The organism is Sphingobacteriales bacterium, from assembly GCA_016711285.1.
Classification (GTDB): Bacteria; Bacteroidota; Bacteroidia; order Chitinophagales; family UBA2359; genus JADJTG01.
The window spans coordinates 115,343-291,746 of record JADJTG010000010.1 but is presented as its reverse complement, the minus strand read 5'-3'; the positions used below and the strand labels follow the sequence as shown (position 1 = coordinate 291,746).

133 protein-coding genes, 1 tRNA gene and 6 pseudogenes (1 of these 140 only partly in view) are annotated in these 176,404 nt (G+C 40.6%); 54 read left to right on the top strand and 86 right to left on the bottom strand.

Going from position 1 to position 176,404, the window contains the following annotated elements:
• Positions 1–445 precede the first annotated feature (445 nt).
• The 3 genes from IPL35_06970 to IPL35_06960 are packed head-to-tail and all read right to left on the bottom strand — an operon-like array spanning position 446 to position 1,804.
• Positions 446–658 carry a hypothetical protein gene (locus IPL35_06970; protein ID MBK8443161.1) on the bottom strand — a complete coding sequence of 71 codons (213 nt, stop codon included), beginning with the start codon at positions 656–658 and terminating at the stop codon, positions 446–448.
• Positions 628–1,242, bottom strand: a complete 615-nt coding sequence (locus IPL35_06965) for a GIY-YIG nuclease family protein (protein ID MBK8443160.1) — start codon at positions 1,240–1,242, stop codon at positions 628–630. Before IPL35_06965 ends, IPL35_06970 begins: the two co-directional genes overlap by 31 nt.
• Entirely contained in the window at positions 1,178–1,804 is a 627-nt protein-coding gene (locus IPL35_06960) for a 3'-5' exonuclease (GenBank protein MBK8443159.1), read from the bottom strand. Before IPL35_06960 ends, IPL35_06965 begins: the two co-directional genes overlap by 65 nt.
• A gap of 240 nt (positions 1,805–2,044) precedes the next feature.
• On the opposite strand from IPL35_06960, the gene IPL35_06955 reads away from it, so the two are divergent.
• The 6 genes and pseudogenes from IPL35_06955 to IPL35_06930 all read left to right on the top strand — a co-directional run bounded on the left by IPL35_06955 (position 2,045) and on the right by IPL35_06930 (position 8,837).
• Complete coding sequence (locus tag IPL35_06955) at positions 2,045–3,634, top strand: SAM-dependent DNA methyltransferase (protein ID MBK8443158.1); 1,590 nt, start codon at positions 2,045–2,047, stop codon at positions 3,632–3,634.
• Complete coding sequence (locus IPL35_06950) at positions 3,624–4,094, top strand: restriction endonuclease subunit S (protein ID MBK8443157.1); 471 nt, start codon at positions 3,624–3,626, stop codon at positions 4,092–4,094. Before IPL35_06955 ends, IPL35_06950 begins: the two co-directional genes overlap by 11 nt.
• Before the next feature lie 103 nt (positions 4,095–4,197).
• Positions 4,198–4,770, top strand: a complete 573-nt coding sequence (locus IPL35_06945) for a restriction endonuclease subunit S (GenBank protein MBK8443156.1) — start codon at positions 4,198–4,200, stop codon at positions 4,768–4,770.
• 26 nt (positions 4,771–4,796) lie between these two features.
• Entirely contained in the window at positions 4,797–5,414 is a 618-nt protein-coding gene (locus IPL35_06940; GenBank protein MBK8443155.1) for a transposase, read from the top strand.
• 1 nt (position 5,415) lies between these two features.
• Positions 5,416–5,619: a hypothetical protein gene (locus IPL35_06935; protein ID MBK8443154.1), complete on the top strand. Its 204-nt coding sequence runs from the start codon at positions 5,416–5,418 to the stop codon at positions 5,617–5,619.
• A pseudogene (locus IPL35_06930) lies at positions 5,616–8,837 on the top strand (type I restriction endonuclease subunit R). Before IPL35_06935 ends, IPL35_06930 begins: the two are co-directional and overlap by 4 nt.
• Before the next feature lie 242 nt (positions 8,838–9,079).
• Here IPL35_06930 and IPL35_06925 read toward each other — a convergent pair.
• The 5 genes from IPL35_06925 to ispG all read right to left on the bottom strand — a co-directional run bounded on the left by IPL35_06925 (position 9,080) and on the right by ispG (position 13,908).
• Entirely contained in the window at positions 9,080–9,661 is a 582-nt protein-coding gene (locus IPL35_06925) for a radical SAM protein (GenBank protein MBK8443153.1), read from the bottom strand.
• 184 nt (positions 9,662–9,845) lie between these two features.
• A complete protein-coding gene (locus tag IPL35_06920) occupies positions 9,846–10,055 on the bottom strand; it encodes a DUF2892 domain-containing protein (protein ID MBK8443152.1) in 210 nt (69 codons plus the stop codon).
• Between the two features lie 261 nt (positions 10,056–10,316).
• Positions 10,317–10,514 (bottom strand): 30S ribosomal protein S21, encoded by a 198-nt coding sequence (locus IPL35_06915; protein MBK8443151.1) that lies wholly within the window; start codon positions 10,512–10,514, stop codon positions 10,317–10,319.
• Between the two features lie 90 nt (positions 10,515–10,604).
• Complete coding sequence (locus tag IPL35_06910; GenBank protein ID MBK8443150.1) at positions 10,605–11,714, bottom strand: acyl-CoA dehydrogenase family protein; 1,110 nt, start codon at positions 11,712–11,714, stop codon at positions 10,605–10,607.
• 214 nt (positions 11,715–11,928) lie between these two features.
• Positions 11,929–13,908 carry a (E)-4-hydroxy-3-methylbut-2-enyl-diphosphate synthase gene (ispG, locus tag IPL35_06905; protein MBK8443149.1) on the bottom strand — a complete coding sequence of 660 codons (1,980 nt, stop codon included), beginning with the start codon at positions 13,906–13,908 and terminating at the stop codon, positions 11,929–11,931.
• Between the two features lie 329 nt (positions 13,909–14,237).
• Here ispG and IPL35_06900 point away from each other — a divergent pair, with 329 nt between their 5' ends.
• Complete coding sequence (locus IPL35_06900; GenBank protein ID MBK8443148.1) at positions 14,238–15,353, top strand: hypothetical protein; 1,116 nt, start codon at positions 14,238–14,240, stop codon at positions 15,351–15,353.
• 126 nt (positions 15,354–15,479) lie between these two features.
• Here the strand turns inward: IPL35_06900 and IPL35_06895 are convergent.
• The 5 genes and pseudogenes from IPL35_06895 to IPL35_06875 all read right to left on the bottom strand — a co-directional run bounded on the left by IPL35_06895 (position 15,480) and on the right by IPL35_06875 (position 21,373).
• A pseudogene (locus IPL35_06895) lies at positions 15,480–16,800 on the bottom strand (peptidoglycan synthetase).
• A gap of 343 nt (positions 16,801–17,143) precedes the next feature.
• The gene (locus IPL35_06890; protein MBK8443147.1) at positions 17,144–17,551 is read right to left on the bottom strand and encodes an OsmC family protein; all 408 of its coding nucleotides are present in this window, start codon (positions 17,549–17,551) and stop codon (positions 17,144–17,146) included.
• Positions 17,552–17,815: 264 nt separating this feature from the next.
• The gene (locus tag IPL35_06885; protein ID MBK8443146.1) at positions 17,816–18,985 is read right to left on the bottom strand and encodes a glycosyltransferase family 4 protein; all 1,170 of its coding nucleotides are present in this window, start codon (positions 18,983–18,985) and stop codon (positions 17,816–17,818) included.
• 98 nt (positions 18,986–19,083) lie between these two features.
• The gene (locus tag IPL35_06880; protein MBK8443145.1) at positions 19,084–20,367 is read right to left on the bottom strand and encodes a hypothetical protein; all 1,284 of its coding nucleotides are present in this window, start codon (positions 20,365–20,367) and stop codon (positions 19,084–19,086) included.
• Between the two features lie 58 nt (positions 20,368–20,425).
• A complete protein-coding gene (locus IPL35_06875) occupies positions 20,426–21,373 on the bottom strand; it encodes an OmpA family protein (GenBank protein ID MBK8443144.1) in 948 nt (315 codons plus the stop codon).
• A gap of 190 nt (positions 21,374–21,563) precedes the next feature.
• Here IPL35_06875 and IPL35_06870 point away from each other — a divergent pair, with 190 nt between their 5' ends.
• Positions 21,564–22,313, top strand: coding sequence for a DUF4625 domain-containing protein (locus IPL35_06870; GenBank protein ID MBK8443143.1), 750 nt, complete (start codon positions 21,564–21,566; stop codon positions 22,311–22,313).
• Positions 22,314–22,443: 130 nt separating this feature from the next.
• Positions 22,444–23,442: an aspartate-semialdehyde dehydrogenase gene (locus IPL35_06865; protein ID MBK8443142.1), complete on the top strand. Its 999-nt coding sequence runs from the start codon at positions 22,444–22,446 to the stop codon at positions 23,440–23,442.
• Positions 23,443–23,993: 551 nt separating this feature from the next.
• Here the strand turns inward: IPL35_06865 and mfd are convergent.
• Positions 23,994–27,370 (bottom strand): annotated as a pseudogene (gene mfd / locus IPL35_06860) (transcription-repair coupling factor).
• A gap of 229 nt (positions 27,371–27,599) precedes the next feature.
• Between mfd and IPL35_06855 the strand changes: the two are divergent.
• Positions 27,600–28,709, top strand: coding sequence for a serine hydrolase (locus tag IPL35_06855; protein MBK8443141.1), 1,110 nt, complete (start codon positions 27,600–27,602; stop codon positions 28,707–28,709).
• A 42-nt stretch (positions 28,710–28,751) separates the two neighbouring features.
• On the opposite strand, the gene trmD is transcribed toward IPL35_06855, so the two are convergent.
• Entirely contained in the window at positions 28,752–29,432 is a 681-nt protein-coding gene (gene trmD / locus IPL35_06850; protein MBK8443140.1) for a tRNA (guanosine(37)-N1)-methyltransferase TrmD, read from the bottom strand.
• A 37-nt stretch (positions 29,433–29,469) separates the two neighbouring features.
• Complete coding sequence (locus tag IPL35_06845; protein MBK8443139.1) at positions 29,470–30,219, bottom strand: methyltransferase domain-containing protein; 750 nt, start codon at positions 30,217–30,219, stop codon at positions 29,470–29,472.
• A gap of 54 nt (positions 30,220–30,273) precedes the next feature.
• Between IPL35_06845 and IPL35_06840 the strand changes: the two genes are divergently transcribed.
• The 4 genes from IPL35_06840 (at position 30,274) to aroQ (ending at position 33,873) form a co-directional block, all read left to right on the top strand.
• The gene (locus IPL35_06840; protein ID MBK8443138.1) at positions 30,274–30,555 is read left to right on the top strand and encodes a hypothetical protein; all 282 of its coding nucleotides are present in this window, start codon (positions 30,274–30,276) and stop codon (positions 30,553–30,555) included.
• A 32-nt stretch (positions 30,556–30,587) separates the two neighbouring features.
• Positions 30,588–30,809 carry a hypothetical protein gene (locus IPL35_06835; protein MBK8443137.1) on the top strand — a complete coding sequence of 74 codons (222 nt, stop codon included), beginning with the start codon at positions 30,588–30,590 and terminating at the stop codon, positions 30,807–30,809.
• A 132-nt stretch (positions 30,810–30,941) separates the two neighbouring features.
• Positions 30,942–33,329 carry a hypothetical protein gene (locus tag IPL35_06830; protein ID MBK8443136.1) on the top strand — a complete coding sequence of 796 codons (2,388 nt, stop codon included), beginning with the start codon at positions 30,942–30,944 and terminating at the stop codon, positions 33,327–33,329.
• Positions 33,330–33,456: 127 nt separating this feature from the next.
• The gene (aroQ, locus tag IPL35_06825; protein MBK8443135.1) at positions 33,457–33,873 is read left to right on the top strand and encodes a type II 3-dehydroquinate dehydratase; all 417 of its coding nucleotides are present in this window, start codon (positions 33,457–33,459) and stop codon (positions 33,871–33,873) included.
• A gap of 82 nt (positions 33,874–33,955) precedes the next feature.
• Here the strand turns inward: aroQ and IPL35_06820 are convergent, their stop codons facing one another.
• Positions 33,956–35,173, bottom strand: coding sequence for an MFS transporter (locus tag IPL35_06820; protein ID MBK8443134.1), 1,218 nt, complete (start codon positions 35,171–35,173; stop codon positions 33,956–33,958).
• A 263-nt stretch (positions 35,174–35,436) separates the two neighbouring features.
• Here IPL35_06820 and IPL35_06815 point away from each other — a divergent pair.
• Positions 35,437–36,905: pseudogene (locus IPL35_06815) on the top strand (inorganic phosphate transporter).
• Positions 36,906–37,000: 95 nt separating this feature from the next.
• Here the strand turns inward: IPL35_06815 and IPL35_06810 are convergent.
• Positions 37,001–37,750 carry a lamin tail domain-containing protein gene (locus IPL35_06810; GenBank protein MBK8443133.1) on the bottom strand — a complete coding sequence of 250 codons (750 nt, stop codon included), beginning with the start codon at positions 37,748–37,750 and terminating at the stop codon, positions 37,001–37,003.
• Positions 37,751–37,968: 218 nt separating this feature from the next.
• Here IPL35_06810 and IPL35_06805 point away from each other — a divergent pair, with 218 nt between their 5' ends.
• The 3 genes from IPL35_06805 to IPL35_06795 all read left to right on the top strand — a co-directional run bounded on the left by IPL35_06805 (position 37,969) and on the right by IPL35_06795 (position 43,143).
• On the top strand, positions 37,969–38,925 hold the full coding sequence (locus IPL35_06805; GenBank protein ID MBK8443132.1) for a DUF3365 domain-containing protein: 957 nt from the start codon (positions 37,969–37,971) through the stop codon (positions 38,923–38,925).
• Between the two features lie 414 nt (positions 38,926–39,339).
• Positions 39,340–41,943 carry a T9SS type A sorting domain-containing protein gene (locus tag IPL35_06800; GenBank protein ID MBK8443131.1) on the top strand — a complete coding sequence of 868 codons (2,604 nt, stop codon included), beginning with the start codon at positions 39,340–39,342 and terminating at the stop codon, positions 41,941–41,943.
• A 315-nt stretch (positions 41,944–42,258) separates the two neighbouring features.
• The gene (locus IPL35_06795) at positions 42,259–43,143 is read left to right on the top strand and encodes a DUF2167 domain-containing protein (GenBank protein MBK8443130.1); all 885 of its coding nucleotides are present in this window, start codon (positions 42,259–42,261) and stop codon (positions 43,141–43,143) included.
• A gap of 527 nt (positions 43,144–43,670) precedes the next feature.
• Here the strand turns inward: IPL35_06795 and IPL35_06790 are convergent.
• The gene (locus tag IPL35_06790; GenBank protein ID MBK8443129.1) at positions 43,671–44,192 is read right to left on the bottom strand and encodes a dihydrofolate reductase; all 522 of its coding nucleotides are present in this window, start codon (positions 44,190–44,192) and stop codon (positions 43,671–43,673) included.
• A gap of 81 nt (positions 44,193–44,273) precedes the next feature.
• Positions 44,274–46,352 carry a DNA topoisomerase 3 gene (locus tag IPL35_06785; GenBank protein MBK8443128.1) on the bottom strand — a complete coding sequence of 693 codons (2,079 nt, stop codon included), beginning with the start codon at positions 46,350–46,352 and terminating at the stop codon, positions 44,274–44,276.
• 217 nt (positions 46,353–46,569) lie between these two features.
• Between IPL35_06785 and IPL35_06780 the strand changes: the two genes are divergently transcribed.
• The 3 genes from IPL35_06780 to IPL35_06770 are packed head-to-tail and all read left to right on the top strand — an operon-like array spanning position 46,570 to position 48,466.
• Positions 46,570–46,977, top strand: a complete 408-nt coding sequence (locus IPL35_06780) for a cytochrome c maturation protein CcmE (GenBank protein MBK8443127.1) — start codon at positions 46,570–46,572, stop codon at positions 46,975–46,977.
• Positions 46,883–47,803 (top strand): SDR family oxidoreductase, encoded by a 921-nt coding sequence (locus tag IPL35_06775; protein ID MBK8443126.1) that lies wholly within the window; start codon positions 46,883–46,885, stop codon positions 47,801–47,803. The genes IPL35_06780 and IPL35_06775 overlap by 95 nt, the downstream gene beginning before the upstream one ends.
• A gap of 57 nt (positions 47,804–47,860) precedes the next feature.
• Positions 47,861–48,466 carry a cytochrome c oxidase subunit 3 gene (locus IPL35_06770; GenBank protein ID MBK8443125.1) on the top strand — a complete coding sequence of 202 codons (606 nt, stop codon included), beginning with the start codon at positions 47,861–47,863 and terminating at the stop codon, positions 48,464–48,466.
• 87 nt (positions 48,467–48,553) lie between these two features.
• On the opposite strand, the gene IPL35_06765 is transcribed toward IPL35_06770, so the two are convergent.
• From IPL35_06765 to IPL35_06745, 5 genes are all read right to left on the bottom strand, one after another.
• On the bottom strand, positions 48,554–49,279 hold the full coding sequence (locus tag IPL35_06765) for a WbqC family protein (protein MBK8443124.1): 726 nt from the start codon (positions 49,277–49,279) through the stop codon (positions 48,554–48,556).
• Positions 49,280–49,395: 116 nt separating this feature from the next.
• Complete coding sequence (locus tag IPL35_06760) at positions 49,396–51,321, bottom strand: hypothetical protein (GenBank protein ID MBK8443123.1); 1,926 nt, start codon at positions 51,319–51,321, stop codon at positions 49,396–49,398.
• Positions 51,322–51,403: 82 nt separating this feature from the next.
• A complete protein-coding gene (locus tag IPL35_06755; protein MBK8443122.1) occupies positions 51,404–53,359 on the bottom strand; it encodes a hypothetical protein in 1,956 nt (651 codons plus the stop codon).
• Positions 53,360–53,391: 32 nt separating this feature from the next.
• Positions 53,392–54,342 carry a glycosyltransferase family 2 protein gene (locus IPL35_06750; GenBank protein MBK8443121.1) on the bottom strand — a complete coding sequence of 317 codons (951 nt, stop codon included), beginning with the start codon at positions 54,340–54,342 and terminating at the stop codon, positions 53,392–53,394.
• Positions 54,343–54,556: 214 nt separating this feature from the next.
• On the bottom strand, positions 54,557–54,991 hold the full coding sequence (locus tag IPL35_06745; GenBank protein MBK8443120.1) for a thioredoxin family protein: 435 nt from the start codon (positions 54,989–54,991) through the stop codon (positions 54,557–54,559).
• Positions 54,992–55,380: 389 nt separating this feature from the next.
• On the opposite strand from IPL35_06745, the gene IPL35_06740 reads away from it, so the two are divergent.
• Both IPL35_06740 and IPL35_06735 read left to right on the top strand, forming a co-directional pair.
• Positions 55,381–55,662, top strand: a complete 282-nt coding sequence (locus IPL35_06740) for a hypothetical protein (GenBank protein ID MBK8443119.1) — start codon at positions 55,381–55,383, stop codon at positions 55,660–55,662.
• A 245-nt stretch (positions 55,663–55,907) separates the two neighbouring features.
• Positions 55,908–56,624, top strand: coding sequence for an isoprenylcysteine carboxylmethyltransferase family protein (locus IPL35_06735; protein ID MBK8443118.1), 717 nt, complete (start codon positions 55,908–55,910; stop codon positions 56,622–56,624).
• Positions 56,625–56,709: 85 nt separating this feature from the next.
• Here IPL35_06735 and IPL35_06730 read toward each other — a convergent pair whose 3' ends face one another.
• From IPL35_06730 to IPL35_06715, 4 genes are all read right to left on the bottom strand, one after another.
• Positions 56,710–57,417 carry a (d)CMP kinase gene (locus tag IPL35_06730; GenBank protein MBK8443117.1) on the bottom strand — a complete coding sequence of 236 codons (708 nt, stop codon included), beginning with the start codon at positions 57,415–57,417 and terminating at the stop codon, positions 56,710–56,712.
• 127 nt (positions 57,418–57,544) lie between these two features.
• Positions 57,545–58,561: a VWA domain-containing protein gene (locus tag IPL35_06725; GenBank protein ID MBK8443116.1), complete on the bottom strand. Its 1,017-nt coding sequence runs from the start codon at positions 58,559–58,561 to the stop codon at positions 57,545–57,547.
• A 94-nt stretch (positions 58,562–58,655) separates the two neighbouring features.
• The gene (locus IPL35_06720; GenBank protein MBK8443115.1) at positions 58,656–59,267 is read right to left on the bottom strand and encodes a fumarylacetoacetate hydrolase family protein; all 612 of its coding nucleotides are present in this window, start codon (positions 59,265–59,267) and stop codon (positions 58,656–58,658) included.
• A gap of 35 nt (positions 59,268–59,302) precedes the next feature.
• Positions 59,303–60,184, bottom strand: a complete 882-nt coding sequence (locus IPL35_06715) for an ABC transporter permease (protein ID MBK8443114.1) — start codon at positions 60,182–60,184, stop codon at positions 59,303–59,305.
• Positions 60,185–60,383: 199 nt separating this feature from the next.
• Here IPL35_06715 and rocD point away from each other — a divergent pair, with 199 nt between their 5' ends.
• On the top strand, positions 60,384–61,622 hold the full coding sequence (rocD, locus tag IPL35_06710; protein MBK8443113.1) for an ornithine--oxo-acid transaminase: 1,239 nt from the start codon (positions 60,384–60,386) through the stop codon (positions 61,620–61,622).
• A gap of 364 nt (positions 61,623–61,986) precedes the next feature.
• Positions 61,987–63,480 (top strand): T9SS type A sorting domain-containing protein, encoded by a 1,494-nt coding sequence (locus IPL35_06705; GenBank protein MBK8443112.1) that lies wholly within the window; start codon positions 61,987–61,989, stop codon positions 63,478–63,480.
• Positions 63,481–63,567: 87 nt separating this feature from the next.
• On the opposite strand, the gene IPL35_06700 is transcribed toward IPL35_06705, so the two are convergent.
• The 5 genes and pseudogenes from IPL35_06700 to IPL35_06680 all read right to left on the bottom strand — a co-directional run bounded on the left by IPL35_06700 (position 63,568) and on the right by IPL35_06680 (position 71,914).
• On the bottom strand, positions 63,568–64,692 hold the full coding sequence (locus IPL35_06700; GenBank protein MBK8443111.1) for a glycosyltransferase: 1,125 nt from the start codon (positions 64,690–64,692) through the stop codon (positions 63,568–63,570).
• The gene (locus IPL35_06695) at positions 64,679–66,667 is read right to left on the bottom strand and encodes a KUP/HAK/KT family potassium transporter (protein ID MBK8443110.1); all 1,989 of its coding nucleotides are present in this window, start codon (positions 66,665–66,667) and stop codon (positions 64,679–64,681) included. Before IPL35_06695 ends, IPL35_06700 begins: the two co-directional genes overlap by 14 nt.
• A gap of 102 nt (positions 66,668–66,769) precedes the next feature.
• Entirely contained in the window at positions 66,770–67,726 is a 957-nt protein-coding gene (locus IPL35_06690) for a YihY/virulence factor BrkB family protein (protein ID MBK8443109.1), read from the bottom strand.
• A 123-nt stretch (positions 67,727–67,849) separates the two neighbouring features.
• Positions 67,850–70,116, bottom strand: a pseudogene (locus IPL35_06685) (bifunctional (p)ppGpp synthetase/guanosine-3',5'-bis(diphosphate) 3'-pyrophosphohydrolase).
• A gap of 373 nt (positions 70,117–70,489) precedes the next feature.
• Entirely contained in the window at positions 70,490–71,914 is a 1,425-nt protein-coding gene (locus tag IPL35_06680) for a tetratricopeptide repeat protein (GenBank protein ID MBK8443108.1), read from the bottom strand.
• 294 nt (positions 71,915–72,208) lie between these two features.
• Here IPL35_06680 and uvrB point away from each other — a divergent pair, with 294 nt between their 5' ends.
• Positions 72,209–74,251 (top strand): excinuclease ABC subunit UvrB, encoded by a 2,043-nt coding sequence (gene uvrB, locus IPL35_06675; GenBank protein MBK8443107.1) that lies wholly within the window; start codon positions 72,209–72,211, stop codon positions 74,249–74,251.
• 116 nt (positions 74,252–74,367) lie between these two features.
• Here uvrB and IPL35_06670 read toward each other — a convergent pair whose 3' ends face one another.
• The 4 genes from IPL35_06670 to IPL35_06655 all read right to left on the bottom strand — a co-directional run bounded on the left by IPL35_06670 (position 74,368) and on the right by IPL35_06655 (position 76,306).
• Positions 74,368–74,952: a phytanoyl-CoA dioxygenase family protein gene (locus tag IPL35_06670; GenBank protein MBK8443106.1), complete on the bottom strand. Its 585-nt coding sequence runs from the start codon at positions 74,950–74,952 to the stop codon at positions 74,368–74,370.
• A 107-nt stretch (positions 74,953–75,059) separates the two neighbouring features.
• A complete protein-coding gene (locus tag IPL35_06665) occupies positions 75,060–75,377 on the bottom strand; it encodes a hypothetical protein (GenBank protein ID MBK8443105.1) in 318 nt (105 codons plus the stop codon).
• Positions 75,378–75,536: 159 nt separating this feature from the next.
• A complete protein-coding gene (locus IPL35_06660) occupies positions 75,537–75,842 on the bottom strand; it encodes a DUF4286 family protein (GenBank protein MBK8443104.1) in 306 nt (101 codons plus the stop codon).
• A gap of 17 nt (positions 75,843–75,859) precedes the next feature.
• Entirely contained in the window at positions 75,860–76,306 is a 447-nt protein-coding gene (locus IPL35_06655; protein MBK8443103.1) for a PaaI family thioesterase, read from the bottom strand.
• Between the two features lie 227 nt (positions 76,307–76,533).
• Between IPL35_06655 and IPL35_06650 the strand changes: the two genes are divergently transcribed.
• The 5 genes from IPL35_06650 to IPL35_06630 all read left to right on the top strand — a co-directional run bounded on the left by IPL35_06650 (position 76,534) and on the right by IPL35_06630 (position 87,066).
• Positions 76,534–77,100: a TlpA family protein disulfide reductase gene (locus tag IPL35_06650; GenBank protein MBK8443102.1), complete on the top strand. Its 567-nt coding sequence runs from the start codon at positions 76,534–76,536 to the stop codon at positions 77,098–77,100.
• Positions 77,101–77,168: 68 nt separating this feature from the next.
• Positions 77,169–77,696, top strand: a complete 528-nt coding sequence (locus IPL35_06645) for a DUF4199 domain-containing protein (GenBank protein ID MBK8443101.1) — start codon at positions 77,169–77,171, stop codon at positions 77,694–77,696.
• A 110-nt stretch (positions 77,697–77,806) separates the two neighbouring features.
• A complete protein-coding gene (locus IPL35_06640) occupies positions 77,807–78,772 on the top strand; it encodes a glycosyltransferase family 2 protein (protein ID MBK8443100.1) in 966 nt (321 codons plus the stop codon).
• 175 nt (positions 78,773–78,947) lie between these two features.
• Positions 78,948–81,836 (top strand): PKD domain-containing protein, encoded by a 2,889-nt coding sequence (locus IPL35_06635; GenBank protein MBK8443099.1) that lies wholly within the window; start codon positions 78,948–78,950, stop codon positions 81,834–81,836.
• A gap of 2,542 nt (positions 81,837–84,378) precedes the next feature.
• Complete coding sequence (locus tag IPL35_06630; protein ID MBK8443098.1) at positions 84,379–87,066, top strand: translocation/assembly module TamB domain-containing protein; 2,688 nt, start codon at positions 84,379–84,381, stop codon at positions 87,064–87,066.
• Positions 87,067–87,089: 23 nt separating this feature from the next.
• Here the strand turns inward: IPL35_06630 and IPL35_06625 are convergent, their stop codons facing one another.
• The gene (locus IPL35_06625) at positions 87,090–88,166 is read right to left on the bottom strand and encodes a hypothetical protein (GenBank protein MBK8443097.1); all 1,077 of its coding nucleotides are present in this window, start codon (positions 88,164–88,166) and stop codon (positions 87,090–87,092) included.
• A gap of 221 nt (positions 88,167–88,387) precedes the next feature.
• Between IPL35_06625 and IPL35_06620 the strand changes: the two genes are divergently transcribed.
• Complete coding sequence (locus tag IPL35_06620) at positions 88,388–90,268, top strand: type IIA DNA topoisomerase subunit B (protein ID MBK8443096.1); 1,881 nt, start codon at positions 88,388–88,390, stop codon at positions 90,266–90,268.
• Between the two features lie 5 nt (positions 90,269–90,273).
• On the opposite strand, the gene IPL35_06615 is transcribed toward IPL35_06620, so the two are convergent.
• Both IPL35_06615 and katG read right to left on the bottom strand, forming a co-directional pair.
• On the bottom strand, positions 90,274–91,029 hold the full coding sequence (locus tag IPL35_06615) for a polyphosphate polymerase domain-containing protein (protein ID MBK8443095.1): 756 nt from the start codon (positions 91,027–91,029) through the stop codon (positions 90,274–90,276).
• A 237-nt stretch (positions 91,030–91,266) separates the two neighbouring features.
• Positions 91,267–93,459 (bottom strand): catalase/peroxidase HPI, encoded by a 2,193-nt coding sequence (gene katG / locus IPL35_06610; protein MBK8443094.1) that lies wholly within the window; start codon positions 93,457–93,459, stop codon positions 91,267–91,269.
• Positions 93,460–93,588: 129 nt separating this feature from the next.
• On the opposite strand from katG, the gene IPL35_06605 reads away from it, so the two are divergent.
• Positions 93,589–94,524 carry a LysR family transcriptional regulator gene (locus IPL35_06605; protein ID MBK8443093.1) on the top strand — a complete coding sequence of 312 codons (936 nt, stop codon included), beginning with the start codon at positions 93,589–93,591 and terminating at the stop codon, positions 94,522–94,524.
• A gap of 58 nt (positions 94,525–94,582) precedes the next feature.
• Positions 94,583–95,254 carry a two pore domain potassium channel family protein gene (locus tag IPL35_06600; protein MBK8443092.1) on the top strand — a complete coding sequence of 224 codons (672 nt, stop codon included), beginning with the start codon at positions 94,583–94,585 and terminating at the stop codon, positions 95,252–95,254.
• A 136-nt stretch (positions 95,255–95,390) separates the two neighbouring features.
• On the opposite strand, the gene IPL35_06595 is transcribed toward IPL35_06600, so the two are convergent.
• From IPL35_06595 to IPL35_06565, 7 genes are all read right to left on the bottom strand, one after another.
• Positions 95,391–95,801, bottom strand: a complete 411-nt coding sequence (locus tag IPL35_06595) for a hypothetical protein (GenBank protein MBK8443091.1) — start codon at positions 95,799–95,801, stop codon at positions 95,391–95,393.
• Between the two features lie 52 nt (positions 95,802–95,853).
• Complete coding sequence (locus IPL35_06590) at positions 95,854–96,222, bottom strand: hypothetical protein (GenBank protein MBK8443090.1); 369 nt, start codon at positions 96,220–96,222, stop codon at positions 95,854–95,856.
• 116 nt (positions 96,223–96,338) lie between these two features.
• The gene (locus tag IPL35_06585; GenBank protein ID MBK8443089.1) at positions 96,339–97,010 is read right to left on the bottom strand and encodes a CatB-related O-acetyltransferase; all 672 of its coding nucleotides are present in this window, start codon (positions 97,008–97,010) and stop codon (positions 96,339–96,341) included.
• A gap of 5 nt (positions 97,011–97,015) precedes the next feature.
• Entirely contained in the window at positions 97,016–98,053 is a 1,038-nt protein-coding gene (locus tag IPL35_06580; protein ID MBK8443088.1) for a hypothetical protein, read from the bottom strand.
• 15 nt (positions 98,054–98,068) lie between these two features.
• A complete protein-coding gene (locus tag IPL35_06575) occupies positions 98,069–99,505 on the bottom strand; it encodes an MBOAT family protein (GenBank protein ID MBK8443087.1) in 1,437 nt (478 codons plus the stop codon).
• A 35-nt stretch (positions 99,506–99,540) separates the two neighbouring features.
• Positions 99,541–100,020, bottom strand: a complete 480-nt coding sequence (locus tag IPL35_06570; protein MBK8443086.1) for a transcriptional repressor — start codon at positions 100,018–100,020, stop codon at positions 99,541–99,543.
• A gap of 134 nt (positions 100,021–100,154) precedes the next feature.
• Positions 100,155–102,521 (bottom strand): sodium-translocating pyrophosphatase, encoded by a 2,367-nt coding sequence (locus IPL35_06565; protein ID MBK8443085.1) that lies wholly within the window; start codon positions 102,519–102,521, stop codon positions 100,155–100,157.
• A 203-nt stretch (positions 102,522–102,724) separates the two neighbouring features.
• Here IPL35_06565 and IPL35_06560 point away from each other — a divergent pair, with 203 nt between their 5' ends.
• Positions 102,725–103,087 carry a hypothetical protein gene (locus IPL35_06560; protein MBK8443084.1) on the top strand — a complete coding sequence of 121 codons (363 nt, stop codon included), beginning with the start codon at positions 102,725–102,727 and terminating at the stop codon, positions 103,085–103,087.
• Positions 103,088–103,194: 107 nt separating this feature from the next.
• Here IPL35_06560 and IPL35_06555 read toward each other — a convergent pair whose 3' ends face one another.
• Complete coding sequence (locus tag IPL35_06555) at positions 103,195–104,061, bottom strand: hypothetical protein (protein MBK8443083.1); 867 nt, start codon at positions 104,059–104,061, stop codon at positions 103,195–103,197.
• Positions 104,062–104,279: 218 nt separating this feature from the next.
• Between IPL35_06555 and IPL35_06550 the strand changes: the two genes are divergently transcribed.
• Entirely contained in the window at positions 104,280–105,521 is a 1,242-nt protein-coding gene (locus IPL35_06550) for a signal peptidase I (GenBank protein MBK8443082.1), read from the top strand.
• Positions 105,522–105,551: 30 nt separating this feature from the next.
• On the opposite strand, the gene holA is transcribed toward IPL35_06550, so the two are convergent.
• The 4 genes from holA to IPL35_06530 form a co-directional block, all read right to left on the bottom strand.
• Entirely contained in the window at positions 105,552–106,565 is a 1,014-nt protein-coding gene (gene holA, locus IPL35_06545; GenBank protein ID MBK8443081.1) for a DNA polymerase III subunit delta, read from the bottom strand.
• Between the two features lie 77 nt (positions 106,566–106,642).
• Positions 106,643–107,044 (bottom strand): large-conductance mechanosensitive channel protein MscL, encoded by a 402-nt coding sequence (mscL, locus tag IPL35_06540; protein ID MBK8443080.1) that lies wholly within the window; start codon positions 107,042–107,044, stop codon positions 106,643–106,645.
• A 202-nt stretch (positions 107,045–107,246) separates the two neighbouring features.
• Positions 107,247–108,620, bottom strand: coding sequence for a sigma-54-dependent Fis family transcriptional regulator (locus tag IPL35_06535; protein ID MBK8443079.1), 1,374 nt, complete (start codon positions 108,618–108,620; stop codon positions 107,247–107,249).
• 362 nt (positions 108,621–108,982) lie between these two features.
• Positions 108,983–110,965 carry an alkaline phosphatase D family protein gene (locus IPL35_06530; protein ID MBK8443078.1) on the bottom strand — a complete coding sequence of 661 codons (1,983 nt, stop codon included), beginning with the start codon at positions 110,963–110,965 and terminating at the stop codon, positions 108,983–108,985.
• Between the two features lie 216 nt (positions 110,966–111,181).
• Here IPL35_06530 and IPL35_06525 point away from each other — a divergent pair, with 216 nt between their 5' ends.
• Positions 111,182–113,578, top strand: a complete 2,397-nt coding sequence (locus IPL35_06525; protein MBK8443077.1) for a glycoside hydrolase family 31 protein — start codon at positions 111,182–111,184, stop codon at positions 113,576–113,578.
• A gap of 88 nt (positions 113,579–113,666) precedes the next feature.
• Here IPL35_06525 and galE read toward each other — a convergent pair whose 3' ends face one another.
• From galE to IPL35_06420, 21 genes are all read right to left on the bottom strand, one after another.
• Entirely contained in the window at positions 113,667–114,704 is a 1,038-nt protein-coding gene (galE, locus tag IPL35_06520) for a UDP-glucose 4-epimerase GalE (GenBank protein MBK8443076.1), read from the bottom strand.
• A 32-nt stretch (positions 114,705–114,736) separates the two neighbouring features.
• Complete coding sequence (locus IPL35_06515) at positions 114,737–115,702, bottom strand: glycosyltransferase family 2 protein (protein MBK8443075.1); 966 nt, start codon at positions 115,700–115,702, stop codon at positions 114,737–114,739.
• Between the two features lie 11 nt (positions 115,703–115,713).
• Positions 115,714–116,640, bottom strand: coding sequence for an NAD-dependent epimerase/dehydratase family protein (locus tag IPL35_06510; protein MBK8443074.1), 927 nt, complete (start codon positions 116,638–116,640; stop codon positions 115,714–115,716).
• 8 nt (positions 116,641–116,648) lie between these two features.
• Positions 116,649–117,728, bottom strand: a complete 1,080-nt coding sequence (locus IPL35_06505; protein MBK8443073.1) for a glycoside hydrolase family 99-like domain-containing protein — start codon at positions 117,726–117,728, stop codon at positions 116,649–116,651.
• A gap of 13 nt (positions 117,729–117,741) precedes the next feature.
• Positions 117,742–118,569, bottom strand: coding sequence for a sulfotransferase family 2 domain-containing protein (locus IPL35_06500; GenBank protein MBK8443072.1), 828 nt, complete (start codon positions 118,567–118,569; stop codon positions 117,742–117,744).
• Between the two features lie 2 nt (positions 118,570–118,571).
• The gene (locus tag IPL35_06495; GenBank protein MBK8443071.1) at positions 118,572–119,450 is read right to left on the bottom strand and encodes a sulfotransferase domain-containing protein; all 879 of its coding nucleotides are present in this window, start codon (positions 119,448–119,450) and stop codon (positions 118,572–118,574) included.
• Positions 119,451–119,468: 18 nt separating this feature from the next.
• Positions 119,469–120,413, bottom strand: coding sequence for a class I SAM-dependent methyltransferase (locus tag IPL35_06490; protein MBK8443070.1), 945 nt, complete (start codon positions 120,411–120,413; stop codon positions 119,469–119,471).
• Positions 120,414–120,439: 26 nt separating this feature from the next.
• Entirely contained in the window at positions 120,440–120,925 is a 486-nt protein-coding gene (locus IPL35_06485) for a glycosyltransferase family 4 protein (protein MBK8443069.1), read from the bottom strand.
• Positions 120,926–120,939: 14 nt separating this feature from the next.
• Positions 120,940–121,608, bottom strand: a complete 669-nt coding sequence (locus IPL35_06480) for a hypothetical protein (protein MBK8443068.1) — start codon at positions 121,606–121,608, stop codon at positions 120,940–120,942.
• Positions 121,609–122,257: 649 nt separating this feature from the next.
• Positions 122,258–122,494 carry a sulfotransferase domain-containing protein gene (locus IPL35_06475; GenBank protein MBK8443067.1) on the bottom strand — a complete coding sequence of 79 codons (237 nt, stop codon included), beginning with the start codon at positions 122,492–122,494 and terminating at the stop codon, positions 122,258–122,260.
• Entirely contained in the window at positions 122,494–123,411 is a 918-nt protein-coding gene (locus IPL35_06470; GenBank protein ID MBK8443066.1) for a glycosyltransferase, read from the bottom strand. Before IPL35_06470 ends, IPL35_06475 begins: the two co-directional genes overlap by 1 nt.
• Before the next feature lie 115 nt (positions 123,412–123,526).
• Complete coding sequence (locus IPL35_06465; protein ID MBK8443065.1) at positions 123,527–124,189, bottom strand: hypothetical protein; 663 nt, start codon at positions 124,187–124,189, stop codon at positions 123,527–123,529.
• Positions 124,190–124,318: 129 nt separating this feature from the next.
• Positions 124,319–125,293, bottom strand: coding sequence for a sulfotransferase (locus tag IPL35_06460; GenBank protein ID MBK8443064.1), 975 nt, complete (start codon positions 125,291–125,293; stop codon positions 124,319–124,321).
• A gap of 45 nt (positions 125,294–125,338) precedes the next feature.
• Positions 125,339–126,328: an ATP-grasp domain-containing protein gene (locus IPL35_06455; protein MBK8443063.1), complete on the bottom strand. Its 990-nt coding sequence runs from the start codon at positions 126,326–126,328 to the stop codon at positions 125,339–125,341.
• A gap of 20 nt (positions 126,329–126,348) precedes the next feature.
• The gene (locus IPL35_06450; protein ID MBK8443062.1) at positions 126,349–127,593 is read right to left on the bottom strand and encodes a decarboxylase; all 1,245 of its coding nucleotides are present in this window, start codon (positions 127,591–127,593) and stop codon (positions 126,349–126,351) included.
• 62 nt (positions 127,594–127,655) lie between these two features.
• Positions 127,656–128,720 carry a DegT/DnrJ/EryC1/StrS family aminotransferase gene (locus IPL35_06445; GenBank protein ID MBK8443061.1) on the bottom strand — a complete coding sequence of 355 codons (1,065 nt, stop codon included), beginning with the start codon at positions 128,718–128,720 and terminating at the stop codon, positions 127,656–127,658.
• A 6-nt stretch (positions 128,721–128,726) separates the two neighbouring features.
• The gene (locus IPL35_06440; protein MBK8443060.1) at positions 128,727–129,161 is read right to left on the bottom strand and encodes a hypothetical protein; all 435 of its coding nucleotides are present in this window, start codon (positions 129,159–129,161) and stop codon (positions 128,727–128,729) included.
• Positions 129,162–129,172: 11 nt separating this feature from the next.
• Entirely contained in the window at positions 129,173–129,694 is a 522-nt protein-coding gene (locus tag IPL35_06435; GenBank protein MBK8443059.1) for a sulfotransferase, read from the bottom strand.
• Positions 129,695–129,865: 171 nt separating this feature from the next.
• On the bottom strand, positions 129,866–130,645 hold the full coding sequence (locus IPL35_06430) for a methyltransferase domain-containing protein (GenBank protein MBK8443058.1): 780 nt from the start codon (positions 130,643–130,645) through the stop codon (positions 129,866–129,868).
• A gap of 10 nt (positions 130,646–130,655) precedes the next feature.
• Positions 130,656–131,939, bottom strand: coding sequence for an ATP-binding cassette domain-containing protein (locus IPL35_06425; protein MBK8443057.1), 1,284 nt, complete (start codon positions 131,937–131,939; stop codon positions 130,656–130,658).
• Positions 131,940–131,949: 10 nt separating this feature from the next.
• A complete protein-coding gene (locus tag IPL35_06420; protein MBK8443056.1) occupies positions 131,950–132,819 on the bottom strand; it encodes an ABC transporter permease in 870 nt (289 codons plus the stop codon).
• Positions 132,820–133,059: 240 nt separating this feature from the next.
• Here IPL35_06420 and gmd point away from each other — a divergent pair, with 240 nt between their 5' ends.
• Genes gmd through IPL35_06405 form a run of 3 tightly spaced genes read left to right on the top strand, consistent with a single transcriptional unit; the run spans position 133,060 to position 135,838 of the window.
• Positions 133,060–134,172: a GDP-mannose 4,6-dehydratase gene (gmd, locus tag IPL35_06415; protein MBK8443055.1), complete on the top strand. Its 1,113-nt coding sequence runs from the start codon at positions 133,060–133,062 to the stop codon at positions 134,170–134,172.
• Positions 134,173–134,190: 18 nt separating this feature from the next.
• The gene (locus tag IPL35_06410) at positions 134,191–135,120 is read left to right on the top strand and encodes a GDP-L-fucose synthase (protein ID MBK8443054.1); all 930 of its coding nucleotides are present in this window, start codon (positions 134,191–134,193) and stop codon (positions 135,118–135,120) included.
• A 10-nt stretch (positions 135,121–135,130) separates the two neighbouring features.
• On the top strand, positions 135,131–135,838 hold the full coding sequence (locus IPL35_06405) for a DNA alkylation repair protein (GenBank protein MBK8443053.1): 708 nt from the start codon (positions 135,131–135,133) through the stop codon (positions 135,836–135,838).
• An 85-nt stretch (positions 135,839–135,923) separates the two neighbouring features.
• On the opposite strand, the gene IPL35_06400 is transcribed toward IPL35_06405, so the two are convergent.
• From IPL35_06400 to IPL35_06385, 4 genes are all read right to left on the bottom strand, one after another.
• Complete coding sequence (locus IPL35_06400) at positions 135,924–137,618, bottom strand: T9SS type A sorting domain-containing protein (GenBank protein MBK8443052.1); 1,695 nt, start codon at positions 137,616–137,618, stop codon at positions 135,924–135,926.
• Positions 137,619–138,075: 457 nt separating this feature from the next.
• Entirely contained in the window at positions 138,076–139,896 is a 1,821-nt protein-coding gene (locus tag IPL35_06395; GenBank protein MBK8443051.1) for a T9SS type A sorting domain-containing protein, read from the bottom strand.
• A gap of 263 nt (positions 139,897–140,159) precedes the next feature.
• Positions 140,160–141,665: a T9SS type A sorting domain-containing protein gene (locus tag IPL35_06390; GenBank protein ID MBK8443050.1), complete on the bottom strand. Its 1,506-nt coding sequence runs from the start codon at positions 141,663–141,665 to the stop codon at positions 140,160–140,162.
• A gap of 30 nt (positions 141,666–141,695) precedes the next feature.
• Positions 141,696–142,052 (bottom strand): hypothetical protein, encoded by a 357-nt coding sequence (locus tag IPL35_06385; GenBank protein MBK8443049.1) that lies wholly within the window; start codon positions 142,050–142,052, stop codon positions 141,696–141,698.
• Between the two features lie 349 nt (positions 142,053–142,401).
• On the opposite strand from IPL35_06385, the gene IPL35_06380 reads away from it, so the two are divergent.
• From IPL35_06380 to IPL35_06370, 3 genes are all read left to right on the top strand, one after another.
• On the top strand, positions 142,402–143,601 hold the full coding sequence (locus IPL35_06380; GenBank protein MBK8443048.1) for an amidohydrolase family protein: 1,200 nt from the start codon (positions 142,402–142,404) through the stop codon (positions 143,599–143,601).
• A 39-nt stretch (positions 143,602–143,640) separates the two neighbouring features.
• Positions 143,641–144,159: a GNAT family N-acetyltransferase gene (locus IPL35_06375; GenBank protein ID MBK8443047.1), complete on the top strand. Its 519-nt coding sequence runs from the start codon at positions 143,641–143,643 to the stop codon at positions 144,157–144,159.
• Positions 144,160–144,414: 255 nt separating this feature from the next.
• Entirely contained in the window at positions 144,415–145,107 is a 693-nt protein-coding gene (locus IPL35_06370) for a methyltransferase domain-containing protein (protein ID MBK8443046.1), read from the top strand.
• Here IPL35_06370 and IPL35_06365 read toward each other — a convergent pair.
• Positions 145,104–146,063, bottom strand: a complete 960-nt coding sequence (locus tag IPL35_06365; protein ID MBK8443045.1) for a ribonuclease Z — start codon at positions 146,061–146,063, stop codon at positions 145,104–145,106. The two genes, IPL35_06370 and IPL35_06365, sit on opposite strands and share 4 nt — an antisense overlap.
• Positions 146,064–146,098: 35 nt before the next feature.
• Positions 146,099–146,494, bottom strand: coding sequence for an STAS domain-containing protein (locus tag IPL35_06360; protein MBK8443044.1), 396 nt, complete (start codon positions 146,492–146,494; stop codon positions 146,099–146,101).
• A gap of 247 nt (positions 146,495–146,741) precedes the next feature.
• On the opposite strand from IPL35_06360, the gene IPL35_06355 reads away from it, so the two are divergent.
• The 9 genes from IPL35_06355 to IPL35_06315 all read left to right on the top strand — a co-directional run bounded on the left by IPL35_06355 (position 146,742) and on the right by IPL35_06315 (position 162,255).
• Positions 146,742–149,267, top strand: a complete 2,526-nt coding sequence (locus tag IPL35_06355) for an ATP-dependent Clp protease ATP-binding subunit (protein MBK8443043.1) — start codon at positions 146,742–146,744, stop codon at positions 149,265–149,267.
• Between the two features lie 232 nt (positions 149,268–149,499).
• Complete coding sequence (gene pruA / locus IPL35_06350; GenBank protein ID MBK8443042.1) at positions 149,500–151,125, top strand: L-glutamate gamma-semialdehyde dehydrogenase; 1,626 nt, start codon at positions 149,500–149,502, stop codon at positions 151,123–151,125.
• A 413-nt stretch (positions 151,126–151,538) separates the two neighbouring features.
• Positions 151,539–152,159 (top strand): hypothetical protein, encoded by a 621-nt coding sequence (locus IPL35_06345; GenBank protein MBK8443041.1) that lies wholly within the window; start codon positions 151,539–151,541, stop codon positions 152,157–152,159.
• Between the two features lie 45 nt (positions 152,160–152,204).
• Positions 152,205–153,065 carry a hypothetical protein gene (locus tag IPL35_06340; protein ID MBK8443040.1) on the top strand — a complete coding sequence of 287 codons (861 nt, stop codon included), beginning with the start codon at positions 152,205–152,207 and terminating at the stop codon, positions 153,063–153,065.
• A 273-nt stretch (positions 153,066–153,338) separates the two neighbouring features.
• Positions 153,339–154,502, top strand: coding sequence for a hypothetical protein (locus IPL35_06335; GenBank protein ID MBK8443039.1), 1,164 nt, complete (start codon positions 153,339–153,341; stop codon positions 154,500–154,502).
• Positions 154,503–154,827: 325 nt separating this feature from the next.
• Complete coding sequence (locus tag IPL35_06330; GenBank protein MBK8443038.1) at positions 154,828–156,453, top strand: T9SS type A sorting domain-containing protein; 1,626 nt, start codon at positions 154,828–154,830, stop codon at positions 156,451–156,453.
• Between the two features lie 171 nt (positions 156,454–156,624).
• On the top strand, positions 156,625–158,883 hold the full coding sequence (locus IPL35_06325) for an OmpA family protein (GenBank protein MBK8443037.1): 2,259 nt from the start codon (positions 156,625–156,627) through the stop codon (positions 158,881–158,883).
• Between the two features lie 12 nt (positions 158,884–158,895).
• A complete protein-coding gene (locus IPL35_06320; protein MBK8443036.1) occupies positions 158,896–160,281 on the top strand; it encodes a dicarboxylate/amino acid:cation symporter in 1,386 nt (461 codons plus the stop codon).
• Positions 160,282–160,551: 270 nt separating this feature from the next.
• A complete protein-coding gene (locus IPL35_06315; GenBank protein MBK8443035.1) occupies positions 160,552–162,255 on the top strand; it encodes a PKD domain-containing protein in 1,704 nt (567 codons plus the stop codon).
• Positions 162,256–162,555: 300 nt separating this feature from the next.
• Here the strand turns inward: IPL35_06315 and IPL35_06310 are convergent, their stop codons facing one another.
• Complete coding sequence (locus tag IPL35_06310; GenBank protein ID MBK8443034.1) at positions 162,556–163,056, bottom strand: hypothetical protein; 501 nt, start codon at positions 163,054–163,056, stop codon at positions 162,556–162,558.
• A 202-nt stretch (positions 163,057–163,258) separates the two neighbouring features.
• Between IPL35_06310 and IPL35_06305 the strand changes: the two are divergent.
• Both IPL35_06305 and IPL35_06300 read left to right on the top strand, forming a co-directional pair.
• Positions 163,259–163,660 (top strand): annotated as a pseudogene (locus IPL35_06305) (IS1 family transposase).
• On the top strand, positions 163,660–163,935 hold the full coding sequence (locus IPL35_06300; protein ID MBK8443033.1) for a hypothetical protein: 276 nt from the start codon (positions 163,660–163,662) through the stop codon (positions 163,933–163,935). Before IPL35_06305 ends, IPL35_06300 begins: the two are co-directional and overlap by 1 nt.
• Before the next feature lie 394 nt (positions 163,936–164,329).
• Here IPL35_06300 and IPL35_06295 read toward each other — a convergent pair.
• The 5 genes from IPL35_06295 to IPL35_06275 form a co-directional block, all read right to left on the bottom strand.
• Positions 164,330–164,417, bottom strand: a tRNA-Ser gene (locus IPL35_06295).
• Positions 164,418–164,588: 171 nt separating this feature from the next.
• Positions 164,589–166,202, bottom strand: a complete 1,614-nt coding sequence (locus IPL35_06290; GenBank protein ID MBK8443032.1) for a hypothetical protein — start codon at positions 166,200–166,202, stop codon at positions 164,589–164,591.
• A 132-nt stretch (positions 166,203–166,334) separates the two neighbouring features.
• Positions 166,335–166,859 (bottom strand): TlpA family protein disulfide reductase, encoded by a 525-nt coding sequence (locus IPL35_06285; protein MBK8443031.1) that lies wholly within the window; start codon positions 166,857–166,859, stop codon positions 166,335–166,337.
• Positions 166,860–167,151: 292 nt separating this feature from the next.
• Positions 167,152–176,064 (bottom strand): DUF11 domain-containing protein, encoded by an 8,913-nt coding sequence (locus IPL35_06280; GenBank protein MBK8443030.1) that lies wholly within the window; start codon positions 176,062–176,064, stop codon positions 167,152–167,154.
• On the bottom strand, positions 176,006–176,404 hold the 3' portion of the coding sequence (locus tag IPL35_06275; GenBank protein ID MBK8443029.1) for a hypothetical protein. The gene runs 120 nt beyond the window's last position; 399 of the gene's 519 nt are visible here — the last part of the coding sequence; its start codon lies off the right edge, out of view; the stop codon is at positions 176,006–176,008. Before IPL35_06275 ends, IPL35_06280 begins: the two co-directional genes overlap by 59 nt.

Genomic DNA, 176,404 nt, shown 5'->3' with positions numbered 1-176,404 from the left:
AAACCCTTGCCGCCGCCGATAAAATGCAAACTGCGGGCTGGGCTGCTTTTGAAAAAAGAAAAGAAGAAAAATCAAAAAATTTACGCCTACGAAAAAAAAAGAAATTCCTGTCATCGACCCACATTTGGAAACCGAATTTCCGGAAGCATACCGCCGCTTGGGAGTTTTTTTGAAAAACAAGCTGCAAGCTATAAAAAACAATTTTGTATTGGGTGATGAGTGCCAAACAGGAAAGCACCACGCCGCTCGCGCCTTGATAAACTTATTGAGCAGAGTGCGCAACAACAGCGTTTGCGTTGAAAATTTTGTTTTTTTTAATTTGTATTAAAAAAAAGTGCAAGTATGTTTTTTCTGTTAAGTATTTCGTTAGAAATTATTTTATATTTTAAAGTAATAAAATAATTGATAATCAGGTGCTGTATACTAAACGGTAATGCACAACTGCCTACATATCCAACACCAGCATTTTTAAATACTTTTTGCGCTCCACAAAAGAACGAATAATACCTTGCGTGTCGCGGTTGGTGGGATAATGCACAATATGCTCCAAAATCCGCTTGATATAGCGGCGTTGTGGCGGCAGGCTACAATAACCGATACCCTGATACGCACCGTTTTTCACCCATATCACCGCATATTCGCCCACCTGCCTACCCACATCAAAGCAAAAAATGTGGCTCGCGAAACTGCCAACTTTTCCAATAGCTGCTCCACCCGCACATTATAATCCGCCGTCGGCTCTTCGCCCACACAAGCACCGGCGCACTCCTTAATCTGATAATAAAAACACGCCCCTTTGGTATCAAACAAACCGTTTAGTTTTTTGGCACAATTGATAGGTGCGCGTCCACTGCTCCAAAGTCGCTTTGCCGCCGCCACCGACTGAAAAGTAGCCACTACCATTTGTGCAGCGCGACTGCTGTGGACAACGCGCAGGCAATGGTAGCTTTCGCCGTTTATAAAATGCTCCACGCAATACGGAAAACGGGTGCGCCTTTGAGCGCGGTTGTAGAGCGGTTTGAGGCATTTTATTTCGTGCGATTCCAGCAGCAAAGCCGCCAACTCGCTGCCCGTTATTTCGTAGCGCACTGCTGCAATTTCGGCTTTCATACGCAAAGCCTTAGCCGTATCGCAATTATTCAGATGCGTTTGTACCCGCGTTTTGATATTTAAACTTTTACCCACATAAATAATTTTTTTGCGGCTGTTGAGCAAATAATACACCCCCGCCGCTTCGGGCAAACGCGGTAAGTTGTGTAGTCTGAAAAGTTTCGGGCTGTACGGCTAATTCGGGAGCAGCAGGGGGCGGCGGTATTTTTATGTATTCGTGCAAAGCGGCTATCTGGTGCGTATAGCGCAGCAAGCGGCTTTTATGCTCAACACGAATTTTGAAATGCGTACACAGTTCTTCCAACTGATAAGAGGGCAAATGCGGATAGCTGCTGCGGGCAGCCTTGAGTGTGCATATAAAATCGTGCTTAAAGACAAATCCCAACTGCTTAAAGGCACGCCGCAACACTTTATATACAAATTGTGCATCGTGAGCGATGAGCGTTTTGCCTTCGATGAAGTTCAGAAAATCTTTGGCGATGGCATAAAAAGGCGGAGCTTGCTGCAACTGCTCCATACTGAGAGCCAAATAACTTTGCTGTCGGTACGAAAGTTTTTGTTCGGGGTGCACCAAACTCGCCCACTCCCAGTGCGTTGCCGCCTGATACAGTGCCAGCGACACGATGTTGTCGTCTGCGCCATTGCCGCCGGTTTCAAATAAATATAGATGGCTTCCATAAAAAAAGCAGCACACAGAAAACGATATTTTGATACACTAGGAAATGAGTTGCCCCTGAAAAATGAATATATGATATGAATGGGGGGTGATGTTTTTTTTCAAAAAAATTTTGTACCCAGCGGTGTTAAGAAAAATAATTATAAAATATCCGTGAGTGCGGGCAATTATATTATTTTTGCGGATATGCGGGGTTGGACAATGGCAGACAACAAGATTAAAATGACATCAATACAAAACTGACAGACCAATAAATATATGGCGAAACAGAAGAAAGAACAAAAAGAAAAAGCAATTGAAGTGACCCTTTGGGAAGCAGCCAATAAATTGAGAGGCAGCGTAGAGCCAGCCGAATACAAACACGTGGTATTAGGACTGATTTTCTTAAAGTTTGCCAGCGATAAGTTTGAAGACCACCGAGCCAAACTCATTGCCGAAGGCAAAGAGAAATACATTGAAATACCGGAATTCTACAATATGAACAATGTGTTTTTTTCAGAAAAAACCAGCCGATGGAGCTACATTATAAAAAAATCAAAACAAACTGATATTCCCCTGCTTATTGACACCGCTTTGCACACCATTGAAAAAAATAACAAAGCCCTGAAAGGTGCTTTGCCCGACAATTACTTTTCTCGTTTGGGATTAGATGTTACTAAATTGGCTTCTTTGCTGGATACCATCAACGATATTGATACCACCAAAGACCCCAAACAAGATGTGGTAGGCAAAGTGTATGAATACTTTCTTTCTAAATTTGCATTGGCTGAAGGGAAAGGGAAAGGAGAATTTTATACGCCCAAAAGCATTGTAAATCTCATTGCCGAAATGATAGAACCATACAAAGGCATTATCTACGACCCTGCTTGTGGTTCGGGCGGTATGTTTGTGCAATCTATTAAGTTTATTGAAGCACACCACGGCAACAAAAAAGAAATTTCTATTTACGGACAGGAATACACCAACACCACTTATAAACTGGCAAAAATGAACCTTGCCATACGAGGCATTAGCGGAAACCTTGGCGAAAAAGCAGCCGATACTTTTGCAGACGACCAACACAAAGACCTGAAAGCTGATTACATAATGGCAAACCCGCCTTTTAACCAAAAAGATTGGAGAGGCGAAAACGAGTTGATAGATGACCCACGTTGGCTTGGTTATGATGTGCCACCAAAAAGCAACGCCAACTATGGTTGGATTTTGAATATGGTGAGCAAACTAAGCGATAATGGTGTAGCAGGTTTTATATTGGCAAATGGTGCTTTGAGTGGCGGTGGCGAAGAATATAAAATACGCAGAAAACTCATTGAAAATAATTTGGTGGAAGCGATTTTAGTTTTGCCACGCAATTTGTTTTACACCACCGACATTAGTGTTACGCTTTGGATTTTGAATAAAAATAAAAAAGCACATGTAAGTGCGGTAAGGGCGAATCATTATTCGCCCCGACATTACCGTAACCGTGAAAAAGAAATTCTGTTTATGGATTTACGACAACTGGGCGAACCCTTTGAAAAGAAATACACTCAGTTTTCGGATGATGATATATTAAAAATTACAAGCACTTATCACCAATGGCAATCAGAAAGTACGAACAATCCCTTGTGGTTTCCATATCAAAATATTCCTGAGTTCTGCTATTCCGCTTCGTTTGATGAAGTAGCCAAAAAGGATTTTTCGTTGGTGCCGAGCAAATACATTGAGTTTGTAAACCGAGATGAAAATATAGACTTTGATGAAAAAATGAAGAAACTTCAAGGTGAATTTGCCGACTTATTGAAAGCCGAAGCACAAAGCAAAAATGATTTACTAACCGTGTTTAAAGAATTGGGTTATGAATTATAAAATCGGCGAAGCCAAATCAAATTATAAGCGAATTGGCGATTATATTCAAAAGGTTGAACACCGAAACCGTGATTTGAAAGTTACACGCCTTTTGGGTTTGAGTATGACAAAGGAGTTTAGAGAAACAACTTCTAATATTGTTGGGCCTGATATGTCGGTGTATAGAGTTATTAGAAAATATCAATTTGCTTGTGATTTTATGTCGCCCATTCGAGTAAATAAATTACCTGTTGTTTTAAAATTAGATGATGAACCAAATTTAGTTTCACCTGCATATCCAGTATTTGAAGTAAAAGACAAAAAAGAACTAGACCCTGAATATTTAATGATGTGGTTTCGCAGACCAGAGTTTGATAGGTATGCAACTTTCAAATGTGATGCAGCTATTAGAGGTGGATACGAATGGACAGAATTATGCGAAACTTTAATTCCAGTTCCCCCCCATAGCCAAACAACGTGAAATCGTAAAAGAATACAACACCATACAAGACCGAATACAAATCAACCAACAACTCATACAAAAACTCGAAGAAACAGCACAGGCTATTTATAAGCAGTGGTTTGTGGAGGGAATTGATTTAGAGAATTTGCCGGAAGGGTGGAGGGTTGGAACACTATCTGATATTGCTAATATAATAATGGGTCAATCTCCTGAAGGAGAGAGTTATAATGAAGCAGCTGAAGGTGTTGCTCTAATTAATGGTCCAGTTGAATTTGGAGAATATTTTACAGTAAAAACAAAATGGACAACTGAACCGAAAAAATATTGTGAAAAAGGCGACTTGATTTTTTGCGTAAGAGGTAGCACAGTTGGCAAAAATGTAATCGCAGACGACAGATATGCTATTGGAAGAGGGGTTTGTGCAATTCGTTCTAAATATCAAAACTATTTAATCCAATTAATGAAATGCAACTTGAATGAATTACTCAAAGATGTTACTGGTTCAACATTCCCAAATATAGACAGAGTAACAATAAGTGATTACCCTATTACTATCTCTACCAATACTTTATTAGAAGAATTTGAAAAGAAAGTATCTGCTATAAGTAATTTAGTTTGGATAAAATCATTAGAAAACCAAAAGCTATCCGAACTTAAAAACTTACTACTTTCCAAATTAGCAACAGTACAGTAAGGGCGTACCCTTGCGGTCGCCCATTCGTGTATGAGGGCAACCGCAAGGGTTGCCCCAACGGTTGCCCCAACGATAAAAACGAAAACAGTATGAGTCAATATAACCCAAACATTCACCACCGCCGTTCTATCCGATTAAAAGGATATGAATACAGCCAAGCAGGTTTGTATTTTATAACAATATGTTGTCAGGATAGGGCGTGTTTGTTTGGGGGCGTGGTGAAAGGCGAAATGATATTGAATGATGCGGGTATGATGGTTGAAAACGAATGGAACCAATTACACGAACGTTTTACAAATATCCAATTACACGAATATATTGTGATGCCCAACCATTTCCACGCCATATTAGAAATCGTAGGGGCGACCCTCGTGGTCGCCGCCCCCAACGGCGAAACGGTGTCCCCCAACGGCGAAACGGTCGCCCCCAACGGCGAAACGGTCGCCCCCAACGGCGAAACGGTCGCCCCCAACGGCGAAACGGTCGCCCCCCAACGGCGAAACGGTCGCCCCCAACGGCGAAACGGTCGCCCCCAACGGCGAAACGGTCGCCCCCAACGGCGAAACGGTCGCCCCCAACGGCGAAACAGAAAAGGGGCAACCACAAGGGGTTGCCCCTACGCAAAAAAACAAAACCGTTGGTGATATGGTTGGGGCGTTTAAATCCATTGTTACGGTGGAATATATTCGGGGGGTAAAAAATTGGGGTTGGATACCATTTAACGGAAAATTGTGGCAACGCAATTATCACGAACACATCATCCGCAATGAACAATCGTACCAACGAATTTCTGACTACATCATTAACAATCCTACCAAATGGACAGAAGATAAATTTTATAAACTATGAAATTTACCGAAGTAAAATTAGAACAAACTTTTGTAGAGCTTTTGCAGCAGCAAGGCTTTATCCACCAATTAGGCAATACCCTTGTGCGTAAGTCCGATGAAGTGTTGATAGAATCAGATTTGCAAGCCTATTTAATGAATCAATATGCCAGTAATGGCATTACTACATCGGAAGTAAAATCTATTATTCTTCAACTCAAATCGCTTTCCGCTTCCGATTTGTATGAAAGCAATAAAACCTTCTTAAAAATGCTTTCAGACGGTTTCATTCTCAAACGAGAAGACCGCAACCAAAAAGACATTTACATTCAACTTATCAATTATGTAGGCTTAAACAAACACCGCCAACCTAGTGAAGATGAAGTAATTTCAATAGCGGCAGAACCCGAATAGCAATATTTAACTGACAACAACATTTATAAATTTGTAACACAGCTTGAAATTGTAAGCAGCGAAAAGCGCATTCCCGATGGTATCATTTACATAAATGGTTTGCCCTTGGTAGTATTTGAATTTAAAAGTGCCATAAGAGAAGATGCAACCGTATTTAATGCTTATGAGCAAATAACAGTAAGATACAACCGAGATATTCCAGAATTATTTAAATACAATGCTTTTTGTGTAATAAGCGATGGCGTAAACAACAAAGCAGGTTCGTTTTTTGCACCTTACGACTTTTTTTATGCTTGGCGTAGAGTGGCAGGACTTGCCAGAGACGTTGATGGTATTGATAGTATGTTTACCCTCATACAAGGTATGTTTGATAAAAACAGATTGAGAGATATTATTCGCAATTTTATTTACATACCTGATAGCTCAAAGAAAAATGAAAAAATAGTTTGTCGCTATCCTCAATACTATGCTGCCAGAACTTTGTACGAAGCAATAAAGATGGCACAAAAACCTCAAGGCGATGGAAAAGGTGGTACTTACTTTGGTGCAACGGGTTGTGGCAAAAGTTTTACCATGCTATACCTCACCAGATTGTTGATGAAGAGCGAATATTTTGAAAGTCCAACCATTGTATTAATTACCGACAGAACCGATTTGGACGACCAACTTTCGGGGCAATTTACCAATGCCAAAAATTTTATTGGCGACAATACCATTGTAAGTGTAGAAAGTAGAAATAATTTAAGAGAACTGATACAAGGCAGACAAAGTGGTGGCGTTTTTCTCACTACCATTCACAAATTTACAGAAGACACAAAACTACTTTCTGATCGCACCAATATTATTTGCATTAGCGATGAAGCCCACCGAAGCCAAGTAAATCTTGACCAAAAAATAAAAGTAACCGATAAAGGCGTTAGCAAAACTTTTGGCTTTGCAAAATACCTACACGATAGTTTGCCCAATGCCACCTTTGTAGGTTTTACAGGAACGCCAATAGATGCAACACTTGATGTATTTGGCAAAGTAGTAGATGCCTACACAATGACAGAATCTGTAAAAGACGAAATCACCGTAAGAATAGTGTATGAAGGCAGAGCAGCAAAAGTGGCTTTAAAAAATGACGAGTTAGAAAAAATAGAGCAATACTATGAAGAAGCAGCCGAAGCAGGAGCCAACGAATATCAAATAGAAAAAAGCAAAGAAGAAGTAGCCAGTATGAATGCTATTTTAGGCGACCCAAAAAGACTAAAAACAGTAGCAGAAGATTTTGTAACGCACTACGAAAAAAGAATTGCCGAAGGAGCGACCGTAAAAGGCAAAGCAATGTTTGTATGCAGTAGCCGAGAAATAGCCTATGAATTGTATAAAAATATAATTGAAATAAAACCTGAATGGGTAAGGGCTGCCCTAGTGGCTGACCCTAAAGATGAAGAAAAATTATCCGAAAAAGATAAACGAGAATTAAAGCCAATTGAACGCCTAAAAATGATAATGACCAGAGGGCAAGATGATGGAGAAACGCTTTATAATTTATTAGGCACAAAAGACCAGCGCAAAGAATTGGATAGACAGTTTAAAAACGAAAAATCAAATTTTAAAATAGCCATTGTAGTAGATATGTGGCTGACAGGTTTTGATGTACCATTTTTAGACAGCATTTATATCGACAAACCTATTCAACAGCACAATTTAATACAAACCATATCGAGAGTAAACCGAAAATTTGAAGGAAAAAATAAAGGATTGGTAGTTGATTATATTGGCATAAAAAAACAAATGAATCTTGCCTTGGCGAGATATAACAAAGGCGATGAAGACAATTTTGAAGACATTGCAGAATCGTTAATAATTGTAAGAAATCATTTAGATTTATTAGCCAAATTGTTTCACACTTTTGATAATACAAAATATTTTAACGGTTCAGCATTGGAGCAATTAAACACTTTGAATTTAGCTGCCGAATTTGCACAACAAACCAAAGATATTGAAACCCGATTTATGGGTTTTGTAAAACACCTCAAAGCAGCCTACGACATTTGTGCAGGAAGTGAGCAACTAACACAATCGGAGAAAGATTATACGCATTTTTATTTAGCAGTTCGTTCCATAGTTTTCAAACTTACCAAAGGTAATGCACCTGACACGGCACAGATGAATGCCAAAGTAAGGGAAATGATTAAAAATGCTTTAGAAAGCGATGGCGTTGAAGAAATTTTTAAATTGGGGAATGAAGAAGGATCGGAACAGGATATTTTTGACAAAGATTATTTGGCAAAAATTGACAAAATAAAATTACCCAATACTAAAATAAAATTATTGCAGCAACTATTAACCAAAGTAATAAAAGAATTAAAGAAAGTAAATAAAGTAAAAGGTGTTGATTTTTCTAAAAAAATGCAATCTTTGGTCGAACGTTATAATGAAAGAGATGAAAAGGATATTTTAAGAAGTGAGGTGTATGAAGAAATGGCAAATGCTTTAACCGATTTAATTTGGGATGTACACAAAGAATTTTCGGCAGGTGATGCATTAGGAATCAACTTTGAAGAAAAAGCATTTTACGATATTTTGAAAGAACTTTGTATAAAATACGACTTCAAATATCCAGACGACAAAATGATTAAACTTGCAAAAGCAGTGAAAGACTTAGTGGACGGACAAGCTAAATTTCCCGATTGGAACAAACGAGAGGATATAAAATCAGCATTAAAAGTTGGGCTTATTCTATTACTTGACGAATTTGGCTATCCACCAGTAGAAAGAGACGAAGTGTATGTGGAGATATTTGAACAAGCAGAAAATTTTAAAAAAAATCAGAACTAATGTGTCACCGCAGCAGTCACACACATTGCCAAGTAATTAATATGACAAAAGAAATGGTTTGCTGATACAATAAACAGGAAAACTAAGGTAACAACTTGTTGTTATTAGCGGCGACACACAAAATTGAAGTTGAATACTTTTATATGATCTTGTTTAATTTAAATATGTAGTACTCACTAAATTCATCGCTACTATCCCACAAAAAACAAAAATTCAATACTACCCCGCTTAAAAAAACACAATTAAGGAATATCTAAATATTTGTGTGTTTGCAGTGAAATACGCCATTGCGGGTGTTGTTTCACCAAGTCCACCAAAAAAGGAGTGATACGCTCGCGGCGACTCCATTCGGGTTGCAACAGCAGCGCAGTGGAGGTGTTCAGGGCAGGAACAAAACTTTGCGCCCATTTCCAGTCGCTTTCGTGATATACCACTACCTTCAACTCCTGCGCCAGTGCCAATACTTCAAGCAGGGGGGCTTTAAATTTTTTCGGCGATACACAAATCCAGTCCCAAGTACCCGAAACCGGATAGGCGGCGGAGGTTTCCAAGTGCGTTTTGAAGCCCGCTTGCCGGAGGGCGGTAGTCAGTGGGGCGAGGTCGTACATCAGCGGCTCGCCGCCGGTAACAACGGCGATGCGGGCGGGCTGTTGGGCGGCAGCGGCTACTACATCTTCCACCGAAAGGCGCGGGTGGTCGGCGGCATTCCAAGAGGCTTTTACATCGCACCACACACAGCCTACATCGCAGCCGCCCAAACGAATGAAATAAGCGGCTTTTCCCTGATGAAATCCTTCGCCCTGCAAAGTATAAAAATGCTCCATTACCGGCAGCGTATCCGTAGCGGCGCGGCGCGGCAATTTTACGACTGCAACAGGCTGTTGGGCAGCCGCAGGCGGGGTAGGAGGCGACAGAATTATCATAGAAAAAACCCGAAAGACCATGATAATATGCTTTCGGGTTTATGTTTTTTTATTAAAATAAAATATCTAAATCCGCAAAGTGTGATTAATGGTCGTCTTCTTCGGAAGCAGCTTCGGGGTTGTTATTGATACCCATAGCTGCATATACAGGACACATTCCCAACAACGCCGTAATAAAAAACGGCAAACTAAAAAACATCAGCCACACTTGTTGTGTCAATGCACCCGCCATTAAAATCACTACCATTATCACATAACGCACTAAAATATCTTTGAAACTGAGATTGTATTTCATAAAAAATTAAGATGGTTACAATGTATAAAAATATCAATAATATTTTGTCCTACAAAGTTAGGAGATTAGTTTCAAAAGCACAAATATTTACGATGTTTTTAGCGGCGCGATACAGCATATTCTGTGCGGTTTGAAAAAATACCTAATACTTTATACAAAAACAAAGCCGCTTGTAAGAATTATCCTACAAGCGAGCCGATTTTTTATAAAAATTCAGAAGAAAAAATACTTCTTTGCTCACCGCAAAGCAAGAACCTATAATTACTCTTGGCTGTTCGGACCGTACATTTCCTCTTTATAAATAGCCTTTAATTTCTGTTGGCGATTTTGAATAGAGGGCTTTGTGAACTGCTTGCGTCTGCGTAATTGGCGCAAAATGCCCGCTTTTTCAAATTTCTTTTTGTATTTGCGCAAAGCCTTATCAATAGTATCGCTTTCTCTACAATCAATAATCAACATAAATAGTAAATATCTTAAATGTTTTTAATGAAATTTAGGACGGCAAAAATAGGTTTTATTTTTTAATAATCCAAAATCCTGATAATAAAATTATTTTAAAATTTCGCGGGAGATAACCAATTTTTGAATTTCGCTCGTGCCTTCGCCGATGGTGCAGAGTTTGGAGTCGCGGTAAAATTTTTCTACCGGAAAATCTTTGGTATAGCCGTAGCCGCCAAAAATCTGAACGGCATCGGTGGCAATCTGTACGGCGGCTTCGGAAGTGTAGTATTTTGCCATTGCCGACTCTTTGGTCATTTTCAGTCCTTTGTTTTTCATATCGGCGGCTTGCATAGTGAGGAGTTCGCCCACTTCCACTTTGGTTGCCATATCCGCAATTTTAAAGGCAATACCCTGAAAATTCGCAATCGGCTGCCCGAATTGCTCGCGTTCTTTGGCATATTTGAGGGCGGCTTGATAAGCTCCTTTGCCGATGCCCAAGCCGAGTGCGGCGATAGAGATACGCCCGCCGTCCAAAATTTTCATTGCCTGCTGAAAACCTTCGCCCACCTGACCGAGTACGTTTTCTTCGGGAATACGGCAATCTTCAAAAATCACTTCGGCGGTTTCGGAGCAGCGCATACCGAGTTTATTTTCTTTTTTGCCTGCTTTAAGCCCCGGAGTGCCGCGTTCCACCACAAAAGCCGTCATGCCGTGGCTGTCCAACAGTTCGCCGGTGCGTGCAATCACCACTACCACATCGCCCGTAGCACCGTGCGTAATCCAGCATTTTGCACCGTTGAGTACCCACTCGTTGCCCTCTTTGCGGGCGGTGCATTTCATACGCATAGCATCGCTGCCGGTGTTGGGTTCGGTGAGTGCCCAAGCCCCGATATGTTGGGCAGTGGCTAATCTGGGCAGGTATTTTTGTTTTTGGGCTTCGTTGCCGAAAGCGAGGATATGTCCGGTACACAGCGAATTGTGCGCCGCCACCGACAAACCCACCGAGCCGCATACACTGGCAATTTCGCTCACCACCGTCACACATTCAATATATCCGAAACCTGCGCCGCCGTATTCGTGCGGCACTACTACGCCCATAAAACCGAGTTCGCCCATTTTTTTGAACAATTCTACGGGAAAATATTGGCTTTCGTCCCATTCCATCAGGTAGGGGCGTATTTCTTTTTCGGCAAAGCTGCGCACACTTTCGCGAATCATCGCCACATTTTCATTCAAAGAAAAATCAAGTCCGGCACTTGTTGTTGTGTCTGTTTGTATCATGTGTATTTATGTATTGTTGATTATGGCATATTTTTTTAAAAACTTATCATTAAAATAACACAAAGAAGCATTGCAAAATACGGCTTTTTCTAATGAATTTTCAAAGTTTTTGAAAATGGAAACCTGTTTTTTTATCCACAAATACCATTCCTTATCCTTCATCTGTCCACCGCCCGTCTTCGCGGATTAGTTGTATGAGTTCATCTACGGCACGTTCGCTGTTGATGCTGCGTTTCACTACTTCTTTCCCGCGATACAGCGTAATTTTATCTACGCCGCTGCCCACATAACCATAGTCGGCATCAGCCATTTCGCCGGGACCATTCACGATGCAGCCCATAATACCGATTTTTACGCCTTTGAGGTGCTGGGTGCGGGCGCGTATCATCGCGGTGGTTTCTTCCAAATCAAATAAGGTGCGCCCACAAGAAGGGCAGGAGATGTATTCAGTTTTGGAAATGCGGGTGCGCGTTGCCTGCAAAATACCAAATGCGGTGCTGTTTTGTATAGAACGCGGCGCGTTGGCGGCGGCTATCCAAATGCCATCGCCCAAACCATCAATGAGCAAAGCTCCGAAGTCGGTGGCACTGTGCAATGCAAAGTCGGCTTCACTGCAATAAGCGTAGTTGATGTTAAAAATAAGCGGGCAGGCGATGCCGCGCTCCAACAACTCAAAGCAGATGCGCCGCAATGCCGCCATTTGGTGGGTATTGTCGCTGCGGAGCACCAACACCGTATGTTGCTGGGCTTGGCGCAAGGCTTCCCAAAAAGCGGTGGCGGTTTCGCTATTTTCGTCTAAAATGTGGTCGTCAGCCATTACCCATTTGTATTGTGTTGTCCACAAATGCGGTGTATTCAGCAATTCACTGATGTTCAATAAAGGAATACAAGTGCTTTGTTGCGCTGCTTGTTTCCATGTATCAAAACACACCACTTTTTGCAGCGTACCCGGAATTTCAAAAGGCAGGGCAGGGTCGGCAGCTCCCAAAAATAAAAAGTCGGCGGCTTGCTCGGCGATATTCCATTTATCCAAATCCACCTGATAAGTGTAGCCGATGCTTTGCAGTTGGCTGTGGTGTGTAAGGGTTTCTTTTGAAAAATCTGCCACCACTGTCGGCACTTGTTCGCCACCTATTTTTCCGATGCTATGCGTTTTGCGGCGTTGATGCTCAAAAGGGTGGATATATTGCTGCTGTGCCGCCACCACCGGACGAATCGGGTTGTGCGGGTTGCGCTTGGAATAGCGGCGCACCAAAGCTGCCGCCACCGGAATTTCGGCTTCGGGGGCTTCGGTGAGCGACACGCGCACGGTGTCGCCGATGCCGTCTTCGAGCAATGTACCGATGCCCGCCGCCGATTTAATGCGCCCGTCTTCGCCGTCTCCGGCTTCGGTAACGCCCAAGTGCAAAGGATAATTCATATTTTCTTCCCTCATCTTTTGCACCAACAAACGATAGGCTTGCACCATCACCTGCACATTGCTGGATTTCATAGACAGCACGATGTCGTAAAAATTTTCGGCTTCGCAAAAACGCACAAACTCCAGCGCACTTTCTACCATACCTATTGGCGTGTCGCCGTAGCGACTCATGATGCGGTCGCTGAGAGAGCCGTGATTGGTGCCGATGCGCAGCGCAGTTCCATATTCTTTGCAGATGCGCAGCAGTGGCAACAGGCGGCGGCGGATACGCTCTAATTCGGCTTCGTAGGCGGCATCATCATAACTAATAAATTCAAATTTTTTTTTGTCGGCGTAATTGCCGGGGTTGATACGCACTTTTTCCACGATGCGTGCTGCTACTTCGGCGGCGTTGGGGGTAAAGTGAATATCCGCCACCAAAGGCACTTGACAACCGCTTCGGCGAAGTTCGGCTTTGATGTGGGCTAAATTCTCGGCTTCTTTGATGGAAGGAGCAGTGATGCGGACATACTCGCAACCGACCTGTACCAAACGCAGGGTTTGGGCAACGGTGGCGGCGGTATCGAGGGTGTCGGTGGTGGTCATAGACTGGAGGCGAATAGGGTTGTTGCCGCCCAAAGGAACGCCGCCGATATTCACTTCGCGGGTGCGCCAACGCTCGTAGCGTGTGAGGCTGTTGCAGTAGGTAAAAGGGGTGGGAAGTATCAGCATATTGTATTACAACAAAGCGCAAAGATAAAAGATTATGTGGCTCTTTGTTTTTGATTTTTTTAGAGATTTTTAAAATAATTTTAAACTTTTAATGCCATTTTTGAGAAAATACCTTCTAAAACTGTTTAAAGTTTGTACAAAATCAGGCAGAAAAATAAATGCTGTTTTTCCAAATTTTTTAGAAAAAACAACGTTTGTTATAATGCACAACTTAATGAAAAAGGTACTATCCATTATCATTATGAGTATATCTGTAAAAAATGTACTCATGTAGTCTTATCATCTAAGCGAGTAGTATTTTCCTAACCCCCTAAATTTTATTAAATACTATGCAATACCGTTTTGTATATTTTATGGTCTTGTTTGTTTTTTATTGTATAAATTTTACAATAATACAGGCTCAGAGCAAGCACAAAAAAGATAAATCGCAAAAAGACTCTTTATATTATCCTTGTTATTGTCAGTTTGTACATGAGGTTCCTTTTAGCGAAGCACCTAATTGCCTTGGTATAACATTTAGCATTCGAGATGGCAGTCAGGAATGGCAGTATTATGATAAAAAAAGTGAGCAAGTAATTTGGATAAGAGATGAGGAACGCCCGCCAATAGAAGACACGTTAAAATTTTATAAACATATAAAGCACCTATATGTAAATTTTCCTGTGTATTATTATTTTATTGGTATTGTTTATGAAGGTACAGATACCACCTATCACTCTTATGATCCTCCAATGCTTTTGACTTATGACTCCTTAATGACTATAAAAGCGTGGAAAGAAATAAAGGATCTGCTGCGAATTATTGATAATTTAGAAACGCTGACACTCAATTTTAGTATAACCCAATATGAAGACGCAACAGAACAAGCATTTGTGTTGCCCAAAGAACTGACACGACATAAAATAAAAAAACTATCCTTTACCAATAAGGAAGAAGAAGACTATCACTTAAAAAATAAAAAGTACGATGGTGCAACGCGCGGTCTTCCTCGTGGTATTACAGAATTAAAGCATTTAAAAGAGTTGCATTTAATTGGAGTAGATACGCTGTCTGAAGACCTTACGCAATTAAAACACTTGGAACATTTAAAGATAGAGCAGGCTTATGGAGTAAAAGAATTTCCTAAGCAGGTATATGATATCCGTTCTTTGAAATCCTTAGTGTTATATACAATTAAAGATACCTTACCGGAGGGCATCAGTCGGCTGAAAAATTTGGAATACTTAAGCGTAGGCAACCCGCCGGTGTCTATAATGAGTCCATTGTCTTATGTTCCTGCAGAAGAATTGTGCAGTATGAAAAAACTCAAAAAGTTTTCACTTTATTCGTCTTTAATTCGCAATAACGAAACCATAGCTGCCCCGCTGAAAGAGTGCCTCAAAGGTTATTATTTTGCCAATGATGATTCTTCGGGGGGTGTTGAAAAAAGCCCGAATGGGAATTGAGTTAATTTTTTTCAATACCCAATAAATTCTATGCAATACCGCTGATGATTCTTCGGGGAAGTATCAAAACCGAATGTCAAACGGCGCAAACGGCATTGAGGGAAGCGTTATTTATCAGGGGTGCTGTCAAAAAAAAGCAGCTACTGTTTTCTGTAAATCCAAGCCCCCGAAATGCCCCGAACTCATCAGCAGCAAATTGGTATTTTTCCACTCGATTGCCTGTAATGCCGCTTCTAAGGCTGCCCTGCTGCCCGCTATATGCAAATGCGGGTGTTCAAAAGCCGCCGCGATGGTTTCGTGCGAAAGCGGCGGCAGTTTTTTTATCACAAAAGTTTGTTCATCTATATAAATGAGGGCGATATCGCAGTCGGCGAGGCTGTGGCGGTATTCCTGTAAAAATCCGGCGTTGAGGCTGCTGTAAGTATGCAACTCAAAAACCGCCACCAAACGGCGTTGCGGAAACATCTCTCTGACGGCGGCGGTGGTGGCTTTTACTTTGGAAGGTGCGTGGGCAAAATCGCGAAAAACAGCGCAATGTGTGCCCGAAAACAGGGTTTCCAAGCGTTTGGCTGCCCCTTTAAAAGTGCGCATCGCCGCATAAAAATCGGCATTTTCAATACCTATCCACGCACATACTTTGCGAGCGCCTTCTACATTCAGGGCATTGTGTTTGCCCATCACTTTCAAAGGCACTTCGCCGATTTCCGTTTGCAGTATCAAAGTGCCCTCTTCTATGCGATAGTGCGGTGTTTTGTAGGCATAGCAACTGGCAGCAGGCGGCGCAAATTGCCGAACCAAAGCGGGCAGGTGTTCATCTTCGCCCGGAATACACGATGTGGGCGTGCGGCGGCAGATGTTGCAGGTAGTCGGCAAATTGCTGAAGATAATTTTCAAAAGTAGGAAACACATTGATATGATCCCAAGCAATGCCGCTCAACAGCGTAATATGCGGCTGATAATAGCGGATTTTGGGCAGGCGGTGTATTGGAGAGGCAAAATATTCATCGCCTTCGAGGATCATCAGGGGGGCGTGGCTCAGTTGCACCGAAGCCTCAAAACCCTCCAATCGCGCGCCTACCAAGTAGTCAAATTGCTTGCCGCAGCAGCGCAGCACATGCATAATCATGGCAGTGAGTGTGGTTTTTCCATGGCTGCCCGCTATCACTACCCGCGTTTTGTGTACAGATTGCTCGTAGATAAATTCGGGATAAGCATATACTTTGAGCTGCAAGGCTTGCGCCCGCAACAATTCGGGATTGTCGGCTTTGGCGTGCATTCCCAAAATAACAGCATCGAGGTCGGCGGTGATGCGCTCCGGAAACCAACCCATTTCGGCGGGCAGCAAAGCGGCTTGAGCGAGCAAGGTGCGTGACGGTTCGTAAATTTCATCGTCAGAACCCGATACTTCATAACCCTGATGCTGTAAATCAAGAGCTAACTGGTGCATCACACTGCCGCCAATGGCGATAAAATGAATTTTTTTCAAAATAAAATATTTTTTTTCTTAACTGTACAATAAATTAACTTTGCACTCGTTTTTCAAAAAAACACATCTATTATTAAATATATTTTTTTCTTATGAACTTCAAAAATTTTTTAGCTTTTGTAGCTGTATTGTCAGTTTTAGTGTTGAGTTCTTGCCATAAGCAAGGTTGCCCCGGAAAAATCACGCAAAAGGAAACTCAAAGCGAAACTGCCTGCTAATTCGGATATGCAATAAAAAGAAAAAAAGAGCTATCGCAAAAGTCTTGAAAGAGAATATTTTTCTTTCAGGACTTTTTTTTGTTTTTCTACTGCCAATGAAATACCACATCTTGAGCTATATCGGGGTGCAGGCTGTATGCCACCGGACAGGTACGCGCGGCATTTTCGAGCCTTTGGCGGTCTTTGGTATTGAAATGATGGGGCGGCATATAAAAATGCACTTGTACCCCCGCAATGCGGCGCGGCTCCGAAGCCATAATTTTGGTAATTTCTACGCGCGTGCCAACTATGGAAGGCAAATCGTGGTTGCGCTGAAAAATGCCCATGATAGTGAGCATGCACGAGCCTAAAGCCGTTGCCACCAAATCAGTGGGCGAAAAAGCCGCTCCCTTTCCCTGATTATCCAAAGGCGCATCGGTAATCAGTTGCTGCCCCGACTGCACATGTGTAGCCTGTGTACGCAATTCGCCCTGATATACAATTTCGGAAGTCATAAAAAAAATAAAATGTTACTTAGTGCTGTAAAGATAGCAAAAAGTACTGTTTTTTTATAAAATTTATACGTTTTAAAAGTAATAATGCTAAACAAATAGAATAAAAAATAATTGACAGCACGGCCATTCTTTATTGAGAATTATTGAAAATACAATTGGCTTATGCCATAAATTAACTAAAAAGGCAGATAGCTATTCGGCTTTTATCCATCAGAATACAGTACTGTCTTGTCAATAATATTAATACGCAGTTCTCATTATTTTTTATCCATTGACAAAAGCCTGATGAAATGCACCAATGCGCCGAGCGATATTTTCGGGTGTAAATAATTGTGCGTGGGGTTTGCCTTTTATAATGTGTTGTTGCCGTAATTGCGCTGTAGAAAGCAACTGCTCCAGTGCGGCGGCAATTTCGCGGGCATCGTTGGGATTTTGTACATATACTGCCGCTTCGCCGCCTGCTTCCTCAAAACAACCGCCTGCTGTGGTAATAACGGCAGTGCCGCTTGCCAGGGCTTCCACGATGGGCATTCCGAAACCCTCCGTTTGCGAAGGATACAGCACCGCCACCGCCTGTCGATACAAAAACGGCAAAGTAGCATTATCCACCGTCGGCAACCAATGCACACGCTGTTGCAGATGGCGGCTTTTGATATAGGCTTTAATTTTCTCTTGATACGGCACACCCATACCCACTGCTTTTCCTACCAAAAGCAGGTGCAGATCGCCGAAAGTATCGGCAATGTGGGCAAAGGCTTCCACACTTTGCGCTGTATTTTTGCGCGGCGTAACAGCTCCCACACTCAACACAAAGCGCGGCGGCAAAGCAGCAGCAGTTGAAGCAGGGACAGAAGCGTTGTTGTCGGTGTCATAAAAAGCAGCATCGCAAGCCGGCGGAATGACAGTAATTTTTTCGGGCGGAGTATCGGGATAAAAAGTTAAAATATCGCGGCGCGTTTGTTCGCTCGCCGCGATGAGGGCGTGGGCACGGCGGCAGGCAAATTGTGTTTTGTGGCGATAAAAAAACACATCGCCGCGTGGATACAAATGCGGAAAACGCAAAAAAATGAGGTCGTGGATGATTGCCACTTCGCGAATGTCGGTTTGTGGTTCGCCGAAGGGGAGTTCATTGCTCAAGCCGTAATATATTTGGATTTGGTCGTGTTTCCATTGTTGTCGCATACCCCACGATCGCCACAGTGCGCCGCCGAAACTGCGCATCAGCGGCGAGTACGGTGTGGCGATACTGTAATTATTGAAATAAATTTCTTTTAAAAAATGATGAGAAGGGGGGATTTTTTTGGGACTATATAGAATAAAGTGTGTATCGTGTGGAGAAAGTTGAGAGGCTAAGGCATTGCAAAAACGGCGGCTGTAATTACCCAAGCCGCTGCTGTTGAAAAACAAACGTTTTGCATCAATTCCGATATTCATTTTTTATTCCGCTGCCACAAAAATAACAAAAGCAACGAAGTGCGGACACCTCATTGCTTTTGTTTTCTTATAATTTCAAAAAAAACGTATTATCTTTTTTATAAATCACCTTTTTCTTTTGCTAAATCTACTGCTTGTGCAGCCCAATTGTCGCGGCGAATGCGTCCTTGGAAAAACTCAATCGCTTCATTGACCATATCTTCATCTTCAGAGGTGAAACGCGCTATTTGCACAAATTTGTAGATACCTAAAGCGTTCAGTTTTCTTTCGATAAAAGGACCGATACCTTTGATAATTTTGAGGTCGTCGCGGTCGTCGCCTGCATACACGCCCAAACGCTCAAAATTGATATTTGCGGCGCGTTGGCGTACACGTTCCAAAGCAGCTTGCTCATCATCATCTTTAGAATTTTCCTGTTGAGGAGCGGCGGCGACAACCACAGGTGTAGCGGCGGCGGCTAATGCTGTTTGTTTTTCTTGTTGGAGGCGTGCGATTTCTGCTCCACACGACTGGTGTGCAAGGGCAAGGGTATCGTATTTTTTCTTCCACTCTTCAATTTGATTCATCAAACCACTGTCGATGGTAGCAGTACCTGCAGCTTTGGAGCGGGTGAGCTCATTTTTCAAATTGCGCACTTCGGTATTCAGGGTATCTATTTGTGCGGCAGCTTCTACTTTTGATTTTTTGATGGTATCGTAGTTGTCGTTGAGGTTTTTATAATCGCTGCTCAAACGCAAGAATTCCTGTTGTAATTTATTCAAATCTGCCATCAAACGCTGGTTGTGGGCTTGCACTTCTTCGTCTAACGATTGCACCACGGTATGCGTAATAACCGGAGCGGCAGCTACCACGGCATTGGGTTGGTCGGAGATAGCGGCATTGAGGCGTTCTATTTCGGAGCGGAAGCGTGCATTGTTGCGGTCTAAATCCTGCATTTGGCGCAAAGCATCTTCATATTGTACTTTGTAGCTTTTGGCAGTGTCGAGTTCTTTCTCTACCTGTGCATAGCGGTTTTGTTGTTGATTCCATTCGCGTTCTTTTTGCTCAAAAGAAGCCCGCAATTGCACCATTTTAGATTTTGCATCTTCGAGTTCGCTGCTGATTTCACCTGTTTTCTGGTTGCCTTCGGCGGCGTTTTTATATTTTAAATTCAGGTCATTGTATTTTTTTTGAAGGCTTTCGTATTCGTGTACTTTGCTTTCGTACATAGATACATATTTGGTGTGGTCGGCGGCGGCGGCGGCAACCACTTTGGCGGTAGTAGTACCTGTGCTTCCGGTAGCAGCTACTTCATTTACGGTAGTTCTTCTACCGATACACCAGCCCAAAAAGGCAGCTACTGCCATTGCCAATAAAATGAATAAAGATGAAGATAAAAGCATATAATAAATGGTATAATTTTTTGTTTGTATTTAAATTTTTTGAAAAAACTGACAAATATTATTTGATATTAATTTCTACGCGGCGATTTTTTTGTCTGCCTTCCGGCGTATCGTTGGGAGCAATAGGTTGTGTAATTCCTTTGGAAGTAGCCGTAATTTTTTCGGCAGGAATTCCCAACGTACTCATATAAGCTTTTACGAAATCGGCGCGTTCCTGACCTAATTTGAGGTTGGCAGCTGCCACACCTACATTGTCGGTATGTCCGGTAACTTTGGCGGTTTCATTGGGTTTTTGCGACAGATAGTACGACAAATATTGCATGTACTGTTCAGTTTCTGCATCAAAAGCGAGGTTATTTTCGCCGGTTTCAAAATATAAATATTTAGGTCCGATATTGAGGGCTTGCTCGGCGGTTTTCAAACGCTCCGCATCGTTGGCGGCGGCGGCAGTGCCGATATAATCGTGAAAACCATATACAATACCACCCATTAAACGTTCGTCATTGAAGTTGAGATTATCCACTTCGCGCCCTTCGGTTTTGATGCGGTCGGGGCTTAATCCGAGCGTTATCAGGCGACCTTTTACGCCTTCAGCGCGAGCGATTCCCAGATTTGGAAAAGTGGTCGTGTTGGTTTCATCTTTGCTATATACGCCGGTGAGAGTGATACCTCTTTTGCTGCCGTTCAAATAATCCACTACGCGGCGATAGATGCCGTTTACGCTTGCCGGAATGGAGGGATTGGCTCCGGAGCGGCGGAAGTAGAGATTGTCGGCGGAGGATACACGCAGGGTGTCGTCCTGAATGGTGAGGTCGTAAGAAGCAGGAGTCGCTGCGACGGCGGTGTTGGTGGTTTCGGCGGCGGGTGCTGTGGTGGCAATAGGGGCGGAGTTGCCGCCAAAATTAAAGGGACATAAATTCAAGATTTTGCACACATACCAAAAGGTGGCAAAAATCATCCAACCTGCCAGTGCCCATGTACACCAGGGAGTTCTGTTTTGAGTCATTGATGATAAAATTAAATTTTCAGATGTTCTTTGTTTTTAAAATTAGAGTCTTTTGTAACTTTTTATACCAAAATACAGTTATATGGCTTGAATGTGACGAAAGATTTATAATTTCGCCACAAATATAGTTAGATTTTTACCTAAATTATTGAATATTTTAATCCACCAAAACACATTTATTTCTGTAATTATGAACAACTTACAAAAACTGTGCACATTTTTCATTGTTTTCGGATTATTTTTTGCCTCTTGTACCGAGGAAACGGAAGATGTGACAGCACCTACTATTACTGTAAATACGCCATTGACGGATAATGCTTTGGCTGTCAGTACCGGTACAACTCAATCTTTGCAATATACCGTTAATGATGATGTAGATGTAGCTACCGTTAGTATAAAGATTACTTATGCTTCCGATAGTTCTTTAGCTCCTTTAGAGGTATATTCCTATTCCAAAACACACAATGTAACGGCTACTATTACAGAGTTTCAAGGCAATGAAACTTTGCAAATACCCGCCAATATAACGGCAGGTGTATATACTGTAACGATAGGTGCCACTGATGCTTCAGGCAAAACGGCTGCTACCAAAATTTTTGATTTGCTTGTTACAAATACTGCCGATACGGCAATGCCTAATATCGTTCTTACGCAACCGCCCACAGATAATGTTACTGTTGGACCCGGCAATACTATCAGTGTATTTGGCACAATTACTGATAACACAGGTGTCCATAAAGTAGTAGTGCAATTTATCAGAAATGATAATAGTAGTATCGTAGATAATTATGTATTGGATGCAGGAGACGTAAATTCTTATTCCTTGAGTAAAAATATTGAAGCTCCCATATTGGTGGGTAATTATACCATTTTGGTGGCAGCTATTGATAAATATGGCAATATTACCATCAATGACAGCAAGAAATTTAAAGTACAATAATTAATCATACGTTTATATTATAATAAAATAAATTATATAGCAGCAGGTTCGGTTTTTTGTTATTAAATATCGGACTTGCTGTTTTTTTTCATCATTCATTCCAAATCTTGTTTTTTTAACTCAAAAAATTATGAAAGTTGCAGTTGTAGGTGCTACCGGTTTGGTAGGGCGCATTATGTTGCAGGTATTAGAAGAGCGAAAATTTCCCGTGAAAGAAATTATTCCTGTAGCTTCGGAAAAGTCGGTAGGACAGCGCGTTATTTTTAAGAAACGCGAATATACGGTGCGTTCGGTAGAAGCAGCACTGGCAGCACGCCCCGATATTGCTATTTTTTCGGCGGGCGGCAGCACTTCGTTGGAGTTGGCTCCGCGCTTTGCCGCCATTGGCACTACGGTCATTGATAATTCTTCGGCGTGGCGTATGCACCCCGACAAAAGACTCATCGTACCCGAAATCAATGCCGCCTTGCTCACGGCAGATGACAAAATTATCGCTAACCCCAACTGTTCTACCATTCAAATGGTAATGGCTTTGTATCCGCTGCACAAAAAATATCACCTCAAACGATTGGTGGTTTCTACCTATCAATCGGTTACAGGTACTGGCAAAAAAGCAGTGCAACAATTATTTGATGAGCGCGAAGGAAATCCTAAAATTGATCGTGCTTATCATTATCAAATTGATTTGAACTGTATTCCGCAATGCGATGTATTTGCAGATAACGGATACACGAAAGAGGAGATGAAATTGGTGAATGAAACACGCAAAATACTCGGAGATGACAGCATTGGCATCACGGCAACCGCCGTTCGTGTGCCGGTAATCGGCGGGCATTCCGAAAGCGTAAATGCCACTTTCCGCCGCGAGTTTAGTTTGGATATGGTACGGCAGATACTCCAAAAAACTAAAGGAGTAATATTGTTGGACGACCCCGCCACCCTCAAATATACGATGACTATTTTGGCAAAGGATAAAAACGAAGTGTTTGTGGGGCGTTTGCGCCGCGACGACAGCCAAGCCAAAACCCTCAATATGTGGATAGTAGCCGACAACCTGCGCAAAGGTGCTGCTACCAATGCCGTTCAGATTGCTGAATATCTGCTGCGCAAAAAATTGGTGGGTGGTTAAAAAATTTAGATTTTGATAAAAAAAAAAAAAACATCCTTTAAAAGGTTTTTATTTAATCACGAATGTATATATTTATTTTATTTCCATTATTTTATTTTAAATAAATAATTTCTAATTAATTAGAACAAAAAAGACAAAAAAATTATCCTAATTTATGAAATATTTTATCCTTATCTTATTTATAACGGGGATTTTTTCACCGACGTAAACGCCCACTTTTTTTTCCCCCCAGGGCGGTTTTTGGCTACTAGCATAAAAACACACTGATTTAAGTCTTTGTATCGCGAACAGCAAAGGTTGTTAAAAAAGCGCACAGTGTACGGTTTTGAAACAAACACCCCTACCCAACCCACCCGCCCACACCCCCCAACCCCCCCCACACCACCCCCCCCCCCCACCAAACCCCCCCCCCCCACCCCCCCCCCCCCCCCCCCCCCCCCCCCGTTTTATTTCCCAAACCGAAGAAGAATGAGCCTTAGCATATAGGTGACAAAAATACGCAATAAATAAATTATTTTAGTATAAACAAAAAGGTTGTTGTTTTATAATTCTTACTCTGTCGCTTCGTTGCCGAACTGCTCCATTGCCTCTAAAAACTCGCGGGAATGACGCATGTTTTTTACACCCTCAAAAATTAAAATTAAACTGTTGTTGCTTTGTTTTAGGGTGGCAATATGCGAGTTGTGCTTTACAAACTCCAGCACTTTGCCAAAAGTATCCGATGAGAAATAAGCGGAATTTTGATTGTTGAGAAAATAGCAGCGCATTTTTCCGCCTTTGAGCAGCAACTGTTCAAACCCCAGACGAGTGGCCACCCAGCGCAGGCGTACTGCATTGAATAATTCGTGTACTTGCGGCGGCAATTTGCCAAAGCGGTCTTGCAAGTCAGCAGCGAATTTATCCAAATCTTTGTCGGTTTTGGTATTGTCCAAGCGCGTATAAAGAGCCAAACGCTCCGGCACACTGCGCACATATTCATCGGGAATAAGCATTTCAAAGTCGCTGTCTATTTGGCAATCTCGTACAAAAAACGGGTTGGCGGCGAGTTCTTCTTTGAACACCTCGGCAAATTCGGTTTCCTTGAGTTCGCGCAGGGCTTCGTCGAGGATTTTCATATAAGTTTCGTAGCCGATGTCGTTGATAAATCCGCTTTGCTCCGCCCCCAACAGATTACCTGCCCCGCGAATATCCAAATCTTTCATCGCAATCTGGAAGCCGCTGCCCAAATCCGAAAATTGCTCAATAGTGCGTAGCCGCTTGCGCGAGTCGTCAGAAAGCGTAAACAAGGGCGGTGTAATCAGGTAGCAAAAGGCTTTTCTGTTGCTTCTGCCCACGCGCCCGCGCAGTTGGTGGAGGTCGCTGAGACCAAAATTCTGGGCATTGTTGATAATGATGGTGTTGGCATTCGGAATATCCAAACCCGTTTCTACAATATTCGTACATACCAGCACATCGTAGTAGCGGTTTTCAAATTTCACCATGTGGTCTTCCAAATCATCGTTGCTCATTTGCCCGTGCGCCACGCCCACTTCTACATCAGGGCAATATTTTTTTATCATATTTGCCACTTCTGCAATATCACTCACACGATTGTGCAAAAAGAATACCTGCCCGCCTCGGTCGTATTCAAAATAGATGGAATCGCGGATTTTTTCGGGTAAAAAAGTCATCAATTCCGTAACAACGGGCTGTCGGTTGGGCGGTGGTGTGCTGATGGTAGAAAGGTCGCGGGCACTCATCAGCGAAAATTGCAAAGTGCGCGGAATGGGCGTTGCCGTCAGCGTCAGCGTATCTAAATTTACTTTAAAATTGCGCAGTTTTTCTTTTGCTGCCACCCCGAATTTTTGCTCTTCATCAATAATCAATAATCCTATATCTTTGAATTTTACATCTTTACCCAACAAACCGTGCGTGCCGATTACGACATCTAATTCGCCTGTTGAGAGTTTTTCCAATGTTTGTTTTTTTTCTTTGGTGGTTTTAAAACGGTTGATAAAGTCTATTTTTACCGGAAAATTTTTAAAACGCTCGCTGAACGTTTTAAAATGTTGCATTGCCAAAATGGTGGTGGGTACTAAAATAGCCACTTGTTTGCCATCAGCTATGGCTTTGGCGGTGGCACGCACCGCAATCTCCGTTTTCCCAAAACCCACATCACCGCATATCAGCCTATCCATCGGATAAGCGGCTTCCATGTCTCGTTTTACATCAATGGTGGCTTGTTCTTGGTCGGGCGTATCTTCGTACATAAAAGAAGCCTCCAACTCGGCTTGCAGGTAGGTATCAGCCGCAAAAGCCGTTCCTTTGCTGCTTTTGCGTTTGGCATACAGTTGTATCAAATCAAAAGCAATTTCTTTAATCTGCCGTTTGGTTTTGCGCTTTACCGCCGCCCAAGCATCGCTGCCGATTTTGTTGATGCTCGGCTCTTTGCCGTCTTTGCCCACATATTTAGATATTTTGTGCAAAGAGTTGATACCTACATACAAAATATCGTTATCGCGGTAAATAAGGCGCACGGCTTCCTGATATTTGCCGTTTACTTCTATTTTCTGCAAGCCCGAATACCGCCCGATACCATGGTCAATATGCACCACAAAATCGCCGCTTTGCAATTCGCGCAGCAGGTTCAGGGTGAGGGCATTTTGCGAAGAAAAACCTTTTTTGAGCTGATATTTATGATAGCGGTCAAAAATCTGATGGTCGGTGTAGCATACCACTTGCAGGTCGTAGTCCACAAAACCCTCGTGCAGTGGCAGCATTGCGGGCTGAAATAATTCAGGCTCGCCCAAATCGCTAAAAATCTGCTGCAAACGCTGCACCTGCCGCACATTGTCGGTAAAGATAAAATTATCTTTGCCACTGCTGCGGTGCAATTTCAAATCTTTGATGAGCAGGTCAAAATTTTTGTTGAAAGCTGCCTGTGGCATACCGTGATACGGCACTGCAATACCACTTGTAAGCTGCTGCTTTTGCCCAAATTCTATCAGCGAATGTCGCAACAAACCGCTGTTGAGTGTTTCTAAATTAATAAAAACCTGCTCCGGTGCCTCTTTTAAAATCGGATAATCTTCGGCGGCTGGCGTAGCAGAAAGTGTCGAAAAACTAGCGCGGGCTTTTTGCTCCCATTCCGGAACGGCGTGAAAAAATGCTTCTATATCTTTTATCCAAACGGCGGTGCGTGGCGGCAAAATATCTAAAAAAGATGCTTTTTCGCCACCGTCAAATTGCGTTTGTACGTTGGGAACAATGGTAGCCTGCGTGATTTTTCGGTCGGATAATTGCGAAGCGGGGTCAAAAATGCGGATACTTTCTATGGTATCATCAAAAAGTTCGATACGATAGGGAAGTTCATTGCCGAAAGAGTAGATGTCCACAATGCCGCCGCGCAAAGAAAATTGCCCGGGTTCAAAAACAAAATCGGCGGCTTCAAAACCCAAATCGTGGAGCATATCCAAAATAAACTCGCGGTCAAACAATTCACCTGTTTTGAAATGCAGTGTATTTTGGCGTAAGGTGGCAGGATTTACCACTTTTTCAAATAAGGCTTCGGGGTAGGTAACCAACAGCTCGCCGCTCAGATTGCTGTTAAGAAACTTGCTCAGACTTTCGGCACGCAGCAGCACATTGCTTTTGTTCACTTCGTCAAAATAGCCTGATTTTTTGAAGCTGTCGGCAAAAAATAAAATTTCTTTGTTGGGAAGTATGCTGCTGAGGTCGTTGTAAAAATAGGCGGCAGTTTCTTTGTCTTCGAGAATAAAAACATGGTGGCGGGGTACTTGCAAAAAACGGCGGCAGCTACCAAAGCAGCCTGCGACCCCACCATACCACTCAAAAAAAGCGGTTGGTCGGCGGCGGTTAGGTTTTCGGTGATGCGGAGGGTGCGCGGGTCTTGGCGGTAGCGCAGCAGCAGGTCTTGAAAATTCGTCATTTTTAGAAAAGCAAAGATAAGTTACTTTTTATTGAAGCAGGGTATCTGTATTCCGAAAAAATTACTACCTTACTATGACACCCAATGACTTTATATTAAAATTGTAACTCTAATTAAGCAACTTTTTGTAGGTTATTTTCGTTGATATACTATATTTTGATATTTTAAAAAATGTCGACGATGTAGTTTTTTTATTTCATTTATTCGCTATCATGAAAAAAACAGAGTTATGAAGAAACGTTTTTTTATCATTACTCTTTTTGTGAGTTTGGCTTCGGGCTGTATGCCGTTGGACTTTGTAAAAGATACCCTGCCCGATGTAGATGATTATTTGGAGTTTGCTTTAGATACCATTCAGCCCGCCGCTACGCCTTTTCAGTTTTATTCGGCGGGTGAGGCGAGTTCTGATTTTTACGGAAAAAATATCCGTTTGATGCGCGACTTCAGTATCAGTAATCTCACGATGGACGACATCGGTTTAGATGATTATTTAGAGGGTTCGCCTACTACCGCATTTATGATTATCCGCCACGATACAGTGTTGTATGAGCGTTATTTTGATAAAGCGCAAGCCAACGAATGGTATAGCAGTTTTTCGGTAGCCAAAACATTTATCGGTATGTTGATGGGAATTGCGCAGGAAGAAGGCTATATCCGCAGTATGAGCCAAAAAGTGGTGGAGTTTTTGCCGGAAATAGATGCCGAACGCTTCAGCGAAGTAACATTGCAGGATTTGCTCAACCAAACTTCGGGTATTCGTTTTCCGCCTTCGGCAACGCTTTATTACTCGCGCGACTTAACCGATATGCTCCACAAAATGAGTGTACGGACTCCGGCAGGCAGCGATTTTCGCTACGAAAATGGCAATACTCAATTGCTCGGTTGGGTTTTGGAACGCGCCACTAACAGAACATTGGGCGACTATTTTGAAGAAAAAATCTGGAAAAAAATCGGTGCGGAATTTCCGCTTTTGTGGAGCTACGACAGCCCCGTCAATCATAATGTCAAAGCATTTTGCTGTATGCAGGCACGCACACACGATTTTGCCAAATTCGGCAGACTGCTGCTGCATCGCGGCAAATACGGCAACGAACAAGTAATTCCCGAAGGTTGGATAAACGAAACTTTTGACCGCTCTACCTGCTCGCGCGGGCGTTTTCCGAATTATAAAAATCAGTTGTGGTCGGAAAATAACGGCTGTTTTACAGCAATGGGCTTGTACGGACAATACATCTATATATATCCGCAGAAAGATTTAATAATTGTGCGTTTTGCTACTATCAATCCGATGCTCACCGCCTGGAACGAGATTTTTGATCTTATCACGCAGCAATTATAAGCGTCTGAACACTACCGTTTGTTATTAAAAACTAAAAATTCCTCAAGCTTCCTCCAACAAATCGGGGCGGCGTTCTTGGGTGCGCTGCACACTTTGTTCGTATCGCCACGCTTCTATGTTGGCTTCGTGACCCGATAACAAAATCGGCGGCACTTGCCAGCCTTTGTAGTCGGCGGGGCGTGTATAAACCGGCGGAGCCAAGAGGCGGTCTTGAAAGGAGTCGGAGAGGGCGGAGGTTTCGTCGTTGAGTACGCCCGGAATTAAACGCCCCAGTGCATCTACGAGTACCAAAGCGGGCAGTTCGCCGCCCGACAACACATAACTACCGATGGATATTTCGCGGGTGATGAGATGCTGCCGCACGCGCTCGTCAATGCCTTTGTAGTGCCCACATAAAATGATGATATTCCGAAGCAGCGACAGGCGGTTGGCAAGCGGTTGTGTGAGCAACTCGCCATCGGGAGCGGTGTAAATGACCTCGTCGTAGGGACGTTGGCTTTGGAGGTGGCTGATACATCGTTCAATGGGTTCTATCATAAGCACCATACCCGCACCGCCGCCAAAAGCATAGTCATCTACCTGTTTTTGTTTTTGCAGCGAATAATCTCTCAAATTATGCACTTCTACTTGTAGCAACCCTTTTTGTTGGGCGCGTTTGAGGATAGAATGTTGCAAAGGGCTTTGCAGCAGTTCGGGCAGTACGGTGATGATGTCGATGCGCATGGAAAATGGAGATAATACGGATTTTACAGATATATCATTAAGGTTTATAAGCCGTCCAGCATAAATTAGCGGGACTTCTTTTTTTATCACCCAATATTTTATCCAAAATTAAAGAAGATACATTTAAAAAAGCTACTAAAGGCGATAGCAACAAAGCACGCACCGCCGAAAATTTTTGTTCTTTGCCGTCTTTTCGCTTGGAAAGCATCCAGTCCATTGATAAAATTAGGGCAATAGCGGTGTAAATACCGCCACTTCCTTCTATTTTTATGTTGATGAATCCCGCGTTTTCTAATAATTGCTTCACGCCTAAATCTGTAAAACGGCGAAAATCATAAGGCTCTAAATGCACAGGACTTAAATGTGGCACAGAGCCAATGTAGATACCGCCACTTTTGAGTATTCTGAATTTTTCTTGCACCGCTTGTACCGGATCTATCACATGCTCCAATACCTGATTGGATAAAATAATGTCTGCGTAATCGTTGGGCAAGGGCAGTTTTTCAGCAAAAGCACTAATTTGTCGTACCATTGGGCGGTTTTCTTGTGCGGGCAGCGCACCTTCTACATCAATGGCTACATATTCTTGCAGGTAATTCTTAAACCACGGATAATAAGGGCTTTTTCCTGCTCCCACATCTACTAAAATATTCTTATTACCGCGTTGCTGTAATATGGGTATTTGTCGTTTCAGGAAACGGTTGATGTGGCGAACATTATGGAAATTAAAAAAGAATATGGTATTATTGGGGTGTTCCCCCATTAAAATTTTATAGAGAAATTTCATCGGTTAGTATTTTAAATGTATATTTGTTTATTCATTTACCACACCATAAAAACTATGAAAAGGCATTTTTTAATCTTTAGTTTAATTCTTTTAAGCTATTACGAGCTATCCGCACAAATTACGTTCAGCAAAACTATAAATAAAGCTGGAAACCAAGTATTATTTTCTGCTCGTCAATGTACAGATAATGGCTATATTGTAGCAGGATATGAACAAAATAGCGGTCAAAGTGATATTATTGTTTTAAAACTAAATGAATTTAGTGAAAAAGAATGGAGTTATCAATATGATGGCTGCAACCAAACAAATCCCATAATTCAGACAACTATTCAATAAAACGATTTTTAAAAAAAATAAAATATTAGTTTATGGCACTAACCAACATTGAAAATTTACGAGATGAAATAGATAAAATATTTCGTCATTATGTTGATGGCATAAAGATGAGAACTAAATGCAATCTTAATGACGGTGCTGTTAATGGAGAAGGGTTTTTTCGTAATTTGTTCAATTTACTTTTCGGATTTAATCTTTCAAAAGATAAAATTGAAAGTGCATATAACGAAACAAGTGATCTACACGATATATAAGGTAAAAGATGTGTTCTAGTAACGGCAAGGGATGATAAGCCTAAGGTAGAAACAACAATAAATCATTTTATTAAAAAAAAGAGATATGAACACTATAAAGAACTTCACTTTATAATCATTGATAGAGAAATATTGTTTAAATATGATGTAAACGCTTTATTAAAATATGGCGTTACAATTGTTTTTCACGATTACACCACAATTTTTCAAACGCTAAAAGACAAATTTGACTCCTACGACAAAATCAGACCCATTTATAATTTTATTATTTCCGACCTTGATCCAATTAAATTAAAAAACGACACAAATGGAAATTATTCGAATTCAAAAATTAAGAGCGATTCATTTAAACCTAATAAAGACCTTCATCTGGTTGACCAAATTTTAGAATATCTAAGATTATTTGAAGGATTTAATTGTATTCACCCAAGAACAATTGCTGACCTTCCAATTTTCAATAACGAAATACATTATCTCGGTTCTTATTCGAATTACTGCCTCAAAACAAGCAATAAAGCGATTCACGAACTTTTGCAAAAAGTAAAAGTTGAAAACACAGTTGTTACAATTAGCGATGAATCGTTAAAACCGTATGAAGAAAAATTAAAAGAAATTTTCCTCATTCTCAATAAATGTTTAATTCAATGTATATGTTACAGAGAAAAATACACAGAAATTGAACATCATAAAATCAAAGTCATATCTTACGATAGTAATTGTAATTGCTCGTCTTGTCAATTTCGTAAATTTAGAATAAAAGAGCTTATTGCAGACTTAAAAGGCAAAGCGATTGCACATTCGGAAAATCTTGACGAAGCCTTAGCCGAAGGCTATTATTTGTGTAAACTTGGCGAACACGTTAAAGGTTGGCAAATTTTAAATAGTGTTGCTGAAAAAAGTAAAAATCAAAATAATTCTGCTATTCACTTTTTGTCGCTTTACAACATAAAACAAATTCGTAATTCTATTTATTCGCCTTGGTGGCAAAGCGAAAGCAAACAGATACTTCCGAAAATTGATGAAATTGATTTGTATAATACAATCAATGATTTTTCAATCCCTGTTGAATTGAGGGACGAACTAATTAAGGTAAAAGAAAAACATTATTTGAATTGGAGTCGTAAAATTATTGATGAGCAATTTGAAAGTATTTTAAGCACCAATAAACTCTATGCAAATGGCAGGACAAGTTGGGATCCAAATGAAATTAATTTGTTATTGGAAGAACTTTATATTTTATATGCTTTCTATTCCGATAACCATATTATTGCCGATGCAGATGATTTTCACACATTTACACAAGCGATAACAAAAGGGATTGAAGGTATTCTAATCAGTTTTACTACTGATAAAAGCTACGAATACAGATTTAAAGAATTTGACAGCTTGCTTTTATCATTTATGTTCTTCTTTGTTGAAGAAAAGAAGTTGGAAAAACTTTTCAAAGAGTATAAAATTCAAAGAATTCCAATTATTGATAGTGAAAAGCAAAGTTTCATTAGCACAATTACAAATTTCTTTACATTTCAATATACGACTGGTATTTGGGATAGCATTAATTTTAATGATGATATTTTAAAACAAGATTACTTTTCATCTTATCGTCAGTCGCTTCGTTTTATTTTCAATAAAATAATGTTGTTACTTTCAAAAGCAGAACTATCAGATGAAGAATTAAAACCGATAACAGAACCATTTGTAAATTATTTACGAGTTGCAGAAGACTTTGATTACAATAATTGGACTTATGCAATAAAATTTCTTGAAATAAAAATTCAAATATTTTCATCAGAGCAAATTAAAAAAATTATTGAACTAACATGTGACGATAAACACCACAATTCGGGTGATGGTGTTCTTGAATCAATTAGTGATATAGCATTTAAGAAGGCTAATTTTGTTTTGAATGAAAATGACAAAGCATTTTTTGAAAAATTGTTCAACAGTGTTACAACAGCTTGTAAAAAGTGTAACAGAGTTCACAACACAAAGCAAATTTTTGCTGCGTGGAATATTGCTAATGAAACAGGAAAACAAGCAATCAAACAAAAAGCTGTTGAATATTTAGAAAGTAAATTTGATGCTGACTTTTATATAAAAGCAGCATTTAAAGGCATTTTCACTAAAGACGAAAAGCCAAACCTTTTAAAAAGTTTCATTGAAAGTGTGGTTGAAAGTTGCTCACCATACGACATTAAACAAGATAACGGAAAATGGAAGGTTCAGAATTTTAGAGGTTACTACTTCATTGATTGCCTCGCTTACTTAAATGTGGATTTTAAACAAGAAAGTGTTCAAGAAATTTCAAAAAAATCGGACTACTATAATTGGTTAATCAATTGCGAAACATATGACTATACAACCTTTGACTTAAAATGGCTAACTGAATTGCTTATTCCGTATCACATCAAAGAGAAATTACAACATATAGAACCGCTAAAAGAAAAAGTAATAAAAGAATTAAAAGACAACTATGAAACTAAACTTGCAGAATTTTACACTAAAAACTTAATCAAGTAATACCAACGCTTCACAGCCACACACATTGCCAAGCCGCACAAACCGAAGCATAAACCAAAACTTAGCGGCAGCTATACAAATGGCAATATTACACTTATTCGTTAAAGCACATTGCACACTTTTTTTTATGATTTATATCATCAACGGTCCTAATCTCAATTTGCTGGGTACTCGGCAGCCTCATATCTATGGCTCGCGCACTTTTGAAGATTATTTTGCCGAATTGCAGACTGCTTTTCCGCAAGTATCCTTGCATTATTTTCAAAGCAACCACGAGGGGGCATTGATAGACCAACTCCACGAAATAGGTTTTTCGGCTCAGGGCGTGGTACTCAATGCCGGAGCTTACACGCACACTTCGCCGGCACTCGCCGATGCGGTAGCCTCCATTACTACGCCGGTGGTGGAGGTACACATCAGCAACATCTATGCCCGCGAAACTTTTCGCCGACATTCCTATATCGCTCCTTTTGCCAAAGGCTGCATTGCCGGCTGCGGATTGACGGGTTATCGTTTGGCGGTGCAGTATTTGTTGGAGTTGTAAAATGTTTTTTTTAAAAAAATATGCTACTTTTCCTGAATGTCCTTTTCTTTTCAGTGAAAAAAAACAACCTGTTTCCTGTATTTTAATGCTCCCAGTAATCCAAATCCTTAGCGAAGGTTTCATCTATCTGCAGGGTAGAAATCCACGCCAAAGCGAGGCACACGCCGCCTACTATTAAAGCGGCAGTATTGAGGTTGCTTTGTTTGGAAAGCGCATCAAAAGTGAGGGTGATAGGGATAACCGAACCACGTACAAAATTGGGAACAGTATTCGTAACGGTAGAGCGCAAATTAGTACCAAACTGCTCGGCAGCATTGGTAACAAACAAAGCCCAGTAGCCGGTGGCAGTGCCCAGCAAAAAACATAAAAAATAGAAAGAACTATGGCTCACTGCACCCATATAAAGAAAAAACAGCACCAACAAAACCGTAGCAAGCAAATATCCGATGATGATTTTTTTGCGGCTGCGAAACCACTGACTGAGCAAACCACTCAATAAATCGCCTGCCGACAAGCCGATATAGGCATACATTACGCTGCTTCCTACCGTGATGCCCTGCATACCTTTGGCTTCGGCGAAGCGGTTGGATAGTGCAATGAGTACCCCGATAACATACCATATCGGCAAACCGATGAGGATACAGCGGATATATTTTAGAAAACGCTGCGGCGGCGAAAGGAGTTGTAGAAAATTGCCTTTTTGAAGGGTTTGATGTTGTTTCATCTGCTCAAACATACCCGACTCAAATGCCGATGCCCGCAACAGCAGCAGCAGCAAACCCAAACTGCCACCGATGATGTAGGTCATTTTCCAGCCGAAAGTATTGCCGACCAAAGAGGCTGCCACCGCCCCTAATGCCCCGAATGTAACAATGATCATGGTGCCGTAGCCGCGTTTTTCGCGGTGCATGGTTTCGGCAACCAAGGTGATGCCCGCACCGAGTTCGCCCGCCAAACCCAAACCCGCCATAAAACGAAACAGCGAGTAGCCGTAGATGTCTGTTACAAAGGCGTTGGAGATATTGGCAATGGAATACAAGACAATAGAGCCGAACAACACCGATACGCGCCCGCGCTTATCACCCAAAATCCCCCACAACAAACCACCCAACAGCATACCGAACATTTGCCAGTTGAAGAGCATTAATTCGTATTTTTTGAACAATTCGCCGCCATAACCCAAAGCCTCTAAACTCTCTTTTTTAACTACATTAAATACTATCAAATCATAAATATCCACGAAATAACCCAAAGCAGCTACCACTATCAGCATGGTAGAAGAGCGCAGATTTTTATCCATATTTTTTATTTTATACTATTTTACATATATTTTTATTTATTAAATGAATAACGGCGAGCAATATAATTAACAATTTGTTAATATTGTTTTTGTAATAACTTAATAAAGTTAATTGATAATCTTAGCTCTGTTCTCTGTAACTTTGCACCCTATTTGTCATATTATTTTGCGCTGTTTTTTTTAAAAATGACAGCTAAACAGCCAAAAATAAGGATAAATTTTAAAGAAAAACATATTGTTTCATTTTAAAAATTATATCTAATATGCTGGGTTTATCTGCTACATTGGCTATTTTGCTTGTTATTTGTTTGGTGGCAGTGTGTATTTTTGAATTTATTAATGGTTTTCATGATACTGCCAACGCTGTTGCTACTGTTATTTATACGCACTCTTTGCGTCCGGTGACAGCGGTGGTGTTGTCGGGAACTTTAAATTTTTTGGGTGTTATCACTGGCGGAATGTTGTCGTACAAGGGGATTCAAATTCTGCTACACTCCTTTGGCGAAGGTGTTTTTACGGAGGGTATCGGTGTAGCAACCAGTATTATCAAATTGCTGCCGGTGGACTTGATGTTGTCGCAGGGTACGGGTATGTGTGTGAGCGTGATATTGGCAACCCTGCTCACCGCCATTATATGGAATTTGGGTACTTGGTATTTTGGTATTCCGTGTTCGAGTTCGCATACGCTCATCGGTTCTATTATTGGTGCGGGTATCGGCTTTTCGTTGTCGGTGCTCAATAATATGAGTCAGGTGAATTGGTCAAAGGCACAGGAAATCTTTTTTTCGCTGCTCTTATCGCCGGCTATTGGCTTCTGCTTAACATTTTTGCTGGTGCTGCTGCTGCGTCATTTTTTTCGCCATACCATCATCTTTTTAAGCCCCAAAGACGGAACTACACCGCCGTTTTGGGTGCGCGTGGTGCTGATAACGACCTGCTCGTTGGTGAGTTTTTTTCACGGCTCTAATGACGGACAAAAAGGTGTGAGTCTTGCTTTATTGGTAATGATATGCTTTGCGCCTTCGTATTATGCACTTAATTACAACGAAAATATCAACGATATACCGGTTCATATAGCAAAAGTGCAACCTATTTTACAAGAAATAGAAACAAAAAATACCACTGATATTTCGCCCAAAGACCGCGGCGAAATATTGGCAACACAAGAGGCTTTTGAAAAAATAAACAAATACGTCAAAAAGGGTGATGCTATGAGCGAAGCGGATCGTTTTGATTTGCGCAAATTGTTGAGTTCGGTGGCAGGCTCTTTGGAGAGTATTTCTAAAAGCATTTTGATGATAGACAAAAAAAATGAAAAAGAAATTTTAATCAGCACCTCAAAAAGTATAAAACATTATGTAGAATATGCTCCTTTCTGGATTGTATTGATGATTTCTGTTGCTTTGGGTATCGGTACAATGATAGGCTGGAAGCGCATTGTGGTTACTATCGGCGAGCGCATCGGAAAAGACCACCTCACTTACGCACAGGGTGCTTCGGCAGAAATTATCACCGCCCTTACCATCGGTGTTTCTACTTCGCTGAAGTTGCCTGTGAGTACCACGCACATTTTGTCGTCGGGGTGGCGGGCAGTATGGTTGCCAAAGGCGGCTTGAAAAACCTTCGCGCTAAAACCGTGCGCAATATTATGCTGGCGTGGGTGCTTACACTACCAGTGTGTATTGTAATGGCAACTTTATTATTTTATGTATTAAAGTTTATTTTGGTATAAAAAAGACTCCTTTCATTCAAGGTTTTATTTATCCCAAAAAAAATACAATATCAGCAAAAAGCCGAACCTGTACAGGTTCGGCTTTTGCTTTTTGCCTATGGTATTATTTCAATTATCTGCACTTTTGCCGTTTTTTCGTCTTTGATGTAATAAACACCGCTGCTCCAATGGTCGGCAGACAAAACTTGTTCGCTGCGGGGTGCTAAGGTGAGCGTTTCCAACTTTATTCCCGCCGCATTGTAAATGCACAAAGAAAGTGCGGCATCGGCGGCGGCGTGGCGAATAGTGGCAGTTTGGTTGCGGCGCAATACGGTAGGAAAAACCGACCAAACAGCGGCAGGAGCAGGCTCGTGCAAAGCCGTGATGCTGTTAGAAGCATTAAAAGTAGGGGAGACAACAGCAAAATTTCCCGTTCCGTTGGGCAAGCGCGCATAGCTTTGGTCGGTGCTTTGTGCGCCGAAGGTCACTTCGTCCAATACATTGCCGTCATTATCCAACAACATCAGATGCTCGCCCAAAGCCGCCGATAATTTAAAATTGGCGTGCAAAGGACCCTGACTGCTGTCTTCATCAGCCCATACAATTAAGTAGCTGTTGGCGGCGATGAGGGCATCGTTGGGAAATTTCCACTTGGTGAGGTTGGCGTTGTTGTCGGTGAGCACATAGTTTCCGATGTCCAAATCGCTGCCGGAGTTATTGTAGAGTTCAATCCAATCATCATATTCGCCGGCTTCATCGGCGGCGGTGCTGCTGTTGGAAGCCATCAGTTCGTTGATGACCAATTGAGGACTTTGGGCAAGTAGCACGGGAGTGCATAAAAATAAAAGCAATGCAAAACGTATCATTGTATTCTTTTGTATATCGTGAAAAATTAATTGAAAATGGCTTGAAAGATAGACTATTTTTAATAAAAAAAACAACTCCTGCCGCCAAAGTGTATAGAAAACAACAAAATGCTTTCAAAAATATGGAGGCGGATTTTTTCTGCTTTTATCATGCAGTGTAACCTGTGTCACCAATTTCTGTTGTTCAAATATTTATTTTTGCCAAAAACTTTATACTTATGCGTACTCATTTTCAAGTCCCTGTGCTGTTTTTTGGGCTTATGGTTGGAATTTTATCTTGTCAAAATCAAACAGATACAGCTTCTTCCACTTCTGCAAATGCCAATATTGCCCCCATCACAGCTTCCGATGCTGAAATCATTGCCAATTTAAAAACGCATTGTTTCAGTTGTCATAGCACCGATCATTCATCGCTTAAAATAGCACCTGACTTTTTGGAAATAAAAGAAAAATATATTCAAAAACACCCTGCAAGTGCTGATTTTGCAGCAGCGATAACTGATTTTTCTATACACCCCACACCCGAAAAATCTTTGTTTCAAGAAGCGGTCGTACAATATGGATTGATGCCCAAATCTATGTTAGAGGAGGTACAACTCCAAAATATCGGAAATTTCCTTTTCAAAACTGATTTGAGTCAGCCCGCTTGGTTTCAGCCTGCAAGTGTGGATTCGGTAGCGCAGGCAAATAAATCGCCTTTGGAAAAAGGGAAAGATGATGCGATGCGCACGAAGGGAGTGCTGGGAAAAAATCTGTTGGCGGCTTTACAAAAAGGAAAAACCGCAGAAGCACTTGCTTTTTGCTCCGGCAAAGCCCAACAACTCACCGACAGTATGTCGCTTGTTTTGGGTGTGGAGATAAAAAGGGTGTCTGATAAAAACAGAAATGCCAAAAATACAGCCACAACCAGCGAATTGCAATATATAGAATTGGCAAAGGCACAAATAGCCGCCAACAAAAAACCAAGCCCGCAAATACAAACTCTTCAAGGGCAGCAGGTTGCTTACTATCCCATTGTAGCCGAAAATATGTGCCTGCAATGTCATGGAAAAATCAACACCGATATATCAGCAGCTACTTATGCCGAAATTCAAAAATTTTATCCCAACGACAAAGCTATCGGCTATAATATCGGCGATTTGAGAGGTATTTGGGTAGTGAAAATGCCGCAGTAAGTGTTTGATGTTTCCACAGAATTAATACCTTTTTTTTAAATAAATATTGGATTTGAATTTTTTTTACTACTTGTTTTTTTTAAAAATTCAACCCAAAAACCTTGTTTTATTTTTTGTATATATCCTTGTACGCAAAAATAAAACAATACATTTATGTTCTTTACAGAGTGTTGTTAAAAAATGAAATTCAAATTTTTATACATTTTATAAAATAATAAGTATTCTATTTTTAATTGTCATTATTATTGTTTTAATAATGTAAAAATAAATTTAATTTGTTTGGATGTCATCAAAATCCCAATGTGATGAAATAAGAAAGTATTTGTTGATAACAAACAGAATGTGTATTTTTAACACTAAGATATGTTTTCTCTTTTTTTAACCATTTTTTAATGAGATTAACCGATAGAAAGAATGAATAAAAAAAATCTACTCATCGCTGCCGCCTTGTGTTGGTGGGGAGTACAACAATTGCAGGCGCAGGATTTTATGTTGCAAGGCTGGTATTGGGAATATCCCAAAACAGCCGAAGGCGCAAATTGGTCGCAAGCCATTCGCAATCAATGCGAGGATTTGAGTGGCGTGGGTTTTACGCATGTGTGGTTGCCGCCTTTGTCGAGAGCTACGGGCGGGCAATACAGCGTAGGTTATGATATTTACGACCTCTATGATTTGGGAGAATATGGCGGCGGTGCCACGGGCTTTGGTACACGCACCGATGTCAATAACCTCATATCCACGATGAACACCTATGGCTTAGATGCCGTTGGCGACCTCATCTATAACCACCGCAATGGCGGTCGTGCCGAAACTAATCCGCCAGTGCGCAACTATGTTCAAAACGGCTGCGCCGGCTGCGCTCCTTATCCCTCCGACCGCTTCCGCTACATATTGCCGCTCAATGCCGCCTCTGCCGGGCATTTTTATTATTTCAAACTCAGCTCGCTCTCCGGCGGCTACGGCGATACCGATTATAAATTGTATTTGCAAAGCACCAAACAGGGTTATCAGGGGCTGCCTGCGGCTACTGAAACCGAACCCAATGGCGGTGCCGGCTGCTCCGAAGCCTCTATGACCGTGCAGTTGGGTATCGACTACAACTGTAAAATAGATGCCGGCGGCTGCACAGTTGATGAATTTGCCGTCACGCTCAACTCTTTTAATTACAATACTGCCGGCGATACGCTCCAAATATATCTGCCCAATACCGGCTCCTATTCCGACCACCGTTTTTATGAAGTATGGTTTGTGCCTTCGGGCGGCGGTGCTGCCACCAATGTAGTCAATAATTTACTCGTACAAACTTATACCGATTTTTCGGCAGTACCGAGTGGGCAGGGTATTATGAACTACCTCAATTTCCGACCCAACGGCATCACGCCTACTACTATGAGCGGCGATTGGGATTATCCCTATTTCTTTTATGATTACGAACAGGCTTATGCCGGCACACGCACCACTTTATTTGACTGGACACGCTGGATGTTCAATACAGTAGGTATCAAAGGGCTGCGTGCCGATGCTACCAAACATTTTCCGCCTTCTTTTTTTGGCGATATGTTAGATGATTTATACAGCAACGGCACTACTCCCGATATGGTAGTAGGCGAATTTTTTGACGGCAACCCCGCAGCACTCAACGGCTGGATTAATAATGTGTATAGCTCTATGGACGCTGCTACGGCTGCTGCCATAAAAGTGCGCACTTTTGATTTTGCTTTGCACTATGCCCTCAAAGATGCCTGCGACAACGGCGGCTATGATACGCGCAATGTGTATAATAACAGTATCGTGGGCGGCGGCGGTAGTGGCTATAATTCGGTTACTTTTGTAAATAATCACGATTTTCGCTCTACTTACGAAGCCACTCAAAACGACCCTATGCTGGCTTATGCCTATATTTTGCTCAATAATCAGTTGGGTATTCCTTGTGTGTATTATGCCGATTACTACGGTGTGCAGCGCGATTATGCCCCGAATGATTATTTAAAACCTCAGATTGACAAATTAATTGATATTCACAAAACGTATATTACCAATGCTTCGGCGGTAGATAATCTGAACCGTTACAGCACGCCATATTCCTCCAATTATATGAGCGGCTCGGCAGATAAACTTTTATTGTTCCAACTCAACGGAAGCAGTGCCCTGGGCGGAAAAGATGTAATAGTAGCGGTTAATTTTTCGTCTAATGCTCTTTCTTTAGACCATACCATCAATACCGGTTGGACAGTGGGCAGTGGCGACACACTCGTAGAACTCACCGGAAATTCTTCTTTTCCTTATGCTATCGTAAACGGCTCTAATCAAATGTATTTCAGCTTGCCGCCGCGCAGCTATGGTGTGTGGGTGCAAGGCAGTGCTGCCGATGCAGACGGCGATGGTATTTTGGATTTGCGCGATAATTGCCCTGCCCTTGCTAATGCCGACCAAGCAGATACCGATATGGATAATGCAGGCGATGCCTGCGACAATGTGTGCGTGGCGGTGTTGGGCATTACTTCTACTTTTGGGGCGGCAGATACGGTTGCTTTTCAGGCAGGTACGGTCATTCACGCTTATAATGCGGTAGAAAGCGGCTCAAAAGTAACCTACAAAGCCGGAAACCGCGTAATGCTACGCCCTAATTTCTATGCCGAGCAAGGCAGCGATTTTCACGCATATATCAACGGTTGCGGTGTATTTAAAACGCTCACAGAAACCGCCGACCAAGAGCTGGCTGCCGACATTGCAGAAGCCCCCAATGCTTTAAACAGTGCGCTGCAAGTGTCGTTAAGCCCAAATCCCTGCCGCGATTTTGCGCAGCTTTCCATTCGCAGCACCGAAAGCAGCACGGCTCTGATGTCGCTGACGGATATGCAGGGAAAAATTATTACACAATTATTGATAGACAGCATTGAAGCCGGAGAAGCATATCAGTTGCGTTTAGAAACAGCCTCTTTGCCCAAAGGACTGTATTTTGTTCAGCTAAAAACCCAAAGCGGTTCGCAGGAAACCTTACAGTTGATAGTGCAATAAAACACACATCAATATATAATGGCAGATAATAGAAAGAGGCTTCAAAATTTTAGTTTTTTGAAGCCTCTTTTTTGATTTGACACAGAAAAAATGGTAAAACTTCGTATAATATTGATGTTTTAATTTATTCTGATAGTTTTTATGGCAAGCTAAAATAAAAAGAAAATAATTGCGCAATATTTGTGCAGTTATTCTATATAATATTGTTTACCTTTGTTTATCTGTTATACCATTATTTTTTTAACCCTATTTTACTTTTAAAAATCATAACTATTTATGAAAAAACTACAATTTCTGACGGCAGTTTTATGGTGTATGAGCAGTGCCTTATTAAATGCGCAAAACAATACAGATACGGCTCAACTTAAAATGATGATTGATTCCATTGAAAAATCTTTTACTTACCAACACGGCACTGTTCAATTAAAAGATAGTGTTGCTACTGTTGTATTGCCTGAAGGCTATAAATACCTTGATGCAGAACAAGCCAAAAAAGTATTGGTGGATTTATGGCATAACCCTGCATCTGAGGATATGACCTTGGGTTTTATTATGCCGCAAAGCACCAGCGTACTTTCAGAAAATACTTATGTGTTTAATGTACAATACGATAAAATCGGTTATGTAAAAGATGATGATGCCGATGACATCAATTATGATGAATTGCTGGCAGAAATGCAAAAAGATGTAGAAACTGAAAATGAGGAGCGTGTAAAAATGGGCTACCCTTCTGCATCTTTGGTGGGCTGGGCGGCAAAACCTTTTTATGATAAAGATAAAAAGGTTTTACATTGGGCAAAAGAAATTCGTTTTTCGGAAGAGGAAGCGAATACCTTAAACTACAATGTAAGAATATTAGGAAGAAAAGGTGTATTAGTACTCAATGCTATTGCTCCTATGGAGCAGCTTTCTGCTGTACAGGGCGATATTCCGCAGGTGGTGCAGATGCTTGAGTTTAATGAAGGCTTCCGTTATAGCGATTTTGACTCAAAGGTAGATGATGTGGCAGCTTGGACTATCGGAGGCTTAGTTGCTGGAAAATTGCTTGCAAAAGCGGGATTTTTTGCTATATTGCTGAAATTTTGGAAGGTAATTGCTATATTTGTGGTAGGTATCGGGACAAAAATTTGGCGCACTATACAAAATAAAAAATCATCAACACCCGAACTGCAAAGCTCAGATGAGGTAGCAGAAAAATAATGTTGAAATTAGGTGCGGCTTATTTCTCTACTATCCCGCCGAGGGTAGCGTTTCTTTAGGCGTAGCACGATACCTATCCCGCCGAGGGTAGCAATTCTTTAGGTGCAGCACGATACCTATCCCGCCGAGGGTAGCAGTTCTTTAGGTGAACCACGATACCTATCCTGCCGAGGGTAGCAATTTATTAGGTGCAGCACGATACCTATCCTGCCGAGGGTAGCAATTTATTAGGTGCAGCACGATACCTATCCTGCCGAGGGTAGCATTTCTTTAGGTGAACCACGATACCTATCCTGCCGAGGGTAGCATTTCTTTAGGTGCAGCACGATACCTATCCTGCCGAGGGTAGCATTTCTTTAGGTGCAGCACGATACCTATCCCGCCGAGGGTAGCATTTCTTTAGGTGAACCACGATACCTATCCCGCCGAGGGTAGCAATTCTTTAGGTGCAGCACGCTGTATATCCTGCGGAACGCAACTTTTAAAAACAGTCAGCCAAAAATAAATTCAACGATACTGAAAACATTTTATCGGCTGCCCTGCTTCCTTTCCAATATCATATAGCGTTGCGCGCAGGGATTTTTCATATCGGCGGGCAAAGAAGTTTCTTCTTTCATTGCCCACTCATCGGCAACAAGGGTAGGGTAATAAGTAACTGTGTCGTGCGGCGCAACGGGCAGCACCATATCCAATTCGGTGATATAGAGCCTTGTACAGATAGAAAGCGTCTGCTCAAAGAGTATGCCGCCGCCGATAATAAACAATTCCTGCTCTCCTTCGTAGCGGGCAAGGGCGATGGCTTCTGCAAGGGTAGAAACGTGAATGCTGCGCTCGGGACGATAATGCGGATTGCTGCTCAATACCATATTTACACGCTGCACCAAGGGTTTGCCTTGCAGCGATTCAAAAGTATTGCGACCCATCAACACATGATGTCCCCAAGTGGTGCGTTTGAAATACTGCATATCGTTGGGTACCCGCCAGGGAAGGGTATTGTTGATACCAATAATGCGTTGGCGGTCGTAGGCTACAATATGAGCGATATGCATGGCAAGTATGGATAAAAAAGCGTATGCTTATAAGTATCTGAAACGGTCTTTTAGGATTGAAAAAACAAACAGTTTTCTTTATTAAAATTTAAAAACAACTTTTCCATTTTCATCTAAGCGCAAAACCGCTTCAAAAGCAGTACCTTTTTTGCTGGTAAATCCGCTCAGTTTTTCGGTTTCGCCCGTTTTTATCAGTTGTTCCATTTGTTTGGTATTGAGTTTTTTGCCCGCCACTGTGCGTGCTGCTATAAATCCGCAATGTTCTTTTCCTCTGCTGCACACCCAATATTCATCTAATTGCTTGATAGTACCCTGCTTGCATTTAGGGCAAAGGAGCATATCGGCACTGTGCAATTTAAAATGCTCGGCTTGCGCCTGACGATAGCCGGAGTTGAGGCTGCGCAAATAATCTTCTATTTCCGACAAAAACTGCTGGGCTTTGTATTCACCTTTGGCAATTTTATTGAGTTTGTATTCCCATTCGCCGGTCATTTCGGGGCTTTTCACTTTTTCATCTACTAAGGCAATGAGTTCTCGCCCTTTGGCAGTAGAGATGAGGTTTTTTGTGTGTGTATCTAAATAGCCACGATCTTTGAGGGTTTCTATGATAGAGGCTTTGGTAGCGGGCGTTCCCAAGCCACGCTCTTTCATGGCATCGCGGAGGCTTTCGTCATTGAGGGCGCGTCCGGCGGTTTCCATAGCGGTGAGCAAAGAGGCTTCGCTGTATCGTTTGGGCGGAGTGGCTTTTTTCTTCAGTATTTCCAAATCGCGCAGCAGGTCGCGGTCTCCTTGCCGCAGCACAAAAGCGGGGTCGTCTAAGGTGGTCACGGCTTCATCTGCTGCTGCTGTTTCATCGGGGAGTTGTTGGCTGCGTTCTTTAAATCCGGCATCTAATACCTTAATAATTTTTGCTTTAAAATAATGCTGCTCGCACTGCATCAGCACGATGTATTCTTCAAAAACATAAGGTCTGAAAAAGGCGGTAATAAAACGCTCCCGAACAAGTTGATAAATTTTTTGTTCGGCATCGCTGCAAGCCGCCAGTTGGGAAGTATCGGCGGTAGGAATAATGGCGAAGTGGTCGCTCACTTTGGCACTGTTAAAAAAAGCCTGCTTGCCCAAAGGCTGGTCAAAATAGGCGGCATCGGCGGCACTGCTCAGTTGGTGCAATCGCTGAACGGCTTCATTTTTCATACTGTCGGGCAAATATTCGCTGTCGGTACGCGGATAAGTAATGAGCTTATTTTCGTAAAGATGCTGCGCATGTTTGAGCGTATCGGCTGCTTTAAATCCCCATTTTTTATTGGCTTCTTTTTGCAGGGCAGCCAAATCAAAGGGTTTGGGCGGGTAGTGGCGTTTTTCATTTTTTGAAACCTGTACAATTTCGCCTATTTTGCCTTCGCACTGCGTTTTTACCAATTGCAGGGCATCGGGTTTATCAAATTTCTGCTGATTTTCCTGTATGTACAAAAAAGTAATTTTCCTGAAAGTGCATTGCAGTTGATAAAAATATTTATCCGTCCATTTTTCCACATCTTCATCGCGCTGCACCACCAATGCCAACGTAGGTGTTTGCACGCGCCCCACCGACAATCCCCGTTTTCCTGTTCCTACGGCGTAGCCGCGCGAGGCGTTCATACCGAGCAGCCAGTCGGCTTTGGCGCGGACGATGGCAGAGGCGGCGAGGTGATTGAAGTCGGTGGCGGGGCGGAGGTTTTGCCACGCTTTGAGCATATCGTTCATCACAAAGGAGTTGAGCCAGAGGCGGCGTTGGGGTTTGGCAGCAGCCCCGCACTGATGCACCAAAAGGCGGTAAATTAGTTCTCCTTCGCGTCCGGCATCTGTGCCATTGATGAGGTCGGCGGCTTTGGCGACCAAGCGCGCCAAAATATCAAATTGTTTTTGAGTATTGGGCAACACTTCATATTGCCACTGTTGCGGAATCATCGGCAGGTCGTCTAAATTCCAGTGTTTCCAGCCGTAGGATTCAGGCTCGGAGAGTGCCACCAAATGCCCCACGCACCACGAAATATCAAAACGCTGCCCCTCCCAGTAGCCGTCTTTTTTTGTAAATTTTTCGTTTTCAGCTTTTTCCAATAATTGGCGATAACTCTGAGCAACCGAAGGTTTTTCGGCGATAAGCAATGATTTTTGCGACATTTTTTTATCTAAAAACACAAATATACGCTTTTTTACCGGCTTTGCCCCGTTCGACAACAATTTAAAACACCCTGTAAATTATCTCGCTGTCCTTAGAACATTTAAGAACGCAGGTCGTTTTTATTATACGGATAAAGTGTAGAAAATGAAAAATTTAACGTTTATACTTTTCTGAATATACCGTATCTTTGCAACATTAACTTGCGCTTGTAATATCATGAAAAAATTACACATATTTTTACTTTTGCTCATTGGCTTGTGCATTACTTATATCATCAGCACCTCCGGCAATTACAGCAGCTACGCCGATTTTGGCAGTGCTTCCTCTGCTGACGGCAAAGAATTTCAAATTGTGGGCAATCTCAATAAATCCAAAACACTCTACTACGAGCCTTCCAAAGACCCCAATTATTTTTCTTTTTATATGTACGATAAAAAAGGAAAAGAAATGAAAGTGGTGTATAAAGGAGCACAACCCGCCGACTTTGAGCGCAGCGAAGATATTGTACTGACGGGCAAGGTGCAGGGCGATGAGTTTATTGCCTCCAAAATTTTGCTCAAATGTCCTTCCAAATACAACGACGGCAAGCTCGAAACGAGGGAGTTTGAGTCGGCAAAAGGCTAATTTTCTTTTTTTGGTGGTCTCTCATAAAAAAGTAGCCCTGATAACAGGTGCTTCGTCGGGCATCGGCGAGGCTTTGGCGTATAAACTCGCCCGCGAGGGCTGTGTGGTGGTGCTGGCAGCACGCAATACCGACAAGTTGCAGGCGATAGCAGAAAAAATAAAGCAACAAGGCGGCGAAGCCTTAGCTTTGCGCTGCGATGTGAGTGAAGAGGCAGATTGCAGTCAGGTAGTAAATGAATGTATTTTGCGCTTTGGGCGTTTAGATATCGTAATTGCCAATGCCGGAATTTCTATGCGGGCAACATTAGAAGATAGCCATACTTCGGTGCTGCATCAGGTGATGAATATCAATTTTTGGGGTATGGTATATTGCTTTAAATATGCCCAGCCTTATGTGAAGCAAAGTCGCGGCAATTTGGTGGCGATTTCCTCTGTCGCCGGATTTCGTGGTTTGCCTGCCCGCACCGCTTATTCGGCTTCCAAAGGAGCGATAAACTTGTTTGTAGAAGCCCTGCGCTGCGAATTGTTAGAAAGCGGCGTAAGTGTGCAGCTCATTTGCCCGGGCTACACCGCCTCCAATATCCGCAATGCCGCCCTCAACGAACGCGGCGAAGCACAAGGCGACTCGCCCTTGGACGAAAGCAAGCTGATGAGTGCCGAAAGCGTTGCCAATGCCACTTGGCAGGCTATCCAAAAACGCCGCCGCACGGTGGTTTTGGGCGGCGAAGAAAAGCTGGCTTTGTGGCTCAATCGTTGGGTACCGGCTTGGTTGGATAAATTATTGTACCGCCGCCTGAAAAAAGAAAAAGGTTCTCCTTTGAAATAAAAAATACACTTCTATTCCTTTATATTGCGTTTTATTTTTTTGTATTAGCTGTACAGTATGAAAAATAATGCCACCGAAATTTCTCCTTTATCCAAAATATCGCCTCTCAAAACCGTGCTGTATTTTTTGCTGGCGGGTATTGTAATGCTGTTTTTGGTGCTTACACTCGCTTATTTATATGCTGCTCCGGCCTGGAAATGGGAGCAATTTCGTTTTCCGAAATATTTTTTAGTGAGCACCCTGATTTTGTCGGCGAGTGGCTGGTTTTTGCAGCAAACGAAAGTTTATTTTGAGCAAGATGCCGCCGTACCTTTGCGCCGCGCCTTATTGCTCACTTCGGTGTTGGGTTTGGCATTTACGGCTACACAATTGCTGGCGTGGAACGAACTGAAACAGGCGGGTGTTTTTTTTAGCGGCACACCCGATGGTTCTTATTTGTATTTGCTGTCGGGGCTGCACGCTTTGCACTTGCTGGCGGGTATGTTGTGGTTGTGGTATCTTACCTACCATTGTTATCGCCACACGCAAGATGCCGTAGCCTCTTTGCTGTATTTCTCCAATCGGCAGCAAGCCCTTCATCTCGAGCTGCTACGCACCTACTGGCAAGTATTGGGCGTTTTGTGGATTTATCTACTCTTTTTCTTTTTATTTTTTCATTTATAGCAAAATATCACGCTTGCGTAAAAAGCATATTGAACGATAAATGACAAAACAGGGATAATGTACTTATCATCAATGATTTATGTTTGGTTAAGATGAGCGTTGAGGCGAAAATTTAAGATAATTTTTTGCTGCTGCTCCGCCAACGTTCAATAGCAAATCCAATGCACTCACGTTATGAACAAAATCGCCGTACAGTTGCGGATAGGTCGGATATGCCGAATAATCTAAATAATGCAAACGAATGTGGTGTTGTTCAAATAAGGCTTCGTTGAGATAATTTTTTGCCGCCGCCCCGCTGTAATAGTCGCTTGCGCCGCATTGCACACATATTTGAATGAGGCGTTCGGTGGCATCGGTGGTGGTGACGACAAAATCGCTGTCGCTGCGAATTTTCAAAGGAATTTCTAATGCTTTTAAAATTGCCTCGCTGAAAGTGCGGTTGATGACAGACAAATTGCGCTCCTTGCTGCCCAAATACAAATGCTCCAACTCATCGCGGTATTGTTTGAAAAAAGGAGCTTTGGTGTAATATTGCCGCCAAGTGTCCCAGTGCAGACTCCGCCAATGGTTGTCGGTGCTGTGGGTTTCGGATATTTTCTGAAAAAACTTTCCCTTATTTTCCACCGGAATACTGAGCCACTGCAAACCTTTTGGTGTTTTGAGCATATTGCGGTTGCGCCAGTCGCGGCGGGTATATTGCACCTCATCTAAAATCACCCACTCGTCCACCAACTGAAAAGCATCAAAGTACCCTTTCCAGGGGATATAATTGGATTGTGTGATGATAATTTTTTTGGCAACAGGGGAAAGCATCATTGCAGCGAAATATATTAAAATACAACTTAATACCTAAAAATACGCCCTTTTTTTCGTTTATGGTATATATTTACGCCAATACTGTTTTCAGCAACCGGCTTCTGTTTTTTTTGTTAAAAATTTCCTGACTTGATAATATCTCCCTGAAAAAATCTACCTGTAATTTCTCCTCTCGGACACACAACAATGTATTCTTTTTGTATTGGAATAGCTTTGTTCAGTACAAAACGGTACATTTTTTTTTCGCCGATAGGTGCGCCCTGCACATAGCTTTGTCCGTCGTTTACTTTAAGCCCGTCTTTGCGTAATTTTTTGGCATAATTGCTCGACAGGAAATACTGAGAAGAAACATAAGGAATGAAAGGATAAAGCTGATTGTCGTCAAAAACAGCAAAATTATAATCATTTAAATTGAAAGCCAAGGGCTGTGTAGGGCATTGGCAATTGGCAAAAATACTTTTAGTATTGTAAACAGGAGGAGGTATCAAACCTGTTATGATTGGACACAGCAGCAACAGCAGCACCAAAGCTCCGCTTGAAACAACAACTTGGCGGTGCGGAATGTCGGCGGCAGCAATTAATAGAGCATCGCTATTGGCAGCAGTGTCGACATTTTTGGAAGCAAAACGATTTTTGAGCCAATACAAAGCGATACCTGCTCCTGCACACAGCCAAAAATAATGCGCCCCTATCACCGGCGACAAAATGCGGTTGTCGGACGGCAAAAAAGGATACGATAATATTGCTGCTGCTGCTGTATATACACACAGCCACAAATAAGGACGATAGCAGTCGGGTAGGGTCATACGCCTCAATAAGCCCAATATTATCAGCAACCACGAAGCAAAAAACAGTAGATGATAAATTTTGTAGTGAAATAAAAACTCAAAGCCGCGTACTTTTCCGATTAAAGTTTTTACGGGCTTAAAAAACGGCATAAAAACCGAAACTGTTACTGCTTTTATAAAAAGAAAAGGGTTAGAACGGAGGTTATTCCAAGTTTTGTTATATACAAAATTTACTTCTTTACCTTTTTTTAAATTCAACACTTCGGGATGGTCTTTTCTGATTTGTGTCCAGTTTTTTGCCTCTGCTCCCGCCGATAAAGCATACATCACATACGCAAAACTACCGTTGTTTTGACTATTTTTGTCGGTAATAAAAGAGGAAAACAGGCGACAAATACCAAAACTCAGCACTAATATCCCTGTAAAAATAAGGCTGTAACGCAGCAATTTTTCTTTGTTGGAAAAAACATTGAAAACATATCCTAAAAAGAATATTACCAAAGCAGGCAAAATAAACATTTCACCCGGGCGTACATTCAGAGCCAATACCCACAAAAACAAACTGAATATTGCGATAATAAGGCGGTGGCGCGAGTGAAGGGCATACAAGGTGAAGTAAAATGCCAGATTTCCTACTATAAAACCTAAACTTTCGGTCATATACGAGGTACTTAAAGGCGAAAAATAACTCAATGAGAAAGCTGCGTACAAAAAAGCAGCACCATATCCGAATAGTTTTTGAATGTAGAGACCCACCCAATACACTGATGCGCAAGCTGCCAATGCCGTGAATATCAAAGGAAAACGTGCGTCAAAATTAAACATATCCAACAATACGCCATAATAAGCCGTACTCAAAGGTTTCCACGCCGCCACCCCTCTTATTTCGCCGTCTATTGCAAATTGTCGCGCCCCTTCATAGTAGCTGATGGCATCGCTGTAAGGAAGTACCGCCGCCAAATTAAAATAACCGGATAATATACCGCTTAACCATTGTTCCAACAACATACTGAGCAATGCAATAAAACAATATAACCAATATCCCAAACGAAAGGAAAGGAAGCGTTGAGCCGTGATACTTTTGGGCAAAACCGGCATCATTATTTCACTTGCAAATACTAATGGCGGCAGCAGCCATATCAGGTAGCGCAAGTTCCAATAACTGAACAAATTCGGAAAATTGACAGCAAAAGCAATAAGGGCAAGCGTGAGAAAAACAGGATAAATATATTGTTTAATATTTTGATTCATAATATTATAAAACAATTCGTCTGTGAAAAAAAACAACAACAAACCGTAAGAAATATTGCCAAACCGCTTGGCACTACACGATTTAATAAAGATTTCTGAAACACCCCAAATATCTCCCTCTGCTCAAAGGTACTGTTTTTCGAATAACTTTCTGACTATTTGTATAGGTATAATCCACACAAATTACGGCATACATACAGTTGTCTGCTATGGGGTCATCTAAATAAATTTGCATAAATTCTTTTCTATCCTTATCTAATTCATTGTAGCCTAAAATAGTACCTGCTATTTTGCCACCGATGCCTAATTGTACCATTTCTTCGCCCAATACATTATGTTCTTTATAGGATTTATATTTGAAATAAGGAGCAAAGCCATATTTTTTGGAAATATTAATATAAGCACTGCTTTCTAATTTCATAATTACAATATGTGAGTTTCCACAATTATATAATTTGGCACGATTGGCTGTAGTGGGGTGGGTTTTTATAGGAAAAGCTTTTACCATCAGTGGTGTTATCATAATACTTATCATACATATTGCATATAATAATATGGAAAATTTATCACTGTTTATACTGTTTCTGAACACTATGGTATCATTTGCTTGAACACGATATACATATTTATACAATAAAAGTATTACACTGCCTATGGCGATGGGGAGCAACAGAAAATTAAAAGGAATAATGGCGGTGAATACCCGCGACCCTCCTGTGATAAAGGGAGCTGATAAAAAAGAAGCAAACCAACTGAGCATTGTAAGTAAAATAATACCATTAAGCTGGGGGAGGTAGTTTCTGAAATATAGCAGTAAAACAGGAAAAATAAACAAAACCAACAAAGGGCGCACCACTCGGTAAATATATCCTGAATTGGCAACGCCGGGCATTATATAATCAGTAGGATTCCAAATGCGGTTGTTGAAGGTAGTAACTACGGTACGGATTAACTTGAAAGGGCTTCTTTTTACTTTTTCAAAAGCCGATTGATAGATAGCACCGGAGGAGGTCGTTTTATCTTCGGGGTGTTCTTGATAATATGTCTGCCATTTTGAGGGGTCTTTACCGGAAGAAAGTGCATATATTACATTGGATAAATTACCAAAACTCTGCAATCCTTTTTTTGACACCAATATATTGATAATAGTATTGGACGAGAGTCCCACCAAAAAAACTGCCAGCAAAGCAAAACGATACAGGCGAAGTTTTTTGAGGTCGGGAAAGTAAAAATATAAAAGCAAGCCCAATAACGGAATAATAAACATTGCAGAAGGGCGTGTACTCATAGCAATAATGAGTGCGAAAAAACCCGCCAAAGCATAGCGGGGCTGCCGGAAACTCAAACCTTTTAATAAAAAACAAACGGCGATATTACTGAAAATAAAACCCGCCTGCTCCGTTGTAAAACTGCCAAAAGACTGATTTGAAAAAGCGATAATAAGATAAATATACAGTGCCGCAGCTGTAATACCCAACAACTGATATACCACGCGTGCAGTTATAAATACCGACCAACTGCTGAAAAAAATCATCAGCAAAATAAAAAGGGTCATATCTCCGCCGAAAATACGAAACCAAAAACCATAAAATAAACTTGAAATCGGTTTCCAGGCAGCCACACCACCCAGCTCATCACCGCGTAGCAACCCCGACATCTCGCGAAAATAGGTTTGCCCATCGCTCGCCGGAAAATAATTGCCAAAAGAAAAGTGAGTCTCTGTATTATGCCCTCCTATCCAGCCTTCAAACAAATAGGAATAGTGCAATATCTGTGATAAAAACAATAAAATAACAACAGATACCCAAGGCAACCATTTGTATGCGAAATTTTTGTATTTTTTTAATACAAAAGGTAATATCAAAACTTCGTACAACAATAATGAAGGCAGCACATATATAAAAATTTGTTGCCCTGTCTCCCAACCAATATCAAAACGATAGCTGTACAACAAAAGATACAGAATAACAGTCGCAATAAAAACAAAGATACTATCCTTGTTTTTTAGCCAAATAGATTGTAAAAAATTATTGAGCATATCTGAAGTTTGCTACTTATAAGGTGCTCTTATTACTGATTCTTCACCACCTCTTTAATACTGTATGGAACATCAGTAGTGGTCTCAAAATAGTTTTTGATAACAATGTCCGCAATAAGCCCCGATACAAATAATTGTACACCCGCCAATATTAAAAACATTGTCAGAATAGGCCAGGCACTTTCCGACATGCCTTGTCCTTTCAAATACAGATAAGTGGTATAAAAACCCGTCAGCAAGCCCACAAAAATCAACAGCAAGCCGACACCACCGAGCAGGTGCAAGGGGCGTGTGGAAAATTTTTTCCAAAACCACACCGATATCATATCTACAAATCCTTTTACGGTTCGCCGCCAATTGTATTTAGTGACACCCGCCACGCGCGGGCGGTGATTGACCGGTATTTCTCCGATTTTAAACCCTTTTATTTTTAATAATGCAGGCACAAAACGGTGCATTTCGCCATATAAAGTGATATGGTCAAAACATTCTTTCCGATATACTTTCAACGAGCAACCACTGTCGTTAATACCATCGTTGATAAGTAATTTGCGCAGCATATTTGCCCCTCGCGACACAAAATGTTTCAAAAAGGTATCTTTGCGCAGCCTACGCCACCCCGATACAATATCCAAATCCTTTTCTATCAAAGCGTTGAGCAGGTTCGGAATATCTTTGGGGTCATTTTGGCGGTCGCCGTCCATGGTTACTACATACGGATATTGTGCCTGCTGCACACCGGCATTCAAAGCCGCCGTTTGTCCGAAATTTTTGCGAAACCGAATAAAATATACCGGCGACAACTGACGGGCAATGGCGGCAGTTTGGTCGGTAGAGCCGTCATCAATGATGATAATCTCGTATAAATAATGCTGGGCTTCGCATACTGCTTTTATTTCTTCGTGCAGCAGGGCTACATTTTCTTCTTCGTTATATACCGGAATTACAACCGACAACGTAATCGGGGAAACAGCAGGCGACATACCAATCAAAATATAAAAAACAAAGTATGGCGGCTTTGTTGGGGTTTTGTTGAGTAAGAGATGTAAAAATGTTTCAATAAAAAAGAGGTATTAACCGCTTTTAAAGTACAAAAATGAAAAAAAATATTGAAAAACCCCTAAAAACTTGTAAACATAAAAAAGGGACACCTTTTGTGTGGTGTCCCTTTTTTAGAGTTCTATAAAAAACAACTGGTTAATTTGCTTTTTTTACTGCTTTTTTTCCTAATTTCAATAAGTCTTGCACTTCTTGTGCGCCTTCTTCTTTTATTAATAAATTTTGCTTGCTATCGAAATAAAAAAGTGTAGGAACCATACGCACACCAAAACGGTCGGCAAAGGCTTTGCCTTCTCTGTCCACATCTAAACGAAGGCTGATAAAATTATCGTTGTAAAAATCTATTACTGCGTTGTTGCCAAAACTGTTGTGTTCCATCCATTTACAACTGCGACACCACGAAGCGTAGGTTTCTATAAAAATGGCTTTGCCTTCTGCTTCTGCTTTGGCTACTATCTCTTCCAGCGAAGTATTTTCAAACCGGATACCATTTCCTGCATTGAAAGATGACTGCGCAAAAGACGAAAACTGCAACATCAGGCAGCATAAAATAACCGACAATAATTTATTCATGTGTTTGTTGGGGTAATAAAATTATGAGTTGAGAAATAAAATATCAAAGATCGCTAATGCTGTTATAGATAGTTAATTCGAAAAATCGTTTAAAGCAAAAATAAAAAGTTATTATTTTTTTTTAAAAGAAATAACAAAAAAATGACTCTGTTACTATATATAATAATTGAATTTTATGTTACAAAATGCGTCATTTTTTATGATAAATTTTATTTTGTGTGTATAATATTTTATTTTGAAAATATTGATAATTAATTGTTTATAAAATGATAAATTAAAATAAATTATTTTTTTTTACCGATAAAAATCTTTGATTTTGTCATTGTTTCGTCAGGAAGTCTGCCTTTATATTTGTAATGTAATCCTAAACTAAACACGACAATATTATCATGAAAATCTTACAACGCACAGCCGATTTATTTCCTTGGTTTGCCGGTGCGCATCTGTTGTATATCGTTTTTTACTATTCGTCTGCTTTTGCTTTGCAGCCGAATGGTGCAGCACAAAAAAGCTTTACTTTTTCGCCTTTGGACGAGGAGCAAATGGAATGTGTAGTGCAAGCCACCGGTTTTGCTACCACCGGCAATTCGGCACTCATCGACTCCGACTGCCTCATACAAGCAAATGACAACACCGCCTATCCTGTTCAGCCTACCCACGAAGATAAATAATTTTTCCCATTTTTTGTGACCTTTACAACAAGCTTTTCTCTAAATAGTGCATTATGTTGTAATGGTTAGCAGTTGTCTTATTTGATTTTGCTGTTTATTTTTTACAATGCAATGATGAGATAGCATAAGTATTTTTTATATTTATAATAGTATTTTTATATTTGCAGAAAAGATAGAGATACAACAGGCTACCTTTTTCTACAAATTTCGTTATGTTATTGTATAATGATAACGCAGATAGTTCTATGGATAAGATAGGACATTTTTTGTATCGCCATCGGGTGTGGATACTTCCTTGCTTGTATTTGCTGCTGCTGTTGCCTTCGCCGCCACTGCGTTACAATTATATGTCTATGTTGGTGCTGGGGTGGCTGTTGGCAGTATTGGGGCAGGCGCTGCGCTTGTTGAGTATCGGCACCGAAAGCCCTACGCGCTACGGAAAAGACACCAAAATTTTTGCTTCTAAACTTATCACCGAAGGGACTTACAAAATAGTAAGAAATCCTATGTATTTGGGTAATTTGATGATTTTAACAGGATTGATTTTTATCGCCAACTCACTGCAATTTTTTGTATTTTTTCTGCCTTTGGCGATAGGGGTTTATGCGTTTATTATCTTTTCTGAAGAAAAATACCTCAACGAAAAATTCTCCGAGCAATATTCGCACTATAAAGCCTCTACATCTCGTTTTGTGCCCAAGCTGTCCGAAGTAGAAAACGCTTTAGCACATGGCTCATTCAATTGGAAACGTATTTTGTATTATGAAGATTATTCGGCATTTATGTGGATAATGGCAGCTCTTATTCTTACAGCTTTCAACACCTATTCCGAAGATTCTTCTTTTTCTCCATTCCAACAGTTTTTTCCTTTTATCCTGATGATATTGGTGCTTGCCACGGCTTATGGTGCTGTGCAATGGCTCAAATACAGCGGCAGGTTATTATTGGAAGATAAAATCTGATGCAGCGATAAAAAAATATTTGTGACCGTATTCTTTATCCGAGTGCTGCGAAGAAAAATAAAAACTTTATTTTTCTTCCGCTTTTTTAATTGATTTGTTCGGCGGTGGTACTTTCTGCAATGATGCGTTGTGCCATGTTAAATACCATCTGAAATTGCTTTTCGCGCGTGAGCAGGGTATTATCCAATAAAATGGCATCTTTGGCGCGATACAGGGGGCTTTCCTGCCGATGCGTATCTAAATGGTCGCGGTGTTGGAGGTTTTGGCTCACTTCTTCTAAGGTCGTCATTATGCCTTTGGAGAGCAGTTCTTCGTAGCGGCGTTGGGTGCGGGTATGAAGGTCGGCGGTCAAAAACACTTTTAACTCAGCATCGGGAAACACCACCGTGCCAATGTCGCGCCCGTCCATCACGATACCGCGCGCCTGCCCCATTTCCTGTTGCTTTTGCACCAAAAACTGCCGCACTTCTTTAATCAGGCTGACTTCGCTCACGTTTTCGGCTACCGATTGGCTGCGTATGTGCGCTTCCACATTTTCGCCGTTTAAGTAACATTCATTATCGCCCTGTGCGTTGCGCCGGAAATCTATATGTATATTGGGCAAGGTGTTTATGACGGCGGCGGCATTATTTACGTCAATATTTTTACGAAGGCAATATAAGGTCACTGCGCGATACATCGCACCGGAGTCGATGTAGATATAGTTCAGGGCTTTCGCCAACTGCTTGGCTAAGGTGCTTTTGCCGCAAGACGAGTAGCCGTCCACTGCGATAATAATTTTTGAGAAGTTCATGGCGTGGCAAATATAAGATGTGTTGTTTATATTTTGGGCAGCACGGCGGGGATAAAATTTCAAAAAATAAAAAAACGCTTCGTATCCAAGAGATACGAAGCGTTTTTTTGTAAAAAGAAGGTATCTATTATTTTCTTTTTGCTTTAATCAAAAATTTAAGCTGGCGTTTGCTTTGTTCCAATACCTGTTGGCGGTTGCGAATATATTGCAACGTATAAACCGTAGAAATGGATTGCGAGAAATTTTTAAATACTTCGCCCAAATCCTGCACCGAGTTCGGAAATTCTGCTTTTCCGCCATTGAGCGATAAATATTCCAATGCTTCTTCGTCAATGGTGCGGTTGGCACCTTTCAAGCCAATATTATAAGTGATGATTTTTGCGTTGGTGCTGTCGTTCATCACTTGGTCGCGCAGGTAGGCAGGATTAAGCTCTTGTGGAGCCATATTATCAATACCGTCAGTAAAAGTAAGAATTGCCTTCGATTCGGCGGTGGCGGCTTTGAGTTTTGTAATTGCCAAATCCATAGCACTGTACAGTGCTGTATAGTCTCCGGTAGGCGTGGAGTCGATGTAGTTCAAAATGTCGGTGCGGTTGGTGCCGAGTTCTTTGATGCGTACCTCTGTCGAAAAAGTAATAACCCCGATACGCGCATTGGGTACATTTTCAAAAATCTGATTTACAAAACTTTGTGCATATTGCTTTACATCATCAAAGTCGTCGCCGAGCGATTTGCTCGCATCTAATACCAAATACACGGCTAAATCCTGTGTGGGCACAAAATCCATCGTAAATTCCACATCTTGTTTCCAAGTATTTTCTTTAAGTTCGTAGGCTTCTATTTCGGCAATTTCGTAATTGAACGAGTTTTCGTCCAAAATACGCATATTGTCAATATTGACCGTCACCAAATTGGGCGGCACTAATTCGCTGCCGAATTCTTTGGAAAAATCAATAATAATTTCGGGCGAGGTTTGGGCTTGGTCAAATTCCACCTGCGGGTCGCTGCCGCTCGGATTCCAGTAGTTGAGGTACAACTCAAAATTTTTGGTAGCGAGCGGGGCTTCGTCCTTTTTGCAGGCGACCACACTCAACACCATAGCGAGCAACACCATTGTAAGTGTACCCTTGAAAAAAATCTTCATATTGTTTGATAGTTTGGCGGTTGATAAAAATAATATGCTGTAATGTCCATCATCAAACATAATACCAAAAAAACAGATTTGCTGCGCGAAGGCTCTATTTTACTTCAAAGTTAAGCAACTCTTTACCCTCAATAAAAGCCTGTAAGCGGTCGCCGATTGCCACTTTGCCCACGCCTTCGGGCGTGCCGGTAAAGAGCAAATCGCCTTGCTGCAACGTAAAATAGCGCGATATATAAGCAATGAGCGCATCAATGCCGAAAATCATATCGCCCGAAAAACCGTGTTGTACGGTTTCGCCGTTTTTGAGCAGGTGAAATTCAATGTTGGACGCTTGTTGTAACGAAGCCAAAGGAACAAAATTGCCCAAAGGCGCGGAATTGTCAAATGCTTTGGCAATTTCCCAGGGCTGCCCTTTTTGTTGGAGTTGCTGCTGGAGGTCGCGGGCGGTGAAATCAATACCTACGGTGATGTCCTGATAGTAGTTGTGGGCAAATTTTTCGGCGATGTGCTTGCCGTTTTTGCTGATACGCACCACCAATTCCAATTCGTGGTGTATATTGGAGGAAAAGTCGGGCAGATAAAAATCCTGATTGTCGCGCAGCACCGCCGTAGGAAATTTTGAAAAAATAAGCGGCTGCTCCGGCAAGTTATTGCCCAATTCTTTGGCGTGTTGGGCATAATTGCGCCCTACGCAAAATATTTTCATATCTTTATTTTAATAAAAAAAACAAATAATAAAAATTAATACAACTCGTCCAATTGCAGTTTTAAATACTTGATAACCGCCGCTTTGGTACTCCACCACGAAATTAAAATACCCAATAATATCACCGTAAAAAAGATATACAGATACATCAGCAAATTGCTATGCAGCGAAAATTCAGGCAGATTTTGCTGTATAAAATAGATGAGTGCCAGGAGCATCAGGCAAGCCATAAAACCGCTCACCAAACCATTTGCGATGCTTTTTCGGATAAAAGGACGACTGATAAATTGGCGTGTAGCACCTACCAACTGCATACTTTTGATAAGAAAACGACTCGAATACATAGAAAGTTTGATGGTGCTGTCGATAAGGGCGATGGTGATAAACAAAAATACCGCCCCCAATACCATTAAAATAATGCTCACCCTTTGTACGTTGCGATTGATGAGGCTCAGTACATTTTCGGGATAATACAAATCCTGAACAGTACTTTGTTGCTCTAAAAAAGTTTCTATCGTTTTTAAATTTGCTTCATCGGCGTGGGTGGCTTTGAGGTGCAAACTCAGCGTGTTGAACAGAGGATTAAAGTTCAGAATACTCACAAAGTCTTCGCCATATTCTTTTATAAATTGCTCTGCTGCCTGCTCTTTATCTATATACAACACCTCTTTGGTATAGGGCTGCTGCCGAAGTTGCTTTTGCAGCTGCTCAATGTCGGCGGCGGTGGCGGTGTCTTTGAGCGCAATGGTAATTTCGAGCGTTTCGCGGAGCATTTGCGATATACGCTGGGCATTGAGCAGCAAAATTCCGAACACACCCAAAACAAACAATACCAATGTAATGCTGCTGATGGCATAAATGTAGGAAGTTTGGCGGCGTTTGCCCACAGAAGCAGCACGTCCTTCTATATAAGTCATAATTGATAAGCGGCGAATAAAGCCTGTGCAAGAGGGTTTGTTGATTTAAACCTGTGAAATTAAGGCATTTTTGATGAATTCAGTATTTGAGAACCAGAATTTATTATCGGTGTATTCATCATCATCATCTTTTAACAGATTGCTTGTGTATTTTGATGAAAAAAAAACTTAATTTTGTAACAAAATATTTTTTTACGATATGCCAGCAACGCTTACTTCCAACTACTTCATAGAACTTGAAGATAAATACGGCGCACATAATTATCACCCTGTTCCTGTTGTGCTTTCGCGCGGCGAGGGCGTGTATGTGTGGGATTGTGAAGACCGCCGCTATTACGATTTCCTTTCGGCATATTCTGCCGTCAATCAGGGGCATTGCCACCCCAAAATTGTGGCTGCACTGATAGAGCAAGCTCAAAAACTGACGCTCACCTCCCGCGCTTTTTACAACGATGCGCTCGGCGAATACGAAAAATACATCACAGAACTTTTCGGCTACGACAAAGTGCTGCCGATGAACTCCGGTGCCGAAGCCGTAGAAACTGCCCTCAAACTCTGCCGCCGCTGGGGGTATGCCGTCAAGGGTATTCAGCCTTACGAAGCCGTGATAGTGGTGTGTGACGGTAATTTTCACGGGCGCACCACCACCATTGTATCTTTTTCGCAAGACCCCGACAGCTACGGCGGTTTTGGTCCTTTTACGCCCGGTTTTGTGCGTATTCCCTACAACGATACCGCCGCTTTGGAAGCGGCTCTTCAAAATAAAAATGTGTGCGGCTTTTTGGTAGAACCCCTTCAGGGCGAAGCGGGTGTGCAAGTACCCGACGAAGGCTACCTGAAAAAAGCTGCCGATTTGTGCCGTGCGCATCAGGTGTTGTTGATTGCCGATGAAATACAGACCGGATTGGCGCGCACCGGAAAAATGCTCTGCTGCGACCACGAGGAAGTGCACCCCGATGTGCTCATTTTGGGTAAAGCCCTTTCGGGCGGATTGTTGCCGGTGTCGGCGGTGCTGGCAGATGATGACATTATGCTCACCATTCAGCCCGGACAACACGGCTCTACCTACGGCGGCAATCCTTTAGCGTGTCGGGTGGCGGTGGCGGCTTTGGAAGTATTGATAGAGGAAAATTTGGCTGCCAATGCCGATTATTTGGGAAAAATACTGCGCCGCGAGTTGCGTCAATTGCAGCAGGAGAGTTCTTTGATAAAAACGGTACGCGGCAAGGGTTTGCTCAATGCCATCGTTATCGAGCACTCCCATAAAGAGGCAGCGTGGGAATTGTGTATGAATTTGAAAGAAAGAGGCTTGCTCGCCAAGCCCACCCACGGCGACAAAATCCGTTTTGCACCGCCTTTGGTGATGAACGAAGCCCAACTGATGGAGTGTGTAGGTATTATTCGCGATACCGTCCTGAATTTTGAAATGGAATCATAGTTTTTGCCATTATTATTGAGCGATAAGCCCCTTCGGAAGTTCAAAACTTCCGAAGGGGCTTTGTTTTTATTGGATTGGGGGGCAGGGGACGCACCGAAATGCCGAAGTACGGAAAAATGAAGTAGTGGGTTATACGCGCGGCATTGAGGAGTGTAAAATAAACTTTGTCAAAGTTCGAACTTTGACAAAGTTGAAATAAAAAAAGGTTTATATTTGTAATATTTCTTTACCACACATAAAATACTCAAATAAGGAAAAAAGGAGCATTGGAATAATTTTGAAAAATTATTAAAGTCAAAATACAGACGATAACCAAAAAAACAAACCCAATATGCGACACTCCCAACAACACTATCTTTTTCTTATGGCTTTGCTTTTGATCCTGGTGTTCCAAAAAAGCAACAGCCAGCAAATTACCTTTAGCCGCTACCACGACCTGCCCAACAGCACGGGCGAAACCGTACACAGCTATATAGAATTAGAAGACGGCTATCTGATACAGAGCATCGCTTTTCCCAACGAAAATAATATCCCACAAGGCTCCTGCACCAATATCACCAAATTTTCCTTAGCGGGCGATTTGCTCTGGAACAAGCAGTATTTGGGATTTACATTGAGCGAACTAATAAAGTTACCGAACGGCTATTTGGCGGGAAGAGAGATATACAATCAGGCAGAGCAGAATATAGACATAGAGCTAACTCGCCTGAATGAAAACTTTGATACCCTGTGGCAAAAACAATACGGCTGCGAAAATACCGAGAATGTGAATGGTCTGTTTTTGCAGCCCAACGGCGATTTTATGCTCATCGGTTCCACGCGCTCTTGTATAGCAGATGCGCCTTATTTCCAAGGTTTGTTGATGCGCCTCGACAGCGTGGGTAATATCAAGTGGAAGCGCGTTTATGGGGTTGATTCGCAAAAATTTGAACTGGGAGCATTTCAAACAGACGAAAAGGGCAATTATTTGATGGGCGGCTATAAGTACAATCCTTGGAGAGGGCTTGCTTTAAAAACAGACTCCTTGGGCAATGAAATATTCCGATACAGCGATGCGCCCAATGATAGCATGCTCAATTATTTAGAGATGGAAATGTATGGTGTTGCTATCAATCCTACGCCCAACCCTTTACCCGACAAAACCTACCTCATCGGTTCGCAGCAAGATACCTCCTATAATTTCCAATATATCAATTTTCGTTTGCCGAGTGTCATTAAACTGAGCTATGAAGGGGAGCGTATATGGGAAAGAACCTACGACTACCCTAACCCGAGGTGGACTTATTTGGGTTTATTTCGGGTAGTGGATCAAAGCTATATACTCACTTCGGGTGAGGAGGAGGTGAATTATGGATATGAAAAGCGGCAATTATTTTTTAAAACGGATTTGGAATTGAATAATATTTGGGTGCGGTGTTATGATCCTGATTTTGAAGATAACACTTATGTTACAGCAGTTTTCCGCCCTACTCCCGATGGCGGTTATTTGGCAATAACTCAAGGTTTTAATCCTGAAACGAATAAATCAATGCTGTGGTTATTAAAATTAGACGAAAACGGCTGTTTGGGGGCAAATGATTGCGGCGAAGATCTTACCTTAGGAACAGAGGAAGCAAGTATTGGGTCTTTGCCTCCGTCTATGTTCGTTTTTCCCAACCCCGCCCAAGACAGGATAAGTATAGAATGGAGGGGTGCGCCGCTTACAGTGGCGTACATCTACAACATCAAGCAACAATTACAAAGCCGCATCACCCTGCAAAGCGGGAGCAACAGCCTAGATGTAAGCGGCTGGCAGTCGGGGTTGTACTTCGTAAAAGCCGAAGGCGGCACCGCCACCAAATTCAGCATTGTACATTGAGCAGCGATAAACAATTTGTTTAACTTTGGCAAAGTTGAATCTCAGTTGCAAAAACGACCGACACCTCGCAGGTGTCGGTCGTTTTTGTTATTTGGGAGCAAGGCGGGCGTATATCTGCAACAGTTTTTCGGCTTCTTGTTGCCAGTTCAGATGCAAGCGGGCTGCAAGACAATTTTGTTGTAACTGTCCGTACAACAAAGGATTACCCAACAAATCATCTATTAATTTTGCCAAATGCTGCGGCTCTAAATTATCCGTCAGTATCGCCATACCGTACTCGGCATTGATGCGGGCATATTCGGGAAAATCAACACACAATTGAGGTATGCCATTGTGGAAATAATCAAAAAAGCGGTTGGCGAGGGAATAATAATAACTTTCGCCGTCTTTTGTAAAAAAAGTAAAACCCAAAGTAGCGTGTAAAGTAATGTTTTTGAGCAAAGCAGGCTCCACCCAACCTTTAAAAACCACGCGCTCGGCTACTCCTTTTTCTTTCGCCAGCATTTGGCAGGTTTCCAACACATCGCCGCGCCCGCAAATCCACAATTGCAGGGGGTGGCGTACATATTGCATAGCCGCTATCATTTCTTCTACACCTCTGCCCACATTCACTGCCCCCTGATACAAAATATAAGGCGGCTCGTGGGGCTTTTGGGGAAAGTGTTTGTCTTCCAGCACCGTAGCATTGCGGATAATATCAAAATGCTTTTGGTATTTCTGTTTAAAAATATCGCTGTAAGCGTGGCTCACGGTATAGCAAGCATCGGCACGCGGCACGAGCCACTGCTCCACGAGTGTCCAGATACGGCGCACCACAGGGCGGCTCACCACTTCGGGCAGTTGCGGAAAATACTCGTGCGCATCATACACCAACTTTGCCCCTTTGAGGCGTGCTGCCACTATCGCCGCCGGAGCGGTATCCAAGTCGTTGGCGACATAAATATCGTAGCGATGCCACAGATAATGCCACAGCAAAGCCAGATTGTGCAATATATAAAACAATTTTCCTTTTTGCACAGGATAGCGGAAGCGCAACGTGTGAAACGACCCCTTGGCGGGCAAAGGCTGCGAGGTGGGCAACATTCTGCCGATGAGGGTTACTTCGTAGCCAGCACCCGCCAAAGTGTGGCATATCCTTTGCATACGTTGGTCGTAGTGCAAATCATTGACCACCGCTAAGGCGATACGCGTTTTTTGCTTACTCGTTGTCATTGAATAGCTGCTTGCGCTCGCGCCTTACTAAGGACTTTATCGTCATAGGCGTATAAACCAGCGGTGTATATTCGGTTACTACATCATTTCTATCCAAGCCGAAAGCCTTTTCATCGCTTTGGCTTAAATTTTTGAGAAAGAAATAACCGTTGAGCAAAATATCATCTTTCAGCGAAAACTCATTTTCAACCGATAAAAAGCGATGAATGATGACAAATTTAAAATCAGGGTCGGGGTTGTATTTGGTAGAACCATCGGGGCTGATATGCAAATCAAGTTCCTTTCTTTTTACCAAATCTTTTACAATACGCTTAAAATACAACTCCGATTTCGGCTGCACCCGAAAACCCACATACAAGTTTATTTTGATAATTTTATCATTTACCAACTCCATAATATCATATTCCAGCGTATAAGGCTCATTGGTGCGGTCAATATGAAAGAACCAATACACATCGGCGCGCTTGGGGTTTTTGGAGAAAATAGAAGTCATTATTTTTTCCTCTATTTGCTTTTCCTGATTGGCTTTGGTGAGATAAATAAGATGCGTGGCAAATTTCGGGATACTGAGGTCTTGGCTCAACTCCTCTAATTTGGAGATATAATCTTTAAAATTCACAAATTTCACCAAACGATTGTTGATTTTGCGTGCATTATACCAAATATACATAATAGATAAGCAGGCAAATGCGATAATTAAAAGCGGAAAACTATGTTTGAGTTTGATGACATTCGCAACAAAAAAAGAAAGCTCTATAATAGTAAACAAAGTAATTAATCCGGCAACCAATATTTTATTCCATTTTTTGATATACAGTAAATACACTGCCAGCAAAACAGTCGTCATGAGCATCGTAAGGGTGATAAAAAACCCATAAGCACCTTCCATGTGCTCCGATGAACGGAAATACAGCACCACTGCCAAACAGCCCAACCACAACAATAAATTGATACTCGGAATAAAAATCTGCCCTTTGCTGTTGGAAGGCTGCCGCACGGCAACACGAGGCCAAAAATTTAAGTTGATAGCCTCGCTAATCAGTGTAAAACTGCCGCTGATGAGTGCCTGCGAAGCAATAATGGCAGCCAAAGTAGCAATAATAATACTGGGCAACAAGAACCAGTGTGGCATCATTTCAAAAAAAGGATTGCGCCCTTTGAGCAAGGGGTCGCCTTGGTGCATAAGCCACGAAGCCTGTCCCAAATAGCATATTATCAGGCTTGTTTTTACATAAATCCAACTCAAACGGATATTTTTCAAACCGCAATGCCCCAAATCAGAGTACAAGGCTTCGGCTCCGGTGGTACACAAAAATACCGCACCCAACAACCAAAATCCGTTTGGATAGTGCAACAGCAACTCGTAGGCATAATACGGATTCAAGGCTTTGATAATATCGGGGTGATGCACTATTTGAGAAGCACCTACCACCCAAATCATCGTAAACCATACCGCCATTATCGGACCAAAAGATTTGCCGATAATTTGTGTGCCGAAGCGTTGAACAAAAAATAAAACAGACAAAATAAGTACCACCGCCGCCACGGTAGCCTGACTGCCGGGTAAAAACAAATGCTCTAACCCCGGCACATTACCCAAACCCTCTACCGCCGAAGCCACCGAAATAGGCGGCGTAATGATACCGTCCACGAGTAGGGTAGTAGCTCCCAGCATGGCAATGTAGCTGAGTTTTTTTCCAAAACGCTTCACCAAAGCATACAGCGAAAAAATACCGCCTTCGCCCTGATTATCCGCCTGAAGCGTTATCCATACATATTTGATGGTAGTTTGAAAAACCAAAGTCCAAAAAATCGCCGATACGCCGCCATACACCAACATCTCCGATATTTCGCGGTTGCCCACTACGGCTTTGAGCGCGTAAAGGGGGCTGGTGCCAATGTCGCCGTAAATAATTCCCAATGCAACGAGTAAAGTTTCCAAGGTTACTTTACTTGAATTATGTTGATGGCTCATTTGAAATAAAAAGTAAAAAAATTGTGTGTAAAATATAATAATTGAGTTTATCAGAGAAAAAAGCCGGATTTTAGACGGAAAGCAGCATAAAAAAGAACAGAATTAAGTTTGTTTTTTTTCTTTTGCCTTCAAACGCTCCGTGCGCAATGCCAAAGCCACATTGAGTTCGTAGCCCACTAATAGCAGCAGACAATTAATATAAATCCACAGCATCAGCACGATGATAGCCCCCAAGGAGCCATACAAAGCATTGAAACTTTGAACCAACTGAATATAATAAGAAAAAACGTAAGAGGCAACGATAATGAGCAAAGTGGTGAGCATAGAGCCGCCCGAAAAATACGACCAGTTGTGCTTGACAGGAGGAGCTAAATAATAAATAACTGATACAATATTGAGTACCAGCAAAAATATAATCGTCCATTTAAACAGCGACAAAATGAGATAAGTCACCGAAGAAATCATATAAATGGCACTTAAAAATTTGTTGATATATAATTGTCCGAAAATCAAAATACTGATAGTGACGAGCATCAGTAACATCAGCAGCAAAGTGATATAGATAGCTGTAAAGCGGCGTACAATAAAAGTTTGTCGTTTTAGTTTAAAATCTTTGCGGGCAAAAGCACTGATGAGGGCGTTGATGCCGTTGGAGGCGAAGATGAGCGTCATCAAAAACCCCACCGATACAATGCCGCCGGTGCGTGTTTTGAGGGAGGTGATACTTTTTACAATATCCATCAAAAAGCGATACGAACTGTCGGGCATTCCCTGACGAAGTAAGCCATACAGGGTGCTTTCAACGGTTTTTACGGGAAACAGCGCGATGAGTTGCGAAAAAACGATAATCATCGGAAAAATGGACAAAAACACATTGAACGATATAGCTGCCGAGCGCGTTTGGAGTGGTTCGCTCAGTGCCTTACGCAATAAAAAACGCGCAATTTGCCAAAAACTCAGCCCCTGAAAGTACGTTTGATGAAACTGTTCCGATTTTTTGGAAATCGCGTTCAGTGTATCAGCAACGTTTTTTTTGCCCACAGGCGACGATTTATTCATGAAAAATATCTATCGGCACTCAAAAAACCGATTGCAAAGTTGCGCTATTTAAACTTAATATTTATAAAAAAAAATCTCAACCATCTTTATTACGCACGTTTTTATCATTTTCTTCATTTTTTGTTATGCCTCAAAAGTACGCACTTCATGCACCCCTTCTACCTCGCGCAGCCGCTTGATAACCTGCTTTAAGTCGGCACTGTCTTTCATATACAAAGTCAGGGAACCCTCAAACAAGCCGTCTTTGGTAGTAAAAGCGATGGATTGCATGTTTTTTTTCAACTCCACCGATATTACATTGGTGAGGCGTTGAATAAGCCCTACATCATCGATGCCCGTAATGCGCAAGCCCGTCAAAAACGCCACATCATTGCTTTGTTGATGCCACTTTGCCGTAACGATGCGGTACGGATATTTTTTGCGCAGGTCGGGTGCATTGGGGCAGGAGTTTTTATGAATTTTAATGCCCTGTGTGATAGTAATAAATCCGAAAACATCATCGCCGGCTTGCGGTTGGCAGCAAGTGGCGGCGGCATAATCTATTTTGTCCAAGCCCCCGAAAATGAGCAAATCCACTTCGCGGTTAATGGCTACATCATTATTGATGGCATTGGCTACGTCGTAGTTGTTGCTTTCGCCCGTTGCGTCCTCGCCGCTGCTTTTGCGGTTGGGGTTCAGCAATTTGATTCTTCCGCCCATAAACGTCAAATTGCGCAGTTCATTTAAATCAAATTGCTCGGTGGCGATATTATAAAAAAACGTCTGAGAATCGCCCTGTTTAAAATAATTTACCAATTCGTTCACCAATTGCTCCGAATATTGCAATTTCAAAGCACGCAGTTTGCGCTCAAAAGTTTCTTTGCCGTTTTGTGCCTCTTGCCGGATAGATTCTTTGAGATAAGAGCGTATGCGTTGTCTGGCGCGTGAAGTAACGGCAAAGAGAGAGCCAGTCTTCCGAAGGTTTTTGTTTTTTGGAAGTAAGAATTTCTACCTGATCGCCGTTTTGGAGTTTTTTGGCTGATAGGATACAATTTGCCGTTGATTTTGCCGCCGATGCAGGTATTGCCGATTTGAGTATGAATTTCATAAGCAAAATCAATGATGGTTGAGCCGGCTTGCATCACTCTGAGGTCGCCTTTGGGTGTAAACACATGCACTTCGCGCTCATATAAATTGTGCTTGAAGTCGTTCATCAAGTCCAGCGCATTGGCATTTGCCATATTTTGTAAAGAGTCGCGCACGCGCTCCAACCATTCGTCCAATCCTTTTTCGCCCTTGCCACCTTTATATTTCCAGTGTGCGGCTACCCCTTTTTCAGCAATCATATCCATTCGTTCCGAGCGTATTTGCACTTCTACCCATCTGCCTTCGGGACCCATCACCGTACAATGCAAGGACATGTAGCCGTTGGTGCGCGGAAAAGTAATCCAGTCGCGGGTGCGTTCGGGATTGGGCTTATACATAGCCGTCACCACCGAGTAGGCTTTCCAACATTCGTCGCGCTCTATCTCTTCGGGCACATCAACTACAATCCGAATGGCGAATAAATCATAAATATCCTCAAAAGCTACTTCCTTATTGCGCAATTTATTCCATATAGAATGAATAGATTTGGGGCGACCAAAAACGCGGAAAGGCGGCAATTTGTGTTCGGTGAGTTTGTTGGATAAAGGCGTGATAAAATCCTGAATATAGCGGTCGCGGTCGCGTTTGGTTTGTGCCAGTTTTTGGGCAATATCCTTATAAATTTCGGGATTGGTATATTTGAGCGATAAGTCTTCGAGTTCGGTTTTGATGGCATACAACCCCAAGCGGTGGGCGAGGGGTGCATACAGATACAGCGTTTCGGAGGCAATGCGCACTTGTTTCAACTGCGACATAGAGTTGAGGGTGCGCATATTGTGCAGGCGGTCGGCAATTTTGATAACCACCACCCGATAATCATCATTCAAAGTCAATATGACTTTTTTAAGATTTTCGGCTTGTTTGGCTACTTCGCTGGCAATATGCGTAAGTCCTTTTATTTTGGTGAGTCCGTCAACCAAGCGGGCAATATTTTTGCTAAAATGTTTTTCTATATCTTCCAGCGTAAGGTCGGTATCTTCCACCACATCGTGCAGCAGCGCGGCAATGATGGCTTCCGTGCCCATACCGATTTCCGAAACAATAATGCGTGCCACCGCAATAGGGTGCAAAATATAAGGCTCGCCACTTTTGCGCCGCATATTTTTATGCGCTTCCTGCGCCATTTCGAAGGCTTTGCGTATTATAGGCTCATCTTCTAAATGAATATAGGGTTTGGCAGCGGCTATTAAGCCCGTATATTCACGCTCTATCTCCAAATTTTCTAATTCCTCTTGACTTAAAGGTATTTCAGGGGTGTTGTTCATAACAATTTGTGCTACTGTGTTTTAAAAATGCTTACAAACCGATTAAAAAATGCACACATTACAGCATATAAACAAAGATTTGAATTATATTTTGATCTATTTTAGAAAAAACAATCAAAGTGTTTTTTTAATATAAGTATTCAGGAACAATTCAAAATTGTAATCAAAAAAAACAATTATCAACTATAATTATAGAAAAGGCTACCAAATTAAAACAAAAGATTGAACGGTGGTGCGAAATTGTAAAAAAAAATAAAAAAAGCAAGGCTGACTTTTGGGCTGTTATATCCAACTATAATAAAAAAATAAGCGGACAATAAGTGATGGCTTATTGTCCGCTACTATATATAATAAGTGTTTTTTTTAAAAAAAACTACAATCGATGGGCTTCTATCATTTGTGTAATGCGTTGATTCTCTTGCAAAGAAGGCATTAGATGAAACATATAAGGGTGCAAACTGTAGTTACGCTCCAAAGCCTGCTCCAAGAAAGCATAGGATTCGGGAATTTCGTGGGTTTGATATTTAACAGCAAAAGCCAAATACAAAAATTCGGCTTGCTCCGGAAACAGCGACATTGCTTTTTCAATCATAAACCAAGTATCTTCATAATCTTCCAGATTAAACAATAACAATGCTAATTGCAACCACAACTCAGTATTGGTGGGGTGGCGTTCCATTGTTTTGACATAATACGCAATACTTTGTTTTACATCGCCCAGTCGCAAATAGATTTCGGCACAGGCAGCCCCGTAATCGGCAATATCGGGTTCTGATTTAGCAGCTTGTTTACAATACATCAAAGCCGTTTGCCATTCTTCTTTTTCTTTGTGCACCATTGCCATACCGTATTTTGCATCGGCGTGGGATTCATTGGAAATGAGTGCTTTTTTGAAATAAAAAACAGATTTGCTTAGGTTTTTTATTTCAAAATGACACCAACCTATGGCACACAACAAATCCGCATCACGGGGAGCTTGTTGTTGGGCTTGTAAAAAACAATCCAATGCCTGTTCGTATTGCTCCAACTCATAATGTGCATCTCCACTTTCGCGCAGTGCCGGTTCAAAAGATTTATCAATTGCCAAAGCATAGCCAAAAGCATCTAAAGATTTTTCGTATTGCTCTATACCGGCGTATGCTTTACCCAAATTTAGCCAAGCCCATTTTGAAAATGGATAAACCCCGCATAATTGCTCGTGCAAAGCGATGCCTTGTTCGTACATTTCGGCTTCTTCAATAATAAAACTGATACGCTCTAAGGCTTCTTCATATTCGGGGTCTATATGTAATACCTGACTCAACAATTCAAATACTTTCTGAAAATTGCCCTGTACTTCATACACATCGGCTTCGAGCATATAAAAATCTATGATATTTTCTTCATCGGCATACTGCCTGCCTGCTGCGATACTTTCCAAAGCATCCTCCATATTTCCTTGTTCCAGATACACTTCCCCTTCCAACAAATAGATTTCGCTTTCGGTGCGGTCGTACATTTTTGCCTGCGCCAATAATTGTAAGGCTTCATCAGCGACATCAGTTTGTGTTTCTAATAAAAAAAGTGCTTTTTTGGAAAGAAAAAAAGCTGAATAGGGATGTTGTAATAAGGCTTGTTCGGCGGCTTTCAGTGCTTTATCGTACAGCACTTGTTCTTCATAATGTTCTATGATTTGTTCATAACTGCTTTGGTCAAAATAAAAACTTTTATTGCTGCGCTGCATCGTCTCAAACAACTCCACTAATTCATCGGTATGTTCTTGTCCCAAATCTTCGCTGTAATCTTCGTAATAAGCCATTTTTTTATAAAATGTTTAAAATATGTGAAGGCAAAATTATGAAAATAATAACGTTTTATTTAAAATTTAACAATTCTAACAGAAAACAATACTATTACAAATAAACAGATATAATGGTTCATATTGCTGTTTTATGTCGGGCTGAATATTTTGTAAGATTTTATCATAAGGCTTCTTTTTTTAGTTTAAAAGATGTTCTACTAAATTAAATCATTTTTTAAATACTGTTCATATTTTAAACTTAATTTTCAAAAAAATATTATATACTTGTACTTCACATACGCTTTTTTTTAGATGGCTTTTGAATTGATTTCGCCTTATACACCACAAGGCGACCAGCCCGAAGCGATTCGGCAATTGGTAGAGGGCATACGCCAACACGAAAAACACCAGACTTTGCTGGGAGTAACGGGTAGCGGCAAAACATTTACGATGGCAAACGTGATTGAGCAGGTGCAAAAACCCACGCTCATTCTCAGCCACAACAAAACTTTAGTGGCACAGTTGTACGGCGAGTTCCGGCAGTTTTTTCCAAATAATGCGGTAGAGTATTTTGTATCATACTACGATTATTATCAGCCCGAAGCCTATATTTCCGTTTCGGATACTTATATTGAAAAAGATTTGGCTATTAATGCCGAAGTAGAAAAACTCCGCCTCAAAACCACTTCTTCGCTGCTGTCGGGGCGGCGCGATGTTATTGTAGTGGCTTCGGTATCGTGTATTTATGGTTTGGGCAATCCCACCGAATATCGCGAAAATACAATTCGTTTGGCGCAAGGCGACAAAATAGGGCGCAATGCTTTTTTGCACGCCCTCGTATCTTCGCTCTACTCGCGCAACGAAGTAGAATTTGAACGCGGTAATTTCAGGGTGCGCGGCGACACTGTTGATATTTTTCTGCCCTACGCCGACCACGCCGTGCGGGTGGTTTTTTTCGGCAATGAGATAGAAAACCTCGAAATATTTGACCCCGAAACCGGAAAAACCTTACAACAAGTGCCGCATGTGGCGGTTTTTCCTGCCAATTTATACCTCACTCCGCAAAATCAAATGGTGCAGATTTTGCACGAAATTCAAGACGAACTCAATGCACAGGTGGCTTATTTCAGAGCCAACGGCAAAGAAGCCGAAGCCGCCCGTCTGTGGGAGCGCACCAATTTTGATTTGGAAATGATACGCGAACTTGGCTACTGCTCCGGCATAGAAAATTATTCCCGATTTTTAGACCGCCGCGCACAAGGCACACGTCCTTTTTGTCTGCTGGATTTTTTTCCTGATGATTTTTTGATGATAATTGACGAGAGCCACGTCACCATGCCGCAGTTGCGGGCGATGTACGGCGGCGACCGCGCCCGCAAAATGAGTTTGGTAGAGTACGGCTTCCGCCTTCCTTCGGCTTTGGATAACCGACCTTTGAATTTTTCAGAGTTTGAGTTGATGATGCCGCAGATTATTTATGTGTCGGCAACGCCCGCCGATTACGAACTCACGCAAAGCGGCGGTGTGGTAATAGAGCAGGTAGTGCGCCCTACCGGTTTGCTCGACCCGCCCATAGAAGTGCGCCCCTGTTTGCACCAGATTGATGATTTATTGGGTGAAATTGAAGAGCGAAGCCAACAAAATGAACGCGTTTTGGTGACAACCCTCACCAAGCGTATGGCAGAAGAACTCAATAAATATTTGCTGCGAATGAACATCAAAAGCCGCTACATACACTCCGATGTAGAAACGCTGGAGCGCATAGAAATTATCCGCGACCTGCGTTTGGGTGAATTTGATGTGCTCATCGGCGTAAATTTGCTGCGCGAAGGTTTGGATTTGCCCGAAGTGTCTTTGGTGGCTATTTTAGATGCCGACAAAGAGGGTTTTTTGCGCAACGAACGCTCCTTGATACAAACGGCGGGTCGTGCTGCCCGCAACGCCAACGGCAAAGTGCTGATGTATGCCGATAAAATGACACACTCTATGCAGCGCGCCATTGACGAAACCCTGCGCAAACGCAATAAACAAATCGCTTATAACGAGGCACACGGCATTTCGCCGACTACGGTACTCAAAAGCAAAGAGCAAATAATGATGCAAACTTCGGTGCTGGATATTCGCGGTACGCTGCAAAATAACAACGAAACCGCCTATTCGGAGCCACAAACTTTATCCATAGCCGCCGATCCGGTGGTGCAGTATATGAGTGTGCCGCAGTTGGAAAAATCTATAGCCGAAGTGCGCAAAAACATGGAAGCCGCCGCCAAAGAATTGGATTTTATCAAAGCCGCCCACTACCGCGATGAAATGTATGCCTTGCAGCAATTACTGAAAGAAAAATCTTCATCCTAATAATAAGGTGATTTTTTTGGTTTTATTTATTTAATTAAAACAAGAAATTAAAACTTATTATTTATTGATAATAAATTAGTTATGATTAATTATTAAAACAAAAATAAACCAGATTTTCAGATTTCTGTTTTGTTTTTTTTAACGTGCATCAATGCCGGACGCTGTGAAATTTCGTGGTAGCAAATCACTTCTTCGGCAAAGTAATGCGCCACCATACTGCGGCGGGTGGCGTTTTTGTTACGGATAGCACTGCCTCCATGAATGAGGTTGGCGTGCCATATTAGAACATCACCTTTTTTTGCAAAAAAATACTGCTCCTGAAATCCGTGTTCGCGGATAACTTCCTCTACTTTGTCTTCGTAGTTTTCGTAGCTCAACTTGCCCAAAAGCAAAGGCGTATTGCCACTGTTGTAGTCGCGGCAGGTGATATAGGGCAGGCGGTGGCTTTTTGGATAAAAGCGCAAAGCTCCGTTGTTTTCGTCACAATCGTCAAAAGCAGTCCAGGCGGCAATGAGATAGCCCTGCGGCGCGGTACTCATGTGAATAGAGTCGGAATGGGCGCGTTGTTCGCTGCCGTATATAAAATTGATGGTATGAAAAGGAATAATAGTTTTTCCGAGCAAAAACTCCAGCAAAAGCAACAGCTGTTTGTTGCGAAAAAACGTGTTGTTTAAAAGAGGCGACAACTCGTGAGCGTCCATAATTTTGCGTCCTGGTGTAGTTGAAGTCGGCGACTTTATCGTGCAGCAGACGCTCTACCTCCTGATTGGCGGCATCAATGGTGTTGGCATCATAAAACCCTCCAGAATCATATAACCCTCGCTGATAAAATGCAAAATTTTTTGTTGGAGGTCGGGGCTGAGTTGTCGAAAAAATCGTGTTGCTGTATTTTTTGCAATGCGTCAGGGCGGTCAATCCAGGGAATATCCTCCACCGAAGTCGTCAAATGGTCGAAGTCGGCACTGCTCACGGAATCGTAAATATTTTTTTCTACTTTAAACTTGCGGTACAAAGCCTTATTATGCTGCAAACGATGACGATTGAGCCAGTTGTTGAAGATATACACACCGCGTATGCGCCTCAAAAAACCTTTGTATTTTCCAAATATGCGTTGAAGGGACAGCATAGAATATCATTAAAAAATGAAAAAATATTAATCGCTATGAATAACAAAATATCTGCTCATTTATTATTTTGTTTTTTGCTTTTAATAAATACAGATATATATATGATTTATAACATTTTATATTGTTTTAAATAAAATAAAAAATGATATAGAATATTTTTACTCCAAGACTTCTAAAATGGTTCTGAACGCCACATAATGATTGCCATATCGGCGTTGGTGCTCGGCTTGGAGAGCGGTGGCGTAGTGTTCGCGGTATTTGTTGATATTATCCAAGCTGTTGCAAAAATATTGTACGGCATAAGTGACTCCATCTTCTTCATCTTGCTCCAAGAGACGGCACAGACGATGCCCCACAAATTGTCCGGTTTTTATTACATCAGGAATATGTACGTTGCGCATCCATTGCAGCCAGTCGCTTTCAATGCCGTGTTCAATTTTTACGGTTACGTTGTAAATAATCATTTTAAATAGAAAAGCGTTTAAAAAGTATGTTTGGTGGCGATTAAATTTGCCGAGCCTTTGGCAACGAGGTCGTCCTCTTGGTCATATACAAAACATTCGCCGTGTACGAGGCGTTTGCCCTGCCGCAAAATATTGGTTTGTGCGGTAATGACGGTATTGAGCGATGCCGGTTTGAGGAAATCAATATTGAGATTGACCGACATATATACTGTTTTCCCCCCCAGACTAAAGACCGTTGCACCAATCATTTCGTCTATGAGGGCGGCGAGTGCGCCACCGTGAATATTACCCAGCGGGTTGGTCATTTGTTCGTGTATCACAAATTCGGCGGTGAGTGCCCCTTCTTCTACTACCGTCAGCGTGCCGCCGAGCCAAACGCCCAAAGGCGAAATACCATCTACGTTTTTTTGCCCGATGCGGCTTCTCATAAAAGCCAAGACTTCATTTTCGTGCTGTTTGCTCATAAAATTTCTACTTATATCTGTTATTTTTGTGTAAACAAGTTTTAATAAAAGTATGTTTGTAGTGTGAATTTGTATTCTTCAATAAAAGATTTTGTTTTTTTTCTTGCAGTCATATCATTTCGAGCTTCTGATTTTTAAAAAAAAGATGTTTTAACTGTTCTGCTATTTTCCTTTTAAAAAAAACACACACAATCATCATTTCATTATCAATACAACGCTGCTCCGGTATGTTTCGTTATTTTTCTGTTTTATTTTATTTGTGTATATGGTTGTTGATGATAAGCCATTCTGCTTGTCTGCCGCCCAATTCCGGCGACATTCGCCCATCTTTGCGCAACGGCGACCACCTGCCCGACCTCGCTTTGCCCGACAGCAACGGAAATATCGTGCCGATGAGCCAAGTACACGACAAAATCGTATTACTCGATTTTTGGGCTTCGTGGTGCAAACCCTGCCGCGACCAACATGCAGCATTGCGGCGGGTGTATCATCGCTACAAAGATGCCGCTTTTGAAGGAGCTGCGCAAGGTTTTGAAATTTACAGCGTCAGTTTCGACGAAAAACCGGAAACTTGGCTCACTGCTATCCGCAAAGATACGTTGGATTTTCCGTATTTGTTGTGCGAAACACGCGGAATGCCCGCTTCGGATATTCCGCCGCGCTTCGGATTCCGGCAGTTGCCCACATCTTTTCTGCAAATGCCCGACGGCACTATTATAGGCGTAAATCTTACACCTGAAAAATTAGAATATGAATTACAGGAACGTCTGAAAAAAAACAAAAGTGATATATAATTATAAAAAAAATGTACCTTTATAGCTGTATTGTATATTTTTTTTATAACATAATTGAGAATAATACTATGACTCCTGTTCAAAGTGGAGTGCGCTATGGACTCATAGGTGCACTCATCAATATCATTTTATTGATATTGTTGTATATTTTTAATCCCGAACTGATATTTCATGGAGCAATATTGCCGCTCGTTCTGATTATCACTTGTTTTATGATGGTAATGGCAGTGAGTAATTTTAAAAAAAACAGCCCTGCACCCCTGCAATTTAAAAATGCTTTTGTGGCAGCTTTTGTGGCATATACCTTAGTTACCGTTATTGGCTCTTATTTTCAGTACGCGCTTATCAATTATATAGATACTGATTTGATTGCGCTTCAAAAACAACAAGCTGTAGAAGCCAGCGTGGGCGTGATGAAATGGGCAGGTGCTTCGGAAGATGAAATAGACAAAGCCTTAGATGAAATAGAAAAACAGGCTACGCCTACTTTGGGTGCTTGGACGGCGGGTATTGTATTTTATATAATATTAGGCTTATTGCCTGCTGCCATAGTCGCTTTGATTATGCGCCAAAAAACCACTTCAAGTAATTATTGAAAAATAATATAAAAGACATCTCATTAAACATTCTCTATTTAAAAACGTTATAAAAAAGAATTTTTATAACGTTTTTTTCTCTTATTTAATCCAATCTTTTCAGCAGCCGAATGGATATATCAATCGTAGTACCCGCCTACAACGAAGACGAGTCGTTGCCGGAGTTGTGTGCCTGGATAGAGCGCGTGTGCGTGGCGCAACGGTACAGCTACGAAATTATTATTATTGACGATGGCAGCAGCGACACCACTTGGGAAACTATCGCAGCATTGAGCCAAAAAAACAATGCCGTGAAAGGTATTCGTTTTCGGCGCAATTATGGCAAGTCGCCGGCATTGAACGAAGGTTTTACGGCGGCACAGGGTGCGGTGGTCATTACGATGGATGCCGACCTGCAAGACAGCCCCGATGAAATTCCGGCATTGTACAATATGATATGCAAAGAAGGCTACGATATGGTATCGGGCTGGAAAAAAGTGCGCCACGACCCTTTGAGCAAAACATTGCCCTCCAAACTGTTTAACGGTGTGGCAAGGCGTATGACGGGTATTCCTTTGCACGATTTTAACTGCGGCTTAAAAGCCTACCGTATGCAAGTGGTGAAGAGTATTGAACTTTTTGGCGAAATGCACCGCTATATTCCGGCATTGGCAAAGTGGAGCGGATTTAAAAAAATAGGAGAAAAAGTAGTACAACACCAAGCCCGTAAATACGGCACTTCCAAGTTTGGCGGCTGGGACAGAGGTGTAAAAGGGTTTTTGGATTTGCTGACGCTGATGTTTATCGGAAAATTCGGCAAAAAACCCATGCATTTGTTCGGTGCATTGGGGAGTTTATTTTTTTTAGCCGGTGGAGGTTTGGCGATGTGGCTTATTATTGAAAAACTGCTCGCTATTGCCAACGGCACTAAATATCGAGATGTTACCGAGCAAACGCTATTTTATCTGGGACTTACGGCAGCTGTTATCGGTATCCAATTGTTTTTGGCGGGTTTTTTGGGCGAGCTTATTGCACGCAGCAGCACCGACCGCAACCGCTATCTGATTGAAGAGCGTATCGGATTACCCGTTTTGTAATTTTTTTGTAAAAAACACCTTTTTATAAAAAAAATACACATTACTTACAATTTATATCGTAACTTTTCAATATCGAAATGTAATGATCATTCTATTATATAATGTGATGTATACATTAAGAATTGTTTATCGACTGTTCATAGTATCGGTATTGCTAACAGGCTGTTTCAATGCTGTGCAAGCCAAGCACATTATCGGCGGAGACCTCACTTATGAATGTATGGGAGGTAATCAATATAAAATTCGTTTGGTGCTGTTTCGCGATTGCGAAGATTCTGAAGCAGCCCCATTTGATGATCCTATATATATATATATCGCTGATGCACAAAGCGGTAATTGGGTAAATGTAAATGGTGAGCATTATATTGAAATTGAATTAGATGAAGATATAGATGTAGAGCCTGATTTTTCGGATATATGTGCCGGTACAGAACCGGAATTGTGCATAGAAAGAGGAACTTATGAAAAAATAATCAACCTGCCGCCGCGTAGCACCGGCTATAAACTCATTTATCAAAGATGTTGCAGAAACAACAGTATAGATAATATCAATGCGCCCGAAAGTACAGGAGCTACTTACGAAACCGTCATTATGCACACCGATAACACTTGTGACAACAGTTCTCCTACTTTTAATACCTATCCGCCCATTGTTATCTGTGCCGATTATCCTTTGGTTTTTGACCATTCCGCCAGTGACATCGACGGCGACTCGCTTTATTACGAAGTATGCACCCCTTTTGACGGAGCTACTCCTGACTGCCCGCAACCGAGGCCTGACAATCCCGACTGCGATACTCCCTACGATTATGAACAGGTTGTATATCAGGCGGGGTACAGCATTAATAACGTACTCGGCGGCAGCCCGCCGCTTACCATCGACCCCACCACGGGTTTGCTAAATGCTTTTCCTGACGAAGTAGGAAAATATGTAGTAGGTATCTGCGTAAAAGAATATCGCAACGGCGAACTCATCGGCACTACTCTGCGCGATTTTCAGTTTAATGTAACCGACTGCGATATTGTAAGTGCCGCTATCGGTGCTGATGCCACTCAAATAGGGGTGGGGCAATTTCAATTAATTAATTGTAAAGAGTTATTGGTTAATTTTACAAATACAAGTATTGGAGCTACACAATATTACTGGGATTTCGGCGACCCCACCAGCAACACCGATATATCAAATGCCGTGAATCCGTCTTATCTTTATCCCGATACCGGAAAATATGAAGTAATGCTCATTGCCAATCCGCAATCTACTTGCCGAGATACTGCTATTATATATTTGGGTGTTTATCCCACCTTTGATCCTGCTTTTTCTTTTTCTGATAGTTTGTGTAAAAGCGAGCCTTTTTCTTTTTCTGATGAAACCTTCAGCACCTACGGTTTCGTGAACTCGTGGTATTGGGATTTTGACGACGGCACAACCGTAGGTATCGGCTATAATGCTGCGGAGGCAATAAATACCGCCAACACATCGGGTACTTTTTCCAATCCGGTACATTATTTCGCTGATAATGGGGTGTATGATGTGACGATGGTGACGAGCAGCGACTATGGTTGCCGCGATACAGTAAGGCATCAGATTTATGTAAATAATTCAGGCACGGCGGCGTTTTCCATTCAAAATGTGTGCTTTGGAGAGCCGGTTGTATTTGATGCTACGGAATCACAGGGTGATATTACCTCTTTTTCGTGGAATTTTGACGACCCCGCCACCGGCGTACAAAATACTGCCACCGACACTACGGCTACGCACACTTTTAGTAATACGGGATTTTTTGATGTATCGTTATACATACAAACTGCCACCGACTGCCCCGATACACTCACGCAACTCATCGGTATTTTTCCACCTTTGAGCATTGCCACAGTCAGCAGCCCCGAAATATGCGAGGGCGGAGTTTTGAATTTGACACTGCCCGTGAGCGGCGGCAGCGACACCGGAAATACTTATCATTGGGAACCTGCCAATTTAATAATACAGCCCGACAGTTTAAATACAACAACTTTGCCTTTAAGTGCCTCGCAAGTATTTACATTGAGCGTTACGGACCCCAACGGCTGCCAAAAAACAGCGACTTTACCCGTAACAGTACACACCAAACCCACCATTAATATCGGCAACGACACCACAATATGTTTGGGAGCAAGTACAATATTAACTGCAACAGGAAATTTCAGTTCTTTGGAATGGACAGATACAGATGGAAATGAACTCAACAGCAACACCGTATTGCCGACAGATACCACGCTGTACATCGCCAATGTGCTATCGCCGGAGGGCTGCTTGCAAACGGATACCGTACAAATTAACATCATACCTGATTTGTTGGTAGTTACTATTCCGCAAGATGTGAGCATTTGCAGAGGCGATACGGTTCAGTTGGCGGCGGCGGGTGCTTTGAGCTACGAATGGTCGCCGCAAAACACTTTGAATGATGCCTCTGTAGCCAACCCTTTGGTATTTCCTACACAAACGACGACCTATACTATTGTTTTTTCCAATGAAGGTTGTTTTGAACGCACCGAAAGTGTTACTATCACCGTATTGCCGACCCCTTATATAGATGCAGGCCCAAATGCAACAATTAATATCGGCGAAAGTGTACAACTACAAGGCAGCAGCAATTACGGATATTTGTGGACACCTGCGCTGTATTTGAGCGACAACACTGTTTACAATCCCTTAGCCACTCCTTTGGAAAACACTGTTTATACGCTCACTGCTACATCTGACGAGGGCTGCGAAGCGCAGGATTCCGTGGCAGTGGAGGTAACGCGAAATTATGATATATGGGTTCCTACTGCTTTTTCACCGAATAATGACCAGGTGAATGATGTATGGCGTTTTTTCAGTAGAGGAATAGAGGATATTTTAGAAGTAAAAATTTATAATCGCTGGGGAAATCTCGTATATAATGGTAGTGGCTTTGACAGTTATTGGGACGGATTTTATAGAGGTGTGCTACAAGATATGGGTGTATATGTATATTATATTCGTGCCAAAAAATATGCCGAAGGCGAAATGATAGTGAAAGGAAATATAACTTTGGTACATTGATGGAAAAATTTATCGGAGATACACTAAAAAATCGGCTTGTATCCATCGCGACACAAGCCGATACACCCTAAAAAGACCCTAAATGATGTATGAAGGAAATTCACAAAATACAAAACACACATAAAACACCAACCATAATTCCCCTGCATACATGAAACTAAAGCTTGTTACTTTGCACTCACAAACTTATATGATTATCTATTTTCACCCTTTAAAAAAAGGTGCTTTTCAAAATTAAACAATACTTATATAAAAAACAAATTTTATTATATTTTTTTCTAAAAGTTTTTTAAAATCATTGTTTATTGGGTATAATATATTATGAATATTAAAATATTCGGCATTTAAAACGCTGATATTCTAGTTTTTTCTGAATTTTTAAACGAAAACTCAACAGTTTTGAAGGCTTTATTATAAACCGATAAATTGGTATAATTTTAGACTCCATTTAACGTTGTTGTATTATTCTTATCATTTTTTAATTCTTGATGCGTCTTATAGCCCGTTATTTGTTAATTATCATACTGTTGATTTTGATTTTGATAGTCGGGAACTATCAAATTGTACGCATGCCACAGGTGCAAACGTGGTTCACGCTTCAGGCAAAGGATTTTTTGGAAAAACAACTGCACACCGAAATATCATTAGATAGTGCGCAAATTGATGTTTTTAAAGACATAACTCTCAACGGATTACTCATTAAAGACCAACAAAATGATACCCTACTTTATGCTCAACACGCCCAAGTACAGGTGCGCAAGTTCGCTTTGTGGTGGAAAATTGTGCGCATCAAGCAAGTAGAGCTTGAAAATGTATATATTAATATTTATGATATAGAAAATAATCGCTTCAATTATTCTTTTATAATAGATTATTTTGGCGGCAGTACAAAAAAAGAAAAACAAAAAGAATTTGACTGGCTGCTGGAAGTACGCAAAAGCATCTTGCATCAAATACAGGTTTCTTATATCAATTGCCGTTCCAACGAAAAATATTTGGTGGATTGTAGCCGCCTGACCGCCGATATAGAAGACCTCAATATTGCCGACAACAGCTTTGTAATAAAAAATATAGACCTGCGGCAACCCAATATTTATTTAGAAAAATTTGCATTAACCGAGCCACCTCCGACTGTTGGCGACGATGTGTCCTCAACTCACCCCGAACCAGCAGCCACGAAGCCATTTTTTCTGAAACTACAACATCTGAATATTCAAAATGGTACTTTTCAGTTAGTGAAATCACCCCAACGCCGCCGCGCCCCTTCAGTAGATTTTAAAGACCTTGCCGTTTATGATTTTAATATAAAATTGCACGATGCCACCGTGCGCGACAATGAATTGCAAACTGTGGTAGAAAAAGCAAGTTTAAAAGAAAAAAGCGGCTTTGTGGTGCAGCAGTTGAGCGGAGATATATTGGTACGCAGCGATTTACTGCAATTGCGCCGCCTACATTTGCAAACGCCCCACTCCGATTTGGGCAATGCCCTCACTTTCAGTTTTTCGCAGTGGAGCGATTTTTCGGATTTCGTAAGTAAAGTAAAATTCACCGCCAATGTCGCCGACAGCCGTTTTGCTTTTTCAGATTTGGCGTTTTTTGTGCCTTCGCTCCACCGCCCCGATGTAAAAAGAAAAATAGCTGCCATCAGCGTTGTGAATATTGCAGGGCAAGCCGAAGGTAAAGTGCCGGATTTTACGGTTAAAAACCTAAAAATCACCACTGCCAACGAAACCCGCGCCGCCGGCGATGTGCATATACGCCATTTGCCCGATGTGCAAAAAATGCACTTAGATTTGGAAATTGACGATTTTGCAACCCACCTGCGCCATGTAGCGGCTTTATTGCAGCCCAAAACAGTGCTGCCGCCCACCGTACTTGCACTCGGAAATGTAACCTATCAGGGCAATTTTAAAGGCACATTGAAAGATTTTTTGGTAAAGGGAAATTTCAATAGCGAACTGGGTGCTTTGCAAAGCGACCTCGCTCTTAATTTTGAGCGTGTTCCCACCTATAAAGGCACATTCATCGGCAACAACTTTCAGTTGGGTACTATTACCAAAAATAATCAACTCGGTTTGGCAAGTTTTCAGGCACAAGTGGACGGCAAAGGATTTAAGCCCAAAGAAATGGATTTTTTTATAGATGCGCTGGTAACAAAAGTAGAATTTAAACAATACGGATATGAAAATATCAGCGTAAAAGGGAATTTTCGGGACCAAATATTTGACGGTACTTTAGATGTAAAAGACCCGAATTTGCTTGTAAATTTCAACGGAAACCTCAATCTCAATAACGCACAAGCTCCTGTTTTTAAATTTCATTCGTTGCTGACCCAAATAAATTTACAGGAATTAGGCTTTTCAAAAGAGCCTTTTTCTGTTTCTATGGAGTCAGATTTTGATTTTAGCGGCAATAATCTTGATAATCTTGAAGGAGATATTTCTTTTTCAAAACTGAAAATAGACAACAAGAAGGCACACTACGAACTGAAAGATTTTAAAATTAAAGCACAAAGTCCGAAAATGGCAACCGCCGCGTTGTTGTGCAATCCGACTTGGTTAATGCCGACATTTATGGTGCTTTCAACTACCAAGATTTGCCCATTGCCATCAAACAATTCAGCAATCGTTTTAATCCTTATAAGTTTCAGACGCTGCCGCAAATAGCTCCGCAAACGATTCAATTTGATATAAAAGTAAAACAGCCTAACGAGTTGGCAGCTCTTTTTTATCCCGACCTCAAAGAACTCAGCCATATTGATATACACGGAAAATTTGACAGTGGCAACAATACTTTGCAGTTTAATGCCGATTTGCCGCGTGCCCTGTACCGCGATTTTTTGGTGGATAGTCTGCACCTCGAAGCCAATGCGCAAGGCGATGCTTTTTATTTTTCGAGTATGATGCACAGCTTCCGCAAAGCCACCTACCTTGTACCTGATGTGGCTTTGAGCGGGACGGTTCAGCGCGATACGCTTTCTTTTTATCTCCAAACCGGCAACGACCCTTTCAACAACCGCCTTGTAACACACGGAGAATTATATAAAAAAACGGATACCTTGCGATTGGACATTCCTTCGCTGGCAATTTTTGTTGCCGGACAACCCTGGCAGGCTGCCAATGCTGCTTTGAGTTATTGGGGCGACCGTCAGTTGCTCATTCAAGATCTGAACCTGCGCAATGGCGAGCAATACATTACACTAATGGCTGCACCTACCGGCTCTATTACCGAAAATATAGCCGCATTGCAGTTTCAGAATGTGCGCTTGGAAGATTTGCAGATATTGGCACAAAATACCAGTTTGGGGTTGCGCGGTACGGCAAGCGGCAATGTTTCCGTTCAAAATTATCTCAAAGCCCCTTTGATTACGGGCAGCGTAGAAGTTAATGATTTTGTACTCAAAGGCAACGAAATAGGCTATATATATGCCACCGCACTAAAAGAAAACACCACTAAAATTATAAATATTAATGCTGATGTAAAAAGCGAAGCCTACGATTTGACGGCACGCGGTGCGTATGATTTGAATACAACATCTACCAATCAGGCATTAAATATAGATGTAGATGTACGCAAATTTAAACTCGCTTTTTTTGAAAGCATACTCAACAAAAATATCAGCGATACACAGGGCAATCTACAAGGCAATCTGAATATCAGAAGCCGCAACGGAAAGCCGCTCCTCAACGGAAAAATATTTGCCACCGATGCTCAAAGCCGTATAAATTATGTAAATGTAGCCTATCGTGTAGCTCCGCAATGGATAGATGTAGTGGATAATGTGGTGTATTTTAATGATATAACTTTGTTTGAAGGTGCTAAAAATACAGCCGCCCTGAACGGTAAACTTGATTTGAATAATTTTAAAGATTTGTCGGTAGAAGCGGTGATTACCACCGAAAATATGCTTTTGCTAAACACGGCAGCGAGTAACAATGCACTTTATTACGGCACAGCCATTGGCGAAGGTTATATTGTATTTCAGGGAGCACTCGCCGATTTGTATATGTATTTGTATGTAAAATCGCACGAAGGCACACAAATATATTTGCCTTTGGGCGAAACCGGTGATGTGGCAGATGCCAATTTTTTCCATTTTAAAAATGTGGCAGATACGCTTTCAAAAGTAATTACCAAGCAGTTAAGTACCGCGAGTACCTCAAAAATGGAAATAGATATTGATTTAGACCTCACACCCGATGCCGAATTGCAGCTTATTTTTGATTTGCAAGCCGGCGATATAATCAAAAGTCGCGGAACGGGGCAAATTCAAATGGATTATGCCACTGGCAGAGATTTCAATATCTACGGCAACTACACCATCGACCAAGGGGAATATTTGTTTACGATGCAAAATTTAATTAATAAAAATTTTAATATAAAAAATGGCAGCACCCTTGCATTTTACGGCGATCCTTACCAAGCTCGTTTGAATGTAGATGCCCTTTATACGGTTCGTAATACTTCTTTGAGAGATTTGCTCCAAACTGCCAGTATCGACCCCAACAGCAGCGGCAAAAGCGATATTGATATTAACTTACAATTGCGCGGAACACTTGAAGTTCCAACGGTAGATTTTGCTTTGCAACTGCCCAGCAGCACTAACTCCTCCTTAGACCCCACCTACCTGCGCGAAGTGGAAAGCCGCCTCACCTCGCTCAACAACGATGACGACCCCACCGAACTCAATTTGCAGGTATTCGGCTTGTTGATGCTCAATCGCTTTATGCCTCAAAATATCTACGAACTCAATAATAGTTTTGCCAGCTCGGGTGCCTCCGCTACCGTGAGCGAGTTTCTTTCCAACCAACTCAGCAGTGTTATTTCACAGACGCTCAATTTGCCCATTGACATCAATTGGAATCGCTATGATGAAAACAGTGGCGGTTTGGTGAATGAAACTCGCAATGAATTTGCGCTTACTTATTCCGACAGCTTTTTCAACGACCGCGTGGTGATAGAAGTGGGCGGCAAAGCCGATGTAGGCAACAACAACAGCAATGCCAACAGCGAAAATGTAGCACTTTCGGGCGATGTGGCTTTGATGTATAAAATTACCAAAAACGGAAAATACCGCGTTAAACTATACAATAAATCCGACCGTGATGCCATTACCGGCAGATTTTACCGTACCGGTATCGGTTTGTATTTTACGGAAGATTTTGACAGCGTAAAAGAATGGCTGTTACTCCGAAGTTTGCGCAAGGAGCAGCAGAAAGCACAATTTTAGTCTGCTTGATTAGTTGTTTTTTTCTAAGCCGAAATAGGGAAATACTCCGTATTGCGAAGTATATCGGCGAGGCGCAACTGCTCTATATCCGCCGAACCCATCAAATCGGCATATACCAACAAAGGCGGCACTGCACGACCGCGCTGCGGATAATACAAGGCTTGCAGGGCTTCATCATTCCAAAAAACCGTCAATAATTCAATATCGCCGTTTTTGTCGGGCAAAAGACCATAGTGGCGTGCTACTTCCTGCCAGCGCAATTTGGAATACAGCGTAAAACGTTGCGGTGCTTGCGACTGTTTGCCGAGCAACAATTGTACAGCAGCTTCGCCACTCCAAAAAGTTCCTGTTTTATGAAAATCAATACTTTCCCAGCGTTCATAGTCGTTGTCCACTGCAAAACGAAACCTGCCTTTGAGCAATTTTGGAAACAAAGATTCGCGGTATTGTGTCACCCAGCGTTCCAAGAGTTCGGTGGGGCGGGTGAGTTTTTTTTCTTTCTTTTGAACATCCAATAAAAACCCCGCCGTTTTGAGGTCGCTCATCACATACGCCACCGACCCCAGTGCGATGCCCACCGCTTTGGAAATATCACGATACGGCATATTGAGCAAAGAAGGCTCGTTGATAAACGAAAACAAGGCTTTTATGCCCGCCTCCTGAAAAGCCCGCGAAGGTTGCGGGCGTTCGACAGGCGTAGTGCGGCGCATACCACTGACTAAAATATACACGTTGTCGTTGCGAATAGAGGCGTTGCAGGCGGCATCTAAAAAATTAATGCCCGCCGCTGTCAGAATTTCCGCCATTGCCGGACTGATGTATTTGGAAATCAGCAATACAGTGCGCCCTTCCTCTACGCCCTGCTCGGCAATTTTGTTGGATATATAACCGATAGTGCCTTTGGTAACAAATTTTTCTACCTGCACCTCAAAGCCGTGCCACTGCCCGTTGATGTGTAAGTCCATCAAATCGCGCAGATTGGATTTGCGCCCATCTCGGCGAAATTTGATGCGGTAGTTGCCGCCGGTTTTGGCTTTAAATGCTTCGGCGGCTTCTGTTACTATTTCCTGACTTTCTATTACATAATGATTTTGTGTCATAGTATATATATACAACAGGACTGATGCTGTTACTAAAATATTTTCTTTATACAAACCTACATCATTTTTTTTGAAGGAATTAAAAAAAAACGTTTCTACATCATCACACAGCAGCAGGGGGAGTCGGTATTATATGTTTTACCAAAAAAAAATTGCATCTTTGCATATTATTCATTCAGTAAAAAAGACCTATGAACGAACCCATTCAAAACCCCGCATCAATGGCTTCTTATACCGAAGAAAATATACGCACTTTAGATTGGAAAGAACACCTGCGCACACGACCGGGTATGTATATCGGCAAACTCGGCGACGGCTCTGCTCCTGATGATGGTATTTATGTGCTGGTAAAAGAAATTATTGACAATGCCATTGACGAATTTGTGATGGGACACGGAAAAACTATCGAAATTCAGGTGAGTGATGAGCGCGTGCGCGTGCGCGACTACGGACGCGGTATTCCTTTGGGAAAAGTGATAGATTGTGTGAGCAAAATAAACACAGGAGGAAAATACGATAGCAAGGCTTTTCAGAAATCGGTGGGCTTGAACGGTGTAGGTACGAAAGCCGTAAATGCACTTTCGGCATATTTCAAAGTACAATCGGTGCGCGAAGGCGAAACTAAAATTGCCGAATTTTCGCAGGGGAATTTGGTAAAAGAGATGCCTTTGCACAAAATACAGGAAGAAAACGGCACACTTGTAGAATTTATGCCCGATGGCAGTATTTTTAAAAATTATCATTTCATTGCCGAATTTCTTGAAAATCAACTGTGGAATTATGCTTATTTGAATACAGGACTGACGCTGGTATTCAACGGTAAACGCTATATGTCGCGCAAGGGGCTGTATGATTTGCTACTGCGCAAAGTAGAGAGCGAAGAGTTGCGCTATCCGGTAATACACCTCAAAGGGGAAGACATAGAAATTGCTTTTTCGCATACTAACCAATACGGCGAAGAATATTACAGTTTTGTAAACGGACAATATACCACGCAAGGCGGCACACATCTCAACGCTTTTAAAGAAGCCATTGTAAAAACAGTGCGTGAGTTTTACGGAAAAAACTACGATACCGCCGATGTGCGGGCTTCTATTGCGGCGGCTGTGAGCCTGCGCGTGCAAGAACCGATATTTGAGAGCCAGACCAAAACCAAACTCGGCTCTGAGAAAATGTCTCCCGACGGCGTTTCGCTGCGCACCTATGTAAACGATTATGTGAAGCAGCACCTGAACGACTATCTCCACAAAAACCCCGAAACTGCCAAAGAACTGCGCCGCCGCATAGAGCAAAGCGAGCGCGAGCGCAAGGATATGGGTGATATAAAAAAATTAGCCAATGCCCGTGCCAAAAAAGCCGCCCTCCACAACCGCAAGCTCCGCGATTGTCGTATTCACTACACAGAGCGCGACAATGATACGCATCAAGACACTACACTTTTTATTACCGAAGGCGACAGTGCCAGCGGCAGCATTACCAAAGCCCGCAATGTGCAAACACAAGCGGTGTTTAGTTTGCGCGGAAAACCTCTGAATGTATATGGGAAATCAAAGAAAATTGTATATGAAAATGAGGAATTTAACTTGCTGCAACACGCTTTGGATATTGAAGAAGACATAGAAAACCTGAGATACAACCGCATTGTTGTTGCCACCGATGCCGATGTGGACGGCATGCACATTCGTTTGTTGCTGATGACGTTCTTTTTGCAGTTTTTCCCCGAATTGGTGCGCAACGGACATATTTATATCCTCGAAACGCCCTTGTTTCGTGTGCGCAACAAAAAAGAAACCATTTATTGCTACAACGAAAGCGAAAAACAAGCGGCTTTGCGCAAATTGGGCAAAAATGCCGAAGTTACTCGCTTCAAAGGTTTGGGCGAAATATCGCCGGAGGAGTTTGGGCGTTTTATCAGTGAAGATATGCGCTTAGAGCCGGTGATTTTGAAGCACGACATCACCATCAAAAAATTGTTGGAATATTATATGGGTAATAATTCTCCCGAAAGGCAGGATTTTATCATCAGTAATTTGCGTGTTGAAAAAGATGAAATCAAAGCCGAAGAAGCCGAAAAATTAGAAGCGGCTCTTACCGAAAATTAAGATTTTTACGGCAAAGAAGTTTCAAAAACCTGCTCCAAGCGGCGAAAACTTTTTTTAAATTCGTTTTGCTTGATATGTGGATATAAATGGCAAATACCGAGGCAATATTTGCTCAAACCACTTTCTGTGATATGAAGGTCGTGCAGTGCTTGGCTGATGAAAGAATGGCGGGCTTGTTTTTCTTGTTTGAGTTCTACAATTACCAAATCGGGGTAGGCTACGGCAGCAGCAGTATTTTGCGGCAGCCGGAAGTTGAGATCAATATCAATGGTGGCGCGTTCCGTAAATTGGTGGTCGGTGAAGGTGAGGCGGCGATAGTCAATTTGCAGCATCGGCTGCAAGCGGGGCAGCCATTCGGGGGCTTGCTCCGAAAGCAGTGCGGCAGCGTTTTCTTCAAGAGCAGTACCGATGTGGGCAACCTGAATTCTTCTTTTTAACATTTTGCCACTGCTGCGCTTCAATTTTACTTCAAAAAAACACAAACCTGAATTGGCATAACGGCGATAGCGCACTTTGTAGCGTTGGCGGTGTCCATTGTGATGCTGCAAATACAACATCATATCGGGTGTATCAAAATAAATGCTTTCGTAATCAAAAATGCGCCGCCCCTCCATATCAAGAATATGATAATGAGCAGTGAGTACGGGCAAAATTTCTTCCAATTGGCGGCGGTGCAGCAAAAACTTGGAGTCGCTGCGACTTTGCAGGCTCACGCGCTCCAAATCTTCCAAACAAATGCCCGAAAATGATGATAAATTCAAAACAGCGTTTTTTTTTGTAAAAATAACGATAAATTTTCAGTAAATCCGATATATAAAAAGCAGAGCAGTATTCCTTTGATAAAAAATTATTTTGCAACAAATTTTAAAAATTAAAAATATACAAAAAAAACAAAAGCCCCGTTTTGGGGCTTTTGCACTTTACAAATCTATAAGCAAACCTATGAAAAAAGTATTTCAATATCGTAAGCTCCGTTTTTTTTATGTCTGAAAAATCAATTATTTTAAATCAAAACGGTCTAAGTTCATCACTTTTGCCCACGCTTGTACAAAATCGCGGACAAATTTTTCCTGACTATCCGAAGAGCCGTAAATTTCTGCCAAAGCACGCAATTCCGAATTAGAACCGAATATCAAATCGGCGCGGGTGGCTGTCCATTTTACTTTGCCGGTGGTTCGGTCAGTGCCTTCAAACAAATCGCCGCTTTCGGAAACTGCTTTCCAAGAAGTACGCATATCCAACAAATTGATAAAGAAGTCGTTGCTGAGTGTTTGTGGGCGATGTGTAAATACGCCATTTTTAGAGCCGTTGTAGTTGGTATCCAATACGCGCATACCACCCACCAAAGCCGTCATTTCGGGTGCGGTGAGATTGAGCAACTGCGCTTTGTCTATCATCATTTCTTCGGCACTTTGTGTATATTTTTGGTTTTTATAATTGCGGAAAGCATCTGCTTTTGGCTCTAATACCGCAAAAGATTCTACATCAGTTTGCTCCTGCGAAGCATCGGTGCGTCCGGCTGTAAAAGGAACGTTCACGGCATAACCTGCTGCTTGTGCTGCTTTTTCAATAGCTGCTCCGCCGCCCAGCACAATCAAATCAGCCAAAGAAACGCGCTTATTGCCGCTTTGTGCCTGATTAAATTCTTGTTGGATACGCTCAAGTGCAGCGAGTACTTTGCCCAATTGTGCGGGATTATTTACTTCCCAATATTTTTGAGGTGTTAAGCGAATACGCGCTCCGTTGGCTCCGCCGCGCATATCAGAACCTCTGAAAGTAGCAGCAGAAGCCCAAGCCGTAGCCACCAATTCCGAAATGCTCAAACCTGCATTTAAAATTTTTCCTTTTAAAGCTGCAATATCTTCATTATTGATAAGTTCGTGGTTGAGGGCAGGTACGGGGTCTTGCCAAATGAGTACTTCTTGCGGTGCTTCGGAACCCAAATAACGGGAGCGAGGTCCCATATCGCGGTGTGTGAGTTTGAACCAAGCTCTTGCAAAAGCATCGGCAAATTCATCAAAATTTTCAAGGAAACGTCTTGAAATAGGTTCATAGACAGGATCCATACGCAACGCTAAATCGGCGGTGGTCATAATAGGGGCGTGGCGTTTGGCAGGGTCGTGGGCATCGGGCACTAAGTTGGCGGCGGATTCGTCGGTAGGTATCCATTGATGTGCGCCGGCAGGGCTTTTTACCAATTTCCATTCAAAACCAAAAAGTGTTTCAAAATAGCCGTTGTCCCATTGAATGGGGTTGGGTTTCCAAGCACCTTCTATACCGCTTGTGATAGCGTGTAGCCCTGCGCCGGAGTTAAAATTGTTTTTCCAGCCCAAACCCTGCAATTCAATACCGGCAGCTTCCGGCTCGCGCTCTACAAAAGAAGCTGATGCTGCGCCGTGGCATTTGCCGAAAGTGTGCCCTCCGGCTACCAAGGCTACGGTTTCTTCATCGTTCATTGCCATACGCGCAAAGGTTTCGCGAATATCTTTGCCCGAAGCCACCGGATCAGGATTTCCGTTGGGTCCTTCGGGATTTACATAAATCAAGCCCATTTGTACGGCAGCCAGCGGATTTTCGAGTTCGCGGTCGCCGCTATAGCGTTTGTCGCCGAGCCATTCGGTTTCTGCGCCCCAATAAATATCTTGTTCGGGTTCCCAAATATCGGCACGTCCGCCCGCAAAACCGAAAGTTTTAAAGCCCATAGATTCCAAGGCACAATTTCCGGCAAGAATCATCAAATCTGCCCACGAAATTTTGTTGCCGTATTTTTGTTTTACGGGCCACAGCAACATACGCGCTTTATCTAAATTGGCGTTGTCGGGCCAGCTGTTTACCGGCGCAAAACGCTGATTGCCTGTTCCTGCGCCGCCGCGACCGTCAGAAATACGATAAGTACCTGCGCTGTGCCAAGCCATACGAATAAACAAAGGACCATAGTGTCCGTAGTCGGCAGGCCACCAATCTTGCGAAGTGACCATTAAATCATAAATGTCTTGTTTTACCGCCGCCAAATCCAAGCTTTTAAAGGCTTCGGCGTAATCAAAGTCTTTGTCCATCGGGTTAGATAAAGACGAATGTTGGCGCAATACGCCCAAATTAAGTTGATTAGGCCACCAATCGCTGTTGTTAGTGCCTTTGACAACATTCAATTTTCCGTTGTGAAACGGGCATTTTTCAATAGAATTACTCATTGACTATGTATGTTTTTAATAAATTTTATTTTTCATTTTAACATACAAATTTACTAAAATAAAATTATAGATAAAAATGATATTTTAGATATTAATATTGATGTTGTAGATTTTTATAATTTTGCAAAAATGAATATTCAACAATTTGAGTATGTGCTGGCAGTAGCGGAATTGAAGCATTTTGAGCAAGCTGCCGAAAAATGTTTTGTATCGCAATCTACGCTCAGTACCATGATTAGCCGCTTAGAAGGGGAGTGGGGTATTAAAATATTTGACCGCAAAACCAAACCCGTGACGATTACGCACGAAGGAAAAAAAATTATTGCGCAATTGAAAATTCTACGAAAAGAGCTTCATGCATTGGACACACTATTACACGAAATAAAGGGAGCTGTTGTGGGTGAGTTGCGGATAGGCGTTATTCCTACAATTGCACCTTATTTGTTGCCTTTGTTTTTGTCGGATTTTGCAGCAGCTTTTCCGAATATACAAATGATAGTGGAAGAGCAGACAACGGAGCAGTTGCAGCAAGCCCTGAAAAACCGGAGCATAGATGTAGGCATAGCGGCAATTCCTTTGGTAGATGCCGAATTGCGGGAGTTGTCTTTGTATCGGGAGCCTTTTTTGTTGTATTGTTGCTGCAATGACGTATTGCCCGAGCAAATAACTGTTGATGATATTGATTATACCAAATTGTGGTTGTTGCAGGAAGGTCATTGTTTGCGCACGCAAGTAGAGCAAATTTGTAAATTATCGCATATTCATCATCAAAAAAACATCAATTTTGAGTTCAAAGCGGGTTCTATTGATAGCCTTATCCGGTTTACACGCGCCAATAAAGGGATTACTCTGTTGCCGTATTTGGCTACTTTGGACTTCAAAGCACAAGACCGCCGCCGTTTGAGCCGTTTTCAGTCGCCGATGCCTGCGCGTTTGGTGGGCTTGCTGGTACACGAGCATTTTGCCAAAAGTAATTTGGTGCAGATATTACAGCAAATTATTCAAGGCAAGATTGTGCCGATATTACCCAAAAATTATAATGAAATTTTAATAAAACCATTATAATTACTAATTAAATACGCTTGATAATTATTTTTTATACTTTATACGAATTGTTTTTTTTATGAAAGAAAAAAAGATACACGCACATTTGAGCCTATATCGCTACGAATTTTTATTGATAGCTCTTTTATTATTGATATTTGATAAGATTTTTTTTCCGGATAATCTTTTTTATTTGGAATATGTATGGCCTTTCAATATGCTGCTGATTGCGCTGGCTTGTTTTGGTGTTTTTAACGAAACGGGAAAAACGCTCAAAATTATGCGCAATATTTTAGGGTTCGTGAGCATTTCTATGCCGTTTTTGTTTATTATTTTTGGTCAGAATTTTCAGTTTTTATTGTTTCTAACCTTGTTTTTTATTGTCTATTATATTTTTATTTTTGTGGAAGTGATGAGGCAAATTACTTCTTATAAAGAGGTGCGGCTGAATGTGATTATTGGCTCTTTTTGCGGGTATTTGTTGTTGAGTATGATTGCTTTGTTTTCGTATTTGTTGATAGAGTTGCTCTATCCCAATTCTTTTCATGGCATCAGTAAGGCTGTTGCTGAAATATATAACGAACTTTCTTATTTCAGTTTTATCACGCTCACGAGTATTGGTTTTGGCGATATTTATCCGATTACAGATATGAGTCGTTTGGTGGTGGCTTTTTTCGGAATGGTGGGGCAATTTTATATGGTAGCGGTGGTGGGTATTATTATTTCAAAATTTACAGCAAACGCTTCGTAAAATTTGATTTTTTATATAAAAAAAACGGCAACATTATAAAAAATGTTGCCGTTTTTGGTTATACCCTTTGTTTATTGATTATCTTTTTTGGGTGCTCTTTTTACAGTTTTTCCCACTTTGCCTTTTTCACGGTTAATCACTTTGTCATCTTCCTTATCGTCATCATCTTCGTTGTCGTGGTGGTGGTGTCCTTTTCCTTTTCCCAACCTTTACCTTTGCCTTTTTTGCCTTTTCCTTTATACTCGCCTTTATGCCCTTTACCTTCTTTTTTGTCTTTTTTATCTTTTTCCTCTACTTTATTTCCTTTTTCCTTTTCTTCTTTCGGCAATCTGTCGGTTTTTACTTTATCGTCCGAAGGCTGTGGTTTTTGTTCGGTGGGTTTAATCACTTCCCCTTCTTTGGTTTTGGTTTCTACTTTGGTAGGTTGCGTTTTGGGTTCTACTTTGGTGCTTTTGCTGGGTGTGCTGATGGTATTATTATTTTGAGCACTCGCCACTTGAAAACCGCCAAACAGTACGAAAGCGGCTATAAGAATCAAATTTTTCATTTTTTTAGTTGATAAATTTTTTATGATGATATAAAAGTTAGATGAATACAAATTAACGCTGACTGCCGCCACCTGACAGTAATTGTAATAAAGCGGCGAAGAATTCGGACAGCCAACTTTTTTTGTTGGATTTGGGCGTGGTAGATGTAGTGTTGGAACTGTCGGGCGATTGGTTGTTGCCGGTATTTCCTTTGCCGTTAGATTTTTCCATTTCTACATCGGCACTATCGCCGCTGTTGGTTTTCCCGCTGTTGGTGGTAGTGGGGGTTTTCTGCTCTTTTGTAGTGTTACCCGTGTTGCTGTTTTGTCCGGTAGATGGCAACGGTTTTATTTTGGTAGGTTTGTTTTGGGCATTAACAGTTGCCACCGATAATATACTTGACAGCAGTACTATAAATGTTAAACTGAATATTTTTTTCATTTTTTTAATTGATAGAAGTGTTGAGAAAAAAAGTGAATAGCCATACAAAACTACATCAAATTTTCTTGAACAAACTTATAGACTTATAAAAGCAAGAAAAGTTACACAAGCTTTTTTTATTTTGAAAAATGAGCGACAAATTTTTCTATATCAGAAAAATAGGATTGATGCTGATGCAGCCATTCTATGTTGTAGTTCCACCAACAAAATTGTTCCAGAAATTCTATGTGCGCCGCCCCGAAACGCCACCTGATAAATTTGGCGGGTGTGCCGCCGACGATGGCATAAGCAGGTACATCGCTGCTGACGAAGCTGTTGGCTGCTACTACTGCTCCATTGCCAATGTGTACGCCGTCGGCAATGATGCTCTGTGCGCCAATCCATACATCGTTACCGATAAAAACGGGTTTAGATTCAGTAAAGGTATCTTTTTTCTGGGCAAAAGTGGTTTGTGTGGTTTGCGTACTGTAAAAAGCCGGATGCAGCGATACCCAATGCAGTGGGTGTGTGCCAGTGCCGCAGAGTACATGAGGACCGATGCAGGAAAACTTTTGACATTGTGTACGCAACAAAGTGCTGTGGTGCGCCACATACGAAAAGTCGTCGAGGTTGCTTTCCCACAGGGTGGTGTGGTCTTGAAGGGTATTGCAGCGACCGAAACGGCAACGGCGCAACGATACGCCTTTGCCCAATTTGAGCGATTGCCCCCGAAATTGCCAGCGATGCCGCCATTTTTCCCAATAATCTTTTGCGAATCGCAAGTCATCGCGGAGTATGTCTTTGAACATAAATCCTACGGTACTAATTTTTCTTGTATCAAATAATCGCGCAACGCATCAATACCGAGTTGCGCTCCTTGTGTGTTCCAGTGAATATCAGCAGAATGGTAAAGAATTGCATCATTATTTTTTAATAGATGGTATATTTTTACAGTGCGTATTTTTTTTTCGTCTAAATATTTATACAAACGTGGTATGAAGTTGTTATATGCTTTATCAGAAAAAAAACGTGTGTAAATAGAGCCGCTATTTGGAACCGGCACAAAAATCAATTCTAAATTATATTGTTGTTTTAAAGTCGTTTTTAATAAATCTATAGTAGCCGCAATTTTTTCTATATCGGCATCACTAATAGGACAAGTGGCGGGATAACATTTTTTTTTCATATCATATTGTTCCAAAAACAGCCAATTATCTTTATCGTTTCTGCCTACTGCCAGCCCTTTGCTTCTATACCCGAATAAAGCATATTTTATACCACTGTTCAGTCCATATAATTGCCAAGAATACTTTCCGTGTTTGAGAAATTCTTCATACTTTTCTTCTGTATTGCTGGATTTAATATTGATATGAAAACTTTTACTTAAAGCATTCTTTTTTCTTAACTCTTTTAAAATAAGCACTTCGGTCATTTCTAATATAACATATTGTTGTTTTTTAGGAATATCACGCTGATATTTTTCTTCTTGAAAAGCGTATAAGGGAAAACGTCCGGTGGTATTGTATCTTTCAAAAAAAATAGATTTGTCGAGTTTATCAAAGGCACGATTGAGCAATATGCGATAACCCTCAAAAAAACTATCACCAAATACAATAAAGTCAGCTTGATTTAACGTTGTATTTTTGGGCTTAAATTTTTGGTAGATAATAGCTGTATCTCGCAATTCTTTGAAATATGGAATATTATCAAAAGCATATAAACCTCCATACATATTTGTGTTGATAGTAAGGTTATTGAATAAAGGTTTATAAGAAATAGAAATAAACGCCACCAAACTCAATGCACCGCAGATATATAAGGCTGCTTTTAAAATTTTTTCTTTGAGTATCATTGAGGCAGTTTTTTTTTAAAATTGAAAATAAATAAAATCGGTATCCTCAAATTTTCCGAGAATAAAAATGGCGAACAAAATTAAAAAAGCACCTGCCCAGCGCAATAGCATTGGCGTTGTTTTATATCGTTCTAAGAAAGGCTTGCGCTCCGCAGCATAATCAACGATGCACAATATAGCAATGACCACAGCAGAAACCCACAAATCGGCGGGAAAAAAGAAGAGATTTTGAACAGAAAATTTTTTAAAAACCAATAATCCCTTAATCAATTTGATGGCTTTTGAGAGTGTATCTGCTCTGAAAAATATCCACGCAAAACACACTAAATGAAAAGTAATGAACACCTGAACAAGGGTATTGAGATGAGGCGAAACCGCACTGACCGCTTGCTGAAAACGTTTTTGTAAATTTTCGGTAATGAGTGCAAATACTAAGTAAAAACCATGCAAAGCTCCCCAGATAATGAAAGTCCAGTTGGCACCGTGCCAAAAACCGCTGACTAAAAAGGTGATGAATAAATTGTAGTACCACCGCCACCGCCCCACACGATTACCACCCAAAGGCACATACAAATAATCTTTGAACCAAGTGGATAGAGAAATATGCCAACGGCTCCAAAACTCACGGATACTTTGCGAAAAATAGGGTCTCCGGAAATTCGTCATTAATGTAAATCCCATAACCAAAGCACTGCCGATAGCAATATCAGAATAACCTGAAAAGTCGCAATAAATTTGAACGGCAAAGAAATAAGTAGCTAACCAAGAAGTTAAACCTTTATAAGGGGCGGGATTTTTAAATACCTCATTGACATACTCGGCAATGCGGTCGGCAACGACTACTTTTTTGAATAAGCCCCAAATCATCAAAAACAAGCCATTGCGTACACGGTAATAATCAAAAGAGAGAGGGGCTCGAAATTGCCAAAGTAAATTTTGAGGACGTTCAATGGGTCCCGCCACCAACTGCGGATAAAACATCACATACAGCGCATAAATACCAAAATGTCGTTCTGCTTTTTGATGTCCGCGATACACCTCTATCACATAACTCAAACTTTGGAATGTATGGAAAGACAAACCGATGGGCAAAATAATTTTAAGAATATGCAAAGGATAGTTCCAACCGATAACATTTGCAATAGCGTTAAAATTATCTATAAAAAAATTATAGTATTTAAAAACAAACAACACCATACAAGTACTGATAATACTTGCTATCAGGTATAATTTTTTCTTTTTGGCATCATTTGTATTTTCAATTAAAATTCCTGCAAAATAATCAATGACGATTGTAATTCCCAATATAAGGATATAAACAGGAATAAAAGCCATATAAAAATAGCAGCTTGCCGCCAGTAGCCAAGCCCAGCGAAAACGGTGCGGCAGCAAAAAATAACCGCTGGTTACTATAAAAAAGAAAACTAAAAATTGTAGAGAATTAAAAAGCATATCAGAATTGGTTTGGTGATTTAAAACAGAAAAAACTACTCCGTTTTTTCGCCGCGTTTCAGTTGGCAAGTGCCACAAATGCCGTATAAATTCAGCGAATGATGAGTAATGCGAAAATTGAGCAAATCGCCCATCATGTTTTTAATTTGCTGAATACGCGGGTCGCAAAATTCCACCACTTTCTTACAATCTACACAAATAATGTGGTCGTGTTGTTTGTAGCCGTAGCTTTTTTCATATTGTGCCAGATTTTTTCCGAATTGATGTCGTTTTACCAAATCGCAGGATACCAACAAATCCAAAGTATTATATACAGTAGCACGGCTTACGTTATAGTTTTTGTTTTTCATGTGAAAATACAACTCTTCCGCATCAAAATGGTCGTTGCGGGCATATATTTCAGATAAAATCGCATAGCGTTCAGGCGTTTTGCGCTGACCGTTTTTTTCTAAATAAGCGTCAAAAATATTGCGTACTTCTTTTTGGAGGTGTTCGGGAGGAGAAGTGTTTGACATGGGATTCTTTGTATAAAAAGATAATGAAGAATAATTTCTATGCAATACTATACAATTTCTACAAGTATTGCTATAAAAAAAGCGATGTTTTCTGAAAACATCGCTTTAAAGTTTATAGATAAAATATAATAACCTTATTGATTAGGAGCGGGCGTGCGTTTTGCCTCACGCAAAGGATTAGGAGGTGTTGAACGCGGGTCAGTGATGGGTTTTGCACCCTGCTGTTGCTGAATACGGTTTACACTTTCTCTTCTCACTCTACCGTCGGGTGTGCGTGTGGTTACGGTACGGTTGTTCATTGGTACTTTCGACATATCAACTTGCTGATGTGTGGCAGGGTTTGCTGCGGTATGTGTGCTATGCCCTCCGCCCAAAATCGGAGCTAATACCAAGCCTACCAAGCAAGTCAATTTTATCAAAATATTCATAGATGGTCCCGAAGTATCTTTGAAAGGGTCGCCAACGGTATCGCCTGTAACTGCTGCTTTGTGTGGGTCGCTGCCTTTGAAATAAGTCTGTCCATTAATTTCCACACCTTTTTCAAAAGATTTTTTTGCATTGTCCCAGGCACCGCCGGCATTACTTTGGAAAATCGCCCACAATACACCGCTCACGGTAACACCTGCCATATAACCACCCAAAGCCTCTGCTCCCATTGCAAATCCAACGATAATAGGAGTAATAATAGTGATGGCTCCGGGCAACATCATTTCACGGATGGCTGCGCGGGTTGAGATAGCAACACATTTGCCGTATTCGGGCTTGCCTGTACCTTCCATAATTCCCGGAATTTCCCGAAACTGACGGCGTACTTCCTGCACCATATCCATTGCTGCACGCCCTACGGCACTCATAGCCAACGCCGAAAACACCACCGGAATCATTGCTCCGATAAATAAAGCCGCTAATACATCAGCTTTAAAAATATTGATACCATCAATACCTGTAAAAGTAACATAAGCTGCAAACAAAGCCAAAGCGGTAAGAGCCGCCGAAGCGATGGCAAAACCCTTTCCGATAGCAGCGGTGGTATTACCTACTGAGTCTAAAATATCGGTGCGGTTGCGCACTTCTTTGGGCAACTCGCTCATTTCGGCGATACCACCCGCATTATCGGCAATCGGACCAAAGGCATCAATCGCCAATTGCATAGCGGTAGTTGCCATCATTGCCGAAGCTGACAAAGCTACACCATAAAATCCGGCAAAATAATAAGCACCCCAAATAGATAAAGCAAATAAAATAGTAGGGTAGCAGGTACTCATCATACCCACCGACAAACCTGCAATAATATTGGTAGCACCACCGGTAGCTGATTGTTTTACAATAGACATTACAGGTTTAGTACCCAAGCCGGTATAATATTCAGTAATAGCAGAAATTAAACCACCTACTACCAAACCAATTATTACAGCGTAAAAAACGTGCATGGAAGTCACGGTTTGTTTGCCCAGCCCAAAGAAAGTCATTTGCATTTCGGCAGGCAACATCCATTTGATAGCAAAGAAAGCAGCAACAGCAGTAATAAGAATGGAAATCCAGTTGCCGCGATTGAGTGCGCCTTGTACGGTAGCAGCATTAGCTTCAGCACTATCGCTGATGCGCACCATGTTCATACCGATCATTGAAAAAATAATGCCCAAACCCGCAATTAAAACAGGCAATAAAATAGGACCAATGCCTCCGAAAGCATCATTGATGCCGCCGTTGTCATTAATAACATAGTTGCCCAAAACCATTGCAGCCAACATAGTAGCTACATAACTACCGAATAAGTCGGCTCCCATACCGGCAACATCACCTACGTTGTCGCCTACATTGTCGGCGATAGTGGCGGGGTTGCGCGGGTCATCTTCAGGAATACCGGCTTCTACTTTCCCTACGAGGTCAGCTCCTACATCGGCGGCTTTGGTATAGATACCGCCGCCTACACGGGCAAATAAAGCGATGCTTTCAGCTCCGAGCGAAAAACCGGCAAGCGTTTCCAACACCATCGACATGGCAGCGTAGCCTGTCATAGTGCCGCCCATCAGCCACACATACAACAACAAAAACAAACTGCTCAAACCCAATACTGCCAAACCTGCAACACCCAAACCCATCACCGAACCACCGGTAAAAGAAACTTTAAGGGCTTGTGCCAAACTGCTGCGGGCGGCTTGCGTAGTGCGAACATTTGCTTTGGTGGCGATGCGCATACCGAAATTTCCTGCCAATGCAGAAAACACAGCACCTATCACAAATGCAACTACAATAAACCAGTGCGAAGTTTGGCTCACCTGCGACAATATGCCCAACAACGCACCTGCAATAACCACATATATTGCTAAAACACGATATTCGGCATTTAAAAACGCCATCGCACCATCACTGATATAACCCGCAATAGTGCGCATTTTTTCGTCTCCGGCATCTTGCTTATTAACCCACGACGATAAAACCATCATATAAACCAATGCCAACACACCGAAAAGCGGAAGCAAAGAACCTAACGATTCCATAAAAGTTTTGTACAAATTTTCTTAATTGATATATTATATTTTATTTGATATATTAAATTCAAACGAAGGGCGAAGTTACGATTAAATTAACACATAACAATTTTATTGGAAACTAAATGTGACATAAATGCGTTTAATAGGTAAATTTTTAGAAAAAAATCATTATTTTACAATCAAAATTCAGTTTTAAACATTAAAAAAACATGAAAAAAATTATTTTTTCTCTCATCTTGGCTCTTACGGTGCTGAGTGCTGCTTGCAGTTCTACCAAAAATTTTGCCACCGCAAATTTGGACGTAAAAAAAGAAGTGCGCGAAGAAGTAGCCCGTTTAAAAGACAAGTTGAAATTAGATGATAATCAAGTAAATATGGTGTATCAGGCACAAACCTCTTACTTTGACGAATTGGTGAAAAACGGCAAAATGGTGCAAGACAAAAAAATGTCTAAAAATTTGTTTGAACAAAAGAAAGCTGAAATTAAAAACGTATTAAACTCTACTATCACTAAGGCATTAAAGCCCGATCAGGCAAAGCTTTTTCAAAGCTATGTAGCTAAAAATAAATAAGAACGATTATTTGAAAAGCGATACTCAACGACTTCTTTTTAATTAAAAAACCTCCTGATTTCGTAAATGTAAATTAGGAGGTTTTTTTGTAGAAAAAAAAATGGTATTTAATCCAATATCGTGGGCAGCATACCGCGTATGCCCATATCCACAGGCGACTCGCCCGAAAGCGGCTCCCAATAGCCGTTGCCGTTGAGGTCTTTCCATTCAAAACTATGGTTATTGCTCAATGATACCTTTACCACAATAGATTTTGTTTCGTTGCCGCTGATGTGCAAAGGGGTATCAAAAGCACCCGTCACTACACAAGAGCCCGCCGGTATAGGCGAAGTAGCAAACAAAGGATTGGGAACAGTGGTAATATTCGCTTGCCCTTCATTAAGCGAATAGGGCGTTTCAAAAGCCCAATAACCCTGCTTGCGATTGCCATTGACAGCGATGCTTTGTGTATTGACCTGATGTGTTTTGATGTAAGTATTGAAGCCGATAAATGAAGCTAAATAACCTTCGATATCCATATTGTTGTAGCGCAGCGTGACAGCATATTTCTGATACGCCAACGACACGCGCAAATATTCGTAAGTACCGACAGCTATTTGGTCAAGTGGCACACTCAACAGCGTATCGCCACCTTGCACGATGGTGCTTTTTTCAAAGTCAATGGCAGCATCGCCGCCCTGTGTAGTTTCGGGAGCTTTGTAGAGCACAGCCCCCTTGCCCAAAGCGGTATATTTATTGGCAGCCAACTCAAAATAATGTGCCGAAATGCCGTGAAACACAGGCGTTTGTGCAGCATTACCTGCAGCAATTACAGCCGGATTGCCGATGTTATTGAGGCGCGGCTGATTTTCATCAAATGCTACCACAAAAATCAATTGCGGGCTTTGAGAATCCGGCGTGTGGGGGTCATCATTTTTGGAGCAGGACGAAAAACAAAATGCGGCAACTAAAACACCGACAATACAATATTTCATATTTTATACGGAATAAGTGAGATAATTATAGTTTTTTAATCATTTTTTTAGGTACAAAAAAAGTACAAAACTCTATCTTTGCACTTTTAAACATAAAATTAACGTTCATTTAAGATTATTTTATCATAAAATAACGTTTTTGGGCTGAAAAAAATTAATATCGTTTGTTTTAAACGTACTCAACACCCAATTATTTTTCATTACTACATTTATTATATATGATTTTTAATAAAAAAAAGGAAACTCCCACTTCTTATAGCGGAAATACCGAACCCAAGAAAAAATCGCATCTACGTCAATGGATTTCTGATTTAATATTTTTGTTTATCGTCATTCCTTTGATCAATATTTTTGTGATACAATCGTATGCCATTCCGACATCTTCAATGGAAGGCTCAATGCTGGTAGGCGATAAATTGTTTGTATCTAAGTTTCATTTTGGAGCGCGTATTCCGCAAACACCGCTTTCTTTTCCTTTTGTGCACAATACTTTACCAGTTTTAAATACCAAATCATACATTGGCGGACTGCAACTTCCTTATATGCGGCTGCCCGGTTTTTCGCCCCTCAAACGCAATGATATAGTGGTATTTAACTGGCCCGAAGGCGATACCGTTACCACCCGCTACCAAAGCCAAATCAGCTACCACCAAATTGTGCGCGAAATTGGCAAACAACAAACACTGCAACAGTTGGATATTACTACTTATCCGGTGGACAAACGCGAAAATTATGTAAAACGTTGTGTGGCAGTAGGCGGTGATAGTATTAAAATTATACAAGGTATTTTGTATGTAAACGGGCAAACTGCCGAAAAGAAGCCTTTGCAACAAACTTCTTATTTGGTACAAACAGATGGCACTCCTCTCAACGAAAAGCGTTTGCGCGAATATGGTGTAACCGAAATGCCACGCCCCGAAAAAGGCGGTTTTTTGATGCACCTCAACGAAAAATCATTCGAAAAAGTAAGAAGTATCAGCACCGTAAAATCCATTACTCCTATTCTTGAAGCCCCTGAACAGAAAGATGCGCAGGTGTTTCCATATATAGATTCTTTGTTGTGGAATCGCGACAACTTCGGTCCTTTGTATATTCCCAAAAAAGGCGACCAAATCCAACTTACTCCGCTCAACTGCGCCATTTACGGCAGAACCATTAAAGTATTCGAAAACAATCCCACTTTTGAGTGCAAAAACGGGCAGGCTTTTTTAGACGGCAAACCTTTGGCTTCTTATACTTTTAAAATGAATTATTATTGGATGATGGGGGATAATCGCCACAACTCACAAGATGCGCGTATGTGGGGTTTTGTGCCGGAAGATCATATCGTAGGAAAGCCCATATTTGTATGGCTCTCCACCGAAGATACTGCACCGAACAACGGCAAGGGTTTTCTGAAAAAATTGCTCACCGGCGAAATTCGTATCCGTTGGAACAAAACTTTTCGCATACCGAGCTAAAAAAAAACGAAGCTGCTTTACTACTGCTGCTTAGTTCAATATTTTATTGATAAGCTCCAACAGTAAATTTTCATCATTTAAAAAATGGGCATCGCTTTCGTAGCCCTTGCTTTTGAGGTCGTATTGCAAGAGTAGTGCGAGCGTTTTGCGTGTTTGTGACAAATTGAAATGCCGTGCTGCCTGTCGGTATTCGCGCACTGCAAAAGACACCCGCAAATCCAGCAAATGTTGCAAATCCTGATCGCCTTTGTTGGCGTGGGCGTGAAAAATATACAATTTACTAAAAAAATTATACAAGCTGCCGATGATGAGCTGAGGCGGAAAATTTTTGGCATTGGCGGCAAAATAGCGCATAATGCGGTAAGTTTTTTTAAGGTCGCGCTCGGCGAGTGCTCTTTGGAGTTCGAATAAATTGTATTCGCGGCTGATACCGATGGCGGTTTCTATGTGCTGTGCCGTGATAGTGTCGCCCGCCGCTACGTTGATAAATAATTTTTGTAATTCGCTCTCTATTTTCGCCAAATTATTGCCCAAATACTCCGCTAATAACGCCAAATGCCGACTGTCAATATGCAAGCCTTGTTGTTGAATGAGTTCTTGTATCCAGTCGGGGACTTCGCGGTCGCTTATCTTTTTTGCATCAAAATATACAATATTTTTAATGTTGTCTAACGCTTTATAAAGTTTGCTGCGCTTATCTAAATTTTTGAATTTATAATTAATAACCAAAATGGTACTGGGCGAAGGTTGCGACAAATAAGACAAAAGAGCCTCTATGCTGTTCATTTGCTGGGCTTCTTTCAAAATGACCACTTGGCGTTCTGCCATCATCGGGTAGCGTTTGGCGGTGTTAATGAGCATTTGCACATCGCAATCTTTTCCATAAAAAATGATTTGATTAAATTCTTTCTCTGCCTCGCTCAAGGCGGTATTTTCTATAAAATTGCTAATGGTATCTATAAAATAGCTTTCTTCTCCCTCCAAAAAATAAACCGGAGCATAGTGTCGGGCTTGCAGGTCACGTTGTATTTCGCGAAAAGTCATCATATAACAAACAAAAAAACTCCGCAAAATTGAGATATTCTGCGGAGTTTTACTTTAAAATGTACTAAAAAAAGTGATTATCTTTTCAGTAAGTCGCGGATTTCTGTCAATAATACTTCGCTGGCAGGCGGTGGCGCAGGTGCGGCAGCTTCTGCTTTTTTCATATTATTATAGGCTTTTACCACCAAAAACAATACAAAAGCGATAATCAAAAACTGAATGAGTACAGTGATAAAATTGCCATATTTAATGGCTATTTCGGGAGATATTATTTTTTCGCCCTCCATCACAGCATTTTTTAAAGTAAGTTTCATCGCCGAAAAGTCGTTGCCCAACAGCATACCGACAGGCGGCATAATCAAATCATCAACTACCGAGCCGACAATCTTTCCGAAAGCACCGCCGATGACAACACCCACTGCCAAATCAATTACATTGCCCTTGGCAATAAAATCTTTGTATTCCTGAATAAGTCCCATAAGAAGTTTGTTGTTTAAAATGTTAAGGATTATAAAATAAGTGACTCAAATTTTTAACACTTCTGACGGAACATTCCCAATTAGTTACATATAAAGAGCAATTTTTTTTATTTGTTTTTCTATATAGTATTACTTTAATAACAAAAGGCTAATATTTTGATTATTAATGAATAAGAAAAAATACTTGTTTGGTTAATTTATATTAATTTCTTTTTAGATTGAACTTCTCTATTTTATTGTAGAGGTGGCTGCGTTGTATATCTATTTCTTCTGCCGTTTTGGATACATTCCAAGCATTTTTTGCTAGTTTATGCTCTAAGAACAACTTTTCGGCATAGTCTTTAAAATCCTGAAATTTATCAAACTGGTCATAATCAAAACCGCCATTGCCGCTGTTGCTTTGGTTGAGCGAAAAGGTGTTGGGTATTACATAAGAGCGTACATCTTTATCAGTAATTTGTTTGTCGCTCAATATCACCAAACGTTCAATAACATTGTGCAACTCCCGCACATTACCCGACCAATGAGAGCGTTGTAACTCCTCCAAAGCGGCAGCTGTAATTTGTTTGGGTTTCATGTTGTAGTCGTTACAAATTTCAGCAACAAACATTTCTGCCATCAAGGGAATATCCTCTTTTCGGTCGTCTAAAGAAGGCACATGTACCAAAATCACTGCCAAACGGTGGTAGAGGTCTTCGCGGAATTTGCGTTCGGCGATGAGTTCCAGCAGGTTTTTGTTGGTAGCTGCCACAATGCGCACATTCACCGGAATTTCGCGGTCGCCGCCTACGCGGGTAATTTTATTTTCTTGTAAGGCTCGCAGCACCTTGGCTTGCGCCGAGAGGCTCATATCGCCCACTTCGTCCAAAAAGAGTGTGCCGCCGTTGGCGAGTTCAAATTTTCCGATACGCTGCTTGATAGCAGAAGTAAAAGCCCCTTTTTCGTGTCCAAAGAGTTCGCTTTCGATGAGTTCCGAAGGAATAGCGGCGCAGTTTACTTCAATCATCGGGCCATCGGTGCGGTTGCTTTTTTCGTGTATCCACCGCGCCACCAACTCTTTGCCTGTTCCGTTGCTGCCCGTAATCAATACGCGGGCATCGGTGGGAGCAATGCGTTCAATGGTTTCTTTTATTTTTTTGATGGCTGTTGATGTACCGATAATTTCGCGTGTTTTGTTGGCACGGCGTTTCAGGGTTTTGGTTTCCGATAGCAAAGTGGATTTATCCAAAGCATTGCGCACGGTAATCAAAAGACGATTCAAATCGGGTGGCTTTGAGATATAGTCAAAAGCACCATTTCGTACCGCTTCTACGGCAGTTTCCATCGTGCCGTGCCCCGATATAATGATTATCGGCAGTTCTGGATTAAACTCTAAAGCCTGAGCCAATACCTCCATACCATCTAATTTCGGCATTTTTATATCCAAAAACACCAAATCGTAGCGGTTCATTTTAATACAATTCAAGCCATCTACACCATCTTCGGCTTCATCAACCGAATACCCCTCATACTCCAAAATTTCCCGCAGTGTTCTGCGGATTCCTTTTTCGTCATCTACAATTAAAACCTTTGCCATCAGCGAAATTAATTTTTAGCTTATAAAAAATAAATGGATAAACCGCAAAAAGCAACTGAAGCAAAATGGAGCAGCGATTTTTATCAATAATAATGACCAGCAAAGCAGGCTTAAATGACGCATAACAGCGAACAACCCGTAATAAGGACAATATTTTAACAAAAGTTGCACATTAGCTTGGCGACTATTTTTAGCGACTTTATAAGTGACACACAACTAAAATTATGCCAATTTTGGTATAAATGTACAAAATAATATACAAATACTTTTTTTATAAAAAAAACATCTTAATATTATTATTTATGTATATTTAATTGCGGTTATTGAAAATATAATGTAGTTTTTTTGTAACAAATATATGCTTAATGTACGATTTGCAATTGTGTAGCAATATTACCTCGTTGGCTGCTTATCAATAAAGTATAAGCACCAGTGGGCAATTGGCTTACATCAAATATACGACTGTATAATCCCTTTGATTGTGTTTGAGCAGTAGCTAAGGAGTGGATAGTACCATTGGCAGCTACTAAATTCACTGATACAGTAGTAGCTTCGTTGAGTGCGTAGCCGATTTGTATAAAGTCGGTGGCAGGATTGGGTAATAAATGCAACAAAACCAACTGAGAACCACTGTTTTGGTATAAAGTAGCATCGTGTATGCCTACAAAATCAAAAGGCGGGCGTGTAACCGCAGGAGGCACGATGTCCAAAGTGCTTTTGCCTGTGCTGGGTTGGTCGCTGATACGAATATGATTTTCACCTGCGAGGGTATAGCAGGCTTTGAAGAAATTTTCAGTGTTGTTGGGTACTAAGCGGTTGCTATCAAAAAACCAATCGGCTTGCGTTTTATCTTCGGTTACATCTAAAACAAAATATCCGTGTTCAAAAAAGTTGCTCAAGCGTATTTGCTTATTGATATTTTTGAGGATATTTTCTAAGAAGGTCGCCGAAGCGTCACCTACATATTCATTGAATCCGTCGCTGCTGATACTGGTGGTTACAAATTCTACGGCTACTGAATTGAGTCCGGTATTGGGATTATAAAGCGTGGTATCCGTACCCGGATAAGGGGTTACGTCAAAGGCAAAAGTAGCGTGAATATCACCGGTCAGAAAAACAATATTATCCATTTCGTTATCGCTGATAAATTGTACAAGTTCGTTGCGCTCATTGGGGTAGCCTTCCCAAATATCGCGCAAAATAGAGAGCGCACTGGCATTAAGCACAATCAGAGGTTCTATAATGAGGGGCGCAAATAAAATTTGGTTTCCGATGAGTTTCCATTTAGCGGTAGAATTGGAAAGTTCAGTTTTGAGCCATTCTTTCTGTACATCTCCCAGCATGGTGCGTGTATCGCTGTGGAAAGTGCTGTCTTCCAAACTCTCTATTTGCTTGTCGCGGGCATAGTGGCGGGTGTCGAGCATAATCAAATCTGCCAGATTTCCGTAAGAGAGTTTTCGGTAAATTTTGCTGTTGTCGCTGCCGTCAGTATCCATCGGCATCCACTCCATATAGGCTTGTTGGGCGGCACTTTTGCGTTCGTGGTAGTCTCCTTCAGTGGCAGGTGTATGATTTTCGGCTCCGTCTTTATAGGCATCGTTGGCAACTTCGTGGTCGTCCCACACCGCAATAATGGGGTGCATTTGGTGGAGGCGGCGCAAATCGGGGTCGAGTTTATAAAAAGAATGGCGTGTGCGGTAATCGGCGAGTTCCAAAATTTCTTCGTCAGGCAAAAGCCCTAATCTTGCATCAGCCGTATCAGCACCATATTCATAAATATAATCGCCCAAATGAATAACGGCATCTAAATCATTGCGCTCGGCAATGCGGGCATAAGAATTGAAATAGCCGTGCTGATAATTGCTACACGATACCACCGCAAATCTCAAATGCTCGCTGTCGGTAGGGGCGGTGCGCGTGCGTCCTACGATAGAGGTTTTTCCCAAAGCGTAAAAACCATAATAATACACCGTTCCCGCGTCTAAATTATCTACTTTTACATTCACCGTAAAATCTTTGGAAGCTATTGCGCTGCTGCTGCCTTCTTGCACAATTTGGGAAAAAGCAGTATCTCGGGCTATTTGCCAAAATACATCTATGGATTCAGTGTTGAGGTCGGGAGGCGTTACGCGCGTCCACAAAATAATGCTGTGAGCGGTGGGGTCGCCCGAAGCCACACCGTGATAAAAAGGAGCTAAATCTTCTTCAAAAGTTTTAAATGCAGCGTTGGGCGTTCGGTTGCCGCCAAACTGCGATATTTGTTGAGCTTGTATAGTTATAGCACCGAGCATTAATACATAAACTATCCAAGTATAACGAAATAAGGAAAGTAGTGTTGTTGTCATAAAAAAAAGAAATAAGAGTAAATGATGCTGTGATATTTTTGTGAAAAATAATAAAAATTTGAAAAAACATACTACATCTGTCAAAAATAAGGCTAAAAATCTTTTTCTCATCCAAACGTTGTTGATAAACTTTGAGCAGCTTTGATACAAATAGGCTAAGTGTTAGGAATATTTTTTAGCTTTGCGACTTTTAAAAAAACAATATTATATTTCTGTATGGCAGCAACAGAACAACGCACACTTACGCCGGATGTAGTAGTAAAAGGTGAATTACACCACGCAGACAATCAATTTTTATTTCAAACCGCCAATGGCGTTGCGCTCCTGATAGAAGTGCTGACACCGCGCATTTTGCGTTTTCGCTATTCCACAGATGGTCTTTATTTAAAAGATTTTTCTTATGCCCTCAATCCCGAATTTCAGCAAATTCCCTGCGAAATAGAATTTAAGGATAAAGATGAGCATTATCGTATTACTACCGGCAGAGTAATTTGTTTGGTACAAAAACAAGGAATGAAAGTGCGCCTGCTCAATCGTTCGGGGCAGGTGATTTGTGAAGACGAAACCGGATTTTCGTGGGAAGAACTGCCGCACGGCGGCGGCAAAACCGTGAGTATGAGCAAACAGCTCTTCGGCGGCGAATTTTTTTATGGTTTGGGCGATAAAACTTTCCGTACCACCCTGCGCAATCATCGCGCCGAGCTTTGGGGCAGCGATGTATATGGATTTGAAAAAGACAGCGACCCGCTGTATAAAAATATACCTTTTTATTTCGGCTTGCATCAAAAAGTAGCCTACGGTGTGTTTTTTGATAATTCCTTTCGTTCTTATTTTGATTTTGGTAAAGAAACACAAAATATCACCAAATTCAGTGCGGTAGGCGGCGAAATGAATTATTATGTTATTTATGGACCTACGCTCACCGAAGTAGCCGAACAATACACCGACCTCACCGGTCGTCCCGAACTGCCGCCGCTATGGGCTTTGGGCTACCATCAATGCAAGTGGAGTTATTATCCCGAAAGCAAAGTGCGCGAAATTGCCGAAGGCTTCCGCAAGCGCAAAATTCCCTGCGATGCGCTTTATTTGGATATTGATTATATGGACGGTTTTCGCTGTTTTACTTGGGATTCGGATAAATTTCCACAGCCCGACAAGATGATTCGGGATTTGTCGCAAGATGGTTTTAAAACGGTAGTAATTATTGACCCGGGCATCAAAACCGACCCTAATTATTCGGTGTTTCAGGAAGGACTCGAAAATGATTATTTCTGCCGCCGCGCCGATGGCGAATATATGAAAGGTGTAGTATGGCCCGGCTCTTGCTATTTTCCTGATTTTACACGACCCGCCGTGCGCGAATGGTGGGCGGGCTTGTTTAAAGGATTAATAGCCGAAAATGGTGTGAGTGGGGTATGGAATGATATGAACGAACCCGCTTTGATGGACGAAACTATCAAAACTTTTCCTGACGACGTGCGCCACGATTATGACGGACACCCTTGCAGCCATCGCAAAGCGCATAATGTATATGGTATGCAAATGGCGCGCGCAACTTACGAAGGCGTAAAACGCTTTGCTCCCGACCGCCGCCCCTTTGTGATTACACGCTCCTGCTATGCCGGAGCGCAACGTTTTACTTGTGCTTGGACAGGCGACAATAAAGCAACTTGGGAACATTTGTGGCTTGCCAACATACAATGTCAGCGTATGAGCATTTCGGGTATGTCGTTCATTGGCACCGATATAGGTGGTTTTATTGAGCAGCCCACCCCCGAACTCTACGCTCGCTGGATACAATTGGGCGTTTTTCACCCTTTTTGCCGCACCCATTCCAGCGGCGACCACGGCGACCAAGAGCCTTGGAGCTTTACAGACGAAGTGACGCAAATTGCCAAAAAATTTATAGAACTGCGTTATCAATTACTGCCTTATTTATATACTACTTTTTGGCAATATGTAAGCAAAGGCACACCCATGTTGCGTCCGCTTGCTTTTGTAGTACAAAAAGATATAGATACTTATCATCGTATGATGGAGTTTACCTGCGGCGATCATTTGTTGTTGTGTCCCATTACCAACGAAGGGGCTAACGGACGCTGGGTATATTTGCCAGAAAATAAATGGTATTATTATTGGACTGATGAAGTATTTAACGGCGGTGCGGAAGTGTGGGCAGATGCGCCTTTGGATAAAACACCACTCTATGTGCGCGAAGGAGCAGTGATACCTTTTTATCCGGTGCAGCAATATGTCGGCGAAAAAGAATTGAAGGATTTGGCATTGCATGTTTATTTCAGCGAACAGGAGATAAGCTCGCAATTGTACGAAGATGCAGGCGATGGCTATGCTTATCGCGAGGGTGCTTGTCAAGTAAAAACTTTCCGTGTAAAAGGTGAAGTAGCTACTTTACAAATACAACAACAAACAGAGGGTAACTTTAATACTTCGTACAAAAATTATAAAATAGCCTTACACGGTTTACCTTTTACACCTAAAACCTGTCAGGCAGATGGTGAAACGATAGCTGTGAGCAGTACAAAAATAGATGGAAAATCGGTATGGGTATTGGTAGTAAAAAGCGATTTTTCTTCACTTTTAATTAGTGAATAAAACCTAATAAGGTGATATCAAAAGGTGCAAAAGTAAAAAGCTACTTTTGCACCTTTTGGATTTTTTATAATTATATGTAATTTTTGAGCTACATATTGGCACAATACTGCTCCCATTTCCAAGCGGATTGCATCATATCTGCCACGCCATATTGAGGTATCCAGCCTAATTTTTCTTTTGCCAGTGTATTGTCGGCATACACGGCTACCACATCACCGGCACGGCGTGCGCCAATGCGATAGTTGAGGGCTTTTCCGGTGCTTTGTTCAAAGGCCTGTATCAATTCCAATACCGACACACCTTCGCCGCTGCCCAAATTAAATACTTCACAGTTGCCGGTATTTTTTTTATCCATTAAATATTGTAAGGCTTTGGTATGTGCCGAAGCTATATCGCAGACGTGGATATAATCGCGGATACAAGAGCCATCGCGGGTAGGGTAGTCGTTGCCATAAACGGTGAGCTGTTCGCGCTTGCCAATAGCGGTTTGAGTGATATAAGGAACGAGGTTTTCGGGTGTTCCGTGCGGAATTTCACCAATAATTGCCGAAGGGTGTGCACCAACCGGATTGAAATAGCGCAACAACACAAATTGCTGCTGCGGACACACCTGCGCCATATCCCGAATCATTGTTTCCCCAATTTGTTTGGAGAAGCCATACGGCGATTCGGCGGTGGGCAGGGGTGTATTTTCGGTAACAGGCAGATGCTTCACATTGCCATACACCGAGCAGGAAGACGAAAATATAAAATGCGGTATTTGGCGTTGTTGTACTTCTTGGAGCAAATTGACTAAAGAAGCGATATTATTGTGATAATATAATAGCGGTTCGCGCACCGACTCATTGACCGATTTGTAGGCAGCAAAGTGGATAATACCGCTAATATCGGGGTGTGTGTCGAAAAAATCGTGCAGGGCGGCGGCATCGCAAAGGTCAATGGCATAGTTTTGCACCGATTTCTCCGTAATTTTTTCCACACCTTTGAGTAATTGCATATAACCTCTGCTGAGATTGTCAATAGAAATTACATCAAAGCCGTTTTCAAATAGATCCACCAAAGTATGCGAGCCAATATAGCCACAAGCACCGGTGAGTAATATTTTTTTTGAAAAATGATGTTTCATAGAGATATTTAAAAAATATTAATTTATTAGAATTAATCTCGTATAGCTCTTATTTGTTTGATAATTAAACGATTAACAATTTCTTTTAAAGCCGTTTTATCGTGTTTTGCAATGATTTTTAAAATATTCAAATGTTGTTTTGCGGTGAGGCGTTGCTCTGCTACCATGTTGCGCCAAGTAAAAGAGAGGCGACGACTAATGAAGTTGCGGTAGGCAGGCGAAAAATGATAATGCTGTTGCAGATACCCTTGAATCAGGAAGTATTCATGGAAATAAGTACCATCAAGGATAGTATTGGAGCGCACCGATTTTTTGTGTTGGCGAAAATAATTTAATCTTTCGCTGATATGAGCAATATTGGTTTTGGCAATAAGTTTTATCCACAAAAGCCAATCACCCGCAAGCCGCAATGAGTATTCATTCAGTTGTTCTTCTTGTATTAATTCTTTCTTAAAAAGTACTGCACTGGCATTGGGAATGGTATTATAAAGCGATAAGTATTTTTTTACATATTCCTTACCATTCATTTGAAAATCCTGTTGCCAAACGTTGTTTTTATAAAAATTATAATATTTCTGTTTAAATGAGAAAATAAAACGGTTATCCTCGTCAATGGAGTCGGATTGTGCAAATACAATGCCTATATCGCTATAAGATTTTATGACTTGCACACATTTTTCCAAAAAAGAAGTATCTGCATAATCATCACTTTCGGCTATCCAAATATAACCACCCTGCGCCAAACTAAGTCCTTTTTCCCATTGTTTGAAAGGGCTGCCACTATTTTTGATATTAAACTGTATTTTTATTTTTTGCGGAAATTGTCGGGCATATTCTTCAATAATTTCACAAGAGTCATCGGGCGAGGCATCATCTAAAATAATTAATTCAAAATCCTGAAAACTTTGCTGCAAAACGCTATTTATACGCTGCCTTAAATAGGGAGCGTGCTTGTAATTGGGAATGATGACAGATATAAGTGGAGTAGCAGATAACACAGTTATTAAGATTAATGATTAAGAATATCTCCATAAATTTTCTGAATACCTATCGATAAACTTGTTGCTGGAGTCCATTTTAGGTGTTTTTGAGCTTCTTTAACCGCTAAAATATTACAGGGAACATCAAAAATATTGGAAGGTAAATAATTAATAGCTATTTTTTTTTCAGTTATATTAGTAATAATATTTAATAATTCTGTTAAATTAGTACCTATTCCGCTGCCAATATTTAAAACACCATTATAGGCAGGCAGCATAATTGCTTGCAATATTGCCTGAGCTACATCTGTAGCGTATATATAATCTCTGATGATTGTACCATCTCCGTAAAAATCAATGGGTCTATTGTGTGCTATATTATAAAGCCAATGAGCTATCACTCCCTGTTTTTTAGATAAATTCTGGAACTCCCCATAAGCAGTCGCTATTCTCAATATAGTATATTCTAAACCAAAATGATGATAAAAATAATGCAGATAATTTTCAATGGCTAATTTGGTAATACCATAACTACTGATAGGTTTTGGTAATATATTTTCAGAAATAGGTTGAGGGGCTGTTATTCCATATACAGTACCACCAGAAGAGGCAAAGATAATTTTTTTTATTCCTTTTGTTGTTGCTGCTTCTAATAGCTTTATCGTTTGAATTAGGTTATTATCTATATCTCTTAATAATGTTGTACTAGAGGTACGAGAGAAATTTGACCATAAAAGATGAACAACTATGTCTGAGTCAGTAATTATTTTTTCAAAATTGTCAATATCATAAAAATTAACAACAACTGTTTTTATTTTCGGATTATTTAAGAATAATGAAGAAGTATGATTATTTCTTGTTAAAATGACTATTTCATCAATAGTACTATCTGCTGAAAGTAAAAACAGAAGAGGAATTCCTATGAGACCCGTAGCTCCGGTTAAAAATATTTTCATAGAAATATTTAAAGAGTTAATGCGTTTTTAGTAGCTTCTAAATAAGCGTGTCCCCATTTTTGGCAGGGTTCTAAATGGTTGCCCTCTGCCCACTCATTCCAGGCATTAAGAAAAATGAAATTCTCTTCCGGTGAATAAGGCATAAAATTTTGCACAACTGTTCGTAGCCAATTTTCGTACAATTGCGGTGTGGAATCGTGGAAAATCGTAGCATCTTTTTTTCGCCGTGCCGAATTGTCCCACATCGGTGTTACACACGGAAATCTTTTGTGAGTAATTGGAGGGCGTTGTAACATATTTTCACAAAGTTGTTGGTAAGAAAACACTTTATGCAGCTCAAAGGGGTGCGGATTGCTTTTCAGTCGTTGCAGCCACTTCTCTTTTTTACCGATTTTAAAGCGTTTGGGAATATTGCGCCAATCGGGCTGAAACTCTACCGAAGCATCAAAACCGATGCTGTCGGGCATTATTTTAGCCGTAAAACTCTCCACCCGTGCTAAATAGAGGTCGGGCAAACCGGCTTTTTGTGCTTCGTTGCGCCAACGGCGAGCCGTAGCAGCAGCGTCAGGGAGTAATTCGCTGCGATACACCAAAAACAAGGGCTTTCCTTCAATCGTAATATAGCGCGGGTCTTTAAAAAAATGCTCTATCAAAAAGCGAATATGTTCTACATCATCGCTGTCGGAATAATGCTGTGCGATGAGTACATCTTGATTCATACCGTCCCAACGGCGCGACCAGTTTTCATTTGCCCAGCACAGACAGAAAGGAAAATCGGGCGTTTGGGTAGCGAGCATATTATCCAAGGGCTGATGCAATAAACGTTTTCCATTGAACCAATAGTGATAAAAACAAAATCCGTAAATGCCATATTGCTTGGCTAATGCCGCCTGCTGCACCATAATTTCGGGCAGACGCAAATCATAAAAACCCAAATCGGCGGGCAAATGCGGTTGATAATGCCCATTGAAATAAGGCTGAGTGCGAGTTACATTTGTCCATTCCGTAAAACCCTTTCCCCACCATTCGTCGTTTTCGGGAATAGGGTGAAATTGGGGCAGATAAATGGCAAGCGGACGGAGCGGCATAGGAGAGAAAATATTAAATATACTTTATTAAAAAACCTAAGAATGGAAAGCGATCGATACTTTGTAGTACAAAACGCTTAAAAGGTGTAATTTTTTTTAAATGATTGTTAAAAATTTCAACCCCACTTTCATATAATAAAAAATCTAATTTGTTTATTTCTTTTATTAATCTGATAGTTTCCGGTGGAATATTTTTGATTGTAGGTCGCTCATTATTAATATTAGTAGAAGTAAAATTTAAAACTTTCTTTTTCCATCTAAATTTTTTTTTAAATAATAAAACAGAATTATAGAAATCCTCTGATATGCCAATATTTATTTTATTTTCTTTAATAAAATTAAAAATAAGAGGTTTTATGTCTTTCCCTGAGGATAGTTGTTCATTTAATTCTTTATAATACTCACCAAAAAAATATCGTGATTGAAAGTTATAGCTATAAGGAATACTAACGAAATCATGGAGCGAATCCATACCCGCTGTTAAACGCCCTGGGTGTTTTTTTAATACATAATAATAATTAGAGATAACTTGATCAGTCGGATTTCTTAAAAAAGCAATACAACTACATTTTTGCCTATTAACATTCAATTGACTAAAGCTATCCCAATTTATATGTCCTACCAATAAATTGATTTGATTTCCATTAGCACGGCTTGCATTTAAATACATATTTCTAATATATGTTAGAGATATGTTGGTGCTTTTAAATAAATCTTCATTGTTATGGTATTGAGTATCAATTTTTTGTACATCACAAATTTGATGCGGCAAAAATAAACTGTTTAAGATATTTCTAAAAGTAGAGCCTGCTGTTTTAGGAATATGTAGAAATACAATCATATTTATTTGTTTTTAGGCAATAACCATTGGCTCAAATCCCTTCCGAGCAGGTTTTGTAATTGTTGTATATCTTCTTTAAAATAAACAATGGTATTGTTAAACGTATCTTCTGATAGACGAGGCTTTTGCGGTTGCGGAGCAGCAACGGCAGCGGGCGGATTTTTCTTAAACAACGATGTGAAATGCTGCAACCAACCCGTTGATGTGGAAGCTGAGGGTATGTTTTTTTCTCGTTTTGCCGCAAAAGTATTGTATTTCATCTCTACATTGGGCATAAAACTATCATCTACCTCCAAAAAGCGGAACATATCCTTGAGCAATGATTTAGGGTCTTTGCTCAAATCTTCGTACAGATATATACGAATTTTATCGTGGTCAAAAATATCATAATATCTTTTGAGCATTTTATAATACAGCCCCAATTGCAAATATTCGGCATAATTCCGCTGAGCATCATCGGCGATAGCTGCTTCAAAAGTGGGATTTTTTTCAAACCCTAATTTTACAAAATGCCAGTAATGCGAATAGGCTCTCTCCACTGGTTGGCGCAGACAAGCGATTATTTTGGTATCAGGAACAATACTTTTAATATTTTGGGCTGCTTCGGGAGTGTGCATATACAGAGGCGAGGCTTCACCGATAGCTTTTTCTTTTTTTACGCCGTCAAATAATTTTTTATAATCCTCAAAATTAGATACTGTTCCTTTCCATACCACCGCGCTGGCGGGGTCGTTGAAATCAATATTTTGATTCATCACCGAAAAAAAACGAGTTTCTTTCACCGGACTCATAAAAATTTCGGGGTGTTCGCGCAAATAAATATATAGCGAGGACGTACCCGATTTAGCAGCTCCGATTATCAAAAAATTGGGTAGAGGCATAGATTTTTATACAAGAAATTACTTGATGGCAACTAAAGTATTTTGATGATAACCTTTATGTTCTTTATAGTCATAAAACGCTACTTTTGAAAATAAAGGCTTCCAATTTTTTTCTATATAAGCTTTTGGAATACAGGCTTCACCGTAATACGAACCATCGCGCATATCGCCGCCACCTACAGCACTATAACAAAAATCTCCTTTGTCGTATTGTTGAAGGGCTGTTTTCGTATCTGTAAAAGAACGTGCCAAACCCATCAAATGCGGCGGAATCTGAGGTTGCTCTCTCACCTTAGCACATTGTTCAATAAAATCGCGCCCGCGCGTGGTAACAATTAAAATGCCACCGGGTTTTAAAATCCGTTTAAACTCCTGTATCCACGCCCAGTGCGCATCTTCAGAAAGGTGCGAAAATACCGAAAAAGCCGTAATTAAATCGTAGGTATTTGCCGGCAGGGAGCCATCGGGCAGGGGAGGGGTTTGGCTGAGTTGGCACTGAATATTCAAATCGCGGCTCAATTGCAGCACATCTTTATCCACATCTACGCCGTGTATTTGTTGTGGTTCAAAATCTTTCAGAAAAAATCGGTTAATGCGCCCCCAACCGCAGCCAAAATCCAGCATTTTATCAAAAGCAGTATAATTTAACCCATGTTCTGCGCAGATGGCTTTACAGCGTTTGTAATAGGCAAATGCTCCCGACAAGGTTTGGCGGTCGGTGAAGCCGGTATATTTTAGTTGTATTTCGGTAGCGGGTAATTGCGGCAACAATTGGCGAAATTGAGCAGGTAAATGAGCAGAAGCCGGATTACATAATACTTCAAACCAAACAGCATCTGGTTTATTCTTTATTACTTCTGTGCAACTTTTATAAGCAGCCGGAAAACTCAGGTTGGTAAGCAGGTTTTCAGACGTTTGTTTTGTTTTTTTTGGTGAAAAAAATTGTAGTATTTTTTTTATCATATTTTTTAGCTTTTTTTTATAAAAAATTATACCGTGCGCTGCAAATTTACGCCTAATTTGGAGTAAGTTTCCAAAATTATTTCGCCGGCTTGGTTAATATCAAATTGCTGTACCAATTCGGCAGCTTGTTTGCCTGTATGTCGGCAGTATTCGGGGTTATTTTTGTATGCTAAAATCGCTTCTGCCATTGCTTCTACATTCAGATATTCTACCACTGTGCCTGCACCTTGCTCTACAAACTCAGGCATACCGCCGGCATCGGCAAAGCAGATAATGGGTTTTCCGAGAGCCGCATTTTCGAGACACACCAATGGAAAAGGATCTTCGCGCGAGGGCAGCACAAATATATCAAAAGTGTTATATACCGGAAAAGGATTATCGCTGATAGGCAGTAGTGTTACTTGTGCTTCTAAATTGAAATATGCCAAATCTTTTTTCAGAAACTGATAAAATTCATTGCGTTCTTCCACGCCAATCCAAGTAAAATGAATATCTTTAATATGTTTTTCCAATACTATATTTTTTATCAACTGAAAAAAATATCCACACCTTTTCGATAGAAGAGGTGTGCACAAAAACCTATTGTGAAATATTCTTGTTGATAGGATGATTTTTGATAAATACTGGCTTTTTCAAGAAACTGTTGAATATCTATGGCATCATAACAAAGCCCTGATTTTGATGTAGCTACACCCAAATTCCGCAGGTTGTTTAAGCAAGCTTTGGAACCTCCCAAAAAAAAATCAGAATATTGCAAACAAAATTTCCAGCTGGAAGGATGTTGATTAATAATCCCACTTAATTCGTGTAAATGACTGATAATAGGAGCATTGGCGTATTGGCGTACAAACTGATACACATTTCCTGCAATAACAGTGTTGCCATGAATAATACTGACGGGGTTATCAGTAATGTGCTTAATAAAATGATGATTTTTTGAGGCGTTTTTTTTAAAAAATTTTTTAAAAAATTTTTTTATTTCATTCTCTTGTTTTTTAGCAGGAGTTATGGGGGCATATTTTTCAAAAATAAAGGTGTGCGCAATCTTAGAAAATTCAGTGTATAAAGGTCCACTAAGTAAGCAGAGTACAATAGGTTGAATAGTGGTATTTTTACGCAGCCACTTTATGGTATGTAATAGTAAAAGGGGAGCCCCCGACAAAGAACAATCGTGTGTAATAAATAGGATATTCATATTATTGATAACTTCTTGACATTATAGCATCTCAAATTTATTTGTATTAAGAGTAAAATAATATGCATAATAAATTATATTTTATGTCGCACTGAATCTATCTTTCCATTCATTTAATGATGCGATACCGGTTTTTCTTATTGTTTTAGATGGTTTATAAAATGCTTTTTCATGAAATTGGAAGTATAGATCTATCCAAAAAACTGAATAATTTATGATACTCTGATTTAGGATTTATCACTCCTTGTCGTAAGAAAAAAAAATAGATATTATTCAATTTACCATTTAAATGTTGCAATTTTGGGTACGAAATTATAAATACACCAAAACAATATCAATTCCAAAAACGGTTGTCTTTCTGTTTTACATCATTGATAAGAGTTTGGTAAGGGAGCAAATAATCGTGATATAATTTTTCTTTTTTTAATAAGACATCTATAGCTTGCATCTTATGTTGTTGCGCCCATTTGGCTTTTATCCATGAGTTGGCGACCGCACAAAGGATTTCGGTAAATAACAATAATTTTAGTATCAGAAAAATTTTTGTGGATTCATTCCAATGATAAATTAATAATAATTTTTTTGATTAATTTTTTTCGTGATAGCGGTTGTCCTTTACCAGTCTATTTGCTCCCTTCTATATTTTCGGTCAATATTTTTTTGTACATTCATATAACGGAGCATTTTGTGTTTCTGCTGTCATATATGTGAAAAAATCATACGATTTAATGCTTGGTATTTTATCTTTGCAAAAAGGCTCAAATATTTCATCGTATTGTTTTTGAGCATTAAGAACTTGCCCAACCCAAGTGGTTCCACTGCGTCCCATTCCAGACAACAGCAGATGTTGTTTTTTTATGAAAATTTCAGAAAATATATTCCACATTATTTATGACCTAATTTTCGGCTATTAACTGCAGAAAAAATATCGGAATAATTATTTTGTACTTGATTTTGGTAAAATCCGATCTCTTTAAATAATTCTTCATTAAAATACATCGCCTTATCAATGGCACCTAATTTAATTAAACTTTTAATTGCGGTTTGGTAAATTTGACTATAATAATTACTCTTATTAGATTTAAAATCACCCAATTCTAAATTCTTACTTAAAATATTGTAAAATAATATATGTAAATTGAGTAAACGCTCTGTACCTTCAACAGTTTTAATCAGCCCACTATGTATGCCTCCGTCGTGGCGGCGATATACACTCATTATATCACTCAAATAGCGAATTTTGCCAAATTGACTGAGATATAATTGTAATGACCAATCGCCAAAAGGTGAAAAATAAAACCAGTTTGGAATAGTACGAAGCAACTCTCTTCTGAATACAATAGATCCTGTTGGAAATAAGTTTTGAGTCAAGATATCTTTATGGGAAAAGTCTCTATCTTGATTAAATTTATCAGGAAGGACACTAGATAGATGTTCTGTTTCTCCAGTAACTACTTTAGCCCTATGGCAACAAATTACATATTCGGGATGTTCTTCGAGAAAATTAATTTGCTTTGTCAGTTTAAATGGATCTAACCAATAATCGTCTCCATCTAGAAGAGCGATATAATTTCCTTTTGCATTTTTTATATTGTGAATAAAGTTATATCTTCCTGTAGGGCTACCATTAATATAAATCACATTTTTTCTTTCGTGTAAAAATAAACGTATTTTTTCAGAATAGTTTTTCGCGTATTCTTGACAAATTATTCGAGTATTATCTATAGAATTATCTTCGCCTATACATATTTCAAAATCAGGTACTATCTTTTGTGATATAACACTATTAATAGCCTTCGCTATAAATTTTCGTGATTATAGGCGGTGATACATATGCTAATTGTCATAGATTAAGTGTTCTTAAAAAAAAAGCTCGAAAATATATATTTTCGAGCTTTCAAATTCTAAGACTTTAAAATTATTTAGCTTTTAAAGCATCAATTTGTTTTTGTAAACCAATGATGTAAAGAGTCAATTCTTCAATTTTTTCCATTTGAAGACGATTCATTTCACCCAAATCAAAACCATTCGCATCTACTTCTGATGCTGTAGGGATACCAGGCAAATGTTTGTTTGTTTTGATACTTGCTTCTAATTCGCTCAAAGGCATTAAGTCGTAATCATTAGCAAATACATAATCAGGCCAGCTGGCTTGTAATTGAACGCGTACTTCTTCAGCAATAGCTTTGCCACGAACTGATAATACATAACCAGTAGCAAGAGCTGTACCATTTACGCAAACGCCGCTACCGTTAACATATAATTTCGGATTACCAGGAAGACCTGTAGCACCTGTATGAGCAGCATCTACTTCAAATCCAATGCCTTGGCTTGCTAATAAATAACGAACCTGAGCTTTAGTATTGCCACCTACCATAAAGGTAAAGTCAGGATTACCCGCTGCAGCATCAAGAGCTAATTCAAACTCAGAAGATCCATAAGAGTAAATATTAGCAAGACTTGTAGCTGTACCCACTGAAATATTGTCAGTAGTAGTCATAGCAGTACCTGCATCCGTCCACTGAGCATTTGCAGCAAATGCAACAAACATTAAAGGAAGTCCAAAGAATAACTTTTTCATAAAAAATAAAAAAATTTTTTAGTTTGTTAATTAATAAAATTGAAAATAGTGTGATAAATAACAAGCAATGCAAATCTATATCTTTTTTTGTTATTTACAAAATATTTTTTTCTTTTTTTGTATTTTATTTCAAGAACGATCATAAAGTAATGCAGATTCTTTGATTTTATTATCAATTTGCTTTATATGCTTAGTAAAGTGTGGTATTTTTGATGCTGTGCCAAATTCATCTATGTTAAGATTGAGTATATCAAATAAATTATTCAAAAATTTGTTTGGATTAGCACAAAAATCCTCATGTTGTATATGTATATAATTTTTATTACTTATTTGCTTTAACCCTTCTTTAATAGCATTATTTGTATAATAAACTTGACCTATTACTTGTTCTATGGGAGATAATTTTTTTAAATCATCATATTCCTCAGGCTTAAAAGAAAACCATTCGTTATAATTTCCGAAATAATGATTTCTGGCTTCCAATATAGATTGTGCATTTTCAGCTAAATTTCTTTCAGTAAATATGATAAATGCATTATCTAAGTTTTTTATTAATTCAGGTATATGCCAATTTAACATCATCCCTTTTAAAAAAATAGGTGCTTTATATACTTGCTGAATGCTTTCTAAGCCTTGTTCAAAGCCCTTGAAATCCACTTTTTTTAATTCATCTACTGTTAGTTGTTGTATCTCTTGATTAAATGTAAAAAATCGCCTCCAAAAATACCAAAACTCATTAGGAGAGAGGATATGCTGAGTTTTTCCTAAATCGGATTCAAATTCAAATAGTCTATCATAGTCTCCCAATAATTCTTTTCTTATATCTAAATCAAAAAATAATTTTTGTAATAAAGCTCCAATTTTTGGCGCATAATAAAATCGGGAAATTAAATTAGAGGGGTAACAAAATTTTGTATATTGGGCTAAAAATTGAGCAAGTAATGTAGTTCCACTTCTTGCACACCCCATAATAAATATTTTCGGGAAATTAGAGCTGTATGTTTCTGATATAGAAGGGTCAATAATATATTTTGCCAAATAAGCTAAAGTATCTTCCACTTCTTGATTTTTTTGATGTAGGGGTAGCCTTTTGTAGTTTTCCATTGGATTAATTGTGCTATTAAAATAACGTCAGAAAGTTGAAGAAAGTTACTTGTTAAAATAACCCGTAATAGTCGGTAATCCTTTAACAATGGAGTATTCCTTCATAATTTGTACACCTTGCTCATAATTTCCAATATGAGGGTTCAATTTTTTACCATTTACCATGTCTATTACTAATTGTATAAAATTAGCACCCGCTTCATGGGAAATAGGATATGCGCCGCCAAATCTCGGATTCAGCTCTATTATATATACCTTATTGTCTCGAACAAAAATATCTACATCTAATGGACCAATATGTCCTACCGCTTTACCCAGTCTTTTACCTTCTTCAAATAAAAGGTCTGAATATACTGTTACAGACTGATCCACTTCGCCTGCTCTCATGGCGAGTTTTTGTTTACATACCACAGAAATCACTTCCCCTTCTTTGTTATTAAAGATATCTAAGCAGTATTCTGTACCTGATATTTTATTTTGAATAATCATAGGGTCAGAATCGTAATGAAATAAAGATGGCATCTGCTCTATGTTGTAAACCGTAAATACGTTTTTACTTCCAAAACCGAATTGAGGTTTTATAATTAAGGGAAATTGTAAGTATCCGTCTGCTATGGCATTATATGCGGCTTCTAAAGAGTTTACGGTGAAAGGAGTATAAAATTTATGTTCTGTCAAGAAATTAAAGGACTTATATTTGTCAAAACACAAAGTGCTGATGTGATGTTTAGGCAGTATGGGAAATACACCTATTCTTTCAAACTCATTTAAGTGTTTTGATAAAATTTCTACATCATCATCATAAAATGATAAAATAGCAGTTATATTTTCAATACGACATACTTCTAATACTTTTTGAATATATAATTCTTCATTGGCAATGTCAGGCATAATATAGCTGGCATCACAACGCTTTAAACCGGTAGTCCAAGGTGTATTACTGGTACCTACAATGCGGTCATTGTGTGATAAGTAGGCTTTGAAATAATCCACCATATAACCACGTCTACCTATACAGGAAAACAACAAATTCATAATTTAATTATTTTAACATGTTAAATAACATAAGAATTAAAAACATCTTCAATGTTTTCTTTTTTTCTAGCTACCCCAATGATACTTTGGTTCTTTTCTTCAAAAATCGGAGGGCTTAGGTTAATAAACGGCGGCTTGAAAACTATACTATACGACCCCATATTTTTATAGCCGATATAATCGCCAATAGAAATTCTACCTGAAAAGTTTTTATATAAATAATCATATTCTAAGCACGTATAGCCTGCTATATCCATATCTATATTATTTATTCTATTATTATCGTTATCGGGTTGTTGTATGATTTCAATTGATAAATTCTTAATATCTCCGTTCGGCTTTACATTGTGGAAAGTACCACTACACAAAGCGATAGATTTGCCACGTATTGTTTTTATGTCTATGATCTTGGTATAAAAACACATGGTGTCTCCTACTAAGGCAACTCCAGGTTCGATGATTAATTGGGGGGGAGCGGGGTGCTTATAGAAAATTTCTGCCATCTTTTTTCCAATTGCTTCCCCATAATCTCTGATGCTTGGAATTGCGCAGCTAAAAAGATTTTTGAGTTTTTCATCCATATTCCCAAAGAAACCTCCACCTATATCAATATATTCTAAGGTTGAATTTTTAAGAAATTGCTTGGAAATTTGTACTAATTTTTCAAGTCTGAACAAATATGAATCTACGGTTCTTTCTACTGTGGGAAAATGACAGTGTAATCCCACTATTTTACAATTAGGATACGATTCTAATAATTGTATAATATTTAACAAATTCTCTTCTTGCAAAATATCAAATCCAAAACGTGAAATCTTATGAGTGTCTAACTCAAAATTACATCTAATGCCTAATTTTACTAATTTATTTGGGTTTTCCTTTAGAAACTCTTCGATAATTTTTACTTCATAAACTGAGTCTATATTTAACATTGAATCGTGAGATAGTGCATAAAAAATAGATTCGTAAGTTTTGTAGGGTCTATTATAAATAATGTTATATGGAGATACTCCTATTTTTAATGCTAACAGATATTCCATTTCGGATACTACTTCAGCATACCCTCCCCAAGTATTCACATATTTACAATATAGCGGTAAATAGTTAGTTTTATAAGAATATCCGATAGCACTATTATTGTAATATTTTTTTAATGAGCTAAGGAAAGTATCATAGTTGTGTTGAAGTTGTGAAGGATTACAAGTATAAAAAGAATTGCATCTATACTGTTTTTCTAAATCAATTATTTGCTGATAATTTAACATTTTTAATAAAAAGGAAAAATGCTATACCGTTTTAGAATAATAGGTATTATAATAAAATAATACTATATGAAGCTGCATATTTTTTCAATATCATTATTGCTGAGTCCCACATATAATGGCAAACACAATACCCTACAAGCTATGCTCTCAGAAACAACCATTTTTTGATAGTTATTTAGATATGAAATCGTATTAAGTGAAGGATAAAAATAACGTCTGGGAAATATATTTACTTTATTCATATTGTCTTTTACTTCCAATAATTTTTCTTCTGTTTCAAAAATAACTGGAAAATAAGCATAATTCCATAGGGTCCCTTCTCTGATTTTTAATAAAGTTACATTTTTTTCTTTAAGTAATTGATAGTACGTTTCAACAATCTGTTTACGAGATTCAATGATATGGTTAATGTAGGGAAAAACAGCTAAACCCATAGCGGCTTGTAATTCGCTAATTTTAGCATTAATACCCACTCCATGAAATTTTTCGGGACCATTATGCCCAAAGTTATGTTGATAAAACAATGTCTCATACAAACTATCTTCATTACAGAACAATGCTCCGCCTTCTCCGGTATGAAATAGTTTAGTAGCATGAAAACTGCAAGTAGCAACATGCCCATAATTGAAAATAGAACTATTTTTAAATTTTACGCCAAAACAATGAGCAGCGTCATAAATAACCTTGAGTTGGTATTTTTGAGCTAACTTCTCTATTGCATCTACATTACATGGGTTGCCATAGACATGGGTTGCCAATATAGCACTGGTATTAGGGGTGATGGCAGCTTCAATATGTTTTTCATCAATAGTAAGGTATTCAGGGTCAATATCAACAAATATAGGTTTCAGTCCTTCCCAAACAATACTACTTGTAGTAGCTACATAAGAAAAAGGTGTAGTAATAATTTCTCCTTTTAAATTTAAGGACTTAAGAGCAATTTGTATAGGAAGAGTACCATTGGTTGTAATTAATATTTTAGATACCTCCAAATAATCCTTCAATAGTTTTTCTAATTGTTGTACTAATTCTCCTCTATTTGTTATCCAACAATTATCCCATGCCGGTTTTAAACACGACATATAAGCTTCAGCAGGAGGAAGAAAAGTTTTTGTTACAGGAATCATGTACTGTTATTGTCTTTTTTTTCTGATGGTACGCATTAATTTGATTTTGTCTTGCAAGATATTTAACGCTTTTTTCTGACTCTCGTTGATCTGCTTCACCGTTTGGCGTTCTCTTATTTTTTCTTTAATATTAAAAAGAAAACTATTGCCTTTGGTCCATACATTCTTGCTAATAGTTTCATAACCTAAATAGAGCATTTGTTCTTGTGTTAAAGTTTCTATTATAGATATATCTTCATCCGAAAGAAAACTTTTGAACTTGCTAAAGTTATCTTTGATAATACGCTTGTCAATGTTTTTCCAATACGGATTTCTTTCTGCATCTTTTTTATTCTTCTCACTGATTACTTGCCCACAAGCTGCCTCCCATTCCAAACCCAGATAATGGATAATGTTCTGCATAGTATTTTCTGTGTCTGATACCAAATTTTCATATTTCACAAAATGCATTTTTACACCACTTTCAAATAATTCAATACATTTTTTTGTTCACTTCTCCATTTATTGGCTATTTGATATGGTGTTTTGAGATAAATTGGTTGTTTTAGCCAAGAAACAGCCTGATCTCTGGGATCTCTGTATAGGTATAAAAAATAGGGATCTGGGAAATATGAAGAAATTAAATCTATATGTTGAAATAAGTGATTGTCTTTACAAACGTAATGTTTTTTTCCTTCTTTTGCTGCTTTAGCATTTGAGATATAATCAAATGCGTGCATTAAACTGTGTACTTTTGATGGATATATTAGCTCCAATTGCCAATCGCTAAAAGCATGATTAGCAAGTTCTAGCATATCTTCTAATAAATAATTATAGTTTTTTAATTTAATATAATGGTTAAAAATAGGTCTAAAATATTCTAAAAAATGCACAGGAACGGGTGCATTTAGCAGGGAGTGATTGTCTAGTAGGACTCTAAGTAAATTAGAGCCGGATCTTTCAGACCCTAATATAAATACTGTTTTCTGCTTCATTAATTTTTATAAAAATCTCAATAAAATTCATATAGTGCCAACAAAAATGGCGATACTTATGTATTATTTTTTATTACAAATAATTAAAAATCAATATTTTATAACTAATAAATTGTGCGATTTTATCAATCAAAAGGGAATAATAAAATGCTAATATAATTATTAAATTATTTATACTTTACGAGCAAGAATCAAATCCTCTTTTTTATTAACTCCATATTTATAAGCAAGCTCATCGGTAAACATCTCACTGTGCTTTGAAATCTCTAATTTGAACCCTGTTTTAATAATATCATTATAAAATGATTCCTCACTAAAAATTCTACAATGATCTTCCTGTCCATAAAAAAATAACCTTAAATCATCAGTATTAATATTTTCATCACTAAAATTTGATTTCAGAAGACGGGATAAAGGTGTTTGGAGAATCGCAATGCCATTTTTGTTGAGTACCCTATAGATTTCAGCTAATGCTTTCATATAATCGGGTACATGTTCTAATACATGGTTGCAAATAATAATATCAAAGTAATTTTTCGAATAAGGAATTGACGTAATGTCTATCTTCTGTATTTCACTATTTTGGGGCATCAAATCAGCTTGAATATATATTTCGGGTTGGCGTAACTTGATATCTTTTTTTAAATGCGTTTCGGGCGCAAAATGTAATACTTTGTTATTATCAAAATACTTCCATAATGCTAGTTTATCAAAAAACATATATAAGTGGCGTTCTCTGTCGTGACATTTACAAATTGGACAACCAAAATTATCCCTGTCGCTACCTATCATATTTAGGTGTGTCAAATAAGAACTTCTAGATTCACTGCCTCCTTTTGTTTTTGTAAAACTATCTATATGTTCTTTACATATATAACATTGACGTTCTTTTTTTGAACCTATTTTTATATTAGAAGTTTTATCTTTTTTTGAAAAAAAACCTTTAAACATAATTGTTTGATTAGTTTATTAACTGCCATTCTAACAAAGGACGAAGTACGCCTCTTCCTCTTGTAGGTAGTCTGTAATGGTTATAAAATTTTACTTCATTGTAGAAGAACTTTACTATTGTATAAAACTCTTCAATCAATGTACTCGTATATACATTTGAAATGATGATATTTATAGCATAGAACCCGGTATTTAGGAGAAATTTAGGAATTCTGCATTTTGTCTTAATAAGGGACTTTTTTGTTTCTATATTATCTAAATTTAAGCACATATTAGTATTACTTCCTAACACGATTATATCTTTATTTATTTCAATCAACTGTATCCCCACATCAAAACGCCCTTCTTCTACCAATTTCCAAAATTCTATTTCTATAATAATGTCATCGCTCATCGCTATCGGCTCTTCGGGCTGCTTGTCGGCGGCGTGCACCACTACGCTCTTCAACTTCACCAACTCGTTGCCTGGAGCATTGTCAAAATCCCACATTGCTGCATTGCTCAGTGCCTCTTTGCCTTCGCCTACGGTGGGCGGCGGTAAATCGCGGTATTGATTGAGGGTTTCTTCTATGTCTCCGAAAAACATCATCTCGCCACGCTGCAAATATAATCCTTTATTGCACAAACTTTGTACGCTATTCAAATTATGGCTCACAAAAAATACCGTTTTACCGCTTTTGGCGATGTCGCGCATTTTGGTCATACTTTTGCGCTGAAAATCGGCATCGCCTACCGACAGCACTTCGTCAATAATTACCACATCGGGATTGAGGTGGGTGGCTACTGCAAAGCCCAAACGCGCCCGCATCCCCGACGAATAATGTTTGATGGGGCTGTCGATATGCTGCCGTATTTCAGAAAAATCAATAATGGCTTCTTCTACCGCTTTGATGTCGCTGCGGCGCATACCCAAAATAGTGCCGTTGAGGTAGATATTTTCCCGTCCGGTGAGTTCGGGGTGAAAACCGGTTCCCACTTCTAACAAACTCGCAACCTTACCCCTAATCCGCACTGCCCCTTCTGTGGGAGCGGTAATACGGGAAATAATTTTTAAAAGCGTAGATTTTCCGGCTCCATTTTTGCCCACTATGCCCAAAATATCGCCCTGCTCCAACTCAAAAGAAATATTGCGCAATGCCCAAAAATCTTCGTGGTGGGTGGCGGGGTCATCATCACGGCTCCACCAACTGCCCCAACGCTGATGAAGATTATCTTTGAGCGTATCGCTGTTTAATTGCTCAATACTGTATTTTTTGGATACATTCTCAACTCGAACGGCTAAAGGGTTTTTCATTTCAATACTACTATACGGTATCTACAAAATTTTTCTCAACTCGGTTAAATAAAAAGACGGAAAGCAATAATATCACACCCGCTACAATAGCCGCATAGAGCAATCCGGTGGTGGCACTGTACGGTGTACTGAAAAAAGCATAACGAAAGGTTTCAATAATAGGTGCTAAAGGGTTTAAAGACAACCACTTACGTAAATCTGTATCTACAATTGCCAAAGGATAAATAATCGGGCTGGCATACATCAGTAAGCGGGTAGAGTAGTTGATAAGCAGGGCGAGGTCGCGGTAGCGCACCGTAAGTGCTGATACCGCCAAACCAATGGAACTGCCCAAAGTTCCGGTAAGCAGTACCAAAAAGGGCAATACCAACAACCAATAGTTGGGTGCAAAAGAGGGCTGTTTCCAAAAATAATAAATCACATAAGCTACTACAAATACGAGTAATTCAAAAAAAACAGGCACTAAACCTGCCAGCATTTTTGCCAAAGGAAAAGCAAAGCGCGGCACATACACTTTTTCAAAAATAGATTTGTTTTCGCGCAATACGTTACCGGTTTTATTGAGGCAATTCAGAAAATATTCCCACAGCAACAAACCGCTCATAAAAAATAGAAAATGCGGTACATCTCCTACATTTACACGGGCAATACGCCCGAACACGAGCGCGAAAGTAAGAGCCAGAATAATGGCTTTGCCCATATACCACAAAGAACCCAAAGCCGTTTGAATATGTGCCGCTTTGATTTCTTTACGAACCAAAATCCATATCATATCCCGATACCTCCACAATTCTTTCCAATCTACATACAACAAATGGGGGCGGGGTTCTATGACAATATCCCAATCTTCTTTCGTTTTATATTGAGTGCTATCCTGCATGAAATTTTAAATTGTAGCCGCTGATTTTTCGCCTTAATATGAAACAATTTAATCTGTACGAGTTATACATTACTTAATATATACATGTGTGTCTGAACAAGGCGGCGATGCGTCAAAAGGCGGTGCAAATATCTGTTTTTTTATTCGTAAAGCAAAGGAAAATTGTAACTTTGCTTTTGCAAACTATATTTTTAAACTTTTACAGGTTTTTACTTAAAAACTTCATTTTTACAAATAAGCATGAAAACAGCTTTAATTACGGGTATCACCGGACAGGACGGAGCCTATCTGTCAGAACTTCTGTTGAACAAAGGCTATGAAGTACATGGTATCAAACGCCGCAGTTCTTTATTCAATACTGCCCGCATAGACCACCTCTACCAAGACCCGCACGAAAGCAATTATCACTTTCAATTGCATTACGGCGACCTTACCGATGCCACCAATCTCATTCGCATTATACAACAAGTGCAGCCCGACGAAATTTATAACCTCGGCGCACAAAGTCACGTTCAGGTGAGTTTTGATACACCCGAATATACCGCCAATGTGGACGCACTCGGCACTTTGCGTTTGCTCGAAGCTATTCGCGTATTGGGAATGAAACACAAAACCCGCATTTATCAAGCCTCTACTTCCGAACTCTACGGCGAAGTATTGGAAGTACCTCAGACCGAAAAAACTCCTTTTAATCCGCGTTCACCTTATGCAGTAGCTAAAATGTATGGTTTTTATATCACCAAAAACTACCGCGAACAGGGATTTTATGCAGCCAACGGCATCTTGTTCAACCACGAAAGTCCTTTGCGCGGCGAAACCTTCGTGACACGCAAAATTACACGCGCCGTTGCCAAAATTGCTTTGGGTATGCAGGATAAATTGTATTTGGGAAATTTAGATGCCCAACGCGATTGGGGACACGCCCGCGATTATGTAGAAGCTATGTGGCTGATGCTTCAACAACGCCAACCCGAAGATTATGTAATTGCCACCGGTGTCACTACCGCCGTGCGCGATTTTGTGCGTTTGGCTTTTGCCGAGGTAGGCATCGAAGTAGAATTTTCGGGTAGCGGCGAAAAAGAGCGCGGTGTTGTAGTGGCTTGCCATAATCCCGAATTCAGCATTAGAAAGGGCAGAGTGGTAGTGGCGGTAGATAAACGCTATTTCCGACCTACCGAAGTAGAACTGCTCATCGGCGACCCCACCAAAGCTATGCAGCAACTCGGCTGGAACCCCAAATGCACCCTCAACGATTTAGTAAAAGAAATGATGGAAGCTGATGTTAAACTTTTCCAACGCGAAAAATATTTGATAGACGGCGGACACGAGGTGCAAGTGCATCAGTTTGATTAAAAAATTTCATTGTTTAAGATGATAAACAAAAATGCAAAAATATTTATAGCCGGACATCGCGGTATGGTCGGCTCGGCGATTTTGCGCAAGTTGCAAAGTGAAGGATATTCCAATTTTGCACTGAGCACTTCGGCAGAGTTAGATTTGCGCAATCAGGCGGCAGTACAAGATTTTTTTGATACCGAACAGCCCGAATATGTGTTTTTATCGGCAGCAAAAGTTGGTGGTATTTACGCCAACAACACCTATCGCGCCGAATTTTTATATGATAACTTGATGATAGAAGCCAATGTTATTCCTCAATCTTATAAAAATAACGTAAAAAAACTCCTCTTTTTGGGGTCTTCCTGTATTTATCCCAAATTAGCACCGCAACCTTTACAAGAAGAATATTTGCTCACCGGCTTGTTGGAAACAACCAACGAACCCTACGCTATTGCCAAAATTGCAGGTATTAAATTGTGCGATGCCTACCGCCATCAATACGGCTGTAATTTTATTTCGGTGATGCCTACCAACTTATACGGCACCAACGACAACTACGATTTAGCCAATTCGCATGTATTGCCCGCACTGCTGCGAAAATTTCACGAAGCCAAACAAAACCGACAGCAAAGTGTAGCAATCTGGGGCACCGGAACACCTTTGCGCGAGTTTTTGCATGTAGATGATTTGGCAGAGGCTTGTTATTATTTGATGCTGCACTACAATGAAGCCGGATTGGTAAATATTGGAGTAGGAGAGGATATTTCCATCAAAGATTTGGCTTTGCTCATAAAAAAAATTGTAGGCTACGAAGGCAATATTCATTTTGACAGCACCAAACCCGACGGCACACCACGCAAATTAATGGACGTGAACAAACTACACCAAATGGGCTGGAAACACAGCATTGATTTGGAAGACGGTATCCGCAAAACGTATTATGAAATAAAAGACAGATTTTAAAAATATTATGTTGGAGGTAAATGAAATTTTGAAGGAGTTAGAAGAATTGGGCAGTGAACAAACCAAAAAAATCTACCTGAATCACGGCAGTAAAGAACCGCTTTTTGGTGTAAAAGTGGGCGATTTGAAGCCCATTGTAAAACGTTTTAAAAAAAATTACCCGCTCGCACTTGCGCTCTACGCCACCGGTAATTATGATGCTATGTATTTGGCAGGTTTAATTGCGGACGAAACTCAAATGAGCAAAGCCGACCTCCAACAGTGGGTGCAGGCAGCGTATTGCTATATGTTGAGCGACTTTGCAGTGGCAGTCGTTGCTTCCGAAAGCCCGCACGGCTGGCAGTTGGGTTTGGAATGGATAGAAAGCGACACCGAAATGACGACATCGGCGGGTTGGGCGACACTCGCAGCGTGGACATCGATTCGCCCTGATGAGCAAATTGATATGGCAATGCTGAAACAACTGCTTCAAAGAGTACAAATCTCCATTCACCAAGCACCCAATCGTGTTCGCTACGCTATGAATCATTTTGTGATAGCGGTGGGGACTTTTGTATTGCCTTTGAACCAAGAGGCGAAGGCGGTGGCAACTGCCATAGGAAAAGTAAACGTAACAATGGGAAAAACAGCGTGCCAAGTACCGATAGCCGGCGAATATATCGCCAAAATGGAACAAATGGGACGCAGTGGAAAAAAGCGAAAAATAGCTCGTTGCTAATGCAAAAAATCTTATACAGATGATTATAGAAAAAAAAGCCGCTTTATCAAAAGCGGCTTTTTTATTTTGAAATCAAACTACAACATTAATTCACAACCAAACGGATATTTTTTTGGAAAGAAGAATTTTTTAAACGCACCATATAAATACCTGCTTGTAAATCATTGGTATTCAATGGAATATTTACTTGCGTGTCTGCATTGATTTGTGCATTGAAAATGCTTTTTACCAAACGACCTTGAATATCATATAATTCTATTGTAACCATATCGCTAACAGGAACACTGAAAGAGATATTGGTAAAATCCTGAGCAGGATTCGGGCTGGCGGTCAACTGTGCCAATTGAGCCATTTTGCGCACGTCATTTTTAGCAACAGTATTATTTACAGAAGCCATTGCCGTTGCACCTTTGCGTGCAGTATGCGCGAACTTGGCAGGACGAGTTCCTTGCAAATGATCCATACCACTCACGATTGTATTAGCGGGCAGATTCAAAGATTTGGCTACTGCCGGTAGTTCGTTATTTTCAGGTTTGGGCATCAAAACACCGCCTGTTCCGTTGCAACCATCAATGAAAGCCTGTACAGTACTGCCTTCGTATGCCCAAAATCCTGATAACATAACAATATAACTACCTGCATCATAATCAACAACAGCACCATTGCTTACAGTGGAAACAGTGATAATATTACCATTTGTTTCATAATCAGCGTTAGTTGTTTCTGTATTACTAAGTATATATTCGTTAGGACAACTTCCTGAAAAAGTACCCTGACATATACAGTTGGCATTGACTACATCATTGGTAGTATTGGCATTGCCATCATCGCAAGCATCGCCGATATTGAGGCTCAAAGCAGGACAGTCAGGAGGTGTACATTTAAGTAGTGTAACGTCATCTACAAAAAAGTTGGAATGACCTCCGTTTACTGCAAACTCTTTTGCTCTGAAACGAATAATATGTGTTGCACCATTTGCATAAGGCGTTAAATCTACTGATTTGAGATGCCATGAATTATCGCCACACTCTGCACTGCCACCATTTTGAGAAAATACAGTATTGCCATCTATTTCTACACTGAAAATATCGCTGGCACTATCACAAACTCCTGACAACAACCAAAAATAAAGTGTTGCTGAACTACCTGAAGGGATAACTGCACTTTGTTGCAAGTAAGTGTCGCTCACTTGTCCATAGCCGCCCAACCAAGCACTTTGTGAACCAGTAAGTGGTATATCAGAGCTAACTATAGGATAGATAGTACCATTTGTAATGACTGTCTCTACCCAAAAGCTATTAGAAGGGCGAGAAAAAGTACCATCTCTGGGCTGAGATAATACCGTACAATAAGGTGCAGAACCAATGGCAAAAATATGACGGCAATTACTATCAGTGCCACAGGAAGTACCAGTATTAATCTGTACTTTATAATTGCCGGCACTGCTAGTAGTAAAATTGACAATACCATTATTATGTACGTTGCCAAAAGCTCCGGGTACTAATATATCATCAGGGTCATAAACCGTTACATATGTAGGAGGAGTTATTCCTACATCGGAAGCAAGAGCGTAATTATAATTTTCCGTTGCTCCTACCATAGTAGTAAATTCTCCTGCATAATTACAACCAAATTGATCCCCATTATCACTTATATTTACCCACCAACCTAAGTTCGGTGCCACAGCCGAGCCGAATTCATTAACAGTTAATGGACACTGTGCTTTACTCCATATTGAGGTTAATAATACAGCAGATAGCATAAAGATTTTTCTTTTCATAAGTTTATTATGGTTTTTATTGTATAAAAATAATTAGTAGTTATATGTAGTGAAAGCAAATTAAAATAATTGTATATAAAATCAAACGCATCACTTTTTGTAAAAAAATAAGTTTACAAAGCTAAATTTTTTTTTGATAATTTTATTTGCGGTTATAACCTTTTTATCCACAATTTTACAAATATATCAACATCATTTTTTACAATGAAATATCCTTTTATAAAAACTTGTATTAAGTAATTTAGACTTCTTTCAAAAGTTAATTTTTATCAAGAAGATTAATAATATAGACAGCACAATTTTGATAAAATATAGATAGAGTTATATTAAATTTTGATAGTCCCATACAAAATTTGACTACTTAAAAGTATTTTTGAAAGAAGTCTATTATAAAATAAAAAAAGATTGTACAATTAACGATTGTACAATCTTTTTTGGCAATGTAAATTGTTAAAAGTTATTCTACAACCAAACGGATATTTTTTTGGAAAGAAGAATTTTTTAAACGCACCATATAAATACCTGCTTGTAAATCATTGGTATTCAATGGAATATTTACTTGCGTGTCTGCATTGATTTGTGCATTGAAAATGCTTTTTACCAAACGACCTTGAATATCATATAATTCTATTGTAACCATATCGCTAACAGGAACACTGAAAGAGATATTGGTAAAATCCTGAGCAGGATTCGGGCTGGCGGTCAACTGTGCCAATTGAGCCATTTTGCGCACGTCATTTTTAGCAACAGTATTATTTACAGAAGCCATTGCCGTTGCACCTTTGCGTGCAGTATGCGCAAACTTGGCAGGACGAGTTCCCTGCAAATTATCCACGCTCACGATTGTATTAGCGGGCAGATTCAAAGATTTGGCAGCTGCCGGTTGTTCGTTATTTTCAGGTTTGGGCATCAAAACACCGCCTGTTCCGTTACAACCATCAATAAAAGCCTGTACAGTACTACCTTCGTATGCCCAAAATCCTGACAACATATCTATATATGTACCTGAGTCATAATCAACAACTGCACCGGACTGAATAGTAGAAATAGTAATGATATTTCCATTTGTTTCATAATCGGCGTTGCCGGTTTCGTTATTAATAAGCGTATAATCGCTGGGGCAGTTTCCTGAAAAAGTACCTTGGCATACGCAGTTGGCATTGACTACATCATTGGTAGTATTGGCATTGCCATCATCGCAAGCATCGCCGATATTGAGGCTCAAAGCAGGGCAATCCCACACGATTGGAGTACCGGCACATACACAGTTGGCATTGACTACATCATTGGTAGTATTGGCATTGCCGTCATTGCAGGCATCTCCGATATTGAGGCTCAAAGCAGGACAATCGTAGGTAACTGCTGCACACTTAAAGAGCGTAATGTCATCTAAAAAAAAGTTGGAATTACCGCCATTTACTGCAAATTCTTTTGCTCTAAAACGGATAACATGCGCTGCACCATTCGCATAAGGCGTTAAATCTACTGATTTAATATGCCATAAATCATCGCCACACTCTGCACTACCACCATTTTGAGAAAACACAGTAGTACCATCTACTTCTACGCTGAAAATATCGCTGGCACTGTCGCAAATACCCGACAACAACCAAAAAGTAAGCGTTGCCGAGCCGCCCGAAGGAATAACCACACTTTGTTGTAAATAGGAATCGCTCACTTGTCCATAACCGCCCAACCAAGCACTTTGCTCGCCGGTAAGTGGTAATTGAGTATCAACAATGGAGTAGGTAGTACCACTTGTAATGACCGTTTCAGCCCAAATACTATTGGCAGGGCGCGCAAAAGTACCATCTTTGAGTGCAGGTTGCGCTGTACAATCAGTTGCCGAACCGATGGCAAAAATATGACGACAAGTAGCATCTGTACCGCAAGAAGAACTAGTAGTAACTTGTACTTTATAATTACCTGCACTATTACTGGTAAAATTTACAATGCCGCTGTTATGCACATTGCCGAAAGCACCAGATACTAATACATTGCTGGGGTTATAAACAGTTACATAAGTAGTAGGGGTACTACCTGCATCGGAAGCGATAGCATAATTGGAACTTGCCGCTGCCCCTGTCATGGTGGCATACTCTCCGGCATAGTTACAATCTAATGCAAAAATACCTCCGTCATAACTAATATCTTCCCACCAACCCGGTGTAGGAGGTGCTGCACCCGAACCATAATTATTGCTCGTCAGAGGGCACTGCGCTTGGAGTATTGCTGAGGTCATCAGCATACTTATTAAAGTAAAAATCTTTCTTTTCATAAATACTTTTTTAGTTTTATTGCATAAAATAATTGCTTGTTATTTATACAAAATGAAATAAGATTTTCACAAGTTATAATTTTTTATATAAAAAAACAAAAAAAATATTCTTTTATATGGAGATGATCTTTTTTGAAGATGAAAAAATAAAAAATGATTTTTATAAAATATTTAAAATCAATTATTTATAAAACAAATAAAAAAAGGTTGTACAATAAAAAACTGTACAACCTTTTTATAAAGTAATAGAAAAAAATCAAGTATTATTCAACGATTAAACGCAAAGTTTTTTGGGACTGATTGCTATGCAAACGCAGAATATATACACCTGCCTGTAATTGTTGGGTAGGCAATACTATATTATTTTCTACATTGCCACTTAACCAGCCTTTAAATACAGTTTTTACCAAACGACCTTGAATATCATACATTTCAATACTCACTTCATCATCAGTAGGAATACTGAATATAATATTGCTTGATTCGTGACTCGGATTAGGGCTGGCAACTAAGGTAGCCTTGTTATTAAGGGCATTGGCAGCAGTGTTTTTAGCTGCCATTTTTTTGGCTTTGATGCCCTTTACAGCCGTCATTTTACTTGATTTGTGGAAGTTCGGCGTACCACCCATAGCGGCATCGCTGCTTTGAGTTCCTAAAGATTTAGCTGCTACATCGGGTTCAGGTTTAGGCATTAAAATACCGCCACTACCATTGCAACCATCAATGAAAGCCTGTAAATTACAACCTGCTTTTGCCCAAAAACCTGAAAGCATATCCACATAAGTACCTGCATCGTAATCTACGGTTGCACCGGATTCAATTATAGAAATACTGATAATATTACCATCAGTTTCATAGTCAGCAGTTCCTGTTTCGGTGTTGATGAGGGTGTAATCGCTGGGACAGTTGCCACCAAACGTACCCTGACATACACAATTTGCATTTACTACATCTCCGGTAGTATTGGCATTGCCGTCATCGCAAGGGTCGCCGATATTGAGGTTCAAAGCCGGACAATCATAAGTTGGCGGTGTGCCACAACTTTCCAAGGTTACTTCATCTAAGAAGAAGTTGGAGTGTGTGCCGTTGGTGGCTACTTCTACTGCCTGAAACTTAATGGTGTGGGCAGCACCGTTGGCATAAGAACTCAAATTAACGCTATAACGTTTCCATTCGCCGCCGCAATCGGTACCCGAAGCTGTTTTGGTATAAACAGTAGTGCCATCTACACTTACTGTAAATACATCGTTGGCACTATCGCAAACACCTAATAATAACCAAAAATAAAGTGTTACGGTATTGCCGCTTGGTATAGTTACACTTTGTTCAATGCTGGTAGTACAAGCCTGACCCCAACCGCCGAGCCACGCACTCTGCGCTCCTGCTAATGGCAATAGAGGATCTACTATTTCGGCAGTACCGCAAGTTGTTACATCTGTCCAAGTTGTATTGGCAGCTTGCTCAAATCCTCCGTCATTGATAATATCAGAACAACCACCCGCCGGAGTATAACAATCAGGGTAAATAAAGTTAATGAAACCTTCGCAACCCGAACCATCGGCAGCAATAACAGTATAAGTTTGGGTGGTAGCCAAAGGACCTAAACTGTAAGTACCTGTTGTAGTAATAGTTGCAGACAAAGCCGTGCCTTCTACGGTGAGCGTATAACCACCGGAGCCTACATTGGTAACGCTTACATCAATTTTGTTGGTAGTGCAATTAAACGTAGCAGTAGCGGTTGGTAAAGTACAACCTGCGCCTAATGCCATATATACACTTCTACATTCTGACTCAGTGCCTCAAGAAGAATCGGTATTTACGGCTACTGTGTAAGTGCCACTTACAGGGGCGGTAAAAGTAACGGACTGCGTGGTGCTTACCGGTCCGAAAGCACCGGGTACTAATACACCGGAAGGATTATACACTGTAACATAAGTAGTAGGAGGCGAAGCACTTGCAGTAATGGTGTAGGTTTGCCCTGCAACTACATTAGATACTTCATTATCATCGCCACCATAATTGCAATCAAATCCAAAAAGAGAACTAATCACTACAGGCGTACTGGAAGTTGGAGCATCTGCCTCACCCCATAAGCTACCATTAATAGGGCACTGTGCTTGTACCTTAAATGCTGTAACCAATAGCAGGTATATCAAAAATAGATTTTTTTTCATCATCTCATATAAAATAATTGATTGTGAATAAATAAAATAAATGAGTTAAATAGGGCTTGTTATTTATGAACAGATGTAAATTTAATACTTTATTTACATAATAATATAAAATTCTTTTTAACAAAAATCCTATGTAGGATAGCCGTATAACAGGTGTAAAGATTAATAAATTATCATATAAAATATTTTTGTTTTATAATTTAACATTACTTTATATATGTAATTAATTTATTATTAATTTTTTATAAATAATAAATTTAAAAAACAGAATTACTGTATATCTTTAAAAATAAAATAATAATGCTATTTTGTGATTTTAAATAAAAAAATAATGAAAAAAACACTGATAAAAAACGCCACACTTGTCAATGAAGGTACTATGTGTACAACAGATTTATTAATCGAAGGTGGTTATATCGGGCGTATAGCACCCAATATTGCAACAGTTGGCGATATAGCCTTGATTATTGATGCCGAAGGGTTACATTTATTGCCCGGAGTGATTGATACACAAGTACATTTTCGCCAGCCCGGATTGGTGCAGCACGGCTCTTTTTATACCGAATCCAAAGCAGCAATAGCGGGCGGTGTCACTTCTGTCATTGATATGCCCGACACCCTACCGCCCACTACTTCAACAGACTTGGCAGAACAAAAAATGGCAACAGCGCAAGTGACTTCCTTAGCAAATTTTTCTTGCTATGTCGGCGCAAATAATGAAAATATTATACAGTTACTGAACAATGACTTAACGGATATAGCCGGTATTGTATTGATAGAACAGCTTACCCGCCCCGCTTATGAATATTTATTTGGGCAGTCTGGAGATGCTATCATTGTTGCCGACAGCCGATTGGTCAATATATCGGATATCAACGACCTGATACAGAAATATAGCAGGCGGCTGCATTTAGTTAATGTAAAAAGGGGCGATTTGCCGCAAGAAAAACATCAATTTTTGAGTACGGCTGCTTCGGTAGCTTCGCTATGTTTAAATAAAGAATACCCGCAAGCCGAGCAATTAACGCCTTCCTTGCCCGACCTTCATCAACAAAGCCAACTTTGGAACGCACTATTTGTTGAGCCGGACGGTATTGATATGGTGGCTTCCGAACATGCACCTTACAGCACCGATACCTATATTGCCTTGCCACAAAATGGCAAATGCTATAGTGTCGGTTTTGTACAACATTTATTGCCTTTGATGCTCCGACAGGTACAACTAAGCAATATTTCACTGACACAACTTGTCCAAAAGCTATGTCATGCACCGGCTCAACATTTTGGTATTCAGCAACGTGGCTTTGTGCGTGAAGGCTTTTATGCCGATTTAGTATTGGTTGATTTACAAAAACCCTTTGAAATAAAACCACAAAATATGTACAGTAAAAGCAAATACAGTCCTTTGTTGGGCGAAATTTTACCTGCGTCTATTACACATACTTTTGTAAATGGGCATTTAGTATTTTGGGACGGAGTATTTGATGAGTGTATGAATGGACATCGTTTGCGCTTTTTTCGTAATAGTTAGCATGGTTTTTGTGTCCTTGTTTTGCGAAACATTGATACCATGGCTACAGCATTTAATCTTAACAATATTCAGGCTATAAGCATCGGAACTTTACCGCAAGAGGCGTTAGAGGAGTTTATGTTGATACGAAAGAAGATACATTTGCAATCCGAATTTGATAATCTTGTATTAGAAGAAGTAGAACATTACTACGAGGCATACTTCAACAGCCCTTTTCAAATGATATTTGTGGCACGCTATAAAAACGAAATTATCGGTTATTGCGCGTATCACCGCGAAGAGCGTGAGTGCAGCCAGCATGTGGCATATATAGAAATGGGAGTTTTAGAGGAATACAGAGGAAAAGGCGTAGGCACTGCTTTGGAAAACTGGGTAGAAAATTATGTGATTAATAAAGGTGTGCGCAAATTATTGGGCATTACACTTCAAAATAATATGCTGGGTATCAGTTTTTGCACCAAACTTAACTTTAGAATAGAAGGAAAGTTAAAAAATCATATTCATATCAATGACGAATATTATGATTGTTATATGATGGGCAAATGGCTTAATATATAAATTTTTTTGTCATTAAATTATAAATGTAATAAAGATATAGATAGTGTATAAAGGCAGTATGTAATAATAACAGGCATTCATTCTTTTCATACACAGGTGTTTTTTTAGTTGTTAAAAAAAGAAATAATTTTTCTTCTACCTCATAAGGCTGCGACAGTCTGATGAGGTTTTTTATTTTATAAAAATAATAAGATATTTGGCAACATTTACGGCGATTATCGTTTTCTTTGTCGTGTGCAAAATTTTTTATAGCAAATGATGATGAAAAGAACACATTCTGCCGTTGTATCGTCTGGTTCGCTGCGCTGGCGTATTGCTCAGTGGGCAGAACTGCATTGGTGGAAACGCTATCTACTGCCCAAAAATGTTGAGTCGTATTTGCAGTGGAAACGCCAATATTGGCGGCAGTTGCTGCAACAAATTTCTGTGCCGCTCCCTTTGGAGGAGCCAGACACCAAAGTGTTAGATGCCGGCTGCGGGCCTGCCGGTGTATTTATGGTATTGCCCCACAACGAAGTTGTCGCTTTTGACCCCTTGCTCCAACACTATGCCCACCTGCCTCATTTCAACGAAGCACAATATCCGAATGTACAGTTTTTTGGCAGTACTTTAGAGCAGTTTTATCAAGAGCACCCCCAACGCTACAACATCGTTTTTTGTATGAACGCCATTAACCATGTAGATAACCTCGCTGCCGCTTTCGACAACCTCGCCGCCTTAACGCTGCCAAAGGGATTTTGGGTACTCACCGTTGATGCTCACCGCTATCAGCTACTCAAACCGATATTTCGGCTGCTCCCCGGCGACATTCTGCACCCGCACCAACACCATCTCAACGACTACAACAAAATGATTGCGGCACGCGGTTTTACTATCCTCCAAACACACCTTTTGCAATCTTCCGCGCTTTTTCATCACTATTTGATAGTAGCACAGCGCAATGATTAAAGGTCGGCAGTGTTTTTTTCTTTCGGGGGCTGTTGTAAAACGTGAAATGTAACACCTTCAATAGCTAAGGCAGTATTAGGAAAAATATTTTTAGCCTCCTGCAATAAGGGTTCTAAATTGGAATATTTGGCAGAAAAATGCCCTAAAAGCAACTGTCCTATTTGCGCATCGCGGGCAAATAGTGCAGCTTGTGCGGCAGTGCTGTGCAAAGTAGCGGCAGCCCGCTCGGCGTGTTCGCTCAAAAAAGTAGCCTCGTGATACAACGTATGCACACCTTTCAACTGTGCTATATTATCGGCAATAATAGTGGTATCCGTACAAAAAGCATAAGCCCGCGGTGGCAAGGCTTCGTAAGTAAACTCCTGATTGGATACAACGACACCTTCGGGCGTAGTATAATCACCACCGGCTTTGATATGGGCAATAGACTCAATAGAAAGTTGAAATTCCTCAATTTTATGTTTATGAATATTGCGCCCGCGCATTTTTTCACGGAACAAAAACCCCACACACGGCAAACTGTGGTTCAAAACGATAGTTTCTACACTCAGGTGGTTATTTTCGTAAATAACCTGTGGCGCATCAAAAGCAATTTTGTACCAATATATTTCATAGCCCAAATTTTCCCAGCCGCCTGTTACATTTAAATGCACTTCTATAATATTTTTCAAATCAGCAGGTGCATAAATCCACAAAGGTTTGCTGCGTTTGTTTAAAGCAAAAGAAGTAAGCAAACCTATTAATCCAAAATAATGATCGCCGTGCAAATGACTGATAAAAATATGCTCAACACGACTACGTTTGATATGATACCGCTCAAACTGCATTTGTGTGCCTTCGCCGCAATCCACCAAAAAAAGTTTTTCGTAATGGTTCACCACTTGCGCAGTCGGATGCCTGCCATAAGCCGGTGTAGCCGAGTTGCTGCCTAAAATAGTAACGCTGAATGTCAAAATAATAAAAAAAGATAGGTATTATAATTCAAAAATCGCTATTCCTCTTCGCCGGCATCACTATCTTCCTGTGCCAGCTGACGCTGCAATTCGTTCATCATAATCCAATCTTTTGCTTCAGAAAGCGTAGGGGTTATCTCCAATATCGTATTCAACTGCGATATTTGTATCAAACGACGAACATTATCATTCAAACCAGTAAGCACCAAACTGCCGTTAGCGTTGTTGCAAGTACGATGTCCCACCAAAATAGCACTCAAACCCGACGAGTCCACAAACTCCACATTGCGCAAATCCAAAATAATATTAGAAATGCCTTCGTTGCACAAAAGCACCAATTCTGTTTTTAAATCCGGTGCTGCCAATGTATCCAATTTAGCATCTAATACTTCAAATATAGTATAGCTTTCGCGTTTATCCAATGAAAATTTCATAATAAAAATTATTTTAATTTTGGGCAAAAGTAAATAATTAACGCCTTTTATAAAAAATAATTTACAATTTTTGATAGATTAGCCGTATTTTTTCGTTGATATAAAGGCACAGACAAATTATTGACTGCTGACAAAAAGACAGTTTGCTTTGTTTTTTTGTCACTTTTTTTGCCTCAAAAAAGTTTTTTATAACAAAATAGTCAGATAAATACTATTTGGCGTATTTTTCGTTTGTATATTTGTAATTATGGAAGCTAAATTTTCTCAAAAAGTAAAAGATGTTTTCTCTTTCAGTAGAGAAGAAGCTAAAAGGCTCGGTCACGATTTTATCGGTGTAGAGCATTTTCTGTTGGGCATCATACGCGAGGGCAACAGCTTTGGCGTACAGGTGTTGCAGGCAATGGAAGTAGATTTGGAACAGCTAAGAAAAAATTTGGATAATGCCGTCAGCAAAGGCATTGCCCATTATACCGACCCTGTGAATATTCCACTCACCCGCCAGGCACAACAATCGTTGAAAACTGCAGTATTGGAAGCTAAAGATTTCAAAACCGATGTTATCGGTACAGAACATCTTTTGTTGGCAATTTTGAAAATAAAAGATAATGTAGCCGCTCAAATACTGGAACAATTAGATGTGGACTATGAAATGTTTAAAACAGAGTTACGTTTTATGCTCAATGATGTAAAAGGCGAATTGCCGGGCGGCTCTGATGATTCGTATGACGAAGGCATGGGAAAAGGTTTTGGAAATGCCGGCGCGCGCAGTGGCAAGCAAGGCACAAAATCAAAAACCCCCGTACTCGACAATTTCGGACGAGATATTACACACCTCGCCGAAGAGGGAAAACTTGATCCCATCGTAGGGCGCGAAACCGAAATTGAGCGTGTATCTCAGATTTTGAGCCGCCGCAAAAAAAACAACCCTATCCTTATCGGCGAACCCGGCGTAGGAAAAACCGCCATCGTAGAAGGATTGGCATTGCGCATTTTTGAACGGCGCGTGTCGCGTGTGTTGTTCGACAAACGCATCGTGATGCTGGATTTGGCTGCTTTGGTAGCCGGCACCAAATATCGCGGTCAGTTTGAAGAACGCATCAAAGCCATTATGAACGAATTGGAAAAAGACCGCAGTGTTATTTTGTTTATCGACGAAATACACACCATCGTAGGTGCGGGCGGTGCTACCGGCTCTTTAGATGCCTCCAATATCTTTAAACCCGCTTTGGCACGCGGCGAATTGCAGGTAATCGGTGCATCTACTTTAGATGAATATCGCCAATATATAGAAAAAGACGGCGCATTAGACCGCCGCTTCCAAAAAGTAATGGTAGATCCGCCTACGGTAGAAGAAACTTACAGCATTCTCAACAACATCAAAAGCAAATACGAAGAGTATCACAACGTGCAATACGATGATGCTGCCATCAAAGCCTGCGTGCAGTTGAGCAACCGCTACATCACCGATCGGTTTTTGCCCGACAAAGCCATTGACGTATTGGACGAAGTAGGAGCGCGTGTGCATTTGAAAAACATTCGTGTACCCGAAAATATTGTATCGCTGGAACAACAAATTGAAGACATTAAAGAAGAAAAACTCAAAGTGGTAAAAAGTCAGGATTATGAAAAGGCTGCCAGTTTGAGAGATACCGAAAAAAATCTTCAAAATGAATTGGATACCGCCAAGCGCGACTGGGAAGAGGAATCTCGCACCCGCCGCTATCCTGTAGGCGAAGAGGATATTGCCGAAGTGGTAGCCATGATGACTGGCATTCCGGTGCGCCGTGTGGCACAAAGCGAAAGTACCAAATTGCTCAGTATGGCTGACGATTTGAAAAAAGTTGTCATCGGGCAAGATGAAGCCGTTGTCAAAATCACCAAAGCCATTTTGCGCAACCGCGTAGGACTGAAAGACCCCAGAAAGCCCATCGGCTCTTTTATCTTTTTGGGTCCTACCGGTGTAGGAAAAACCGAACTCGCAAAAGCTCTGGCACGTTATTTATTTGACAGCGAAAGTGCCCTCATTCGGATTGATATGAGCGAATATATGGAAAAATTTTCCATTTCGCGCCTCATCGGTGCGCCTCCGGGCTATGTGGGCTACGAAGAAGGCGGGCAGCTTACCGAAAAAGTGCGCCGCAAACCCTACTCGGTTATTTTGCTCGACGAAATAGAAAAAGCACACCCCGATGTGTATAATATTTTATTGCAAGTATTAGATGACGGACAACTTACTGATGGTTTGGGCAGAAAAATAGATTTTAAAAATACCCTCATCATTATGACTTCCAATATCGGAGTGCGCCAATTAAAAGATTTCGGTACAGGTGTCGGTTTTCAGACTTCCTCCCGCGAAGAATCCGCCGAAAACAACGCCAAAGGAGTAATTGCCCAAGCCCTGCGCCGCACTTTTGCACCTGAGTTTCTGAACCGTATTGATGATGTGGTTACTTTCAATGCTTTGGGCAAAGAAGAAATTTTAAAAATCATTGATATTGCCCTGCAAGATATTTATACGAGAGTGGCAAGAATCGGCTATACCCTGCGCCTCAGCGAACAGGCAAAGGTGTTTTTGGCAGACAAAGGCTACGACCCGCAATTTGGTGCACGTCCTTTGCACCGCGCCATTCAAAAGTACATAGAAGACCCGCTCGCCGAAGAAATTTTAGCCGTAAAACTCAAAAGCGGCGATGAAATTTTGGTAGATTTAGATGCAGAAGGCAAAATCAGCATTGAAGTATTAAGCAACGAAGCGGCTCCTACTAATCAATAGAATTGTTATGATATAAGTAATATTATTAAAATCCCCTGAAAGTTGTCTCTGAAACTTTTAGGGGATTTTGTTTTTTTATCTGAAAAAAAATATGATAATTTTAAATCATTGTTTTAATAATATAATTTTTTAAATTTTTTATTGATTAAAATATGTTTATTATCAATGCTTTGTGAGTTTAAAAACCACAATCGCCAATTCAATCAATTTTTATTCACCTACAAAATAATATATGCCTAAAGGAATTTTTCATGTACCCACTCCTGCCAATGAGCCGGTAAAAAGCTATGCCGCAGGCTCTCCTGAGCGTACCCTGCTCAAAGAAGCTCTTCGCAATGCCAAATCCAAACAAGAAGATTTGCCACTGATTATTGACGGCAAAGCCATACGCACCCACGATGTGCGTACCCTGCACCCACCGCACGAGCGCGCTCATACACTGGCACAATATCACTACGGCGACTCCTCGCATGTAGAAGCCGCCATACAAGCCGCCCTGCGTGCCAAAGCCGATTGGGAAAATATGCCCTGGGAGCATCGCGCCGCTATTTTTCTTAAAGCCGCCGAACTCCTCGCCACCAAATACCGCTACGCCATCAACGCCGCCACTATGCTCGGGCAAAGCAAAAATGCTTATCAAGCCGAAATAGACGCAGCCTGTGAACTCATTGATTTTCTGCGTTTTAATGTGGCATATATGCAACACATTTACAACGAACAACCGATTTCTTCGGCAGGTGTGTGGAATCGTTTGGAATACCGCCCTTTGGAGGGTTTTGTACTGGCGGTTACACCTTTTAATTTTACTGCCATTGCCGGAAATTTGCCTTCTTCGCCCGCACTGATGGGCAATACCGTAGTGTGGAAACCCGCCGAAACGCAAGTGTTGTCGGCGCACGTCATTATGCAGGTATTTGAAGAAGCCGGTTTGCCTGCCGGTGTCATTAATTTGGTACAGGCGGCGGGCAGCACCATCGGAAATACCGTTTTCAAGCACCGCGATTTTGCAGGTTTGCACTTCACCGGCTCTACGGGTACTTTCAATTATATGTGGAAAACCGTAGGTGAAAATATCGCCAACTACCGCAGCTATCCGCGTTTGGTAGGCGAAACGGGCGGAAAAGATTTTGTGCTGGCGCACCCTTCTGCCTTGCCCGAAGTAGTGGTAACGGCACTGTCGCGCGGCGCATTTGAATATCAGGGACAAAAATGTTCGGCGGCTTCGCGGGCTTATATTCCTTCCAATATATGGAAAAGTGTAGAAAAAGGGCTGAAAAACGACCTTGCTTCTTTTAAAATGGGCACAGTGGAGGATTTCAGTAATTTTGTAAATGCCGTTATTGACGAAAAATCTTTTAACAGCATCACTGCATATATTGAAAAAGCCAAAAAAGACCCGAATGTGGAAATTCTTATTGGCGGCTCTTATAGCAAAGAGCAGGGCTATTTTATTGAACCTACCGTTTTGCTCACCACCGACCCGAATTATACAACGATGTGTGAAGAAATTTTTGGTCCGGTACTCACCATTTATGTATATAAACCCAAAGATTACGACAAAGTATTAGACTTAATAGACAATACTTCGCCGTATGCCCTCACCGGAGCCATCATTTCCCAAGATCGTGCCGCTATTGTAGAAGCCACTCAACGTTTGCGCCACGCAGCTGGTAATTTTTACATCAACGACAAACCCACCGGAGCCGTTGTAGGACAGCAGCCTTTCGGCGGTGCGCGTGCTTCGGGTACTAACGACAAAGCCGGTTCTTTGCTCAATTTGCTGCGCTGGACTTCGGCACGCGCCATCAAAGAAACCTTTGTGCCGCCTACCGACTACCGCTATCCGTTTTTAGGTTGAGAAAACGCGAATACAAAGACAGTAAAATACAGGAAATAAAAATACCCATAGCCAAAAATATTTTAATATCCGGCTATGGGTATTTTTTATTTAAACCACCGAAAACACACCTTGGCGGGCATCGCCGAGCCAAAATTGTTTCCTTTTTATACTCGCAAAAACAAATACTTTTTAAATCTTTAACACTTGCCCACTACGCAATATTGAAAAAAATAGGTTTATTTTGGAGGATAATGATAATTTTTTCATTTTTTAAACAAAAAACTACACTGATTTATGAAAAATGTACTCCTCTTTTGTTGCCTGCTCCTGCTCAGTTTTTGCAGCCAGCCCCTCACCGCCCAACGCCTTAAAATGGACACCCTCCGAGTGGAGCAAATTTATAACGATACGGCTTACCAGCGATACATACCTTGCACGGGCTATTTTGGACACAACAACACGACAGCCTGCTGCGCTACTACGCCCAAGAAGCCGACTATATTTTTGAAACCGACAGCACCGAAGACATCATTAACCTGCAAACACCACAGGGCATTTTTGCCTTCGTTACCAAAAGCCTCTCCAAAAGCCTCAAAGGAGACCTCAAAGCGGGCAATGTGGAGCTCATTATGCAAGCCGCCGATGCCACACCCTATTATGATGCCCAAACAAGAAATTATGTGGGAAAAGTACCCATAAAAGAAAGATGGTCGCATGAGTGCTATGATTGGAAATGGGAAAAAGCAGTAGCAAGTCCCGAGAGCAAAGGAATGAAATACAAAACTATTTTTTTTGCAAAAAAAATGGAGGGAATAGACAAGGCTTTTCGTACTACTAATGCTATATTAATGAAGCCAATTTTTGCATTTAGCATGATAGAAAGGGGACATATCATTCTAACAAGAGAAATAACCAATGCACCCAAAATTATTTTTATCCCACAAAGAAATATTAGTATAGAAGCTACTTTAAAATGTACTCAAGAGGCAAGACGAATTTTTACCACCGAACAAGATTTATATACCTATTTAGGAACTTTGAAAGGAAGATAATGACATTCATATTGTTCTTTTTAGGACTGAAGTTTTTACTGATTTATGAAAAACGTACCATTAATTAGCTCCCTATGGATTTGCCGCTTTACAACGATGCTGTGTTGTTTATTCTTTTTTGCCAACACACAGGCACAGCGCGACCCCGATGCAATGCCTACACAAGGAGAAGTAATTCATATTTGCGACAAACAAACGCAACTACAAGCAGCACAAGCCATTGATGATTATGCCGAATTAATAGTAGAAGCTACGGTGATTGCAGAAAGTGATACCCTTTATCTGCCTGCACAAAACCACGATCCCTACTATCACACACAGGCACCCTACTTGCTCCAAACCCTCAAAGTACACCGCCTATTTAAAGGAAAACTCCACAGCGACACCCTCCAAATTATTACTTACTCTACCATTAGAGCAAAAAAGTATCAAAAATTTAAGGGAATGAAAGACTCTCTGGAAATGAGGGGTGGAGTTTATCACCCTGATGGTAGTAAAAAAGGCGAGAGCGGTATTTTTATGATAAAAAGTATTGATAAAAACGAAGCAGCCCTGCAAGCCTTTGCCTCCAAAAAAGATAAAAGAATTACTGCACACACCTTGTTTTTGCCCACCTATTTTATTTACAAAAATTATAATGGATCTTTATATGATGATAAAAAACGTATTCATTTAGATTATTGTGGCAATGAATTGAATTATTCATCAACTAAATTAATTAATTTCAATATTGGTAACTTCTTCTATGTTTTTCCGAATATAAAAACTCTATATACGAGTTTAGGGCGAAAATTGAAAAAAACAACAGTGGTATATGAAAACATGAATTTCGACAAAATTAAAAAAAAAGAAGATGCGGTAGAAAAAAGCATTAATTTCCCCTTTCCACCGACAAAACAGTTGTAGCCGCAGGCACACACCTTGACAGGCATCGCCGAGCAAAAATTATTTCTTTTTTATACCTTCAAAAACAAATACTTTTTAAATCTTTAACACTTGCCCACTACGCAATATTGAAAAAAATAGGTTTATTTTGGAGGATAATGATAATTTTTTCATTTTTTAAACAAAAAACTACACTGATTTATGAAAAATGTACTCCTCTTTTGTTGCCTACTCCTGCTCAGTTTTTGCAGCCAGCCCCTCACCGCCCAACGCCTTAAAAAAGACACCCTCCGAGTGGAGCAAATTTATAACGATACGGCTTACCAGCGTTATATACCCTATATAGAAAGCGAAAAATGGACAGCAGCCCACGACAGCCTCTTACAATACTACGCCCAAGAAGCCGACTATATTTTTGAAACCGACAGCACCGAAGATATTATTAACCTACAAACGCCACAGGGTATTTTTGCCTTCGTTACCAAAAGCCTCTCCAAAAGCCTCAAAGGAGACCTCAAAGCGGGCAATGTGGAATTGTTGATGAATGTGGAATCTGCTAGAGAATACTATGATTACCAAACAAGAAATTATGTCGGAAAAACTCAGGAAGACCCAATGGTTTTTGACCATTGCAATAATTGGGAATGGGAAAAAAATGCCGTAGCAATGCTTGAAACCAAAGGAAGGAAGCATAAAACTATTGTTTTTGCAAAAGATGTGACAAAAACTATTCCATACAAAGGCAACAATACTACAAATAAACGATTACTAAAGCCTATCTTTTTTAAAGGAACAGTCCAGCGTCCTTTTATAAAAGTGCTTAATCTTGATAAAAAAAATGGAATTCTTTATGTGCCTTTGGAGCATTATAGAATGGAGGTAACTGTAAAATGTTATAGAACAGGAGTTAAATTTTTTACAAGCAGAGACAATTTTTATAGATATTTGGAACAATTAGAAGGTATTAAAATCAAAAATCTAAAAGCAGAAAAAAAAAGTCCTGTTTCAGAAAAAAGAGGAGTAGATCCTTCGATTAGCTATATAAGCCCCAGTCATTTAACATCAGGCACTTATGATTATCAAAATAACACAACCGCAAAAAATAGAATAATCATACATGGCTCTAATTTTGGAACAACAAAGGGGTTTCTTAGCTTTATCAATGCAAATAAGTCTAACGGATTCTTAATAAGTCCCTTCCCTTATGATATACCTGCTTCGCATATCTTAGAATGGCATGATGATAAAATAGTTGCTAATATACCCAATAAATATATTACTTTTGATCCTATAGAAGAGATGAATATAGGCGTTACCCCGGGAACGGGTAATTTTGTGGTCAGAACAGCATCTGGTGGTATAGATGAAGATTTTATTTATATAGATTATGCTACATTGGCAGAAAATACAGAAACCTACCCTGGATATAAAAATAGATATACTTTACCTATCAAATAAAAGTACAAGAAGATTTAATAACCAAATACCCCTCTATAAAAACTTGTATTGAATCTGCTCTTAATAAATGGAGTGCTATAACAGGTATGCAATGGCAATTTGCACCTAATACTACGCTGTCCGCAACAGAGATTAAAAATACTTCTGACAACTTTTCTTATATATTTTTATCTGACGATATTTCTGGTATTATGGGAACCACTATAGAAAATAATGCTTGTGTGGGACTTAAAAATACTACTACTACCCGTTTTTTATACAAGTATCATCTTCTTACACTTCTCAAGACGTTTATTTAGACTGTAGTGAAAACATTAATGTTCCAATGGAAGCTTATGGAAAAATAGATATTTACGAAACTCTTTTGCATGAATTGGGTCATGCAAATCTTTTAGACCACTCCCATTCATCTATAGTAGAAAATGGTGAAAATGTTTTTGATGGGAGCAAAAATATTATGTATTTTGAACATAAGTATCTAAATAGCATCACCCCTCGCCGTATCAACCTTTTAGAGTACGATATAGACGGCGCACAAGATGTGGGCAGTTTTAGTGCGGCGGCTACCATACCCACCACTTGCTCGGTCTTGGCAGATATAAGCATCAAAGATTGCCCCGCCGATAATGGCAGCGAGCCTAATTTAGCTTGCGACCCCAACCCCGATTATATATGGGAAAGCCCCGATATATGGGCTTGTAAAGGCAGCGACCCCTGCTCCGAAAATACCTTGGCGGGCATCGCCGAGCAAAGCGACCACACCATAAAAGTGCGCCTACACAATACAGGCTGCGCCGATGCGCCCGCTGCCTTTGGTAATTTGGAACTGTATTGGACACTACAACGCAGCGGCGAAACTTGGAATAAACACTGGATAAACAGCCTCAGCAACCAACAAAGCGGCCACCCTTTAGGCGGACAAATAGGCGCGCAAAGCACTGCAAGCATTAGCGAGGGTGGCTCTGCCATTCATAATTTTCTTTGGCAGAGTGCCGATATTCCGGTATATAGCGACTACACTTTCGCACTCAACAATATTCCGAGCAGCACACAGCCCATTCCCGTTATTTGCCTTTTGGCGCGGCTTTCTTCGCCTAACAACGACCCTATGTACGACGAAAAGTTGGATATAGATGTAGGCGAAAATGTATATAAAAACAACAATATCGCCACTGATAATTTTACATTTATTGATATGGTGGGTAAAAACGAAAGTGACGTGTATGTGATGTTGGCACAAAATATTTTAAATCAAAATGCGCAGCTCAATTTGCAAATACGCCCTGTGAGCAGTAGCGGCAACAATGGAATTTCCTTTTCGTCCATTGGCGAAATAGAATTATACAGCAACAATGCACTCTGGCAAAAATTTCAGAACGCTAATTTTGCCGGAAGTGGTTTTATCAAAAATACACTCAAAAAAATATTGCGCATTACAGGAATCAACGGAGCAAGCATCAATAATTTAGCTTTTACTGCCAACGAGTGGAAACCGATGGGATTGCGATTTGTAGTTAAGAATCCGGCACTTATTACTCAAGAAATGACCTTTGATTTCTTTGTAAATCACAAAGCTACCTACACCCAAAACGGCACACAGCGCACACAAGAAAGCAGTGGAGGGGGTATTTTTAGAGTAAAACTATATCCTTCGGGTGCAGGAGCAAGAATAGATGCCGATAAAAATAATATAACACTGACCACTATTCCCAACCCTGCCAACGAAACAGTGAGTATTTTTATAGACCTTCCTCACCAAAGCGTATGGAACAAAGCCGCAGTATATGACATCACAGGAAAACAAATAGCTACACCGCTCAATGGCGACTACTTGGAAGAAGGCGTGCACGAAGTATCACTCAACACTGCCGCTTGGAGCGAAGGTATTTATATTTTCCGATTTGAAAATCAGGGAAAAGTGCTGTATCAAAAAATTGTAGTGCGGCACTAAGGAACTTAAAAAAGCGTGCCACCAGAAAGCACAACCACGTATCGCCCGTAAAATTGTGTTTACGGGCGATATTTTTTAGTGTCAGATGGCAAAAAAAACTAATTTTGCCTTTTTGCAAGTAAAATGAAAGATGAAGGAATTTTTGTTTTTTTTATAAAAAAAACGACACTTTTGTTATGTCTCGCTACTATCACCTTGCAGGCGCAAGATGTAAAAAAGATATTGCAAGACGGAAATAAATTGTTTGAAGCAGGAGCTTATTACGATGCTATTCCTTTTTACAGGGAAGTGTTGATGTATGATAATTCGTTGGAAGCCAAAGAAAAATTGGCACAAAGCTACCGCTTGGTGAATGATTTGGCAAATGCAGCTTACTGGTACGACCTCGTTATTCCTGTGAAGCCGCAGGAGCGTATCTACGAATTTCAGTATGCGCAAGTGCTGCACGCATTGGGCAACTACAGCGAAGCCGCCAAATGGTATAGCCGCTATGCCGATATAGAGCCGCGCAGCCGCGAGTTGGCAGATGCCTGCCTGAATATCAATCGTTTTCGCGCTGATGAGCATAAATTCAACATGATCCCTTTTTCGCTCAATACTGCCAATGACGAATTGGGTGCGATATTTTTCAAAAACGGGGTCTTGTTTTCATCGTCCGGCGATTTAAAAAACCGCAGCAAGGCTTTTGATGCGAAGCGTTTTTTAGAAGTATATTTTGCCAAAAACTTTGACGGCGGCGTTTTTTCAATGCCTCAAAAACAAAAAGGTATCAATAGTGCCCTGCACGATGGTCCTGTGTCGGTAAGCGGCAGCGAGCAACTGCTGTGGATCACACGCAATACCGAAAACAAAGCGGGCAAAATGCAGGAAAAGGCGCGTTTTAAAGTATTTTCGGCGCAAAGTTCGGGCGACCATGCTTGGAAAAATTTGCAGCCTTTCAAAGAAAACAACCCGCAATATTCAGTGATGCATGCCGCTACTTCGCCCGATGGCACTAAAATATTTTTTGTATCCGACCGTCCGGGCGGCTATGGCGGCAAAGATATATATGTGGTATATAGAGCAGGAGAGGTGTGGAGCGAAGCGCAGAATTTGGGTCCGCAGGTAAATACCATCGGCGATGAATTATTTCCTTTTTACCACAGTAGCGGCGAGTTGTATTTTGCTTCCAACGGACACGCCGGAATGGGCGGTTTCGACATTTACGTCACGCGCCGCCCCGAAAAAGATTGGCAAAAACCTCAGAATGCAGGTGCCCCGCTCAACTCTTCGGCAGATGATTTGAGCATCGCCTGGGACAACCAACTCAATACAGCGTTGGTGGCATCGCGCCGCGAAGGAGGCAAAGGAGCTTTGGATTTGTACCTCATTAGCCGCAAAGAACCCCTGAAAAATTTGCCGCAAGCCCCTGTCAATAATAATGAAATATTAGCATTGAATACCAAAAACGAAAAAGATGTATTGCTCAATACAACATTGAATCTGAAAAAAATAGAATTTGAATTTAAACAAAGCAAACCTTTGAATATCAGCTTTGCGGAATTGGATAAAGTAAGTAATTATCTGCAAAAACACCCGCAAGAAAAACTACTCATAGAGTCGCACACCGATGCACGCGGCGATGCGGTGAGCAATTTGGTGCTTTCGCAGGAGCGCGTGGCGATAATCAAAGATTATTTATTGACAAAAGGTATTGAAAATCAGCGTATTAAAGCAGTAGGATTAGGCGCAACGGTATTATTAAATAAATGCAAAGAAGGCGTAGATTGCAGCGAAAAAGAACACGCCGTAAATGATAGGGTGATTTTTAAAATAGAAAACCCCGATAAATCTTCTATCCCTTCAATACCGACACAACAAGACGACAAAAACAAGAAAACGAAAAAAGAAAGTGTTAAAACAAAAGATAAAAAACCCTCTGAACTGACTGCCAAAGAACAACAAAAAGAAATAGAAAAGCGTAAAAAAGAAGTAGAAAAAGCGCGCGAAAAGCAAGCCAAAGAAGCTAAAAAGCAGCAGGAAGCGGCGTTGAAAGCGAAAAAAGAAGAGCGTGAAAAACAAGCAAAAGATAGAAAAACCGAGCAAGGACAAAAAGAATTGCTCAAAAAACAGGCAGAAACGGAAGTAATTCCTACGGTGGCTACTACCGCCAAGGAGCAAGGCTTCACATTTCGGGTAAATGTGGGTGCTTACAAAAGCATTGATGCCAAATTGAGCGAAAAAGTAGAAAAATTAGGCATTACCCCAAAAATAACACAGAGCAAAGAAGGCGAAACAATCCATATCGGTATGTTTGGCAGCATTTACGATGCCGAACAGGTGCAGAAGTATTTTGATAAAAACGGCTACAAAACAGATATTGAAGTATTTGTAGATGGACAAGCTACCAAAATGCGCGTAAAAGATTTGAAAAAACAGGGAATTTATTAAAAAAATAAGACAATGCACAACAAAACAACCTCTTCACACCCTCAAAATGCTTTGCTGCTCCCAATTTTTGGAGTGGGGCTTTTGGCAGTTGTATTGTCTTTGGCAAGTCATTATCAGTGGTTAGTAATAGACCCCGCTGGGGTGGCACTCACACGCTGGGCTGCCCTGCTGCTGCTGTGCTGGTATGCTTTTCGCAAAGGCAGCCTCACCACCTGGATTTTAGTGAGTATGCTGGTAGGTGCTGAGGTAGGTTACGATTTTCCGCAGTTTGCCGTACATCTCAAAGTAGTGAGTAAGGTGTTTTTGCGCCTCATCAAAACCATCATAGCACCGTTGCTTTTTGGCACGTTGGTGGTGGGCATTGCCGGACACTCCAACCTCAAACAAGTGGGGCGTATGGGCTGGAAATCTATTGTTTATTTTGAAGCCATCACCACCATCGCTCTTTTTATCGGGTTAGCTGCCATTAATATCAGCAAAGCGGGCGTGGGCATACAACTACCGCCCACTGGCGAAACCGAAAAAATAGAAGTTCCCAAACAAAACTGGGAAGATGTTATTTTGCACATTTTTCCCGAAAATATTTCCAAATCTATTTTTGAAGGACAGGTGCTGCAAATTGTAATATTCAGCATATTATTTGGTATCGGCTTGGCAATGGTACACGGCAAGCATCGCCAAACGATGCTGGAATTTACCGAAAGTTTGTCGGAAGTGATGTTCAAATTTACCCAAATTATTATGCAGTTTGCACCTTTTGCGGTGGGTAGTGCCATTGCTTATACGGTGGGGCACATGGGTTTGGGCATTTTAGTCAATTTATTTAAACTACTGGCAACGCTGTATGTAGCACTTGCCGTATTTTTGTTGGGCGTATTGTTGCCGGTGGCATTGCTGGCGCGTGTGCCGATATTGCGTTTTATCCGCCAAATCAGCGAAGCCGTTACACTGGCATTTGCTACCACCAGTTCAGAGGCGGCACTGCCCAAAGCGATGAAAGCAATGGAAGAATTCGGTGTTCCGCGAAAAATTGTTTCTTTTGTGATGCCGATGGGATATTCCTTCAATTTAGACGGCACTACGCTTTATTTGTCGTTGGCGAGTATTTTTGTGGCACAGGCGGCGGGCATACATTTGAGTTGGGGGCAGCAGCTACTCATCGTATTTACGCTGATGCTCACGAGCAAAGGCGTTGCCGGTGTGCCGCGTGCTTCTTTGGTAATATTAATGGGAACGGCAGTATCGTTTGGTTTGCCTGTAGAGCCTATTTTTATTATTTTGGGAATAGATGAATTGATGGATATGGCGCGTACATCAGTAAATGTAGTGGGTAATTGTTTGGCAACCACCGTAGTAGCGCGCTGGGAAGGCGAAGCAAACTGGGACACAAAAGGGTAAAACAGTACCGAATTTCAGAGTATTTGCTGTGTGTTAATAAATAGCTAAAAATTCTTTATAGCAAATACATTCCATAATATTTATTAAATTTGTTGAAATTTTTTTATTTAACAAATCATTGTGTTTTTATAAATAATACATAATTATTTGTTTATGAGGAATATTGTAAATATTGCTTAAATATTTTGTTGAATAATCTTCGCTTTGTTTTATAATATTATTTATTTTATCTATCATACAATTATTTAATATTTAATTTTTTACCAAAAAATGAATCTAAAATTTTTATCCTTACTTTGGATACTGCTGATACCTTTTTACAGTCAGGCACAATGGTCAAAATGTGCCGCACACCAGAAGGTACAAAGCAATCCGGCACTTCAACAGGCTTTTGACAAAACCTTTGAGCAGGCGCGTACTATGGCAGCCTCCGACCTCAGTAAAGGCAGCGGACAGGTGTATCAAATTCCGGTAGTGGTACATATCGTGTATAATACGGCAGCCGAAAATTTGTCAGATGAATTGGTACAATCTCAGATAGATGTATTAAATGAGGCATTTCGCCGCCAAAACGCCGACACTTCCAATACCCGCGATGTTTTTAAAAGCCGCGCCGCCGATGCCCAATTAGAGTTTTATCTGGCAGAAACTGACCCGCAAGGCAATCCTACTACGGGTATTACACGCACACAAACAGAAGTACAAAGTTTTTTAGGCGACAGTTTTGATATCAATGCTATTTTGGAGGCTTTTACGGAATGTGGAGTAGATCCGCTTCAGGTTATTGGAGGCGGCACGCTCACACCGGAGCAAGAAGAATGCTTAAATAACGCCCTCGCCGGAATGGGCGGCAGCGACCCATCTGCTGCTTTAGATGGTGTAAAATTTACTGCCAACGGTGGTATCGATGCTTGGGATACTAAAGAATATCTCAATATTTGGGTGTGTAATTTAGCGATTGACCTCTTCGGTCAGCAAACACCTGCGGTTTTAGGGTTTGCTTATCCGCCTACTATTGCCCCCAACTGGCCAGAAGGTACTATTCCTGCCAATGTTGAACAAGTTGATGGAGTAGTTATTCACTATCAGGCTTTCGGAAAAGATAACCCTAATGCCGGACCCATTGCTGCTACCAACTCCGAAGGACGCACCTGCGTGCACGAAGTAGGGCATTATTTTGGTTTGCGTCACATTTGGGGCGATGGCGATTGCACCGCCGATGATGGTATCGAAGATACACCCGATGCCGATGCACAGTCGGAGTCGGATTGTGACTTCTCGAAAAATACCTGCGACCAAACCGACCCCATCAGCAGCACCAATTTGCCTGATATGGTAGAAAATTACATGGATTATTCTTCCGAACCCTGCCAAAATATGTTTACTGCCGAGCAAGTAGGATTAATGCGCTCTATGGCAGAACTCGCCCGCCCCGAATTGTGGAACAATGGCAGTGCAAATCCATTGGTAGCTGATTTTGTTGCCAATAAAAATTTGGTGGTTCTCGACGAAATCATTCAGTTTACGAGCAACATCAGCAGTGGCGACAACGGCAGTGTTACATACAATTGGAATTTTGGTGACGGACAGAGCAGCAACCTTGCCAATCCTGCACACGCTTACAGTACCGAAGGCACTTATACCGTAATGCTTACCCTCAACAACGGCAGCGATGAAATCAGTGTCAATAAAACCAATTATATCACCGTACTCAAAGAAACTGTGGGCATAGAAAATATTGAACAACAAATTACATTGTTCCCCAATCCGAGCCACGGAAAAGTACAGGTAATTTTACCTACGGCAGCCACAAACTGGACAGCACAAATATTCAGTATAGAAGGAAAATCTTTGCAAGTGCCGGTACAGCAGAGCGATAATACACTTACTTTTTATATAGCTGCAAGCGGAATATACAACTTGCGCTTAAATAATGATAAAGCAACAATATGGAAGCAATTTGTAGTGCAATAAGTGTGCTGCAATAATATATTTCTTATTGAGCTATACAAAAAAAGCCCTCGTGTATAAAGTACACGAGGGCTTTTTTTATGACATATAAAATTTTATCCTGTAAAATATTTTGATGTTGAAAAGAATTGTTTTCAACATCTTTGTAAAACAATAAAAACAAGAGAATAAATATTTTATACAAAAAAATACAGCACATTAAAAACCAATATGTTGTAAAAATGCGGAGAAAGAGGGATTCTTGATAACGAGACAACTCATTGATTATAATACACTTCTTGCCGCACTGCCGCACTATCTATGTTATTTTTTATTATTTAAATTTATAGTGTTAAAAGCAACAGTCATCGCATCTATCGCCTGCTGTTTGTGCTTTAAATTCTCCTGAGCCTGCTCCAATTCTCGGGTCAAGTGTTCGACATCTTTCGTGAGATCCTTTATTTGGCTCAAATATTTACGCGTGATATAATCTGCATTATTCACATTATAAATTGCGTTATCCTCCGAAACCATATTACTCGCTGATGGTGCTCTATTCCCGCCAGAATAATGCTGATAGATGTCCGTCAGTAAGTCGTAATTAAAAAGTTCGGAAAGCCGAAGTATTTCGTAAATACTCACATTGCCTTCGCTAAGAATTCTATTTGTAAATGTAGGCTTGCAGATACGCAACTCCGTTGCTACTCTCTCTTGAGTCAGCCCAGCCCCACGCCTCATGGTGAAGATATTAAAAATTAATTCCCCGACAAAGGATACATCACACGCGAATTTTCTTTTATTCTTCATAAAAACATTTTTTGTCAAAAGTAAAAAATATTTTCATATAAAGGATTAATTATTAAAATTTTATAAAATTATAATTTATTTATAAAGGGTACTGATTAAGAATGTATGCTGGTGATTTTTGCAAAAAGTTGTCATATTGACAACCCAAAAGGGCAAAACCAACTTAAATTAGTATGTCTGAAATACTGGTTCAAGTGGTTTGCCCTCATTGTGAGGATACAAATGTAAAAAAAATGGCAAAAAAGCCAATCGTACTCAAAATTTCTATTGTTATAAGTGCAAAAAACAATTTCAATTTGCCTACAAATACAAAGGAGCAGATCCTCGTATTAAACGGCAGGTTCGCTGTATGACCTTCAATGGCAGTGGTATCAGAGATATTCAAAGGGTCTGTAGAATAAGCATCGCGGGCATCTTATTGATCTTGCGCAAGTGGTTCAGACAAATAGAAGAGCCTATTGTTCAAGGACATTTTAAGAAGGTCCAAATTGATGAAATGTGGACTTTTGTCAAACATCGCAAACAAGGCAAACGCTGGCTTTGGTATGCTTATGACGCAGATTCTGGTCAAATTTTAGCTTTTACATCGGAAAACGCAATAATTCGGCTTGCAAAGCTCTGATGAGAAAACTTGCTCATTTACAAATTGATTCCTACCGAACCGATGATTGGAAGTCTTATAAAAAGTACATTGCTCCTCAAAAGCATATTATCGCAAAGGCTAAAACTACCCATATTGAAAGGCGCAACCGAGATTTCAGAACACATTTAAAAAGGCTCTGTCGCCAAACCGTTTGCTTTTCTAAGAAAGATGATATGCACTACGGTATCATTAAAACTTATATCTTTCTTAGAAACAAGTTCCGTACCCCTCTTAATATTCAGCATACATTTTAAATCACTACCTTATAAAGAAATATCGCAAAAAAGTGTTTGTATTTTGTAAATAAATAATAATAAAATATAAAATTTTAACACAATGACAAACAATTTAGCTACAATCCTTGACTAAAAAGGCTATCACGCCCAACGCCTCACTTGCCCAACCTATAAAAAAATAGGTATCAACTGCCGACAACTCCAGTGATACATTCGCAATGAAGCACAACCTACGCTTCCAGAGATTATTAATCTATGCAAGCTCTTAAATATCTCGTTTAACGAATTATTTAATATATTGGAACAGGAAAAAAGCGCGATGAAGCTATGAATTTCAGAAAAGAAACCCCTGTCGAAAATTTATGAGAATTTGACGGCAAAACAACATTGATAATCAATGTGTTATAAAAAACGGAGAGAGGGGGATTCGAACCCCCGATACGCTTGTGACGTATACACACTTTCCAGGCGTGCTCCTTAAACCACTCGGACATCTCTCCTGATTTACACACATACAACAAGTCCTTTTTTAGAAAAAACTATTGTAGTAAATACGGGCTGCAAAGTTGATGAATTATATTCAATATTCAAAGCAAAATTGATAAATTTCCGCAATAAAAAAACGCACCATTATACAAATGGTGCGTTTTTTATTTTATTTAGCTTATTTTTTATTTAGGATTTCTGCCATTACCCCGAAAACTGCCGCTATTATTATTGTTGTTGGAAGGGCGAGAAGAAGGGGTGTTTCTGCTGCCGCCATCATATTTGTTGTCGGGTGTACTAAAACGGTTGTTATTGCTACGCTCGCGTTTTTCTTCCTTTTTAGGAGAAGATTCTTCTTTGCGCTCGCGTTTTTCTTCTCTGCGCTCTTGTTTTCGGTCATATTTACCTTTGTCATCGTTGCGTTCTTCGCGCTCTATGCGTTGCGGCTGGCGGTTGCTATTGTCATTATCATCATCACTGCGATTGATGCCTTCATTGCTGCGGATAATGTTGGTATTGCCACGCTCGTAACGGCTATCGTTGTTGTCGTCTGTACGCGCCGGACGGTTGTAGTCGTTGGTATTGGCAGGAGTTGTTGTTGGTACATTTTGTTGTGGTTGGCGCACACTGCCGTTGTTGCTGTTCTCGTTGTTGCGAGGCTGCTCATTGCTGCGGATAATATTGGTATTGCCACGCTCGTAGCGGCTATCGTTGTTGTCGTCTGTACGCGCCGGACGGTTGTAGTCGTTGGTATTGGCAGGTGTTGTTGTTGGCACATTTTGTTGTGGTTGGCGCACGCTGCCGTTGTTGCTGTTGTTATTTTGAGGCAGTGAGCCGCTACCGGTGTTGGCAGGCAATACAATACGGTTCGGTTTTACTTCGCTGTTAGTATCTGTTTTGCCACTGTTGGGGCGTTCTTGGTTAGCGGGAACAATAGCCGAAGGCACACGTCCACCGCCATTGATACCATTGTTGGCATTTTGAATACTTCCGCCGCCTGCGGGATTTTGTACAGATATACCGCCGAAATCACCACTTTCGTTGCTGCTTCTGCCGCTGCCGCGTGGTCCGTAGTAAATACCGCTATGTTGGTCGTTTTCGTGGTTGTAGTCGTTATAATTGTTGTAATACGGATTGTTATAGTAGCTATAATACGGGTTGTTATAGTAGCTGTCCCAATAACCATTGTAATAGCCGTTCATATAAGTATTGCTGTAAAAAGAAGAATATCCCCAACCATAGCCCCACTGATTAGCGGAGCAAGTCCAGTTCCAGGGATTATTCCAACCCCAACTGTATGTGGGCGAGCCATACCAACTTGCCCAGGGGTCGTAGCTGTTCCAGCAATGATTATGAGAGCGGCGCGGAAAAGGCTGCCAGTAACTATTCCAGCCCCAATTATTGTAAGCCCAAGAAGGCGTATAATAAATGGTTACGTTCCACGCAAAGGGGTCATAATCATACCAATAGCGATTGGTGTAGTAGGAGTCCCAATAGGATTGTGAATAAGGACGGTGAAAGCGGCGAATACGAGATGAATAGTAATAATCATATTCATCATTGTTGTAGTAATTATTGTTGATATAAGTATCACCGTCTTTTTCGTAGCTTTCGGTGACATCGGCATTATTATCAGTACCGCCGTTATTGTCCTGATAAGTAGCTCCGCCATCTTTTTGATGGCTATGTTTTTCTTGAGTAGTGCTGTAATACGGATAATATAAATCATCGTATTGTGCTTGCAACGCAACATTATGAAGCAAAGCGGCAGCGCATAGAAACAAAATATATTTTTTCATTTTGCTCGTTTTTTTATTTATTGAAAAGTAGGATAAAACTGTATATATAAGACGTAAACCATATTAAAATAGTTTAAACGGCTTAATTTTTTAACATTTATGTCTTAATTCTGCTAAAATACAGAATAATCTTTAGTGCTTTTCAGCTTCTTTTGGGAGTTCTTTACCTTCTGCCAAAACAGCCACAATTTTTTCTAATTCATACTCATCGCCTTCTACATAGCCGTTGTGTTCGTAGGCTATATTGCCTTTTTTGTCTATCACCAACGTATAAGGCACTGATTGGAAATTGAGGGCGCGTTTGAGTTCTTCATTTGTATCCAATAATACGGTATAATCCCAACCCTGACCATTTACATAAGGTTTTATTTTGGCTGTATTGCGCTGGTCGTCTATGCTCACGGCAACGATTTCCACATTATATTTATCGCGCCACTCATCGTATAAGTTGGATAAATTGCTCAGTTCTTTTTTACAAGGCGAGCACCAAGTAGCCCAAAAACTAAATATGGTAATTTGTTCTTTTTTTCCGTAGGCTGCCACACCGACTTTTTCGCCGTTGATGTCATTTAAGGTTACTTCAGGCAATGATTTTTGAGCCATAGCCGTTCCGCTGAGTAATAAGGCAGAGAATAAGGTGAGAATTGTTTTTTTCATTGAAAATAAATAAAAAATATGAGAGAAAAATAAAACAAATAGACTATTAAAATTTGGATTTGTTTAAAGAGGTATGTATTAAAAGTATATAATGATTTAAAAATAGTAAAAGCATAGAAATATTTTAAAACATACAAATTTAACAGAATCCCCTGAAAAGAAAAAAGATTATAGAATAAGGCTGCTTATTTTATTGACAAAACGGGTAATATCGCCCATTTACAAATACAAAAAGGGGCTGTCTCGGAAAGAGAACAGCCCCTTGGTGTATATCACAATTAACTATTTATCATTAACGTTGCAATTCAAGGTAGCCGGTGCGTGAAAACATCTGACTGTCTTGTTTGATTTGTAAATGATAGAAGTAAGTGCCTTGTGGCATCATATCACCGAAGTTGTTCAAGCGACCATTCCAACGGATTTCTTCGGCGTTTTTGCTGCGGTAGATGGTTCTACCCAATTGGTCGAAGATAGTGAGTTGAACGTCAGCGTTCGGATAAGCATTCAACAAGCCGTCAATAGTGAATTCATCGTTGATGGCATCACCATTTGGAGAAATACCATTAGGTACTTCCAATTCGTTGATAAGCGATCCGTTGTTGTTAGATTTTTCAGGAGAAGCTCCTTCAAAATTGTTGCAACCGCCTACTTGGATTTCTACGGTATAATTGAGTTGTTGTCCTTGTGCATTCATCAATGTAATAACCAATTCATCTAAGCCATTGTAACCAGGAACCGGCATGTAGCGGAAGCAGGTAGGACCTAAGATATTGATACTACAGTGATAAGCATTTTGAATGCTCGAAATTGAATAACCTGGTTGACAGATATTTAAGCAAATATTAATTGCTGTAAATTCTTCTGTACAGAACAATAAATCAGGTTGGCAATTTGGAGTAACATTGATAGTTACAGTAGCCTGGTCAGTGCCGCCATGTCCGTCACAAATGGTATAAGTGAAGGTATCTGTGCCACTGAAGCCGGTGTTCGGAGTATATACAAAGTGATTGCCCACTTGTTGTACAGTACCGTTTGCTGCCTGAGTAAAGCCGCAGATATAAATCAAATCGCCATTAGCATCTAAATCGTTATCCAATACATTGATAGTAACAGGTGTACCTTGTGGGGTAGTGCCGCTATCGTCATTGGCAACCGGAGGAGTATTGGTATTACCATCGCAGTTTTGAGATACAGTCATGTGATATACTACTGTACCACATACACCAGCAGCATTGCAAGCTGTTACGGTAATATCTACTTCACCTTCGAAGCCCGGAACCGGTGTGTAGCGGAAACATTCATCGCTCAACGGTTTGATGGTGCAATGACCATAAATAGTGTTGATTTCGGTGATGCTGTAGCCACTTTCAAATTCGCAGAACTCAGGGCATAATACGATAGGCTCCATAATACCTGTACACTCATATACAGCAGGGTTAATACAAGAAGAGCAATTAACAACAATGTTGATAATACCTACATCAGTACCGCCGTGTCCGTCACAAATGGTATAAGTGAATACATCTGGACCGGAATAGCCTTCTTCAGGAGTATAGATGAAGTTGTTGCCGTTTTGTACCAATGTACCGTGTTGTGGCGAGGAGTGGCTGCAAATAGTAAGTACATCGCCGTTAGGGTCGCTGTCGTTGCTCAAAGGACTGATAACGATAGCATCACAATCTGCAGTTACATTATCATTCACAGCTACAGGAGGCAGGTTGCAATTGCTTACTGCGATAGTAACTGTTGCCTGATCAGAACCTCCGTTGCCGTCGCATACGGTATAAGTAAACGAATCTGTGCCGGAGAAGTCACCATTTGGAACGTAGATAATATTATTGCCTGAAACAACCACAGTACCGTGTTGAGGATTGCTGTTGCCACAGATATACAATACATCACCGTCGCCGTCAGTATCGTTATTCAAAACCGGAATGCTTACTAACTCGCCGCAACTGGTAGTTGTGTTATCGTTATTGGCTACAGGAGGCAGGTTGCAATCGCCTATAGTAATTGTTACGGTAGCTTGATCAGATCCGCCGTCATTGTCACATACAGTATAAGTGAATGTATCAGTACCGCTAAAGCCATTATTAGGAATATAGCTGAATGTTTGATTCACTTGTTGAATCAAGGTACCATGAGCAGGATTGGTATATCCGCAAATGTGTAAAACATCACCATTCGGGTCGCTATCATTGCTTAATACAGGGATAGATGTTAATTCGCTGCAATCAGCAGTTACATTATCATTTACTGCATTAGGCTCATCGTTGCAAGTACCTACTGTAATATTTACAAATAATACTACACAATCACCGTTGGCAGAAGAAGCGTGAATAGTTACATAATCGCTGCCATATTGTTCTAAGCCGGGTAGCGGTGTATATAAAACACAACCATTTGGTAATACTTGAATAGAACATTGATATAAAGATTCTATATTATCAATGGTATAATTACCGGCAACACAATATTCAGGGCAAATAGTAACAGATTGCATAGGACCAGTGCAAATATCCATTTCACATACAGGCGGGTTGTCGCAGTTGCCCGATTGTGGTGTAATCACTGCATCGTCTTCATCATCTTCATCATCTACATTAGAGCTGCCATTATTATTACCCGGTGTGCTGTCAATATCATCTTCATTGGTGTTTTCCACTTCAGCGATATTCACAATCGGGCCACTAATACTTACTACTTGAGCCTGAATGTTCAAGCTTACGGGTTGATTAACTGCTAAGTTTCCAATTGTCCAAATACCGGTAGTGTTGTTATAGTTGCCATTAGAGCCTACAAAACTCAATCCGGCAGGGAGCATATCATACACTGTAACACCAGTAGCAGCATCAGGACCTTTGTTTACAACAGTAAGCGTATAAGTAATTACATCACCGTTGCTTACGATAGAAGCATTCACTGATTTGCTCAATTCTACATCAACAACAACAGGTTGCGGTTCGGGATTGATCACTGCATCGTCTTCGTCATCTTCGTCATCAACATCGGTGCTGCCGTTGTTGTTGCCCGGTGTGCTGTCAATATCGTCTTCGTTGGTGTTTTCCACCTCAGCGATATTTACGATAGAAGAAGTGATGTTGTTTACTTGTGCATAAATCTCTAAAGATTTAGGTTCATTCACGCCCAAGTTTCCAACAGACCAAATACCATTAGTGCTGTTATAGTTTCCATTAGAGCCGATAAAGCTCAATCCAGTAGGGAGCATATCATATACTGTAACACCGGTAGCAGCGTCAGGACCTTTGTTTACAACAGTACGTGTATAAGTACTTACATCACCGTTGCTTACAGTTGTAGTATTGACAGATTTAGTCAATTCAACGTCCACCATTGCAGGTTGCGGTTCAGGATTGATGAATGCATCATCTTCGTCATCTTCGTCATCAACATCGGTGCTGCCGTTGTTGTTGCCCGGAGTGCTGTCGATATCGTCTTCGTTGGTGTTTTCCACTTCAGCGATATTTACGATGGAAGAAGTGATGTTGTTTACTTGTGCATAAATCTCTAAAGATTTAGGTTCATTCACGCCCAAGTTTCCAACAGACCAAATACCGGTAGTGTTGTTATAGTTGCCGTTAGAGCCGATAAAGCTCAATCCGGCAGGGAGCATATCATATACTGTAACACCGGTAGCAGCGTCAGGACCTTTGTTTACAACAGTAAGTGTATAAGTAATTACATCACCATTGCTTACAGTTGTAGCATTGACAGATTTAGTCAATTCTACGTCCACCATTGCAGGTTGCGGTTCAGGATTGATGACTGCATCATCTTCATCATCTTCGTCATCAACATCGTTGCTGCCGTTGTTGTTGCCTGGTGTGCTGTCGATATCGTCTTCGTTGGTGTTTTCCACTTCGGCGATATTTACAATTGCACCTGTGATATTTGTTACTTCAGCATAGATTTCTAAAGATTTAGACTGATTGACAGCTAAACCGCCTACAGTCCAAATTCCGGTAGTGCTGTTATAGTTGCCATTAGAGCCGACAAAGCTCAATCCGGCAGGGAGCATATCATACACCGTAACACCAGTAGCAGCGTCAGGACCTTTGTTTACAACAGTAATAGTATAAGTAATTGCATCACCATTGCTTACAGTAGTTGCATTCACAGATTTAGTTAATTCCACATCAACTTGTGGGTCGGGTTGTGGTTCTGGATTAATTACAACACTGTCTTCATCATCTTGGTCGGTAGGACCGCCATTATTATCACCCGGCGTGCTGTCGATATCATCTTCGTTAGCAGTTTCTACTTCAGCGATATTCACAATCGGGCCACTAATAGCTGTTACCTGAGCTTGAATGTTCAAACTTATAGTTTGATTCACGGCTACATTGCCAATGGTCCAAATTCCGGTATTGCTATTATAAGAATTACTGCTTGCACTTACAAAACTCAATCCGGCAGGCAATACATCATATACACTTACTCCGGTAGCCGCACTTGGACCTTCGTTAGTAACTGTTAATGTGTAAGTAATGATATCACCAACAGATACGAGTGTTTGATTTACAGATTTGTTTAATTCCAAATCTACGAGTATCGGAAGCGGAGTAATCACTGCATCATCTTCATCATCATAATCGTCCACGTTCGGGTTGCCATTATTGTCACCCGGCGTGCTGTCGATATCGTCTTCATTGGTATTTTCCACTTCGGCGATATTTACAATTGCACCTGTGATATTTGTTACTTCAGCATAGATTTCCAAAGATTTAGACTGATTGACAGCTAAACCGCCTACAGTCCAAATGCCGGTAGTGCTGTTATAGTTGCCATTAGAGCCGACAAAGCTCAATCCGGCAGGAAGCATATCATACACCGTAACACCAGTAGCAGCGTCAGGACCTTTGTTTACAACAGTAATAGTATAAGTAATTGCATCACCATTGCTTACAGTAGTTGCATTAACAGATTTAGTTAATTCAACGTCCACCATTGCAGGTTGCGGCTCAGGAGTAATCACTGCATCATCTTCATCATCATAATCGTCCACGTTCGGGTTGCCATTATTGTCACCCGGCGTGCTGTCGATATCGTCTTCATTGGTATTTTCCACTTCAGCAATATTCACAATTGGACCATTGATAGCCATTACCTGTGCTTCAATATCCAATGTTACTTCTTGATTTACAGCTAAGTTGCCGATAGTCCAAATACCTGTATTCGGGTTATAGTTGTTGCTGCTGGCAGTGATGTATTGCAAACCTGCAGGAAGCATATCATACACCGTAACACCGGTAGCGGCATCAGGACCTTTATTGATAACAGAGAGGGTGTAAGTAATTACATCACCTACCTGAACTTCAGACTGATTGACAGATTTAGTTAATTCTACATCGACGATAGGTGTAAATGGAGTAACCACTGCATCATCTTCATCATCATAATCGTCCACGTTCGGGTTGCCATTGTTGTCGCCCGGCGTACTGTCGATATCGTCTTCGTTGGTATTTTCCACTTCAGCAATATTCACAATTGGACCATTGATAGCCATTACCTGTGCTTCAATATCCAATGTTACTTCTTGATTTACAGCTAAGTTGCCGATAGTCCAAATACCTGTATTCGGGTTATAGTTATTGCTGCTGGCAGTGATATATTGCAAACCAGCCGGAAGCATATCATACACCGTAACGCCGGTAGCGGCATCAGGACCTTTGTTGATAACAGAGAGGGTGTAAGTAATTACATCACCTACCTGAACTTCAGACTGATTGACAGACTTAGTCAATTCTACATCAACAATAGGAGCACCTGCAGGCACAATCACCGCATCATCTTCATCATCATAGTCGTCCACGTTCGGATTGCCATTGTTGTCGCTTGGATAGCTGTCAATATCAGTTTCGTTAGCTGTTTCAATTTCAGCAATATTCACAATCGGACCGTTGATAACGTTCACCTGAGCATAGATATCTAAGCTTACAGAACCGTTTACTGCTAAGTTACCGATAGTCCAAATACCTGTAGTTGGGTCATAGTTACCATCAGAACCTTCATAACTCAAACCGGCAGGCAACATATCATATACGCTTACACCTGTGGCTGCGTCAGGACCTTTATTCACAACGGTAATGGTATAGGTGATGATATCGCCTACTTCAACTTCGTAAGCATTTACTGATTTTACCAATTCCAAGTCAATAACAGGCTCTTCTTCAGGTACGATAATAGCATCATCTTCATCATCATAGTCGTCCACGTTTGGATTACCATTATTATCACCCGGATAGCTGTCAATGTCGGTTTCATTGGTTGTTTCAATTTCAGCAATATTTTTAGTAGGTCCGTTGATAGACAATACTTTTGCCTGAATATGCAAAGCTACTTGTTGATTAACACCTACATTGCCGATATACCAAATACCGGTAGAGGCAGTATAATCACCATCAGCTTCTATGAATTGTAAACCGGCAGGCAACATATCATAAACGCTTACACCGGTAGCGGCATCGGGTCCGTTATTCCAAACAGTGATGGTATAGGTAATAACATCACCTACACTTACAGTTTGTTGATTTACTTCTTTAGCTAATTCCAAATCTACTACAGGAGCAGCGTCAGGATAAATAACGGCACTGTCTTCGTCATCGTAATCATCTACATTAGGACTACCGTTGTTATCACCCGGAGTGCTATCTACGTCATTTTCATTAGTAGTTTCAACTTCAGCAATATTGATAATAGGTCCATTGATAGATTGAACAATCGCTTCAATATCAAGGGTTACATGCTGTCCTACTCCTAAGTTACCAATGTACCACAATCCGGTAGTCGGTACATAATCATCGCTGCTGGCACTTACATATTGAAGTCCGGCAGGCAACATATCATATACACTTACACCAGTAGCGGCATCAGGTCCGTTGTTCCATACCTCTATGGTATAGGTGATAGGTGTGCCTACGGTTACATTAGTTACATTAGAAGTTTTCAATAATTCAATATCTACCACAGGCATGTCAGGAATAATTACAGCATCATCTTCATCGTCATAATCATCAACATTTGGACTACCGTTATTATCGCCCGGTGTGCTGTCAATGTCGTCTTCATTGACGGTTTCAATTTCAGCAATATTCACGATTTGACCACTGATACTCAATACTTCTGCTTGAATACTTAAAGTAGCTACTTGGTTTACCGCTAAATTGCCGATATACCATATACCCGAATTGCTATCGTAGCTGCCATTAGAGAAAACAAATCCTAATCCGGCAGGTAACATATCATACACACTCACACCGGTAGCAGGCGAAGGACCTTTATTTACTACTGAAATAGTATAAGTGATAATATCACCCACTTTAACTTCGGTTTTGTTTACAGATTTGTTTAATTCCAAATCTACAACCGGAGCATTAGGTGGTAAAATAATGGCATCATCTTCATCATCATAATCATCAACATTCGGATTGCCGTTGTTATCACCCGGCGTACTGTCAATATCAGTTTCATTTACAGTTTCAATTTCGGCTATATTTACGATAGCTGTAGTAATATTACTTACTTGAGCATATATCTGTAAAGAAACAGTTTCATTAACACCTAAATTGCCAATAGTCCAAATACCTGTATTTTGATTATAGTTTCCGTTAGAACCAATATAAGTTAAACCATTAGGCAACATATCATATACACTTACACCAGTAGCAGGCGAAGGTCCTTTGTTGATAACTGAAATAGTATAAGTAATCATGTCACCATTAACAACTTGCACTTTATTTACTGATTTAGTTAATTCTAAATCAACCTGTGGTGCAGGATTCGGAGTAATGACAGCATCATCTTCATCATCATAATCATCAACATTTGGATTGTCATTATTATCACCCGGTGTACTGTCAATATCAGTTTCATTGGTGGTTTCAATTTCAGCAATATTCGTAATAGGACCATTAATAGCTGTAACTTGTGCATATATTTCTAAAGACACGCTTGCACCAGCAGCTAAAGTACCAATATTCCAAATTTTAGTCACATTGCTATATGCACCGTTTGAGCCTGTGTATTGTAAACCAGCAGGCAAGGCATCATAAACTGTTACTCCGGTGGCTGTATAATTGCCTTCGTTAGTTACAGTAATTGTATAAGTGATGGTTTGTCCTACGGATACAGTATTATCATCTACGGACTTAGTTAAAGCTAAATCCACTGGATGTTGTATGGGAATAAGCGCAGGGTCGTGGTCATCTTCGTCGGTAGCGGCAACAGAGTCACCGGACGTACCGGAACCATCACCATTGATGCTGTCATCGGAAGGCGACTCGGGATTACCCCCTGCATCGTTACCATTGGTGCTGTCAGGTGTGGAGTCCACATCAGTAACAGGGTTTCCGTTAGCATCGGTAGCGGCAGAGATTTCAGCAAAGTTGACAGAAGAAGAGCCAATGGCATTTGCATCGTCAAATTGCAAAGTAACCTGTACTGTCATAGCAGTACCTGCTGCGATAATGCCTGGAACAGCTAAAGAAGCCTGCGAAGCAGAAACGCTAGTCCAGTCGGCATCAGCCAGCGAGAAACCGGCAGGGATATAATCAGTGATAGTAACATTGGCAGCATCTAAATCACCTTGGTTAGAGATGGTGATGTCGAAAGTGACCAAATCGCCGACGGCCACGGCAGTAGGAGCCGGAGCAGCGAGGACTTTAGAGAGTGCCAAGTCAAAACCTGGAGTTACGAGCGGAATGAGGGCTGGGTCGTGGTCATCTTCGTCGGTAGCGGCAATAGAGTCACCGGACGTACCGGAACCATCACCATTGATGCTGTCATCGGAAGGCGACTCGGGATTACCCCCTGCGTCGTTACCATTGGTGCTGTCAGGCGTGGAGTCCACATCAGTAACAGGGTTTCCGTTAGCATCGGTAGCGGCAGAGATTTCAGCGAAGTTGACAGCACTACTCACGATAGCATCATATTGTAAAGTGATTTGTACGGTCATAGTAGCACCTGCTGCGATAATGCCTGGAACAGCTAAAGAAGCCTGCGAAGCAGAAACGCTAGTCCAGTCAGCATCAGCCAGCGAGAAGCCGGCAGGGATATAATCAGAGATAGTAACATTGGCAGCATCTAAATCACCTTGGTTAGAGATGGTGATGTCGAAAGTGACCAAATCACCGACGGCACGGCGGTAGGAGCCGAGCAGCGAGAGATTTAGAGAGTGCCAAGTCAAAACCTGGAGTTACGAGCGGAATGAGGGCTGGGTCGTGGTCATCTTCGTCGGTAGCGGCAACAGAGTCACCGACGTACCTGGAACCATCACCATTGATGCTGTCATCGGAAGGCGACTCAGGATTACCCCCTGCATCGTTACCATTGGTGCTGTCAGGCGTGGAGTCCACATCAGTAACAGGGTTGCCGTTAGCATCGGTAGCGGCAGAGATTTCAGCGAAGTTGACAGCACTGGTCACGATAGCATCATATTGCAAAGTGATTTGTACGGTCATAGTAGCACCTGCTGCGATAGTACCTGGAACAGCTAAAGAAGCCTGCGAAGCAGAAACGCTAGTCCA

What these genes read in the sequence shown, in the direction of transcription:
- IPL35_06955 (MBK8443158.1), top strand. Translation starts at nt 2,045, where the DNA reads ATGGCGAAACAGAAGAAAGAACAAAAAGAAAAAGCAATTGAAGTGACC.
- IPL35_06950 (MBK8443157.1), top strand. Translation starts at nt 3,624, where the DNA reads ATGAATTATAAAATCGGCGAAGCCAAATCAAATTATAAGCGAATTGGC.
- IPL35_06935 (MBK8443154.1), top strand. Translation starts at nt 5,416, where the DNA reads ATGGTTGGGGCGTTTAAATCCATTGTTACGGTGGAATATATTCGGGGG.
- IPL35_06925 (MBK8443153.1), bottom strand. Translation starts at nt 9,661, where the DNA reads ATGGAGCATTTTTATACTTTGCAGGGCGAAGGATTTCATCAGGGAAAA.
- IPL35_06920 (MBK8443152.1), bottom strand. Translation starts at nt 10,055, where the DNA reads ATGAAATACAATCTCAGTTTCAAAGATATTTTAGTGCGTTATGTGATA.
- IPL35_06915 (MBK8443151.1), bottom strand. Translation starts at nt 10,514, where the DNA reads ATGTTGATTATTGATTGTAGAGAAAGCGATACTATTGATAAGGCTTTG.
- IPL35_06910 (MBK8443150.1), bottom strand. Translation starts at nt 11,714, where the DNA reads ATGATTCGCGAAAGTGTGCGCAGCTTTGCCGAAAAAGAAATACGCCCC.
- ispG (MBK8443149.1), bottom strand. Translation starts at nt 13,908, where the DNA reads ATGCTGATACTTCCCACCCCTTTTACCTACTGCAACAGCCTCACACGC.
- IPL35_06900 (MBK8443148.1), top strand. Translation starts at nt 14,238, where the DNA reads ATGCAATACCGTTTTGTATATTTTATGGTCTTGTTTGTTTTTTATTGT.
- IPL35_06890 (MBK8443147.1), bottom strand. Translation starts at nt 17,551, where the DNA reads ATGACTTCCGAAATTGTATATCAGGGCGAATTGCGTACACAGGCTACA.
- IPL35_06885 (MBK8443146.1), bottom strand. Translation starts at nt 18,985, where the DNA reads ATGAATATCGGAATTGATGCAAAACGTTTGTTTTTCAACAGCAGCGGC.
- IPL35_06880 (MBK8443145.1), bottom strand. Translation starts at nt 20,367, where the DNA reads ATGCTTTTATCTTCATCTTTATTCATTTTATTGGCAATGGCAGTAGCT.
- IPL35_06875 (MBK8443144.1), bottom strand. Translation starts at nt 21,373, where the DNA reads ATGACTCAAAACAGAACTCCCTGGTGTACATGGGCACTGGCAGGTTGG.
- IPL35_06870 (MBK8443143.1), top strand. Translation starts at nt 21,564, where the DNA reads ATGAACAACTTACAAAAACTGTGCACATTTTTCATTGTTTTCGGATTA.
- IPL35_06865 (MBK8443142.1), top strand. Translation starts at nt 22,444, where the DNA reads ATGAAAGTTGCAGTTGTAGGTGCTACCGGTTTGGTAGGGCGCATTATG.
- IPL35_06855 (MBK8443141.1), top strand. Translation starts at nt 27,600, where the DNA reads ATGAAGAAACGTTTTTTTATCATTACTCTTTTTGTGAGTTTGGCTTCG.
- trmD (MBK8443140.1), bottom strand. Translation starts at nt 29,432, where the DNA reads ATGCGCATCGACATCATCACCGTACTGCCCGAACTGCTGCAAAGCCCT.
- IPL35_06845 (MBK8443139.1), bottom strand. Translation starts at nt 30,219, where the DNA reads ATGAAATTTCTCTATAAAATTTTAATGGGGGAACACCCCAATAATACC.
- IPL35_06840 (MBK8443138.1), top strand. Translation starts at nt 30,274, where the DNA reads ATGAAAAGGCATTTTTTAATCTTTAGTTTAATTCTTTTAAGCTATTAC.
- IPL35_06835 (MBK8443137.1), top strand. Translation starts at nt 30,588, where the DNA reads ATGGCACTAACCAACATTGAAAATTTACGAGATGAAATAGATAAAATA.
- aroQ (MBK8443135.1), top strand. Translation starts at nt 33,457, where the DNA reads ATGATTTATATCATCAACGGTCCTAATCTCAATTTGCTGGGTACTCGG.
- IPL35_06820 (MBK8443134.1), bottom strand. Translation starts at nt 35,173, where the DNA reads ATGGATAAAAATCTGCGCTCTTCTACCATGCTGATAGTGGTAGCTGCT.
- IPL35_06810 (MBK8443133.1), bottom strand. Translation starts at nt 37,750, where the DNA reads ATGATACGTTTTGCATTGCTTTTATTTTTATGCACTCCCGTGCTACTT.
- IPL35_06805 (MBK8443132.1), top strand. Translation starts at nt 37,969, where the DNA reads ATGCGTACTCATTTTCAAGTCCCTGTGCTGTTTTTTGGGCTTATGGTT.
- IPL35_06800 (MBK8443131.1), top strand. Translation starts at nt 39,340, where the DNA reads ATGAATAAAAAAAATCTACTCATCGCTGCCGCCTTGTGTTGGTGGGGA.
- IPL35_06795 (MBK8443130.1), top strand. Translation starts at nt 42,259, where the DNA reads ATGAGCAGTGCCTTATTAAATGCGCAAAACAATACAGATACGGCTCAA.
- IPL35_06790 (MBK8443129.1), bottom strand. Translation starts at nt 44,192, where the DNA reads ATGCATATCGCTCATATTGTAGCCTACGACCGCCAACGCATTATTGGT.
- IPL35_06785 (MBK8443128.1), bottom strand. Translation starts at nt 46,352, where the DNA reads ATGTCGCAAAAATCATTGCTTATCGCCGAAAAACCTTCGGTTGCTCAG.
- IPL35_06780 (MBK8443127.1), top strand. Translation starts at nt 46,570, where the DNA reads ATGAAAAAATTACACATATTTTTACTTTTGCTCATTGGCTTGTGCATT.
- IPL35_06775 (MBK8443126.1), top strand. Translation starts at nt 46,883, where the DNA reads ATGAGTTTATTGCCTCCAAAATTTTGCTCAAATGTCCTTCCAAATACA.
- IPL35_06770 (MBK8443125.1), top strand. Translation starts at nt 47,861, where the DNA reads ATGAAAAATAATGCCACCGAAATTTCTCCTTTATCCAAAATATCGCCT.
- IPL35_06765 (MBK8443124.1), bottom strand. Translation starts at nt 49,279, where the DNA reads ATGCTTTCCCCTGTTGCCAAAAAAATTATCATCACACAATCCAATTAT.
- IPL35_06760 (MBK8443123.1), bottom strand. Translation starts at nt 51,321, where the DNA reads ATGAATCAAAATATTAAACAATATATTTATCCTGTTTTTCTCACGCTT.
- IPL35_06755 (MBK8443122.1), bottom strand. Translation starts at nt 53,359, where the DNA reads ATGCTCAATAATTTTTTACAATCTATTTGGCTAAAAAACAAGGATAGT.
- IPL35_06750 (MBK8443121.1), bottom strand. Translation starts at nt 54,342, where the DNA reads ATGTCGCCTGCTGTTTCCCCGATTACGTTGTCGGTTGTAATTCCGGTA.
- IPL35_06745 (MBK8443120.1), bottom strand. Translation starts at nt 54,991, where the DNA reads ATGAATAAATTATTGTCGGTTATTTTATGCTGCCTGATGTTGCAGTTT.
- IPL35_06740 (MBK8443119.1), top strand. Translation starts at nt 55,381, where the DNA reads ATGAAAATCTTACAACGCACAGCCGATTTATTTCCTTGGTTTGCCGGT.
- IPL35_06735 (MBK8443118.1), top strand. Translation starts at nt 55,908, where the DNA reads ATGGATAAGATAGGACATTTTTTGTATCGCCATCGGGTGTGGATACTT.
- IPL35_06730 (MBK8443117.1), bottom strand. Translation starts at nt 57,417, where the DNA reads ATGAACTTCTCAAAAATTATTATCGCAGTGGACGGCTACTCGTCTTGC.
- IPL35_06725 (MBK8443116.1), bottom strand. Translation starts at nt 58,561, where the DNA reads ATGAAGATTTTTTTCAAGGGTACACTTACAATGGTGTTGCTCGCTATG.
- IPL35_06720 (MBK8443115.1), bottom strand. Translation starts at nt 59,267, where the DNA reads ATGAAAATATTTTGCGTAGGGCGCAATTATGCCCAACACGCCAAAGAA.
- IPL35_06715 (MBK8443114.1), bottom strand. Translation starts at nt 60,184, where the DNA reads ATGACTTATATAGAAGGACGTGCTGCTTCTGTGGGCAAACGCCGCCAA.
- rocD (MBK8443113.1), top strand. Translation starts at nt 60,384, where the DNA reads ATGCCAGCAACGCTTACTTCCAACTACTTCATAGAACTTGAAGATAAA.
- IPL35_06705 (MBK8443112.1), top strand. Translation starts at nt 61,987, where the DNA reads ATGGCTTTGCTTTTGATCCTGGTGTTCCAAAAAAGCAACAGCCAGCAA.
- IPL35_06700 (MBK8443111.1), bottom strand. Translation starts at nt 64,692, where the DNA reads ATGACAACGAGTAAGCAAAAAACGCGTATCGCCTTAGCGGTGGTCAAT.
- IPL35_06695 (MBK8443110.1), bottom strand. Translation starts at nt 66,667, where the DNA reads ATGAGCCATCAACATAATTCAAGTAAAGTAACCTTGGAAACTTTACTC.
- IPL35_06690 (MBK8443109.1), bottom strand. Translation starts at nt 67,726, where the DNA reads ATGAATAAATCGTCGCCTGTGGGCAAAAAAAACGTTGCTGATACACTG.
- IPL35_06680 (MBK8443108.1), bottom strand. Translation starts at nt 71,914, where the DNA reads ATGGCTTATTACGAAGATTACAGCGAAGATTTGGGACAAGAACATACC.
- uvrB (MBK8443107.1), top strand. Translation starts at nt 72,209, where the DNA reads ATGGCTTTTGAATTGATTTCGCCTTATACACCACAAGGCGACCAGCCC.
- IPL35_06670 (MBK8443106.1), bottom strand. Translation starts at nt 74,952, where the DNA reads ATGGACGCTCACGAGTTGTCGCCTCTTTTAAACAACACGTTTTTTCGC.
- IPL35_06665 (MBK8443105.1), bottom strand. Translation starts at nt 75,377, where the DNA reads ATGCTGTCCCTTCAACGCATATTTGGAAAATACAAAGGTTTTTTGAGG.
- IPL35_06660 (MBK8443104.1), bottom strand. Translation starts at nt 75,842, where the DNA reads ATGATTATTTACAACGTAACCGTAAAAATTGAACACGGCATTGAAAGC.
- IPL35_06655 (MBK8443103.1), bottom strand. Translation starts at nt 76,306, where the DNA reads ATGAGCAAACAGCACGAAAATGAAGTCTTGGCTTTTATGAGAAGCCGC.
- IPL35_06650 (MBK8443102.1), top strand. Translation starts at nt 76,534, where the DNA reads ATGTTTCGTTATTTTTCTGTTTTATTTTATTTGTGTATATGGTTGTTG.
- IPL35_06645 (MBK8443101.1), top strand. Translation starts at nt 77,169, where the DNA reads ATGACTCCTGTTCAAAGTGGAGTGCGCTATGGACTCATAGGTGCACTC.
- IPL35_06640 (MBK8443100.1), top strand. Translation starts at nt 77,807, where the DNA reads ATGGATATATCAATCGTAGTACCCGCCTACAACGAAGACGAGTCGTTG.
- IPL35_06625 (MBK8443097.1), bottom strand. Translation starts at nt 88,166, where the DNA reads ATGACACAAAATCATTATGTAATAGAAAGTCAGGAAATAGTAACAGAA.
- IPL35_06620 (MBK8443096.1), top strand. Translation starts at nt 88,388, where the DNA reads ATGGCTTCTTATACCGAAGAAAATATACGCACTTTAGATTGGAAAGAA.
- katG (MBK8443094.1), bottom strand. Translation starts at nt 93,459, where the DNA reads ATGAGTAATTCTATTGAAAAATGCCCGTTTCACAACGGAAAATTGAAT.
- IPL35_06605 (MBK8443093.1), top strand. Translation starts at nt 93,589, where the DNA reads ATGAATATTCAACAATTTGAGTATGTGCTGGCAGTAGCGGAATTGAAG.
- IPL35_06600 (MBK8443092.1), top strand. Translation starts at nt 94,583, where the DNA reads ATGAAAGAAAAAAAGATACACGCACATTTGAGCCTATATCGCTACGAA.
- IPL35_06595 (MBK8443091.1), bottom strand. Translation starts at nt 95,801, where the DNA reads ATGAAAAATTTGATTCTTATAGCCGCTTTCGTACTGTTTGGCGGTTTT.
- IPL35_06590 (MBK8443090.1), bottom strand. Translation starts at nt 96,222, where the DNA reads ATGAAAAAAATATTCAGTTTAACATTTATAGTACTGCTGTCAAGTATA.
- IPL35_06585 (MBK8443089.1), bottom strand. Translation starts at nt 97,010, where the DNA reads ATGTTCAAAGACATACTCCGCGATGACTTGCGATTCGCAAAAGATTAT.
- IPL35_06580 (MBK8443088.1), bottom strand. Translation starts at nt 98,053, where the DNA reads ATGATACTCAAAGAAAAAATTTTAAAAGCAGCCTTATATATCTGCGGT.
- IPL35_06575 (MBK8443087.1), bottom strand. Translation starts at nt 99,505, where the DNA reads ATGCTTTTTAATTCTCTACAATTTTTAGTTTTCTTTTTTATAGTAACC.
- IPL35_06570 (MBK8443086.1), bottom strand. Translation starts at nt 100,020, where the DNA reads ATGTCAAACACTTCTCCTCCCGAACACCTCCAAAAAGAAGTACGCAAT.
- IPL35_06565 (MBK8443085.1), bottom strand. Translation starts at nt 102,521, where the DNA reads ATGGAATCGTTAGGTTCTTTGCTTCCGCTTTTCGGTGTGTTGGCATTG.
- IPL35_06560 (MBK8443084.1), top strand. Translation starts at nt 102,725, where the DNA reads ATGAAAAAAATTATTTTTTCTCTCATCTTGGCTCTTACGGTGCTGAGT.
- IPL35_06555 (MBK8443083.1), bottom strand. Translation starts at nt 104,061, where the DNA reads ATGAAATATTGTATTGTCGGTGTTTTAGTTGCCGCATTTTGTTTTTCG.
- IPL35_06550 (MBK8443082.1), top strand. Translation starts at nt 104,280, where the DNA reads ATGATTTTTAATAAAAAAAAGGAAACTCCCACTTCTTATAGCGGAAAT.
- holA (MBK8443081.1), bottom strand. Translation starts at nt 106,565, where the DNA reads ATGACTTTTCGCGAAATACAACGTGACCTGCAAGCCCGACACTATGCT.
- mscL (MBK8443080.1), bottom strand. Translation starts at nt 107,044, where the DNA reads ATGGGACTTATTCAGGAATACAAAGATTTTATTGCCAAGGGCAATGTA.
- IPL35_06535 (MBK8443079.1), bottom strand. Translation starts at nt 108,620, where the DNA reads ATGGCAAAGGTTTTAATTGTAGATGACGAAAAAGGAATCCGCAGAACA.
- IPL35_06530 (MBK8443078.1), bottom strand. Translation starts at nt 110,965, where the DNA reads ATGACAACAACACTACTTTCCTTATTTCGTTATACTTGGATAGTTTAT.
- IPL35_06525 (MBK8443077.1), top strand. Translation starts at nt 111,182, where the DNA reads ATGGCAGCAACAGAACAACGCACACTTACGCCGGATGTAGTAGTAAAA.
- galE (MBK8443076.1), bottom strand. Translation starts at nt 114,704, where the DNA reads ATGAAACATCATTTTTCAAAAAAAATATTACTCACCGGTGCTTGTGGC.
- IPL35_06510 (MBK8443074.1), bottom strand. Translation starts at nt 116,640, where the DNA reads ATGAAAATATTTTTAACCGGAGCTACGGGTCTCATAGGAATTCCTCTT.
- IPL35_06505 (MBK8443073.1), bottom strand. Translation starts at nt 117,728, where the DNA reads ATGCCGCTCCGTCCGCTTGCCATTTATCTGCCCCAATTTCACCCTATT.
- IPL35_06500 (MBK8443072.1), bottom strand. Translation starts at nt 118,569, where the DNA reads ATGATTGTATTTCTACATATTCCTAAAACAGCAGGCTCTACTTTTAGA.
- IPL35_06495 (MBK8443071.1), bottom strand. Translation starts at nt 119,450, where the DNA reads ATGCCTCTACCCAATTTTTTGATAATCGGAGCTGCTAAATCGGGTACG.
- IPL35_06490 (MBK8443070.1), bottom strand. Translation starts at nt 120,413, where the DNA reads ATGATAAAAAAAATACTACAATTTTTTTCACCAAAAAAAACAAAACAA.
- IPL35_06480 (MBK8443068.1), bottom strand. Translation starts at nt 121,608, where the DNA reads ATGAATATCCTATTTATTACACACGATTGTTCTTTGTCGGGGGCTCCC.
- IPL35_06475 (MBK8443067.1), bottom strand. Translation starts at nt 122,494, where the DNA reads ATGTGGAATATATTTTCTGAAATTTTCATAAAAAAACAACATCTGCTG.
- IPL35_06465 (MBK8443065.1), bottom strand. Translation starts at nt 124,189, where the DNA reads ATGAAAAAGTTATTCTTTGGACTTCCTTTAATGTTTGTTGCATTTGCT.
- IPL35_06460 (MBK8443064.1), bottom strand. Translation starts at nt 125,293, where the DNA reads ATGGAAAACTACAAAAGGCTACCCCTACATCAAAAAAATCAAGAAGTG.
- IPL35_06455 (MBK8443063.1), bottom strand. Translation starts at nt 126,328, where the DNA reads ATGAATTTGTTGTTTTCCTGTATAGGTAGACGTGGTTATATGGTGGAT.
- IPL35_06450 (MBK8443062.1), bottom strand. Translation starts at nt 127,593, where the DNA reads ATGTTAAATTATCAGCAAATAATTGATTTAGAAAAACAGTATAGATGC.
- IPL35_06445 (MBK8443061.1), bottom strand. Translation starts at nt 128,720, where the DNA reads ATGATTCCTGTAACAAAAACTTTTCTTCCTCCTGCTGAAGCTTATATG.
- IPL35_06435 (MBK8443059.1), bottom strand. Translation starts at nt 129,694, where the DNA reads ATGAAGCAGAAAACAGTATTTATATTAGGGTCTGAAAGATCCGGCTCT.
- IPL35_06430 (MBK8443058.1), bottom strand. Translation starts at nt 130,645, where the DNA reads ATGTTTAAAGGTTTTTTTTCAAAAAAAGATAAAACTTCTAATATAAAA.
- IPL35_06425 (MBK8443057.1), bottom strand. Translation starts at nt 131,939, where the DNA reads ATGAAAAACCCTTTAGCCGTTCGAGTTGAGAATGTATCCAAAAAATAC.
- IPL35_06420 (MBK8443056.1), bottom strand. Translation starts at nt 132,819, where the DNA reads ATGCAGGATAGCACTCAATATAAAACGAAAGAAGATTGGGATATTGTC.
- gmd (MBK8443055.1), top strand. Translation starts at nt 133,060, where the DNA reads ATGAAAACAGCTTTAATTACGGGTATCACCGGACAGGACGGAGCCTAT.
- IPL35_06410 (MBK8443054.1), top strand. Translation starts at nt 134,191, where the DNA reads ATGATAAACAAAAATGCAAAAATATTTATAGCCGGACATCGCGGTATG.
- IPL35_06400 (MBK8443052.1), bottom strand. Translation starts at nt 137,618, where the DNA reads ATGAAAAGAAAAATCTTTATGCTATCTGCTGTATTATTAACCTCAATA.
- IPL35_06395 (MBK8443051.1), bottom strand. Translation starts at nt 139,896, where the DNA reads ATGAAAAGAAAGATTTTTACTTTAATAAGTATGCTGATGACCTCAGCA.
- IPL35_06390 (MBK8443050.1), bottom strand. Translation starts at nt 141,665, where the DNA reads ATGGCATTAGGCGCAGGTTGTACTTTACCAACCGCTACTGCTACGTTT.
- IPL35_06380 (MBK8443048.1), top strand. Translation starts at nt 142,402, where the DNA reads ATGAAAAAAACACTGATAAAAAACGCCACACTTGTCAATGAAGGTACT.
- IPL35_06375 (MBK8443047.1), top strand. Translation starts at nt 143,641, where the DNA reads ATGGCTACAGCATTTAATCTTAACAATATTCAGGCTATAAGCATCGGA.
- IPL35_06370 (MBK8443046.1), top strand. Translation starts at nt 144,415, where the DNA reads ATGATGATGAAAAGAACACATTCTGCCGTTGTATCGTCTGGTTCGCTG.
- IPL35_06360 (MBK8443044.1), bottom strand. Translation starts at nt 146,494, where the DNA reads ATGAAATTTTCATTGGATAAACGCGAAAGCTATACTATATTTGAAGTA.
- IPL35_06355 (MBK8443043.1), top strand. Translation starts at nt 146,742, where the DNA reads ATGGAAGCTAAATTTTCTCAAAAAGTAAAAGATGTTTTCTCTTTCAGT.
- pruA (MBK8443042.1), top strand. Translation starts at nt 149,500, where the DNA reads ATGCCTAAAGGAATTTTTCATGTACCCACTCCTGCCAATGAGCCGGTA.
- IPL35_06340 (MBK8443040.1), top strand. Translation starts at nt 152,205, where the DNA reads ATGAAAAACGTACCATTAATTAGCTCCCTATGGATTTGCCGCTTTACA.
- IPL35_06330 (MBK8443038.1), top strand. Translation starts at nt 154,828, where the DNA reads ATGGAAGCTTATGGAAAAATAGATATTTACGAAACTCTTTTGCATGAA.
- IPL35_06320 (MBK8443036.1), top strand. Translation starts at nt 158,896, where the DNA reads ATGCACAACAAAACAACCTCTTCACACCCTCAAAATGCTTTGCTGCTC.
- IPL35_06315 (MBK8443035.1), top strand. Translation starts at nt 160,552, where the DNA reads ATGAATCTAAAATTTTTATCCTTACTTTGGATACTGCTGATACCTTTT.
- IPL35_06300 (MBK8443033.1), top strand. Translation starts at nt 163,660, where the DNA reads ATGAGAAAACTTGCTCATTTACAAATTGATTCCTACCGAACCGATGAT.
- IPL35_06290 (MBK8443032.1), bottom strand. Translation starts at nt 166,202, where the DNA reads ATGAAAAAATATATTTTGTTTCTATGCGCTGCCGCTTTGCTTCATAAT.
- IPL35_06285 (MBK8443031.1), bottom strand. Translation starts at nt 166,859, where the DNA reads ATGAAAAAAACAATTCTCACCTTATTCTCTGCCTTATTACTCAGCGGA.